This window comes from Pseudomonas sp. GW821-FHT09D08 (genome assembly GCF_059416305.1).
Genome location: NZ_JBWKOX010000004.1, coordinates 111,630 through 342,315, shown reverse-complemented (window position 1 = coordinate 342,315; position 230,686 = coordinate 111,630). Strand labels below are relative to the sequence as shown.

General features: G+C 61.1%; 199 protein-coding genes and 4 pseudogenes (1 of these 203 running past the window's edge). 100 read left to right on the top strand and 103 right to left on the bottom strand.

From position 1 onward, the window contains the following. A protein-coding gene (locus AC07OP_RS10540) for a recombinase family protein (RefSeq protein WP_495100830.1) crosses the window boundary here: on the top strand, positions 1-1,251 show its 3' portion. 543 nt of this gene lie to the left of the window's left edge; 1,251 of the gene's 1,794 nt are visible here — the last part of the coding sequence; its start codon lies beyond the left edge, outside the window; the stop codon is at positions 1,249-1,251. Between the two features lie 85 nt (positions 1,252-1,336). On the opposite strand, the gene AC07OP_RS10535 is transcribed toward AC07OP_RS10540, so the two are convergent. Continuing rightward, entirely contained in the window at positions 1,337-1,954 is a 618-nt protein-coding gene (locus AC07OP_RS10535) for a recombinase family protein (protein ID WP_495100829.1), read from the bottom strand. Between the two features lie 131 nt (positions 1,955-2,085). Continuing rightward, on the bottom strand, positions 2,086-2,301 hold the full coding sequence (locus AC07OP_RS10530) for a hypothetical protein (RefSeq protein WP_135289345.1): 216 nt from the start codon (positions 2,299-2,301) through the stop codon (positions 2,086-2,088). Positions 2,302-2,438: 137 nt separating this feature from the next. Here AC07OP_RS10530 and AC07OP_RS10525 point away from each other — a divergent pair, with 137 nt between their 5' ends. Next, positions 2,439-3,290 carry an exonuclease domain-containing protein gene (locus AC07OP_RS10525; protein WP_135289344.1) on the top strand — a complete coding sequence of 284 codons (852 nt, stop codon included), beginning with the start codon at positions 2,439-2,441 and terminating at the stop codon, positions 3,288-3,290. A gap of 3 nt (positions 3,291-3,293) precedes the next feature. On the opposite strand, the gene AC07OP_RS10520 is transcribed toward AC07OP_RS10525, so the two are convergent. Beyond that, positions 3,294-3,542, bottom strand: a complete 249-nt coding sequence (locus AC07OP_RS10520) for a helix-turn-helix domain-containing protein (RefSeq protein ID WP_135289343.1) — start codon at positions 3,540-3,542, stop codon at positions 3,294-3,296. Positions 3,543-3,662: 120 nt separating this feature from the next. Between AC07OP_RS10520 and AC07OP_RS10515 the strand changes: the two genes are divergently transcribed. Both AC07OP_RS10515 and AC07OP_RS10510 read left to right on the top strand, forming a co-directional pair. Further along, positions 3,663-3,887 (top strand): hypothetical protein, encoded by a 225-nt coding sequence (locus AC07OP_RS10515; RefSeq protein ID WP_135289342.1) that lies wholly within the window; start codon positions 3,663-3,665, stop codon positions 3,885-3,887. Between the two features lie 554 nt (positions 3,888-4,441). Beyond that, positions 4,442-4,726: pseudogene (locus AC07OP_RS10510) on the top strand (energy transducer TonB); the annotation flags it as partial. A gap of 155 nt (positions 4,727-4,881) precedes the next feature. Here the strand turns inward: AC07OP_RS10510 and AC07OP_RS10505 are convergent. The 4 genes from AC07OP_RS10505 to AC07OP_RS10490 all read right to left on the bottom strand — a co-directional run bounded on the left by AC07OP_RS10505 (position 4,882) and on the right by AC07OP_RS10490 (position 7,479). After that, complete coding sequence (locus tag AC07OP_RS10505; protein ID WP_495100828.1) at positions 4,882-5,529, bottom strand: YagK/YfjJ domain-containing protein; 648 nt, start codon at positions 5,527-5,529, stop codon at positions 4,882-4,884. A 400-nt stretch (positions 5,530-5,929) separates the two neighbouring features. Then, positions 5,930-6,985 (bottom strand): reverse transcriptase family protein, encoded by a 1,056-nt coding sequence (locus AC07OP_RS10500; protein ID WP_495100827.1) that lies wholly within the window; start codon positions 6,983-6,985, stop codon positions 5,930-5,932. Next, positions 6,921-7,247 carry a helix-turn-helix domain-containing protein gene (locus tag AC07OP_RS10495; RefSeq protein ID WP_495100826.1) on the bottom strand — a complete coding sequence of 109 codons (327 nt, stop codon included), beginning with the start codon at positions 7,245-7,247 and terminating at the stop codon, positions 6,921-6,923. The genes AC07OP_RS10500 and AC07OP_RS10495 overlap by 65 nt, the downstream gene beginning before the upstream one ends. 43 nt (positions 7,248-7,290) lie before the next feature. Next, entirely contained in the window at positions 7,291-7,479 is a 189-nt protein-coding gene (locus tag AC07OP_RS10490; protein WP_135289337.1) for a hypothetical protein, read from the bottom strand. 410 nt (positions 7,480-7,889) lie between these two features. On the opposite strand from AC07OP_RS10490, the pseudogene AC07OP_RS10485 reads away from it, so the two are divergent. Then, positions 7,890-8,753, top strand: a pseudogene (locus AC07OP_RS10485) (YifB family Mg chelatase-like AAA ATPase); the annotation flags it as partial. Positions 8,754-8,812: 59 nt separating this feature from the next. On the opposite strand, the gene AC07OP_RS10480 reads toward AC07OP_RS10485, so the two are convergent. Next, positions 8,813-10,789 carry a methyl-accepting chemotaxis protein gene (locus AC07OP_RS10480; protein WP_495100825.1) on the bottom strand — a complete coding sequence of 659 codons (1,977 nt, stop codon included), beginning with the start codon at positions 10,787-10,789 and terminating at the stop codon, positions 8,813-8,815. A gap of 142 nt (positions 10,790-10,931) precedes the next feature. Beyond that, a complete protein-coding gene (locus AC07OP_RS10475) occupies positions 10,932-11,888 on the bottom strand; it encodes a LysR substrate-binding domain-containing protein (protein ID WP_495100824.1) in 957 nt (318 codons plus the stop codon). A 152-nt stretch (positions 11,889-12,040) separates the two neighbouring features. On the opposite strand from AC07OP_RS10475, the gene AC07OP_RS10470 reads away from it, so the two are divergent. Continuing rightward, positions 12,041-13,453, top strand: a complete 1,413-nt coding sequence (locus AC07OP_RS10470; protein WP_495100823.1) for a NorM family multidrug efflux MATE transporter — start codon at positions 12,041-12,043, stop codon at positions 13,451-13,453. Here AC07OP_RS10470 and AC07OP_RS10465 read toward each other — a convergent pair. Further along, positions 13,450-15,123, bottom strand: a complete 1,674-nt coding sequence (locus AC07OP_RS10465) for a putative bifunctional diguanylate cyclase/phosphodiesterase (protein ID WP_027608307.1) — start codon at positions 15,121-15,123, stop codon at positions 13,450-13,452. The two genes, AC07OP_RS10470 and AC07OP_RS10465, sit on opposite strands and share 4 nt — an antisense overlap. 267 nt (positions 15,124-15,390) lie before the next feature. Between AC07OP_RS10465 and rep the strand changes: the two genes are divergently transcribed. Together rep and AC07OP_RS10455 are read left to right on the top strand one after the other, a co-directional pair. Continuing rightward, positions 15,391-17,400, top strand: a complete 2,010-nt coding sequence (rep, locus tag AC07OP_RS10460) for a DNA helicase Rep (protein WP_027608306.1) — start codon at positions 15,391-15,393, stop codon at positions 17,398-17,400. A 58-nt stretch (positions 17,401-17,458) separates the two neighbouring features. After that, the gene (locus AC07OP_RS10455) at positions 17,459-18,031 is read left to right on the top strand and encodes a xanthine phosphoribosyltransferase (protein ID WP_065938001.1); all 573 of its coding nucleotides are present in this window, start codon (positions 17,459-17,461) and stop codon (positions 18,029-18,031) included. Positions 18,032-18,100: 69 nt separating this feature from the next. Here the strand turns inward: AC07OP_RS10455 and AC07OP_RS10450 are convergent, their stop codons facing one another. The 6 genes from AC07OP_RS10450 to dadA form a co-directional block, all read right to left on the bottom strand. Next, positions 18,101-20,023, bottom strand: a complete 1,923-nt coding sequence (locus tag AC07OP_RS10450) for an acetyl-CoA hydrolase/transferase C-terminal domain-containing protein (RefSeq protein ID WP_495100822.1) — start codon at positions 20,021-20,023, stop codon at positions 18,101-18,103. Positions 20,024-20,159: 136 nt separating this feature from the next. Further along, positions 20,160-20,570 carry a c-type cytochrome gene (locus AC07OP_RS10445; protein WP_043293857.1) on the bottom strand — a complete coding sequence of 137 codons (411 nt, stop codon included), beginning with the start codon at positions 20,568-20,570 and terminating at the stop codon, positions 20,160-20,162. Positions 20,571-20,751: 181 nt separating this feature from the next. Next, a complete protein-coding gene (locus AC07OP_RS10440) occupies positions 20,752-21,300 on the bottom strand; it encodes a cupin domain-containing protein (RefSeq protein ID WP_003176893.1) in 549 nt (182 codons plus the stop codon). A gap of 116 nt (positions 21,301-21,416) precedes the next feature. Further along, entirely contained in the window at positions 21,417-22,490 is a 1,074-nt protein-coding gene (alr, locus tag AC07OP_RS10435) for an alanine racemase (protein ID WP_495100821.1), read from the bottom strand. Positions 22,491-22,570: 80 nt separating this feature from the next. After that, positions 22,571-22,924, bottom strand: a complete 354-nt coding sequence (locus tag AC07OP_RS10430) for a RidA family protein (protein ID WP_017135862.1) — start codon at positions 22,922-22,924, stop codon at positions 22,571-22,573. Continuing rightward, positions 22,896-24,197: a D-amino acid dehydrogenase gene (dadA, locus tag AC07OP_RS10425; protein WP_495100820.1), complete on the bottom strand. Its 1,302-nt coding sequence runs from the start codon at positions 24,195-24,197 to the stop codon at positions 22,896-22,898. Before dadA ends, AC07OP_RS10430 begins: the two co-directional genes overlap by 29 nt. 156 nt (positions 24,198-24,353) lie before the next feature. Here dadA and AC07OP_RS10420 point away from each other — a divergent pair, with 156 nt between their 5' ends. Next, entirely contained in the window at positions 24,354-24,842 is a 489-nt protein-coding gene (locus AC07OP_RS10420) for an Lrp/AsnC ligand binding domain-containing protein (RefSeq protein WP_003176896.1), read from the top strand. Here the strand turns inward: AC07OP_RS10420 and AC07OP_RS10415 are convergent. Continuing rightward, complete coding sequence (locus tag AC07OP_RS10415; RefSeq protein WP_065926704.1) at positions 24,839-25,192, bottom strand: YkgJ family cysteine cluster protein; 354 nt, start codon at positions 25,190-25,192, stop codon at positions 24,839-24,841. The two genes, AC07OP_RS10420 and AC07OP_RS10415, sit on opposite strands and share 4 nt — an antisense overlap. Before the next feature lie 115 nt (positions 25,193-25,307). On the opposite strand from AC07OP_RS10415, the gene AC07OP_RS10410 reads away from it, so the two are divergent. Next, positions 25,308-26,600 carry an NAD(P)/FAD-dependent oxidoreductase gene (locus tag AC07OP_RS10410; RefSeq protein ID WP_495100819.1) on the top strand — a complete coding sequence of 431 codons (1,293 nt, stop codon included), beginning with the start codon at positions 25,308-25,310 and terminating at the stop codon, positions 26,598-26,600. Here AC07OP_RS10410 and AC07OP_RS10405 read toward each other — a convergent pair whose 3' ends face one another. Continuing rightward, positions 26,601-26,825 carry a DUF1127 domain-containing protein gene (locus AC07OP_RS10405; protein ID WP_092488214.1) on the bottom strand — a complete coding sequence of 75 codons (225 nt, stop codon included), beginning with the start codon at positions 26,823-26,825 and terminating at the stop codon, positions 26,601-26,603. A gap of 165 nt (positions 26,826-26,990) precedes the next feature. Here AC07OP_RS10405 and AC07OP_RS10400 point away from each other — a divergent pair, with 165 nt between their 5' ends. Then, on the top strand, positions 26,991-28,415 hold the full coding sequence (locus AC07OP_RS10400; RefSeq protein WP_495100818.1) for an aminotransferase-like domain-containing protein: 1,425 nt from the start codon (positions 26,991-26,993) through the stop codon (positions 28,413-28,415). Positions 28,416-28,477: 62 nt separating this feature from the next. After that, positions 28,478-30,043 carry a phospholipase D family protein gene (locus AC07OP_RS10395; protein WP_495100817.1) on the top strand — a complete coding sequence of 522 codons (1,566 nt, stop codon included), beginning with the start codon at positions 28,478-28,480 and terminating at the stop codon, positions 30,041-30,043. A 12-nt stretch (positions 30,044-30,055) separates the two neighbouring features. Here the strand turns inward: AC07OP_RS10395 and AC07OP_RS10390 are convergent, their stop codons facing one another. Together AC07OP_RS10390 and AC07OP_RS10385 are read right to left on the bottom strand one after the other, a co-directional pair. After that, positions 30,056-31,198, bottom strand: coding sequence for an MFS transporter (locus AC07OP_RS10390; protein ID WP_495100816.1), 1,143 nt, complete (start codon positions 31,196-31,198; stop codon positions 30,056-30,058). 147 nt (positions 31,199-31,345) lie between these two features. Beyond that, complete coding sequence (locus AC07OP_RS10385; RefSeq protein ID WP_141156302.1) at positions 31,346-32,839, bottom strand: aldehyde dehydrogenase; 1,494 nt, start codon at positions 32,837-32,839, stop codon at positions 31,346-31,348. A 230-nt stretch (positions 32,840-33,069) separates the two neighbouring features. Here AC07OP_RS10385 and AC07OP_RS10380 point away from each other — a divergent pair, with 230 nt between their 5' ends. Further along, positions 33,070-33,432: a cupin domain-containing protein gene (locus AC07OP_RS10380; protein ID WP_027608294.1), complete on the top strand. Its 363-nt coding sequence runs from the start codon at positions 33,070-33,072 to the stop codon at positions 33,430-33,432. A 69-nt stretch (positions 33,433-33,501) separates the two neighbouring features. Here AC07OP_RS10380 and rpmG read toward each other — a convergent pair whose 3' ends face one another. Both rpmG and rpmB read right to left on the bottom strand, forming a co-directional pair. Continuing rightward, positions 33,502-33,657: a 50S ribosomal protein L33 gene (rpmG, locus tag AC07OP_RS10375; protein ID WP_003176906.1), complete on the bottom strand. Its 156-nt coding sequence runs from the start codon at positions 33,655-33,657 to the stop codon at positions 33,502-33,504. Positions 33,658-33,668: 11 nt separating this feature from the next. Next, positions 33,669-33,902 (bottom strand): 50S ribosomal protein L28, encoded by a 234-nt coding sequence (rpmB, locus tag AC07OP_RS10370; RefSeq protein WP_003176907.1) that lies wholly within the window; start codon positions 33,900-33,902, stop codon positions 33,669-33,671. A 458-nt stretch (positions 33,903-34,360) separates the two neighbouring features. Between rpmB and AC07OP_RS10365 the strand changes: the two genes are divergently transcribed. Next, positions 34,361-35,953 carry an ABC transporter substrate-binding protein gene (locus tag AC07OP_RS10365; RefSeq protein WP_098480718.1) on the top strand — a complete coding sequence of 531 codons (1,593 nt, stop codon included), beginning with the start codon at positions 34,361-34,363 and terminating at the stop codon, positions 35,951-35,953. A 28-nt stretch (positions 35,954-35,981) separates the two neighbouring features. Here AC07OP_RS10365 and radC read toward each other — a convergent pair whose 3' ends face one another. Continuing rightward, positions 35,982-36,656, bottom strand: coding sequence for a RadC family protein (radC, locus tag AC07OP_RS10360; protein ID WP_115485479.1), 675 nt, complete (start codon positions 36,654-36,656; stop codon positions 35,982-35,984). A gap of 143 nt (positions 36,657-36,799) precedes the next feature. Here radC and coaBC point away from each other — a divergent pair, with 143 nt between their 5' ends. From coaBC to argB, 4 genes and pseudogenes are all read left to right on the top strand, one after another. Beyond that, positions 36,800-38,008, top strand: coding sequence for a bifunctional phosphopantothenoylcysteine decarboxylase/phosphopantothenate--cysteine ligase CoaBC (gene coaBC, locus AC07OP_RS10355; RefSeq protein ID WP_495100815.1), 1,209 nt, complete (start codon positions 36,800-36,802; stop codon positions 38,006-38,008). A gap of 5 nt (positions 38,009-38,013) precedes the next feature. Beyond that, positions 38,014-38,469 (top strand): dUTP diphosphatase, encoded by a 456-nt coding sequence (gene dut, locus AC07OP_RS10350; protein WP_027608290.1) that lies wholly within the window; start codon positions 38,014-38,016, stop codon positions 38,467-38,469. 240 nt (positions 38,470-38,709) lie between these two features. Then, positions 38,710-40,131 (top strand): annotated as a pseudogene (locus AC07OP_RS10345) (phosphomannomutase/phosphoglucomutase); the annotation flags it as partial. Between the two features lie 18 nt (positions 40,132-40,149). Beyond that, a complete protein-coding gene (gene argB, locus AC07OP_RS10340; protein WP_015886532.1) occupies positions 40,150-41,055 on the top strand; it encodes an acetylglutamate kinase in 906 nt (301 codons plus the stop codon). 150 nt (positions 41,056-41,205) lie between these two features. Here argB and pyrE read toward each other — a convergent pair whose 3' ends face one another. Further along, positions 41,206-41,853, bottom strand: a complete 648-nt coding sequence (gene pyrE / locus AC07OP_RS10335; RefSeq protein WP_027608288.1) for an orotate phosphoribosyltransferase — start codon at positions 41,851-41,853, stop codon at positions 41,206-41,208. Between the two features lie 82 nt (positions 41,854-41,935). On the opposite strand from pyrE, the gene crc reads away from it, so the two are divergent. Next, on the top strand, positions 41,936-42,715 hold the full coding sequence (gene crc, locus AC07OP_RS10330) for a catabolite repression control protein Crc (protein WP_003195493.1): 780 nt from the start codon (positions 41,936-41,938) through the stop codon (positions 42,713-42,715). A 58-nt stretch (positions 42,716-42,773) separates the two neighbouring features. Here the strand turns inward: crc and AC07OP_RS10325 are convergent, their stop codons facing one another. Continuing rightward, positions 42,774-43,142, bottom strand: a complete 369-nt coding sequence (locus AC07OP_RS10325; protein WP_115485474.1) for a DUF4870 domain-containing protein — start codon at positions 43,140-43,142, stop codon at positions 42,774-42,776. Positions 43,143-43,164: 22 nt separating this feature from the next. Beyond that, a complete protein-coding gene (gene rph / locus AC07OP_RS10320) occupies positions 43,165-43,887 on the bottom strand; it encodes a ribonuclease PH (protein WP_017735760.1) in 723 nt (240 codons plus the stop codon). A gap of 204 nt (positions 43,888-44,091) precedes the next feature. On the opposite strand from rph, the gene AC07OP_RS10315 reads away from it, so the two are divergent. From AC07OP_RS10315 to AC07OP_RS10285, 7 genes are all read left to right on the top strand, one after another. Then, positions 44,092-44,955, top strand: a complete 864-nt coding sequence (locus AC07OP_RS10315) for a YicC/YloC family endoribonuclease (protein WP_065926714.1) — start codon at positions 44,092-44,094, stop codon at positions 44,953-44,955. A 10-nt stretch (positions 44,956-44,965) separates the two neighbouring features. Continuing rightward, positions 44,966-45,586 carry a guanylate kinase gene (gmk, locus tag AC07OP_RS10310; protein WP_032884410.1) on the top strand — a complete coding sequence of 207 codons (621 nt, stop codon included), beginning with the start codon at positions 44,966-44,968 and terminating at the stop codon, positions 45,584-45,586. Between the two features lie 167 nt (positions 45,587-45,753). After that, positions 45,754-46,017 carry a DNA-directed RNA polymerase subunit omega gene (gene rpoZ / locus AC07OP_RS10305; RefSeq protein ID WP_003176920.1) on the top strand — a complete coding sequence of 88 codons (264 nt, stop codon included), beginning with the start codon at positions 45,754-45,756 and terminating at the stop codon, positions 46,015-46,017. A 60-nt stretch (positions 46,018-46,077) separates the two neighbouring features. Continuing rightward, positions 46,078-48,183, top strand: a complete 2,106-nt coding sequence (spoT, locus tag AC07OP_RS10300; RefSeq protein ID WP_495100814.1) for a bifunctional GTP diphosphokinase/guanosine-3',5'-bis pyrophosphate 3'-pyrophosphohydrolase — start codon at positions 46,078-46,080, stop codon at positions 48,181-48,183. 24 nt (positions 48,184-48,207) lie between these two features. Further along, entirely contained in the window at positions 48,208-48,588 is a 381-nt protein-coding gene (locus tag AC07OP_RS10295) for a RidA family protein (RefSeq protein WP_003176922.1), read from the top strand. A 56-nt stretch (positions 48,589-48,644) separates the two neighbouring features. After that, positions 48,645-49,385: a hypothetical protein gene (locus AC07OP_RS10290; RefSeq protein ID WP_115485471.1), complete on the top strand. Its 741-nt coding sequence runs from the start codon at positions 48,645-48,647 to the stop codon at positions 49,383-49,385. 79 nt (positions 49,386-49,464) lie between these two features. Beyond that, on the top strand, positions 49,465-50,199 hold the full coding sequence (locus tag AC07OP_RS10285) for a hypothetical protein (protein ID WP_495100813.1): 735 nt from the start codon (positions 49,465-49,467) through the stop codon (positions 50,197-50,199). 34 nt (positions 50,200-50,233) lie between these two features. Here AC07OP_RS10285 and AC07OP_RS10280 read toward each other — a convergent pair whose 3' ends face one another. Beyond that, on the bottom strand, positions 50,234-51,091 hold the full coding sequence (locus AC07OP_RS10280) for an SDR family oxidoreductase (RefSeq protein ID WP_495100812.1): 858 nt from the start codon (positions 51,089-51,091) through the stop codon (positions 50,234-50,236). A gap of 189 nt (positions 51,092-51,280) precedes the next feature. On the opposite strand from AC07OP_RS10280, the gene exbB reads away from it, so the two are divergent. The 6 genes from exbB to AC07OP_RS10250 all read left to right on the top strand — a co-directional run bounded on the left by exbB (position 51,281) and on the right by AC07OP_RS10250 (position 58,064). After that, the gene (gene exbB / locus AC07OP_RS10275; protein WP_495100811.1) at positions 51,281-52,261 is read left to right on the top strand and encodes a tonB-system energizer ExbB; all 981 of its coding nucleotides are present in this window, start codon (positions 51,281-51,283) and stop codon (positions 52,259-52,261) included. A 6-nt stretch (positions 52,262-52,267) separates the two neighbouring features. Further along, positions 52,268-52,693: a TonB system transport protein ExbD gene (gene exbD / locus AC07OP_RS10270; RefSeq protein WP_017526806.1), complete on the top strand. Its 426-nt coding sequence runs from the start codon at positions 52,268-52,270 to the stop codon at positions 52,691-52,693. Continuing rightward, complete coding sequence (locus AC07OP_RS10265; protein WP_027608280.1) at positions 52,690-53,439, top strand: TonB family protein; 750 nt, start codon at positions 52,690-52,692, stop codon at positions 53,437-53,439. Before exbD ends, AC07OP_RS10265 begins: the two co-directional genes overlap by 4 nt. Positions 53,440-53,581: 142 nt before the next feature. Beyond that, a complete protein-coding gene (locus tag AC07OP_RS10260) occupies positions 53,582-54,502 on the top strand; it encodes a hydrogen peroxide-inducible genes activator (protein ID WP_495100810.1) in 921 nt (306 codons plus the stop codon). A gap of 8 nt (positions 54,503-54,510) precedes the next feature. Continuing rightward, entirely contained in the window at positions 54,511-56,586 is a 2,076-nt protein-coding gene (gene recG, locus AC07OP_RS10255; protein WP_027608279.1) for an ATP-dependent DNA helicase RecG, read from the top strand. A gap of 77 nt (positions 56,587-56,663) precedes the next feature. Then, on the top strand, positions 56,664-58,064 hold the full coding sequence (locus AC07OP_RS10250) for an aminoacyl-tRNA deacylase and HDOD domain-containing protein (protein WP_027608278.1): 1,401 nt from the start codon (positions 56,664-56,666) through the stop codon (positions 58,062-58,064). 46 nt (positions 58,065-58,110) lie between these two features. Here AC07OP_RS10250 and AC07OP_RS10245 read toward each other — a convergent pair whose 3' ends face one another. The 13 genes from AC07OP_RS10245 to tagH all read right to left on the bottom strand — a co-directional run bounded on the left by AC07OP_RS10245 (position 58,111) and on the right by tagH (position 75,631). Beyond that, complete coding sequence (locus AC07OP_RS10245; RefSeq protein ID WP_003195530.1) at positions 58,111-58,485, bottom strand: hypothetical protein; 375 nt, start codon at positions 58,483-58,485, stop codon at positions 58,111-58,113. Between the two features lie 124 nt (positions 58,486-58,609). Continuing rightward, on the bottom strand, positions 58,610-59,536 hold the full coding sequence (gene tagQ, locus AC07OP_RS10240) for a type VI secretion system-associated lipoprotein TagQ (RefSeq protein WP_027608277.1): 927 nt from the start codon (positions 59,534-59,536) through the stop codon (positions 58,610-58,612). Between the two features lie 84 nt (positions 59,537-59,620). Continuing rightward, positions 59,621-61,279 carry a formylglycine-generating enzyme family protein gene (locus AC07OP_RS10235; protein ID WP_495100901.1) on the bottom strand — a complete coding sequence of 553 codons (1,659 nt, stop codon included), beginning with the start codon at positions 61,277-61,279 and terminating at the stop codon, positions 59,621-59,623. Positions 61,280-61,322: 43 nt separating this feature from the next. Then, positions 61,323-62,507 (bottom strand): FtsX-like permease family protein, encoded by a 1,185-nt coding sequence (locus AC07OP_RS10230; protein WP_098480714.1) that lies wholly within the window; start codon positions 62,505-62,507, stop codon positions 61,323-61,325. After that, positions 62,507-63,208: an ABC transporter ATP-binding protein gene (locus tag AC07OP_RS10225; RefSeq protein ID WP_495100809.1), complete on the bottom strand. Its 702-nt coding sequence runs from the start codon at positions 63,206-63,208 to the stop codon at positions 62,507-62,509. Before AC07OP_RS10225 ends, AC07OP_RS10230 begins: the two co-directional genes overlap by 1 nt. Then, entirely contained in the window at positions 63,208-66,216 is a 3,009-nt protein-coding gene (locus tag AC07OP_RS10220) for a serine/threonine-protein kinase (protein ID WP_495100808.1), read from the bottom strand. The genes AC07OP_RS10225 and AC07OP_RS10220 overlap by 1 nt, the downstream gene beginning before the upstream one ends. Continuing rightward, the gene (locus tag AC07OP_RS10215; RefSeq protein ID WP_065937979.1) at positions 66,213-66,932 is read right to left on the bottom strand and encodes a PP2C family protein-serine/threonine phosphatase; all 720 of its coding nucleotides are present in this window, start codon (positions 66,930-66,932) and stop codon (positions 66,213-66,215) included. Before AC07OP_RS10215 ends, AC07OP_RS10220 begins: the two co-directional genes overlap by 4 nt. Further along, a complete protein-coding gene (tagF, locus tag AC07OP_RS10210; RefSeq protein ID WP_141156313.1) occupies positions 66,933-67,586 on the bottom strand; it encodes a type VI secretion system-associated protein TagF in 654 nt (217 codons plus the stop codon). It abuts the gene before it with no gap. Beyond that, positions 67,583-71,083 (bottom strand): type VI secretion system membrane subunit TssM, encoded by a 3,501-nt coding sequence (gene tssM, locus AC07OP_RS10205; RefSeq protein ID WP_141607589.1) that lies wholly within the window; start codon positions 71,081-71,083, stop codon positions 67,583-67,585. The genes tagF and tssM overlap by 4 nt, the downstream gene beginning before the upstream one ends. Further along, positions 71,080-72,369: a DotU family type VI secretion system protein gene (locus AC07OP_RS10200; RefSeq protein WP_027608269.1), complete on the bottom strand. Its 1,290-nt coding sequence runs from the start codon at positions 72,367-72,369 to the stop codon at positions 71,080-71,082. The genes tssM and AC07OP_RS10200 overlap by 4 nt, the downstream gene beginning before the upstream one ends. Before the next feature lie 6 nt (positions 72,370-72,375). Further along, positions 72,376-73,710 (bottom strand): type VI secretion system baseplate subunit TssK, encoded by a 1,335-nt coding sequence (tssK, locus tag AC07OP_RS10195; RefSeq protein ID WP_092488197.1) that lies wholly within the window; start codon positions 73,708-73,710, stop codon positions 72,376-72,378. A 19-nt stretch (positions 73,711-73,729) separates the two neighbouring features. Beyond that, positions 73,730-74,239: a type VI secretion system lipoprotein TssJ gene (tssJ, locus tag AC07OP_RS10190; RefSeq protein ID WP_027608267.1), complete on the bottom strand. Its 510-nt coding sequence runs from the start codon at positions 74,237-74,239 to the stop codon at positions 73,730-73,732. 57 nt (positions 74,240-74,296) lie between these two features. After that, positions 74,297-75,631 carry a type VI secretion system-associated FHA domain protein TagH gene (gene tagH, locus AC07OP_RS10185; protein WP_495100807.1) on the bottom strand — a complete coding sequence of 445 codons (1,335 nt, stop codon included), beginning with the start codon at positions 75,629-75,631 and terminating at the stop codon, positions 74,297-74,299. A 397-nt stretch (positions 75,632-76,028) separates the two neighbouring features. Here tagH and tssA point away from each other — a divergent pair, with 397 nt between their 5' ends. The 13 genes from tssA to comJ all read left to right on the top strand — a co-directional run bounded on the left by tssA (position 76,029) and on the right by comJ (position 94,010). After that, positions 76,029-77,048, top strand: coding sequence for a type VI secretion system protein TssA (gene tssA / locus AC07OP_RS10180; protein ID WP_065937973.1), 1,020 nt, complete (start codon positions 76,029-76,031; stop codon positions 77,046-77,048). A gap of 54 nt (positions 77,049-77,102) precedes the next feature. After that, positions 77,103-77,609, top strand: coding sequence for a type VI secretion system contractile sheath small subunit (gene tssB / locus AC07OP_RS10175; protein WP_017135823.1), 507 nt, complete (start codon positions 77,103-77,105; stop codon positions 77,607-77,609). A gap of 2 nt (positions 77,610-77,611) precedes the next feature. Further along, positions 77,612-79,108, top strand: a complete 1,497-nt coding sequence (tssC, locus tag AC07OP_RS10170) for a type VI secretion system contractile sheath large subunit (protein WP_065926733.1) — start codon at positions 77,612-77,614, stop codon at positions 79,106-79,108. A gap of 175 nt (positions 79,109-79,283) precedes the next feature. Next, the gene (locus tag AC07OP_RS10165; RefSeq protein WP_015886558.1) at positions 79,284-79,772 is read left to right on the top strand and encodes an Hcp family type VI secretion system effector; all 489 of its coding nucleotides are present in this window, start codon (positions 79,284-79,286) and stop codon (positions 79,770-79,772) included. An 87-nt stretch (positions 79,773-79,859) separates the two neighbouring features. Beyond that, entirely contained in the window at positions 79,860-80,375 is a 516-nt protein-coding gene (gene tssE / locus AC07OP_RS10160; RefSeq protein ID WP_027608263.1) for a type VI secretion system baseplate subunit TssE, read from the top strand. Beyond that, complete coding sequence (gene tssF / locus AC07OP_RS10155; RefSeq protein ID WP_065937972.1) at positions 80,372-82,231, top strand: type VI secretion system baseplate subunit TssF; 1,860 nt, start codon at positions 80,372-80,374, stop codon at positions 82,229-82,231. Before tssE ends, tssF begins: the two co-directional genes overlap by 4 nt. Beyond that, positions 82,195-83,238, top strand: coding sequence for a type VI secretion system baseplate subunit TssG (tssG, locus tag AC07OP_RS10150; RefSeq protein ID WP_495100806.1), 1,044 nt, complete (start codon positions 82,195-82,197; stop codon positions 83,236-83,238). Before tssF ends, tssG begins: the two co-directional genes overlap by 37 nt. Further along, positions 83,231-85,894, top strand: a complete 2,664-nt coding sequence (tssH, locus tag AC07OP_RS10145) for a type VI secretion system ATPase TssH (protein ID WP_027608260.1) — start codon at positions 83,231-83,233, stop codon at positions 85,892-85,894. Before tssG ends, tssH begins: the two co-directional genes overlap by 8 nt. Positions 85,895-85,991: 97 nt before the next feature. Continuing rightward, a complete protein-coding gene (locus tag AC07OP_RS10140; RefSeq protein ID WP_495100805.1) occupies positions 85,992-87,932 on the top strand; it encodes a type VI secretion system Vgr family protein in 1,941 nt (646 codons plus the stop codon). Positions 87,933-87,947: 15 nt separating this feature from the next. Then, complete coding sequence (locus AC07OP_RS10135; protein WP_065946491.1) at positions 87,948-88,382, top strand: DcrB-related protein; 435 nt, start codon at positions 87,948-87,950, stop codon at positions 88,380-88,382. A 12-nt stretch (positions 88,383-88,394) separates the two neighbouring features. Continuing rightward, positions 88,395-92,765 carry an RHS repeat-associated core domain-containing protein gene (locus AC07OP_RS10130; protein ID WP_495100804.1) on the top strand — a complete coding sequence of 1,457 codons (4,371 nt, stop codon included), beginning with the start codon at positions 88,395-88,397 and terminating at the stop codon, positions 92,763-92,765. An 8-nt stretch (positions 92,766-92,773) separates the two neighbouring features. Further along, on the top strand, positions 92,774-93,643 hold the full coding sequence (locus AC07OP_RS10125; RefSeq protein WP_098480706.1) for a tetratricopeptide repeat protein: 870 nt from the start codon (positions 92,774-92,776) through the stop codon (positions 93,641-93,643). A 40-nt stretch (positions 93,644-93,683) separates the two neighbouring features. After that, entirely contained in the window at positions 93,684-94,010 is a 327-nt protein-coding gene (comJ, locus tag AC07OP_RS10120; RefSeq protein WP_108573464.1) for a competence protein ComJ, read from the top strand. Positions 94,011-94,102: 92 nt separating this feature from the next. Here comJ and AC07OP_RS10115 read toward each other — a convergent pair whose 3' ends face one another. From AC07OP_RS10115 to AC07OP_RS10105, 3 genes are all read right to left on the bottom strand, one after another. Beyond that, a complete protein-coding gene (locus AC07OP_RS10115) occupies positions 94,103-94,378 on the bottom strand; it encodes an HU family DNA-binding protein (protein WP_003176958.1) in 276 nt (91 codons plus the stop codon). 191 nt (positions 94,379-94,569) lie between these two features. Continuing rightward, positions 94,570-95,718 (bottom strand): NAD(P)/FAD-dependent oxidoreductase, encoded by a 1,149-nt coding sequence (locus AC07OP_RS10110; RefSeq protein WP_495100803.1) that lies wholly within the window; start codon positions 95,716-95,718, stop codon positions 94,570-94,572. A gap of 36 nt (positions 95,719-95,754) precedes the next feature. Beyond that, positions 95,755-95,922 carry a rubredoxin gene (locus tag AC07OP_RS10105; protein WP_003213373.1) on the bottom strand — a complete coding sequence of 56 codons (168 nt, stop codon included), beginning with the start codon at positions 95,920-95,922 and terminating at the stop codon, positions 95,755-95,757. A 197-nt stretch (positions 95,923-96,119) separates the two neighbouring features. Here AC07OP_RS10105 and AC07OP_RS10100 point away from each other — a divergent pair, with 197 nt between their 5' ends. Further along, positions 96,120-96,683 carry a chorismate--pyruvate lyase family protein gene (locus AC07OP_RS10100; protein ID WP_115485451.1) on the top strand — a complete coding sequence of 188 codons (564 nt, stop codon included), beginning with the start codon at positions 96,120-96,122 and terminating at the stop codon, positions 96,681-96,683. Then, complete coding sequence (ubiA, locus tag AC07OP_RS10095; protein WP_495100802.1) at positions 96,683-97,573, top strand: 4-hydroxybenzoate octaprenyltransferase; 891 nt, start codon at positions 96,683-96,685, stop codon at positions 97,571-97,573. The genes AC07OP_RS10100 and ubiA overlap by 1 nt, the downstream gene beginning before the upstream one ends. Before the next feature lie 68 nt (positions 97,574-97,641). Here ubiA and AC07OP_RS10090 read toward each other — a convergent pair whose 3' ends face one another. Beyond that, positions 97,642-98,019, bottom strand: coding sequence for a COG4315 family predicted lipoprotein (locus tag AC07OP_RS10090; protein ID WP_027608253.1), 378 nt, complete (start codon positions 98,017-98,019; stop codon positions 97,642-97,644). A 154-nt stretch (positions 98,020-98,173) separates the two neighbouring features. Here AC07OP_RS10090 and phoB point away from each other — a divergent pair, with 154 nt between their 5' ends. The 3 genes from phoB to AC07OP_RS10075 all read left to right on the top strand — a co-directional run bounded on the left by phoB (position 98,174) and on the right by AC07OP_RS10075 (position 101,843). Next, a complete protein-coding gene (gene phoB, locus AC07OP_RS10085; RefSeq protein WP_003176964.1) occupies positions 98,174-98,863 on the top strand; it encodes a phosphate regulon transcriptional regulator PhoB in 690 nt (229 codons plus the stop codon). Positions 98,864-98,945: 82 nt separating this feature from the next. After that, positions 98,946-100,232, top strand: coding sequence for a phosphate regulon sensor histidine kinase PhoR (gene phoR / locus AC07OP_RS10080; protein ID WP_256221416.1), 1,287 nt, complete (start codon positions 98,946-98,948; stop codon positions 100,230-100,232). Between the two features lie 270 nt (positions 100,233-100,502). After that, positions 100,503-101,843: a hemolysin family protein gene (locus AC07OP_RS10075; RefSeq protein WP_098480703.1), complete on the top strand. Its 1,341-nt coding sequence runs from the start codon at positions 100,503-100,505 to the stop codon at positions 101,841-101,843. Positions 101,844-101,846: 3 nt separating this feature from the next. On the opposite strand, the gene AC07OP_RS10070 is transcribed toward AC07OP_RS10075, so the two are convergent. The 7 genes from AC07OP_RS10070 to AC07OP_RS10040 form a co-directional block, all read right to left on the bottom strand. Further along, positions 101,847-102,518, bottom strand: coding sequence for a peptidoglycan DD-metalloendopeptidase family protein (locus tag AC07OP_RS10070; protein WP_092355908.1), 672 nt, complete (start codon positions 102,516-102,518; stop codon positions 101,847-101,849). An 82-nt stretch (positions 102,519-102,600) separates the two neighbouring features. Next, complete coding sequence (locus tag AC07OP_RS10065) at positions 102,601-103,512, bottom strand: response regulator (protein WP_027608249.1); 912 nt, start codon at positions 103,510-103,512, stop codon at positions 102,601-102,603. A 168-nt stretch (positions 103,513-103,680) separates the two neighbouring features. After that, positions 103,681-104,442: a phosphate signaling complex protein PhoU gene (gene phoU / locus AC07OP_RS10060; protein ID WP_027608248.1), complete on the bottom strand. Its 762-nt coding sequence runs from the start codon at positions 104,440-104,442 to the stop codon at positions 103,681-103,683. Positions 104,443-104,512: 70 nt separating this feature from the next. After that, entirely contained in the window at positions 104,513-105,346 is an 834-nt protein-coding gene (gene pstB, locus AC07OP_RS10055) for a phosphate ABC transporter ATP-binding protein PstB (protein WP_027608247.1), read from the bottom strand. Between the two features lie 93 nt (positions 105,347-105,439). After that, positions 105,440-107,110 (bottom strand): phosphate ABC transporter permease PstA, encoded by a 1,671-nt coding sequence (gene pstA, locus AC07OP_RS10050; RefSeq protein WP_495100801.1) that lies wholly within the window; start codon positions 107,108-107,110, stop codon positions 105,440-105,442. Between the two features lie 15 nt (positions 107,111-107,125). Further along, positions 107,126-109,159, bottom strand: a complete 2,034-nt coding sequence (locus AC07OP_RS10045; protein ID WP_174562752.1) for an ABC transporter permease subunit — start codon at positions 109,157-109,159, stop codon at positions 107,126-107,128. Positions 109,160-109,543: 384 nt separating this feature from the next. After that, positions 109,544-110,530 carry a phosphate ABC transporter substrate-binding protein PstS gene (locus AC07OP_RS10040; protein WP_016978637.1) on the bottom strand — a complete coding sequence of 329 codons (987 nt, stop codon included), beginning with the start codon at positions 110,528-110,530 and terminating at the stop codon, positions 109,544-109,546. Positions 110,531-110,914: 384 nt separating this feature from the next. On the opposite strand from AC07OP_RS10040, the gene AC07OP_RS10035 reads away from it, so the two are divergent. Both AC07OP_RS10035 and AC07OP_RS10030 read left to right on the top strand, forming a co-directional pair. Further along, positions 110,915-111,973, top strand: a complete 1,059-nt coding sequence (locus tag AC07OP_RS10035) for a helix-turn-helix domain-containing protein (RefSeq protein WP_495100800.1) — start codon at positions 110,915-110,917, stop codon at positions 111,971-111,973. Continuing rightward, complete coding sequence (locus tag AC07OP_RS10030) at positions 111,970-112,461, top strand: PIN domain-containing protein (protein ID WP_495100799.1); 492 nt, start codon at positions 111,970-111,972, stop codon at positions 112,459-112,461. Before AC07OP_RS10035 ends, AC07OP_RS10030 begins: the two co-directional genes overlap by 4 nt. A gap of 104 nt (positions 112,462-112,565) precedes the next feature. Here AC07OP_RS10030 and AC07OP_RS10025 read toward each other — a convergent pair whose 3' ends face one another. Further along, positions 112,566-113,855, bottom strand: a complete 1,290-nt coding sequence (locus tag AC07OP_RS10025; RefSeq protein ID WP_027608244.1) for an MFS transporter — start codon at positions 113,853-113,855, stop codon at positions 112,566-112,568. A 408-nt stretch (positions 113,856-114,263) separates the two neighbouring features. Between AC07OP_RS10025 and AC07OP_RS10020 the strand changes: the two genes are divergently transcribed. Next, positions 114,264-114,668 carry an acyl-CoA thioesterase gene (locus AC07OP_RS10020; protein ID WP_003176975.1) on the top strand — a complete coding sequence of 135 codons (405 nt, stop codon included), beginning with the start codon at positions 114,264-114,266 and terminating at the stop codon, positions 114,666-114,668. Positions 114,669-114,725: 57 nt separating this feature from the next. Next, complete coding sequence (locus AC07OP_RS10015) at positions 114,726-115,625, top strand: D-hexose-6-phosphate mutarotase (protein WP_115485446.1); 900 nt, start codon at positions 114,726-114,728, stop codon at positions 115,623-115,625. A gap of 120 nt (positions 115,626-115,745) precedes the next feature. Here AC07OP_RS10015 and AC07OP_RS10010 read toward each other — a convergent pair whose 3' ends face one another. From AC07OP_RS10010 to AC07OP_RS09990, 5 genes are all read right to left on the bottom strand, one after another. After that, complete coding sequence (locus AC07OP_RS10010; RefSeq protein ID WP_065937956.1) at positions 115,746-116,282, bottom strand: DUF3299 domain-containing protein; 537 nt, start codon at positions 116,280-116,282, stop codon at positions 115,746-115,748. Positions 116,283-116,359: 77 nt separating this feature from the next. Continuing rightward, entirely contained in the window at positions 116,360-116,605 is a 246-nt protein-coding gene (locus tag AC07OP_RS10005; RefSeq protein ID WP_016978642.1) for a GlsB/YeaQ/YmgE family stress response membrane protein, read from the bottom strand. Between the two features lie 105 nt (positions 116,606-116,710). Then, positions 116,711-117,796 (bottom strand): 5-(carboxyamino)imidazole ribonucleotide synthase, encoded by a 1,086-nt coding sequence (locus tag AC07OP_RS10000; RefSeq protein ID WP_027608240.1) that lies wholly within the window; start codon positions 117,794-117,796, stop codon positions 116,711-116,713. Positions 117,797-117,807: 11 nt separating this feature from the next. Beyond that, positions 117,808-118,299, bottom strand: coding sequence for a 5-(carboxyamino)imidazole ribonucleotide mutase (gene purE, locus AC07OP_RS09995; protein ID WP_003176980.1), 492 nt, complete (start codon positions 118,297-118,299; stop codon positions 117,808-117,810). A 308-nt stretch (positions 118,300-118,607) separates the two neighbouring features. Next, on the bottom strand, positions 118,608-119,516 hold the full coding sequence (locus tag AC07OP_RS09990; RefSeq protein ID WP_065926753.1) for a LysR substrate-binding domain-containing protein: 909 nt from the start codon (positions 119,514-119,516) through the stop codon (positions 118,608-118,610). 182 nt (positions 119,517-119,698) lie between these two features. Here AC07OP_RS09990 and aspA point away from each other — a divergent pair, with 182 nt between their 5' ends. The 8 genes from aspA (at position 119,699) to AC07OP_RS09950 (ending at position 136,721) form a co-directional block, all read left to right on the top strand. Beyond that, positions 119,699-121,123 (top strand): aspartate ammonia-lyase, encoded by a 1,425-nt coding sequence (gene aspA, locus AC07OP_RS09985; RefSeq protein WP_025854459.1) that lies wholly within the window; start codon positions 119,699-119,701, stop codon positions 121,121-121,123. Positions 121,124-121,514: 391 nt separating this feature from the next. After that, positions 121,515-122,960: an alanine/glycine:cation symporter family protein gene (locus AC07OP_RS09980; RefSeq protein WP_065937955.1), complete on the top strand. Its 1,446-nt coding sequence runs from the start codon at positions 121,515-121,517 to the stop codon at positions 122,958-122,960. Positions 122,961-123,037: 77 nt separating this feature from the next. After that, positions 123,038-124,015 carry an asparaginase gene (locus AC07OP_RS09975; protein ID WP_092355926.1) on the top strand — a complete coding sequence of 326 codons (978 nt, stop codon included), beginning with the start codon at positions 123,038-123,040 and terminating at the stop codon, positions 124,013-124,015. Positions 124,016-124,131: 116 nt separating this feature from the next. After that, positions 124,132-128,688 carry a hypothetical protein gene (locus tag AC07OP_RS09970; RefSeq protein ID WP_495100798.1) on the top strand — a complete coding sequence of 1,519 codons (4,557 nt, stop codon included), beginning with the start codon at positions 124,132-124,134 and terminating at the stop codon, positions 128,686-128,688. Between the two features lie 48 nt (positions 128,689-128,736). After that, a complete protein-coding gene (locus AC07OP_RS09965) occupies positions 128,737-129,729 on the top strand; it encodes an AraC family transcriptional regulator (protein ID WP_495100797.1) in 993 nt (330 codons plus the stop codon). A 142-nt stretch (positions 129,730-129,871) separates the two neighbouring features. Beyond that, positions 129,872-130,903: a histone deacetylase family protein gene (locus tag AC07OP_RS09960; RefSeq protein WP_495100796.1), complete on the top strand. Its 1,032-nt coding sequence runs from the start codon at positions 129,872-129,874 to the stop codon at positions 130,901-130,903. Continuing rightward, positions 130,903-131,994, top strand: coding sequence for a polyamine ABC transporter substrate-binding protein (locus AC07OP_RS09955; RefSeq protein WP_495100795.1), 1,092 nt, complete (start codon positions 130,903-130,905; stop codon positions 131,992-131,994). Before AC07OP_RS09960 ends, AC07OP_RS09955 begins: the two co-directional genes overlap by 1 nt. Before the next feature lie 113 nt (positions 131,995-132,107). Continuing rightward, on the top strand, positions 132,108-136,721 hold the full coding sequence (locus AC07OP_RS09950) for a dermonecrotic toxin domain-containing protein (protein ID WP_495100794.1): 4,614 nt from the start codon (positions 132,108-132,110) through the stop codon (positions 136,719-136,721). Positions 136,722-136,724: 3 nt separating this feature from the next. Here the strand turns inward: AC07OP_RS09950 and pdxR are convergent, their stop codons facing one another. Further along, a complete protein-coding gene (pdxR, locus tag AC07OP_RS09945; RefSeq protein ID WP_495100793.1) occupies positions 136,725-138,266 on the bottom strand; it encodes a MocR-like pyridoxine biosynthesis transcription factor PdxR in 1,542 nt (513 codons plus the stop codon). Between the two features lie 87 nt (positions 138,267-138,353). On the opposite strand from pdxR, the gene AC07OP_RS09940 reads away from it, so the two are divergent. Genes AC07OP_RS09940 through AC07OP_RS09930 form a run of 3 tightly spaced genes read left to right on the top strand, consistent with a single transcriptional unit; the run spans position 138,354 to position 140,126 of the window. Beyond that, a complete protein-coding gene (locus AC07OP_RS09940) occupies positions 138,354-138,992 on the top strand; it encodes an FMN-binding negative transcriptional regulator (RefSeq protein ID WP_495100792.1) in 639 nt (212 codons plus the stop codon). Further along, positions 138,989-139,435 (top strand): GNAT family N-acetyltransferase, encoded by a 447-nt coding sequence (locus AC07OP_RS09935; RefSeq protein ID WP_495100791.1) that lies wholly within the window; start codon positions 138,989-138,991, stop codon positions 139,433-139,435. Before AC07OP_RS09940 ends, AC07OP_RS09935 begins: the two co-directional genes overlap by 4 nt. Before the next feature lie 10 nt (positions 139,436-139,445). Beyond that, the gene (locus AC07OP_RS09930) at positions 139,446-140,126 is read left to right on the top strand and encodes a GNAT family N-acetyltransferase (RefSeq protein WP_115485436.1); all 681 of its coding nucleotides are present in this window, start codon (positions 139,446-139,448) and stop codon (positions 140,124-140,126) included. Positions 140,127-140,129: 3 nt separating this feature from the next. Here the strand turns inward: AC07OP_RS09930 and AC07OP_RS09925 are convergent, their stop codons facing one another. After that, positions 140,130-141,029 (bottom strand): homocysteine S-methyltransferase family protein, encoded by a 900-nt coding sequence (locus AC07OP_RS09925; RefSeq protein WP_027608227.1) that lies wholly within the window; start codon positions 141,027-141,029, stop codon positions 140,130-140,132. 112 nt (positions 141,030-141,141) lie between these two features. On the opposite strand from AC07OP_RS09925, the gene AC07OP_RS09920 reads away from it, so the two are divergent. The 3 genes from AC07OP_RS09920 to AC07OP_RS09910 all read left to right on the top strand — a co-directional run bounded on the left by AC07OP_RS09920 (position 141,142) and on the right by AC07OP_RS09910 (position 144,241). Beyond that, on the top strand, positions 141,142-141,963 hold the full coding sequence (locus AC07OP_RS09920; RefSeq protein WP_027608226.1) for an ABC transporter substrate-binding protein: 822 nt from the start codon (positions 141,142-141,144) through the stop codon (positions 141,961-141,963). After that, positions 141,960-142,763: an amino acid ABC transporter permease gene (locus AC07OP_RS09915; protein WP_495100790.1), complete on the top strand. Its 804-nt coding sequence runs from the start codon at positions 141,960-141,962 to the stop codon at positions 142,761-142,763. The genes AC07OP_RS09920 and AC07OP_RS09915 overlap by 4 nt, the downstream gene beginning before the upstream one ends. Positions 142,764-142,930: 167 nt before the next feature. Next, complete coding sequence (locus AC07OP_RS09910) at positions 142,931-144,241, top strand: autotransporter outer membrane beta-barrel domain-containing protein (RefSeq protein WP_495100789.1); 1,311 nt, start codon at positions 142,931-142,933, stop codon at positions 144,239-144,241. Between the two features lie 83 nt (positions 144,242-144,324). Here AC07OP_RS09910 and oadA read toward each other — a convergent pair whose 3' ends face one another. Both oadA and AC07OP_RS09900 read right to left on the bottom strand, forming a co-directional pair. After that, positions 144,325-146,133 carry a sodium-extruding oxaloacetate decarboxylase subunit alpha gene (oadA, locus tag AC07OP_RS09905; RefSeq protein WP_115485432.1) on the bottom strand — a complete coding sequence of 603 codons (1,809 nt, stop codon included), beginning with the start codon at positions 146,131-146,133 and terminating at the stop codon, positions 144,325-144,327. Between the two features lie 11 nt (positions 146,134-146,144). Beyond that, positions 146,145-147,560, bottom strand: coding sequence for an acetyl-CoA carboxylase biotin carboxylase subunit (locus AC07OP_RS09900; RefSeq protein WP_027608221.1), 1,416 nt, complete (start codon positions 147,558-147,560; stop codon positions 146,145-146,147). Positions 147,561-147,755: 195 nt separating this feature from the next. On the opposite strand from AC07OP_RS09900, the gene AC07OP_RS09895 reads away from it, so the two are divergent. Beyond that, the gene (locus tag AC07OP_RS09895; RefSeq protein WP_027608220.1) at positions 147,756-148,730 is read left to right on the top strand and encodes a LysR family transcriptional regulator; all 975 of its coding nucleotides are present in this window, start codon (positions 147,756-147,758) and stop codon (positions 148,728-148,730) included. Here AC07OP_RS09895 and AC07OP_RS09890 read toward each other — a convergent pair. The 3 genes from AC07OP_RS09890 to AC07OP_RS09880 all read right to left on the bottom strand — a co-directional run bounded on the left by AC07OP_RS09890 (position 148,660) and on the right by AC07OP_RS09880 (position 152,901). Next, positions 148,660-148,857 carry a PA3496 family putative envelope integrity protein gene (locus AC07OP_RS09890; protein WP_074848013.1) on the bottom strand — a complete coding sequence of 66 codons (198 nt, stop codon included), beginning with the start codon at positions 148,855-148,857 and terminating at the stop codon, positions 148,660-148,662. The genes AC07OP_RS09895 and AC07OP_RS09890 overlap by 71 nt on opposite strands. 142 nt (positions 148,858-148,999) lie before the next feature. Next, the gene (gene hexR, locus AC07OP_RS09885) at positions 149,000-149,866 is read right to left on the bottom strand and encodes a transcriptional regulator HexR (protein ID WP_010168370.1); all 867 of its coding nucleotides are present in this window, start codon (positions 149,864-149,866) and stop codon (positions 149,000-149,002) included. Between the two features lie 161 nt (positions 149,867-150,027). Beyond that, positions 150,028-152,901 carry a putative bifunctional diguanylate cyclase/phosphodiesterase gene (locus tag AC07OP_RS09880; protein ID WP_495100788.1) on the bottom strand — a complete coding sequence of 958 codons (2,874 nt, stop codon included), beginning with the start codon at positions 152,899-152,901 and terminating at the stop codon, positions 150,028-150,030. A gap of 279 nt (positions 152,902-153,180) precedes the next feature. Between AC07OP_RS09880 and uvrD the strand changes: the two genes are divergently transcribed. The 3 genes from uvrD to AC07OP_RS09865 all read left to right on the top strand — a co-directional run bounded on the left by uvrD (position 153,181) and on the right by AC07OP_RS09865 (position 156,964). Next, positions 153,181-155,364 carry a DNA helicase II gene (uvrD, locus tag AC07OP_RS09875; RefSeq protein WP_495100787.1) on the top strand — a complete coding sequence of 728 codons (2,184 nt, stop codon included), beginning with the start codon at positions 153,181-153,183 and terminating at the stop codon, positions 155,362-155,364. A 189-nt stretch (positions 155,365-155,553) separates the two neighbouring features. Continuing rightward, complete coding sequence (locus tag AC07OP_RS09870) at positions 155,554-156,423, top strand: Tim44 domain-containing protein (RefSeq protein ID WP_074848015.1); 870 nt, start codon at positions 155,554-155,556, stop codon at positions 156,421-156,423. 133 nt (positions 156,424-156,556) lie between these two features. After that, positions 156,557-156,964 (top strand): SMI1/KNR4 family protein, encoded by a 408-nt coding sequence (locus AC07OP_RS09865; RefSeq protein ID WP_017739032.1) that lies wholly within the window; start codon positions 156,557-156,559, stop codon positions 156,962-156,964. Between the two features lie 75 nt (positions 156,965-157,039). On the opposite strand, the gene AC07OP_RS09860 is transcribed toward AC07OP_RS09865, so the two are convergent. Beyond that, a complete protein-coding gene (locus AC07OP_RS09860; RefSeq protein WP_027608216.1) occupies positions 157,040-158,803 on the bottom strand; it encodes a cation:proton antiporter in 1,764 nt (587 codons plus the stop codon). A gap of 291 nt (positions 158,804-159,094) precedes the next feature. Between AC07OP_RS09860 and AC07OP_RS09855 the strand changes: the two genes are divergently transcribed. Further along, a complete protein-coding gene (locus AC07OP_RS09855) occupies positions 159,095-159,580 on the top strand; it encodes an acyl-CoA thioesterase (RefSeq protein WP_003177014.1) in 486 nt (161 codons plus the stop codon). A gap of 56 nt (positions 159,581-159,636) precedes the next feature. On the opposite strand, the gene pdxY is transcribed toward AC07OP_RS09855, so the two are convergent. Continuing rightward, positions 159,637-160,509, bottom strand: a complete 873-nt coding sequence (pdxY, locus tag AC07OP_RS09850; RefSeq protein WP_368963532.1) for a pyridoxal kinase PdxY — start codon at positions 160,507-160,509, stop codon at positions 159,637-159,639. 117 nt (positions 160,510-160,626) lie between these two features. Here pdxY and AC07OP_RS09845 point away from each other — a divergent pair, with 117 nt between their 5' ends. Beyond that, the gene (locus tag AC07OP_RS09845; protein ID WP_027608214.1) at positions 160,627-161,022 is read left to right on the top strand and encodes a DUF3301 domain-containing protein; all 396 of its coding nucleotides are present in this window, start codon (positions 160,627-160,629) and stop codon (positions 161,020-161,022) included. Here the strand turns inward: AC07OP_RS09845 and AC07OP_RS09840 are convergent. From AC07OP_RS09840 to dksA, 4 genes are read right to left on the bottom strand one after another with little or no spacing between them, the layout of a single operon-like run. Further along, a complete protein-coding gene (locus tag AC07OP_RS09840; RefSeq protein WP_495100786.1) occupies positions 161,016-161,978 on the bottom strand; it encodes a CobW family GTP-binding protein in 963 nt (320 codons plus the stop codon). The two genes, AC07OP_RS09845 and AC07OP_RS09840, sit on opposite strands and share 7 nt — an antisense overlap. Before the next feature lie 44 nt (positions 161,979-162,022). After that, entirely contained in the window at positions 162,023-162,667 is a 645-nt protein-coding gene (locus tag AC07OP_RS09835) for a DUF1826 domain-containing protein (RefSeq protein ID WP_495100785.1), read from the bottom strand. After that, the gene (gene zigA / locus AC07OP_RS09830; protein ID WP_027608211.1) at positions 162,667-163,872 is read right to left on the bottom strand and encodes a zinc metallochaperone GTPase ZigA; all 1,206 of its coding nucleotides are present in this window, start codon (positions 163,870-163,872) and stop codon (positions 162,667-162,669) included. The genes AC07OP_RS09835 and zigA overlap by 1 nt, the downstream gene beginning before the upstream one ends. A gap of 27 nt (positions 163,873-163,899) precedes the next feature. Next, positions 163,900-164,304: an RNA polymerase-binding protein DksA gene (gene dksA, locus AC07OP_RS09825; protein WP_065937939.1), complete on the bottom strand. Its 405-nt coding sequence runs from the start codon at positions 164,302-164,304 to the stop codon at positions 163,900-163,902. 127 nt (positions 164,305-164,431) lie between these two features. On the opposite strand from dksA, the gene AC07OP_RS09820 reads away from it, so the two are divergent. Further along, on the top strand, positions 164,432-164,800 hold the full coding sequence (locus AC07OP_RS09820; RefSeq protein WP_027608209.1) for a hypothetical protein: 369 nt from the start codon (positions 164,432-164,434) through the stop codon (positions 164,798-164,800). On the opposite strand, the gene AC07OP_RS09815 is transcribed toward AC07OP_RS09820, so the two are convergent. Beyond that, the gene (locus AC07OP_RS09815) at positions 164,797-166,008 is read right to left on the bottom strand and encodes an N-acetylmuramoyl-L-alanine amidase (RefSeq protein WP_027608208.1); all 1,212 of its coding nucleotides are present in this window, start codon (positions 166,006-166,008) and stop codon (positions 164,797-164,799) included. The two genes, AC07OP_RS09820 and AC07OP_RS09815, sit on opposite strands and share 4 nt — an antisense overlap. A gap of 128 nt (positions 166,009-166,136) precedes the next feature. On the opposite strand from AC07OP_RS09815, the gene folE2 reads away from it, so the two are divergent. From folE2 to AC07OP_RS09775, 8 genes and pseudogenes are all read left to right on the top strand, one after another. After that, positions 166,137-167,027, top strand: coding sequence for a GTP cyclohydrolase FolE2 (folE2, locus tag AC07OP_RS09810; protein ID WP_495100784.1), 891 nt, complete (start codon positions 166,137-166,139; stop codon positions 167,025-167,027). After that, positions 167,024-167,692 carry a metal ABC transporter ATP-binding protein gene (locus AC07OP_RS09805; protein WP_027608206.1) on the top strand — a complete coding sequence of 223 codons (669 nt, stop codon included), beginning with the start codon at positions 167,024-167,026 and terminating at the stop codon, positions 167,690-167,692. Before folE2 ends, AC07OP_RS09805 begins: the two co-directional genes overlap by 4 nt. Then, positions 167,692-168,546 carry a metal ABC transporter permease gene (locus AC07OP_RS09800; RefSeq protein WP_495100783.1) on the top strand — a complete coding sequence of 285 codons (855 nt, stop codon included), beginning with the start codon at positions 167,692-167,694 and terminating at the stop codon, positions 168,544-168,546. The genes AC07OP_RS09805 and AC07OP_RS09800 overlap by 1 nt, the downstream gene beginning before the upstream one ends. 11 nt (positions 168,547-168,557) lie before the next feature. After that, positions 168,558-169,436 carry a metal ABC transporter substrate-binding protein gene (locus AC07OP_RS09795; protein WP_108573487.1) on the top strand — a complete coding sequence of 293 codons (879 nt, stop codon included), beginning with the start codon at positions 168,558-168,560 and terminating at the stop codon, positions 169,434-169,436. Next, positions 169,433-169,846 (top strand): phosphoribosyl-AMP cyclohydrolase, encoded by a 414-nt coding sequence (hisI, locus tag AC07OP_RS09790; protein WP_495100782.1) that lies wholly within the window; start codon positions 169,433-169,435, stop codon positions 169,844-169,846. The genes AC07OP_RS09795 and hisI overlap by 4 nt, the downstream gene beginning before the upstream one ends. Continuing rightward, positions 169,843-170,403, top strand: coding sequence for a gamma carbonic anhydrase family protein (locus AC07OP_RS09785; RefSeq protein WP_027608202.1), 561 nt, complete (start codon positions 169,843-169,845; stop codon positions 170,401-170,403). The genes hisI and AC07OP_RS09785 overlap by 4 nt, the downstream gene beginning before the upstream one ends. 3 nt (positions 170,404-170,406) lie before the next feature. Then, positions 170,407-171,744: a dihydroorotase gene (locus AC07OP_RS09780; protein WP_115485423.1), complete on the top strand. Its 1,338-nt coding sequence runs from the start codon at positions 170,407-170,409 to the stop codon at positions 171,742-171,744. Between the two features lie 8 nt (positions 171,745-171,752). Further along, positions 171,753-171,839 (top strand): annotated as a pseudogene (locus tag AC07OP_RS09775) (outer membrane lipoprotein carrier protein LolA); the annotation flags it as partial. A 2-nt stretch (positions 171,840-171,841) separates the two neighbouring features. On the opposite strand, the gene AC07OP_RS09770 reads toward AC07OP_RS09775, so the two are convergent. Continuing rightward, entirely contained in the window at positions 171,842-172,363 is a 522-nt protein-coding gene (locus AC07OP_RS09770) for a DUF3617 domain-containing protein (protein WP_027608200.1), read from the bottom strand. Positions 172,364-172,493: 130 nt separating this feature from the next. Here AC07OP_RS09770 and cls point away from each other — a divergent pair, with 130 nt between their 5' ends. Then, entirely contained in the window at positions 172,494-173,933 is a 1,440-nt protein-coding gene (gene cls / locus AC07OP_RS09765) for a cardiolipin synthase (protein ID WP_108573491.1), read from the top strand. 77 nt (positions 173,934-174,010) lie between these two features. Here the strand turns inward: cls and cfaB are convergent, their stop codons facing one another. The 8 genes from cfaB to hflK (AC07OP_RS09725) form a co-directional block, all read right to left on the bottom strand. Next, complete coding sequence (gene cfaB, locus AC07OP_RS09760; protein WP_141156346.1) at positions 174,011-175,195, bottom strand: C17 cyclopropane fatty acid synthase CfaB; 1,185 nt, start codon at positions 175,193-175,195, stop codon at positions 174,011-174,013. 87 nt (positions 175,196-175,282) lie between these two features. Next, positions 175,283-176,071, bottom strand: coding sequence for an HvfC/BufC family peptide modification chaperone (locus AC07OP_RS09755; protein WP_495100781.1), 789 nt, complete (start codon positions 176,069-176,071; stop codon positions 175,283-175,285). Beyond that, positions 176,062-176,907 carry an MNIO family bufferin maturase gene (bufB, locus tag AC07OP_RS09750; RefSeq protein WP_495100780.1) on the bottom strand — a complete coding sequence of 282 codons (846 nt, stop codon included), beginning with the start codon at positions 176,905-176,907 and terminating at the stop codon, positions 176,062-176,064. The genes AC07OP_RS09755 and bufB overlap by 10 nt, the downstream gene beginning before the upstream one ends. A gap of 60 nt (positions 176,908-176,967) precedes the next feature. After that, complete coding sequence (gene bufA2, locus AC07OP_RS09745) at positions 176,968-177,219, bottom strand: BufA2 family periplasmic bufferin-type metallophore (RefSeq protein WP_027608195.1); 252 nt, start codon at positions 177,217-177,219, stop codon at positions 176,968-176,970. 116 nt (positions 177,220-177,335) lie between these two features. Next, positions 177,336-179,222 carry a cation-translocating P-type ATPase gene (locus tag AC07OP_RS09740; protein WP_092355971.1) on the bottom strand — a complete coding sequence of 629 codons (1,887 nt, stop codon included), beginning with the start codon at positions 179,220-179,222 and terminating at the stop codon, positions 177,336-177,338. Continuing rightward, on the bottom strand, positions 179,219-180,253 hold the full coding sequence (gene hflK / locus AC07OP_RS09735; RefSeq protein ID WP_281112398.1) for a protease modulator HflK: 1,035 nt from the start codon (positions 180,251-180,253) through the stop codon (positions 179,219-179,221). The genes AC07OP_RS09740 and hflK (AC07OP_RS09735) overlap by 4 nt, the downstream gene beginning before the upstream one ends. Then, complete coding sequence (gene hflC / locus AC07OP_RS09730; RefSeq protein ID WP_027608192.1) at positions 180,250-181,236, bottom strand: protease modulator HflC; 987 nt, start codon at positions 181,234-181,236, stop codon at positions 180,250-180,252. The genes hflK (AC07OP_RS09735) and hflC overlap by 4 nt, the downstream gene beginning before the upstream one ends. A 12-nt stretch (positions 181,237-181,248) precedes the next feature. After that, complete coding sequence (gene hflK, locus AC07OP_RS09725) at positions 181,249-183,153, bottom strand: protease modulator HflK (RefSeq protein WP_495100779.1); 1,905 nt, start codon at positions 183,151-183,153, stop codon at positions 181,249-181,251. 318 nt (positions 183,154-183,471) lie between these two features. Here hflK (AC07OP_RS09725) and AC07OP_RS09720 point away from each other — a divergent pair, with 318 nt between their 5' ends. The 9 genes from AC07OP_RS09720 (at position 183,472) to pbpC (ending at position 197,970) form a co-directional block, all read left to right on the top strand. Next, complete coding sequence (locus tag AC07OP_RS09720) at positions 183,472-184,095, top strand: CDP-alcohol phosphatidyltransferase family protein (protein WP_495100778.1); 624 nt, start codon at positions 183,472-183,474, stop codon at positions 184,093-184,095. Between the two features lie 10 nt (positions 184,096-184,105). Continuing rightward, on the top strand, positions 184,106-185,860 hold the full coding sequence (locus tag AC07OP_RS09715) for a bifunctional alpha/beta hydrolase/class I SAM-dependent methyltransferase (RefSeq protein WP_495100777.1): 1,755 nt from the start codon (positions 184,106-184,108) through the stop codon (positions 185,858-185,860). Positions 185,861-185,862: 2 nt separating this feature from the next. Next, complete coding sequence (locus tag AC07OP_RS09710) at positions 185,863-187,161, top strand: phosphatase PAP2/dual specificity phosphatase family protein (protein ID WP_495100776.1); 1,299 nt, start codon at positions 185,863-185,865, stop codon at positions 187,159-187,161. Continuing rightward, a complete protein-coding gene (locus AC07OP_RS09705) occupies positions 187,151-187,594 on the top strand; it encodes a hypothetical protein (protein ID WP_495100775.1) in 444 nt (147 codons plus the stop codon). Before AC07OP_RS09710 ends, AC07OP_RS09705 begins: the two co-directional genes overlap by 11 nt. Before the next feature lie 9 nt (positions 187,595-187,603). Continuing rightward, positions 187,604-188,224, top strand: coding sequence for a lysophospholipid acyltransferase family protein (locus tag AC07OP_RS09700; RefSeq protein ID WP_027608186.1), 621 nt, complete (start codon positions 187,604-187,606; stop codon positions 188,222-188,224). A 1-nt stretch (position 188,225) separates the two neighbouring features. Continuing rightward, entirely contained in the window at positions 188,226-189,158 is a 933-nt protein-coding gene (locus AC07OP_RS09695) for a phosphatidate cytidylyltransferase (protein WP_017528659.1), read from the top strand. A gap of 435 nt (positions 189,159-189,593) precedes the next feature. Further along, positions 189,594-189,794 carry a DUF3077 domain-containing protein gene (locus AC07OP_RS09690; RefSeq protein ID WP_065937920.1) on the top strand — a complete coding sequence of 67 codons (201 nt, stop codon included), beginning with the start codon at positions 189,594-189,596 and terminating at the stop codon, positions 189,792-189,794. A 93-nt stretch (positions 189,795-189,887) separates the two neighbouring features. Continuing rightward, positions 189,888-195,692 (top strand): alpha-2-macroglobulin, encoded by a 5,805-nt coding sequence (locus AC07OP_RS09685; protein WP_495100774.1) that lies wholly within the window; start codon positions 189,888-189,890, stop codon positions 195,690-195,692. Further along, a complete protein-coding gene (gene pbpC / locus AC07OP_RS09680) occupies positions 195,673-197,970 on the top strand; it encodes a penicillin-binding protein 1C (protein ID WP_495100773.1) in 2,298 nt (765 codons plus the stop codon). Before AC07OP_RS09685 ends, pbpC begins: the two co-directional genes overlap by 20 nt. Here the strand turns inward: pbpC and AC07OP_RS09675 are convergent. From AC07OP_RS09675 to mnmG, 17 genes are all read right to left on the bottom strand, one after another. Continuing rightward, positions 197,967-198,344, bottom strand: coding sequence for an avidin-fold protein (locus AC07OP_RS09675; RefSeq protein ID WP_495100772.1), 378 nt, complete (start codon positions 198,342-198,344; stop codon positions 197,967-197,969). The genes pbpC and AC07OP_RS09675 overlap by 4 nt on opposite strands. Before the next feature lie 58 nt (positions 198,345-198,402). After that, on the bottom strand, positions 198,403-200,235 hold the full coding sequence (glmS, locus tag AC07OP_RS09670; protein WP_495100771.1) for a glutamine--fructose-6-phosphate transaminase (isomerizing): 1,833 nt from the start codon (positions 200,233-200,235) through the stop codon (positions 198,403-198,405). A gap of 10 nt (positions 200,236-200,245) precedes the next feature. Then, a complete protein-coding gene (locus tag AC07OP_RS09665; protein WP_027608178.1) occupies positions 200,246-201,013 on the bottom strand; it encodes a DeoR/GlpR family DNA-binding transcription regulator in 768 nt (255 codons plus the stop codon). A 227-nt stretch (positions 201,014-201,240) separates the two neighbouring features. Further along, complete coding sequence (gene glmU / locus AC07OP_RS09660; RefSeq protein WP_092488139.1) at positions 201,241-202,608, bottom strand: bifunctional UDP-N-acetylglucosamine diphosphorylase/glucosamine-1-phosphate N-acetyltransferase GlmU; 1,368 nt, start codon at positions 202,606-202,608, stop codon at positions 201,241-201,243. 122 nt (positions 202,609-202,730) lie between these two features. Beyond that, positions 202,731-203,147 carry a F0F1 ATP synthase subunit epsilon gene (locus tag AC07OP_RS09655; protein WP_003177061.1) on the bottom strand — a complete coding sequence of 139 codons (417 nt, stop codon included), beginning with the start codon at positions 203,145-203,147 and terminating at the stop codon, positions 202,731-202,733. A gap of 44 nt (positions 203,148-203,191) precedes the next feature. Continuing rightward, positions 203,192-204,568 (bottom strand): F0F1 ATP synthase subunit beta, encoded by a 1,377-nt coding sequence (gene atpD / locus AC07OP_RS09650; RefSeq protein ID WP_003177062.1) that lies wholly within the window; start codon positions 204,566-204,568, stop codon positions 203,192-203,194. 27 nt (positions 204,569-204,595) lie between these two features. Further along, positions 204,596-205,456 carry a F0F1 ATP synthase subunit gamma gene (atpG, locus tag AC07OP_RS09645; protein WP_003195829.1) on the bottom strand — a complete coding sequence of 287 codons (861 nt, stop codon included), beginning with the start codon at positions 205,454-205,456 and terminating at the stop codon, positions 204,596-204,598. A gap of 50 nt (positions 205,457-205,506) precedes the next feature. After that, positions 205,507-207,051 (bottom strand): F0F1 ATP synthase subunit alpha, encoded by a 1,545-nt coding sequence (atpA, locus tag AC07OP_RS09640; protein WP_003177064.1) that lies wholly within the window; start codon positions 207,049-207,051, stop codon positions 205,507-205,509. A gap of 21 nt (positions 207,052-207,072) precedes the next feature. After that, entirely contained in the window at positions 207,073-207,609 is a 537-nt protein-coding gene (locus AC07OP_RS09635; protein WP_027608176.1) for a F0F1 ATP synthase subunit delta, read from the bottom strand. Between the two features lie 12 nt (positions 207,610-207,621). Further along, positions 207,622-208,092: a F0F1 ATP synthase subunit B gene (locus AC07OP_RS09630; RefSeq protein WP_017736230.1), complete on the bottom strand. Its 471-nt coding sequence runs from the start codon at positions 208,090-208,092 to the stop codon at positions 207,622-207,624. A 55-nt stretch (positions 208,093-208,147) separates the two neighbouring features. Next, positions 208,148-208,405, bottom strand: a complete 258-nt coding sequence (gene atpE / locus AC07OP_RS09625; RefSeq protein WP_002555987.1) for a F0F1 ATP synthase subunit C — start codon at positions 208,403-208,405, stop codon at positions 208,148-208,150. 133 nt (positions 208,406-208,538) lie between these two features. Next, entirely contained in the window at positions 208,539-209,408 is an 870-nt protein-coding gene (atpB, locus tag AC07OP_RS09620; RefSeq protein ID WP_017736231.1) for a F0F1 ATP synthase subunit A, read from the bottom strand. 16 nt (positions 209,409-209,424) lie between these two features. Continuing rightward, positions 209,425-209,832, bottom strand: coding sequence for a F0F1 ATP synthase subunit I (locus tag AC07OP_RS09615; protein ID WP_010565865.1), 408 nt, complete (start codon positions 209,830-209,832; stop codon positions 209,425-209,427). A gap of 148 nt (positions 209,833-209,980) precedes the next feature. Beyond that, the gene (locus AC07OP_RS09610) at positions 209,981-210,853 is read right to left on the bottom strand and encodes a ParB/RepB/Spo0J family partition protein (RefSeq protein ID WP_495100770.1); all 873 of its coding nucleotides are present in this window, start codon (positions 210,851-210,853) and stop codon (positions 209,981-209,983) included. A gap of 9 nt (positions 210,854-210,862) precedes the next feature. Next, a complete protein-coding gene (locus AC07OP_RS09605) occupies positions 210,863-211,660 on the bottom strand; it encodes a ParA family protein (protein ID WP_016978715.1) in 798 nt (265 codons plus the stop codon). Between the two features lie 18 nt (positions 211,661-211,678). Then, on the bottom strand, positions 211,679-212,323 hold the full coding sequence (gene rsmG, locus AC07OP_RS09600; protein ID WP_027608173.1) for a 16S rRNA (guanine(527)-N(7))-methyltransferase RsmG: 645 nt from the start codon (positions 212,321-212,323) through the stop codon (positions 211,679-211,681). Further along, positions 212,320-214,212: a tRNA uridine-5-carboxymethylaminomethyl(34) synthesis enzyme MnmG gene (gene mnmG / locus AC07OP_RS09595; protein ID WP_027608172.1), complete on the bottom strand. Its 1,893-nt coding sequence runs from the start codon at positions 214,210-214,212 to the stop codon at positions 212,320-212,322. The genes rsmG and mnmG overlap by 4 nt, the downstream gene beginning before the upstream one ends. A 564-nt stretch (positions 214,213-214,776) precedes the next feature. On the opposite strand from mnmG, the gene AC07OP_RS09590 reads away from it, so the two are divergent. The 3 genes from AC07OP_RS09590 to AC07OP_RS09580 all read left to right on the top strand — a co-directional run bounded on the left by AC07OP_RS09590 (position 214,777) and on the right by AC07OP_RS09580 (position 218,758). Further along, positions 214,777-215,283, top strand: coding sequence for a sigma-70 family RNA polymerase sigma factor (locus AC07OP_RS09590; RefSeq protein ID WP_495100769.1), 507 nt, complete (start codon positions 214,777-214,779; stop codon positions 215,281-215,283). Continuing rightward, on the top strand, positions 215,283-216,227 hold the full coding sequence (locus AC07OP_RS09585; RefSeq protein WP_115488322.1) for a FecR domain-containing protein: 945 nt from the start codon (positions 215,283-215,285) through the stop codon (positions 216,225-216,227). The genes AC07OP_RS09590 and AC07OP_RS09585 overlap by 1 nt, the downstream gene beginning before the upstream one ends. Positions 216,228-216,319: 92 nt before the next feature. Then, positions 216,320-218,758, top strand: a complete 2,439-nt coding sequence (locus AC07OP_RS09580) for a TonB-dependent siderophore receptor (protein ID WP_495100768.1) — start codon at positions 216,320-216,322, stop codon at positions 218,756-218,758. 60 nt (positions 218,759-218,818) lie between these two features. Here the strand turns inward: AC07OP_RS09580 and mnmE are convergent, their stop codons facing one another. The 5 genes from mnmE to rpmH all read right to left on the bottom strand — a co-directional run bounded on the left by mnmE (position 218,819) and on the right by rpmH (position 222,768). Continuing rightward, the gene (gene mnmE, locus AC07OP_RS09575; RefSeq protein ID WP_495100767.1) at positions 218,819-220,189 is read right to left on the bottom strand and encodes a tRNA uridine-5-carboxymethylaminomethyl(34) synthesis GTPase MnmE; all 1,371 of its coding nucleotides are present in this window, start codon (positions 220,187-220,189) and stop codon (positions 218,819-218,821) included. Positions 220,190-220,268: 79 nt separating this feature from the next. Beyond that, the gene (yidC, locus tag AC07OP_RS09570; RefSeq protein ID WP_115488320.1) at positions 220,269-221,972 is read right to left on the bottom strand and encodes a membrane protein insertase YidC; all 1,704 of its coding nucleotides are present in this window, start codon (positions 221,970-221,972) and stop codon (positions 220,269-220,271) included. 2 nt (positions 221,973-221,974) lie between these two features. Then, positions 221,975-222,220, bottom strand: a complete 246-nt coding sequence (gene yidD / locus AC07OP_RS09565; protein ID WP_010207715.1) for a membrane protein insertion efficiency factor YidD — start codon at positions 222,218-222,220, stop codon at positions 221,975-221,977. After that, entirely contained in the window at positions 222,213-222,617 is a 405-nt protein-coding gene (gene rnpA, locus AC07OP_RS09560) for a ribonuclease P protein component (RefSeq protein WP_053128141.1), read from the bottom strand. Before rnpA ends, yidD begins: the two co-directional genes overlap by 8 nt. A 16-nt stretch (positions 222,618-222,633) precedes the next feature. Then, on the bottom strand, positions 222,634-222,768 hold the full coding sequence (rpmH, locus tag AC07OP_RS09555; protein WP_003213577.1) for a 50S ribosomal protein L34: 135 nt from the start codon (positions 222,766-222,768) through the stop codon (positions 222,634-222,636). 585 nt (positions 222,769-223,353) lie between these two features. Between rpmH and dnaA the strand changes: the two genes are divergently transcribed. Genes dnaA through gyrB form a run of 4 tightly spaced genes read left to right on the top strand, consistent with a single transcriptional unit; the run spans position 223,354 to position 229,562 of the window. Then, positions 223,354-224,874: a chromosomal replication initiator protein DnaA gene (gene dnaA, locus AC07OP_RS09550; protein WP_495100766.1), complete on the top strand. Its 1,521-nt coding sequence runs from the start codon at positions 223,354-223,356 to the stop codon at positions 224,872-224,874. A 38-nt stretch (positions 224,875-224,912) separates the two neighbouring features. Next, the gene (gene dnaN, locus AC07OP_RS09545; protein ID WP_005783345.1) at positions 224,913-226,016 is read left to right on the top strand and encodes a DNA polymerase III subunit beta; all 1,104 of its coding nucleotides are present in this window, start codon (positions 224,913-224,915) and stop codon (positions 226,014-226,016) included. 20 nt (positions 226,017-226,036) lie between these two features. Next, positions 226,037-227,140, top strand: coding sequence for a DNA replication/repair protein RecF (gene recF / locus AC07OP_RS09540; RefSeq protein ID WP_027608164.1), 1,104 nt, complete (start codon positions 226,037-226,039; stop codon positions 227,138-227,140). A 4-nt stretch (positions 227,141-227,144) separates the two neighbouring features. Beyond that, on the top strand, positions 227,145-229,562 hold the full coding sequence (gene gyrB, locus AC07OP_RS09535) for a DNA topoisomerase (ATP-hydrolyzing) subunit B (protein WP_495100765.1): 2,418 nt from the start codon (positions 227,145-227,147) through the stop codon (positions 229,560-229,562). A gap of 106 nt (positions 229,563-229,668) precedes the next feature. Here the strand turns inward: gyrB and AC07OP_RS09530 are convergent, their stop codons facing one another. Next, positions 229,669-230,394, bottom strand: coding sequence for a response regulator transcription factor (locus AC07OP_RS09530; RefSeq protein WP_065937906.1), 726 nt, complete (start codon positions 230,392-230,394; stop codon positions 229,669-229,671). Positions 230,395-230,686 lie beyond the last annotated feature (292 nt).

The window sequence follows — 230,686 nt, the reverse complement described above, 5'->3', positions numbered from 1 at the left end:
TGGTTAGCGTTTGATGGCGAGGCCTACAAGGTAATTCCTGACCGTGCCAGCGTTGTCAAAAGGGTGTTCGACCTGACGATTCAAGGATATGGACAACGAGCGATTGTAAAGTTATTCAATAGTGAAGGTGTGCCAGTATTTGGCTCTGAAAATAGGAACAAGTCTGGGCTATGGGGGAATAGCTCAATTGGCAAGATACTGGTAAACAGATCGGTACTTGGAGAGTATCAGCCAAATATTTGGACAGACGGTCAGCGCCGCACTTCTGGCGAGCCCATCAAAGGTTTCTACCCGCCAGTGATCGATGAAGAACTGTACTATGCTGCCTTGGATAGCCGCAAATCGAGAAATGTGTCAAAGGCAGCGAAGACGTCCTCCAACTTTAATGTCTGGGCAAAAATTGCAGTTTGCGCATATTGCAAATCACCAATGCATCTAGTTAATAAAGGAAAACCACCGAAAGGACGAAAATATATTCGCTGTTCAAAGTCTGCGAAGGGTGCGTGCATTAACCGATCAGTTCGATTAGATGAAAGTGAGATTGTTTTCCAAGAAATGCTTGCCAAACTTAATATGGCATCACTGATCAAAGACAACGCACAAGTGTTGCGTAAGCGTATTAGTGAACTCGATGGCCGGATTGAATCAGCAAGACTTAAGCTCGTCGATGTTTCTGCACTGTTGCAATCCTACCCCTCGAGAACACTGGCAGAAACGGCCGCAAGTGTAGAGGGAGATATCTCAAAAATGGTATTTGAGCTTGACAAATGCAAAGCCGACCTTTCATCTGAGTATATAACCGACAAGTTTGAATTTTTCAAGAAGCTTGATTTGATTTCATATGAAGGACGATATTTAGCGAACCAGCAGGTCCAGCGGCTTGGAATAGCAGTCCGGATTAAACACGATGACATCCGGACTCAATACACTGTGATGGTGGGAGAGTTGCCTAAGTTTATCTATATGGCAGATCATGGACAAGACCCGCTATTTGTACCTTTTTCCATTGAAATACTGCGTGCCGGCATCCGTCAAAATGACATGCAAGCGACAAAGTTTATAACCAAGCCAGATAGAATGCTGAAAGAAGCGTTATCAGATGAATCGATGGCAACGTACAAGAGTAATGTGCAGGGTGATATTGACGTGCATCAGTTTCGGTTCAGTGCGGCAGATAATGAGGCCGCTAATCAAAAGTTATTGAAGATTTTTGAAAAACAATTTTGGGGTGGAGACAAAGGAGATACCTAGAGGGTGCCGAATGTCTGAACTGATCTTCGCCGCATGGAACCGTGGATGGTACCTAAATCTAACCCATCCGGGCCTGCGGGGGAGACTAGGCCTCACGCTTGATTCGGTAAACTGTTGCAACGCCAACTTCTGCAAGTTTGGCAATATCTTCTGCTGACATTGTTGGGTGCTTAGCCATTAGCATTTTTACTTTTGCCCACTTTTCAACGTTCTTGCTTTTTCCCTTTGGTGTCCAGTCTGGGTCTACTAGACGTTTGTTTTGCAATCCTTGTTTGATTCGCTCAACACGTTTTTCCTGGTCAAGACGAGCCATCGTCGCCATGAGGTCCAGCAGCATGCTGTTGATAACGTCCATTATCTGACCAGTCATCCCCATGTCTTCAATCAACATATGACTTGTAGGCAAATCTGCTATCACAACGCGTAAACCCTTTGCTTTGATCTTGGCTTTCAAAGTTTCCCAGTCTGACTGGGACAGACGGCTTAGACGATCAACGCTTTCACATACAATGCATTCACCGGGTTGTGCTGCGTCCAGCAACCGCATTAATTCTGGACGGTCTAGCTTTGTTCCACTGATGTTTTCAGAATACACGCCTGCAATGACAAGGCCTTTTTCATTTACGAATGCATCCAAGCTAGCTTTCGCCCGCAAGGCATCTTGGTCTTTGGTGCTGGCACGCAGGTACAGATGTGCTTTCAATTTTTTATCCTTTATAGTTTTATTTGATAGACCTATGATAAATCGATCATATAGCTATTCGCAATAGGTTTTTGATAGACGCAAACGACGTTCCGTCGGACTACTAAAAAAGTAGACTCCTTTGATAGCAGTTACCGTCTCAACTTGAGAATCCCGGCAGTGATTGCTGAAGCATTTTCGTCGAGGGCATTCAGCGCCCCGATGGCGTTGCTATGTGTTTCGAGCGCACCAGTTGACTTTGCCCACACTGCAACCTCTTCCAGTGCTGCTGATAACGCATACTGGTTGTACAACAGCAAGGTCAGTACGTCAGCGGTTACGATGTTGGCTTCTGCATTACCTGGCATTTGGGTCATCCTTTGATGGGTGATACTGGAAGTCAGGAAGATCAGTTGGAACTGCTATCAGTTTGCAAGCGTCTTTCACTGTTGATACGTTCCACTCTGGTTCACGTCTTTTTGATCGACTGCTTCCGGAGAAAGAAATGGACTTCACTGTGATTGACGTTGAGACAGCCAACCCCAACCTTGCAAGCATTTGTCAGGTTGGAATCGCCGTATTTCGAGACGGGAAACTTCACGATACGTGGAGCTCCCTAGTCAACCCTAACGACTACTTTCACCCTATGAACGTATCCGTACATGGAATTGACGAAGCGACGATCGCGTCGGCTCCCTCTTGGGCTGATGTTTATAGCCAGATTTTGCCATTCGTGACGGGTCAAATCGTGGCCAGTCATATGCCGTTTGATCGTACTGCAACACTGCGCGCTTGTCAGAATGCTGGTTTAGCGCATTTCGATTGTTCTTGGCTTGATACCGCAAAGGTCGCCCGCAGAGCGTGGGCGGAGTTTTCACGGTCGGGATATGGGCTCAAAAATCTTGCCTCCACCTTCGACATTAATTTTGAACACCATGATGCCTTGGAAGATGCAAAGGCGGCAGGGGAAATACTACTTCGCGCAATCGCTCACACGGGGTCTACGGCTGCTGAATGGTGCTCGCTCGTCAACATCCCGCTATCAACGCTAAGCCATCTAGATACGCTTACGGTCAATCCGGATGGAATCTTGGCTGGTAACGTAGTGGTGTTCACCGGAGCACTATCCATCCCACGCCAAGATGCGTCCGCCTTGGCAGCAGCGGGCGGATGCGAGATTGGTTCCGGCGTGACCAAACAAACCACATTATTGGTAGTTGGGGATCAGGATATCACTCGGCTAGCCGGCAAAAACAAGAGCTCAAAGCACATCAAAGCCGAGCAGTTAATTTCAAAAGGTCAAAAGATCCGCATTTTAGGTGAGAGCGACTTTCAGGCCTTACTAATACCAACCTAATCGCTACAGCGCTTGGATGCCGTTTTTCAAATCTTTGATCAACTCAACGACGTCACATCCAAGCACAGCGCACAGGTCGCATATCTGAATTATGTCCAGTCGACGGACCCCACGCTCCACATCGCTCATGAAGGATTGCGGACGCCCCAAAGCGGTTGAACATTGCACCTGCGTGAGTCCGGCAGCAATTCTTCGATTTTTCAGCAGGGCCAAGAAGACGCTGTATTCAGTTCTGTAAATTGCTTTAGGCATGTGGCTGACCGATGGTGAGCAGCCCAACAACGTATATCTGGTTTCCGGATATCTGATTTTCAGATATTTTGTTCACGGGAGCGCCAACACTGGGTTGAGCGCCTCGATCAAGGAATCGATATGAAGCTTTACATCGCAATGTTCATCGCAACATCAAGCATGCCGTTGGCCAGCATGGTCGGAATCCTTGCCATGGAGCTTGGGTATGTCTGGAATTTCCGACAGGCGCTTGGCATTGGTGTCCTAGTGGGCTCTGTGATGCTACTAGTGGCGTTAATCTTGTTCCTAGCCGGGATTCCCTCGACTTTGAAACGTCTGCGCGCCCAAGCCCTTTCCCGTCCGTAACAGGAGCGCAGATGAAATATTCGCTGATGGTCACGTTGCTGTCGGTCTCATTCGTGGCTCAAGCTGACTACGATAATGGGGCGTCGAGCTACTTCAATACACGGTTGTTAAATGTCGTCGAAACCACGGGTTGGAATTTTTCAAAGGCCATAGGCCCTACCCAAATCTTCAACGACTGGCAGGCGAATCAACCGCGTGCAGAAATCAAATATTCTCAACCTCTGCTCTACCACGGTCGTATTGATAAGATCGTCGCGGACAACGGTGGTAATGCCAGTTTCATCTTGGATTTCGGAAAGAAAACGGCTGTGACTGTCATCCTAGCGCCCATTCAAGCCGCATCTTGGTCAGTTGTTGGTAATCAATTGAAGGCCGGCGAGTTGAAGCCTAATCGGGAGTTCGCTGCCAATATCGATGTGGGTCGTGAAATGTACTTTCAGTGCATGCGGCTTGAATTTGGGATTGGCGTATACCTCGTTAACTGCATCGCGCTTCCGCCGAACATTGCATTAGGCAAGGCTCGACCTGAAGTGATCTACGATCTGGAAACCGCGAGTATTGGTGACTTGATTAAGGCCAGGGCCTCCGAGGGCTGGGTTCGTCCTCCAAGTGCGCGGCGCAACATGACTGCCACAGTTCAAATCGGTATGGCTGCCGACGGAACCATCACATCGACGGAAATAACAAAGTCGAGCGGAGATACCCCTTATGATCATTCAGTGGTGGCAGCCATTAGGAATATTGGCCGATTGAATGAAATTCAGGGCATGAATCCAAGTGACATCAAAGCATATCGTTCATTCGACATGACATTTACACCAGATGATTTAGCTTTATGAAAAATGCAGTGAAATGAAGCCAACATAGAGCACAACACCCATAAAGCCGCACAGGAGGTTTTGGGGGGACTTAATCGATTAGTGCAGCAGTGCATTACCGCCAAGTTAAAACCGCCCCTGCGCACTCACAGGCAGCCTGAATAGCCAAAAGTTAATCAAGCTGCCATTAACTCTTCCAACACAGTTGGTGGCATCTGTTTTGGTGCCAGTTTCGAAAACCCAAATCGACGATGCGTTTCGCCAGTACCGAAATGTTTATCCCTGATTTTGGCAAGGTAACTGAGATGGTAGAAACAATCTGCGAACTTTCGCTTATCGTCTCGGCTCAGGAAGTGTGGATTCTTAACGAAGTGTACTGTGCCGCCTGTGAGCTCGATCCAGCGGTCTTCGAACATTTTCCACATGCCGGTATGACCGTCACCCGAAATCTTCCCCAGCAGGCGCTGTAGAGTCTGAAAGCCGAAGAATAAATGATAGTGAGACTTTGCTACTTCGCCAACTTCTTTAACCCAACCATGAATGAACCTTTTGTGTTGCCCCCAACCGAACGAACCAAGATCAGCCTTGCACATTTTAATAAATCGACTGAGCAATTGATTTTCTAACTTATTGTTGGTTTTATGATTCCAAGGGAAATGCAAATCAATTCGGACAATTGTGATACGAGAATGGTGTTCTTGAAGATTCATCAATTGATCATGGATGCGTTTCAAAATAACGGGATACACCCCATATCCTTTATCTTTGCTGGCATTAACCTTCAAACCATTATATGTATCGCGGAAGCTTTCTTTCATTTTCATCTTTTCGTTTTCCTAGCCCTTACCTTAATTACAGTTGAATATATATTGCATGCATAATATATAATATATTATTGGCACATATAATAGATATTACAAAATTGCACGCAGCAAAATGCCTTCCAGGGCTTGTTGCTGGCTGAGTGCAGATGGATTTTCAGTCCGACAAAAGAGGTTGTACCTTGTCGCTGTGAATACAGAGTAACGCGGAAAAGTCAGATGTTAAACATTGAGACCAAATAAATTCTCATCATCTACTGAATTTTGCTGTTCGCGAAATCGCTTGCAGGTGCAGTCGCAACTGGACGATTCAGTTACATCACTCATTGCTGAATCTGTATGAGAAGGCGAGAGGACAAGTGGCGGATAGCACGCCACTACGAAATGGGCGCACTATGAGAGGTCAGATAGATGCGTCAGCAACCTGCGGGGCGGGACTAGGGCTGGGGCTGGGGCTGGGGCTTGGGCTGGAAAGGTTGCTCCGGGCAGCGAGCGCCTTGGATCGAAACTTTGAATCAAGATAGGACGCTTCATTGAGCACGCCCGCCAATTTTTCCATTAGCTTAGCTTCACTAAAACCAAAGCTATCCATTTTGCCATTGATTGCATCTTCGAGCCGACGAACAGTGACCAGTCGCGCATGAGGTACGGTAATATTTCCGTTGATGATCACCGTTCCAGTAACATGTTTCGCCTGGTGCGCCCTGAAGATCCTTGTTTTCTTCTTGTTAATGCTATGCCCATTCCGTCTAACGATGGAGACAACCTCTCGCTCAAGCGACGGCGGAATTGCATCCCCTGAAAATGTCAGATCGTCGACGTAACATGTAAAGACTAAACCGTACCTTTTTGCAAGACAATCAAGGCTGTCAAACATGGTGCGGGAGCTATGCAAGGCTAGCAGTGGGCTTAGCGGGCTGCCTGTAGGGATACAGTTCCTATGCGTTGAAAGCCTAGTCAGAATTCCCGATACGTCTCGAACACATTGCAACTGCTTCAAATAGAAGTCGTATACATGGTGCGCCTTCACCGAACCGTAATAGTTGCTTAAGTCAAAGGTCGCAACTTCCTTTGACTTCTGATGCGCTTGAGCGTTGGAACGATATGAACGCTTCTTTACACCAGCATGAGCATATTCTGGGTACTCAATACGTTGCAGAAGCTTCAGGATACGTTCGTGAACTGAACGCAAGTCTTTATTGGGCGTTTGGACCAGTCTGGCTTTTTTCCGTTTGTGCGAAAACGGATTGAGCTCTTCCAACAAAGTGAACTCACGATAATTCTCATCACTTCCTAGAAGGACATCAATCTCAAGCTCGCTGCGGTTAAGCGCATTCGACAGCTTCTTAGGAGAAGTGATTTTGTACAATGCAGACTGATTGATTGTGTATAGCTTAAAAGACCTTCGCTTTTTTGCCGAACTTTGTTGAGGCCTCATTTCGGTTTTGATTCCATTCAAGTATTGAGACAATCCTTTTGGCCACATGCAATCTTAACTTGTCGGATGGCTTTGGGCTGTCCAAGTTTTCCGAAAAAAACAGGATGGATGATAGTGGTATATCAAAGCATTCACTGTATCGAGTGAGAATGTCGATTGATGGCTGCTTCTTACCGGACTCGATTTCTGAAAGATACGAGTTAGATATCCCTAAACGACCAGACATTTCAGATTGTGATACATCATGAAAGGTTCTGATGATTTTCAGGGCTTTATTGAGCATGACTGAGCACCTGTGATGTGTGTGTGACTACAGCGGGGGTAGGTTATTCGAGATCGATTCCAAAGAAAGCAAGTACCTTAGGCCCATATTTATCAACCAAAGCGAACAGATTCACGAAGAACCGAACAGCTTTGAAACAAGCCACAAATACCGTTACAACGCTCCACTTTTTCTTCTTTTCTGGACTAACCAGACATTGCTCTGCGGTGTTACTACTTTCACTTTTTTGCATTTTTACAGCTCCTGTATTAGTTATGACACGTACGGCTGTACATGTCTCTCGCACATAACTAAACAAGAAAAGTGAATCGGGTTGAGCAATGCTTTTCCCCCCTCTGGGACACCGGCTTCGTCGCTCTCGACGAAGCCGTCTATGTCTCGTAGCGTAGAGTCGTGGCGTACACCGGACCCAACTACTGAAAACAAAGGGGTAGAGTTTTTCAACTCCACGGCACGTTACCCAAGGGCTTCGTACCTACAGCAGCGAGATTAAGTCACCGACCGCAGACGTAATATCTACGATGCATCTTCCTCTGTCAAATATTTTTTTCGCAAATAGCGAATTTTTTTCGCTGACATGAAGCCTTTTGCGGCGCACACCCTGTGTTTGGATGTGTCAGTTCATAATCGGGTGTTATGTACCACAATCTGTTGTTCAGCGGGCCGCCCGGCACCGGCAAGACGTTGCTCGCCAGCCGCCTGCCCGGTTTATTACCGCCGTTGAGCGAACAGGAGGCGCTGGAGGTTGCCGCGATTCAATCGGTTGTAAGTCTGGCGCCGCTGAGCCATTGGCCCCATCGACCGTTTCGTCAACCGCATCACTCGGCATCCGGCCCGGCACTGGTGGGCGGCGGCTCGAAACCACAGCCGGGAGAAATCACCCTGGCTCATCATGGGGTGCTGTTCCTGGATGAGCTGCCGGAATTTGATCGCAAGGTGTTGGAAGTGCTGCGTGAACCGCTGGAGTCGGGGCATATCGTGATTTCCCGCGCTCGCGACCGAGTGAGTTTCCCAGCGCGCTTCCAACTGGTCGCGGCGATGAACCCCTGCCCTTGCGGCTATATGGGCGAACCCAGCGGGCGCTGTCGCTGTACGCCGGAGCAGATTCAGCGATATCGCAACAAGCTCTCGGGGCCGCTGCTGGACCGGATTGACTTGCACCTGACCGTGGCGAGGGAAACGACGGCACTGAACCCGATCCAACAGGCGGGCGAGGATACCGCCCATGCCTCAGCGCGGGTCGCCCAGGCTCGCGAGCATCAGCAAAAGCGCCAGGGCTGTGCGAATGCCTTTCTTGATCTGCCGGGGCTGCGCGAACACTGCAAGCTCGCGAAGGTGGATGAAAGCTGGCTGGAAACGGCCTGTGAACGACTGACCCTATCGCTGCGCGCGGCCCATCGACTGCTCAAGGTGGCGCGCACGCTGGCGGATCTGGACCAGGTAGAGACCATCACCCGCGACCACCTGAAAGAGGCCCTGCAATACCGCCCGGCGGCGATCACTTAAACTTGGCGCAAAGCCAAATGTGGGAGTGACAGGCCTCCCACATTGTGTACAGCGGTGGCTCAGCGAAAGCGATCCACCTCATGGCGCAGGCTCGCCGCCAACGTCTCCAGTTCCTTGGCAGTAATCGCCAGGTTGGACACCACTTCGCGTTGCTCACTGTTGGCCAGCGCAATGCTCTGCAGGTTGCTGCTGAGCAGGGTCGCGGTGCTGCTCTGCTCCTGGGTGGCGGTGGTGATGGCCGCGAACTGCTGACCGGCCGAGCGGCTTTGCTCGTCGATACGCGCCAGGGCCGAGGCCACATCGGCGTTGCGCGACAGGCCTTCCTGCATCAGCGCGTTGCCTTGCTCCATCGTGCTGATGGCGTTGCCGGTTTCCTTCTGGATGCTCTGGATCATGCCGGAAATTTCATCGGTGGCTTCACGGGTACGCGACGCCAGGTTACGTACTTCGTCGGCCACCACGGCAAACCCACGGCCTTGCTCCCCTGCGCGGGCGGCTTCAATGGCGGCGTTGAGCGCCAGCAAGTTGGTCTGCTCGGCAATCGAGGTGATCACGCCGACAATCCCGCCGATTTCCTGGGAGCGCTGGCCCAGGGTGTTGATCACCGTGGCCGTGCTGTTCAGGGCGGTGGCAATGTGTTCCAGGGATGACGACGCTTCCTGCATCGAGGTGCGGCCAATGCGGGTCTGCTGGGCGTTTTCCTGGGCCAGGCGTTCGGTATTGCCCATGTTGTCGGCGATATTCAACGACGTGGCGCTGAACTCCTCTACCGCGCCGGCCATGCTGGTGATCTCGCCGGACTGCTGCTCCATGCCCTCATAGGCACCGCCGGACAAACCGGACAAGACCTGGGCGCGGCTGTTGACCTCCTCGGCAGCGTTACGGATATGGGAGACCATGGTCGACAACGCTTCGCCCATCTGGTTGAAGCTGCGTGCCAGTTGGCCGATTTCGTCATGGCTGGACACGTTCAAGCGTGCGCTCAGATCGCCCGCCCCCAGGGCCTCGGCTTGACTCACCAGGTCACTCAGGGGCTGCAACTTGCTGCGCAGCAGCCAGACCGTGGCGCCCACCGCCAGCAACATCGCCAGCACGCTGCCGATCACCAGGCGAATCCCCACGGCCCAGGTCACCGCGCGGATTTCAGCTTTCGGCATGCTCGCGACCACGGCCCATGGGCCGCCTTCGAACGGTACCGAAACGCTATAGAAGTCTTCGTTCTTGTCGCTCCAGAAGCGACCTTTGCCCGGGGTCTTGGCCAGGTCCAGCATCACCGGCACCGATTGATCCAACGCCTGCACGCCGGCGGGTGGCACCAGCCAGTGCTTTTGCTCATCCAGCAGTGCGAGGGAGCCGGTCTGGCCGATTCGGAAGCGCTTGAGGTTTTCGAATTGGGCATTCTGCGCATCGGTGTAGTCAAAACCGATGAACAGCACGGCGATAACCTTACCGCTGCTGTCACGCACCGGGCTGTACTGGGTCATGTAGGAGCGATCGAACAACACCGCCCTGCCGATGTAGGTCTGCCCACCCACAACGCGCTGGTAGGCCGGGCCCTGACGGTCGAGGACGGTGCCAATGGCGCGGTTGCCATCTTGCTTGGTCAGGGACGTGCTGATACGGATGAAGTCGTCGCCACTGCGCACAAATACGGTGGCCACGCCGCCGGACATTTGTTTGAACTCGTCCACCTCATCAAAGTTGTTGTTCAACACCTCGTTGCCCAGGTACAGGCTGGGCGTCTGAACACCGGCCACGCTCACGGGTTGGTCCACATGCACGCTCAACCCGGCGCCGAAGCGTTTTTCAAACAGTCCGCTCAAACGCTGAGTGCTCTCGCGCAAGGAGCTGTGGAAGGTATTGAGTTGGTCGGCGAGCAGGCGCGCCTCGCTGGCCAGGTGCTCCTCGCGGGTGTCGAGGTTGGCGGAGTCAAGGGAACGCAAGGCAAATACCGTACTGCCGCTGATAACGACAGCCAGAATCACGGCTAACGCGAGGCCTAACTGGGAGGCAATCCGGGCGCGAGGTTGAGACATGACAGCTCCTGGCCGAGGCCAGGATCATCCTGATCTCATAGCGCTGCTCGGCAAATTATCTGATGGGAAACGTTGGTGCACGATAGTTCCAACACACCTACTTCGGCTGGCCGCAGCAATACTTGAGCGCTTCACAGGGGTATCACGCAAACGGTTGCGAACCAACGCCGCCAAGCATCCAGTCGAGGCGTTCGACCGCAGGCAACACCATCGCCTGCACCTCGCCTTGCAGAAATTCCGCCAGCCGTCGCAAGCGCTCGCCGCCAGGGCGGGTTTTGGGCCAGACCAGGTAGTAATTTTCCCCACTGGCCACCGCCGTCGGCCACGGCAGGCTCAATCTTCCTTGGGCGACGTCCTCAGCCACCATCAGCAAATCGCCCATGGACACGCCGTAGCCCCGCGCAGCGGCGATCATGCCCAGCTCCAGGGTGTCGAACACTTGCCCGCCCTTGAGCGACACCTGGGACGACAGCTGCATGCGCGCCAGCCAATTGCGCCAGTCGCGCCGGTCGGGCGTGGGGTGCAGCAATTCGGCGGTGGCCAGGCGCGCGGCATCCCAAGGCCCATCCTCCAGCAGGTTCGGCGCACCGACAGGAATCAACAGTTCCGGGAACAGGTAACTGGCCTCCCAATCCGCTGGAAAACGCCCATCGCTCAGCAGCACCGCGCAGTCGAAAGGTTCCTGATTGAAGTCCACCTCGTCCACGCTCATCCAGGCGCTGGTCAGTTGCACCTCATTGCCCGGCTGCAGCGCCCGGAAGCGGCTGAGTCGCGCCAGCAGCCAGCGCATGGTCAACGTGGAGGGGGCCTTCATACGCAGGATGTCATCTTCGGCATTCAAGGTATGGCAGGCGCGCTCCAGCGCCGCGAACCCTTCGCGCACACCGGGCAACAACAGACGGGCCGCCTCAGTGAGCTGCAAGGTGCGGCCGTTGCGCTGGAACAGGCGGCAGGCGAAATGCTCTTCAAGCGTGCGGATATGTCGGCTCACCGCACTTTGGGTGATGGACAATTCCTCGGCGGCACGGGTGAAAGAGCTGTGTCGGGAGGCCGCTTCAAACGCGCGCAAGGCATAAAGAGGAGGAAGACGACGAGACATGAGGAAAGCTCCGACAGCGCAATACTGAAACCCTACCAGAATCAATCAGGCATGAGTTTTAATCATGCAAACGATCGCATTTATCCCTTTGTGCAATGGGCTGAGAGCGCCGAGAATCAACCCTTCCTCAACCCTCTGACTTTTTGAGCGTGATGATCATGCAGCATCCGGCACGTACCGAACTCTGGGCCATTCTGCGGCTGTCAGGGCCGTTGATTGCCTCACAGTTGGCGCACATGCTGATGGTGTTGACTGACACCCTGATGATGGCGCGCCTGAGCCCCGAAGCCCTGGCCGGTGGCGGCCTGGGTGCGGCGAGCTATTCGTTCGTCGCGATTTTCTGCATCGGCGTGATTGCCGCCGTGGGCACCTTGGTTGCGATCCGCCACGGCGCGGGCGATATCGAAGGCGCCACCCGCCTGACCCAGGCCGGGCTGTGGCTGGCCTGGCTGATGGCCCTAGCGGCGGCCCTGCTGCTGTGGAACCTCAAGCCAGTGCTGCTGATGTTCGGCCAGACCGAGACCAACGTACATTCGGCCGGGCAGTTTCTGACCATGCTGCCGTTTGCACTGCCCGGCTACCTGAGCTTCATGGCCCTGCGCGGTTTTACCAGCGCCATCGGCAAAGCCACTCCGGTGATGGTGATCAGCCTCGGCGGTACAGTGGTCAACTACCTGCTCAACCATGCGCTGATCGAAGGCATGTTCGGCCTGCCCAAGCTCGGCTTGATGGGCATCGGCCTGGTCACGGCGATTGTCGCCAACAGCATGGCGCTGGCGTTGATGTGGTACATCCGCAGTAACCGGGCCTATGCCGCCTACCCGCTGAGTACCGGGCTGCTGCGCCTCAACACCCAGTATCTGCGCGAGTTGTGGCGCCTGGGCCTGCCGATCGGCGGCACCTATGCGGTGGAAGTCGGGCTGTTTGCCTTTGCAGCCCTGTGCATGGGCACCATGGGCAGCACGCAGTTGGCAGCGCACCAGATCGCCCTGCAAATCGTGTCGGTGGCCTTTATGGTGCCGGCGGGGATGTCCTACGCGGTGACCATGCGCATCGGCCAGCATTATGGCGCCGGGCAGTTGCTGCAGGCACGCATGGCCGGGCGTGTCGGCATAGGCTTTGGCGCGGCGATAATGCTGGGATTCGCGGCGGTGCTGTGGTTGTTTTCCGAACCGCTCATAGGACTGCTGATCGACCACGACAACCCGGCGTTCCACGACGTGATCGTCCTGGCCGTGAGCCTGCTGGCTGTCGCCGCGTGGTTTGAGTTGTTCGACGGCGTGCAAACCATCGCCATGGGTTGCATTCGCGGGCTCAAGGACGCCAAGACCACGTTCCTGATCGGTGCAGGCTGCTACTGGTTGATTGGCGCACCCTCGGCCTGGCTGATGGCTTTCACCTTGGGCTGGGGGCCAACCGGCGTGTGGTGGGGCCTGGCACTGGGACTGGCCTGCGCCGCGATAAGCCTGACCTGGGCGTTTGAAGCGAAGATGAAGCGGATGATTCGCCGGGAAGGCCCGGAGCCTGAAGCCGACACCGGCTTTCAGGCCGCACAGGCCGACTAGAGCCCCTCGCTTACGCGGGTGTGCTTGCCGTCGCCGAAGGTCAGGTATTCCACCAGCTCCGGCAACGGCAGCGGCTTGCTGATCAGGTAACCCTGGGCCTGGTCGCAGCCGAACAGCCGCAACAGCGCCAGTTGCTCGGGGGTTTCCACACCTTCGGCCACCACTTCCAGGTTGAGGTTGTGCGCCAGGTTGATCATGGCGTGCACCAGCTTGCGGTTTTCCTCGCGCTCTTCCATCCCGCCGACAAAGCTTTTGTCGATTTTCAGCAACGCAATCGGCAAGCTGTTGAGATGCACGAACGAAGAGAAACCGGTGCCGAAGTCATCCAGGGAAAACCGCACACCCAGGCGGCCAAGGGCGTCCATGGTCTGCTTGACCAGGTCACTGCGGCGCATCACGGCGGTTTCGGTCAGTTCGAACTCCAACCATTGCGCTTCTACGCCGCGCTCGCTGATCAGCCGGCTCAGCGTAGAAAGCAGCTGGCTGTCCTGGAACTGGCGAAACGACAGGTTGACTGCCATATGCAGCGGCGGCAGGCCACGTTCACGCAGGTCTTGCATGTCACGCAGGGCCCGGGAAATCACCCAGTAACCCAGCGGTACAATCAGGCCACTCTGCTCGGCCAGGGGCACGAACTCACTCGGCGGCAACAGGCCGCGCTCGCCGTGGCGCCAGCGCACCAGGGCTTCCAGGCCAACGATATGCCCGTCGTCCAAGTCGAGGCGCGGCTGGTAATGCAGCTCCAGCTCATCACGGCGCAAGGCACGGCGCAGCTCGCTTTCCAGGTCGGCCAGGCTGCGCGCGTTGCGGTTGATGCGTTCGTTGAAGATATGAAAGGTACAGCCCTGGGTGCTCTTGGCTTGCTGCATGGCGATATGGGCGTGCCACATCAGCGGGTCGGCGCCGGCACGGGCGCGGGCATGGGCCACGCCCAGGCTGCAGCCGATCAGCAGGCTTTCGCCATCCACCCAATACGGCTCGGCCATGGCTTCGGTGATGCGCTCGGCCATCCACTCCGCCCGCTGGGGCGCGCGGCGCGTATCGATCAGCAGGGCGAATTCGTCGCTGCCCAGGCGCGCCAGTTGATCGCCGGCTTCCAGCTGGCTCTTGAGCCGCGAGACCACCTGCAGGATCAGGCGGTCACCGGCCTGGTGGCCGAGGGCATCGTTGGCATGGCGGAAATTATCGAGGTCCAGGTGACCGAGGGCCAGGCCGCGACCTTCGTTCTCGGCCAACCGTGCCGCCAGCAGGGTCTGGAAGCCCTGGCGGTTGGCGATGCCGGTGAGCGGGTCCTGCTCGGCCAGGCGTTGCAGGGTGTTTTCCAGCACACCCCGCTCACGCACATGGCGCAGGCAACGACGCAGCGTGTCGGCGTCCAGCGCATTGCGGATCAGCCAGTCACTGACGCCCAGTGGCGAAACCAACGGTTCCTGCTCCAACAACAACACGCACGGCAAGCTGCAACGGCCAGGACCGGGTTGCAGGCTGGGCATGGTCAACAGCACGGCGCTGTCGTCGTCATCGAACAGACGACTCACCGAGTCCCAGTTTGGCGCGCTGATCAGCACAGCCCCATCGCCCATCGGCGCCAGGCACTCGCGCAACAACGCTGCCCACTCAGGCGTATCGGCCAGCAGCAGCAAACGCAAGGGTTCGACAGGCGTAGACAAGCTAGCTCCCTAGACTCTGCAAAAATTCGTTGGCGGCGGGCATTATGACGTGCGGCCTGATAATCACCAATGATAGGGGTTATCAAATACGCAGGTGTAAGCAATTGTCGCTGCTTTAACCACAAGAAGCCCCGACATCCTGCGGCAAAGTAGCAAAAGCGGCAAATTTAGATCGAGTGGTACGTCACACCGTCGATCCAGGGCAGCAGAATCTTGCCAGCCTGTTAAAATGCCCGCCCTTTTGAATAACGACTCTCTGAATTCCGTATGTCCCGACTCAATCCCCGGCAGCAAGAAGCCGTGAACTACGTCGGCGGCCCTCTATTGGTGCTCGCCGGTGCAGGTTCCGGCAAGACCAGCGTGATCACCCGCAAGATCGCGCACCTGATCCAGAACTGTGGCATCCGCGCCCAGTACATCGTCGCCATGACCTTTACCAACAAGGCCGCGCGGGAAATGAAAGAGCGTGTCGGCACCCTGCTCAAGGGTGGCGAAGGCCGTGGCCTCACGGTGTGTACCTTCCACAACCTGGGCCTGAACATCATCCGCAAGGAGCATGTGCGGCTGGGCTACAAGCCGGGCTTCTCGATCTTCGACGAGACCGACGTCAAGGCCCTGATGACCGACATCATGCAGAAGGAATACGCAGGCGACGACGGCGTCGACGAGATCAAGAACATGATCGGCGCCTGGAAAAACGACCTGATCCTGCCGCCCGAAGCCCTGGAAAACGCGCGCAACCCCAAGGAACAGACCGCGGCCATTGTCTACACCCACTACCAGCGCACGCTCAAGGCGTTCAACGCGGTGGACTTCGACGACCTGATCCTGCTGCCGGTGAAGCTGTTCCAGGAACACGCCGACATCCTCGAAAAGTGGCAGAACAAGGTGCGTTACCTGCTGGTGGACGAATACCAGGACACCAACGCCAGCCAATACCTGCTGGTGAAGTTGCTGATCGGTACGCGCAACCAGTTCACCGTGGTGGGCGACGACGACCAGTCGATCTACGCCTGGCGCGGCGCCCGCCCGGAAAACCTGATGCTGCTCAAGGACGACTACCCGTCCCTGAAAGTGGTGATGCTGGAGCAGAACTACCGCTCAACCAGCCGCATCCTGCGTTGCGCCAACGTGCTGATCTCGAACAACCCCCACGAGTTTGAAAAACAACTGTGGAGCGAGATGGGCCACGGCGATGAGATCCGCGTGATCCGCTGCCGCAACGAAGACGCCGAAGCCGAGCGCGTGGCGGTGGAAATCCTCAGCCTGCACCTGCGCACCGACCGCCCCTACAGCGACTTCGCGATCCTGTATCGCGGCAACTACCAGGCCAAGCTGATCGAGCTGAAATTGCAGCACCACCAAGTCCCGTATCGGCTGTCAGGTGGCAACAGCTTTTTCGGACGCCAGGAAGTGAAGGACCTGATGGCCTACTTCCGCCTGATCGTGAACCCGGACGACGACAACGCCTTCCTGCGCGTGATCAACGTGCCGCGCCGCGAGATTGGTTCCACCACCCTGGAAAAGCTCGGCAACTACGCCACCGAACGCAAGATCTCGATGTACGCCGCCACCGATGAAATCGGCCTGGGCGAACACCTGGACACGCGTTTCACCGATCGCCTGTCGCGCTTCAAGCGCTTCATGGACAAGGTACGTGAGCAGTGCGCCGGCGAAGACCCGATCAGCGCCCTGCGCAGCATGGTCATGGACATCGACTATGAAAACTGGCTGCGCACCAACAGTTCCAGCGACAAGGCCGCGGATTACCGCATGGGCAACGTCTGGTTCCTGATCGAAGCGTTGAAGAACACCCTGGAAAAAGACGAAGACGGCGAAATGACCGTCGAGGACGCCATCGGCAAGCTGGTGCTGCGCGACATGCTCGAGCGCCAGCAGGAAGAGGAAGACGGCGCCGAAGGTGTACAGATGATGACCTTGCATGCGTCCAAGGGCCTGGAATTTCCCTACGTGTTCATCATGGGCATGGAAGAGGAAATCCTCCCGCACCGCTCCAGCATCGAGGCCGACACCATCGAGGAAGAACGGCGCCTGGCCTACGTGGGCATTACCCGCGCACGTCAGACACTGGCCTTCACCTTTGCCGCCAAGCGCAAGCAATACGGCGAAATCATCGATTGTGCCCCCAGCCGTTTCCTGGACGAGCTGCCGCCGGATGACCTGGCCTGGGAAGGCAATGACGACACCCCGACCGAGGTGAAAGCCGTTCGCGGCAACACCGCCCTGGCGGATATACGCGCGATGTTAAAGCGCTAGAATCGACTACTTTTTAATCTACTTTCGGCGCACAACCCGCCATTAGAGGAAGCTTTCCGTGGAAGCACTGCACAAGAAAATTCGCGAAGAAGGCATCGTGCTTTCCGATCAGGTACTCAAGGTCGACGCCTTTCTGAATCACCAGATCGACCCGGCGCTGATGAAGCTGATCGGCGACGAATTCGCCGCACGGTTCAAGGACTCGGGCATCACCAAGATCGTCACCATCGAAGCGTCGGGCATCGCACCGGCGATCATGACCGGCCTGAACCTCGGCGTGCCGGTGATTTTCGCCCGCAAGCAGCAGTCCCTGACCCTGACCGAAAACCTGCTGTCGGCGACGGTGTATTCCTTCACCAAGAAAGTCGAAAGCACCGTGGCGATCTCGCCGCGCCACCTGACCAGCAGCGACCGCGTACTGGTGATCGATGACTTCCTGGCCAACGGCAAGGCATCCCAAGCGCTGATTTCGATCATCAAACAGGCCGGTGCGACCGTTGCCGGCTTGGGGATTGTGATCGAGAAGTCGTTCCAGGGTGGTCGTGCGGAGTTGGATGCGCAGGGTTATCGGGTCGAGTCGCTGGCGCGGGTGAAGTCGCTGGAAGGTGGCGTGGTTACCTTCATCGAGTAATCGTTACCTGCACGCGGTTAAACAGGTGGGAGGGGCTTGCCCCCTCCCACCTGTTGACCTGTGTTGGTTTTAGTGTGCGGTTGCTTGTAAGCCAGCGAGCAATAGGCGCTGATAGAGATCCTCCTTCAACCCCTCCGGCGAATCCAACCCCATCCGCTTCAGATGCTCGGGAAACGCCTGGGGCTCCGGTGCATCCAGCGCCGCCTTGCCCAACTCCAGAATCTCCGTCAGCTTGAATTTGCTCTTGAGCCAGTTCAAGGCGCGCAACAGGTCTCGCTCTTCATCCGTGAAGTCGCTGCCCAGCGGATATTCCGGGAACAAACGCCGATGCCGCGCCTGGATACCTTGAAGCCGCTCCGGCGTGTTGTCGCCAAAGCGCGGATCGAGCTGGAAATCCTTGGGCAACTTGCCGGCCTTTTGCGCCTGCTCGATCAAGTCGGCCTGGAAGCGTGAGTCGGTGATGTTGAGCAACGTCTCGATCACCTTGGCATCCGTCTGCCCACGCAGGTCGGCAATACCGTACTCCGTGATGACGATGTCCCTCAGGTGGCGGGGAATGGTGCAATGCCCATACTCCCAGACGATATTGGAACTGACCTCCCCCGCCGACTCACGCCAGCTGCGCAGGATCAGGATCGAGCGCGCGCCCTCCAGCGCATGCCCCTGAGCCACAAAGTTGTATTGCCCGCCTACGCCGCTGAGCACGCGACCGTCCTCCAACTGGTCGGCCACGCCTGCGCCCAGCAACGTTACCGTGATCGCACTGTTGATAAACCGTGCCTCCTGGCGCTGCAGGCGCTTGAGTTCTTCCTGGCCGTACAGCTCGTTGATGTAGCTGATGCGGGTCATGTTGAATTCCAGGCGCTTGGCGTGGGTCATCTCCTGCAAACGCTGGTAAAAACTGCGCGGCCCGAGGAAGAACCCGCCGTGGATCGAAACGCCATCGGGTTGTGCCGCATCGTCCAGCAAACCGGCGTTGGCTTGTTCCTGGGTGGCCACATCCGGGTAGACCTTGCGCCGGATAATCCCCGCATCCGCCAGCACCAGCAGGCCGTTGACGAACATTTCGCTGCAACCGTAAAGGCCACGGGCGAAAGGATCGACACCGCCTTCACGGCTGATCAGCGGGGCCCACTGGTATACATCGATGTCCGTCAGCAGCAGTCGATAGGCTTCGTTGTCCGCCTGGCGCGCCAGCAACGCGGCGGTCAGCGCATCGCCCATAGAGCCGATGCCGATCTGCAAGGTGCCCCCGTCGCGTACCAGGGTGCTGGCATGCAAGCCGATGAAATGGTCCTGGAACCCCACCGGCATGTTCGGTGTGGAGAACAGTGTGGTGCTGTCCTTTGCATCGATCAGGTAGTCGAACGCGTCCATGCCCAACTCGGAATCGCCCGGCATGTACGGCAACTCGGTGTGAACCTGGCCAACGATCAAGACGGCTTCCCCCGCTTCACGACGCTTGGCGATCATCGGCAGCAGGTCGAGGGTGATGTCGGGGTTGCAGCTCAGGCTCAGGCGATCCGGGTGTTCGGCGCTGCTCGCGACCAACTGCGCCACCAGGTTCAGGCCGGCGGCGTTGATGTCGCGGGCGGCATGGCTGTAGTTGCTGCTGACATAGTCCTGCTGGGCCGAAGTGCTATGAAGCAGGCTGCCGGGCTGCATGAAGAACTGCTGCACATGGATATTCTTCGGCAGGCCGTCTGAGTGCAGTGCGGCGAGAAACTCCAACTCTGGGTAATCACCAAACACCCGCTCGATAAAGGGTTCGAGAAAGCGCTTCTGCAAGCCATCGCCCAAGGTCGGGCGGCCCAGGCTCAGCGCGGTGTAAATCGTCAGCGCCCGCTCCGGCAGCTTGGCGATACGCCGGTACAGTGCATTGGCAAACAGGTTGGGCTTGCCCAGCCCCAGGGGCATGCCCATGTGGATATGCGCCGGTAGCCGCGCGAGTACGTCGTCAACTGCTTGCTCGATTGAACACAACTGCACCATCCGACCCTCCTGAACATTCCATGATTAGGGGTTGGACAGAGAATGGCGGGGCTTTGCTGCAAAGAACAGCCTCGAAACACACATCACACCCACAAAAAAGCCGCTCGTAAGCGGCATTTTTGACGAAGATCGGCGGTTACAGGCCGGACATCTTCTTGATCGCGCCCTTCAGGTCATCATCCGAGCAATCCGCACAGGTGCCTTTTGGCGGCATGGCGTTGATACCGGTGATGGCCTTGGCCAGGATGCCATCAAGGCCGCCCTGGTGGTCGGCGCGTTCTTTCCAGGCAGCGGTGTCGCCGATTTTCGGCGCGCCCAGCAGCCCGGTACCGTGGCATGCGTTGCAGTGCTTGGCGATGATGTCGTCGGGCGTCTTCGCAGCGCCCCCGCCCGCAGCTACCGCCACTTCCATGCCCTTGCACTCCTGGCCCTGGACGCAGACTTGGCCGACCGGCTCCAGGCGCTTGGCAATGTCATCATTGGTCGCAGCTTGAGCGCTGACAGCCCATAGGGCCAGTACGGTTGCTGGTGCAGCCAGCATTTTCATAATTAGATTCACGCGTTCACCCTCAATGGTGGCTATTCACGCCTGCGGCCACGGTTTCGCAGGCGGCGAAAGTATAACGGTTAGCCCGTCCGGCCGAAACAACCCTATTAAACAAAGGGAGATTCAGTCTCGCGGAATGCTGCTCGGGAGCCTCTGCAACGCTGGCAGGACGCCTCTTTTGTTAAAAATTCGCGGGTGTGGCTGCGCTGATTAGTCGCGCCGGCACATCGAACGGATTACGGAAACGATGGGGCTTGGTGCTTTCAAAGTAGTAGCTATCGCCGGCTTCGAGCACAAAAGTTTCAAGACCAACCACCAACTCCAAACGGCCTTCCACCAGAATCCCGGTTTCCTCGCCCTCGTGGGTGAGCATTTCTTCGCCTGTATCGGCGCCAGGCGGGTAGATTTCATTGAGAAACGCAATTGCCCGGCTCGGGTGCGCACGGCCCACCAGCTTCATGGTGACGGCGCCGTCGGAGATGTCGATCAGCTCATTGGCTTTATAGACGATCTGCGTCGGTATTTCCTGGAGGATCTCCTCGGAAAAGAACTCGACCATGGACATGGGGATGCCGCCCAGCACCTTGCGCAAGGAACTGATCGAGGGGCTGACGCTGTTTTTTTCGATCATCGAAATGGTGCTGTTGGTGACACCCGCGCGCTTGGCGAGCTCACGCTGGGAAAGACCCTTCAGCTTACGGATGGATTGCAGTCGTTCGCCGACGTCCAATGCGGGAGCCTCCTAGGATTCAGGCGTTGTTGTAATTGAGCGTTATCATGGCGACAGCGTTCAGTATTTACAACACTTGGGCCTAAATCCCAGGGAGCTGTGTTCGTCTCTGTCGCTCAAGCGCCGGAATAGAGCCTTGGCACACGACGCAGGTTGCAGAAGATCTGGTACGGGATGGTCTCGGCGGCGGCGGCGACGTCACTGGCGAGGATATTTTTGCCCCACAGCTCCACCGTGGAACCAAGACCCGCTTCGGGGACGTCCGTCAGGTCGATGCACAGCATGTCCATGGACACGCGACCCAGCAATTGGCTGCGCTGCCCCGCCACCAGCACCGGCGTGCCGGTGGGCGCATGGCGCGGGTAGCCGTCGGCATAGCCCATGGCAACCACGCCGATACGCATCGGTTTGGGCGTGATGAACCGGGCGCCGTAGCCTACCGGCTCGCCGGCTGGCAGTTCACGCACACAGATCACTTTCGACTCCAGGGTCATCACCGGCTGCAAACGCGCGGCCAAGGCCTGGTCCTCACCAAACGGTGTGGCGCCATACAGCATGATGCCCGGGCGTACCCAGTCGCTGGATACGCTCGGCCAGCCCAGCACCGACGGCGAGTTGCGCAGGCTGACCTCAGCCACCAGGCCCTGGCGCGCCGCATCGAACACCGCCACTTGCTCGTTGCTGCTGACGCAATCGAGTTCATCGGCGCGGGCAAAATGGCTCATCAACACAATCTTCGCGACTTTGCCGCTGGCCAGCAGGCGCTGGTAAGCCACGTGGTAATCCTTGGGATGCAGGCCAACGCGGTGCATCCCCGAATCGAGCTTGAGCCAGATGGTCAGCGGAGCGCTCAACCGGGCCTGTTCGATGGCCTCCAGTTGCCACAGCGAATGCACCACGCACCAGAAATCATGCTCGACGATCAGCGGCAGCTCGTCAGCTTCGAAAAAACCTTCCAGCAGCAGCACTGGCGCGCGAATACCAGCGGCGCGCAACTCCAGCGCCTCCTCGATGCACGCCACGGCAAACCCGTCGGCCTCGGCTTCCAGCGCCTGGGCAACGCGTACGGCACCATGGCCGTAGGCGTCGGCCTTGACCACGGCGAGGGCCTTGGCCCCCGTGACTTCACGGGCCAGTTGGTAGTTGTGGCGCAGGGCTTGGAGGTCGATCAGGGCACGGGCAGGACGCATGGCGGCAGGCTTCTAGGCGGCAAAGTGGAGAAAAAACCGGCGCCGACCAACAGCGTCAGCACCGGGAGAGGGATCGTTGTTTAAGGCAGCGCGGCCACGACGGACAGCTCTACCAGGATTTCCGGTTCGCACAGCTTGGCCTCAACCGTGGCGCGGGCCGGGGCGACGCCTTTGGGCAGCCACTTGTCCCACACCGCGTTCATACCGGCGAAATCGGCGTCGATGTCCTTCAGGTAGATCGTCACCGACAGCAGCTTGGTTTTGTCGGTACCGGCCAGGTCCAGCAAACGTTCGATATTGGCCAGGGTTTCACGGGTCTGCTGTTCGATCCCGGCGTTCATGTCGTCACCGACTTGCCCGGCCAGATACACGGTACCGCTGTGAACGACGATCTGGCTCATGCGCTCATTGGTGAGCTGGCGCTGGATTGACATGTTTTGAGGACTCCTGGTGGTTGCCATAACGGGAAATATCGAGGCCTTCGGCGCTGATCTGCGGCGTTTTCTTCGCCATCAGGTCGGCCAACAGGCGACCGGAGCCGCACGCCATGGTCCAACCGAGGGTGCCATGGCCGGTGTTGAGGAACAGGTTCTTGAACGGCGTGGCACCGACAATCGGCGTGCCGTCGGGTGTGGTCGGGCGCAAGCCGGTCCAGAACGTGGCTTCGGCCAGATCGCCGCCCTGAGGATAAAGGTCGTTGACGATCATCTCCAGGGTTTCACGCCGACGCGGGTTGAGCGACAGGTCAAAACCGGCTATTTCAGCCATGCCGCCGACGCGGATGCGGTTGTCGAAGCGGGTGATGGCGACCTTGTAGGTCTCGTCGAGAATGGTCGACGTCGGCGCCATCGCCGGGTTGGTAATCGGCACGGTCAGCGAGTAGCCCTTGAGCGGGTACACCGGCGCCTTGATCCCCAGCGGCTTGAGCAGCTTCGGCGAGTAGCTGCCGAGGGCCAGCACGTAGCGGTCGGCGGTTTCCAGCTTGCCGTCGATCCACACGCCGTTGATGCGGTCGCCGGCGTAGTCGAGGCGCTGGATGTCCTGTTCGAAGCGAAACTCCACACCCAACTGCTTGCACATGTCGGCCAGGCGGGTGGTGAACATCTGGCAGTCGCCGGTCTGGTCGTTAGGCAGGCGCAGGGCACCGGCGAGGATATCGGTGACGCTGGCCAGGGCTGGCTCAACACGGGCGATACCGGCGCGGTCGAGCAGTTCGAACGGCACGCCGGACTCTTTCAACACGGCGATGTCTTTGGCGGCGCCATCCAACTGGGCCTGGGTACGGAACAACTGGGTAGTCCCGAGGCTGCGGCCTTCGTAGGCGATGCCGGTTTCAGCACGCAGCTCATCAAGGCAGTCACGGCTGTACTCGGACAGGCGCACCATGCGCTCCTTGTTCACCGCATAACGGCTGGCGGTGCAGTTGCGCAGCATCTGCGCCATCCACAGGTATTGGTCAATATCCGCCGTGGCCTTGATCGCCAACGGCGCGTGGCGTTGCAGCAACCACTTGATGGCCTTGAGCGGCACGCCCGGCGCGGCCCATGGCGAAGCGTAGCCAGGGGACACCTGGCCGGCGTTGGCGAAACTGGTTTCCATGGCAGCAGCCGGCTGACGGTCGACCACAACCACTTCAAAGCCGGCCCGCGCCAAATAGTAGGCACTGGTCACACCAATGACGCCGCTACCCAAGACCAGAACGCGCATTTTTATACCCTCATCGCGGGCTTGGCCGCTGACGTGTGTTATTCGAGCAATGATGGGCGCAGTATAAAAAGCAATCGCCAGTGCATTTCACTATATAAATGCCTATATTTGGCGACAATTCTCGGCAAAAACCCTTTTCACAGAGGCGTATCCCCTATGCGTACCAACACCCAGACCAAGCGGGAGCTGGACAAGATCGACCGCAACATCCTGCGCATCCTGCAAACCGACGGGCGAATTTCGTTCACAGAGCTGGGGGAAAAGGTCGGGCTCTCCACCACGCCGTGTACCGAGCGGGTGCGACGGCTGGAGCGCGAGGGGATCATCATGGGTTACAACGCGCGGCTCAATCCCCAGCATTTGAAGGGAAGTTTGCTGGTATTTGTCGAGATCAGCCTCGATTACAAATCCGGCGACACCTTTGAAGAGTTCCGCCGCGCCGTGCTGAAACTGCCCCATGTGCTGGAGTGCCACCTGGTCTCGGGCGACTTCGACTACCTGGTGAAAGCGCGGATTTCCGAGATGGCCTCGTACCGCAAATTGCTCGGCGACATCCTGCTCAAGTTGCCCCATGTGCGGGAATCGAAGAGCTATATCGTGATGGAAGAGGTCAAGGAGAGCCTCAACCTGCCTATTCCCGATTAAACCAGCACCTGCCGAGTGCTCGCCATGTATTCATGGATCTGCTTTTCCACCCGTGGATGAATCAGCTCTACGGGCCCCCGCCCATTGGGGCATGGCAAGGTCTTCGTGGTGCCGAACAGCCGACAGATCAGCGGCCGCTCGTCATACACGGTGCAGCCGTGGGGGCCCAGGTGCACACAGTTCAGCTCGTCCATCGCGGCGTCCTGCTCGGCAGCGGTCTTGCGTGGCAGGCGCGACATTTCCTCGGGCGAAGTGGTGACCGGCCCACAGCAGTCGTGGCAGCCGGGGACGCACTCGAACGAAGGAATCTGACGGCGCAGCGCGCTGATTTTCTGACTGTTGCAACTCATCGAAACAGGTACCGAACGGCGAATAGAGGTGGATTCTGAAGCAAAACGCCCTGCGCAGACAGCTTCGTCCGACCGCTGTATCCTGCGTCAAATTTTCCAAACAGGGATGCTCCCCATGACTGCCAGCGCCCGGCACACCGCTTCCTACTACGCCGCCAGCAGCGTGCCGCAACCCGATTACCCGGCGTTGACGGGCGAAGTAGGCGCGGACGTGTGCGTGATCGGCGGCGGTTTCTCCGGCCTCAACACGGCCCTGGAGCTGGCTGAGCGCGGCTTCAGCGTGGTGCTGCTGGAGGCGCGCAAGATCGCCTGGGGTGCCAGCGGGCGCAATGGCGGCCAGTTGATTCGCGGCGTCGGTCACGGCCTGGAGCAGTTCACCAACGTGATCGGCACCGATGGCGTGCGCCAGATGAAGCTGATGGGCCTGGAAGCCGTGGAGATCGTGCGTGAACGTGTCGAACGCTACCAGATCCCCTGCGACCTGACCTGGGGCTACTGCGACCTGGCCAACAAGCCTCGCGACCTGCAAGGCCTTGCCGAAGACGCCGAAGAACTGCGCAGCCTGGACTATCGCCACGAAGTGCGCCTGCTGCAAGCGAGCGACATGGGCAGCGTCATCGGCTCCGACCGCTATGTGGGCGGCATGATCGACATGGGTTCCGGCCACCTGCATCCATTGAACCTGGCTCTCGGCGAAGCCGCCGCCGCGCAGCAATGGGGTGTGAAGTTGTTCGAACAGTCGCAAGTGACGCGCATCGACTACGGCCCCGAGGTCAAGGTGCACACCGCCCAAGGCACTGTGCGCGCCAAGACCCTGGTACTGGCTTGCAATGCCTACCTCAATGGACTGAATCCGCAGTTGAGCGGCAAGGTGCTGCCCGCCGGCAGCTACATCATCGCCACCGAGCCCTTGAGCCAGGCGCAAGCCGCCAACCTGCTACCGCAGAACATGGCCGTGTGTGACCAGCGCGTGACGGTGGATTACTTCCGGCTGTCCGCCGACCGTCGCCTGTTATTCGGCGGCGCCTGCCACTACTCCGGACGCGACCCCAAGGACATCGGTGCCTACATGCGGCCAAAGATGCTGCAGGTGTTCCCACAGCTGGCCGACGTGAAGATCGATTACCAATGGGGCGGCATGATCGGCATCGGCGCCAACCGCCTGCCGCAGATCGGCCGCCTGGCGGACCAGCCCAATGTGTATTACGCCCAGGCCTACGCAGGCCACGGCCTCAACGCCACGCACCTGGCGGGCAAGCTGCTGGCCGAAGCCATCAGTGGCCAGCAGCAGGGACGTTTCGACCTGTTCGCCCAGGTGCCGCATATCACCTTCCCCGGCGGCAAGCACCTGCGCTCGCCGCTGCTGGCCTTGGGAATGCTCTGGCACCGCCTCAAAGAGCTGGTCTGATCAATCGCGCCAAAAGGGTTTCAAGCCTTCCTGGCGTGCCTGCTCTGCGCTCAACCCCACGTCGCGCAATTGCTCGCCGGTCAAGTGCAGCAAGGCCTTGCGTGTATGGCGGCGGTGCCAGAACAGGCTCCAGCGGCTGATCTCGCGCGGCGACGTCGCCCGCTCTTGCCCAGCCTGCAATTCCTGACTGTGTAACGTCAGCCGCACATCACTCATGCCGTTCATTTTGCTGCCCCTCATTTGCCTGTTGCCATGAGTGGCTAGAATGAGCGAGCAGGCAAAACCATTACAGATTCAACCAACCTTTATTAAATCCATACAGATACTGCCCGTGCGCGGCTGAATCCTGTATTTTCCCCTTATCTGTACTGGTCACCTGGAGCGACCGCCATGACGCTTTACGTCAACCTCGCCGAATTGCTGGGCACGCGTATCGAACAGGGGTTCTATCGCCCTGGCGATCGACTGCCGTCCGTACGCGCCTTGAGCGTGGAGCACGGGGTCAGCCTGAGCACCGTGCAGCAGGCGTATCGATTGCTGGAAGACAACGGCCTGGCGATGCCCAAGCCCAAGTCCGGCTACTTTGTACCGGTAGGTCGGGAGTTGCCGGCACTGCCGGAGGTCGGCCGCCCGGCCCAGCGTCCGGTGGAAATATCGCAGTGGGACCAGGTGCTGGAATTGATTCGCGCAGTCCCGCGAAAAGACGTCATACAGATGGGCCGCGGCATGCCGGATGTATTGTCACCCACCCTCAAACCCCTGCTGCGCAGCCTGGCCCGCGTCAGCCGGCGCCAGGATCTGCCGGGGCTGTATTACGACAATATTCTCGGCTGTATGGAACTGCGCGAGCAAATCGCCCGGCTGTCATTGGATTCCGGCTGCCAACTGACGGCCGAGGACATCGTGATTACCACCGGCTGCCACGAGGCGCTGTCCGCCAGCATCCACGCCATCTGCGAGCCGGGCGATATCGTCGCGGTGGACTCGCCCAGCTTCCACGGGGCCATGCAGACCCTCAAGGGCCTGGGCATGAAAGCCCTGGAAATCCCCACCGACCCGATCACCGGCATCAGCCTCGAAGCCCTGGAACTGGCACTGGAACAGTGGCCGATCAAGGTCATCCAGCTGACCCCCAACTGCAATAACCCGCTGGGCTACATCATGCCGGAAGCGCGCAAACGCGCATTGCTGACCCTGGCCCAGCGCTTTGACGTCGCGATCATCGAGGACGATGTGTATGGCGAACTGGCCTACAGCTACCCACGCCCGCGCACCATCAAATCCTTCGACGAAGACGGTCGTGTGCTGCTGTGCAGTTCGTTCTCCAAGACCCTGGCGCCAGGCCTGCGCATTGGCTGGGTGGCTCCGGGCCGGTACCTGGAGCGGGTACTGCACATGAAGTACATCAGCACCGGCTCCACCGCCACGCAGCCGCAGATCGCAATTGCCGAGTTTCTCAAAGGGGGTCATTTCGAACCGCATTTGCGACGAATGCGCACGCAATACCAGCGTAATCGCGACCTGATGCTCGACTGGGTCAGCCGCTACTTCCCGGCCGGCACCCGCGCCAGCCGCCCACAGGGCAGTTTCATGCTGTGGGTAGAACTGCCGGAAGGTTTCGACACCCTCAAGCTCAACCGCGCACTGGTTGAACAAGGCGTACAGGTGGCTGTGGGAAGCATCTTTTCCGCGTCGGGCAAGTACCGTAACTGCCTGCGCATGAACTACGCTGCCAAGCCCACCGCCCAGATTGAAGAGGCCGTGCGCAAAGTCGGCGCTGCCGCGATCAAGATGCTGGCCGAAACGGTGGACTGACCTTTCGCGAGAAATCGCCGTCATATGTCGACAACCGCCCTGACCTGGACACGACTCCCTTGATGATTCGACGGCTTTTACCGTTTTTCCTGCTGGGAGCCCTGGTCCTGAGCGGCTGCGCCACGGTGAGTACCCCGCGCATACCCAGCGACGCCCTGCCGGCCGCCCAGTCGTCGTTCGGCCGCTCGATCCAGGCCCAGGCCGCGCCCTACCAGGGCCGCTCAGGTTTTCGCCTGCTGCCCAACAGCAGTGAAGCCTTCATGGCCCGCGCCGAGCTGATCCGCAATGCCCAGACCAGCCTTGACCTGCAGTACTACATCGTCCACGACGGCATCAGCACGCGGATGCTGGTGGATGAACTGCTCAAGGCCGCCGACCGTGGCGTGCGCGTGCGCATCCTGCTGGATGACACCACCAGCGACGGCCTCGACCAGATCATCGCCACCCTCGCCGCCCACCCCAAGATCGAGATTCGCCTGTTCAACCCCCTGCACCTGGGACGCAGCACCGGTGTGACGCGCGCCATGGGCCGCCTGTTCAACCTGTCGCTGCAACACCGGCGCATGCACAACAAGCTGTGGCTGGCGGACAACAGCGTGGCCATCGTCGGTGGGCGCAACCTGGGGGATGAGTATTTCGACGCCGAGCCCAACCTGAACTTCACCGATATCGACATGCTCAGCGTCGGGCCGGTGGCCGAGCAACTCGGGCACAGTTTCGATCAGTACTGGAACAGCGCCCTGAGCAAACCCATTGATGATTTTGTCTCCAATACGCCCTCCAAAGGTGACCTGGCCGCCGCGCGCCTGGGCCTGGAGGCGTCGCTGGCCGAGTCGCGCCAGCAGAAGCACGCGCTGTATGCGCGCCTGCGCACCTATCAGACCCAGCCGCGCATGGACATCTGGCGCCGCGAACTGATCTGGGCCTGGAACCAGGCGCTGTGGGACGCACCCAGCAAGGTGCTGTCCAAGGCCGACCCGGACCCGCACCTGCTGCTGACCACGCAACTGGCCCCGGAGCTGGAAGGCGTCAACCATGAACTGATGATGATCTCGGCGTACTTCGTGCCGGGACAGCCCGGGCTGGTGTACCTGACGGGGCGCGCCGACGCGGGCGTATCGGTGAGCTTGTTGACCAACTCCCTCGAAGCCACCGACGTGCCTGCCGTACATGGCGGCTATGCACCGTACCGCAAGGCGCTGCTGGAGCATGGGGTAAAACTCTACGAGCTGCGCCGCCAACCGGGTGACGGCGGCGGCAGCGGCCCGCACCTGTTTCGTCGAGGCACGTTCCGCGGCTCGGACTCGAGCCTGCACAGCAAGGCGATGATCTTTGATCGGCAAAAATCGTTTGTCGGTTCCTTCAATTTCGACCCGCGCTCCGTGCTGTGGAACACCGAGGTCGGCGTGCTGGTGGACAGCCCCGAGCTGGCGGAACACGTGCGCAATCTCGCCCTGCAAGGCATGGCGCCGGCCCTGAGCTACGAGGCGAAACTGCAGGACGGCAACGTGGTATGGGTGACCGAGGACAACGGCCAACTGCACACCCTGACCCGCGAGCCGGGCAGTTGGTGGCGACGGTTCAATGCCTGGTTCGCCACCTCGGTCGGCCTGGAGCGCATGCTCTAGGAACAGCGAGGATCAAGCGGGCTGAGCAGCACCAAACGCGCCTTGGCGCAGCAACAGCACCACCAAACCCAAGGCCCCGGCCGCCATCAGCAACGGCAGCGCGTGCCCGCTGATCCATTGGCTGCCGGCGCCGGCTACCAGCGGGCCGATCAGGCAACCGATGCCCCACAACTGCGCGATGTGGGCATTGGCACGCACCAGCGCATCGTCACGATAACGCTCGCCGATCAGGATCAGCGACAACGTGAACAACCCGCCGGCACTGGCGCCGAACAGCACCCATATTGGCCAGATCAGCAGCGTGTGCATCAGCAACGGAACCGCCAGGCTCGATGCCAGCAACAGCAGCGCGCAACTCAAAAATAGCGTGCGTCGTGGCAGATAATCCGCCAGCGCACCGATGGGCAGTTGCAGCAGCGCGTCACCGACCACCACCGTGCTGACCATCGCCAGGGCAATTTCGGCAGTGAAGCCCTGTTGCAGGCAATACACCGGCAGCAGCGTCAGGATCATCGCCTCAAACGCGGCGAACAGCGCCACCGCCCAGGCAATCGCCGGCAGGCTCAGGCAGAAGCGCCACAGGTCCGCGAAGGTCACGCTGAACGATTCGGCACTGGGCGCACCAGAGCGACCCAGCAATGCCAGCGGAGCCACCACCAGCAGGCCAAAGCCGACCCAGAAACCATAGTCATGGCCGGTACCGATCAGGCCCAGCAGCAACGGGCCCGAGAGCTGGCTCAAGGCATAACTGCAGCCATACAGCGCCACCAGCCGGCCACGCCACTGCTCCACCACCAACTGGTTGATCCAGCTTTCACCGAGGATAAACACGATGGTCAGGATCACCCCGATCATCAGGCGCAGCACCAGCCATATCGGGTAGCTGGGCAGAATGGCCAGCAAACCGATGGATACCGCACCCGCCCACAGGCACAGACGCATGAGATTCGCGGTGCCGAGCCAGGCGGCCAGGCGGCTGGAGACCTTGGCACCGAGCAATACGCCGAAGGCCGGCATGGCGGCCATTACGCCAATCGCGAAACTGCCGTAGCCCCAGCCCTCCAGGCGCAGGGAGACCAGCGGCATGCTGACGCCCAGGGCCAGGCCGACACTGAGCACCGAGGCCAGGACGGCGAAATAGGTCGCCCAACGCATTGCCACGCTCCTGTGGATAATCATGGGTTCACACAAAACAGTGTGGGAGGGGGCTTGCTCCCGATTGCGGTGGATCATTGAGCACTGTTAGTGCCTGACACACTGCTATCGGGGCAAGCCCCCTCCCACATTTGCCTGCGGTGTTGCTTAGAGCTTGATCCAGGTCGCCTTCAGCTCGGTGTACTTGTCGAACGCATGCAGCGACTTGTCGCGACCATTACCCGACTGCTTGAAGCCGCCAAACGGTGCGGTCATGTCGCCGCCATCGTATTGGTTGACCCACACGCTGCCGGCACGCAGGGCCTTGGCGGTGAGGTGCGCCTTGGAAATATCCGATGTCCACACCGCAGCAGCGAGGCCATATTGGGTGTCGTTGGCGATCTTGATCGCTTCTTCGGCGCCGTCAAAGGTGATCACCGACAGCACTGGGCCGAAGATCTCTTCCTGGGCGATTCTCATGGCGTTGGTTACACCGTCGAAAATCGTCGGTTCGACGTAGGTGCCGCCCGTCTCTTCCAGGATGCGCTTGCCACCCGCCACCAACTTGGCGCCGTCAGTGTGGCCGGCTTCGATGTACGACAGCACGGTGTTCATCTGCTGGGTGTCCACCAGGGCACCGACGTTGGTCGCCGGGTCCAGTGGGTTGCCGGGCTTCCAGCCCTTGAGGGCCTCGATCACCAGCGGCAGGAAGGTGTCCTTGATCGAACGTTCCACCAGCAGGCGCGAACCGGCAGTGCAGACTTCACCCTGGTTGAAGGCGATGGCGCTGGCAGCGGATTCGGCGGCGGCTTGCAGGTTCGGAGCATCGGCAAAAACGATGTTCGGGCTCTTGCCGCCGGCTTCCAGCCATACACGCTTCATGTTCGATTCGCCGGAGCGGATCAACAGTTGCTTGGCGATCTTGGTCGAACCGGTGAACACCAGTGTGTCGACGTCCATGTGCAGCGCCAGCGCATTGCCGACGGTGTGGCCGTAGCCCGGCAGCACGTTGAACACGCCTTTCGGAATACCGGCCTCAACGGCCAGGGCCGCGATGCGGATGGCGGTGAGTGGGGATTTTTCGGACGGCTTGAGGATCACCGAGTTACCGGTGGACAGCGCCGGGCCGAGTTTCCAGCAGGCCATCATCAGCGGGAAGTTCCACGGCACGATGGCACCCACCACGCCGACCGGCTCGCGGGTCACCAGACCCAACTGATCGTGCGGGGTGGCTGCGACTTCGTCGTAGATCTTGTCGATTGCCTCGCCGCTCCAGCTCAGGGCATTTGCCGCGCCGGGTACGTCAATGTTCAGGGAGTCACTGATCGGCTTGCCCATGTCCAGGGTTTCGAGCAGCGCCAGTTCTTCGGCATTGGTCTTGAGCAGCGCGGCGAAACGGATCATGGTGGCTTTGCGTTTAGCCGGCGCCAGGCGCGACCAGACACCGGAATTGAAGGTGGCGCGGGCATTTTCTACGGCGCGCTGGGCGTCGGCGGCGTCACAACTGGCTACGCTGGTGAGCAGGCGGCCATCGACCGGGCTGATGCATTCGAAGGTGTCGCCGGAAACAGCAGCGGTGTATTCGCCATTGATGTAGGCACGGCCTTCGATCTTCAGATCCTTGGCGCGTTGTTCCCAGTCGGCACGGGTCAGGGTGGTCATGCGAGTGTCCTCCTCTTATTGAATACAAGGGCCAGGCGATGTCCCCCGGCAGCCTCAAAGAATGCTTGCCCGCCAGCCAGCTGTTCGGCTCAAAGGCAGCTGCCACCCTAAACCAGCGGCCGGGGATGTTTCAATATATTTGACATAACCGCGGTAAACGCCCTTGCGATGTTCATTTTAATAAACATAGACTTTGGGCTCTCCAACCGCAGGCCAGACGGGACACGCACATGAGCATCCAGGACATCGTCGACTTCAGCCAGGCCAACACCGCCCCAGACCGCTACCGCCCTGCCGCGGAAAAAATCCTCAAGGGCGATCCCGAACAAACGGTGTACAACCATTACAACAGCCCGTGCGGCCAGATGAACGCCGGTGTCTGGGAAGGTGAGGTCGGGCAGTGGCAGGTCAACTACAGCGAGCATGAGTATTGCGAGATCGTGCAGGGCGTCTCTGTATTGCGCGACGCTGAGGGCAATGCGAAGACCTTGCGTGCCGGCGACCGCTTCGTGATCCCCGCCGGCTTCAGCGGCACCTGGGAAGTGCTGGAGCCGTGCCGCAAGATCTATGTGGTGTTCGAGCAGAAGGCCTGATCAACAAACGCCAGGCAAAAAAAAGCCCGTATCGTGAGATACGGGCTTTTTCACAAGGAGGAAAATCAATTACTTGATTTTGCCTTCTTTGTAGATCACGTGCTTGCGAACGCGCGGGTCGAACATTTTCTTTTCGAGCTTGTCCGGGGTAGTACGCTTGTTCTTGTCGGTAGTGTAGAAGTGACCAGTACCGGCGCTAGAGATCATTCGAATCAATTCACGCATGATAGAGCTCCTTAGATCTTGCCAGCGGCGCGGATTTCGGCCAGCACGACAGTGATGCCACGCTTGTCGATAATACGCATGCCTTTGGCAGATACACGCAGGCGAACAAAACGTTTCTCTTCTTCAACCCAGAAGCGGTGATGCTGCAGGTTCGGCAGGAAACGACGACGGGTTTTGTTATTTGCGTGGGAAATGTTATTCCCAGTCACCGGACCCTTACCGGTAACTTGACAGACTCTCGACATGCCTCAGCCCTCTAAAACCACATGCCCAACCCGGCATGGGTTGGCCGCTTAATCTCTCAGTCATTTGGCGCCAGGCGCCGCGTTTCTTTAGGGTCTTACCGGCTACACCTACAAGCGAAGGAACCGGGCCCCTAGAAAAGAGCGCTGCTTTATACCAGAAAGACCCATGTGCAACAACAGCCCGTGTATTTTTACCGGCGTAAATCTCGGCGACAGACGCCCGAACCGTTGCCAGGAGGGGCCGCTGTAACAGCCGACCGCTCGTCGCACAGAATGATTTACAGCGCTCGCGCGCGCAGTAAAGCGCACAGCGAAACGCGCTGGGGTGCCATCAAAACAGCATTTGAGGCAAAAGCACAGGCAAAAATGGGCTAGTCATTTATCAACCAGACCACTACGGTAGGGCTTTTCCAGACTGCACTCGCAGATGGGCCTTCGATCTGCAAAGGAAACCGAACATGCGCCTCGCTGCCCTACCGCTATTGCTAGCCCCTCTATTTATCGCGCCGCTGGCCTCTGCCGCCAGCAACTTGAGCGTCTGCACCGAGGCCAGCCCCGAAGGGTTCGATGTGGTGCAATACAACTCGCTGACCACCACCAACGCCTCGGCCGATGTGCTGATGAACCGCCTGGTGGACTACGACGCGGCCAGCGGCAAACTGGTGCCCAGCCTGGCGGACAGCTGGGACGTCTCGCCGGATGGCCTGACCTATACCTTCAAGCTGCACCCGGACGTGAAATTCCATCGCACCGAGTATTTCACCCCAAGCCGCACCCTGACCGCCGAAGACGTGCGCTTCAGCTTCGAACGCATGCTCGACCCGGCCAATCCGTGGCACAAGATCGCCCAGAGCGGCTTCCCCCACGCCCAGTCCCTGCAATTGCCAACGCTGGTCAAGAAGATCGATGCCCTCGACCCGCTGACCGTGCGCTTTACCCTCGATCACGCCGACTCCACCTTCCTCGCAGCCCTGAGCATGGGCTTTGCCTCGATCTACCCGGCGGAATACGCCGACAAACTGCTCAAGGCCGGCACGCCGGAGAAGCTCAACAGCCAGCCGATCGGCACCGGGCCGTTCATCTTCAGCCGTTTCCAGAAAGATGCCGTGGTGCGCTACAAGGCCAACCCGGACTATTTTGCCGGCAAACCGGCTGTGGATAACTTGATCTTCGCCATTACCCCGGACGCCAACGTGCGCCTGCAGAAACTGCATCGCAACGAATGCCAGATCGCCCTGTCGCCCAAGCCCCTGGATGTGGGCGAGGCCGAAAAGGACCCCGCACTCAAGGTAGAAAAAACCGCAGCATTCATGACCGCATTCGTGGCCATCAACAGCCAGCACCCACCGTTGGACAAGCCCGAGGTGCGCCAGGCCATCAACCTGGCCTTCGACAAGGGCAGCTATCTCAAGGCGGTGTTTGAAGGCACCGCCGAAGCCGCCAACGGCCCGTACCCGCCCAATACCTGGAGCTACGCCAAAGACTTGCCGGGTTATCCACAGGACCTCGCCAAGGCCAAGGCCTTGCTGGACCGTGCCGGCCTCAAGGACGGCTTCAAGACCACCCTCTGGACGCGCCCCACCGGCAGCCTGCTGAACCCTAACCCGAACCTCGGCGCGCAACTGCTGCAGGCGGACCTGGCCAAGGTGGGCATCCAGGCCGAGATCCGCGTGATCGAATGGGGCGAGCTGATTCGCCGCGCCAAAGCGGGTGAACACGACCTGCTGTTCATGGGCTGGGCCGGCGACAACGGCGACCCGGATAACTTCCTGACCCCGCAGTTTTCCTGTGCGGCGGTTAAATCCGGCACCAACTTCGCCCGCTATTGCGATCCGGCGCTGGACAAGCTGATCAGCGCCGGCAAGACCACCAGCGAACAAGGTGTACGCAGCAAGCTGTACCAGCAGGCCCAGGCGCAGATCCAACAACAGGCGCTGTGGTTGCCGCTGGCGCACCCGACGGCGTTCGCCCTGGCGCGCAAGAACGTCGAGGGCTATCAGGTGAGCCCGTTCGGGCGCCAGGATTTCTCGAAGGTCAGCGTCAAGCCCTGAAAAACATGCCCGCCCCCATGGGGCGGGCTTACATCCACCCATATTCCGCCATCGACAACGGATCACCGTCCCCCACGATGATGTGATCCAGTACCCGCACATCCACCACTTCCAAGGCCTTTTGCAGCAGCTTGGTCAATTTTCGATCAGCCGCGCTGGGCTCCACGCTCCCGGAAGGATGGTTGTGACACAGAATCAACGCTGCCGCGTTATAGGCCAGGGCGCGCTTGACCACTTGCCGCGGGTAGACCACGGCAGTGTCGATGGTCCCCTCGGACAACGCCTCGAACCCCAGCACCCGATGCTTTGAATCGAGAAACAGGCAGCCGAAAACTTCATGGGGCTCATGGCGCAACAGCGACTTGAGGTAATTGCGCACGGCCACCGGGCTTTCCAGCACCGAATCGCTGCGCAGGCGCTCGGCCATATGGCGCCGGGACATTTCCAGTACTGCCTGCAACTGCGCAAACTTCGCAGGCCCCAAGCCCAACTGCTGGCTGAACACCGCCTGGCTGGCTTCCAGCAGCGGGCGCAAACCGCCAAATTGCGCCAGCAGATGGCGCGCCAGGTCCACCGCGCTCCTGCCGGTTACGCCGGTGCGCAGGAAGATCGCCAGCAATTCAGCATCGGACAGACTCGACGCCCCCCACTCCAAAAGCTTCTCTCGCGGCCGCTCTGCCGCCGGCCAATCACGAATACTCATTCCACCTCCCTGTGCATGTGCGCCGCTGTTGCGGAGCGGGCGCTGTGTTATCGTAGGCCCTCTTTTTTGCGTGCGATTTCACCTGGGGAGGGGGCATCGCAGGCGTCACTGAACTGGCTTCACTGAACTGGAAAGGCAAACCAATGCAGCGTCTGTATCGGAAACGCATCGTTCTCGGCGTCGGCGGCGGCATTGCCGCCTACAAGAGCGCAGAGCTGGTCCGCAGGCTTCTCGACCAGGGCGCTGAAGTGCGCGTGGTCATGACCCGCGGCGGCAGTGAGTTCATTACTCCGCTGACCATGCAGGCCTTGTCCGGACACCCGGTTCACCTGGACCTGCTGGACCCGGCAGCCGAAGCCGCCATGGGTCATATCGAACTGGCCAAGTGGGCCGACCTGGTACTGATCGCCCCTGCCACCGCCGACCTGATCGCGCGCCTGGCGCAAGGCATTGCCGATGACCTGCTGACCACCCTGGTACTGGCCACCGACGCCACCGTCGCCATCGCCCCCGCCATGAACCAGGCCATGTGGCGCGACCCGGCGACCCAGGCCAACACCCAGCTCCTGCAAAGTCGTGGCCTTAAGGTGTTCGGCCCGGCCTCCGGCAGCCAGGCCTGCGGCGATATCGGCATGGGCCGCATGCTCGAAGCCACCGACCTGGCACTGTGCGCCGCCGAGTGCTTCCAGCACCTGGCCCTGACCGGCCGGCACGTGCTGATTACGGCAGGCCCGACCCAGGAAAACATCGATCCGGTACGCTACATCACCAACCATAGCTCAGGAAAAATGGGCTTTGCCTTGGCGGAAGCCGCGGTCGAGGCAGGCGCACGCGTTACCCTGATCACCGGTCCGGTGCACTTGCCGACTCCCGATCGCCTCACGCGAATCGACGTAGTCAGCGCCCGGGACATGCTGGCCGCCTGTGAGGCCGCCATTCCCTGTGACCTGTTTATCGCTTCGGCAGCGGTTGCAGACTACCGCCCGGAAGTCGTCGCCCCGCAAAAGCTCAAGAAAGACCCTACGAGCGGCGACGGGCTGCTCCTGCAAATGGTGCGTAACCCGGACATCCTGGCCACCATTGCCACGCGTCCAGACCGCCCGTTCAGTGTCGGCTTTGCCGCCGAGACCGAGCACCTGCTCGACTACGCCGCACGCAAACTGAAAGACAAAAACCTCGACCTGATCGTTGCCAATGATGTCGCCAACCCGAGCATCGGCTTCAACAGTGAGGAAAACGCCTGCAGCGTGATCGACCGCGAGCTGCACGCCACTCTTTTCGCCCAGACCAGCAAAGGCAAGATCGCCCGCCAACTGATCTCTTTTATCGCCCAACGGCTGAACCAGGTTTAATTTCCATGCACGCTTTGCAAGCCAAGATCCTCGACCCCCGCATCGGCACCGAATTCCCGCTGCCGGCTTACGCCACCCCAGGTTCCGCCGGCCTGGACCTGCGCGCCATGCTCAAGCAAGACACCGTCCTTGAACCGGGCCAGACCGTCCTGATTCCCACCGGCCTGTCGATCTACGTCGGCGACCCGGGCCTCGCCGCGCTGATCCTGCCGCGCTCCGGCCTGGGCCACAAACACGGTATCGTGCTGGGTAACCTGGTAGGCCTGATCGACTCGGACTACCAAGGCGAGTTGATGGTGTCGTGCTGGAATCGTGGCCAGACGGCGTTCAACATCGCTGTCGGCGAGCGCATTGCCCAGCTTGTACTGGTGCCGGTGGTGCAGGCGCACTTCGAACTGGTGCAGGATTTTGACGAAACCCAACGCGGCGCAGGCGGTTTTGGGCATTCCGGTAGTCACTGACTACGCTGAACCTGGCCGGGCGCCTTTGCCCGGCTCGATGCCCCCGCAAGGCTTTTCAGGATGAAGAATGCGCGGACTTTATCAGCGAGATTTCCCATTTGAAATCAATGCATTACGCAGAAATAAAGACAGGGGCCAAGCTCCGATGGCACTTTTGCACCACGAACTCTCTGCCGAAAACACCGTCATACCCTTCAGTTTGAGCCTGCCGGTCAGCCACATTAAGGCCAGCCTTGCCCCCTTGAGATGGAGTTTCCCCCCGCGATGAGTACCGCAGCCCGAGTAGCCCCGACATTCCCCGACAGCATCTTTCGCGCCTATGACATTCGTGGCGTAGTCCCCAAGACCCTGACCGCCGAAACCGCCTACTGGATTGGCCGCGCCATTGGTTCCCAGAGCCTGGCCCAGGACGAGCCGAACGTCTCGGTCGGTCGTGACGGTCGCCTGTCCGGTCCGGAACTGGTGGAACAACTGATCCAGGGCCTGGCCGACAGCGGCTGCCATGTCAGCGATGTGGGCCTGGTGCCCACTCCCGCGCTGTACTACGCCGCCAATGTACTGGCCGGCAAATCCGGGGTAATGCTGACCGGCAGCCATAACCCGTCGGACTACAACGGCTTCAAGATCGTCATCGCCGGCGACACCCTGGCCAACGAACAGATCCAGGCCCTGCACACCCGCCTGAAGACCAACGACCTGACCAGCGGCAAAGGCAGCATCACCAAAGTTGACATCCTGCAGCGCTACTCTGATGAAATCACCGGCGACGTCAAACTCGCACGCCGCCTCAAAGTGGTGGTGGACTGCGGCAACGGCGCGGCCGGCGTGATCGCCCCGCAGCTGCTCGAAGCCTTGAACTGCGAAGTGATCCCGCTGTTCTGCGAAGTCGATGGCAACTTCCCCAATCACCACCCGGACCCAGGCAAGCCGGAAAACCTGGTGGACCTGATTGCCAAGGTCAAGGAAACCGGTGCTGACGTCGGCCTGGCCTTTGACGGCGACGGCGACCGTGTAGGCGTGGTGACCGAAACCGGCGAGATCGTATTCCCGGACCGCCTGCTGATGCTGTTCGCCCGCGATGTGGTGGCACGCAACCCGGGTGCCGAGATCATTTTCGACGTGAAGTGCACCCGCCGCCTCACCCCGTTGATCAAGGAATATGGCGGCCGCCCGCTAATGTGGAAGACCGGTCACTCGTTGATCAAAAAGAAAATGAAGGAAACCGGCGCGCTGTTGGCCGGTGAAATGAGCGGCCACGTGTTCTTCAAGGAGCGCTGGTTCGGGTTTGACGACGGCATTTACAGCGCCGCCCGTCTGCTGGAGATCCTCAGCAAGGAAAAATCCACCGCCGAAGAGCTGTTTCAGACCTTCCCGAATGATATTTCTACGCCAGAGATCAATATCCATGTGACCGAGGAGAGCAAATTCAGCATCATTGACGCACTGCACGATGCGCAATGGGGTGAAGGCGCCCACCTGACCACCATTGATGGTGTGCGAGTCGATTACGCCAAGGGCTGGGGCCTGGTTCGCGCGTCCAACACCACACCGGTGCTGGTGCTGCGTTTCGAGGCGGATACCGAGGCTGAGTTGCAGCGCATCAAGGACGTGTTCCACGCCCAGTTGAAACGTGTTGCCCCTGATCTCCAATTACCGTTCTGATTTTTACCGGAGCCCTGAATGACCCTCGAACGCGAAGCCGCTGCCAACACCGCCAAGGTCCTGTCCGAAGCGTTGCCTTATATTCGACGCTACGTCGGCAAGACGCTGGTGATCAAGTACGGCGGCAATGCCATGGAAAGCGACGAGCTGAAAACCGGCTTTGCCCGCGACATCGTGCTGATGAAAGCCGTGGGGATCAACCCCGTGGTGGTCCACGGCGGCGGCCCGCAGATCGGCGACCTGCTCAAGCGCTTGTCGATCGAGAGCCACTTCATCGATGGCATGCGCGTCACTGACGCGCAGACCATGGACGTGGTGGAGATGGTCCTCGGCGGCCAGGTGAACAAAGACATCGTCAACCTGATCAACCGCCACGGCGGCAGCGCCATTGGCCTGACCGGCAAGGACGCCGAGCTGATCCGTGCGAAAAAACTGACCGTTACCCGTCAGACGCCGGAAATGACCCAGCCGGAAATCATCGACATCGGCCAGGTGGGCGAAGTGATCGGCATCAACACCGACCTGCTGAACCTGCTGGTCAAGGGCGACTTCATCCCGGTGATCGCGCCGATCGGCGTGGGTGCCAACGGTGAGTCCTACAACATCAACGCCGACCTGGTGGCGGGCAAGGTGGCCGAAGCATTGAAGGCTGAAAAGCTGATGCTGCTGACCAACATTGCCGGCCTGATGGACAAGGAAGGCAAGGTGCTGACCGGCCTGACCACCCAGCAGGTGGACGAGCTGATTGCCGACGGCACTATCTACGGCGGTATGCTGCCGAAGATCCGTTGCGCGCTGGAAGCGGTGCAGGGCGGCGTCGGCAGCTCGCTGATCCTGGATGGCCGTGTACCGAATGCAATCCTGCTGGAAATCTTCACCGATACCGGCGTGGGCACGCTGATCAGTAACCGCAAGCGTCCTTAAAACACTAAAAAGCCCCACCCTTTGTAGGAGCGAGCGTGCTCGCGAAAAACTTGAAGGCGCCGCGTTTATCCAAAATAAACGCGTCATCGTTAACGTTCTTCGCGAGCAAGCTCGCTCCTACAAAGGGTGGGGCTTTTTGTTGGGCGGCGATTACTGAACGCCGAACTGCTCGCGATACGCCTTAACTGCCGGCAAGTGCTGCTTGAGCTGCGGGTCGTCTTCCAGGAACTGCAACACCTGGTTCAACGACACGATGCTGACCACTGGAATACCGAAATCACGCTCCACTTCCTGGATCGCCGACAACTCACCGTTGCCACGCTCCTGGCGGTTCAGCGCGATCAGCACACCGGCGGCCTTGGCGCCGTCCTGGGAAGCGATGATCTGCATCACTTCACGGATAGCCGTACCGGCCGTAATCACGTCATCGATGATCAATACATCGCCGGTAAGCGGCGCGCCCACCAGGCTGCCGCCTTCCCCATGGGCCTTGGCTTCCTTGCGATTGAAGCACCATGGCAGGTCGCGCCCATGATGTTCCGCCAGGGCCACGGCCGTTGCAGCCGCCAGGGGGATGCCCTTGTAGGCCGGGCCAAACAGCACGTCGAAGGAAATACCGCTTTCAACGATGGCTGCCGCGTAGAAACGACCCAGCTGAGCCAGGGCCGAACCCGAGTTGAACAAGCCGGCATTGAAGAAATACGGGCTGGTGCGCCCGGACTTGAGGGTGAACTCACCGAAGCGCAAAACCCCGCGATCGATGGCAAAACGAATGAAATCGCGTTGATACGCCTGCATGAAAAAAGCCTCAGATACCACGGATTTAGCTAATTAGGTAGACGGCGTGTATCATACACGCACGCGATTTTTGGGGCCATTTATGCGGATCATCAGTGTGAACGTTAATGGTATTCAGGCTGCAGTCGAGCGTGGTTTGCTCAGTTGGCTGCAAGCTCAGAATGCCGACGTCATCTGCCTGCAGGACACCCGCGCCTCCGCCTTTGAACTGGACGACCCAGCCTTCCAACTGGATGGCTACTTCCTTTATGCCTGCGATGCCGAAGTGCCCACCCAAGGTGGCGTGGCTTTGTACTCGCGGTTGCAACCCAAGGCGGTCATCAGCGGCCTCGGCTTCGAGACAGCCGACCGCTACGGGCGCTACCTGCAAGCCGATTTCGACAAGGTCAGCATCGCGACCTTGCTGCTTCCTTCGGGGCAGAACGGCGATGAAGACTTGAACCAGAAGTTCAAGCTAATGGACGATTTCGCCCGTTACCTGGATAAACAGCGACGCAAACGTCGCGAGTACATTTACTGTGGCTCGCTGTACGTGGCGCAACAGAAGCTGGATATCAAGAACTGGCGTGACAGCCAGCAATCCCCGGGCTTCCTGGCGCCGGAACGGGCCTGGATGGACGAGATTGTCGGCAACATGGGCTATGTGGATGCCCTGCGCGAAGTCAGCCGCGAAGGCGACCAGTACAGCTGGTGGCCAGACAATGAACAGGCTGAGATGCTCAACCTGGGCTGGCGCTTCGACTACCAGTTGCTGACCCCGGGTCTGCGCCGGTTCGTGCGCAGTGCACGCCTGCCGCGCCAGCCGCGCTTCTCGCAGCACGCGCCGCTGATCGTGGACTACGACTGGACCCTGACCATCTAGGGTCTTTATCCAGGCACAAAAAAACCGACATCGCTGTCGGTTTTTTTGTGGGTGTCGATTATTTGACCAGGCGCCAGGTCAAGGGATAGCGATATACGATCCCTTTGTTGGCTTTGATTGCGCCGATGATCGTCAGCACCACGCTTGCGATGACCAAGGCCGTCATCAGGAAAAACCCAATGACCGCGAAGGCCAGCACGATGCAAATGATCCAGGCGATGGCTACGGTGATCTGGAAATTCAGCGCCTCCTTGCCCTGGTCGTCAATGAACGGATCCACTTCTTTTTTCATCTGCCACAGGATCAGCGGCCCCACGACGCTGCCGAAGGGGAATACAAACCCCAGGAATGCCGCAAGATGGCACAACATTGCCCCCTGACGCACCTCGTAGGAAGGCGTAGGCACCGGCATTTGGCTGTCATTCATGGCGCTTCTCCTTGAGGCTTACTCAGTCAGCCAGTGCGGCGTTCTGCAGTTCGAAGATCTCAGTCATGCCTTTCTGGGCCAGGGCCAGCATGGCGTTCAGCTCGGCCGGCTGGAATGGCGCACCTTCGGCGGTGCCCTGCACTTCGATGAAGCCACCGGTGCTGGTCATCACTACGTTCAGGTCGGTCTCGGCAGCCGAGTCTTCCAGGTAATCCAGGTCCAGCACCGGCTCGCCCTGGTACATGCCCACCGATACGGCGGCGATCATCTGCTTCAGTGGGTCGCCGCCTTTCAGGCCGCCACGCTTCTTGATGACTTTAAGCGCGTCGACCAGCGCCACCATGGCGCCGGTGATGGACGCGGTGCGCGTACCGCCATCGGCCTGGATCACGTCGCAGTCGACGTAGAGGGTCACGTCGCCCAGCTTGGACATATCCAGGGCCGCGCGCAGGGAGCGCCCGATCAGGCGCTGGATTTCCAGGGTACGGCCGCCTTGCTTGCCACGGCTGGCTTCACGCTGGTTACGCTCGCCGGTGGCACGTGGCAGCATGCCATATTCGGCGGTCAACCAACCCTGGCCCTGGCCCTTGAGGAAGCGCGGCACGCCATTTTCAACGCTGACGGTGCAGATAACCTTGGTATCGCCAAACTCGACCAGTACGGATCCCTCGGCGTGTTTGGTGTAGTTGCGGGTGATGCGGATCGAGCGGAGCTGATCGGCAACGCGACCACTTGGACGTTTCATAGGGGATACCTGTACTGAGGACGAAAAACTGCCGAGCATTATAGAGCCGCGAGCCGATTCGGGGCACTGCTAAAAATCTGGTTACGAATGCTCAGGGTTTGGGCGCGCTCGTCCCACTGCGCTACAATCCCGCGCCTTCGCAGCCTGTCGGCTTCAATTTACCCATCAGCCCGCTTTCGCGGGACTGCATCGCGAGGTACCTCCATGGTGCACAGCATGACCGCCTTTGCCCGCGTCGAAAAAGCCGGCGCCCAAGGCACCCTGAGCTGGGAACTGCGCTCGGTCAACAGCCGTTACCTGGAACCGCACCTGCGCCTGCCGGAATCCTTCCGCGACCTCGAAGGCGCCGTGCGTGAGGCACTGCGCCAGGGCATCTCCCGCGGCAAGCTGGAATGCACCCTGCGTTTTACCGAAGAAACCACCGGCAAGCCGCTGCAGGTAGACCGCGAGCGCGCTGCGCAACTGGTCGCCGCGGCCGAAACCGTCGCTGGCCTGATCAAGCAGCCCGCCGCACTGAACCCTCTGGAAGTGTTGGCCTGGCCCGGCGTGCTGGTGGCCGACGCCTCCGATCCGCAAGCCCTCAATGCCGAAGCCCTCGCCCTGTTCACCCAGGGATTGAAGGAACTCAAGGCTGGCCGCGAGCGTGAAGGCGCCGAACTGGCCCGACTGATCAACGAGCGCCTGACGTCGATCGAAGCAGACGTGGTCACCTTGCGCGAGCTGGTACCGCAGATGCTCGCCACCCAACGCCAGAAGGTCCTCGACCGCTTCACCGACATGAAGGCCGACCTCGACCCCGTGCGCCTGGAGCAGGAAATGGTGCTGCTCGCGCAGAAGAGCGACGTCGCCGAAGAGCTGGATCGCCTGAGCACCCACATCCTCGAAGTGCGCCGCGTGCTCAAGTCCGGCGGCGCCGCTGGTCGGCGCCTGGACTTCCTGATGCAGGAACTCAACCGCGAAGCCAATACACTGGGCTCCAAGGCTTTCGATCCGCGCAGCACCACGGCGGCGGTCAACCTCAAGGTGTTGATCGAGCAGATGCGCGAACAAGTACAGAATATTGAGTAAGGCACCCTCCATGACCCATAGCACCGGCACCCTTTACATCATTTCCGCGCCCTCGGGCGCAGGCAAGAGCAGCCTGGTCAAGGCCCTGACCGACGCTGACGAGCAGATTCGCATCTCGGTCTCCCACACCACCCGTGCCATGCGCCCGGGCGAGGTGAACGGCGTGCACTATCACTTCGTCGAGCGCACCGAGTTCGTCAAGATGATCGAGCATGGCGACTTCCTCGAGCGCGCCGAGGTGTTCGGCAACCTCTACGGCACCTCGCAGAGCCACCTGCAACAGACCCTGGACGAAGGCCACGACCTGATCCTGGAAATCGACTGGCAGGGCGCCGAGCAAGTGCGCCAGCTGATGCCCAAGGCACGCTCGATCTTCATCCTGCCGCCGTCGCTCGAAGCCTTGCACCAGCGCCTGACCAACCGTGGCCAGGACAGCGACGAGATCATCGAAGGCCGTATGCGGGAAGCTGTCAGCGAAATGAGCCACTATGTCGACTACGACTACCTGATCATCAACGACGATTTTTCCCACGCACTGGATGACCTGAAGGCGATTTTCCGCACCAATCAGCTCCAGCAAAAGCGTCAACAGCAGCGTTTCGGCAAATTACTCGCCGAACTGCTCGGCTGATTGGCCCTTCCCAAAACTGCTGCAAGGGCTTTACATTGGCGCTTGCAGCGGTTTTGCGAGGACCTGCGAAAAATCAGCGCTTCCCTAAACGCTGGTGATTTTTTAAACTGCTCAGTCCGCTCGCCCAACCGGGCAGCGCGCATCTTGCATTCGCTCCGAGGAATACCATGGCCCGCGTAACCGTTGAAGACTGCCTAGAACACGTGGATAACCGCTTTGAGCTGGTCATGCTCTCTACCAAGCGTGCCCGTCAACTGGCCACTGGCGGCAAAGAGCCCCTGGTCCAGTGGGAAAACGACAAGCCTACCGTTGTAGCCCTGCGTGAAATCGCTGAAGGCCTGATGAGCTACGAGTTCATCGCCAACGCTGAAATCGTTGAAGACGAACCGCTGTTTGCAGCGTTCGAGGACGAGTCCAACGAGGCCGTCTAAGCCTATGCCTGGTCGACGTAGCACGGCGCGGGGTCACAGCCTTCGGCAGGAGTTCACACTTTGCCGAGCATAGACGCCCTCGCCGATCGCTTATCGGCCTACCTCGGCCCCGACCAGGTCAACCTGGTCCGCCGAGCGTATTTCTACGCCGAACAAGCCCACGACGGCCAACGCCGCCGAAGCGGTGAGGCGTATGTCACCCATCCCCTTGCGGTGGCAAATATTCTGGCCGACATGCACATGGACCATCAGAGCCTGATGGCCGCGATGCTGCATGACGTGATCGAAGACACCGGCATTGCCAAGGAAGCGCTCAGTGCGCAATTTGGCGAAACCGTGGCCGAACTGGTCGACGGGGTCAGCAAACTGACCCAGATGAACTTCGAGACCAAGGCCGAAGCCCAGGCGGAAAACTTCCAGAAAATGGCCATGGCCATGGCCCGGGACATCCGGGTGATCCTGGTCAAGCTGGCCGACCGGCTGCACAACATGCGCACGCTGGAAGTGCTGTCCGGCGAAAAACGCCGGCGCATCGCCAAGGAAACCCTGGAAATCTACGCGCCCATCGCCAACCGGCTGGGCATGCACGCCATTCGTATCGAGTTCGAAGACCTCGGCTTCAAGGCCATGCACCCGATGCGTTCGGCGCGCATCTACCAGGCCGTCAAGCGCGCCCGGGGCAATCGCAAGGAAATCGTCAACAAGATCGAAGAATCCCTGAGCCATTGCCTGGCGATCGACGAGATCGAGGGCGAGGTCAGCGGCCGGCAGAAACACATCTACGGCATCTACAAGAAGATGCGCGGCAAGCGCCGGGCCTTCAACGAGATCATGGACGTGTACGCGTTCCGCATCATCGTGGACAAGGTCGATACCTGCTACCGCGCCCTCGGTGCTGTACATAATTTGTACAAACCCCTGCCGGGGCGTTTCAAGGACTACATCGCCATTCCCAAGGCCAACGGCTATCAATCGCTGCATACCACACTGTTCGGTATGCACGGGGTGCCGATCGAGATCCAGATCCGCACCCGGGAAATGGAAGAGATGGCCAACAACGGCATCGCCGCCCATTGGCTGTACAAATCCAGCGGCGACGAGCAGCCCAAAGGCACCCATGCCCGTGCCCGCCAGTGGGTCAAGGGCGTGCTGGAAATGCAGCAACGTGCCGGCAACTCCCTGGAATTTATCGAAAGCGTGAAGATCGACCTGTTCCCGGACGAGGTCTACGTGTTCACGCCCAAAGGCCGGATCATGGAGCTGCCCAAAGGCTCCACCGCGGTCGACTTTGCCTACGCGGTACACACCGACGTCGGCAACAGCTGCATTGCCTGCCGGATCAACCGGCGCCTGGCCCCGCTGTCGGAACCGCTGCAAAGCGGCTCCACTGTGGAGATCGTCAGCGCACCGGGCGCGCGCCCGAACCCGGCGTGGCTGAACTTCGTGGTCACCGGCAAGGCGCGCACGCACATCCGCCACGCACTGAAACTGCAGCGCCGCTCCGAGTCCATCAGCCTGGGCGAGCGCCTGCTGAACAAAGTGCTCAACGGCTTCGACAGCGCCTTGGACAAGATCGCCCAGGAGCGCGTGCAAGCGATGCTCCACGAGTATCGCCAGGAAACCATCGAGGACCTGCTGGAAGATATCGGCCTGGGCAACCGCATGGCCTACGTGGTCGCACGCCGCCTGCTGGGTGAAGGCGAACAACTGCCAAGCCCGGAAGGCCCGCTGGCGATTCGCGGCACCGAGGGCCTGGTGCTCAGCTATGCCAAATGCTGCACGCCGATCCCTGGCGACCCGATTGTCGGCCACCTGTCGGCCGGCAAGGGCATGGTCGTTCACCTCGACAACTGCCGCAACATCACCGAGATCCGCCACAACCCGGAAAAATGCATCCAGCTCTCGTGGGCCAAGGATGTCACCGGCGAATTCAACGTCGAGCTGCGCGTGGAGCTGGAACACCAGCGCGGCCTGATCGCCCTGCTGGCCAGCAGCGTCAACGCGGCCGACGGCAATATCGAGAAAATCAGCATGGACGAGCGCGATGGTCGCATCAGCGTGGTCCAGCTGGTGGTCAGCGTGCATGACCGCGTGCACCTGGCCCGCGTGATCAAGAAACTGCGCGCCTTGACCGGTGTGATCCGCATCACCCGCATGCGTGCGTAGCCCATCCATTACAAGGAGTCATTCATGACCAAGACCGTAATCACCAGCGACAAAGCCCCAGCCGCCATCGGCACTTACTCCCAGGCCATCAAGGCGGGCAACACCGTCTACATGTCCGGCCAGATCCCGCTGGACCCAAAGACCATGGAACTGGTGGAAGGCTTCGAAGCCCAGACCGTACAGGTCTTCGAAAACCTCAAGTCCGTGGCCGAAGCTGCCGGCGGCTCGTTCAAGGATATCGTCAAGCTGAACATCTTCCTCACCGACCTGAGCCACTTCGCCAAGGTCAACGAGATCATGGGCAAGTACTTCGAACAACCTTACCCAGCCCGTGCCGCCATTGGTGTGGCCGCCCTGCCTAAGGGCGCGCAGGTTGAGATGGACGCAATTCTGGTCATCGAGTAAAACACCCGGCGCAGCCTCCATAGGCTGCGCCGACTTCGTTTTAAAAGGATTTCATGATGCGCAAAGCGCTTGTAGCCTCTTCGTTGCTCGCCCTGTTGCTCGGCGGCTGCGCCAGCAACCCTGCCAACCAGGATGTGAGCGGCACCTGGATCAACCAGGTCGCCATCGATGCGGCAGCCAAGGGCGGCCCTTTGCGTGAAGCGCTGCAAAGCTATGGCCCGAACCTCGAGTGGGAGGTCAACCCCAAGGCTTCGCAGGCACGTTACTACAACGGTTTTGAAGTCGCCGAAGGCAAGTTGCTCGGCGAACAGTCCGGCGCCTGGAGCGTCGACTTCTACGGCAGCTCCGCCACTGAACTCAAGCGCAAAGGCAAGCAACTGCTGCAAGTGGCCAACGATAACGAGCCCGAGCAGCTCTTCGCCCGCGCCAAGGAACCTGCACCGGAAGGCGCGCCACTGGGTGCCAACTTCGAACGTGCCCTGTACGCAGCCTATATGGGCGGCGACTGGAAGATCACCGACGGCTTCGGCAACGGTGCCACCGTCCAGTTCCAGCCTGACGGCAAGGTCGCCGGCCTGCCCGGTGTTGATCGGTACTCGCTGTGCCTGGCCGGCGATTGCGCCTCCATGAGCGGCGGCTACGACAGCATGTGGCTGCAACTCAACGGCGTGGGCAACCCGTGGATCTTCACGCGCAAAGGCAAGCAGCTGGAAATTTTCCAAGCGATCAACACCGCACAGGCGGACGAAGTGCCTTCGTTTACGCCCGGGCCGCGACAGTGGCTGCTGGAAAAATAGTGATATAGAACGAAGGAGCCCACAGGCTCCTTTTTCTTTAGCCTGCCCCCCTGTTTTTCACCCATTGGCAGGTTGTCCTATGCACAAGCCCCTTGCCCTCAGCCTTATCCTGCTGAGCGGCTGCCAACAGATGCCACCAGCCGCCGACATCAACGGACTGTGGATCAACCAGGCCGCCATCGACTCCGCGACCCAAGGCCGGCCCCTGTTGCGAGCCATTGCAGCGCACGGTTTGAATCTTGAGTGGAACATCGACACCCGTGCCGGCAAGGCGCAGTTGAGCAACGCTTTCGAATCAGGCGAAGGTCAATTGTTGCCAAAAGCACCGGGCACATGGACCGTCAACTACGACGGGCACGGCTACGACGAACTGCGGTTGACGAATAATCAACTGATCCAGCAGCCCCAGTCACAACGCCCAGGCCAGGTGTTCAAACGCCCCGCCCAACCACCCAATACTGGCGCCAGATGGGGCACAACCTTTAGGTTCACATTGAATTCAGCCTATATGGCCGGCCGATGGAAAATCCTCGAAGGCCAAGGCACAGGCAACTTCGTCACGTTCGCGGCCGACGGCGCTGTGTCAGGGCTGGGAAGACACAACCGATACGAGCTTTGCCTGGGAGGCGATTGCGCCACTCAAGGCGCCGGTAATGACACCCTTTATCTGGGCAACGACGAGACCTCGGACGGATGGATTTTTGTCCGTTCCGGTAGACAGCTGGAGATTTTCCAAGCGATCAACCTATCCCGACCAGACCAGATCCCTCATCTCACGCCAGGTCCGCGCCAGTGGTTGCTGGAAAAACAGTGAGTCAAAAGGAGCCCGACTCGGACTTCTCACTCATTCAGCACTTACCTTCAAGGATCGCAGCATACCCCTCGCGGTAACTCGGGTAGGTCGGCACCCAGCCCAACGCCTTGATACGCGCATTGCTGCACTGCTTGCTGCCCGCTCGCCGCACACTGGCGTCCTCGGACCACTCAGTGACGCCCAGGTAGTCACGCAGCCAGGCCACCACCTCGGCCAAGGGCGCCGGTGCGTCATCGACGCCGATATAGACCTTATCCAGCGAGCCGCCCTGCTCCACGTGGCGTAGCAAAAATGCCAGCAAGCCCGCCGCATCATCGGCGTGTATACGGTTGCCATATAAAGGTGGATCAAGCGCTACACGGTACCCCTGGCGCACCTGGGTCAGCAGCCATTCGCGACCAGGCCCGTAAATGCCGGTCAACCGCACGACGCTCGCAGGAATGCCACTGTTAAGTGCCACCTGCTCGGCCTCCAGCATGACTTGCCCGGAATAACCCTTGGCCTGGGTTTCGGAGGTTTCGTCGACCCACTCGCCATTCTGCTGCCCGTATACGCTGCTGCTGGACACAAACAGCAGGTGCTTGGGCTCCTGGCCATAATCCTTCAGCCACTCCAGCACGTGCTGCAGACCTTGCACGTAAGCGGCGCGATAACCGGCCTCATCGTGGTCGGTGGCGGCGGCGCAGTACACCAGGTAATCCACCCCGCCGATCGGCCAGGTGTCAGGGCAATCCTTGTTGAACAGGTCGCCGGCAATGCCGATCACCCCCTCGGGCAGGCGCGAAATATCGCGCCGCAGGCCATGAACCTCCCATTCCGAGGCCAGCAATTGGCTAGCCAGCCGACTACCCACATCGCCACATCCGGCAATCACAACAGAAGGCACAGACATCATAAAACTCCGTTCTTAAAGGTCTAGATTAGCCCTCGCAGCAGACCGGCGGCCAGAAAAAGGGCAAATAAAGTTACTGTATTACTTCTGTTAACAAGAATTACTTGCAATAATAACCGCCCATTTGTCCTCGACCCCTTTGGGTCTGGAAGGACGATCACTCATTTTCTTCTCTCAGGTCCGGCCAGCATGACACGTAATACAATCCCCGCTTCGCCAACCACGCTTCACAGCCCATCCCGCGCCTGGCGTGCGATTGCTGCGATGCTGTTCAGCGTACTGCTGGCGCCGACCGCCGCATTCGCTGATGCCACCGCCCCGGCTACCCCGGCCGCCGCCGAGCACAATGCTGCGGCTCCAACCGCACCCGCTGCTGCCCCCGCGGCCACCGACCCGGCCCAGGCTGCAACCCCAGCCGTCGCCGACGAAACCGGTGTCGTGCTGGAAGAAGACAACACCCTGGGCATGGCCCACGACCTGTCGCCATGGGGCATGTACCAGAATGCTGACGTGGTGGTGAAAGCCGTGATGATCGGCCTGGCCATCGCGTCGATCATTACCTGGACCATCTGGATCGCCAAAGGCTTCGAGCTGCTGGGTGCCAAGCGCCGTCTGCGCACTGAAATCGTCCACCTGAAGAAAGCCACCACCCTCAAGGAAGCCAGCGAAAGCGCGACCAAGAAAGGCACCCTGGCCAACACCCTGGTGCACGACGCACTGGAAGAAATGCGCCTGTCGGCCAATACCCGTGAAAAAGAAGGCATCAAGGAGCGCGTGGCCTTCCGCCTGGAACGCCTGGTTGCAGCCTGCGGCCGTAACATGAGCAGCGGCACCGGCGTGCTGGCGACCATCGGCTCCACCGCGCCGTTCGTCGGCCTGTTCGGTACCGTCTGGGGCATCATGAACAGCTTCATCGGCATCGCCAAAACCCAGACCACCAACCTCGCCGTCGTCGCCCCCGGCATCGCCGAAGCCCTGCTGGCAACCGCCCTGGGCCTGGTCGCCGCGATTCCTGCGGTAGTGATCTACAACGTCTTCGCCCGTTCGATTGCCGGCTACAAGGCCCAGGTATCGGACGCGTCGGCAGAAGTCCTGCTGCTGGTCAGCCGCGACCTCGATCACCTGCCTACCGAGCGCAGCTCGCAACCGCACATGGTGAAAGTGGGGTAATCGGCCATGGGCCTGCATTTGAATCAAGGCGACGACGAACTCGTCGAGAACCACGAAATCAACGTCACGCCGTTTATCGACGTGATGCTCGTGCTGCTGATCATCTTCATGGTGGCCGCTCCATTGGCCACCGTGGACATCAAGGTTGACCTGCCCGCCTCCAGCGCCAAGCCGGCGCCGCGGCCCGAGAAACCGATCTTCCTCAGCGTCAAGGCGGACCAACGCCTGTTCCTGGGCGAAGAAGAGGTCAAGACCGAAACCCTGGGGCCGGTGCTCGATGCCAAGACCCAAGGCAAGAAGGACACGACGATCTTCTTCCAGGCCGACAAAGGCGTGGACTACGGCGACCTGATGAGCGTGATGGATGCCCTGCGGGCAGCCGGCTACCTCAAGGTAGGCCTGGTCGGACTTGAGACGGCAGCCAAGAAATGATCACGACGCGCCACAAACTGACGCGTTATGGCACCAGCCTCGCCGTCGTGCTGGGCGTGCATGCCGTCGCGATTGCCATCGCGCTCCACTGGTCAGCGCCGCGCACGGTGCAGTTGCCGCCGGCAGCCATGGTCATCGACCTGGCCCCGATGCCTGCACCGCCGCCGCCGGCGCCGCCGAAAGTGGTGACGCCGCCGCAACCGCCTGCACCGGTGGAAGAGCTGCCCCTGCCGAAACTGGCCGAGGCGCCCAAGCCAACGATCCAGGTGCCCAAGCCGGTCAAGCCCAAGCCTAAACCGCAGCCGCCCAAGCCGGTGGAGAAAAAGATCGAGCCGCCCAAGGAGAAACCCTCCGAGGACCCGCCGAGCGACGCTCCGCCCACCAAGGCACCGGCTGAAAAATCGGCCCAGCCCGTACCTGGCCCGTCGCCGCAACAGATCGCCGCCAAAGCGTCCTGGGAAGGCACCCTGCTGGCACACTTGCAGAAGTACAAGAAGTACCCGCCAGGTGCCCAGGCCCGTGGCAAGGAAGGCCTGAACCGCCTGAAGTTCGTGGTGGATGGCGACGGTAACGTGCTGTCCTACGAGTTGGTGGGGCGTTCCGGCAACGCCGACCTGGACCGCGCCACCCTGGACATGATCCGTCGTGCCCAGCCGCTGCCCAAGCCGCCGGCCGATATGCTCAAGGGCGGCAGCATCGAGATCGTTGCACCGTTCGTGTACAACATCGAAAAACGTCGTCGCTGAAAATGAAGGTGGCGAGGGACACCCCTCGCCACTCTCAGCAAAATCCCGCGCATTCCCCGCTCAATCCCCAGCAAAGTTCTGATAACGTGCGTCTATCGATTGCAGCCGGTATGCTTGGCCCGCAACCTCATGGACGCCCGCTATGACTCTTACAGAATTACGCTACATCGTTACCCTCGCCCAAGAGCAGCACTTTGGTCACGCGGCCGAACGCTGCCACGTCAGCCAGCCGACGCTGTCGGTGGGCGTGAAAAAGCTTGAAGACGAACTCGGTGTGCTGATTTTCGAGCGCAGCAAAAGCGCCGTGCGCCTCACCCCAGTGGGCGAAGGCATCGTGGCCCAGGCCCAGAAGGTGCTGGAACAGGCGCAAAGCATTCGCGAACTGGCCCAGGCCGGTAAGAACCAGCTGACTGCACCGCTGAAAGTCGGCGCCATCTATACCGTCGGCCCGTACCTGTTCCCGCACCTGATCCCGCAACTGCACCGCGTCGCGCCGCAGATGCCGCTGTATATCGAAGAAAACTTCACCCACGTGCTGCGCGACAAACTGCGCAACGGCGAGCTGGACGCGATCATCATCGCTTTGCCGTTCAACGAAGCGGATGTGTTGACCCTGCCGCTCTACGACGAGCCGTTCTACGTGCTGATGCCCGCCTCCCATCCGTGGACGCAAAAAGACACCATCGACGCCGGCCTGCTCAACGACAAGAGCCTGCTGTTGCTCGGCGAAGGCCACTGCTTCCGCGACCAGGTGCTGGAAGCCTGCCCGACCCTGACCAAAGGCAACGACGGCGCCAAGCACACCACCGTGGAGTCCAGCTCCCTGGAAACCATCCGGCATATGGTCGCTTCCGGCCTGGGCATCTCGATCCTGCCGCTGTCGGCAGTCGACAGCCATCACTACGCCTCCGGCGTGATCGAAGTGCGTCCACTCACGCCGCCGGTGCCGTTCCGTACCGTGGCGATTGCCTGGCGCGCCAGCTTCCCACGACCCAAAGCCATTGAGATCCTCGCCGACTCGATCCGCCTGTGTTCGGTGGCCAAGCCGCCTGCTGCGAGCTAAGCGAACGTATGACTGAGCTGTCGCAGGTGTCGGTGACGGCACTCAAGGGTGTCGGCGAGGCCATGGCCGAAAAGCTGGCCAAGGTCGGCCTGGAAAACCTCCAGGACGTGCTGTTCCACCTGCCCCTGCGTTATCAGGACCGCACTCGCGTGGTGCCCATCGGCCAACTGCGTCCTGGGCAGGATGCCGTGGTCGAAGGCACCGTCAGCGGCGCCGATGTGGTGATGGGCAAGCGCCGCAGTCTGGTGGTGCGCCTGCAGGACGGCACCGGCGGCCTGAGCCTGCGTTTCTACCATTTCAGTAACGCACAGAAGGAAGGCCTCAAGCGCGGCACCCGCGTGCGCTGCTACGGCGAAGCGCGCCCCGGTGCCTCGGGCCTGGAGATCTACCACCCGGAATACCGCGCCATTACCGGTGACGAACCGCCGCCGGTGGACACCACCCTCACGCCGATCTACCCGCTCACCGAAGGCCTGACCCAACAGCGCCTGCGCCAATTGTGCATGCAGACCCTGGGCATGCTTGGCCCGCAGAGCCTGCCCGACTGGCTGCCCCTGGAACTGGCCCGCGACTACCAACTGGCGCCACTGGCCGATGCGATCCGCTACCTGCATCACCCCCCTGCGGACGCCGATGTCGACGAACTGGCTCTCGGTCATCACTGGGCCCAGCACCGCCTGGCCTTTGAAGAGCTGCTGACTCACCAACTGTCCCAGCAACGCCTGCGCGAAAGCATGCGCTCCCTGCGTGCGCCGGCCATGCCCAAGGCCACGCGCCTGCCTGCGCAATACCTGGCCAACCTCGGCTTTGCGCCGACCGGTGCCCAGCAGCGCGTGGGCAATGAAATCGCCTACGACCTCAGCCAGCACGAGCCGATGCTGCGCCTGATCCAGGGCGACGTGGGCGCGGGCAAGACCGTGGTCGCCGCCCTCGCCGCCCTGCAAGCCCTGGAAGCCGGTTACCAGGTGGCGCTGATGGCGCCCACCGAGATCCTCGCCGAGCAGCACTTCATCACGTTCAAGCGCTGGCTCGAGCCCCTGGGCCTGGAAGTCGCGTGGCTGGCCGGCAAGCTCAAGGGCAAGACGCGCGCGGCCGCGCTGGAACAGATCGCCGCCGGTGCACCGATGGTGGTGGGCACCCATGCGCTGTTCCAGGACGAAGTGCAGTTCAAGAACCTGGCCCTGGTGATTATCGACGAACAGCACCGCTTCGGCGTGCAACAGCGCCTGGCCCTGCGCCAGAAAGGCGTGGGCGGGCGCATGAACCCGCACCAGTTGATCATGACCGCCACCCCGATCCCGCGCACCCTGGCCATGAGCGCCTACGCCGACCTCGACACTTCGATCCTCGACGAACTGCCCCCCGGCCGCACACCGGTCAACACCGTGCTGGTCACCGACACCCGGCGCGTCGAAGTGATCGAACGTGTGCGCGGCGCCTGTGCCGAAGGCCGCCAGGCGTACTGGGTATGCACACTGATCGAAGAGTCCGAGGAGCTGACCTGCCAGGCCGCCGAAACCACCTATGAAGACCTCACCAGCGCCCTGGGGGAACTCAAGGTCGGGCTGATCCACGGGCGCATGAAGCCTGCGGAAAAGGCCGCGGTGATGGCTGAATTCAAGGCCGGTAACCTGCAGCTGCTGGTCGCTACCACCGTGATTGAAGTGGGCGTGGACGTGCCCAACGCCAGCCTGATGATCATCGAAAACCCCGAGCGCCTGGGCCTGGCGCAACTGCACCAATTGCGCGGCCGTGTTGGCCGAGGCAGTGCCGCCAGCCACTGCGTGCTGCTCTACCACCCGCCGTTGTCGCAGATCGGCCGCCAACGCCTGGGCATCATGCGCGAGACCAACGACGGTTTTGTCATCGCCGAAAAAGACCTTGAACTGCGCGGCCCCGGCGAAATGCTCGGCACCCGCCAGACCGGCCTGCTGCAGTTCAAGGTCGCCGACCTGATGCGCGACGCCGACCTGCTGCCCGCCGTGCGCGATGCAGCGCAGGCATTGCTGGAGCGCTGGCCGGATCACGTCAGCCCGCTGCTGGATCGCTGGCTGCGCCATGGGCAGCAATACGGCCAAGTGTGACGCCTGCCTCACTTATCCGACCTACAGGTGTATCAAGCTGGTTATACTTCGGTGACTGTAAGAAATTGGATCAGGCCATGTCAGAAGTTGCCCACGCCACAGCCCCATTGACCGCCCCGCCGGTCATTCGGGCTTTGCTCGCAAAACTCGCCATCAGCTACACGGAAGTCACCGAACATCCGGGCCTGAATCCTGCGCAAAAAGTCCAGGCCGTCTTGCTGGAAGACGCGGTGGGCGCCCTGATGGTGCTGTTCCCGCAGAACCAGTTGCTGGACCTCAACCGCCTCACCGAACTCACGGGTCGCCGCCTTACAGCCGTGTCGCCTGACCGCGTCGCGCGCATGCTGGGCAAGCACGACCTGAGCCTGCTGCCGGGCCTGCCGGCACTCACCAGTTCGCCGTGCCTGTACGAAGGCAGCCTGCTCGACGAACCGAGCCTGCTGGTGCATTCAGGTGAAGCCGGGCTGCTGCTGGAAATCGCCAGCGACGCGTTCAAGACCATGCTCACCAAGGCCAGCGCCGCCCAGTTCGGTGAACCGCTGAGCAACATCCGCCCGAACCTCGACCGCCCCAATGATGACCGTGAGGAAATCACCCAGGCGATGCAGGCGTTTACCGCCCGCCGCATCCAGCAACGCCTGGAAGCGACCATCGAGATTCCACCGCTGGCCGACACCGCCCAGAAGATCATCAAGCTGCGCGTCGACCCCAATGCCACCATCGACGACATCACCGGCGTGGTTGAAACCGACCCGGCCCTGGCCGCCCAAGTGGTGAGCTGGGCTGCGTCGCCGTACTACGCATCGCCGGGCAAGATCCGCTCGGTGGAAGACGCCATCGTGCGCGTGCTGGGTTTTGACCTGGTGATCAACCTCGCCTTGGGCCTGGCCCTGGGCAAGACCTTGAGCCTGCCCAAGGACCACCCGCACCAGGCCACACCGTACTGGCACCAGTCCATCTACACCGCCGCCGTGATCGAAGGCCTGACCCGCGCCATGCCCCGCGCCCAGCGCCCGGAAGCCGGCCTGACCTACCTCGCCGGCCTGCTGCACAACTTCGGCTACCTGTTGCTGGCCCATGTGTTCCCGCCGCACTTCTCGCTGATCTGCCGCCACCTGGAGGTCAACCCGCACCTGTGCCACAGCTATGTGGAGCAACACTTGCTGGGCATCAGCCGCGAGCAGATCGGCGCCTGGCTGATGCGCTACTGGGACATGCCGGACGAGCTGTCCACTGCCCTGCGTTTCCAGCACGACCCGACCTACGATGGGCAATACGCCGAATACCCGAACCTGGTGTGCCTGGCCGTGCGCCTGCTGCGCAGCCGGGGGATTGGGTCCGGGCCGGACGAGACCATCCCGGACGAACTGCTTGAGCGTTTGGGCTTGAGCCGTGACAAAGCGGATGAAGTCGTGGCCAAGGTGCTGGATGCCGAGGTGCTGCTGCGCGAATTGGCCTCGCAGTTCAGCCAGGGCTGAATCTGGCGCCTGTCAGATAGCTATCCAACTCGGTCGACCTGAAAGCCTACTTCTTTTTCTTCGGCTTCAAATACTTGGTCAACCCCTGGAACCAGATCACCAGCGCCGGGTTGCCCTTGATCTGGATCGACTTGTCCTGAATCCCCGTCATGAACGCCAGTTGCTTGTTCTTCGCCTGCATCGTGGCGAAGCCGTAGGCCGCATCCTTGAACGCAATGGCAAACGCCGGCGCCGGGTGGACACCCGAGCGACTGGTGATGCGCTGGTCCTTGACGATGAAGTGACGGGCAACCTTGCCGTCGAGGGTCTGCAACTGGAACGCGAGGTCTTTGTCACCCAGCTGTTGCTGGAAGGCAGGATTGGTGCGGCTGGCTTTGCCCATCATCAGGCCCAGCACCCACAGGAGAAGACGAAATTTCATGCACACGGCCTCGGTGTAATTATTGAGTGGCCGCAGCAGTTTAACCAATTGCAAAAAGAACGCTACCGATCTTGCGCATTAGCGGAAGATCGGCTGGCGTTTGACGCTTATAGCAGCATGTTACTTAAACGTTAGGGCAAGGCACCGGAGCCCAGTCGACCAGGTTAGGATCGCGGCAAGTGCCTTCGATCTGCGCTTTACCAGCGCTGGCGACCTTCTTGCTTTCATCCTGCTTGGTCTGGGCGGTCTGGAAGGTTTTCTCGGTGCTCACGGCTTCTGTTGGTACGGTTGGAAGCGGTGGCTTTTTCGGTGGCTTGGTGCCGGTACCTTTCTTCTTGCCCGGCGTCACAACGGGCGTTACATCGGCCTTGGCCACGGTGACCACGTCGGCACGCTGTACGCCAACCTGCTGCAGGTCTTTCTCGTAGGCCTGGGTGTAGTTGTTCAGGTCTTCGGCGGCTTTGCCGTTGACCGCCACGATCAGGTCATTGGATTCCTTCAGGCCCGAGACGATTTCCGCCAGGCGCTTGCGGCCTTCGGTGTCGTTGACGGTCTTGGCTTTGCGATCCGCCACCAACTTGGTGAATGCGCTCTGGTAGCACTGCTGGGACGCCCTGGCGTACGCGGTGCTGCGGTCGATGTCGGAGGCGCTTTTGTTCACGTCAGCCGCATACGAGGCAATGCGCTGGTTGTCATCGGCGATCTGCTTCTGACGCTCGGTGTAGTAACCCGCTGCGCCGCCGGCCAGGGCCCCGCCCGCTGCACCGATGGCGGCGTTACGGCCACGTTTTTCCTTGTCGCCGGTCAGGGCGCCGAGCAGGGCACCGCCGGCCGCGCCGATGGCCGCACCGGTCACCACCGACTTGGTCATGTTCGAATCGGTGGCGCGCAAGTGCTGCACCGGCTCGTAGCAGTTGGGGTAGTACTCGACCTTGGTGCTCGACGCGACCTTGGAGGCCGGCGACGTGGCGCAGCCGGTCAGCACAGTGCTGAAGCCGGCCGCGATCAGCAGCAAGTGACGCTTGGAAACCGCCTTACGGGAAAAAAGCATAGGTTGTGTTCTCTTCTAAGTTTGACTTGCCCAGCACGGCCACTGCCGCCTGAGTCCCTTCCAAGCTCGCCATACAGCCAGCGATCAGCGCTGACCGCTCGCTGCGAGCAATTCCTTCAAGATCGTCGCCGGGTCGGCCCGCTGTTGCTTGCGGTAGTTGCCGACATGGCGAACGAACAGTGTTGCGCGCGTCACCAGGCTCTTGCCGAGCACGGGCTTGCGATCCAACTCTTCCTTGATCCGTTGAAACTGCGCCTGGATCACCGCATCGGTGTAACGCGTGCCGGTGGCCAGGTTATCGATATAGATCGCCACCGCGCCATCGAGGGCGCTGCGTCCGTTCTCGATGGCCGTGGCAAACAGTGCCGCGCTGGCCTCTTCCTTGTTGTCCAGGGCCTGCTGGCGACTCTTCTGCAGGTTGGCCAGGCGGATGTTGTAGTTGCTGATGGTCTCGGCCACCAGCGCGGCCGACTGAATCAGGTTGCCCGCCGCTTCTTCGCGTTGCTGGGCGATCAGCGAGACATTGCGCTTGAGTTCTTCATTGACCAGCCCGAGTTCGGCCTGCAGCTTGGGGTCGACGCTGGCGGCGATGATGCTGTCCAGGCGCTTGGTCGGGTCCTGGGCGTCATCGATGGCGTCGGTCAGCGAGGCCAGGCGGCCCTCTTTCTGCCACTGCGCAAACAACTCCTTGTAACGCGAGCGCGGCGCCGACAACGCACCGATTGCCACGCGAAAACCCGTGGTCTCGTTGCTCTGCTCGGTGCCGTCGGCGGCGAACAGCGGGTATTCGCGGCGCATGCCGGTAAACAACGTACCCTCGCCTTCGAGATAATTGCCGCCCTTGACCACAAAGCCGCCGTAGGTGCCCTGGCGACGACCGGCGTGCACCAGCTGGAAGGACTCCTGGACCATTTCCGCGGCGTTGCCGATCACGTCGAACATGCCGATGGGGTTGGGCAGCTTGGTACCGATAGGCATCAAGCGTGCGGCCTGGCCAGTACCGCCGGCGACCTGGTTGAACACCGCGTAATCACCCAGCGGGCCATCGCTTTCACTGCCTTCGGTGCGGCGTGGAAACAGGCGCCCTTCCAAGTCCTGGCGACTCACCGCCTGGCCACCGCGTGCGGCGAACTCCCACTCCACTTCAGTAGGCAGGCGCACGAAACCCAGGCCGCCGTCATCCGCCGACGACCCACGACCGCTCACCGGCAGCAAATCGCGGTGGTATTTCATCAGCCAGGCGCTGTACACCGCCGAAAAGCGCTCGGCCTCAAAGCGCGACAGCTTCACCTTGGGCAAACGCCCGGCCATGCCGGTGGGCGCATCGCACGCCGGTGCCGGTTCGCCACTGGCCAGGGATTGCGCCTGGGCCATCACCTGGGCGTACTGGCGGGCGGTCACTTCGTACTTGCCGATGAAGTACAGCATGGGCTTGAGCGGGGTCTTGGCGTCGGTCTTAGGCATCAACGGCGCGATGACTTTGCTCCAGTCTTTCGGCAAGTCCTTGAGGGTGAACTGGCCGTTGATAAAGTCGCGGCGGTATCCGGAGATAAATGACTGCTGGTAACCCGCCTCGCCTTCGGCGAAGGGGTAGCCGAGGCTGATCTCGCGGTCATCCAAGGTCCCTTGGGCCAGCACGTAGGCGTAGCGGAACACCATAGTGCCTTCGCACGGCAGCGGCAGGCTGACGTCGTCGGGCAACGGCTTGGGGTTGTCGAGCTTGTCGCTCGCTTCATCGGCCATGGCCAGCGAGGCCAGGCTCAGCGCCACAACGGCGCCCAGTAACTTATACATCTCTGATTCCTTCAGAAGCCTGGATACGCGCCACTCGCCAACCGCCACAGGCTGCCGCCACGGCGCTGACGCCAAGGACTGCAACCAGGGCCAGGCCATAGTGACGCGCCAGCAGGTGGCTGGCGTGTTCGCCCGGCACCTGCACGAATAACTTGTTCAACGCGGCCTCGGCCAGGCCATACAGCCCAACGCTGAGTAAAGCGGCAAACCCTGCGCTGTAAAGCGCCTGCAGCACCACAAACAACAACAGCGCGCCGGTGGAAAACCCCAACAGGCGCAACACCGACAATTCCCGGCGCTTACGCGCCACAGCGGCCAACGCCCCGGCGAAGATCGCCGCAAACGCGCCCGCCAAGGCCAACCCGGCGATGATCCAGAAGACGATCGACAGGTTGCGGCTCAGCGACTGCACCTGGGCGATCGTCTGTGCCTGGGTCGATACCAACAGATTCTGCCCGGCGAAAAACACCCGCAGCGGCTCCACATCGGCCAGGCTGCGCGCATACAAGCGAAACGCCGGATACACCCGCTGCTCGCTCACACCCACCTCGTCACCGGCCCAACCCAACGCCGGTACCGCACGGCCATCGCGGTAATCCTCCGCCGCTTCCAGCAATCTCAAATCGGCAAACAACCCATCCCGGGCGAAGGCTTCCAGCGGCAGCACCGCCAGTACCTGCAAGCGCGTGCGCTGGGCTTCTACACGCCCCGCCACTTGCCGCGCAAAGCTGGTCTCCAGCCAATCCCCAGGCCGCGCCGCAAGCTTCTCGGCAGCGGTGTGGCTCAGCACGATCCGGTCCAGGCCCCTGGGCATCGGAAGGCCGCTGAGCAGCGGATCACCCGCAGCGGTCGGCAGCATTTCCAGGGTCAGCGTGCCCACCTGCGCCGTCGCCGCAATCTGCCGCGTGCGCGGTAAGGCGAATGCCACATCGCTGCGCTGGCCGAGCTGTTCGACAAATGCGCTGCTGAATCGACCACCGCCCAACGGAATAATTTCACGGGTGGCCGGATCGGTCTCCAAACGTTCGGTCAAACTGCTAACCAGTCCAAATTTCAGGCCGAACAACACCAGCAACGGCGCGATCACCGCAACCAGCGCCAACACCGAACAGGCCGACAGCCAGGCATCGTTGCGATAATCCTGCCAGGCCAGGGACGCCACCAGAGGGATGCGCATCAGCACGCCTCCCCAAGGGTCGCGGTGACGCCGCCATCGGTATCGCGACGGCAACTGATGCGCCGCACCTGCAAGCCACTGGCACGGGCCAAGGGTTCGTCATGGGTGGCGATCACACAGGCGGCGCGGTGCTCGCGGGCCTGGGCCAGCAGGGCCTGCATCACGCGCTCGGCGTTCAGCGGGTCAAGGGACGCCGTCGGCTCATCGGCCAGCACCAGTTGCGGTGCATGGGCCAGGGCGCGGGCGCAGCTCACACGTTGGCGCTGGCCCACCGACAACGCGGCCGGCTTCTTGGCCAACTGGTCGCTGATCTCCAGCTGTTCCGCCAGGCGCGTCACGCTGCCGTCGTCTTTCAACCCCAGCAGTTGCCGGGACAGCGCGATATTGCTGCGCACATCCAGAAAGCCCAGCAGCCCGCCGGTTTGCAGCACATAGCCCAACTGGCTGCGCAGCGCGGCCAGGGTGGATTGCTGATCGGCGCGCCACAGTCCACCAATGTCCTGCCGGTTGAATTCGAACCGGCCCACCTGATCCGGCGCCAGTACCAGCGCCAACAGATCCAGCAAGGTGCTCTTGCCGCACCCGCTCGGCCCGACAATCGCCAATTGCTCGCCGGCACGCAGGTGCAGCGCCGGGATCACCAGGCTGTAACGCTGGCTGCCGACACCCCGACTCTTGTGCACCGCGCTCAGGTTCAGCATTACGGCAGCGTCGACAACGGCACGCGGTACAACGCATCGCCCGGCTCGGCATCGCCGAAACGGACCCAGTTGGCCACGTCATTGTGGAAGGTTTCGTAGAGGCGGATTTTCGAATCCAGCTCGTCGATAAAGTCTTCCTGCTCGGCCACGCTCAACGACAACCACAGGTCCTGGGTCATGTTCAGCGACTTGCTGCGGTACGGCAGGCCTTCAAGGTATTCGCCGAGAATGCCGCCGTCGGCCAGGTTGCCGCCCTTGCGCAGGGCTTGGGGGTCGCGGCTCATATAGGCCGAGGCGCTGGCGATTTCCTGGAAGAAATCCTTGGGCGAGGTCTGGGTCTTGCGCGCCGCATCGACGATCAGTTTCAGCGACTGTTGCAGGTCATTGAGCTGCAGCTTGGTCAGCATCACGCACACCTGGAACGCCGGCAGCGCGGGGTTGGTCAGGTCGCGGTCGGCGGTCCAGGCACTGACCAGCTGCGGCGCCTGGCTGGCGTTCCGGCGCCCGAGGAAGTCCATGTGCATCGCATAACCGACCGCGGCGGATTTGTCCGCCAGGCTCGGCGCGGCACTCAGCAGCGGCACCGCTTGCGGCGTATTGCTGCGCACCTGGTGCACGAGGTTGGCGAATACGCTGCCGATCTCGTCGACACGCTCGCCCATCTTGCGCACATCGCCACCCGGCACCGGCGTGTACAAGTCGCCGATCTGCGGGTTGGCGTCGGCAGTGAGGATGCGGTATTGGCTCTCGGCGCCGGCGTGGGTTTTCTTGCCGGCGTCGGTGCGCAGGTGCAGCGCGTAGATCTTGATCTGCTTGCCCAGCGCGGCCTGGCGCACTTCGGCTTCGTTCATCTGGGTGGCGGCAAACGGGTCGTTCTTGCGCAGCGCGCCCGCGTCGGTGACCAGCAGGATGATACGACCGCCGTAGCCGGACCAGTCCATGCCGTCCACGGCCTGCATCACCCCGGCAAACGCGTCCTCGTTGAAGGAGTGGCTGGACACGGTAGACGCCTTGACCTGCCGCGCCATGTCGAGGAAGCGTTGCGGGTCGCGGCCCTGGTCGAGGCTGATCAGGGTCTTGGCCACGTATTCCAGGCCTGGGGTTTTCTTGATGCTGCTACGGAAACCGACCATGCCGAAGCTGACACTGTCCAGCTCGCCACGCTCGGCGATACGGGTTTGCAGCTCGTGCACCACATCGCGGATCTGGTCGATGTAGGGCTGCATGGAGACCGTGGTGTCCACCACCATCACCACGGCAGTGCGGAAGGCGTCGGCATTGGCGTTGATCACCGGGGTCGATGGTTTGGCCGCAGCGTTGCTGCCCGGGTCGATGGAGGCGACGTTAAGCAACTGCACCGGCTGGCCGTTTTCGTCGAAGCTCTCCTTGGCGTCGAAGATCGGCAACAGGTAGAACTGGTTCTGCGGCACCGCGCTGGCGGCCGGCTCCAGGGCCAGGACCTGGCCGTTGTCGTCGCTGTTCTTCTGCGCCTTGGCCAGCACGCCTTTGGCGGCAGCTGGATCGGCGAGCAACTTTTCCACTTCGCCGGATTGGCGCAGGAACATCACCGGCGCCCGCCCAGAGCGCTCGGTGAATTTAAGCACGAGGCTTTGCTTCCAGTCGCTGACCTGGGCAGCCGGCAACCAGCCGTCGCTGCGGCCATCGGTGGCGGCACCGACGCGCACCCAAGGGCTGCCGTCGACGTCTTTGCGCTGGTACACATACAGCACGGAGAACGCCGGCAGGGCCTTGCCCGGCGCGCCGCCGGCGTCATTCGCCAGTTTGGCGCCGGGCTTGCTGAGCACGCGCTGGAACAAGGTCTTCTTACCGGCCATCAACAACGGCCGTTGGCCGCCGTCCATTTCGGCGGCCGCAGTGGGCGTTGCCGAGGGCACGTCGGCGACCGCCGCTGGAGGCTTGGCCTGAGGCACGACGGCAGCCGGCGGCTTGGCCGGCTCATCACTGCCGCTCAACCACCAGTAACTGCCGCCACCAATGGCCAATGCGACGGCCACCGCCACGGCGGCCAGTGCCAGTACCGGCCCACGGCGCTGCTCGGACACGGCCTTATGCTGGGTCGGCGTCACCACCGGCTGGCGCACCGGTTGCGGCTGGGGTCTGTCGGTCGGGATGTCGATGGTGACCGGCGTCATGCCCGCCAGATCAAAACTCAGCGGGATCGGCAACGGCCGCACCAGCGTGGCCTCCGGCGACTCCGCAGGCAGATTATCCAGCGCCTGCAGCAACGCCGCCGCATCCGGGAAACGCTCCGCCGGGTCCTTGGCCAACAGCTTGCGCAACACACCCTGATAACGGCCGTGGTGCACCGGCAATTCCGGCAAGGGTTCGGTCAGGTGCGCCAGCGCGGTGGACAGCGCATCGTTGCCGTTGTACGGCAGCTTGCCGACGAGGATTTCATACAGCACCACACCCAGTGCGTAGAGGTCGGCACGGCCATCGATCTCCTGGCCCCGCGCCTGCTCCGGGCTCATGTAGCTCGGCGTGCCCACGGCAAAACCGGCCTGGGTGAATTGGGTGCGGTCGTCCAGGGACTTGGCGATACCGAAGTCCGACAGCACCGCCGTGCCATCGGCGCGGAACAGGATGTTTGCCGGCTTGACGTCGCGGTGCACCAGCCCCTGGGCATGGGCATAGCCCAGCGCCGAGGCGATCTGGCGGATCAGCGTAATGCCCTGCTCCGGCGTCAGGCCAGCGGCGATGCGCTCCTTGAGCGTGCCGTTGGGCAGGTATTCCATGGCCATGTAGTACAGCTCACCGACATTGCCGATGTCATGGATGGTCACCGTGTGCGGGTGGGACAGCCGCGCCAGGGTCTTACCCTCGCGCAGGAAACGTTCGCAGAAGCTCGGGTCGGCCGCCAGCGCCGCCGCCATCACCTTCAGCGCCACCTTGCGCTCCAGAGAGCGCTGGGTCGCCAGGTACACGCTGGCCATGGCGCCTTCGCCGATCTCGCCGTCGATGTCATAGCCCGGAATCACAATGTTCATGCCGATACCTTCACGACGATGGCGGTGATGTTGTCCGGCGCGCCACGGTTGAGCCCCAGGTGCACCAGGCTGCGCACGATTTCATCCGGCGCGTCGTGGCTGAGCACTTCGCGGATCTCATGGTCTTCGACGGTCTTGTTCAAGCCATCGCTGCACAGCAGGTAGCTGTCGCCGGGGGCGATCAGCAGGTCGACCACCGCCAGCTCCAGCTGGGCTTCCACGCCAATGGCGCGGGTGACGATATTGGCGCGCGGGTGCACGCGGGCATCGGCTTCGCTGAGCAGGCCGCTGTCCTGCAGATCCTGGACGTAACTGTGGTCGCGAGAGATGCCTTCGAGCACGCCGTCGCGCAGGCGGTACAGGCGACTGTCGCCGGCCCACAGGCACACACCGCGCAAGCCGCGCGCGGCGAGCACCACCACCGTGCTGCCCATCATGGTCACGCCACGGTTGGCGGTTTCTTCACGCACGGCGGCGTTGATGCGGATCAGGTCATTGCGCAGGGCTGCCGAGTACTCGTCGAGGGAACGGCCCATCGGCACGCTGCGCAGGCTGTCGACGATCAGGCTGCTGACATAATCCCCCGCCGCGTGCCCGCCCATGCCGTCGGCCACCACCCACAGGCGGTTTTCCGGCAGGTCCAGGCACGCGTCTTCGTTGACCTGGCGAACCATGCCCACATGGCTTTTGCTCGCGGATTTGTACGTCGACCCCATCTACACCACACCTTCTTGTCCGAGCAAAAACTGCGCAAAATCGCCGGCGGCAGGCAGACCCTGACACCGCAATAAACCAGGGGAAATCGTCTGCGAACCACGCCCCCACCACAGGCTCGCCCCGTCGCAGGCCTGCTCGGCGAGCGCGGTCATGCGCTGGTGCGGCATGCTGGCCGCCACGCGCTGCAGGCCGGCGAAACGGCTGTCCACCGCACGCGGCTCGCTCGTCGGCAGGCCGAGGGCGTCGAGGCCAGCGTTAAAGCTCTCGAAGGTGGCGCCGGCATCCAGGGTACCGAGCAACAGCTCTTCGGCCTGTTCGAACCAGTTGTCCGGCCCGCCCACCAGGGACGCCGGGTTGGTGTCGTGATCAAGCAAGGTGACCACCGCCAGCGGAAAATAGCGCCCGACCCGGTCAATGCTCGGCATCACCACGCCCGCCGCCGCGTCCGGCCCGCACACGCCGGGCGCCAGCACAAAGCGCCACAGCGGGCTGACCAGGTACGCATTGAGCCAGTCGGCGCCGAGGCTGCTCTGGCTGGCGAGCAAACCCGCCGCCAGCCAGCTGTCCCACGGGCCGATAAAGCTCTGGGGCAAGGCACGGCTGACGAAGTCTCCGCGACTGGCCAGCTTGCCGTAGAAACCCAGCGTCGTCATAGCCGCTCCGGCAGGCTGAAGCCACTGAGCACGCGGCTCTTGAACGGGTTGAAGGCGCTGTTGGCACGCAACTCGTAGGCGATGCTCGCACCGTCGACCCGCAGGCGCAGGTTGAAGCGGTCCGGCGAGTTGCCGGCGGTGAGGTCCGACTGTTCCAGCAGGCGGAACCAGGCCCACGGCCCGTCGAGGGTCACGCCCGAGCGGCCACTGGCCGACGGCGGCATGATCGAGATACGCACCACGCCAATGCTGCCGGGGTTCGGCCATTGCATCGCCACCGGGCGGCTGGGGCCGTGGTCGTAGCTCAATTGCTGGCCGTCGAGGTCGAGCAGGAACTGGGTGATGGTCGGGTCCATCGACACCGGCTTGAGTTCGAAACGCACGATCGGTTGGGTGCCACCGGAGCGGAAAAACGCATCGCGGATCGTCGCCGCGCGCTGGAAGGTTTGCAGCACGCCCGGCGCAATCCCGAGTTTCTGTGCCGCGCCCGGCTGCCAGCGCCAGGTCTGTGCCGAGGTGTCCACGTACGGCTGCAGGTATTTGCGGAAGTAGTTGTCCATCACCCCGCCCACGCCGAAGAACTGGCCGAAGTCATCCAGGGTCGCATCCCGCGCGCTGCCCGGCGACATCGGGTAACGGCCGGCCAGGGACTGGCGGTACACGTTGACCACTTCGCTGACCCACGCCGCGTTCAGTTGGTTACGCACCCCGCCCATCATGCTGTTGGTGGTGGAGTTGACCACCGACTTGACCATGCCCTGCACCAGCGGCGGTTGGCGCTCGGCGTTCAGGCTGACCCGCGTGGCCGCAGCCGCGGCCTGGTTCTTCGCCTCGCCAAGCAAGGCATCGCCGCTGGCCCCGACCATGGCGCTGACCTGCACATACAGGGCGTTCATGTCCGACAACAGACCGTCGATGGCGGCCGGTTCGCCTTCGTTCTTGCTGACGATGCTGTTGAGTTCGGCAAAGTGCGCGGTCACTGGATCATCCGCTGCAGCCGGCGCATTGGCCGTCGGTTGCTCCTGGCCGAGCAGGCTGCCGAGGCGCTCCTTGAGCTTGTCGACGCCACCTTCCACCGGCACGCCTTTGGCGGCCAATTGGCGCTCTTCGGCTTGCAGATCGGTTTCCTTGGCCACGGCCACCAGCAGTTTTTTCAGCGGCGAACTCGGGCCGGAAATCACCCGCAGCACATCGGCTGCCTGGGCCACGCTGGTGATCGGTACAAAGTCGATATCGGCGAGCAACGCATCCCACTGGCGCTGGTAGTCCTGGAAATACAGGCGACGCACATCGGCAGCCAGGCTGACCACGTTCTGCTGATCGGCCTGCTCATGGCCCAGCACCCATTGCTCTTCGGCCAGGGTGCCGGTCTGGTTCAGGCTGCTGAGCAAAAACGCCTGGCGATAGCCCTTGGCGGTGAAAAAGCCACTCAACGGCTCGCCCAACGGCTTGCCGCTTTTACGGCTGAACACCAGCGCGGCATCGCGGCCAGCGGCTTCGTTGATACGGAAGTCCGGGATGCCTTCGGGCAGTTTCTGGCGCTTGACCCGGTCGTAGACACGCTGGGCCACCGGCAGTTGTTGCAACTGGCGACGCAGATCGTCGATCAAGCGCGGGTCAAGGCGCGCACTTGGCGGATGGCGTTCGAATAACGCCTGCAAGTGCCCGGTCAACGCCTGGCGCTGATCGGCCGGCAGGTCGCGCGGCAGGTTGCGGTCCCAGTCGAGGGCGATCCAGGCCTTGATGAAGTCCGGGTCGTAATGCTCGCTGTCGGCGAGCATCAAGTAGGCCTTGAGGCCTTCGTAGAGGAAGTCGGAGTTGCCGCCGCCGTGCAGTTGCTCCTCGATGCGCGTCACCAGGCGCGGCGCGAACACGGCGATCAACAGCTTGCGATAGACGCTGGCGGACTCGGCTTCAAGCATATCGCCCTGATACAGCCCCAGGCCTTCGGACCAGCTCGGCGAATCCCCCGCGAGGTTCTTCACCGCATTGAGCAGCGGCAGCACCGCGAGCACTTCACGCTGCGCCGGGCTGAGGTTCTGGACGGTCTGGCCCAGCGGCGCGACCTTCTGGTCGACCTGGGCGATATACGCCTGGTTGGCGCGATAACTCACCCACCACAGGCTGCTGACCACAATCACCAAGGCCACGGTGGCCGCGAGTACACCGCGTGCGATCCATGTGCGCCGACGCTCGACTTTCGGGTTAACGCCCACCAGTCCACGTTCGGCAAAGGCCACGGCGGTGAAAAGTTTTTCGATGAAGTAACTGCGCCCGGTGCCGCTCTGGCGCGCCAGGTGCTGGCGGTCCAGGTTCATGCTCTGGGCCATGGCGCCGATCAGGCGGTCAATCGGGCTGCCTTCCTGGGTACCGCTGGTGAAGTACACGCCGCGCAGCAACACGCGCTCTTCAAAGGCGTTGGGTTTGAACACGCCTTCGAGGAAGCTTTGCAGGCAGTCCTTCAATGCGCCGAACTGCTGCGGGAAACCGTAGATCAGGTCGCGCCGCGCCGGGTCGCGCTCCTGTTGCAGGCGCTCCACCAGGCGTTCGTTGAGGCGCTGCTCGAGGCCGGCGAATTCGCTTTGCAGGTGCGCCAGGGGGCTGTCGCTGTTCTTGCCGTCGTCCAAGGCAAAGGTCATGCCCCAGACCTGGGCGCGTTCTTCCTTGCTCAGGTTGTCGAAGAACTCCATGAAACCCGGCACCAGGTCGAGCTTGGTCAGCATCAGGTAGATCGGGAAACGCACGCCCAGTTGGGTGTACAGCTCCTGGATACGCAGGCGGATCGCCGCCGCATGGGCCGCGCGCTCGGCATCGGTGCCCAGCAGCAGGTCCGACAGGCTGATGGCGATAAAGGCGCCATCGATGGGCCGGCGCGAGCGCTGCTTTTTCAGCAGGTCGAGAAAGCCCAGCCAGGCGGCTTTGTCCACCGTCGAATTGCTGTCCTGGGTGGTGTAGCGGCCGGCGGTGTCGAGCAATACCGCCTGATCGGTAAACCACCAGTCGCAGTTACGCGTACCGCCGACACCGCGCACCGCCCCGGCGCCCAACTGGGCCGCCAACGGAAAGTGCAGCCCGGAGTTGACCAGCGCCGTGGTCTTGCCCGAACCCGGCGGGCCGATGATCACGTACCACGGCAGCTCGTAGAGGTTGCGGCGTTCGTCGCCACCGAGCTTGGCCTTTTTCAGCAGCGCCAGGGCTTCGTCCATGCGCTGGCGCAGGGTGGTGAGCTCTTCGGCGGTGGCCACGCTGTTGGGGTCGGCCGGGGTTTCGGCCGCCAGGCTGCGCATCACTTCGGCCGCCTGGCGCCGCGCCTGGATGATGCGGAACACGCGGTAGGCGATCCACACCGCAAACACCAGGATGATCAGCGCCCAACGGCGCCCTTCCGGCACCAGCACGTCGAGCAACGGCCCCACAAACCAGATGATCAGGCTCAGGGCGATCAGGCCCAGCACGGGGATCACCCAGCGAATCATGAAACTGAAAAACGCCTTCACTCGACGCCCTCCGCCAATACGGTGATTTCAACCCGACGATTGCGGGCACGGCCTTCGGCAGTTGCGTTGGTCGCCAACGGCTCGGTGTCGCTGCGGCCCTCGGCACTGAAGCGATCAGCCTGGCCGGTCTTGGCCGCGAGGATTTCCAATACCGACTTGGCCCGCGCTTCGGACAATGCCCAGTTGGACGGGAAACGCAGCGTAGCAATCGGGCGGTTGTCGCTGTGCCCGGTGACGCGCACCTGGCCCTTGACCTTGCGGATGGCGTCGGCGATGCGCAGCATCAGCGGCTGGTAGTCATCGACGATGCTGGAACTGGCGGACGCAAACAGCTCATCGCCACGAATGGTGACCACGGAGCGGTCGACCTTGTCTTCCACCGCGACGCGACCGGCCTTGATGTCTTCCGCCAGGAAGCCGGCCAGACGCGGACGCTCGATCACTTTGGGCTGCGCCACGGGACGGTCGATGGCCTGCACCGGGATCTCGCCCAGGGCATGGATGTTCTTGAACACCGGCTCGGCCTGCGCCGCCAGCAGCAGGCGCAAGGTGAACAGCAAGGCCAGCAACAACGCCAGGCCAATCGCCACGGCGATCCACGGCGGCATGAACTGCGCCAGCCGATCACGCGCGACGGTGACGCCACGCCAATGGGGCGACAGCTCGCGCTCGTGGTCACCGCGAGCACTGCGAATCGCCGCCGCCGTACGCTCACGCAAGGCTTCCAACTGGCTGCGACCGTCGTTCATCACGCGGTAACGGCCTTCGAACCCCAGGCACATGCACAGGTACAACAGCTCCAGCAGGTACAGGCGCTCCCGTGGGCTTTGCAGGCAGTGGTCGAGCAACTGGAAGACTTTTTCGCCCCCCCAGGCTTCGTTGTGCACGGTGATCAACAGGCTCTGCTTGCCCCAATCGCTGGTGCTGCCCCACGGCGTGCTCAACACCGCTTCATCGAGGGCGGTGCACAGCGCGTAGCGCGCCAGCAGCACCTCGTTGCGGGCCACCCCAGCGGCTTCGGCGCGCTCTTCGAACTGGCGCAGGTAGGCCAGCAACTGCGCGCGCAGGCTGGCCGGCGCCGGGTGCGCGATGGTGTTGCGCAGGCGCGTCAGCAACGCCAGCAGCGGGCCGGCGGCACTTTCCAGCGGGTTCAGGCCCTGGCTTTTGCCGGTGAGAATCGGCGCGGCCGGCATCGACAGCGGGGCCGGCTCGGCACGCGCGGGTTCCGGCGCGCGGCCACCCGGGCGCGGCATGAACTGGGTGCGGTCGTCATCATTGGGATGCATCGCGGATTATCCTCGGATCGCCCAGAAGGCCAGGTTCAAGCCCGGGAACTGCCCGGCGATATGGAAGGCAAAACCACCGGAATTGCCCAGTTGCTGCCAATGCTCGCTGCCACGGTCCAGTTCGTAGTACGTCGAGCCTGCGTGGTACGGCAGTTGGCGCGGCGCCACTGGCAACGGCAGCAAGGTGATGCCCGGCAGTTGCAGGTTGACCAGGTCGCGGATGTGCTCCACCGATCCGACCTTGCTCTGCTGGCCGAAGCGCGCACGCAGGGTTTCGCCGGGCACGTCGGCGCGGACCACCAGAATGAAGCTGGCACTGTCGAGCAGGGTCTTGTCGGCCAACATGGCCACGTGAACGCCATAGGCTTTCTCGACAATCGGGATCGGCGTGGCCTTGCTGTCGATCAGCATCGACAGGGCTTCGCGCAGGGCCGCCATGACTGGGGCGAAGCTCAGGGCCAGGTCGTCGTGCTGGTATTGCGGGTATTCCTGGGGACGACGGCCCGAGGTGGAAAAGGTCGAGAACTCACCGGCCAGGCTGACCAGTTCGCTGAAAAAGCGCTCCGGGTGCAGCGGGCTCAACTGGCTGAAATGCTGGATCAGCGGCTGGGCGCGGTTGACCAGTTGCAGCAGCATGAAGTCGGCGATCTCCGACGCACCACCGGCACCCGAGGCAACCACGCGGCCGGCCAGGGCTTCGCCGCGCTGGTGCAGCAGGCCCAGCAGTTCGCTGCGAAACGCGCTCAACGGTTTGCTGGCGGCCACATCGAGGACTGGCGGGATGTAGCTGTCGTCGAGAACCAGCGCTCGGTCGGCGCGTTTTTCCTTGATGCGCACCAGGCCCACGGCGGCGTAGTCACTGATGCCGTCCTGAGCGGTCAGCAAGCGCAGGGCCCGGGAACCCACGGCCACCGGCGCGCGGTTTTCGAACGGCGCGTTGTCATCGCGCACTTCGCGCACCTGGCTCACGTAGCGCGCGGCTTCCAGGGCTTCGCCTTCATCCACGGTGTCGCGGGCCCCCGCACGCTTGAGTGGCAAGGCCAGGTAGACCAGGCCATCGCGCAGGTTGTCGTCGATATTCAGCGGGCTGGGCGCCAGGTCATCCTGGGGAATGTTGAACGGCGTGCCGTCGGGCAACAGGCCGCGCGCCGAGACGATGGCCAGCTTGCCCTGGGCCAGCAGGCCCTGGTCGATCAGCAATTCGGAAAACCCCCAGGCGCCGGCGGACAACGGGCGGCTGCGGGCGTCGATCAGGTTTTCCAGGTAACGGTCATGCTGCTGGAAGTGCTGCGTTCCGATGAACATGCCTTCCGACCAGACCACGCGATTGTTCCAGGACATGGGGAGCTCCGATTGCTTCTTATTGGGCAGGGCTGGATGGGGTGACCACGACGTCGGCGCGCACGGCACGCACATCGAGGCTGATCTGGTATTCGGTGTATTGGCGCGCCGGCACGTTGATCACCGTGCGCCATTGCGCGCGGTCCAACTCGCGATAACCCACCAGCAAGCCGATCTGGCGCGTGGAGGGGTCGAGGTCGCGCTGGATGCTCAGTTGCTGGCCGGGTTGCACCATGACTTCGTCCTGGTCCAGCAGGTCCAGGCCGAGGGTCGATTGCGCACGGTCGGCCAGGGCGAAGTAATCGGAGCGGGCGAAGGTGGCGGCGTTCTTCAGTTCGAAAATGCGCACCCGCACCGGCGCGGCCTGGCCGTTGGCGCCGGGGTTAAGCCCGGCAATGGCGTGGAAGTGCAGCTCGACGGCGGCGGTGTCCACTTCAGCCTCGGCGGCCGTTTCGGGTTTGACCGCATCCTTGCTACACGCGGTCAGCAGCAGCGCGGTGGCGACTGCGAGTAAAAACCTGGGAATCATCCTGCGTCCTCAATGACGTACTTAGCTATCCGTTAATCCATAGGTTGCGGCGCGGTTTTACCGACGCTGTCGCGCGCTGTGTTCTTCGTAGGCCCGGCTGAATTCACGGCCGAACAGGTCCTGGAAATCTTCCTGAGCCTCGTGGGAAATATTGCTGTAGAGCTCGGTGAACTGCTGCCAGTACTGGGCCTGGCGCGAGCCGGCGAACAGGTTCGACAGCCCGCCGGGCTTGCCCATGCGCTCTTCCAGTTGCGCCGGTTCAAAGCGCGTGAGCAGGTGCTTGATCGCTGCTTCCACCCCGGCCATCACCGCCAGTTGGTGGGCGCGCAGATCATCAAAACTGTCGCGCACGGCAATGTCCGGCGCCATAAACGCCTGGTTACCGTGGCGAAGCAAAAGCAGTAACGCTTCGTCGGCATTCGGTGCGAATTTCAACGGATTGTTTTCGGCAGGCTGGATCATGGTCTGCTGCATGCGGAACTCACCCTTGAGGCTGGCGCGGGCACGCAATACGTCGATCAGGCCTTCGACCATCAGGCGGTAGCTGCGGCCGATGCTTTCCATCTGCGCCTCCGCCTGGGCCTTGTCCAGGCGCAACTGGTCCAGGCCGGCACCGCGCAGGAAGGCTTGCAAGAGATCGGGCTGCCGGGTGTCGGCTACAGGGGGCGCTGGCTCGACCACGGGCGGCGGCTGGATGATCGGTGCGGGGGGCGGTGGCGGAGGTGGCGGCGCACTGGCCAACGGCGCCGGCGTGTCGCCAAACAGGTCCCAGTCTTCGGGAATCATTGAACCCGAGACCACAGGCGTCTCGACCACGGGCACCGCCACCGGGGTCGGCGGGCGGAAGTCGTGTTGTTCGCTGGGGACATGGTCGGCCACGGTGGGCGGCGGCACGGCGGTGGGGCTGAGGAAGTCGAAAAGGTCCGGCAGCGTGTCCATCGACGAAGCGCCCTGAAATTGCGGAGCAATCACCGGTGTCGGCGCGGGCTTGTTCGCCACGGCGCCCATCAGGGCCTCAAAGCTGTTCGGCGAATCACCGGCGAACGGCTGGCTGTCGATAGCCTGCACATTGAAGTCGATCCGCGCCTGGATCTCGTAATCGCCGATGCGGATCAGCTCGCCATCCTGCAACAGCTCGCTGTTACCCCTGCGCAAACGGATGCCGGCGTTAACCAACTCCACACCGTTTGTACTGTTATCGGTTAAATAATAACGGCCATCTTTGTATTGAATAACGCAGTGCTGCGAAGACACCAGGCGCTCGGGGTCAGGCAATACCCAGTCATTATCCGAGCTGCGGCCGATAGCCATCGAGCCCTGGTTCATGGACTTTTCCGAGCATTGCCCGGGGGTAATCTTGTGATAACTAGTGATAGTCAAACACAGCGACATCTTGCCTCCTTGCTGATACTTCGCGCGCAGTCGACCCCAGGGACAGCGACGCCCGGGAGATCCCCATCAGGTCGTGCAATCGACCGTTCAAAACCTGCTGATGCCAGCATGATCGCTGATCTTAACTGGGCTCCATGACAAAAATCCTATGCCGGTGCGTCGTTCGACCCACCAGTCGCACAGGTTGTTAAGCACCGCACATCTGTCACAGAGGGCGAATAGCTTACCTTGACAAGGCATAAGTACTACACCAAAAATGCACAACTTCTTGAATACCAGTGATGGCACATTAGTGGCATCTTGCTTATATGACCAAGAAAACATGCAAAGTTCCTTGCGCAACTAATGCATGCATTGCCCGCCATCTAATAACGGGCCGATAGGGAGATCAATTTCAGTGGATGTGCCGTTGCTGCTCACCGCCGTTTCCGCCAGTTCGCCCTGTGGCGAAGACATGGAATATGACGCGGATTTTCTCCAGCTGGAGCGTGATGCCAAGGGCCAACCCGAGCGCAGCATGGGCGATTCGATCCTGCCCGCCGAGCCGCCGGAATGGCGCAGCATCCAGCAGCAGAGCCTCGACTTGCTGCAGCGCAGCAAAGACCTGCGCATCACCCATTTCCTGTTGCAAAGCTCCCTCGCCCTCCAGGGTGCGGCCGGGCTGGCTGAAGTCCTCACGTTGATCAATGCGCTGCTGCGCGAATACTGGGCCGACCTGCACCCGCGCCTGGATGCCGACGACGATAACGACCCCACCGTACGTATCAACGCCCTCTCCGGCCTGACCAGCGATGCGACCATTCGTCTGCTGCGCGAGAGCATCCTCACGCGCTCGCGCACCTTCGGCCCTGTGAGCCTGCGCGCCGCGTTGAATGCCAGCGGCCTGATGAGTTTCCCCGACGAACAGCTCGGCGCCCAGCAGCTCAACGCCGCGTTCCTCGACAGCGACCCCGAACACCTGCAGGCCACCCGCGACGCCTTGAGCGCCGCACGCGCCGCCTGCGAAGCCATCGAGCAACAGGTCAGCGACCAAGTGGGTTCCGCCCAAGGCGTGGACCTCAGTCTGTTGAAGCAACCGCTCAAGCAGGCGCTGCAGGTGCTTAACCAGTTTGTTCCGAACAGCGCTGCCGGCAGCGAACCCGAGGCCGTCAGTGACGACAATGCCCCCTCGGTGGACTTCGCCGCTGCCCCCGCCGCACCTCGCCCCAGCGGCGACATCAGCAACCGTGATGACGTGCTGCGCAGCCTCGACAAGATCCTTGCGTATTACACCCGGCACGAGCCTTCGAGCCCGTTGCCGGTGTTGCTGAACCGGGCCAAGCATCTTGTGCACGCCGACTTCGCGGCCATCGTGCGCAATCTGATTCCCGATGGGATGTCCCAATTTGAAAACCTGCGCGGCCCGGACGGCGAGTAAGCCGCTCGACTGCGCAGTAACAACACCGTCGCTCAAGCGACCAGGAGCAGCAACGTGGCGAAGCAAAGTTCTCAGAAATTCATCGCGCGCAACCGCGCGCCTCGAGTGCAGATCGAGTACGACGTCGAGCTCTACGGCGCCGAGAAAAAGGTCCAGCTGCCCTTCGTGATGGGTGTGATGGCCGACCTCGCCGGCAAGCCTGCCGAGCCTCTGGCGCCGGTGGCCGACCGCAAGTTCCTTGAAGTGGACGTCGACAACTTCGACTCGCGCCTCAAGGCCATGCAGCCGCGCGTGGCATTCCACGTACCCAACGAGCTGACCGGCGAAGGCAACCTGAGCCTGGACATCACCTTCGAAAGCATGGACGACTTCAGCCCGGCCGCCGTGGCCCGCAAGGTCGACTCGCTCAAGCAACTGCTCGAAGCCCGCACCCAGCTGGCCAACCTGCTGACCTACATGGACGGCAAGACTGGCGCTGAAGAAATCATCATGAAGGCGATCAAGGACCCGGCACTGCTCCAGGCACTTGCCAGTGCGCCTAAGCCTGCAGGGGACCAGTAATCATGACTGACAATACCGCCCGCGAAGGCGCCCAGAGCCTGGGTGCAACCGAGGAAACCAGCGAGTTCGCATCCTTGTTGATGCAGGAATTCAAGCCCAAGACCGAGCGTGCCCGCGAAGCTGTGGAAACCGCCGTGCGCACCCTGGCCGAACAGGCCCTGGCGCAAACCGACCTGGTGTCCAACGACGCGATCAAATCGATCGAATCGATCATCGCCGCCATCGACGCCAAGCTCACCGCCCAGGTCAACCAGATCATCCACCACCAGGATTTCCAGCAGTTGGAAAGCGCCTGGCGTGGCCTGCACTACCTGGTCAATAACACCGAGAGCGATGAGCAGCTGAAGATTCGCGTGCTCAACATCTCCAAGCCGGACCTGCACAAGACCCTGAAGAAATTCAAGGGCACCGCGTGGGACCAGAGCCCGCTCTTCAAGAAGATGTACGAAGAAGAATACGGCCAGTTCGGCGGCGAACCCTATGGTTGCCTGGTGGGCGACTACTACTTCGACCAGTCGCCACCGGACGTGGAACTGCTGGGCGAGCTGTCGAAAGTCTGCGCCGCCATGCACGCCCCGTTCATTGCTGCGGCATCGCCGACCGTGATGGGCATGGGCTCGTGGCAGGAACTGTCGAACCCGCGCGATCTGACCAAGATCTTCACCACCCCGGAATACGCCGGCTGGCGCTCGCTGCGTGAATCGGAAGACTCGCGCTACATCGGCCTGACCATGCCGCGCTTCCTGGCGCGCCTGCCCTATGGCGCCAAGACCGACCCGGTGGAAGCCTTCGCCTTCGAAGAAAACACTGACGGCGCCGACAGCTCCAAGTACACCTGGGCCAACGCCGCCTACGCGATGGCGGTGAACATCAACCGTTCGTTCAAGCACTACGGCTGGTGCTCGCGCATCCGTGGCGTGGAGTCCGGCGGTGAAGTGGAAAACCTGCCGGCCCACACGTTCCCTACCGATGACGGTGGCGTGGACATGAAGTGCCCGACCGAAATCGCCATCAGCGACCGCCGTGAAGCGGAACTGGCGAAGAACGGTTTCATGCCGCTGCTGCACAAGAAAAACACTGACTTCGCCGCGTTCATCGGCGCCCAGTCGTTGCAGAAACCGGCCGAATACGACGACCCGGACGCCACCGCCAACGCCAACCTGGCCGCGCGCCTGCCGTACCTGTTCGCCACTTGCCGTTTCGCGCACTACTTGAAGTGCATCGTGCGCGACAAGATCGGTTCCTTCAAAGAGAAGGACGAGATGCAGCGCTGGTTGCAGGACTGGATCCTCAACTACGTCGACGGTGACCCGGCGCACTCCACCGAGACCACCAAGGCCCAGCACCCGTTGGCCGCCGCCGAGGTGATCGTGGAAGACGTCGAGGGCAACCCGGGGTACTACAACTCCAAGTTCTACCTACGCCCGCACTACCAGCTCGAAGGGCTGACCGTGTCGTTGCGCCTGGTATCGAAGCTGCCTTCGGCGAAAAGCGCGTAAAAAATCGGGACTGGCTCGCTCCCTGTAGGAGCGAGCTTGCTCGCGAAAAACTTGAAGGCGCTGCGTTCATCCAGGATGCCCGCGTCACCGTTGACGACCTTCGCGAGCAAGCTCGCTCCTACAGGGGTCGGCGGCGTTAACAAATACAGTGGCTGAGACCACACAGGGAGAAAACATGGCTGTTGATATTTTCATCAAGATCGGCGACATCAAGGGCGAGTCCATGGACAAGGCCCACAAGGACGAAATCGACGTGCTGAACTGGAGCTGGGGCATGGCCCAGTCCGGCAACATGCACGTTGGCGGTGGCGGCGGCGCGGGCAAGGTGAACATCCAGGACCTGTCGCTGACCAAGTACGTCGACAAGGCCTCGCCGAACCTGATGATGCACTGCGCCAGCGGCAAGCACATCGACAAGGTCAAGCTGACCGTGCGCAAGGCCGGTGGCGAAAGCCAGGTCGAGTACATGGTGATCAACCTGGAAGAAGTGCTGGTAACGTCCCTGAGCACCGGCGGTTCGGGCGGCGATGACCGCCTGACTGAAAACGTCACCCTGAACTTCGCCCAAGTGATGGTCGACTACCAGCCGCAGAAAGCCGACGGCACCAAAGACGGCGGCGCGATCAAGTTTGGCTGGAACATCCGTTCCAACACCAAGCGCTGATAGCACTGATAGCGCTTGTGGCCGTGGCTTTACGCCACGGCCACAAGCCTTTTGTCCCTCTCGCAACCCGTCCGTGGAGCTGCTTTGGTGGTAACTGAAATCGCTTCCCGCGACCGTCTGCAACCGTCCCTGCTGGACCGGTTGACCGACGACGACCCAACCAATCCCAAGGAAAGCGCCGATAAACGCGTGCTGTCCCTGACCCAATTGAAAGCCTCGGTGCTGCGCGACCTGGCGTGGCTGCTCAATACCACGTCGTTGCTCGATGCCGATGCCACGCTGCACACACAGGCCGGTACCTCGGTGGTCAATTACGGCCTGCCGGCGCTGGCCGGCAACAGCGTTTCCAGCGTCGACATCAAGGCCCTGGAAGCCCTGATCTACCAGGCGATTGCCACCTTTGAACCGCGCATCCTGCGCCACACGCTGCGCGTCAAAGCCCGCGTCGGCCATGGCGAGATGAACCACAACGCCCTGAGTTTCGAGATCGAAGGCGACCTGTGGGCGCAGCCGGTGCCGTTGCGCCTGTTGCTGCAAACCGACCTCGACCTGGAATCCGGCCATGTGCGCGTGGTGAATGCCGACCAGCGGAGGCGCCCATGAACCCGCGCCTGCTGGAGCTGTACAACCAGGAACTGCACCACGTGCGCGAAAGCGCGGCGGAGTTCGCCAAGGAATACCCGAAGATCGCCAGTCGGCTGACCCTGTCCGGTATGGACTGCGCCGACCCGTACGTCGAACGCCTGCTTGAGGGCTTTGCCTACCTCACTGCCCGCGTACAGCTCAAACTCGACGCCGAGTACCCGACCTTCACCCACAACCTCCTGGAAATCGCCTACCCGCACTACCTGGCGCCGACGCCGTCGATGACCGTGGTGCAATTGCACACCGACCCCGATGAAGGCTCCCTGGCCAGCGGCTTCCCGCTGCCGCGTGACACCGTGTTACGCGCCGCCCTGGGCCGCGAAACCCAGACCTGCTGCGAGTACCGCACCGCACATCCGGTGACGTTGTGGCCGTTGCAGGTCAGCAACGCCGAGTACTTCGGCAACCCCGCCGCCGTGCTCGGGCGCCTGGCCGCCAGCGAGCCGAAAGCCAAGGCCGGCCTGCGCCTGACCCTGCGTACCGGCGCCGAATTGCCGTTCAACAGCCTCGACCTGGACAACCTGCCGCTGTACCTCAGCGGTGCCGACGAGCAGCCGTTCCGCCTTTACGAACAACTGCTGGGCAACGCCTGCGCGGTGTTTGCGCGCAAGCCCGGTGGCGATTGGGTCGAGCGCCTGCCCCAGGACGCGCTGCGCTCGCGGGGTTTCGACGACGCCGATGCGGCCATGCCGGTGGTCGCGCGGGCCTTCCAGGGCTATCGCCTGTTGCAGGAATACTTCGCCCTGCCCCACCGTTTCCTGTTCGTCGAATTCGCCGAGCTGAGCCGCGCGGTCAAACGTTGCGACGGCCAGGAGCTGGAGCTGATCGTGCTGTTCGACCGTCACGAGCCAAGCCTGGAAGGCAGCGTCGGCGCGGCGCAGTTCCTGCCGTTCTGCACCCCGGCGATCAACCTGTTCCCCAAGCGCGTGGACCGCATCCACTTGTCCGACCGGGTCAACGAGCACCACGTGATTGCCGACCGCACGCGGCCGATGGATTTCGAAATTCATTCGTTGAGCGGCATCACCGGCCACGGCACCGGGCCAGAGCAGCCCTTTTTGCCGTTCTATGCGGTCCGCGATCCATCCCGTTATGGCCGCGACCAGGCGTACTACACCGTGCGCCGCGAGCCGCGGGTGCTGTCCAGCGACCAACGCCGCAACGGCCCGCGCTCCACCTACGTGGGCAGCGAAACCTTTGTCAGCCTGGTCGACAGCCGCCAGGCGCCGTATCGCCATGATCTGCGCCAACTCGGCGTGACCGCGCTGTGCACCAACCGCGACCTGCCGTTGTTCATGAGCGTGGGCAATGGCAAGACCGACTTCACCCTGGCCGACAGCGCGCCGGTGTTATCCGTGCGTTGCGTCGCCGGGCCAAGCCGCCCACGCGCCAGCCATGCCCATGACGCCAAGGCCTGGCGCCTGATCAGCCAGTTGTCGCTCAACTATTTGTCCCTGAGCGAGCAAGGCCAGGGCGCGGCGGCATTGCGCGAACTGCTGCGCCTGTATGGCGACAGCAATGACGCGGCGCTGCAATTGCAGATCGAAGGCTTGCGCGACGTCAGCAGCAAGGCCGTTACCCGGCGCCTGCCGATGCCCGGCCCGATTGTGTTTGGCCGCGGCCTGGAAATTACCTTGGAGTTCGATGAAAACGCGTTTCGCGGCACCGGCGTGTTTCTGCTCGGTGCGGTGCTGGAGCGCTTCCTGGCACGCTACGTGTCGATCAACAGTTTTACCGAGACGGTGATCCGTACCACCGAACGCGGCGAGATCATGCGATGGAAAGCCAAGCCCGGGCGTCGTCCGACCCTGTGAGTACGTTGGATGCGATGCATCAGGAGCCCTGGGAATACGATTTCTTCCAGGCGTTGCGGCGTATCGAGTGCGAATCGCCCGAGCTGCCGCGCCTGGGCCATTCCCTGCGCCTGGCGGATGACCCGTTGCGCCTGGGGCAACAGGCCGATTGCACCTTCGCCCCGGCCACCCTGGCCTCGGTCGATCCCGGTGGCGACGGCAAACCGGCACGGCTGGAACAGTTCTTCTTCGGCCTGGGTGGCCCCAACGGCCCGTTGCCGCTGCATATCACCGAGTACGTACGCGAGCGCCAGCGCAACAACGCCGACAGCACCAGCAAGCAGTTCCTGGACGTGTTCCACCACCGCCTGCTGAGCCTGTTTTACCGGGCCTGGGCCGAGGCGCGGCCGACGGTCAGCCACGACCGCCCGGACGATGACTACTGGTCCGCACGCCTCGCTGCCTTGAGTGGCCGGGGCATGCCGAGCCTGCTTAACCAAGGATTGATTCCGGACACGGCGAAGCTGCACTACAGCGGCCACCTGTCGGCACAAACCCGCTACCCGGACGGTTTGAAGGCGATCCTCGGCGAGTATTTCGGCCTGCCGGTGGAGGTCGAAGAATACGTCGGCCAATGGCTGGAACTGCCCGAGCGCAGCCGCGTGGGCGTGAGCGCCAACCAGCTCGGCGTGGACTTCTGCCTGGGCAGCCACGTATGGGACCGCCAGCATAAATTCCGTATCCGCCTGGGCCCGCTCAAGTTGGACGACTACATGGGCATGCTGCCCGGCAGCCAGCCGTTCAACGAGCTGGTGGCGTGGGTGGCCGAGTACCTGGGCCATGAATTGGACTGGGACTTGAACCTGGTTCTGCAACAACCCGAAGTACCGGCGCTGCAACTCAATGGCCAGTTCCGCCTGGGCTTCAACACCTGGCTCGGCTGCCCTGCGGTTGATGCCAACGACCTAATCCTGGCCCGGCATTACGCCGATCAAGCCACCACCTCAAGGAATCCAGAGCATGGGTGAAATCAGTCGCGCCGCACTGTTCGGCAAACTCAACAGCGTGGCCTACAAGGCCATCGAAGCCGCCACCGTGTTCTGCAAGCTGCGGGGCAACCCGTACGTGGAACTGGCCCACTGGTTCCACCAGTTGCTGCAACTGCAGGACTCGGACCTGCACCGCATCATCCGCCAGTTCAACGTCGAGCCGGCGCGCCTGGCCCGAGACCTCACCGAAGCCCTGGACCGCCTGCCGCGTGGCTCGACGTCGATCACCGACTTGTCGTCCCACGTTGAAGAGGCGGTAGAGCGCGGCTGGGTGTACGGCAGCCTGATGTTCGGCGAAAGCCAGGTGCGCACCGGTTACCTGGTGCTGGGCATCCTCAAGACGCCAAGCCTGCGCCACGCGCTGCTGGGGTTGTCCTCGGAGTTCGACAAGATCAAGGCCGAAGCCCTGAGCGAGCGGTTTGACGAATACGTCGGTGATTCGCCGGAAAACGCCCTGACTGCCAGCGACGGTTTCAACGCCGGCGCGGTGCCGGGTGAGGCCAGCGGCGCCATGGCACCGAGTGCGATGGGCAAGCAGGAAGCCCTCAAGCGTTTCACCGTTGACCTGACCGAACAAGCGCGCAGCGGCAAGCTCGATCCGATCGTGGGCCGTGACGAAGAGATCCGCCAACTGGTGGACATCCTCATGCGCCGCCGCCAGAACAACCCGATCCTCACCGGTGAAGCCGGTGTAGGCAAGACCGCCGTGGTCGAAGGTTTTGCCCTGCGCATCGTCGCCGGTGACGTGCCGCCCGCACTCAAGGATGTGGAACTGCGCAGCCTCGACGTGGGCCTGCTGCAAGCCGGCGCAAGCATGAAAGGCGAGTTCGAACAGCGCCTGCGCCAGGTCATCGAAGACGTCCAGGCCTCGCCCAAGCCGATCATCCTGTTTATCGACGAAGCCCACACCCTGGTGGGTGCCGGTGGCGCTGCCGGTACCGGCGACGCGGCCAACCTGCTCAAGCCCGCCCTGGCCCGTGGCACCCTGCGTACCGTGGCCGCGACGACCTGGGCCGAGTACAAGAAGCACATCGAGAAAGACCCGGCCCTGACCCGCCGCTTCCAGGTGGTACAAGTGGCCGAGCCGTCGGAAGACAAGGCGCTGTTGATGATGCGCGGCGTGGCCTCGACCATGGAAAAGCACCACCAGGTGCAGATCCTCGACGAAGCCCTGGAAGCCTCGGTGAAACTGTCCCACCGCTACATCCCGGCGCGCCAGCTGCCGGACAAATCCGTGAGCCTGCTGGACACCGCCTGCGCCCGCGTCGCCATCAGCCTGCACGCGGTGCCGGCCGAAGTGGACGACAGTCGCCGCCGCATCGAAGCCCTGGAAACCGAGCTGCAAATCATCGCCCGCGAGCATGCCATCGGCATTGCCATTGGTGCGCGCCAGAGCAACAGCGAAGCCCTGTTAAGCGCCGAGCGTGAGCGCCTGGCGACCCTGGAAAGCCGCTGGGCCGAAGAGAAAGCCCTGGTGGATGAGCTGCTCGCCACTCGTGCAACCCTGCGCGAAAAGGCCGGCGTCGTGGACAGCGGCAACGATGAATTGCGTGCGCAACTGGTCGACCTGCAACAGCGCCTCACCGCACTGCAAGGCGAAACCCCGTTGATCCTGCCGACCGTGGATTACCAGGCCGTGGCCTCGGTGGTCGCCGACTGGACCGGTATCCCGGTGGGCCGCATGGCTCGCAACGAACTGGAAACCGTGCTCAACCTCGACCAGCACCTGAAAAAACGCATCATCGGCCAGGACCACGCCCTGCAGATGATCGCCAAGCGCATCCAGACCTCCCGCGCCGGCCTCGACAACCCAAGCAAGCCGATTGGCGTGTTCATGCTGGCTGGCACCTCCGGCGTGGGCAAGACCGAAACCGCCCTGGCCCTGGCCGAAGCCATGTACGGCGGCGAGCAGAACGTGATCACCATCAACATGAGCGAGTTCCAGGAAGCCCACACGGTGTCCACCCTCAAGGGCGCACCACCGGGCTATATCGGCTACGGCGAAGGCGGCGTGCTGACCGAAGCGGTGCGGCGCAAGCCCTACAGCGTGGTGCTGCTGGACGAGGTGGAAAAAGCCCACCCGGACGTGCATGAGATCTTCTTCCAGGTGTTCGACAAGGGCGTGATGGAAGACGGCGAAGGCCGGGTGATCGACTTCAAGAACACCCTGATCCTGTTGACCACCAACGCCGGTACCGAGCTGATCTCCCAGGTCTGCAAGGACCCGGCGAACATCCCCGAGCCGGAAGAAATCGCCAAGGCCCTGCGCCAGCCGCTGCTGGAGATCTTCCCGCCCGCCTTGCTCGGCCGCCTGGTGACGATCCCGTACTACCCGCTGAGCGACGAGATGCTCAAGGCGATCACCCGCCTGCAACTCAACCGCATCAAGAAGCGCGTGGAGACGACCCACAAGGTCGCCTTCGACTACGACGACGCGGTGGTCGACCTGATCGTCTCGCGCTGCACCGAGACCGAAAGCGGCGGGCGCATGATCGACACCATCCTCACCAACAGCCTGTTGCCGGACATGAGCCGTGAATTCCTCACGCGCATGCTTGAGGGCAAGGCATTGGCGGGTGTGCGCATCAGCAGCCGGGATAACGAGCTGCATTACGACTTCAGCGACGCCGAATAACGACTGTTGGAATGCAATGCAAATGTGGGAGGGGGCTTGCCCCCTCCCACATTTCGAACCGGTTCCGTCAGTTATTTAGTCATTTACAGGTTAACCGATGCTATTCAACCAAGCCTCACGCCTGGCCAAGATCACCAGCCCCCTCGGGCCGGATGTGCTGCTGCTCAATGAAATGGGCGGCGGCGAAGAGCTGGGCCGCCTGTTCACCTATGAGCTGCAACTGACGTCCCTGGACGCCAACATCGACCTCAACCAGTTGCTCGGCAAGCCGATGAGTGTGGGTGTGCAACTGGCGGACGGCGGTGAGCGTCACTTCCACGGCATCGTCGCGCGCTGCAGCCAGAACATCGACCAGGGCCAGTTCGCCAGTTACCAGGTGACGCTGCGCCCGTGGTTCTGGCTGCTGACTCGCACCTCGGACTGCCGGATTTTCCAGAACCTGAGCATCCCGCAGATCATCAAGCAGGTGTTCCGCGACCTGGGTTTTTCCGACTTCGAAGACGCCCTGAGCCGGCCGTACCGCGAGTGGGAATACTGCGTGCAGTACCGCGAGACCAGCTTCGATTTCGTCAGCCGCCTGATGGAACAGGAAGGCATCTACTACTTCTTCCGCCATGAACAGGACCGCCATGTGCTGGTGCTGGCCGACGCCTATGGCGCCCACACCACGGTGCCGGGCTATACCTCGATCCCGTACTACCCCAAGGACGAGCAGCAGCGCGAACGCGACCACATGCACAACTGGCACCTGGCGCAGGAGGTTCAGCCGGGCTCGCTGGAGCTCAACGACTACGACTTCCAGCGCCCCAGCGCCAGCATCGACGTGCGTTCGGCCATGCCGCGCCCGCACACCGCCGGCGACTATCCGCTGTACGACTACCCCGGCACCTACGTGCAAAGCGCCGACGGCGAACACTACGCGCGCACCCGCATCGAAGCCCTGCAAACCCTGCATGAACAGGTCGAGTTCGCCGGCAATGCCCGTGGCCTGGGTTCCGGCCACCTGTTCAGCCTCACCGGCTTCAGCCGCCAGGACCAGAACCGCGAATACCTGATCGTCGGCTGCCGCTACTACATCGTCCAGGAAAGCCTGGAAAGCGGCGGTGGTTCGGGTTCGGCGCAGTTCGAAAGCAGCCTGACCTGCATCGACGCCCAGCAAAGCTTCCGCCCGCTGGCCACCACCCACCGCCCCATCGTCAAAGGCCCGCAGACGGCATTGGTGGTCGGCCCCAAAGGCGAGGAAATCTGGACCGACCAGTACGGCCGCGTGAAGGTGCACTTCTACTGGGACCGCCACGACCAATCCAACGAAAATAGCTCGTGCTGGATCCGCGTGTCGCAGTCCTGGGCCGGCAAGAACTGGGGCTCGATGCAGATTCCACGGATCGGCCAGGAAGTGATTGTCAGCTTTCTCGAAGGTGATCCGGACCGCCCGATCATCACCGGGCGGGTGTACAACGCCGAGCAGACGGTGCCCTACGACCTGCCGGAAAATGCGACCCAGAGCGGCATGAAGAGTCGCTCCAGCAAGGGCGGCACGCCGGCCAACTTCAATGAAATCCGCATGGAGGACAAGAAGGGGTTGGAGCAGTTGTATATCCATGCCGAGCGTAACCAGGACATTGTTGTCGAGGTGGACGAAAGCCATTCCGTCGGGCACGACCGCAATAAAAGTATCGGCCATAACGAGACGGTGACCATCGGCAACAACCGCCTGCGCATCGTCAAGCAGGAAGACATCCTCTCGGTGGGCCAGAGAAAGACCGACAGCATCAGCCAGAGCTACGTCATCGAAGTGGGCGAAAACCTGCGCCTGGTCTGCGGTGAAAGCATCCTGGAGCTCAACGCCAGTGGGCAGATCAACCTGACCGGCGTGAACATCAGCTTCTATGCCAGCGGCGATGCCGAGTTCAATACCGGCGGCGTGCTGCACCTGAACAACGGCGGCGGCCCTGGCGCCACGCCCGACGGCCAGGGCCAGAAAGGCGCCATCGACGCCAATATCAAAGCCGCCTTCCCCGCGCCTAAAAGCTCCTGACGAGACCCGTTTGCCATGACGTACCGAATCAACGAATTCCAGTTCCAATTGCCCGCCAGTGAGTTGCAGGACGCGACGATCAATATCCTCAAGTTCCCGGAGTTGGGCACATCCCTGATCGTCAGCCGCAGCCTGTTGGCCGACGGCGAAACCCTGCACAGCAACTTCAACGACCAGCTCCAGCGCCTGGAAAAACAGGTGCAGGATTTGCGCTATCAACCGGGTGTGGACGTGCGTTTGGGCGCCGCGCAGGAGGTGGAAGGCATCGAGCTGCGCAGCCAGTTCAACAAGGGCAATGACAAGGTATTCCAGTATCAGTTGGCGCTGGTGATACCGGGCACGCGCAAGATGCTCGCGTTGAGTTATGTGAAGGCGGACACGCTGGGGGATGCCGAGGCGGCGCACTGGGCCTTGATCAAAAACTCGCTGTCGTTCGACGCTATTTCCTGATGAGTTGCCCGCATGTCTGACGCGTTATGGGCGGCCCGCATGGGCGATGCGCTCTCCCACACTTCGATGATGGCCGACATCCTCGGCGGTGTGTTGGAGGTAGCGGCCAATATTGCGATCACCGCCGTGGCGACTGCGGCGGTGGTTGCCGCCACCGGGATTACCGTGGCCACCGGCGGGCTCGGCTGTTTCCTGCTGGGCGCCGTGGTAGGCACGATTGTCGGCCTGGCCATGAGCAAGACCGGGGCGGACAAAGGCTTATCGAATTTATGCGAGAGCTTCAGCAACGCCCTGTTCCCGCCTACGGTGCAGGCGAACATCCTCACCGGTTCCACCAATACCCTCACCAACAGTATTCCGGCCGCTCGCGCCGCCGGGGCGATCAGTTCTCACGTCGCACCTGCCGGCACTGAACTGGAAGAACCCGCGCCCGAGCCGGAAGCCAGCTACCTGGACATGGCCGAGAGTTTCTTCTCGCAGATGTGGCGCCCTACGGTTGCCACACCTGCCCCCGGCGCCGAACCCAAGCCGCTGGATCTGGTCACGTGCATGAAGCATCCGCCGATGCCGCCGCAGTTTCTGGCCGAGGGGTCGGAAAAAGTCACCATCAATGGCCAGCCGGCAGTGCGCAGCGGTGACCGCAGCACCTGCGATGCAACGGTGGTGTCGTCGGGGCTGATTTCCTCCAACGTGACCATTGGCGGCGGTTCGGTGGTGGTGCGCGAGATTCGCAGCGGCAAGACGCCGGGCGTCGGGCTGGCGGTGACGGCGTTGTTGATGCTCAAGGGCGGCAAGGGCAAGTTCTTCAGCAAGCTGCCGTGCATGTTGATCGGCGGCGCGACCTCGATGGCCGTGAGCAGCGCGATGGGGGCGATGGCCAATGCGGCGATGGGTTCTTCGAACCCGGTGCATGCGGCCACCGGCGCCAAGGTGCTGGGCGGCGATGATGAGCTGGATTTTGTCCTGCCTGGCATCCTGCCGATTGATTGGCAACGCTTCTACAACAGCCGCGACGAACGCACGGGCAGCCTGTTCGGTGCGGGTTGGAGCGTGCCGTATGAGGTGTGCGTCGAAATTCGTCCCCATCCCGAGGGGGGCGAAACGCTGGTCTACACCGATGAGCAGGGCCGGCCTATCGACATGGGCAGTATTCCCCTGGGCGGCGCGGTGTTCAGCGCCGGTGAAGGGCTGGCCGTGCGCCGACACCTCAATGGGCAGTTGCTGATCGAAAGCGATGACGGGCTGTATCGCTTATTTGAGCCTTCCGCCAACCCGGCGTTGCTGCGCCTCAGCCAGCTCGGCGACCGCAACGACAACCGCATCCATGTTGATTACGACGAAGCCGGGCGGCTGATCCGGCTGCGCGATACGTACGACCTGGTGCAAGTGGAGTTGATCCGCGATCAAGGCCACGTGGCGCGGCTCGAACGCCTTTACCCCGATCAGCGCCGCGAAGTACTGGTCAGCTATGACTATGACACCGCTGGCAACCTGGCGCTGGTGCGCGACGCCACCGGCCAGGTGCAGCGGCGCTTCAGCTACGACAGTGGTCGGCGAATGGTGGAGCATCAGTTGCCCACCGGATTGCGTTGCTTCTACGAATGGGCGTTGGTTGACTGCTTGGAGTGGCGGGTTGTCCGGCACTGGACCGATGAGGGCGACGCGTACCAGTTCGACTATGACTTGAAGGCCGGGCTCACTCGTATCACCGACGGTTTGCAGCGCGTCAGTACGCGGCATTGGAACACGCAGCACGAGATCATTCGACACAGCGATAATCTCGGGCAGACCTGGCTATTCGAATGGAACGACGAACGCCAACTGCTCAGCGCCACCGATCCGTTGGGTGGGCGCTATGAATACAGCTACGACGAAGCCGGCAACCTGATCGGCGAGAGCGACCCGTTGGGCCGCAGCGATTCGATTCTGTGGCTCGAACATTGGGCGCTGCCGCTGATGGAAACGGACGCCGCCGACAACAGTTGGCAGTATCGCTATGACCCGCGTGGTAACTGCATCGCCGAAACCGATCCGCTGGGCTACGTCACCCAATATCGCTACGACGCCCATGGACAGCCAGTAGAAATAATCGATACCACCGGCAAAAGCAAAAAGCTGCGCTGGAATCCATTCGGGCAATTGGTTGAGCATATCGACTGTTCGGGTTATCCGACGCGTTTCAGTTATGACGAGCGTGGGTATTTGCAGGTCATTACTGATGCGCTGGGTGAGCGCACGCTATTCATCCATGACGCCCAGGGTCGCTTGCTCAGCAGCCAACTGCCGGACGGGCGTACCGAGCACTACCAACGAGACGTCAGCGGCCAACTGCTGGGTTATACCGACCCGGCCGGGGACACCACTCTCTACCAGTACAACCGTCGTGGCCAGGTCAGCCAGCGCACCGACGCCCATGGTCGACAAGTGCAATTCGGTTATGACAGCTATGGGCGCCTGCAAGCGCTGATCAACGAGAACGGCGAACGTTATCGGTTTGCCTGGGACGCCGCAAACCGACTGGCAGAGCAACAGGACCTTGACGGCAGCGCCAAGCGCTACGACTACGACCCGCTGGATAATATCACCACGGTGACTGTAGTCCCTGCACCTTACGGGAATGGCTTGGCGGTGGTTCCCGAAACGCCACCCGCCCGCATCGCTCACCGGCTGGCGCGCGATGCGGTCGGCCGATTGGTTGCAAAAACCACCGACGATGGCCGCACCGACTACAGCTACGATGCTGTGGACCAGCTTACGGCAGTGACTTTCACCGACGTGCAAGGCAATACCCAAGCCCTGGGCTTCGCCTACGACGCCCTCGGTCAATTGCTGGCCGAACAGAGCTCAGCAGGCAACCTGCAACACCACTACGACGAGCTCGGCAACCTAATCCAGACCCAACTGCCTGACGGCCGCTGGCTCAATCGCCTGTACTACGGCAGCGGCCACCTGCACCAGATCAACCTCGACGGCCAGGTGATCAGCGACTTCGAGCGCGACCGCCTGCACCGCGAGGTCCTGCGTACCCAAGGCCAGCTCAGCACCCGCAGCGAATACGACCGCAGCGGCCGACTGCGCTCACGCCAACGCCGCCTGGTGAGTCAGCCTTCGTTAATGCCGGCAGCAGCGCGAAAACAGTTCGAGTACGACCCCGCTGACAACCTGATCGGCAAACTCGACCAGCAACCCGCCGCGCAACACCGCCAACTGCTGCACTACGACGCCACCGGCCGCATCATCGCCAGCCAGGACAGCCTGCACGGCCAGCGCGAAACCTTCGCGTATGACGCCGCCGCCAACCTTCTGGACGGCCCGCAGGCCGGTGCCGGGTTGGTGGTGCACAACAAGCTGCTGACGTATCAAGACAAGCGTTATCGCTATGACGCCTTTGGGCGAATGGTCGAAAAGCGCAGCGCCAAACGCGGTGTACAGCGATTTGCGTATGACGCCGAGAGTCGGTTGATCGAAGTACGCAATGAAAACGGCAGCGTGGTCAGGATGACCTATGACCCGCTGGGCCGGCGCATTGAGAAGACTGAGCATGGCAAGGATGGGTATCCGCTGGGGGAAACCCGATTTACCTGGGATGGTTTGCGGTTGTTGCAGGAGCATAAGCACAGCCAGACCAGTCTTTATGTCTACGAAGATGACGGCTACGAACCCTTGGCGCGGGTCGATGGCGCTGGGCCGTTACAGAAAATTCGTTACTACCACAACGACCTCAATGGCCTGCCGGAACAGCTGACAGACGCGGATGGGCATAGCGTCTGGCAGGCAACGTATCGGGTGTGGGGCAACACCCTGGAAGAGGTGCGCGAGCCTTATTACATTGAAGAGCAGAACCTGCGGTTCCAGGGGCAGTACCTGGATCGGGAGACAGGGCTGCATTTCAATACGTTCAGGTTTTATGATCCAGATGTGGGCCGGTTTACGACGCCGGACCCGATTGGATTGGACGGCGAGCTCAACCTCTACCAATACGCACCCAACCCCATTGCATGGTTAGATCCTTGGGGGTGGAAGACCTGTGGCGCTGCAAACGGAAACTCCAGACAAAATAACAAGCCAAACCACGTTTATGTCATCCGTAACAAAACGACTGGCCAGGTACATAAATACGGCATTAGCGGCGGGAAAATTTCTAAGAACGGCAAGTCTTACCGCGCTGAATCTCAGGTGCGCAAACTCAACAAACCACCCGGCTCTGATAAATACGAGTCAGCTATCATCAGGAAAAATGTAACGAGAACCAAGGCATTGAAGGTTGAGCAAGGTAGAGTAAATGGCTACTCGGTAGCCGCTCAAAGAGCCGGCCAAACACCTACGTTCCCAAAAGTTGGTATCAATCCAGTGGGTAACTCACTACCCAACGCGACGAGATAGAGATTCTGATGAGCAAATATTTATCAACACTTGAGATTGCCTCTCCTTCCGAGCGTCTGCAGCCCCACAGCATCCGCGAGGCAGCCGTACTCTATATTTATCTCCTTGCAACTAAGTGCAAGATACCCACTGGCGGAGTTGCCAAAATAATTCTTCAGCCAACGTCTGTTGAGGCGGAGCAGACACTCGCGAATGTTTGCACCTATTCCCACCCATTCAAACACCTGAATGAGTTACCTGCGAATGCTTCAGAGAGCGCAATTCGCCAGTCGTTAATCGAAGATATTCATGAAGCGCTTTTATCATTGGCGGTGCTTAAGGGCTGGGATACCGATCCGATACATAAGTTGCACGCCGAGATCATCAAGCGTGAGTATCAATTTTCAGGCACTGCAGGGCGGCCCCAAAAAAACCCATCCAATACACTGTCCGCGACTGCTGCCTGGCGCACGGATCGGTACATTAATATCGGTGTTTTGGTACAGGGCGCCAAAGACACACCTGAGAGATTTTTTACCGCTGCGCGAATCGGTATTGCTTTGGGCCTTTTTGAGTCACTGATAGGGGCTGTTGAGTGGGTAGATGATCAAACGGTCAGGCTCTTCCAAGCAAACAAGCGCGACTATTGGGACATTGATGTAATCACCCAAACCGTGGAATTTCACTTCCCACGAGCCGACTCCGGCGACGCTCATGGCCAATTTGACTTGGCGAAAATGTACATCGATGGATGGATAGTAGATCAGGACATTGAACAAGCCAGGAAGTGGCTGGAGCGCTCAGCCGAACAAGGTTTTCCACGCGCGATTAAGCTCTTGCAGCGCATGAATGACGGCACTGAAAATCTTGCCGACCCCGTGATGAACAGCAAAAAATGACCCTGTGGCGATAAATTTTCCCCACAGGAAAAGAACATGAGTGTCCTCGACAAAGCATTTAAAGAACTGCGTAACTATAAAGGACTATAAAAGACACCCTGATGAAACCGCCCAGCGCTGCATCGTCGTGCCGTTTCATGTCACAGACCCCAAGCAGGTGGAAGTAGCCTCGGCGTCCGAAAAATTCAACGTTACGCTGGATCTGGAGAAGCGCGACTATGCGTTGTACTTCGAGGTCTGCGAAGGCGACGAGATTTTCTACAAGATCACCTTGGTCCCAACTGACACCAAAGTCGCTGCCAAGTACCTGCTGGACGATCCGTGGGGTGGCGAGAAAGACCAGGAACTCGTCGAAGGCATTCGTTAAAGCACTTAATAAGCGGCCACAAAAAAAGGGCACCCGACCCAGTCGGCGTGCCCATTTTCCTACCACCCCGCCCCCTGTCGAGACGGCACTGCTTACGCGTTAACGGTGTCTTTAAGCGACTTGCCCGGCTTGAACGCAACGGTGTTGCTCGCCTTGATCTTCACAGGCTCACCGGTTTGCGGGTTTTTGCCGGTGCGGGCGCCACGGTGGCGTTGCAGGAAGGTGCCGAAGCCCACCAGGGTGACGCTGTCCTTGCGGTGCAGGGCGCCGGTGATTTCTTCGAGAACGGCGTTGAGGACGCGGTTGGCCTGTTCTTTGGTGAGATCCGCTTTTTCAGCGATGGCGGCTGCGAGTTCTGGTTTACGCATATGTGAAGCCTCTTTGACGGTTTTTTGTTGTTATGTCCGTGCTGCTCGTCTGTGGAGCAGCGCCCAAAGCGCCGCAGGCTCTACTCTGCGGCAGACGGGAGTGAGGATGGCATGCCCTCGCACGCTCCGCCAGTCTCGCGGCGACCTTTCTCGGGGGAAAAACGTGCTTATTCCGACAGAACGACCGGTATTTACGCCAGCAACGGCGGAAGTTCTTTGTTGAGGGCAAGTTTTTCCATCACGGCGCTGCCGGTCAGCGCGTAACCCAGCAGGCGGCCGCTGGCGTCGCGGCACAGGGCCTTGATGTCGGCGCCCTGGCCTTCGACGCTCCACACCCCTTCGGTACCCCGTGGCGGTGGCGAAACCACCAGCGGGCAGACCGGGGTTTTCACGGTGACCGGCATCGGGCCATAGCTGACAGCTGTGGCGTTGCCGGCCAGGGTCTGGGCCAGGGCACGGGCGCAGCTCATCAGCGGCATGACGTACAGCAGGTTGAGGCCATCGACCTCGGCGCAGTCGCCCAGGGCGTAGATATTGGCGTGGGAGGTCTTGAGGTGGCGGTCCACCATGATCCCACGGTTGGTCTGCAGACCGGCGGCGGCGGCCAGGTCGACACGCGGGCGCAGGCCGATGGCCGAGACCACCAGGTCGCAGTGCACCACTTCACCATCCGACAAGTGCGCTTCCAGGCCGTCAGCGCTGCGTTGCAGGCGATTGAGCACCGGGCCCAGGTGGAAACGCGCGCCCAGCCCTTCCAGGCCGGCCTGTACCGCTGCGGCCGCCGCCGGGTGCAGCAGGGTCGGCATCACTTGCTCGCACGGCGCCACCAGGTCGATTTCATAACCGCCGAGGATCAGGTCGTTGGCAAATTCACAGCCGATCAGGCCGGCGCCGAGCAGCAGCACGCGGCGCTTGCCGGCCGCGGCGGCGCGAAAGCGGGCGTAATCTTCGAGGTCGTTGATCGGGAAAACCAGCTCAGCCGCATCGCCTTCGACCGGTACCCGCACGGTTTCTGCGCCCCAGGCCAGGACCAGATCGCGATAGACCACCGCTTCTTCACCGATCCACAGGCGCTTGTGGCCGGGGTCGATGCCGCTGACACGGGTGTGGGTGCGCACTTCGGCCTTGAGTTGCTCGGCCATGGCGCCGGGTTCGGCCATGCTCAGGCCATCGGCTTCCTTGTTCTTGCCAAAGCCGGTGGAGAGCATGGGCTTGGAGTAGGAGCGCCCGTCATCCGCGGTGATCAGCAGCAATGGGGTCTCGCTGTCGAGCTTGCGAAACTCCCGGGCCACGTTGTAACCGGCCAATCCTGTGCCGATGATCACGACAGGTGCGTTCATTCCGTTCTCCTTGTAGTACGTCTCTGAAACTGAAAATTAGCCGATTTCGATCATTTCGAAATCCATTTTGCCGACGCCGCAGTCCGGGCACAGCCAGTCTTCCGGTACGTCCTGCCACAGGGTGCCCGGAGCGATACCATCATCCGGCCAGCCGTCTTTTTCGTCATAGATCAGGCCGCAGACTACACATTGCCACTTCTTCATTTACTTGCTTCCTCAGGGTCCAGGCAGGTTGGCCGGCGGTCGATGGATCCAGCGTTGCCGCGCGGCTCAGGGCGTTTTGTACTGATCGGGGCCGACAGATGCAAGCTTGATCGACGCAAGGCGCCGGGCCGGCCCGGCAAAAGATCAGGACACCATGGTAAGCTCGCCGCCTCTTTTGCTGCCAATACTGACGCACCGTGCCGCACTCAATCGCCCTTCCCGATGCTTGCCAATGGTTGACCCAGAGCCTCCTGAGCCCTGCGCCCGCGCCCTTGACCCTGAACTGGCTGTTCGACGAAGGCTCTCTGACCCGCCGGCTGACGTGGCTGTCCCACGATGGTTTCAGCGTGACGCCGCTGTTCGAAGGCTGGCAGCCGCTGCGCGATGATGAATGCGCGGCGCTGCGCATGCCACCGGCCAGTATCGGTTGGGTGCGCGAGGTGTATTTGCGCGGGCATGGCCAACCGTGGGTGTTCGCCCGCAGCGTGGCGGCGCGCAGTGCGTTGCAGGGCGACGGCTTGCAGATGGACGAATTGGGCAGCCGCTCCCTGGGCGAATTGCTGTTTTGCGACCGCGCGTTCACCCGCCAGGCCATCGAGGTGTGCCATTACCCTCGCCAATGGTTGCCCACCACGGACCAGGCCGACGGGCTGTGGGCGCGCCGCTCACGCTTCGATCGCGGTCCGCTGAGCGTGCTGGTAGCGGAAGTCTTCCTGCCGGCTTTCTGGCACGCGCTGCATGACCATCCGGAGAACTGCTGATGTATCAACGTCTGCTCAAATCCTTGAACCGCCTGCACCCCAGGGCCTGGGATTTCATTCAGTTGACCCGCATGGACAAGCCCATCGGCATCTACCTGCTGCTGTGGCCGACGCTGTGGGCGCTGTGGGTCGCCGGCAAGGGCTCGCCGTCCCTGGCCAACATCGTGATTTTTGTGCTGGGCGTGACGCTGACTCGCGCTGCCGGTTGTGTCATCAATGACTGGGCGGACCGCAAGGTCGATGGCCACGTGAAACGCACCGCGCAACGCCCGCTGGCCAGCGGCAGGATCCGTTCGAAAGAGGCCCTGGTGTTCTTTGCGGTACTGATGCTGATCAGCTTCCTGCTGGTGCTGCTGACCAACGCCACCACCATCTGGTTATCGCTGGGCGGCCTGGCACTGGCGGTCAGCTACCCGTTCATGAAGCGCTACACCTATTACCCCCAGGTGGTGTTGGGCGCGGCGTTTTCCTGGGGCATGCCGATGGCGTTCACCGCCGAAACCGGCCACCTGCCCGCTATCGCCTGGCTGCTCTATATAGCCAATCTGCTGTGGACAGTGGCCTACGACACCTATTACGCGATGACCGATCGCGACGACGACTTGAAGATCGGCGTCAAGTCCACCGCCATTCTGTTCGGCGATGCCGACCGTGTGATCATCCTGACCCTGCAAGGCCTGGCGCTGCTGTGCCTGTTGCTGGCCGGCTCACGGTTTGAGCTGGGGGGGTGGTTCCACCTGGGCCTGCTGGCGGCGGCAGGCTGCTTTGCCTGGGAGTTCTGGTACACCCGCGACCGGGACCGGATGAAATGCTTCAAGGCGTTTTTGCACAACCACTGGGCCGGGTTGGCGATTTTTGTCGGGATTGTGGCGGATTACGCGTTTCGCTGAGGTTTTTGCAGTGCCTGGTCGGGCCTCATCGGGGGCAAGCCCCCGATGGTTTCAGCAACGCCGCGAAATCAGGGCTTGATCACATGCCATGCCCCACCCTTGCCATCACCGCTCTTGTCACCGGCCTTGTGGTCATCCTTGTAGGTGTAGACAGGTTTGCCTTTGTAGGCCCATTGACTGGTCTGGTCATCACGGGTGATCACGGTCCAATCGCCCATTGATTTGTCGGTAGACTCCGCTTTCAGCGGCGGCCAGTTGGTCGCGCACTGGTCCTTGCACACTGACTTGCCATCGGCGTCCTTGTCGAAGGTGTAAAGGGTCTTCCCGCTGTGATCCACTAACAGACCGTTCTGGGTCATCGCCGGCTCCGCCGCGAATGCCAGTGTCGGCAGCGTCAACGCCGCCGTGACCAGCAGGGCCTTCCAGGAAAAAGTACTGTGAGTCATCGGAACCTTCCTTTTGTGGTTGTCAGGATTCGGACCCAAAGCGTAGTCCAGAGTGTCCCGAATTGCCCGAGCGACTAAATTACTGTCACACGACTGCAATAATTCCGTTATCTAATGCGGCGCAAGACAGTTAAATGACAAGAGGATTTTAGGCATGGTTGGCAGGAGCATTCTGATTGTTGACGACGAAGCGCCCATCCGCGAGATGATCGCCGTTGCGTTGGAAATGGCCGGCTATGACTGCCTGGAGGCGGAGAACTCCCAGCAGGCCCATGCCATTATCGTCGACCGCAAGCCGGACCTGATCCTGCTGGACTGGATGCTGCCCGGCACCTCCGGCATCGAACTGGCCCGCCGCCTCAAGCGCGATGAGCTGACCGGGGATATCCCGATCATCATGCTCACCGCCAAGGGCGAAGAAGACAACAAGATCCAGGGCCTGGAAGTCGGCGCCGATGACTACATCACCAAGCCGTTTTCCCCACGGGAACTGGTGGCGCGCCTGAAAGCCGTGCTGCGCCGTGCCGGCCCGACCGATGGCGAAGCGCCTATCGAAGTCGGTGGCCTGCTGCTGGACCCGATCAGCCACCGCGTGACCATCGACGGCAAGCCGGCCGAGATGGGCCCGACCGAATACCGCCTGCTGCAGTTCTTCATGACCCACCAGGAGCGTGCCTATACCCGTGGCCAGTTGCTGGACCAGGTGTGGGGCGGCAACGTGTATGTCGAGGAACGCACCGTCGACGTGCATATCCGTCGCCTGCGCAAAGCCTTGGGCGATGCCTACGAGAATCTGGTACAAACCGTGCGCGGCACCGGCTACCGGTTCTCCACCAAGGGCTGAGCCAGTCACTTTCCTTCCTTAACAGCTGACAAGGACGCATGTTTAAGTGAACCAGAACTGGCATGGCACCCTGATCCGCCACATGCTCCTGTTGATCACCGGCTGCCTGTTGGTGGGCCTGGTCAGCGGCTATTACGGCTGGAGCCTGGCCATCGGTATCGGCCTGTACCTGGGCTGGACCCTCAAGCAATTGCTGCGCCTGCATGAATGGCTGCGCCAGCACAAACCCGACGAAGCACCGCCCGATGGCTACGGCCTGTGGGGTGAGGTGTTCGACAGCATCTACCACCTGCAACGCCGCGACCAACGGGTACGCGGGCGCCTGCAAGCCGTGATCGACCGGGTGCAGGAGTCCACCGCTGCGCTCAAGGACGCGGTGATCATGCTCGACAGCGACGGCAACCTGGAGTGGTGGAACCGCGCCGCCGAGACCCTGCTGGGCCTCAAGACGCCCCAGGACAGCGGCCAGCCGGTAACCAACCTGGTGCGCCACCCGCGCTTCAAGGAATACTTCGAGCAGGACAACTACGAAGAAGCCCTGGAAATCCCCTCGCCCACCAACGACCGCGTGCGCATCCAGCTGTACCTGACCCGCTACGGCAACAACGAACACCTGATGCTGGTGCGCGACGTAACCCGCATCCATCAGCTGGAGCAGATGCGCAAAGACTTCGTTGCCAACGTCTCCCACGAACTGCGCACGCCCTTGACGGTGATCTGCGGCTACCTGGAGACGCTGCTGGACAACGTCGATGAGATCAACCCGCGCTGGAGCCGTGCCCTGCAACAGATGCAGCAGCAGGGTTCACGCATGCAGACCCTGCTCAACGACTTGCTGTTGCTGGCCAAGCTCGAGGCCACGGATTATCCGTCGGACAACCAACCGGTAGCCGTCCAGAGCCTGTTGCAGACCATCAAGAATGACGCCAAGGCCCTCTCGGGCGAGCGCGGGCAGCAGATCAGCCTGGATGCCGACCCACAGGTATTGCTCAAAGGCAGCGAGGGCGAATTGCGCAGCGCGTTCTCCAACCTGGTGTTCAACGCGGTGAAGTACACCCAGGACAAGGGCACTATCCGCATTCGCTGGTGGGCCGACGAGCAAGGCGCACACCTGAGCGTGCAGGACTCCGGCATCGGCATCGACGCCAAGCATCTGCCGCGCCTGACCGAGCGTTTCTACCGCGTCGATTCCAGCCGCAACTCCAACACCGGCGGCACCGGGCTGGGCCTGGCCATCGTCAAGCATGTGCTGCTGCGCCACCGCGCGCGCCTGGAAATCAGCAGTGTGCTGGGGCATGGCAGTACGTTCACCTGCCACTTTCCGCCAGGGCAGATGACCCGTTCGCGGCTCGTCGGAAATGACGAATAACTCAAACACAGCACAAAACCAAATGTGGGAGGGGGCTTGCTCCCGATGGCGGTGCATCAGTATCAGATATGCTGACTGACACACTGCTATCGGGAGCAAGCCCCCTCCCACAATTGGAATTGTGCTGTTTCGAATAAGGCATTCCACACCCCACCCGGCGGCACCCACTAGGCAAGCGCCCCGTCAGCCGCTACATTGGCCGACTTGCGCCTGCCTTTCAGGCCCTTCTGTCACCCCTTATTGAACACACGGAACCTGCAAAACCCAATCATGGACCCTTCCCCTGGTATCACCCTCGCCACACTCTTCGCCGATTTCGGCATGATTCTTTTTGCTCTGATCCTGGTACTGCTCAACGGTTTTTTCGTTGCGGCGGAATTTGCCATGGTCAAGCTGCGCTCGACCCGGGTCGAGGCCATCGCCCACACCAACGGCTGGCGCGGGCAGATCCTGCGTACCGTGCACAGCCAGCTCGACGCCTACCTGTCGGCCTGCCAGCTGGGTATCACCTTGGCCTCCCTGGGCCTGGGCTGGGTCGGTGAGCCGGCGTTCGCGCACATCCTCGAACCGCTGCTGGGCGCCCTAGGTGTCGAATCGCCGGAAGTGATCAAGGGCGTGTCGTTCTTTGCCGCGTTCTTCGTGATTTCCTACCTGCACATCGTGGTCGGTGAACTGGCGCCCAAGTCCTGGGCCATTCGCAAGCCCGAACTGCTGTCACTGTGGACGGCGGTGCCGCTGTACCTGTTCTACTGGGCCATGTACCCGGCGATCTACCTGCTCAACGCCAGCGCCAACGCGATCCTGCGCATCGCCGGCCAAGGCGAACCCGGCCCGCACCACGAACACCATTACAGCCGCGAAGAGCTCAAGCTGATCCTGCACTCCAGCCGTGGCCAGGACCCGAGCGACCAAGGCATGCGTGTACTGGCCTCGGCCGTGGAAATGGGCGAGCTGGAAGTGGTGGACTGGGCCAACTCCCGTGAAGACCTGGTGACCCTGGACTTCAACGCCCCGCTCAAGGAAATCCTCGCGCTGTTCCGTCGCCATAAATTCAGCCGCTATCCGGTGTATGACGCGGTGCGCAACGAGTTTGTCGGGCTTTTGCACATCAAGGACCTGCTGCTGGAACTGGCGGCCCTGGACCACATCCCCGAATCGTTCAACCTGGCCGAGCTGACCCGCCCGCTGGAACGTGTGTCGCGGCACATGCCGTTGTCGCAGTTGCTGGAGCAGTTCCGCAAAGGCGGCGCGCACTTTGCCCTGGTGGAAGAAGCCGACGGCAAGATCATCGGCTACCTGACCATGGAAGACGTGCTGGAAGTGCTGGTGGGCGATATCCAGGACGAACACCGCAAGGCCGAGCGCGGCATCCTCGCCTACCAGCCTGGCAAACTGCTGGTACGGGGCGATACGCCGCTGTTCAAGGTGGAACGCCTGCTGGGCGTCGACCTGGACCACATCGAGGCCGAAACCCTCGCAGGGCTGATCTACGACACCCTCAAACGGGTGCCGGAAGAGGAAGAAGTGCTGGAGGTTGAAGGCTTGCGGATCATCATCAAGAAGATGAAAGGGCCGAAGATCGTGCTGGCCAAGGTCCTGCTGCTGGATTGACCCTCAATTGCCCAATGCAAAATTGGGCAATGTCCCGACCGGCTGGTTGAATTCGTAAGGAATCGACACCAGCCCGGCCGCGGTACTCTGTTGCACCACAAAGTGCAGGTGCGGCCCGCTGCTGTTGCCGGTATTGCCCGACAACCCCAGCGCGCTGCCCACCGCCACACGCTGCCCCGGCCTGACACTCACCGAGCCTTGCTTGAGGTGCAGGTACACACCCTGGGTGCCGTCATCGTGCTGCACGCGCACGAAATTGCCTGACGCATCGTTGCCGCGTCCGATCTGGCTATTCTCGATTTTCATCACCACACCGCTGCGTGCCGCGATGATCGGCGTGCCTTCGGGCATGGCGATGTCCATGGCGTAGCGGCTTTTGGCGTCGGTGTGGCTGAAGCTGCCGTTGGGGCCTTGGGTCAAGCGGAACGGGCCGCCACGCCAGGGCAAGGGGTAGCGGTAGGCTTGTCGCGGGTAAACGGGTTTTGGCCTGTAGAGTACCGGCAGCTGTACGCGCTCGACCCTACGTTCCTGGATCACGAACGCCTGGGCGCCGGGGGTTTGCCGATCGCTGAAAAACACCATGCCGTTGGCATCGGTGGATTTGTACAGGGTCATGGCCTGGGTCGAATTGGCGACCAAGGCCAATATGCAGGACAGCAAAAGGCGAAGGAGCATGGCGCGAACCTGCCGGAGTGAATGAACAGCAAGCTAGCAAGGGATCATGACAATCCCGGGGCACGCCCCTTCGGACTGAAGGTCAGGCCCCCGGCACAAAATGCTTCTGCGCCGTACCGCGCGCAATCAGGCGAGAGATGTAGTCAAGCTTCTGCGCATCCTGGTCGATAAAGCGGAAGGTCAGTTGCAGCCAGTCACTGTCCGGCTTGGGTTCGAAGGCGACGATGGCGTGCAGGTAGCCGTTCAGACGCGCCACCTCGGCGTTGTCGCCCTGTTCCAGGTCGAGCACGGCACTTTCCAGTACCTGAGGCAGGACTTCACCGCGACGCACCACCAGCAGCGCTTCCTTGATGCTCAGTGCCTTGATCACGCATTGCTGGGTGCCGCTGGACAGGCGCAACTGGCCCTGGCCACGGCCGCCAGTGGGTGCAGCGCCTGGCGCTTGGACCGGCGGGGCGTTGTTAAGCAGGCCTTTGCTTGGCGCAGAGGCAGCCGCCGCAACGGGGGCTGCACGTACGGCTTCGGGCTTGCCACCGGTCAGGGCACTCAGGGAATCATTGCCGAAGGCCGAGTTCATCTTGGTCGGCGCACTGGCGACCAGGGCGTCGAGGCGACCGACCTTGTGCAGGGCTTGCTTGACCTTGTTCAGCAGTTGCTCGTTGGTGAACGGTTTGCTGACGTAACCGGAAACCCCGGCCTGGATCGCCTGGACCACGTTCTCTTTGTCGCCACGGCTGGTCACCATCACAAACGGCATGGCCTTGAGGTGCGGTTGCTCGCGGCACCAGGTCAACAACTCCAGGCCCGACATCTCCGGCATTTCCCAGTCGCACAGCACCAGGTCGAAGCTCTCGCGCATCAGGATGGTCTGGGCCTTCTTGCCGTTTACCGCATCTTCAAGCTTGATCCCGGGGAAGTAGTTGCGCAGGCACTTCTTCACCAGGTCGCGGATAAACGAGGCGTCATCCACCACCAATACACTGACTTTACTCATCGACCCTTCATCCTATAAAAACTTCGGCACGCAAAACGCCTGACTAATGGCATTTTGCCAAAACTCTGTAGTCACGTTCGGACTTTCTTTTACCCGATTCGCAAAAAATTCAGGCGCCACAAACGAAAACGCCCGACCAGAGGCCGGGCGTTAATTTCTCGGGCAACCTTACTTATCGTCAGGTTCGCCCGGAACATTAGGGATTTGATCGGCTGAACCCTCAACTTCGGCCTTCATGCGCTTGAGGCCCATGTGCCGTACGTCGGTACCGCGCACCAGGTAGATCACCAGTTCCGAGATATTGCGCGCGTGATCACCGATCCGCTCCAGGGAGCGCAACACCCAGATGATGCTCAAGACCCGCGAGATAGAGCGCGGGTCTTCCATCATGTAGGTGGCCAGCTCACGCAGGGCGGTCTTGTATTCACGGTCGATGACCTTGTCGTACTGCGCTACCGACAATGCCAGCTCGGCGTCAAAGCGCGCGAAGGCATCCAGGGCATCCCGGACCATGTTGCGCACCTGGTCGCCGATATGACGCACTTCCACATAACCGCGCGGCGCTTCACCCTCTTCGCACAGCTGGATGGCGCGGCGGGCAATCTTGGTGGCTTCATCGCCGATCCGCTCGAGGTCGATCACCGACTTGGAAATGCTGATGATCAGGCGCAGGTCGGATGCCGCCGGCTGGCGACGGGCGAGGATGCGCAGGCATTCTTCGTCGATGTTGCGTTCCATCTGGTTGATCTGGTCGTCGATCTCGCGCACTTGCTGGGCCAGGCCAGAGTCGGCCTCGATCAGCGCAGTGACGGCGTCGTTGACTTGCTTCTCCACCAGCCCGCCCATCGCCAGGAGGTGGCTGCGCACTTCCTCGAGCTCGGCGTTGAACTGCGCGGAGATATGGTGGGTAAGGCCTTCTTTGCTAATCATGTTGGCGTCCTTGGAGCGTCCGGTAAGGTGCGGAGAACCGCAGCGTCAGTGCAATCAGAACCACAGCTTCCTAGCCGTAGCGACCGGTGATGTAGTCTTCGGTCTGCTTCTTCGCCGGATTGGTGAACAGGGTGTCGGTATCGCCGAACTCCACCAGCTTGCCCATGTACATGAACGCGGTGTAGTCGGAAACCCGCGCCGCCTGTTGCATGTTGTGGGTCACGATAACGATGGTGAACTTGGACTTGAGCTCGTAGATCAGCTCTTCGACTTTCAGCGTCGAGATCGGGTCGAGTGCCGAGCACGGTTCGTCGAGCAGCAGCACTTCCGGCTCCACGGCGATGGTCCGCGCGATCACCAGACGCTGCTGCTGGCCGCCGGACAGGCCGAGTGCCGACTCATGCAGGCGGTCCTTGACCTCGTCCCACAGCGCCGCGCCTTTAAGGGCCCACTCAACCGCTTCGTCGAGGATGCGCTTTTTGTTGATGCCCTGGATGCGCAGGCCGTAGACCACGTTTTCGTAGATGGTCTTGGGGAACGGGTTAGGCTTCTGGAACACCATGCCCACACGGCGACGCAGTTCGGCCACGTCTTCGCCCTTGCGGTAGATGTTGGTGCCGTAGAGGTTGATGGCCCCGTCCACGCGGCAACCGTCCACCAGGTCGTTCATGCGGTTGAAGGTACGCAGCAGCGTGGACTTGCCGCAGCCGGACGGGCCGATGAAGGCGGTCACGCGCTGCTTGGGGATGTTCATGCTGACGTCGAACAGCGCCTGCTTGTCACCGTAATACAGGCTCAGGCCCGGTACTTCGATGGCCACGGTTTCCTGGGCCAGGCTCAGGCTCTGTTTGTCGCGACCCAGGGCAGACATGTTGATGCCGTGGGAATGGGTGTCGTGTTGCATGGTCTCACTCCGTTCGTAGCTGCACGCTTTTAGCTGCAAGCTGCAAGATTTGAGCAAAAGCGGCTTGTAGCTTGCCGCTTGTGGCGAATAGCTTTAGCTGTCCAGCGCCTTGTACTTCTCGCGCAGGTGGTTACGAATCCACACTGCCGACAGGTTGAGCGTGGCGATCACCAGCACCAGCAGCAAGGCGGTGGCGTACACCAGCGGCCGTGCGGCCTCGACGTTAGGGCTCTGGAAACCGACGTCATAAATATGGAAGCCCAGGTGCATGATCTTCTGGTCCAGGTGCAGGTACGGGTAGTTGCCGTCCAGCGGCAGCGACGGGGCGAGTTTCACCACGCCGACCAGCATCAGCGGCGCCACTTCACCGGCGGCGCGGGCCACGGCGAGGATCATGCCGGTCATCATCGCCGGGCTGGCCATCGGCAGCACGATCTTCCACAGCGTCTCCGCCTTGGTCGCGCCCAGCGCCAGGGAGCCTTCACGCACCGTACGCGGAATCCGCGCCAGGCCTTCTTCGGTGGCCACGATCACCACCGGCACCGCCAGCAGCGCCAGGGTCAGCGAGGCCCAGAGCAGGCCCGGTGTACCGAAGGTCGGTGCCGGCAGCGCTTCCGCGAAGAACAGACGGTCGACCGAGCCACCCAATACATACACGAAGAAACCCAGGCCGAACACGCCGTAGACGATGGCCGGTACACCCGCCAGGTTGTTCACGGCGATGCGGATGATACGGGTCAGGGTGTTCTGCTTGGCGTATTCACGCAGGTACACCGCTGCCAGCACGCCGAACGGGGTCACGATCATCGCCATGATCAGGGTCATCATCACGGTGCCGAAGATCGCCGGGAAGATCCCGCCTTCGGTGTTGGCTTCCCGTGGGTCGTCGCTGAGGAACTCCCAGATCTTGCTGAAGTAGAAGCCGATCTTGGTCATGTAACCCATGGCGTTCGGCTGGTAGGCATGCACCACCTTGCCGATGCCGATTTCGATTTCTTTGCCGTTGGCATCGCGGGCGGTGAGGCTGTCGCGGTTGAACTGGGTGTGCAGGTCCGCCAGGCGGGCTTCGATGTCCTTGTAGCGGTTGTTCAGTTCGGCGCGACCGCTGTCCATATCGGCTTGAGCGGTGGCGTCCAGCTTGCCTTCCAGCTCCAGCTTGCGACCGTGCAGGCGGATGCGCTCGAGGCCGGCGTTGATCGCGCCGATGTCGGACTTCTCCAGGGTCTTGAGCTGGGCCGCCAGCTTGTTCACGCGGTCCACGCGGGCTTGCAGCTCCGGCCACGCGGCCTCGCCCTCAGCGATGACCTTGCCATCCTGCTTGACGTTGACCAGGGTGCCGTAGAAGTTGCCCCACTCACGACGCTCGATGGTCATCAGGTTCTTCGGCGTGCTCTGGTCCTTCAACCACTCGCCGACGATCCAGGTGAAGTCGTTGCCGTTCAGGTCACGGTTGCCGACCTTGATCAGCTCGCGGGTCATGAACTCCGGGCCCGCATCGGGCACCGGCAGGCCCGCGCTTTTCAGGCGCTCGCGCGGCACTTCTTCTTTCTGCACCACTTCGCCGATGACGATATGGTTTTCCTGGCCCGGCACGTTGTAGTTGGCCTGGATCAGGTCGGCCGGCCAGAAGTGGCCCAGGCCACGCACGGCAATCACGGCCAGCAAACCAATGGTCATGATGACCGCGATGGACACCGCGCCACCGCTGATCCAGACGCCCGGAGCGCCGCTCTTGAACCATCCATTCAGGGAGTTCTGTTTCACAGACTTCTACCTTTCTTAAAGCGACGAGTATTTCTTGCGCAGACGCTGACGAATCAGCTCGGCGAGGGTGTTCATGATGAAGGTGAACAGCAGCAGCACCAGCGCCGAGAGGAACAGCACGCGGTAGTGACTGCCGCCGACTTCCGACTCGGGCATTTCCACCGCGACGTTGGCCGCCAGGGTGCGCAGGCCTTCGAACAGGTTCATCTCCATCACCGGCGTGTTACCGGTGGCCATCAGTACGATCATGGTCTCGCCCACGGCGCGCCCCATGCCGATCATCAGCGCCGAGAAGATGCCTGGGCTGGCGGTCAGGATCACCACGCGGGTCATGGTCTGCCACGGTGTGGCGCCCAGGGCCAGGGAACCCAGGGTCAGGCCGCGCGGTACGCTGAACACGGCGTCTTCGGCGATGGAGTAGATGTTCGGGATCACCGCAAAGCCCATGGCCAGGCCGACCACCAGGGCGTTGCGCTGGTCGTAGGTAATGCCCAGGTCGTGGGAGATCCACATGCGCATGTCGCCGCCGAAGAACCAGGTTTCCAGGTACGGGCTCATGTACAGCGAGAGCCAGCCCACGAACAGGATCACCGGGATCAGGATCGCGCTTTCCCAACCATCGGGAACCCGCAGGCGGATGGACTCAGGCAGGCGGCTGAAGACAAACCCGGCCACCAGGATGCCAATCGGCAACAGCATCAGCAGGCTGAAGATCCCCGGCAGATGCCCTTCGACATACGGCGCCAGGAACAGGCCGGCGAAGAAGCCGAGGATCACCGTCGGCATGGCTTCCATCAGTTCGATCACCGGCTTGACCTTGCGGCGCAGGCTCGGGGCCATGAAGTAAGCGGTGTAGATCGCCGCGGCAACCGCCAGTGGCGCCGCCAGCAGCATGGCGTAGAACGCCGCCTTCAGGGTACCGAAGGTCAATGGCGCCAGGCTCATCTTGGGTTCGAAGTCGGTGTTGGCGGCGGTCGATTGCCAGACGTACTTAGGTTCGTCGTAGTTTTCGTACCAGACCTTGCTCCACAACGCACTCCAGGACACTTCCGGGTGCGGGTTGTCCAGCAGCAACGGCTGCAGCTTGCCGCCGGCTTCGACGATCACGCGGTTGGCGCGCGGCGACATACCAAACACGCCCTGGCCGTCGACCACCGGATCCACCAGCAGGGTGCGGTGGGCGGTGCTGTGGAACACGCCGAACTTGCCGGAAGCGTCGAGGGCGGTGAAGCCTTTGCGCCGCTCTTCGGCGGTGATTTCCACGATGGGCGCGGTGCCCATCTGGAAGGTGCGGATCTGCTTGAAGCGCTGCTCGCCATCCGGGTCGCGGGCCATGAACCACTGGGCCAGGCCACCTTTGGAGTTACCGACGATCAGCGAGATGCCGCCCACCAACTGGGTGCTGGCGGTGACTTCGGCAGTGCCATCTTCCAGTAATTTGTAGCGACCGTTGAGGCTCTTGTCGCGCAGGCTGAACACATCCGCCAGGGCACGTCCGTTGATCACGTACAGCCATTGCTGGCGCGGATCGATGAAGATCGCCTTCACCGGCTCGGTCATTTGCGGCAGTTCGACACGCTTCTGCTCGCTGGTGACCTCACCGGTCATCATGTTTTCTTCGCGGCTCAGGGTCAGCACGTTCAAGTGCGAACCGGCCGAGCCTGCCACCACCAGCGACGAATCGGTGGCGTTGAGGGCAACATGCTCCAACGGGCGGCCGGCATCGTCGAGCACGATCGGCGTTTCACCGTAGGGGTATTCAATCGCAGGCGTGATGGTTTTCTTGCCGTCCGGGTACGACACCTTATAGGTGTGACGGAACACCAGGGACTGGCCATTGGACAAACCGAGGATCACCAGCGGGCTGCCCGGCTGGTCTTCACCGATGGAAGCCACGCTCACGCCGGGCGCAAGCGGCAGGTCGACACGCTTGAGTTCGGCACCGCTCGTGACGTCAAAGAACAGCGCCTGGCCCTTGTCGGAAACCCGCATGGCGACCTGGTTCTGCTCTTCCAGGGAGATCAACAACGGCTTGCCGGCGTCCTGCATCCAGGCGGGCGTCAGTGCGTCTTCCTTGGTCAGCGAGGCGCCTTGGAACAGTGGCGCGACCACGTAGGCGAGGAAAAAGAAGATCAGGGTGATCGCACCCAGAACGGCGAGGCCGCCCACCAGCACGTACCAACGGGTCAGGCGATCCTTGAGCGCGCGAATACGGCGCTTGCGTTGCAGCTCAGGCGTATTGAAATCAATGCGCTTGGGAGGAGAAGTTGTCGTCATGGTGGAATTGGCCAGATCATTCATGCGCACACCCTAGCGATCCTGTATGACAGAAAGATGACAGTGCAGTGACGCAACAAATCCGCCGCGAAGCAGGGCTGGCAGCGGACTAGAAAATTCGGATGCGGGGCCGGTATCCCGGCCCCGCAGAGGCAATCAGTTGCCTTCTTTCAGACCCAGGTCAGCCAGGGCCTTGGCGGCAACCTTGGCTGGCAGTGGGATGTAGCCGTCCTTGACGACCACTTCCTGGCCCTGTTTGGACAGAACCAGTTTCACGAACTCGGCTTCCAGCGGAGCCAGAGGCTTGTTCGGGGCTTTGTTGACGTAAACGTAGAGGAAACGCGACAGCGGGTATTTGCCGTTCAGGGCGTTTTCTTCGCTGTCTTCGATGAAGTCAGTGCTGCCTTTCTTGGCCAGGGCCACGGTCTTCACACTGGCGGTCTTGTAGCCGATGCCCGAGTAACCGATGCCGTTCAGCGAAGAGCTGATCGACTGCACGACCGAAGCCGAGCCGGGTTGTTCGTTCACGTTAGGCTTGTAGTCGCCTTTGCACAGGGCTTCTTCCTTGAAGTAGCCGTAGGTGCCGGATACCGAGTTACGGCCGAACAGTTGCACTGGCTTGTTGGCCAGGTCGCCGGTCACACCCAGGTCACCCCAGGTTTTCACATCGGCTTTGCCACCGCACAGGCGAGTCGAGGAGAAGATCGCGTCGACTTGTTCCATGGTCAGGTGCTGGATCGGGTTGTCCTTGTGCACGAACACGGCCAGGGCATCCACGGCAACCGGGATAGCGGTTGGCTTGTAGCCGTACTTCTGCTCGAAGGCCGCCAGTTCGGTGTCCTTCATCTTGCGGCTCATCGGGCCCAGGTTGGAGGTGCCTTCAGTCAGCGCAGGTGGCGCGGTGGCGGAGCCGGCAGCTTGAATCTGGATGTTGACGTTCGGGTATTCCTTTTTGTAACCCTCGGCCCACAGGGTCATCAGGTTGGCCAGGGTATCGGAACCGACGCTGGACAAGTTGCCCGACACACCAGTGGTCTTGACGTAAGCCGGGATTGCCGGATCAACACCTGCGGCCACCGCGTTGGCGGTCGCAACGCCAGCAGCGACAAAAGTCATTGCCGCCATCAAACGTTTCAGTTTCATGCCTTGCTCCTAGCAGATAGGGATAGTTGGATCGGGGCCAAGTATCGAGAGGCCGTGTGAACACTCTATGTCTGAAATATGACAATTGGATGAAAGGCCAGCATTGGGCGAGCATTCGCAGTTAAGAAGAAAACGGTTGGAAATACAGGCTGGAGCGGCGATATGAACGTAATGAGGCTCTGGTTTAAAAACTCTCTGCAATTGCTGATCGGAGATTTCCCACAGCTATTTAGGGTTGTGGCTCGGAACCAGCCTTACTAACCTCCCCGCGCCGCTGCAAATTCAGCGGTCGGGACTGCAGTTAAAACCTGACCCCTTCACGGCGCGCCTCAGGTTGACAAAACAAAAGCAAAGAATAGTCTTGTCAACCTAAGGAGACCTCACATGATCAATGACCGAATTCGCCGCGCAAGGTTATTGCGTGGCATGTCGCTGGAAGCACTGGCACTGCGTCTCGGCGACATAACCAAGCAAGGCCTGAGCAAATATGAAAAAGGGTTGAGCACCCCAAACTCTCAGCGCCTTCTGCAGTTGGCAAAAGCACTGGAGGTAAGCCCCGAGTATTTTTTTCGTACTCAGGCACTGCCACTCGCACCGTTGGAGTTCCGCAAGCTTGCGAAGATGCCTAAATATCGTCAGGTCCAGGTGGAGGAACAGATTCGAGAGCACCTGGAACGCTATATATCCCTTGAGGAGTGTTTCGATCCACAAGATATCAAGACTGCCGAAACCCCAGCCCAAATGCTCCCGGTCTCCTCCATAGAGGAAGCGGAACGAGCGGCGGATGAGCTCCGTAAGTATTGGGATATAGGTGAAGATCCTATTGCTCATCTGACTGAACAGTTGGAAGAGCACGGCATTAAAGTGGTGATGCTGGATGGGCCGGACGATTTCGATGGCGCTTGCGCAGCCACCCATGACGGCGAACATGTGTTGATCGCTTTAAATGCTCAGAGAGCAGGTGAACGTATTCGCTTCACCGCTGCTCATGAATTGGGTCACTGGGTGATGAAATTGCCTGATGATATGCCCGAGCGCGATAAAGAAAACTGCTGTCACCGCTTCGCAGGAGCGTTCCTTTATCCCTCTAAAAGCGTTACCGGAGATTTTGGGAATCACCAACGCTCCCGTGTCCACCCTAGAGAACTACTGATTGCTAAGCGCCAATATGGGCTCTCAATGCATGCGGCGCTCCGTCGATTGAAGGACCTCAAACTGTTAGGGGAAAGCGGCTACAAGTCCCTGACCATTCAATTCAGTAGCAATGGCTGGCGCAAAGCAGAACCTGAGCCGTTACCTTGCAAACCACCTCAGCGCTTTGAGTCACTCGTTTTCTGGGGGTTAGCGGAAAGCCTTATCACCCAATCACGAGCGGCCGAGTTACTGCGGCGTCCTGTGAGGGCTCTAGACCCCAATTTTCTAGGCTCACTGGAGAGTGCATGAGCCTGATCTATATCAGCGATACCAACATCTGGATTGATTTCAGGAACGCTGGATTGCTGGAGCATATGTTCAGGCTGCCATTTACCCTCTGCTGCACCGATTTCGTCATGCATGAGCTTGAGGATTTCCCTCATGAGGAACTGCTCGCCCAAGGGCTGGTTGTCGAATCATTTGATGAGGGAGGCGTGCAAAAACTCTTAGGACTTAAGGTCGAACACAACAACAGTTCCTTGGCCGACGTTTCTTGCTACCTGCTGGCACAAACAACCGGAAGACCCTTACTCACTGGCGATGGGAAGCTACGTCGCCAGGCAATTCGAGATGGACTGCAGGTACACGGCGCACTTTGGCTACTCGACCTCATGGTCGAACATCGAGTACTCAATGCTATTGGCGCAGCAACGGCACTCGAACGGATGCTGGCAGGCGGCGCCCGCTTGCCAGCATCAGAATGTCAAATACGGATCTCTGGCTGGAAAGTCATATGAAACTCAACTCGGATATTGAATATCCATCCAGCACTTATAAAAATTACCCTGTCCATCTGGCAAAGTAGAAAATTCAGCCTCTACAGCCTGCTCCTGAACTGATATTACCGTCCGCGCTTCCACAGATACCCACCCACCACCATCCCCATCACACACAGGACAGCCACGTAGTAAGCCGGGCCCATCGGGCTTTCCTTCATCAGCAGCGACACCGCCAGCGGCGTCAGCCCGCCGAACACGGCGTAGGCCACGTTGTAGGAAAACGACAGACCACTGAAGCGCACCACGGGCGGGAAGGCTTTCACCATCACGTAAGGCACCACGCCAATGGTGCCGACGAACAGGCCGGTCAAGGCGTACAGCGGGAACAGCCAGTCCGGGTGGGTCATGAGGCTGTGGTACAGCGTCCAGGAAGTCGCCAGCAGCAATGCGCAACCGCTTACCAGTACACGCCCGGCACCAAAACGGTCAGCCAGGGCGCCGGAGGCAATGCAGCCAAGGCTCAACGTCACGATGGCCAGGCTATTGGCCTGCAGCGCAACAGTCGGGCTGAAGTGGTAGATGGTCTGCAGCACGGTCGGGGTCATCAGGATGACCACCACGACGCCGGCCGACAGCAGCCAGGTCAGCAGCATCGACAACACGATGGCACCGCGGTGGTCACGTAATACGGCACGCAATGGCAGCTCGGCGGCCAAGGTCTTGCGTTGCTGCATCTCGGCGAAGATCGGCGTTTCATGCAACCAGCGGCGCAGGTACACCGACAGCAGGCCGAACACGCCACCGAGCAGGAACGGAATGCGCCAGGCGTAATCCGAGACCTGCTCCGGGCTGTAAATAGTGTTGATGGCAGTGGCCACCAGCGAGCCCAGCAGGATCCCGGCGGTCAGGCCGCTGGTCAGGGTGCCGCAGGCGTAGCCGATATGGCGCGGCGGTACGTGCTCGGAGACGAACACCCAGGCGCCGGGGACTTCACCGCCAATCGCTGCGCCCTGGATGATGCGCATCAACAGCAACAGGACCGGTGCCCACAGGCCGATCTGCGCGTAGGTCGGCAGCAGGCCCATGATCAGGGTCGGCACGGCCATCATGAAGATGCTCAGGGTGAACATTTTCTTGCGGCCCAGCAGGTCACCGAAGTGCGCCATGATGATGCCGCCCAGCGGGCGTGCCAGGTAACCGGCGGCGAAGATGCCGAAGGTCTGCATCATGCGCAGCCATTCGGGCATATCGACAGGGAAGAACAGTTTTCCGACCACGGTGGCGAAAAACACGAAAATGATGAAGTCATAAAACTCCAGCGCCCCGCCCAAGGCAGACAGCGACAGGGTTTTGTAGTCGTTGCGGGTCAGCGGGCGCGACGGTTGCGCACTGCTTGCAGGCACGGAGGACATGGCAAGGCTTCTCTTATAGTAGTCAGCTTGGTAAGGACGACACGCCCGGGACCAGCGGCGGTCTGGCAAGATAGCAAATCGCTTGTAAAAGCACAGCGCCAGGAGAACAGTTGCGCGCAAAAGCCGCGATACAGCAGCTATTTACCGACCAAATGAGCGCCGGGAGGTCGTCGTGGCGCCAGGGTCTCGATATACTCGGCCCTTGCAAGCGCAAGAACCCCAGGCTTGAGGGGCTGCTGCGCCAAAACGTCGTTGGGTGCCATCCAGCCGATTTGGCAGAGTTTCCCTTTAGTACGCCTTACGAGAAACGTATCGAACGGAGTATGTTTGTGCTGAAACGTTTTTCTAATAGTCGGCTATCCACCTTGCTCCACCTATAAAAGCGTCACGGGTCAGAGGCCCCCCGGCATGATCGAACTCGAACAAGAAGATCCTATCCCGCAAGGCGATCTCGCCCTGCAAATCACCGCGCTCCCGCGTGAAACCAACGGTTTTGGCGATATCTTCGGCGGCTGGCTGGTCGCGCAGATGGACCTCGCCGGTACCGCCATGGCCAGCAAGGTCGCAGGCGGGCGTGTGGCCACCGTGGCCATTGACCGCATGGCGTTCCTGGTGCCGGTGGCAGTGGGCGCGCAACTGTCCTTCTATACCCAGGCCCTGGAAATCGGCCGCAGCTCGATCCAGATGATGGTCGAAGTGTGGAGCGACGACCCGCTGTCCAGCGAATGGCGCAAGGTCACCGAGGCGGTGTTTGTATTTGTCGCTATCGATGGCAGCGGCCGCACACGCTCGGTGCCATCGCGCGCGCGTTAAACCTCGCGGGGTTTTGACGGTCAATTGCCCCATTGCCTGCCATTGAGAGTGCCTGCTATGCCTACGCCCCACGTTGAGACCGTGAAAGTCGACGAACTGGACTGCTGGCGCATCCGCCATAACGGCGCCGAGCTGATGATCGCCCAGCAGGGCGCGCATATCTTCAGTTACGGCCGCGAAGGCGAGCAGCCGCTGATCTGGCCGAATCCTGAGGCGGTGTTCAAGAAGGGCAAGGGCATTCGTACCGGCGTCCCGGTGTGCTGGCCCTGGTTTGGGGTGTTCGACCGCAACCCGCCCAGCGTAAAGGCGATGCGCCAAAGTGATCAGCCTGCGGGCGCTCACGGTTTCGTGCGTACCGCGACCTGGGCATTGGCCGGCACCTCCCTTGAAGGTGAAGCGCTGCGGGTGGACCTGAAGCTACCGGTTCCTGCAGGCGGCTTCCCCGGCTGGCCCCATCAGGTCGACCTGAGCCTGAGCCTGCTGCTGGACGACCAACTGCACATCCGCCTGACCAGCCACAACCGTGGCGACGACACAGTCACGCTCAGCCAGGCGCTGCACACCTACTTCGCCGTGAGCGACGTACGCAACGTGCAGGTCGAAGGCCTGGACGGCTCGGCGTACATCGATACCGCCGATGGCTGGAGCGAGAAAACCCAGTCCGGCCTGCTGCACTTCACTGCCGAGACCGACCGCATCTACCTCGATACGCCCCCGTCGCTAAGCATCCTCGATCAGGACTGGCAGCGTCGCATCCAGCTCACCAGCCAAGGCTCGAAATCCACCGTGATCTGGAACCCCTGGACCGAACGCGCCAAGGCTTTCGACGACATGGCCGATGATGGCTGGCAGGGCATGCTGTGCATCGAGACGGCGAATGTGCTGGATGATGTGGTGACGCTGGCGCCGGGTGAAAGCCACACGCTGGGTGTGAGCATCACCGGTGTTACCCGGTAGATGGAGTTCCAAATGTGGGAGGGGGCTTGCCCCCGATAGCGGTGAATCAGACACCAAAGACAGTTACTGGCACCCTGCTATCGGGGGCAAGCCCCCTCCCACATTGGGTTCAGCGTAAGCTTATAGATCGGATTCCTTTACCACCCGCACCTTGCCCGCATCCAGCGCGTAGGCGGCGTCGGCCAAATCGTTGTTCACCGTCTCCACCTTCAACGTGCCGGTCACCCACAGCGGCGTGTAGATATCATCCAGTTTCAAACCCTTGGGATAACGCACCAGCACCAACTGGTTAGGCGGCGGTGGCGGCACGTGGATGCAGGCGCCCGGGTAGGGCACCAGGAAGAACAGGGTACTGCGGCCTTTGGCGTCGGTTTCCAGAGGCACCGGGTAGCCGCCGATCCGGATGTTCTTGCCATTCATGGCGGCCACGGTCTTGGTCGAATACATCACCGCCGGCAAGCCTTTGCTCTGCTTCAGGCCACCTTTGTCGGTGAACGTGCCTTGGGCTTCGGGGGAGTTGTGATCAATCTCGGGCATGGCCTCGAGGGCCTTCTGGTCCGACAGCGGCATCAGGTCGAGCCAGTCGGTTTCCGGCAGTTCGCCGGCGTGGGCCAGGCCAGAGCCCAGCAGAAGGAGAGTCAACAGGAGACGGCGCATGGAAAGGCTCGGCAAGTACAAGTGGCGAGCATTCTAGCCCTCTGCGCCTGCGCAGCGCAGAGGACTTTGTCGGCTGATTACTTCTTTTTGATCAGGCCGTAGATCACCAGCAGGATGATTGCGCCGACCAGTGCGCCGATAAAGCCTGCGCCTTGACCCGCCTGGTAGATGCCCAGCGCCTGGCCACCGTAGGTCGCGGCCAGGGAGCCGGCGATACCCAGCAGGATGGTCATGATCCAGCCCATGCTGTCGTCGCCGGGCTTGAGGAAACGCGCCAGCAGGCCGACGATCAAGCCGATAAAGATGGTTCCGATGATACCCATGGCATTTCCCTCTGAATGAAGTGAGCTATGCCAAAGCCTAGACAGGCTTTGGCATCCTGCAATCAGAGGACGGCGATAACCGAATGGTTCCCGCCGATCCCCGGGTTATTGCTCGGCGATCAGCGCTTCGACCTTGAGGATCTGCGCTTGCAGCGTTGCGCGGTCCTTGCAGCGCAGGTTGGCGTGGCCGACCTTGCGCCCGGCCTTGAAGGCCTTGCCGTAGTGATGCAGGTGGCAGTCTTCGATGGCGATCACGCGCTCCACCGGCGGTACCACGCCGATAAAGTTGAGCATCGCGCTCTCACCGACCTTGGCCGTGGAGCCCAATGGCAAGCCCGCGACAGCGCGCAGGTGGTTTTCGAACTGGCTGCACTCGGCGCCTTCGGTTGTCCAGTGCCCGGAGTTATGCACACGCGGGGCGATTTCGTTGGCCTTGAGGCCGCCGTCGACTTCAAAGAACTCGAACGCCATCACACCGACGTAATCCAGCTGCTTGAGCACGCGGCTGGAATAGTCTTCGGCCAGGGCCTGCAACGGGTGATCGGTGCTGGCCACGGACAGCTTGAGGATGCCGCTGTCGTGGGTGTTGTGCACCAACGGGTAGAAGCGGGTCTCACCATCCCGGGCGCGTACGGCGATCAACGAGACTTCGCCGGTGAACGGCACGAAGCCTTCAAGCAAGCAGGCCACGCTGCCCAGTTCGGCGAAAGTGCCGACCACATCGGCGGCGGTGCGCAGGACTTTCTGGCCCTTGCCGTCGTAGCCCAGGGTGCGGGTTTTCAGCACGGCCGGCAGGCCGATGCTGGCGACGGCGGCGTCCAGGTCCGCCTGGGACTGGATATCGGCGAAGGCTGGGGTCGGAATGCCCAGGTCCTTGAACATGCTTTTCTCGAACCAGCGGTCACGGGCAATGCGCAAGGCTTCGGCGCTCGGGTACACCGGTACGAACTGCGACAGGAAGGCCACGGTTTCGGCCGGTACGCTTTCAAACTCGAACGTCACCAAATCGACTTCGTCGGCCAGTTGGCGCAGGTGGTCCGGGTCGCTGTAGTCAGCGCGCAGGTGTTCACCCAAGGCTGCCGCACAGGCGTCCGGCGCCGGATCCAGGAAAGCGAAGTTCATCCCCAGCGGGGTGCCCGCCAAGGCCAGCATACGGCCCAGTTGGCCGCCACCGATTACACCGATTTTCATCGTCAACACCCTCAGGCGATACGTGGGTCTGGATTGTCCAGCACGCTGTCTGTCTGCTCGGCACGGAATTTCTTCAGCACCGCGTGGAACTGCGGGTGCTTGGCGCCCAGGATACTGGCGGACAGCAAGGCGGCGTTGATGGCACCGGCCTTGCCGATCGCCAGGGTGGCCACCGGGATACCGGCCGGCATCTGCACGATGGACAACAGCGAATCCACGCCCGAGAGCATTGCCGACTGCACCGGTACGCCAAGCACCGGCAGGTGGGTCTTGGCCGCACACATGCCCGGCAGGTGTGCGGCACCACCGGCACCGGCAATGATCACCTCGATGCCACGGGATTCTGCTTCATCGGCATACTGGAACAGCAAATCCGGGGTGCGGTGGGCAGAGACCACTTTCACTTCATACGGAATGCCGAGTTTTTCCAGCATATCGGCGGTGTGGCTAAGGGTGGACCAATCGGACTTGGAGCCCATGATCACGCCAACCAATGCACTCATCGTCGTGCCTCTTCTCTCTGGGCGCCCGCAGGCGCGTCAAAAAACAACAAGCCACGCGGGAAATCCGGCGTGGCTTGTTGTACGAAATGTGGCCGGTTGGACCGGCCGAAGGCCGCGCAGTATACCGTAATAATCCAGATAAACAGCCCCTGGAATGACCATCTGTCTAGCGGGGCAAAGTGGCGGTTTTATTGACCCTGTAGGAGCGAGCTTGCTCGCGAAGATCGCCAACGATGACGCGGGCGTTCTGAATGGATACGGCGCTCTCAGGTTTTTCGCGAGCAAGCTCACTCCTACAGGGATCGCATTCAGGTACTTTGCGCCGCGCCACCTTCCAACTTGCGCCACAACAACCGCACATTCGCCTTGCGCACCAGCGCGCAGCGATACAGACGAATTTCCAGCGGCACGTGCCATTGCGGCCCGCCGCAGACCACCAATTCACCGCGGGCCAGTTCGGCACGCACGCTCAGTTGCGGCACCCAGGCGATGCCCAGGCCTTCCAGGGCCATGCTTTTGAGGCTGTCGGCCATGGCGGTTTCGTACACCGTGGTAAAGCGCAGCGCGCGCTGGCGCAGCAACAGGTGCACGGAACGGCCGAGGAACGCCCCGGCGCTGTAGGCCAGCAGCGGCACACTGCCCTCTCCTTCGAGGTCGAACAGCGGCTTGCCGTCGGCGTCGGCCGCGCATACCGGGAGCATTTCGGTGTTGCCCAGGTGCAGTGAGGGGAAGATTTCGGCGTCCATTTGCATCGCCGCATCCGGGTCGTAGAACGCCAGCATCAGGTCGCAGCCGCCTTCACGCAGGGCATGCACCGCATCGCCGACGTTGGTGGCCACCAGTCGTGTGGCGATGTTCAGGCCGTCGTTGCGCAGTTGTGCGATCCAGCGCGGGAAGAAACCCAACGCCAGGGAGTGGGCAGCGGCCACTTGCATGACTTCGCCCTGCCCGCCTTCCAGGTGATGCAAATGGCGCAGCACTTCGCCGAGCTGCTCGACCACGGTACGCGCGGTGACCAGGAACAACTGCCCCGCCGCCGTCAGCTCAACCGGCGTGCGCGAGCGGTTGACCAGGGTCAGGCCCAATGCGGCCTCAAGGCTGCGGATACGTCGGCTGAACGCCGGCTGGGTGACAAAGCGCCGCTCCGCCGCCTGGGAAAAGCTGCGAGTCGCCGCCAGGGCGCTGAAGTCTTCCAGCCATTTGCTCTCAAGGTTCATCACTGCCTCCCACGGATACGCACCATTTTGGCACACACGCCCGCCATGATAGCCGGGTCACACTCACATTATGCCGTTTATGCATAGGCCAGTGTTTAACAGCATTGGCCCAAAATTTCCTACAGGCCTAGCATTCGCAGCGTTCCGGCCTGTTCCGGGTCCATATCGAGATGATTTCCGTCATGTCCTCCGCTGCATCATTCCGCACAGAAAAAGACCTGCTTGGCGTACTCGAAGTACCTGCCCAAGCGTATTACGGCATCCAGACCCTGCGAGCGGTGAATAACTTCCGCCTCTCGGGCGTTCCGATTTCGCATTACCCGAAATTGGTGGTCGGCCTGGCAATGGTCAAGCAAGCGGCGGCTGACGCCAACCGCGAGTTGGGCCAGCTCAGCGAAGCCAAGCACGCTGCCATCAGCGAAGCCTGTGCCCGCCTGATCCGCGGCGATTTCCACGAAGAGTTCGTGGTGGACATGATTCAAGGCGGCGCCGGCACTTCAACCAACATGAATGCCAACGAAGTCATCGCCAACATCGCGTTGGAGGCCATGGGCCACAACAAGGGCGAATACCAGTACCTGCACCCCAACAACGACGTGAACATGGCGCAGTCGACCAACGACGCCTACCCGACCGCGATCCGCCTGGGCCTGCTGTTGGGCCACGACGCGCTGCTGGCCAGTCTCGACAGCCTGATCCAGGCATTCGCCGCCAAGGGCGTCGAATTCAGCCACGTGCTGAAAATGGGCCGCACCCAATTGCAAGACGCCGTGCCGATGACCCTCGGCCAGGAATTCCGTGCGTTCGCCACTACCCTCGGTGAAGACCTGGCCCGCCTGAAAACCCTGGCGCCAGAGCTGCTCACCGAAGTGAACCTGGGCGGTACCGCCATCGGCACCGGCATCAACGCCGACCCACGCTACCAGGCCCTGGCCGTACAACGCCTGGCCGTTATCAGCGGCCAGCCAGTGGTCCCGGCTGCCGACCTGATCGAAGCCACCTCCGACATGGGCGCCTTCGTGCTGTTCTCCGGCATGCTCAAGCGTACCGCCGTGAAACTGTCGAAGATCTGCAACGACCTGCGCCTGCTGTCCAGCGGCCCACGTACCGGCATCAACGAGATCAACCTGCCGGCGCGCCAGCCAGGCAGCTCGATCATGCCCGGCAAGGTCAACCCGGTGATCCCGGAAGCGGTCAACCAGGTCGCGTTCCAAGTCATCGGCAACGACCTGGCCCTGACCATGGCGGCCGAAGGCGGCCAGCTGCAACTGAACGTGATGGAGCCGCTGATCGCCTTCAAGATCTTCGACTCGATCCGCCTGCTGCAACGCGCCATGGACATGCTGCGCGAGCACTGCATCGTCGGCATCACCGCCAACGAAGCCCGCTGCCGCGAACTGGTGGAACACTCCATCGGCCTGGTCACCGCGCTGAACCCGTACATCGGCTATGAAAACGCCACCCGCATTGCGCGTATCGCCCTCGAAAGCGGCCGCGGCGTGCTGGAACTGGTGCGCGAAGAAGGCTTGCTCGACGACGCCATGCTCGACGACATCCTGCGCCCCGAAAACATGATTGCCCCACGCCTGGTCCCGTTGAAGGCCTAAGCGTTTGTTGCACCGCTCACCAGGTTGAGGGACTAGACACCTCTCACCTTTTGAGGGCCTGAAGGCTCGTTCTTCAGGCCCTTTTTTTTGCCTCAAGGTTGTGAAATGACGCCCATAAAAAATCCAATATCGCCCTGCAAACCCTCCTTGCCTGTAACAGCTTGGCTGAAACCTTTAATCAGCCCGAGCAGACGGATCACGTTCGCCTAGGTATAGTGCCGCCCCTCTTCGCGTCTGCGGCCGTCGGTAACGAGCCCGGATACACGCGATAGCGCATGAATAACAACACCCGCAAAAGGATTGGGGTCGAACCGTCGCGCACTGCCTGGTGCTATGCGAGGGGTAGGACCGTCCTGCGTTTGCCATTAGAAAAATCAGCGAGGAACACTCCATGCTCGAAGTCATCAACGACTTCCTCTCAGGGAAAGTACTGATCGTGCTCATTGTCGGGCTCGGCGGTTATTTCACGATCCGCTCGCGTTTCGTTCAATTGCGTCACTTTTTCCACATGTTTTCGGTGTTTCGCGACAGCCTGAAAAACAGCTCCGACCAACTCAGCTCGTTCCAGGCGCTGATGCTCAGCCTGGCCGGGCGTGTCGGTGCCGGTAACATCGCGGGTGTCGGCATTGCCGTGACCCTGGGCGGCCCGGGTGCCGTGTTCTGGATGTGGGTCACCGCGCTGGTGGGCATGTCTTCGAGCTTTATCGAGTGCTCCCTCGGCCAGTTGTACAAGCGCACTGACGCGGAAGGCACCTACCGTGGCGGCCCGGCCTATTACATCCAGCACGGCCTGCACAAGCGCTGGCTGGGGATGGTCATGGCGTTCCTGCTGCTGGTGACCTTCGGCTTTGCCTTCAACGGCCTGCAAGCCCACGCCGTGACCCACTCGCTGAACAACGCGTTTGGCCTGGACACCACCTACACCGGCCTGGCCCTGGCGGTATTGCTGGGCCTGGTGTTCATCGGCGGGATCAAGCGCATCGCCTCGATCGCCGACCTGCTGGTACCGGTCAAGACCCTGGTCTACATCGCCGTGACCCTGTATGTGATCGTGCTGCAATTCGACCACGTACCGGCCATGCTCGCGACCATCGTCAAAAGCGCCTTCGGCCTCGACCAAGCCTTCGGCGGCCTGGTGGGCAGCGCAATCATCATGGGTGTGAAACGCGGCGTGTTCGCCAACGAAGCCGGCCTGGGCAGTGCGCCCAACGTAGCGGCCGTCGCTTCGGTAGAACACCCGATCGCCCAAGGCGTTGTCCAGGCGTTCAGCGTGTTCCTCGACACCTTCGTGATCTGCACCTGCACCGCGCTGCTGATCCTGCTCTCCGGTTTCTACACCCCAGGCTTCGAAGGCGACGGCATTGCCCTGACCCAGAACTCCCTGGCCGCTGTGGTGGGTGACTGGGGCCGCATGTTTATCTCGGTGGCCCTGGCGTTGTTCGTGTTTACCTCGATCATGTACAACTACTACCTGGGCGAGAGCAACCTGCGCTTCCTGGTGGGCAACAACCGCAAGGTGCTGATGGGTTATCGCGCGCTGGTGCTGGTGCTGATTTTCTGGGGTTCGATCGAGAACCTGAGCACCGTGTTCGCCTTCGCCGACATCACCATGACCATGCTGGCCTTCGTCAACCTGTTCGCCCTGGCGTTCCTGTTCAAGATCGCCATGCGCATCCTGAACGACTACGACAACCAGCGCGCGGCAGGCATCAAGACCCCGGTGTTCGACTCCAGCCAGTTCCCAGACCTGGACCTGGACCGCAAGGCCTGGCCGGCCAACCCGGCAAAACCGGACGTTGCCGCATCGGCAGAACTGAACGCTCAAGTGCAACGCTGAGCGTAGACAGATGACACGCCGCCCGGCCTTGGGCATGCTCGGGGCCCGGCGGCGTTTTTCGTTCAGGAGAATCTTCGATGTCCCCAGCCAATAATCTCATGGTGCTCTACACCGGTGGCACCATCGGCATGCAGGCCAGCGCCAATGGCCTGGCCCCCGCATCCGGTTTTGAAGCGCGCATGCGCGAACAGCTCGCCAACGTGTCGGTACCCGCCTGGCGCTTCCGGGAAATGTCCCCGCTGATCGACAGCGCCAACATGACCCCCGCCTACTGGCAGCGCCTGCGCACCGCCGTGGTCGAGGCCGTGGATGACGGTTGCGATGCCGTGCTGATCCTGCACGGCACCGACACCCTGGCCTACAGCGCGGCGGCGATGAGCTTCCAGCTGTTGGGCTTGCCGGCGCCGGTGGTGTTCACCGGCTCGATGTTGCCTGCCGGCGTACCCGACAGCGATGCCTGGGAAAACGTCAGCGGAGCCCTGCTGGCGTTGGGCGAGGGCCTGGCGCCCGGCGTGCACCTGTACTTCCACGGCGCGCTGATGGCCCCGACCCGCTGCGCGAAGATCCGCAGCTTTGGTCGCCATCCGTTCGCCGCGCTGCAGCGCAACGGCGGTGTGGCCAAGGCCGAAGCGCTGCCCGCCGCGCTGGATTACCGCCAACCGAAGGCCCTGGCCAATGTCGGTGTATTGCCGCTGGTACCGGGCATCGCCGCAGCACCATTGGACGCATTGCTCGGCAGCGGCATCCAGGCACTGGTGCTGGAATGCTTCGGCAGCGGCACCGGGCCCAGCGATAACCCTGAGTTTCTTGCCAGCCTCCAGCGCGCCGAAGAAAACGGCATCGTGGTCGTGGCAATCACCCAATGCCATGAAGGCGGCGTGGAACTGGATGTGTACGAAGCCGGCAGCCGCCTGCGCGGCGTGGGCGTGTTGTCAGGTGGCGGCATGACCCGTGAAGCGGTATTCGGCAAGCTCAACGCGTTGCTCGGGGCCGGGCTGTCCATCGCCGAAGTCCGGCGACTGGTAGAGCTGGACCTGTGCGGCGAACTGAGCTGATCCCACCGCCGCACTGTAGATAGTCACCCCCTTCCCTGGCTGGCCGGCCCCTAGCATGGAACACCCGAGCGAACACCTCGGGCCGTTCCCATCAACCGGCAAGACAGGGATGCCCCATGACCACGCCCATCTCAATCGCTTCACAACAGCCACTGGAATTGCTCACCCAACTGTTAACAGGCCCGTCGTTCAGGGAAGTGGCGGCGGTGTTGTTGCGCCAGGCACTGCAGGCCCGCTACCCCACACTGGAAATCGACCCCGATATCTGCCTGATCGGCACCCCCGGCTGGAAGATCATCGACGAACAGGCCTGCGCCACTACCACCGCCTACCGCACACTGAGCGACAGCCTGACCGATCAGGCCGTGCTCGGCGAACCGACCCTGTACATCGAAGGCGAACACTTCCTGACCCAGCAACCGCTCACCGAGCCGCCAACCCATTTGCCGGTGCGCATCGGTGACATCGCCCATCTGCTCAATACCCTGGCCCCCGTCATGCTGGCGGCCTGGCAGGAGCAACAGCTGGCGTTCTGGAATAAAAGCAACGGCAGCGGCCCCCATTGGCATCAGCTGTCCAACTCATTGCGCGGGGTGTGGAATGTCCGGCAGGCACCGGGCTGGAACGAAAGCGACTGCGCCATGGCACGCCAGTTGTTTCACGCGCCCACCTACGATGTGCGACGGCTCAACGACCCATACACCAGCCACGCCTACCTGCTCGATATCGATCAGGTCGACGGCGCGCAGGTGACCCACCTCAACCGGCTCGCGCTGTCGGTCCTGATCGGCAGGCAGGCCGGGCGAGACGTCATCCTCACCCACTCGCTGCTCAAGGGCTATGAGAAGTTCACGTCCCTGGCACAGCTGGGCCAAAGCCTGCCCGCCCGCCTGGACACCTCGGCACCCCGCACACAGTTGCAATGGCGCCTGTTCGAACCTGACGGCAATTTTTTCGATCACCAGGCCTGCAGCCTGATTGCCTTGCAGGTCGAGGCCATCGGCAGCCTGGACTTCTCCGGCGTGCGCCACCCGGACACGGCGCCACCACCCGGTGCCACCGAGTTGGCCACCGGCCCCGGCCGCGAGTGGTACCAGCAGGCGCTGCCGGGCTGGCTGCAAGAGGCGTCGACGTCCGACCTGAACTTCTATGCGCGGCATCTCAAGGACCTCGCGTCCCTGAACAGCAGCACCGGCGGCAAGTCGTATCAGGACGATATCCCGCCCATCGAGCAGTACGCGCTCAATCACCTCAAGGCGGAAATCCTCAAGGACCATCCGCAAGCCGGTGCCCTGGCCTTGGATACGCTCACCCTGAAAGTCCAGCAGCCGGTGGTGTGGGGGACTTTCACGGTGCCCGGCATGACCGAGACCACCACCTTCAACCTCGCCGAACTGGCGCTGCACAACCTGATCGCCATCCCGGTCGGCAACAAGACCTTGCAGCTGCATAACGGCCAAAATCTGCCGGACTGGCTGACCGTCGAGTACATCGAGAGCCTCATTTCCCGGGTGGACATCGGCCGGAACTACCCGGCGCTGATCAAAAGCAAGCTGCTGGAAATCCCTCGCGAGGCCTCATCGCGAAAGAACCTCTACATCCAGCACCTGCGCATCCAGCTGCCGTTGCTGGCCCTGCAGGGCAAGATTCAGCAACAGGATGGCATCGATGACCGCGGCTATCGATACGTCGCCGCCCTGATGCAAGCCGAGGCCTCGGATCACACGGTAGACGGGCAGACCATCGTCATGCGGCCTCTGGCGTTCATCCCGCAACGGCGGGACGACGCCACTGCCGATGAGGTCGAAAACATGTACGTCATCGGCCCGCAAGATCCCGCCACCGGCCCCTGCCTGCTCTATCGACCGCTGTTCACGCCGGCCCTGGTGCAATACCCGTCCCCGGCCAACCTGATGTACGCCATTGCACAGTCCCCCGACCTGCGCCGTTCGGTGCTGGCCTGGTTGCCGGACAGCGCGCGCGATGCTTACGCCAACTATGTGTTCCCGGGAGAATTGCCTTCTCCCTGGGCCGTCGCCGATTTTCTGGTGGACGCCTCGACACTGGAAACCATGAGCGGCCCCATCGGCCTGGGCAAAGACCCACTCAAGGGTGACCTGCTCGCCGGGCTGTTTGAAGCCAACGCCCAGGCCCTGGTCAAGCTGGCAGACCGCCAGTCGACCTCCAATACCGAGAACCGCTGGGCGACCCTCAAGCAAACAGGCTGGACGCTCCTCAATGCCGCGCTGCCCTTTACCAGCCCCAGCGTGGCGACAGGCCTGTGGATCTGGCAGATCGTCGATCAGTTGCAACAGTTTGTCGGGGCCACGGAGCAGGATGACACCGCGGTCCAATGGACCACTTTCACCGACGTGCTGCTGAACCTGTCGATGGCGATTACCCTGCATATCAGCACGCGCCTGCGTCCCCGCGGCGCTCGGCCCGAGAGGGAATCCAGGCCGGCCGAGCCCTCGGCAGGTCAGCGGGTCGAGATCAAACAGCTGGGCGCCATCGCCGGCAATGAAAGCCCACCGGGTCACACTCCACTGCTGCATACCAGCGGCGCGCTCAATCGGTCGGCCGCCACCCTGGGGCGGGTGCTGGATCGTTTCAAAGTCAGCCAGCCTGGCGCAGCGAGCAGCGTCGACACCCGCCCGGGGCCCACCCGCCACCTGACCCGCGTCGCCGAGCGTTTCTACGCACAGGTCGGCGAGCGCTGGTTTGAAGTGAGCGCGGACGACGAGGGCAACGTGGTCATCATCGACCCTCGGCAGCCGGATCGAACCGGACCGCCGCTGATTCACAACGCCGCCGGCCAATGGTTCGTCGACACCCGCCTGCGCCTGCGCGGCGGCGGCCCCAAGCGCATGCTCAACAGAGCCGAAGCGGAAGCGACCCTCAAGGCCGCCGAAGTACGGGCCAAGCTCGAGGCCTTCGAAAACGCCAAGAAGACCGCACAAAGAGCACTGCAACAGGCCCGCCAGGCCATGACCGACGTCTCCGGTAACGCTGCAGAAGTCAAACGCCAGCACTACATGGACACCCTCGACCAGCAAAGCGCGGATTACGAAGCGGCACTGCAACACCTCAAGACCCTGAGTGTGTTCACCCCGGTCCCCGACTATCAGCAAAAAGCCCTGGGTTATATAAGAGCGCAACTGGAGCTTACCGAAGCCGCGATCAGGGAGGCCCAGACCACCTTCACCCCCCAGCTCAGGGTCGTGCTTGACCAGCTCGAACACCCCGACACCCGGCACCCGACGCGGTACGTCGAAGACGCGCGACAAATGACCGAGATGAGTGAAGACATGATCACGCGCCTGGACTACACCCATGCGCGCTTCACTCAACTCAAGGCCCTGGCCAAGGAGGGCGTGCAGTTGATCCAGAGCGCCAGGAAAAAACTGCCGGCCTACACCAGTATCGACCTCAAGGCCCTGCAGATAACCCTGGCGCGCAGGTTGTGCCTGCCGGAGGACAGCGCGACCCGTGCACCCCAGGCCTGGGCCAGCCTCAATGAGATTGTCGACAACGCCGATCTGTCGGTCCAGGCCCTGCGCGACACCCTCAACGAACGCAGCGAGGCGCGGCTGGACGAACGCATTGAATCCCTGAGCAGCCTGATCGAACAATTCAAGGTCCTTGACGAACGCCTGGAGGACTTCTCCCAGGAGTTTTCCAGCCTGACCCACCTCTCCCCGCTGGAACGCCTGCGCAAACAGGTCAAGGATTTCTCCAGGCAGGCCTTGACCCATCTGTCCCAGCTGCACGCTGAGCGGGACATCCTGCGCAACCGACCCACCCCTCCACCGACGCCCCCCAAGCCCTTGAAGAAATTCATCCATACCCGTTACAACGGCGTGATGATCGGCGAGCCCCGCCTGACGGCGGTCGGCCTTGAAACCGACCTGGTGGATATCAAGTCACCGCTGACCCGGCAGGTCATTGCCACCTTCCATGAGAAAAGCCCCAACGTCTGGGTGCAACGGCTGAGCCCTGCACACACCGAGCAGGCGGTGCCCGAGCTTCAGTCCAGCCTCGGACAGGGCCGCACGCTGCTGGACGGTTTGCCCGCGTTCAGGCAACGGGCCATCGAGCAAACACGCCAAGCCGGGCGCACCGCCGTCGGTATCGAATACCTGTACCACCGTCACGCGTTGCTGCTGGAAGAAACCAGCCGGCACATCGAGCAGGCCCTGGCCGACAGCACCATCACAGCGGATCAAACCCAATCGGCAACCGCCCTTGGCAAGCAGCTCAACGACGCGGCACAGGACCTGTACCGGCGCGCGTCCGAGAGCATGACGCGCATGATCAAACAGCACCCCCCAACCACCAAAGGCGTCGAATGGCTGAGTGAGCGCGACGAGATCGTCATTAAGAAATCCGTGAGGCGTCGCCGGCTCAAAAGCAGCACACCGGACTACCTGGACGAATACATCATCACCGAGCGCGCGACCCATCAAGTGCTCTGGTACGCGCACTTTCATTATTCGACCGACTGGACGCCTGCCAAGGCCTACCTGAGCGCACGATTGAAGACCACCCATGAATATCGACAAGGCTCGGCGGCCGACTCGGTCAAAGGCCTGAACGAGCAGCAGCAAATCGACTATTACCGCAGCGAGATCAGCCTGGAGGCGGCCAAACGGCTATTTTTTGACCACAAGTAAGCGGCACACTCCTTGCTGCCTCTGGGCAAACCCTGGCAGGACTCCCCCATGCTGCACTCGCACCTGACTACGCTCAACGCCGTCTCCCTGGTACTCGACACCTTCAGGGCCGAGGGCGTGAGCCGCGACGTGCTGCTGGCCGGCAGCGGTATCTGCGGCGCCGACCTGAACCGCGCCGACACGCGCATCACCACCAACCAGGAGATGCGCGTATGTGCCAATGCCGTGGCCCTGCGCCGCGATATCGGCCTGGAGTTGGGCCGGCGCATGCACGTGTCCTCCTACGGCATGCTCGGCTACGCGCTGCTGACCAGTGCCACCTTCGGTGACGCTTTGCGCCTGGCCCTGCGCTATCCGGCGCTGTTGGGAACACTTTTCGAGCTGAGCCTGGAAGACGACGGCCAGCGCATCTGGTTCACCGCCGACGGGTATCGGGAAAACCCGGCGCTGGCCACCTTCAATGTCGAGTTCTGCCTGGTGTCGTTGAAGGTCATCTGTGACGATCTGCTGGGCCATGCCCTGCCGTTGCTCGGTGCACGTTTCGAACACCGCGCCCCCGACTACCGCGCACGCTATGCCGAGCACTTCGATTGCCCTCTTGCCTTTGCCGCCAGCGCCAATGCCTTCGCTTTCGACCGGCACTGGCTCGATCAGCCGTTGCCGCTGGCCGACCCCATCACCCACCGCGCCATGGCCGAGCGCTGCCGCAAACAGAACACCGAATTCACCGGGCGCCAGGCCTGGCTCGGCCGGGTACGCCAATTGCTGGCCGCCCAACTGAACGCCGCCCCCGGCATCGATGGCCTGGCCGGGCAGATGAACTGTTCGCCGCGCACCTTGCGCCGGCATCTGCATGACCTGGGTTGCAGCTATCAGGAACTGCTGGACGAGTTACGCTTCGAGCGGGCCAAGCAGTTGCTGGGCGAGGACCAACTGCCGATCTATCGCATCGCCGAGCAGTTGGGCTTCAGTGAAACCGCAAGTTTCAGGCACGCCTTCGTACGCTGGAGCGGCGTGGCACCGAGTCAGTTCCGCGCTTGAGTCGCGTGCCCCCACATGGGGCGAATAACGGACACAGGCTTTGGCCATATTTATCCCCTTTTGGCCGCTCCTGCCGTTCTCCAAACCTGCCCACGCCGCAACACTGCAAGGCATCCCAAGCAGCCTGCGGAGAACAACAACAATGCTGACGATCTATTCGGACGATCATCATCTGCACCACGGCCGTTGTGAATTGATGGACGGGCAATTGATGCCCTGCTTCGAAATGCCCGCCCGCGCCGACCATGTGCTGCAGCGGGTCAAGGACCGCCAGCTCGGCCCGGTGCAAGCGCCGCAGGACTTTGGCCTGGCCCCCTTGCAACGCATCCACAGCCGCGAGTACCTGGATTTTTTCAAAGGTGCCTGGGCCCGTTGGGTCGAGTTCGGCCAGGACGGCGACCTGCTGCCCTATACCTGGCCCGCCCGCACCCTGCGCGCCGTCTTGCCCACCAGCCTGCACGGCCAGTTGGGTTACTACAGCTTCGACGGCGGCGCGCCGATTACCGCCGGCACCTGGCAGGCAGCCTACAGTGCGGCGCAGGTGGCGCTGACTGCGCAACAGGCGATCCAGCAAGGCGCCCACAGTGCCTTCGCGCTGTGCCGACCACCGGGACACCACGCCGCCGGCGACTTGATGGGCGGTTATTGCTACCTCAATAACGCCGCCATCGCCGCCCAGGCATTTCTCGATCAGGGCCACAGGAAGGTTGCGATCCTCGATGTGGATTACCACCACGGTAACGGCACCCAATCGATTTTCTACGAGCGTAGCGATGTGCTGTTCACCTCGATCCACGGGCACCCGGAAGCCGAGTTTCCGTTTTTCCTCGGCTATGCCGATGAGCTGGGCGACGGGGCCGGAGAGGGTTTCAACTTCAACTATCCGTTGCCGGCCGGTTCGGGCTGGGACACCTGGTGCGCCGCACTGGAACAGGCTTGCCAGGCGATTGAGGGCTACGGCGCCGACGTCATTGTGGTGTCCCTGGGCGTCGATACGTTCAAGGACGACCCCATCTCGCAGTTCAAGCTCGACAGCCCCGACTACCTGGCCATGGGCAAGCGTATCGCCCGCCTGGGCAAGCCGACGCTGTTCGTGATGGAAGGCGGCTACGCGGTAGAAGAAATCGGCATCAATGCCGTCAACGTGCTCGAAGGTTTTGAGGGGACTGCCTGATGAATATGCTCAAGTCGCTTGTGCTCTGCGCCGCCGTATTAAGCACCGCCGCCCACGCTGAAGAAAAAACCCTGCGGGTCTACAACTGGTTCGACTACATCACCCCCAAGGCCCTGGACGACTTCAAGGCTCAAAACCCGTCGATCAAGTTGGTCTACGACATCTTCGACACCAACGAAGCCCTGGAAGCCAAGCTGCTCACCGGCAATTCCGGCTATGACGTGGTGGTGCCATCCAATGTGTTCCTGGCCAAACAGATCGAGGCCGGTGTGTTCCAGGCCCTGGACCGCAGCCAGTTGCCGAACTGGAACCACCTCGATCCCAAGTTGATGAAGCTGATCGAGGCCAACGACCCGGGCAACAAATTCGCCGTGCCCTACATGTACGGCACCATCCTGATCGGCTTCAACCCCGACAAGGTCAAGGCCGCACTCGGCGCCAATGCACCGGTGGACAGCTGGGACCTGATCTTCAAGGAGGAGAACATCAGCAAGCTCAAGCAATGCGGCGTGGCGCTGCTGGATTCACCCTCGGAGATCCTGCCCCTGGCCTTGCAGCACCTGGGCCTGGACCCCAACAGCAACAACCCCAAGGACTATGAAAAAGCCGAAGCCTTGCTGCTGAAAATCCGCCCGTACATCACCTACTTCCACTCCTCCAAGTACATGGCCGATATTGCCAACGGCGACATCTGCGTCGCCGTCGGCTACTCCGGCAGCTTCTCCCAGGCCGCCAATCGCGCCAAGGAGGCCAGGAACGGCGTGATCGTCGACATGCGCCTGCCCAAGGAGGGCGCGCCGATCTGGTTCGACATGCTCGCCATTCCCAAGGGCGCGAAGAATCCCCAGGACGCCTACACCTTCATCAACTACCTGCTGCAACCGCACGTCATTGCGCCGATCAGCGATTTTGTCGGCTACCCCAACCCGAACAAAGACGCTACCGGGCAGGTGGACCCGGCGATCCGCAACAACCCCAACCTGTACCCCACCGAAGCCGCGATGGCCACGCTCTATACCTTGAAACCCCTGGGACGCGACGCCGAACGCGCCAGGACCCGCGCCTGGTCCAGGATCAAGTCCGGGACCTGAGCAAACGTGACCGGGAAGTGCTTCCCGGCCACGATGACTTATCTACCGACCGCCCGGCCGCAGCGCCAATTACCTTGCAGCTCTTCATGCCGACCCAGGCCAAGGAGCTGCAGATGCCCAACGATTCACCCCCTAGCAACAATCGCCCGCCCAGCAGCTATGAGCTGCTGACGCAACTGAGCGTCGGCCCGTCGATCCGCGACGTCGCCGCCAACCTGTTGCGTTCGTCCCTCATGGAGCAATACCCGACACTCGCTATCGACCCTGACCTGGCCATGGTCATCACGCCGCGCTGGCGCATCGTTGGCGATGTCATCCAATCCGCACCCGCCATCGCGCAATCGCTGACCTCGGTGCTGGCCAACCAGGCCCTGGCGCCCGAGCCGGTGATCTATATCGACGGCGAACACTTCCTCACCCTGGAGCCCGAGGCCAAGCCCGCCGTGCACCTGCCGGTGCAGATCGATGCCATTGCGCGGCTGATCAATGAGCTGGCGGCGCTGATCTTTACCGCCTTCCAGGAGCAGCAACTTGATTACTGGAACGCTTCCAACGGCCTGGCGGGCCCACGCTGGCAAACGCTCTCCCATTCCCTGCGCAAAGTCTGGAACGTCACCGCGCAGGACGGCTGGGATGAACACGATTGCGCCATGGCCAGGACGTTGTTCCACTTTCCGGACCGGGCCAAGCGTCGGAACTTCGACACATTCCAGACACACGCTTACCTGATCGATATAGATGGCCTTAAAAACAACCGCTCCACTCACGTCGGCCTGTCGGATATCGCGGTGCTGATCGGGGTACATGAGCAACGCCAGCGGGTCCTGACGTATTCGCTGATCAACGGCTACGAGAAATTCGAGTCACTGCAAAAGCTCGGCGAAGCCTTGCCCGCGGCACTGACTCAAGCTGATGGGGAGGTAACCGTGCAATGGCGATTGTACGAACCCGCCGGGGATTTTTTCGACAGCCTGGCGTGCAACCTGATCGCCCTGCAATTGCAGGCCATCGGGTCAATTGGCTCCGCCGACCTTGAAGCCCCCGCCACGGCTGCCGTCACTGGCCAGGCCGTCGCGCGCATCCTGCCGGTGATTGAAGACTTGAGCGATCACTCATTGTCGAGCATCCACCAGATCCACGAGCAACTTCCCGACTGGCTTGCCAATGCCTCGGACCTGGACGTATCGACCTACAGCCGTTACGTGATCGAACTGGCCGAACTGCATACCCACAACCACGGCCAGTCTTTCCAGGACGGTATCCCGCCGATCCGCGACTACGCCCGGCAGCAACTGCAAAACCGGATCAAGGCCCATGCAAATGGCGCGAGCCTGAACCTGGACAAGATAGAGATCAGCATCGAAAGCCCGGTGGTCTGGGGCACCTTCGTGCTGCCCGGAACCAGTGACATCACCCGGCGCAGCCTGATCGACCTGGCCCTGGAAAACCTCACCGGGCTGCCCACCGGTACGCCCAGCGTGCACTACAACGGCGGCGAGGGGCCGCAATGGCTGACGTACAGCTACCTCAAGGACGTGATCGAAACCCTCGACATCGGTGAGCGTTACCCGACGCTGATCAAACACACCCTGCTCGACGACCCCGTTCAATCGAGGCTTCGGCAAACTCTCTACACCTCGCACTTGCGGGTGCAAATGCCACTGCTGGCCTTGCAGTGGAAAATCCAGGGCCTGCACGGGATCGATGATCGCGGTTATCGCTATATCGCTGCCGCGGTGCAGGCACACGCCCATGAACGGCAGGTCGAGGGGCAAGAGATCGTTATCCGGCGCCTGGCGTTCATTCCCACCCTGCGCACCAGCCAGGCGCAGGACGGGGTGGCGAATATGTTTGTGATCGGCCCCCGCGACCACACCCAAGGCCCTTGCCTGTTGTACCGCCCACTGCTGGAGCCGGTGCTGATCCAGTACCCGTCACGGCAAAACCTGTTGTATGCCATCAAGCATCACCGCACCCTGCGCGACTCGGTGTTGGCCTGGCTGGCCGAAGATGTGCGCTTCAACTACGAGCAGTATGTCTTCCCTGCCGCATTACCTTCGCCGTGGACCGTGGTGCGCGGGTTGGTGGAGCCGCACGTGGTGGTGCAAATGAGCGGCCCCCTGGCCTTGAGCGATGAGGTGGTGGGCAACGACAGCCTGGCGATGCTGTTCAGGGACAACGCCAACGCGATGGTTGAATTGGCGACGCGGCAATCGGTGTCTAACGCCCAGAAACGCTGGGCAAGCTATCGAGAAGCCGGCTGGCTGATTTTCAGCGCGGCCTTGCCATTCATGGGCCGCACCGTGGGCATCGCGGCCTGGATCTGGCAAATCATGGACGACCTGCAGGCGACCGCCCAGGCGGAGCCGGAGCCTGACGGGCAGGTGTCCTGGACAGCCCAGGTGGATCTGCTGCTCAACCTGGGCATGGCCCTGGTGCTGCACGTCGCCCTGCGCCATCCGCCGCTGCGAAAGACGCCCAAGGCCACGCTGCCGAAACATGAAGCCACCCCGACCCAGGCGCCTGAAACCAGACTGCCGCCGGAGCACCGGATCCCCGTGATGCGCCGCCCCGACTTGCCCGACGCCGAACCGCCCGCTCGCCATCAAGGCCCGCTGTACAACAGCGGCGCACTCCAACGTTCTCCGACAAGCCTGGGGGCCACACTGGACCGCCTCAAAGTGGCCAGGCCCGACGGGCTGGGGGAAGCCGTCAAGGAAACAGGGCCGCACCTGCATCTCTATGCGCTTGCCGATAAATGGTACGCGCCGGTGGGCGCACGCTGGTTCGAGGTGGCGGTGGATGAGCACGACAATGTCATGATCGTCGATCCGGGCCGCCCCACTCACGTCGGCCCGCTGCTGGTGAGCAACCTGGCCGGGCAATGGTTTGTCGACACTCGCCTGCGCCTGCGCGGTGCCGGTTTCAGGAATCGCCGGCAATCGGCTCGCGGCAAGGTACCTTCGCGGATCACCGACCTCCGGCAGAAACTCAACCAATTCGATGCTGACGAACGGCGCGGGCAAGCTGAAGTCGCCCAGGCCCACGCCGCGATAGACCCGGTGCCCGGGCCCTCCTCCGATCGCCAGCGCCAGGCGTTCCTCGACAAGGTCGACAGCCGCCTGGCCGACTATGACGTGCCCATTCGCCAGTTACGTTCGCTGAATGTCATCGATTCGGTACCCAACTACCAGAGTTCGATGATCGACTACCTGAACAAACAACTGCTGCTGACCCGCTCGGCCATCGCGGAACGCTTGCCGGTCTTTCGCGACAAGTTGCTGGTGTCGGTGGAAGACATGGAAGCCGTCACCGCCCTGGACATCAAGCAGCGTAACGAGATCGCACAGACGATGGCGAAGCTGAACCTGGATATGATCAACCGTATGGAGTATGCGCAATCGCGTTATCGCCAATTGGAAAGCCTGGGCATAGAGGGTGCCAAGGTCATCCAGACCAGCGTGCAGGCCCTGCCCGACTTCAAGCTGCACGACCTCAAGGCCATGCAACTCACCCTCAGCCGCTACCTGTGTATTGGCGAAGGCAGCGGGGAGGCCTTCACCGACGCCCGTGCGCAACTCAATGACATCGTGGATACCGCCGATCTCACGGTGCAGACGTGGATCGAGGCCCTGGTGGAAACCAGCATCAGCGACCTGCACGAGCGTATTGAAGTGCTCAACAGCCTCGTCGACCAGTTCGCGATTGTCGACCAACGCCTGCTGGACCTGCACGCCGAACACCCGGAACAGGTGCAGCGAGACCCCCTGGAGAACCTGCGCCAACGCATCGATGAATTCAACCAACAGGCGGTGCATGAGCTGGCGCTGTTGATCAGGCAACGAAAAGCCCTGGAGCCCAAGCCTGGCCCATCAAAAGCCCCCTCGACACCCAAGCGCAAAGTCATCAAGACACGCTTCAACGGGGTGGTGGTGGGCGAGCCCCGTGAAGCCGAAAGCGGCCTGGTGGACGTCAAGGCCCCGGTGACGGGCAAGCTCATCGCGACCTTCCACGAAAAAACCCCTGGGGTCTGGGTTGAACGCCAGAGCACACCCTCAAGCCCCCGAGAGCCCCAGGTGATCGACCTGGGCACCAGCATCGACACCGCCCAGAGCCTGCTGAATGAAGAGCCCGCCGCCACCCTGCGCACCCTGGACCACGCGAAGAAAGCCGGGCGTATTCCGGTGGAAATCGAAGAGATGTTCCACCAGTACGCCGCACGCCTGGAACACGCAATGGCCACGATCGAAGAGGCGCTGACCCGGCTCAACCTCACGGAAAGCGACCGCCCGCCCGCCGCCGCCCTCAACCGTCGCCTCAATGACGCCGCACAACGGCTATACGAACTGGGCACAAGCACTCGCATCAGCATGACCAAACAACAACCACCCACGGCGGCACGGGTGGAGTGGCTGCACAGCCAAGGCCTGGTGAAAATCGCCAAAGTGGTCACGCGGCGGCGGCTCAAGGGCCCCGGCAAAAACTACCTGGACGAATACGAGGTGCGTGACCACCAGACCCATGCGGTGCTCTGGTATGCGCACTTTCACTATGAGTCTCCCCAGGCGGCGCTGGAGCACTACACCGCCGGCCACCTCAAGACCCGCGACCAGCAGAAGCTGGGGGGCGCTGTGCACCGCACGGGCTTGAGCGACCGTGACCAGATCGCGATTTATCGCAGTGAAATCAGCCCGACCCTGGCCCGTTCGTTGTTTTTCCAGGCCTGACCGTCAATCGTGCTGCCAGGCCCTGCGCAACGTTGCCAGGGCCTCGGCAACGGCCGCCTCGGGTACGGCGGCAAACCCCAGCACCAGGCCGGCACGCTGGTCTACCGCAGTGGTGGAGTGCGCCAGCCAGTAACTGCTTAAACCATTGACTTCGACGCCCACGGCACGGGCCTGCTCAAGCAGCTGTTGCTCGCGGGCCAGGCTGTCCACGCGCACGGTCATGTGCAGCCCTGCGGCGATAACGGGCAACTCGCCCACCCCCGGCAGACCGCGCGGCCACCCGGCGAGCAAGGCATTGCGCCGGCTCAATGCCGCGCGCCGCATCCGGCGGATATGCCGCTGGAAGTGTCCGGCCGCCATAAACTCGGCCATCACCGCCTGGGTACTGACTTCCGAGTGGCGCATATCAACCGCACGGCGCCGTGAGAAGGCATCGACCAGGCCTGGCGGCAACACCAGATAGCCCAGGCGCAAGGCCGGGAATGCGACCTTGCCGAAGGTGCCGACGTACAGCACGCGGCCGCTGCGGTCGAGCGCGGCCAGGGGCGCCAGGGGTGCGCCGCTGTAGCGGTATTCGCCGTCATAGTCGTCCTCCACGATCCAACCGCCGGTGCGCTCGGCCCAGGCCAGCAACTCCAGGCGCCGCGCCAGGCTCATCACCACGCCCAGCGGGTATTGGTGGGAGGGAGTGACATACGTCAGGCGGCAATCTTCCAGGCGATTGAGGGTTTGGCAGTCGATTCCGTCAGTGTCCACCGGCACGCCATGCAGGTTCGCACCGGCCAGGGCGAAGGCGTGGCCGGCTGCACGGTAGCCCGGGTTTTCCACCGCCACCCCGTCACCGGGCTCTATCAGCAGCTGTGCACAAAGGCTGATTGCCTGTTGTGCGCCACAGGTGATCACTATTTGCTCAGCCGTGCACTGCATGCCCCGTGAGCTGCGCAGGTAGGCGGCGATCAAACCGCGCAGCCGACCATCACCCGCCGGGTCGCCATAACACAGCTGCTCAAGGTCCGGCTTGCGCCAGAACGCCCCGTTCAGCTTGGCCCAGACCTCAAACGGAAACAGATCGAACGCCGGTACGCCCACACGAAACGCCCGTGGCGGTCCCGAGGGAGGCTGGGACAGATGGTTGTTTTTCACCCGTGCCAGGCCCGCACTGTGGATAACTTCGTTGTCGAGGCTTTCCGGCAAATCTGCCCATTTTGTGGATAAGGCTGGGGATAAGCTTGTTGATAACCCTGTGGACACTTTTGTGGATAATTTTTTCGCGCTCGGCAGTTGGGCCACATAGGTGCCATCGCCGACACGGCCTTCGATAAATCCTTCGGCGTACAGCTGATCGTAGGCGCGCACTACGCTGTTGCGAGAAATCGCCAAGGCCGCCGCCAGGTCACGACTGGCGGGCAAGCGCGTGCCACTGATCAAGCGTCCGTCCAGCACGCGCTGGCGCAGAGCTTCATACAATTGGCGGGTGAGGCCCTGGCGGCGATCCAGCTCAATTCCGGCAGGGTTGAATGACAGGGGCGGCGATGAGGGCGACATATTGGACCTATGAAATTGGCCTTAGATGGCTCTTACAACAGACCATTAGCCTGCCTAGGATGGAGGTATTCGCCAAGGAAAATATTCATGTACACACCTCGCGCCTTTGCCCTTGAAGACTTGCCCGAACTCCAGCAACTGATCCAGCACACGCGCCTGGCGCAGCTGGTGACCTTTGGCGAACAAGGCCTTCAGGCCAGCCACTTGCCGCTGCTGCTCAACCCCGACGAAGGCCCCAATGGCACGCTGTACGGGCACCTGGCCAAGGCCAATCCGCAGTGGCGCGAACTGCAAAACGGCAGCGAAGCCCTGGTGATCTTTGCCGGCGCCGAGGCCTACATCAGTCCGGCGTTTTACCCGGCCAAGGCTGAGCACGGCAAAGTGGTGCCCACCTGGAATTACATCGCGGTGCATGCCTATGGCAAGGCCGAGGTGTTTACCGATGCCGAGCGCCTGCTCGGCGTGGTCAGCGCCCTCACTGACCGCCACGAGGGCAATCGCGCCCAGCCCTGGAAAGTCAGCGACGCCCCGGCCGACTACATTGACGGCATGCTGAAGGCCATCGTCGGCTTCAGCCTGCCGATCGAGCGTCTGATCGGCAAACGCAAGCTCAGCCAGAACCGCAGCGCGGCCGACATCGCCGGTGTGCGCGACGGCCTGGCCGCCAGCGCCGATATACGCGACCAGACCCTCGCGCGCTTTGTTCCCCAAGGAGTTTCAGAATGAGCCAGATCGACATCCGCCAGGTCACCGCGGCCGACCACGCCGCCTGGCTGCCGCTGTGGCAGGCGTACTTGACGTTCTACAACACCGAACTGCCGGACGCCGTCAGCCACAGCACCTGGCAGCGCCTGATCGATGCCCATGAGCCGACCCACTCCGCGCTGGCCTGGCAGGATGGCAAGGCGGTGGGCATGGTCAACTTCATCTACCATCGCTCCAACTGGAGCATCGAAAACTCCTGCTACCTGCAGGACCTGCTGGTGGACCCGGCCCAGCGCGGCACCGGTGTCGGCCGTAAACTGATCGAGTTCGTCTACGCCACTGCCAAGGCCGACGGCTGTTGCAAGGTGCACTGGCTGACCCACGAGACCAATGCCACCGCGATCCAGCTCTACGAGCGCATCGCCGAACGCCCTGGCTTCATTCAATTTCGCAAAGGTCTTTAAGGAGCGCAGCATGTCCACTTCCCTCGCCGACTGGAAAGGCGTCCCGGCGCCTACCGCGCAACTGCTCGAAGGGCGCTTTATCCGCCTGGAAAAACTCGACCCGGCCCGCCACGCCGACCAGCTGTGGCAAGCCCTCGAAGGCCCCGGCGCCGACCCCAAGTTATGGGATTACCTGCCTTACGGCCCGTTTGCCGAACGCGCCGCGTTTGATGCGTGGTTGAACAACCATGCGGCGAACAGCGACCCGTATTTCTTCAGCGTGGTCGACCGTGCGTCCGGCCAGGTGCAGGGCATCCTCAGCCTGATGTCCATCGTCCCGGCCCAGGGCCGTATCGAAATCGGGCATGTCACCTTCGGCGCGCCGATGCAGCGCTCACCCAAAAGCACCGAGGCGGTGTATCTCTTGGCCAAATACGCGTTCGAACAGGGCTACCGCCGCCTGGAGTGGAAGTGCAACAACGGCAACGCCCGCTCCAAATATGCGGCGGAGCGGTTGGGGTTCAGCTTTGAAGGGGTGTTCCGCCAGCATATGGTGGTGAAGGGGCAGAACCGCGATACGGCGTGGTATTCGATTTTGGATTCGGAATGGCCGACGGTGGGCGCGGGGTTTGAGGCGTGGTTGTCGGAGGCGAACCAGGCAGGTTCCGGGCAGTTGAAGGGCCTGGCGGAGTGTCGCCGCCAGGCGCTTTAAGGCTTACCCCAGCTTCTGGGCCAGCACCGCAATATGCTCCGGCCCGATCCCGCAGCACCCGCCCAAGTGGCTGGCACCGCGCTTTTTCCAGTCCGCGGCCCACTGCAGGTAGCCCGGTGGGTCGAGATCCTCGCGCAAGGGGTCCAGGCCGTCGTTGGCCGTGGCTTCCTTGGGCTGGGGCGGGAAGGCGTTGGCGTAGGCGCCGATCTGAATCGCCACACCCAGCCGCTCGAAGGTTTGACGTGCGGCATCGATCGCCGCGCCGATCACTTCCGGCTGGCTGCAATTGAACAGCAACACTTGCACACCCAACTGCGCCGCCGCTTCGGCCGCATCCGCCACCGGCTCGCCGGAACGCAGGCGCGGTACTTCGTCGGTGTCTTCGTCTTTCAAGGTGAAAGACAGCCAGAACGGCTTGCCATCCTTCGGCAGACCCGCATGAATCGCCCGCGCTTCGACGATTGAGCTCTGGGTCTCCGCCAGCCACAGATCGACATGGGGTGCCAGGCCCTGCACCAGTGGCGTCAACAGCTCAGACACGCGCTGCGGCTCGAACAGATCAGGCCGATACGAACCAAACAACGGCGGCAACGAGCCGGCCACACGCACGGCCTTGCCCGAAGCCTGCACCGCCCGTCTGGCCAATTCACCCGCCAGCGCCGCCAGGGCCTGGCCTTCGGCAGCAAAGCGCGCCTCGCCGATATGGAACGGCACCACCGCATAGCTGTTGCTGGTAATCACGTTGGCGCCACTGTCGATATAGGCCGCATGCACCGCCTCCACCGCCTGCGGTGCTTCGCTCAATGCCAGCGCGGACCACTCCGGCTGCCTGAAGGGCGCACCGCGGCGTTGCAGTTCACGGCCCATGCCGCCGTCCAGAATTACTGTGCTTACTGCGCCCATATGCTTTTTACTCATAAGCTTATGAAAATAACTCACTATGAGAGTCGTTCTTATAACTATTTAATACGTTCCGTTCGGTTCATAACAACCTCTTTTTTATTCAGGTGCCTCCTTGAAACTTAAACCGCTATTGGCCTTGGGCCTGACGATACTGGCTGCCTCCACCCAAGCCTTTGGCGGCGCGACCCTGGACCGGGTTGAGAAGAAAAAAGAACTGGTGGGCGTGCTGATGGAAAGCTACCCGCCGTTCTCGTTCCTCAACGAGCAAAACCAGCTCGACGGCTTCGATGTCGATGTGGCCAAGGCTGTCGCGCAAAAGCTCGGTGTGAAACTGCGCCTGGAAACGCCGTCGTGGGACGTGATCGCCGCCGGCCGCTGGAGCGGTCGCTATGACATCTGCATCTGCTCGATGACCCCGAGCAAGGCCCGCGCCGAGGTCTTCGACTTCCCGGTGGAGTATTACGCCTCCCCTGCCGTGATCGTGGTCAATGCCAAGGATGACAGCATCCACGGCGCCAAGGACCTGAGCGGCAAGAAAGTCGGCCTCACCAGCGCCTCCAGCTACGAGAGCTACCTGAACAAGAACCTGGTGATCGAAGGCGCCGAGGACACCCAGTTGCAGTACCCGTTCGAGAACGTGCAGATCGCCCCGTACGACACCGATAACGTCGCCTTCCAGGACCTTGGCCTGGGCGCCGGTGTACGCCTGGATGCAATCCTCACCAACCTGGTCACCGCCCAGCCGCGCCTGAACGAAGACAAACGCTTCAAGCTCGCCGGCACGCCGCTGTACGCCGAACCCAATTCGGTCGCCATCGAAAAAGGCGACGCCCAGTGGGACGCCAAGGTGCGTGAGGTATTTGCCCAGTTGAAACAGGACGGCACCCTGAGCAAACTGTCGCAAAAATGGATCGGTGCCGATATCAGCCAATGAGTGTTCCCCCAAAACCTGCGCGCGCCCTGCTGGGCTTTCGCACGCGGCTTTACCTGACCTGGGCGGCGCTGTTCGCCCTGTTTGCCAGTTTCTTCCTGAGCTTTGACCTGAAGTTCTCGATCATTCTCGACAAGCTGCCCAACCTGGTCGGCCTGCACCTGGCACCCAATGGCTTCCTGCAAGGCGCAGCGCTGACGCTGTTCCTGTGCCTGTGTGCGATTGCCGCCTCGTCGGTGCTGGGCTTTATCACCGCGCTCGGGCGCCTGTCCAAAAGTGCCGTGGCCTTTGGTATCGCCAGCTTCTACGCATCGTTTTTCCGTGGCACGCCGTTGCTGATCCAGATCCTGCTGATCTATCTGGGCCTGCCGCAGCTGGGGCTGGTGCCGGGCGCCATCGTCGCGGGGATCATCGCGCTGTCGCTGAACTACGGCGCGTACCTGAGCGAAATCTTCCGCGCCGGCATCCTGGGCGTCCCTCATGGGCAACGGGAAGCCGCATTGGCTCTGGGCATGCGCGACAGTACGATCTTCTGGCACGTCACCCTGCCCCAGGCCATGCGCACCATCGTCCCGCCGGCGACCAACCAGTTCATCTCCATGCTCAAGGACTCGTCGCTGATCTCGGTGATGGGCGTGTGGGAAGTGATGTTCCTGGCGCAATCCTACGGGCGCTCCAGTTATCGCTACATCGAGATGCTGAGCACCGCGGCAATCATCTATTGGGTCCTGTCCCTCGGGCTGGAACTGATCCAGGCACGGATGGAACGCCATTTTGGCAAGGGGTATGTAAGGCGAGGGTGAGGTCAGTCAAGTAACAATCGACCGCCACCTTAGTGCGCCAATCCTGTGGCATTCTTTTCCGCATCAGGCTAGAGACATCTCCCGCAAACGAGCACTGCCTGGCCTGACAGTTATCCCCCGAGTGCCCCGCTAAATTCCCCGCCTCATACATCAAGAGGTGGGTTTACATGCCGCTCATTCAGAAACAACTCGTACTCGCCATCACCCTCGCGCTGGGGGCCACCTGCGCTCAATACGCACAGGCACGGGGCGACATGGAGCCAGACAGCGAATGGTTCGATCCGCTCGCGGAGCACAGCGAGAAAAGCCCTCATGAACCGGCCCTGCCCGCGCCCGATAACTTCTACTTCGCTGACCATGCCACCAGCCGCAATGGCCTTAGCGTCGCCCGTGTGCTCGACGCCGCGGTGGATGACCTGCTGGCGTCGGACGAACTGAACGAGTGGGAAAAATACCGACTTGAGCAATACGGCGAGTACCTGGGCAGCCTGGAGCCAGGGCGATTGGGTGCGGTGCTGGAGCAATTGGCGGGTAGCCAGAACGCCAACCTGGGCAGCGCCACCCAAAACAGCATGAAACAATTGAACGCCAGCCTGCTGTCGGCAATACGTCAGCTGGATAACGACACCGATGAGGGCAGCCGTGTATGGCTCCAAGCCTTGGGCGGCGCCGGCACGCTGGATGCTCAACACGCAAGCGTTGGTTTGAAGCAACGCAGCCAAGGCTTGCTGCTGGGCGCCGACTGGTCGGCCGACAACGCGTGGCGGCTCGGCGTAGTGGGCGGAAAGTCGGGCAGTGACCTGAGCGCCAAACGTTTCAAAGGCGAACTGGACAGCTGGCATCTGGGCGCTTATGCGGTGCGCCAGGACGGGCCGCTGGCACTGCGCCTGGGTGCGCTCTACAGCAGGCATAGCGGGCAGAATCAACGCAATGTCGATTTCGACTTCATCAATTACCGCGAACATCTCACGGGCAAGTACACAGCGCGGAGCCAAAATGCTTTCGCCGAACTGGGCTATCAGTTTCATACAGGTGGCTTACGCGCCCAGCCCTTTGCCGCACTGGGTTTCCAGCGTTATCAGCGCGACCGCTTCGTGGAGAAGGGTGGCGATAGCGCGCTGGACGTTGGTGCACAGACCCAGCAAAACTTCAGCAGTACCTTCGGCCTGCGTTTGACCCGCGACGTTGCATTGGGCAACCAAATGACGCTCAAACCGCACCTGAGCACCAGCTGGAAACATCTGTATGGCGACATCGGCAGCCGGGTGCGCCAGTCCTTCGCCTGGGAAAAACGCGAGGACTTCGACAGCTCGTTCACCATCGGCGGCACCTCACTGGACCGTAACAGCCTGGCGCTGCGTACCGGCCTGGACATGGCGCTGTCGGACACACACAGCGTGGGCCTGACCTATTCCGCCGAGTTCGGTAGCCACAGCCGCAGTCAAGGGGTGATGGGCCAGTGGGCGATAGCGTTCTGAGCCATGAGGTAGCCTGATCATCAGGCAAAAAAAAGGGGAGCACCTGCCCCCCCGAGGATTAAACGGTCGTGTCGAAGGCTGGATCAGCCTTCGATTTCAATCAGGATTTCGCCAGGGTTCACCCGGTCGCCCTTGGCCACATGAACGGCGGTCACCTTGCCGGCAATCGCAGCCTGAACTTCGGTTTCCATTTTCATCGCTTCGGTGATCAGCACGGCCTGGCCGGCCTTGACCACGTCGCCTTCCTTGACCAGCACATCGACGATATTGCCCGGCATCGCCGTGCTGACATGCCCCGGCTCGCTGGCCTGCTTGCGCTTGCTGCTGCCGCCGCCGACGAATTCGTTGAGCGGTTCGAACACTACTTCTTCCGGCATGCCGTCGATGGACAGGTAGAAATGGCGCTTGCCTTCGGCTTTCACACCGACACCGGTGATGTCCACGCGGTAGCTTTCGCCGTGCACGTCAATGACGAACTCGGTCGGCACGCCTTCACCACCGGCACGGGCCACACCGCCGGCTTCAGGGATAGGCAGCAGTACCTCAGGTGTCAGGGTGCCGGCGTCGCGTTCCTCGAGGAACTTGCGCCCGATGTCCGGGAACATAGCGTAGGTCAGCACGTCTTCTTCGGACTTGGCCAAGGCGCCGATTTCGCCGCGCAGCTTGGTCATCTCCGGCTTGAGCAGGTCGGCTGGGCGCACGTCGATCACGTCTTCGCTGCCGATGGCCTGGCGACGCAACTTCTCGTTCACCGTGCCCGGCGCCTTGCCGTAGCCGCCTTGCAGGTACAACTTCACTTCGTTGGTGATGGTCTTGTAGCGCTCACCGGCCAGCACGTTGAAGAACGCCTGGGTGCCGACGATCTGCGAAGTCGGGGTCACCAGCGGCGGGAAGCCGAGGTCTTCACGCACCCGTGGAATTTCAGCCAGCACTTCGCTCATGCGGTTCAGAGCGCCCTGCTCTTTCAACTGGTTGGCCAGGTTGGAAATCATCCCGCCCGGCACCTGGTTGACTTGCACACGGGTGTCGACGGCGGTGAATTCGCTTTCGAACTGGTGGTACTTCTTGCGCACGGCATAGAAGTACAGGCCGATCTCTTGCAGCAGTTCCAGGTCGAGACCGGTATCGAATTCGCTGCCTTTAAGGGCGGCGACCATAGACTCGGTGCCCGGGTGGCTGGTGCCCCAGGCGAAGCTGGAGATCGCGGTGTCGATATGGTCGGCACCGTTTTCGATCGCCTTGAGTTGGCACATCGCGGCCAAGCCGGCGGTGTCGTGGGAGTGGATAAAGATCGGCAGGCTCTGCTCGGCTTTCAGCGCCTTGACCAGTTCACCGGTGGCGTACGGCGTCAGCAGGCCGGCCATGTCCTTGATCGCGATCGAGTCGCACCCCATGGACTCCAGCTGCTTGGCCTGGGCCACGAAGGCCTCGACGGTGTGCACCGGGCTGGTGGTGTAGGCGATGGTGCCCTGGGCGTGTTTGCCGGCGGCTTTGACCGCTTCGATGGCCACACGCAGGTTACGCACGTCGTTCATGGCATCGAAGATGCGGAATACGTCGATACCGTTGACGGCAGCCTTGGCCACGAAGGCCTTGACCACGTCGTCGCTGTAATGGCGGTAGCCCAGCAGGTTCTGGCCGCGCAGGAGCATTTGCAGGCGCGTGTTAGGCAACGCGGCACGCAGTTTGCGCAGGCGCTCCCACGGGTCTTCCTTGAGGAAGCGTACGCAGGCGTCGAAGGTCGCGCCGCCCCAGACTTCCAGGGACCAGTAGCCGACTTTGTCGAGCTTGTCGCAGATCGGCAGCATGTCGTCGGTGCGCATGCGGGTCGCCAGCAACGATTGGTGGGCGTCGCGCAGGATGGTGTCGGTTACGAAGATCTTTTTAGTCATTGGAATGTTCCTCACAGGCCTGCGTGGGCGGCGATGGCGGCGGCGATGGCCAGGGCCAGCTCTTCGGGTTTGCGCTTGATCGAGTAGTTGGTCAGCTCAGGGTGGCTTTCCACAAAACTGGTGTTGAACTGGCCGCTGCGGAATTCCGGGTTACGCAGGATTTCCTGGTAGTAGGCGGCGGTGGTCTTCACGCCTTGCAGGCGCATGTCGTCCAGGGCACGCAGGCCGCGGTCCATGGCTTCTTCCCAGGTCAACGCCCAGACCACCAGCTTCAGGCACATGGAGTCGTAGAACGGCGGGATGGTGTAGCCGGTGTAGATCGCCGTGTCGGTACGCACGCCGGGGCCGCCGGGCGCGTAGTAACGGGTGATCTTGCCGAAGCTTGGGAGGAAGTTGTTCTTCGGGTCTTCGGCGTTGATGCGGAACTGCAACGCAAAGCCACGGTGCTGGATGTCTTCCTGTTTCACCGACAACGGCAGGCCCGAGGCGATGCGGATCTGCTCGCGGACAATGTCGATCCCGGTGATTTCTTCGGTGATGGTGTGTTCCACCTGCACCCGGGTGTTCATCTCCATGAAGTACACCTCGCCCTCGGCGAGCAGGAACTCCACGGTACCGGCGTTCTCGTAGCCCACGGCCTTGGCTGCACGCACCGAAAGGTCGCCGATGTAGGCGCGCTGTTCCGGGGTGAGCTGCGGGCTCGGGGCGATTTCGATGAGCTTCTGGTTACGGCGCTGGATCGAACAGTCGCGCTCGAACAGATGCACCACGTTGCCGAAGCTGTCACCGAGGATCTGCGCCTCGATGTGCTTGGGATTGACGATGCATTTTTCCAGGAACACTTCCGCCGAACCGAACGCCTTGGTGGCTTCGGAGATCACGCGGGGGAAGGCTTGTTCGAGTTCTTCGCGGCTGTTGCAACGGCGGATACCGCGACCGCCACCACCGGAGGTGGCCTTGAGCATCACCGGGTAACCAATGCGGTCGCCTTCGGTGAGTGCCTCGGTGATGTCGGCGACGTTGCCTTCGGTGCCGGGCGTGACCGGCACACCGGCCTTGATCATGCTGCGGCGGGCTTCGGTCTTGTCGCCCATGCGGCGAATCACTTCAGCCGAAGGGCCGATGAATTTGATTCCACGTTCGGCGCAGATGTCTGCCAGCTCGGCGTTTTCCGACAGGAAGCCGTAGCCGGGGTGCAGCGCATCGCAACCGGTTTCCACCGCCAGGTTCACCAGCTTGCGCGGGTTCAGGTAGCCGGCCAGCGGCTCGGCGCCAATGCTGTGGGCTTCGTCGGCACGCTTGACGTGCAACGCATGGCGGTCGGCGTCCGAGTAAACCGCGACCGAGCGAATGCCCATCTCGGCGCAGGCACGCACGATTCGTACGGCAATTTCACCACGGTTGGCGATCAGGATCTTTTTTATCACTTGGAAATTCCCTTGAGCCGATTGCTGCGTTCTTCGACCCGCTGGAGCCGGGTCGGCGCGTGACTAAATGTTTCAAGCCAGTCGCAGCCACACACTAAGCCCGTGGAGGGATTAACAAAAATCAATAATTATTGGGTCGCTCATAAGTAAAGACTTATAGTTGGCCGGTCGACCTGGAGCGAGAGGATTTGATTAATGCGTAAGTCATTGATGCGTATGACATTGCGTCAATTGCAGATCTTCAATGAGGTGTGCGATTTGCGTTCCTACAGCCGCGCGGCCGAGGAAATGTCTCTCACCCAACCGGCCGTGAGCCTGCAAATTCGCCAGCTGGAAGAGCTGGTCGGCCAGCCGCTGTTCGATTATGTCGGCAAAAAGCTCTACATGACGGAGGCGGCCGAAGCCCTGCAACGGGCCAGCCGGGATATTTTCGGGCGCCTGGAAAACCTCGATATGCAGTTGTCGGACATGCAGGGTTCGTTGCAGGGCCAGCTGAAGCTCGCGATTGAATCCAGCGCCAAGTACTTCGTGCCGCACCTGTTTGCGGCGTTCAAACGTCAGCATCCCGAGGTGCAACTGCACTTGACGGTGGTCAACCGCGCCCAGGTGATCCGCCGCCTCTCCGACAACCGTGACGACCTGGTGATCATGTCCATGGTGCCCCAGGACATGGGCCTGGAATTCCTGCCGTTCCTCAACAACCCGATCGTGGCCGTGGCGCCACCCGATCATCCTTTGAGCCTGCAAGGGCCGTTGCGTTTGCAGGACCTGGAACCCTACACGCTATTGCTGCGCGAACCGGGCTCCGGCACGCGACTGGCCTGCGAGGAGTATTTCAAGGAGAAACGCGTGCACTTCACCCAGACGGTGGAAGTGGCCTCGGCCGAGGCGCAACGTGAATGCGTATGCGCCGGGCTGGGCGTGGCCTTGCTGACGCGCCATGCGGTCAATATGGAACTGGCCACCGGCGGACTCAAGGAGCTGCCGGTGGAAGAACTGCCGCTGTACCGCAGCTGGTGCCTGGTACAGGCCAAAGCCAAGCGCCTGTCACCGGTGGCCCATGCGTTCCTGGGCTTTATCCGCAGCGAACGGGTGCAGATCAGCGCGTTGGCTGAACGTTTCGCTGGGCAGCCGCGGGTGCCTGCCAGTGGAGTTCCGGGTAGTCACTGATGCTCTGCTGCAGCTGGCGCTGGTCGCAGCGGTCTTCGATTGCGCGACGGAACGCCATGCGGCGCTGGTCTTCCTGTTGACGACGGGTCTTGACGGAGCTGTTGCTGTCTTCGTAGGGCCGGGCCATTTGGAGTCTCCCAATGCGAGTACGGGGAGTACAGGATGGGTTGTAGCGATGACGGTTTAACGGCGCGGGGGTTACAGGACGATGAATCTTCCGAATAGGTAGATAAGCCCCCTCCCACATTTGGAACGCATGCAACCTTGAATCAGTCGTCGAGGGCTTTGACGGACTTGGGCGATAACCGCAGGCTGCGCAAGCTGCGCTTCACGCTCTTGAGGTGGTTGACCAGGCTCGGGCCTCGCGCCATGGCCACGCCCATGGCCAGCACGTCGATCACCACCAGGTGCGCGATACGCGACGTCAGTGGGGTGTAGATCTCGGTGTCTTCGTGCACATCGATCGCCAGGTTGACCGTGGACAGTTCCGCCAACGGCGTCTGGCTCGGGCACAAGGTAATCAATGTCGCGCCGCTTTCACGCACCAGGTTGGCCGTGATCAGCAGGTCTTTGGAGCGGCCCGACTGGGAAATGCAGATCGCCACGTCGGTCGGCTTCAAGGTCACAGCCGACATCGCCTGCATGTGCGGGTCGCTGTAGGCCGCGGCGGTGAGCAGCAGGCGGAAGAACTTGTGCTGGGCATCGGCCGCCACGGCACCGGAAGCACCGAACCCGTAGAACTCGACGCGCTGGGCCTGGGACATGGCGGTCACGGCCTTTTGCAGCTCTACCGGGTCAAGCTTCTCGCGCACCTCCATGAGCGTGTGCAAGGTGGTGTCGAAGATTTTCAGGCTGTAGTCGGCGACGGAATCGTCTTCGTGGATCGCAAACTGGCCGAAGCTCGCGCCGGCGGCCAGGCTCTGGGCCAGCTTGAGCTTCAAGTCCTGGAACCCGGAGCAACCGATGGCGCGGCAGAAGCGCACGATGGTCGGCTCGCTGATGCCCACGCTGTGGGCCAGGTCGGCCATGGAACTGTGCATCACGGCCGCAGGGTCAAGCAGCACGTGATCGGCAACCTTGAGTTCCGATTTGCGTAACAGGTGGCGCGACTGGGCGATATGTTGCAACAGGTTCAAAGGGCAGGACTCTTGTTATTGGCAGGGCCAGGGATGTAGCAAGCTTGTAGTTATACTACAAGAATTGCCGTTTTGCCCGCCCGATGCATCACTAAATCGCCCTGATGCCCTTTGAATCAGCGGGCAGCTGCCTTGTAGCCATATGGGCGTGCGGACTGTCTTCAGGGAAAATCTGCATTGTTGCGTAACAAATCTGCCAGCCCTTCGGCCTCCATCGGCCGACTGATCAGGTAGCCCTGCACCTCATCGCATCGTTCTGTACGCAGGAAATCCAGCTGCTGCTGATCTTCCACGCCTTCGGCCACCACCTTGAGCGCCAGTCCGTGAGCCATCGCAATGATCGCTCGGGTAATGGCGGCGTCTTCCCGTCCCTGGCCGAGGCCGCGGATAAAGGTCTGGTCGATCTTTACGTAATCCACAGGGATACGCTTGAGGTAACTGAGGGATGAATAGCCGGTGCCAAAGTCGTCGATCGCCAGCTTCACGCCCAGGTCGCGCAGTTGCTGGAAGGTCGCAATGATGTGTTCAACACTGTCGAGCAACTGGCTCTCGGTCAGTTCCAGTTCGAGGTATTGCGGGTCCAGGCCGGTCTCTTCCAATACCTGGCGCACCAGGCTGACCAGCTTGCCCTGGCGCAACTGGTGCACCGAGAGATTCACCGACACGCGGATCGGTGGCAGCCCCTGGCGCTGCCACTCACAGGCCTGCCAGCACGCCTGGCGCAGCACGAATTCGCCCAGCGGTACGATCAGGCCCGTTTCTTCGGCCAGGCCGATAAAGTCGCCTGGCGGCACCATGCCCCACTGCGGATGCTCCCAGCGGATCAGCGCTTCGGCAGCGTCAAGCTTGCCGGTGGCCAGGCACAGTTTCGGCTGGTAGAACACCGTGAGCTGACGCTCATCGATGGCTTTGCGCAGATGGTTTTCCAGCTGCAAACGCTCCAGGGTGCTGGCTTGCAGGCTGTCGGTGTAGAACTGGAAGTTATTGCCGCCCAGGTGCTTGGCGTGCTGCATGGCCATGTTCGATTGACTGACCAGCGCAGAAATTTCCCGCGCGTTATCCGGCAACAGGCTGATGCCCATCGACGCACTCACCACCAACTCATGCCCTTCCACCGTCACCGGTACCCGCAGCTTGGCCAGCAGCCGCGTGGCCACCCGTGCCAGGCTCGACAGGTTGCCGTAGGCGTCGAACAGCACGGCGAACTCATCGCCGGACAAACGCGCGATGGTGTCGGCCTCGGGCAAGGCATTGATCAACCGACGGGCCATCTTTTGCAGCAACTGGTCCGCCACTTCATGGCCCAGGCTGTCATTGAGCAACTTGAAGCGGTCGAGGTTGATATGCAGCAACGCCAGGCTGCGCCCGCCCTGGCGTACACGCTGATGGGCCTCGCGCAGCCGTTCGCGGAACAGCGAGCGGTTGGCCAGGCCGGTCAACTCATCGTAGTGGGTGAGGTAGCGCATGCGCTCCTCGGATTCGCGCCGCGCTGACAGATCGGCGAAGAAGCCCACGATATGGCTGATCTTTCCCCGAATATCACGCACTACATTCAGTTGCAGCCACTGCGGGTACAACTCGCCGTTCTTGCGTGTTTCCACCAGCTCACCCTGCCAGGTGCCATGGTTTAGCAAGGCTTGGCGGATGACCGGGAAGTGGCGCCGGGCATCGCGGCTGCTGGGCAGCTCCACGACGTTGCGGCCGAGCATGTCATCAATGTCAAAGCCGGTGACGCGACTGAAAGCCTGGTTGACCGCGATCAGCGCGTAGTCCGGGTCAAGGATGACGATGCCTTCGCTGGCTGCCTCGAATACGGTCGAGGCCAACCGCTGCTGCTCTTCCAGGGCCTTGCCGGCGCTGATGTCGCGGCGGGTGCCGAGCATTCGAATCACTCGCCCGCTGGGTGCACGCTCCACGGCGCGACCGCGGTCTTCGATCCACACCCAGTGGCCATCCCCATGGCGCACGCGGTATTCCACCTGGTAATCCTCAGTGCGCCCCTTGAGGTGCGCCACCAGTGCCCGCTTGAGCAGCGGCAGGTCGTCGGGGTGCAGGCGCGGCTTTAGGTGGCCGAGCATGGCCGTGACGTACTCGGGCTCGAGGCCGAACAGCTCTTTGAGCTGGGTGTGGTGAACCTCATCGGTTTGCAGGTTCCAGTCCCACAGGCCCAGCTCACTGGCTTGCAGGGCCATGGCCAGGCGCGCCTCGCTTTTATTCAGGGCCAGGCTGGCGGCGTCCAGTTCCTGGCTGCGTTGCGCCACGCGGTCCTGCAGGCCGATTTGCGCATCCCGCAACTCCTGCTCGACCTGACGCCGCTGCTCGACTTCGCGCACCAGATCCTGATTCAGCTGCTCGCTGCGCTGCTGTGCCTGCTGCAGATGCTCGATCAATGCCTGGTTCTGGAAGCGCCGCAACAGCCCACGCTGGATCAGGCGGTTGACCTGCCACGCCACCACGCTCAGGGAGGCCAGCAGGATCAGGCCGAGCACACCCCAGCCCTGTTGCTGCGGCGCCCCATTCCAGAACAGATAGGCAATGGCCGGCACCAGGCACGGCAAGGCAAAGGACAGGAACGCCGGCAGGCTCACGGCGTAGGCGACACTGGCTGACAGCGTCGCCGCCCCGATCAGGCCGAACACCCAGGCCTGTTGGATAAAGCTGTCCACCGGCACCAGGGCAATGGCCGCGGTGGCCAGGGTCAGGCCACTGACCGCCGAGCCGAGCATGAACATGCGCCGCCAGATCGGTTGGGCCTGGCGGCTGGGCATGGCCGAATCAAAGGCCGCCACCTGGATCACGCGCATGGCCACCAGGGCCAGCAGCCACACCAGCCAGATGCTGTCGAGCAGGTATTGCCTGGGGTTCCACAGCAGCCAGGCGCAGACAAGGCCGTTGACCAGCATTAATAAGGTGGGCAGCAACGAGCCCTGATAGAGCAGGCGTGTGCGCTCGACCGCCATCTCGGTGGCGTAATGTTTACGGATAACCTGCGCGGGCGCCGCCGATGGGCCAAGCAGGTCGGTACTGAGAGTCATAGGCAGTGTTCTTATAATGGTGAGCCCGAAACGTCGACGGAGCATACACAAGCAAGCGCTTCGGCCAAACTGCTCCAGATCATAAAAATCATCCTGTGATCAGCCGCAAACCTTGGTGCCAGACCCCTCGGGCGAGGCACTGCGCGGGCTGTGGCCCATGACTTACCGGTCATCAGCCTTGCCGGAATGTTTGCCCCTGCGAGATCACGCGGGAGGTTTTGCATCGACCACCCGGCATTGGGATTTGCCCGAGCCCCCTTAGGCCCATAGAATGCGTCGATGCGCGATGATCTCTCTCTTTTGCTGAACTCCCTCAACGATGCCCAACGCCAGGCCGTAGCGGCCCCCGTTGGCCGTCAGTTGGTCCTGGCCGGTGCCGGCTCCGGTAAAACCCGAGTGCTGGTGCACCGTATCGCCTGGTTGATCCAGGTCGAGAACGCGTCCCCGCATTCCATCCTGTCGGTGACTTTCACCAACAAGGCCGCTGCCGAGATGCGCCACCGCATCGAGCAGTTGATGGGCATCAGCCCGGCCGGCATGTGGGTGGGCACCTTCCACGGCCTGGCGCACCGTCTGTTGCGGGCACACTGGCAGGAAGCGGGCCTGGCCCAGACCTTCCAGATCCTCGACAGCGATGACCAGCAACGCCTGGTCAAGCGCGTGATCCGCGAGCTGGGTCTCGACGAGCAGCGCTGGCCGGCGCGCCAGGCCCAGTGGTTTATCAACGGCCAGAAAGACGAAGGCCTGCGCCCGCAGCACATCCAGGCCAGCGGCGATTTGTTCCTGGCCACCATGCGCAGCATTTATGAAGCCTACGAGGCGGCCTGCGCCCGCGCCGGCGTCATCGACTTCTCCGAGCTGCTGCTGCGCGCCCTCGACCTGTGGCGCGACCATCCGGGCTTGCTGGCCCATTACCAGAAACGCTTCCGTCACATTCTGGTGGACGAGTTCCAGGACACCAACGCCGTGCAGTACGCCTGGTTGCGCCTGCTGGCCAAGGGCGGCGACAGCCTGATGGTGGTGGGCGACGACGACCAGTCGATCTACGGCTGGCGTGGCGCGAAAATCGAGAACATCTACCAGTATTCCGAGGATTTCCCGGACGCGGTCACCATCCGCCTGGAGCAGAACTACCGCTCCACCGCCGGCATCCTCAAGGCCGCCAACGCCTTGATCGCCAACAACACCGGGCGCCTGGGCAAAGAGCTGTGGACCGACGGCGGCGAAGGCGAGGCGATCAACCTGTATGCCGCGTTCAACGAGCACGATGAAGCGCGCTACGTGGTGGAAACCATCGAAAGTGCGCTGAAAACCGGGCTTGCCCGTAGCGATATCGCGATTCTGTACCGTTCCAACGCCCAATCGCGGGTGCTGGAAGAAGCCTTGCTGCGCGAGCGCATCCCGTACCGCATTTATGGCGGCCAGCGCTTCTTCGAGCGTGCGGAAATCAAGAACGCCATGGCATACCTGCGTTTGCTCGAAGGCCGTGGCAACGACGCGGCACTGGAGCGGGTGATCAATATCCCGGCCCGTGGCATCGGCGAGAAAACCGTCGAGGCGATTCGCGACCACGCGCGCCATGCCGATGTGTCGATGTGGGAGTCCATGCGCCTGCTGATCGCCAATAAAGGCCTGACCGGCCGTGCTGCCGGGGCGCTGGGGGTGTTTGTCGAGTTGATCGAGAACCTCGCGGCCAAGTGTTCGGAAATGCCCCTGCACCTGATGACCCAGACGGTGATCGAGCAATCCGGGCTGATTGCCTATCACGAAGCGGAAAAAGGCGAGAAAGGCCAGGCCCGGGTAGAAAACCTCGAGGAACTGGTCAGCGCCGCCCGCGCGTTCGAAAACACCGAGGAAGACGAAGAGCTGACCCCGCTCGCCGCCTTCCTCGGCCATGCATCCCTGGAAGCCGGCGACACCCAGGCCGATGAGCATGAAGACAGCATCCAGTTGATGACCTTGCACAGCGCCAAGGGCCTGGAGTTTCCGTATGTGTTCCTGGTGGGCATGGAAGAAGGCCTGTTCCCCCACAAGATGAGCCTGGAAGAGCCCGGCCGCCTTGAAGAGGAACGCCGCCTGGCCTATGTGGGCATCACCCGCGCCATGCAGAACCTGGTGATGACCTACGCCGAGACCCGACGCCTATACGGCAGCGAAACCTACAACAAGGTGTCGCGCTTCGTACGTGAAGTGCCGAAGGGACTGATCCAGGAGGTGCGCCTGTCCAACAGCGTCAGCCGTCCGTTCGGCGGGGGCCAGCAGCAGAACTCCAGCAGCATGTTCGCCGGTTCCGAGATTCCGGAAACGCCATTCAGCCTGGGCCAGCAGGTCAGGCATGCGATCTTCGGCGAAGGCGTGATCCTCAACTTCGAAGGCGCCGGTGCCCAGGCACGGGTACAGGTGAACTTCGCCGAAGGCAGCAAATGGCTGATGATGGGCTACGCGAAGCTCGAAGCTGTCTGAAACATTTGCCTACATGAAGGTTATTGGCCCGCCCTTGTTTTTAACGAGCGCGGGCCAATATCTGTAATACGTCCTACAGACCATTCTGTTTCGGTCTTACGCAAAAGCCCGAAACATTATGTCGCTAGCCACTGTCACTACACCTGTGCAACATGGCGCGCGTGCAATCCACAAATGGGAATTCCCTTTATGAAACGTTTTCTTAGCATCGCCATGGCGTTGTGCATCGGCCTGACGATGAGCCTCGACGCCAACGCCAAACGCTTCGGTGGCGGCAAAAGCTCGGGCGCGGCGCCGACTCACCAGACCAGCCAAATGGCTCCATCCGCCGGTGCCGGCGGTGCTGCCGCTACCGCAGGCGCAGCCGGCGCTGCCGGCGCCGCTGCCAAGGCCGGCGGTGCTTCGCGCTGGTTGGGCCCTCTGGCCGGTATCGCGGCCGGTGGCCTGCTCGCTTCCATGTTCATGGGCGGCGGCTTCCAGGGCATGCAGATCTTCGACATCCTGATCATGGCGGTCATCGCCTTCCTGGTCTTCCGTTTCATCGCCGCCCGTCGCCGCAAGCAGCAGGAGCAGATGGCTCCGGCCGGCGCGCCGATGCAGCGTGAAGTGTTCGAGCAGAAGCCAGCCATGGGTTCGATCTTCGGTGGTTCGGCAGCGCCTGCCGCAGCCCGCCCGGTGATCAACGCACCGGCGTGGTTCAACGAAGAACGTTTCGTCGAAGCGGCCCGCAGCCACTTCCAGTCCCTGCAGCAGCACTGGGACGCCAACGAAATGGACAAGATCTCCGAATTCGTGACCCCGCAACTGCTGGAGTTCCTCAAGCGCGAACGCGCCGACCTGGGCGACGGCTTCCAGTCGACCTATATCGACGACCTGCACGTGCAACTGGAAGGTGTGGATGATCGCGCCGACAAGACCATCGCAACGTTGACCTTCAGTGGCGTGTCGAAGACTTCGCGTTTCGACCAGGGTGAAGTGTTCAGCGAAAGCTGGAACATGGAACGTGCCCAAGGCGACAACCAGCCATGGCTGGTCGCCGGTATCCGCCAGAACGGCTGATACCCACGCGCTTGAGCAAGCCGTAACAAAACCCCGGACCTGTCCGGGGTTTTCTATTTCACGGTTGCACTTATGGCGAGCTACTGTATAAAACGCCCCTATAAACCGCGCCATCAGCAAGAGGATCCCGGCCGTGGAAGAAATCATCGAACAATTGCGTGAAGCCAATGAACCGGTTCCGGTTCCTCTGGAGTTGCCTGACGAAGATCAACTGGTGGAAATCGAGGAACAGCTGTTCATCGACATCCCGTTTGTCTTTCGTGAATTCCTGCTGACCGTCAGCGATGTGGTGTACGGCAGCCTGGAGCCGGTGACCGTCACCGACCCGCAATCCCACACCTACCTGCCGGACGTGGCTGCCAACGCCTGGGATGCCGGTGTTGACCGCAGCATGATCCCGATCTGCCAGGACGGTGACGATTACTACTGCGTCGAAGAAGACGGCACCGTGGTGCTGTGGTCCGGCGAAGAAGAACTCGTCACCGAAGAGACCTGGGAATCGGTGTGGCACTGGGCGCGGGACGTCTGGCTGGAAAGCTGACACCTACCCCCCGTGGCGAACGGGCTTGCGGTGGTGAGCGGGCTTGTCCCGCGCCGGGCCGCGTAGCGGCCCCCACTAGTGCTCCGGCGTATCCTTATGGTTATCCAGCGTCTCCAGCAAGGCGACCTGCATCCGCGTATGCACACGGATGAACCATCGCCAGAGCACGGCCGCCACCGCCGCCGTGACCACGGCAATCAGTACCAGCAACTTGTTGGTCGGCAGAATACTGGCCGACAAGGCTGCCAATAGCACAAAGATCACCAGCAGCGACAAAATCGGGATCAGCTCCGCAATCACCCGTCGCACACGCTGGGTATGCCGCCCGGCCATTTCCGGCTTCACGCTCATCTCCGCCAGCAACATCGACAGCGCCTTGAGCTTGCGGTACGCCGCAATCAGGAACGGTAGCGACAACAGCAAGGCCCCACCCCAGATCAACGCCTTCTGCCAGCTTGGATCACTGATCCAACCTTCCAGATACCCACCAATGCGCACCGCGAAAAAGCTTCCAGCGAAGAAAATCGCGATCACCAGCGCCAGGTTCACGCCCACCTGCAGGATGATCTTGCGGATCATCGACGCCAGCATGGCGCCCTCGCCTTGCGGCTGAATACTGCGTAACCATTCGCCGTACATGCCGAACACCCGGCTCAGGCGCTTGGGCATCACGGCGGCGATCTTCAATGACAAAGGGTCGGCGCCGCGAATCAGGTACGGCGTGAGCAGCGTAGTAATCGCCGAAACGGCCACCGCCACCGGATACAGGAAGTCGCTGGTCACCTGCAAGGTCATACCCAGCGCGGCGATAATGAAGGAAAACTCGCCAATTTGTGACAGCCCCATGCCTACGCGCAGTGAGGTACGGCCGTCATTGCCGGCGATAAAGGCGCCCAGGCCGCAGGACAGCATCTTGCCCAGCACCACAGCCACGGTGATCACCGCGATCGGCCAGGCGTATTGCAGGAGGATCTGTGGGTCGATCATCAAGCCGATCGCCACAAAGAAAATCGCGCTGAACATGTCGCGAACCGGCTCGATCAGGCGCTCGATCTTAACCAATTGCCGGGACTCGGCCATGATCGCACCGATCAGAAACGCCCCCAGCACCATGCTGTACTCCAGTTTGACCACCAGCAGGCAGAAACCGAAACACAGGCCCAGCACGGTGATCAGCAGCATTTCGTTGCTTTCGAACTTGGCCACGTAGGCCAGCAGGCGCGGCACCAGCAAAATACCGATGACCAACGCGACGATCATGAACAGCGAGAGCTTGCCGACCGTGGAGAACACCTCGCCGGAACTCACCGTACCGCTGACGGCGATGCTCGAGAGCAAGGCGATGATGCCGATGCCGAGGATGTCTTCCACAATCAGCACGCCAAAAATAAGTTGGGCGAAGCGCTGGTTTTTCATCTTCAGGTCATTGAGTGCCTTCACGATGATGGTGGTGGAGGAAATCGCCAGGATCGCGCCGAGGAACAGCGAGTCCATGGTGTTCCAGTCGAACCAGCGGCCAATCTCGTAGCCGATCCAGATCATCAGGATGATTTCCAGGAAGGCTGCGATAAACGCCGTGGCCCCCACCTTGAACAGCTTGCGCAGGCTGAACTCCAGGCCCAGGCAGAACATCAGGAAGATCACCCCCAGCTCGGCGAGGGTCTTGATGGTGTCTTCGTCGTGGATCAGGCCGAACGGCGGGGTGTGCGGGCCAATGATGAAGCCGGCGACGATGTACCCCAGCACTACGGGTTGCTTGAGGCGGTGAAACAGGACGGTGACCACCCCTGCCACCAGCATGATCACGGCCAAGTCCTGGATAAAGCTGATGGCGTGCATGGCGAGGGGCTCCTTGAGGGTACTGGCGCTTTTCCCACTTCCGCACGCGCCTTTGAAAAATCGCAAAGTGCGGAAGGAAAAGTCTGCCTTGATCGTAAGAAATGCCCTGAGATGGGCTTTTGAAGGTTAACACCGCGACTTCCGCCGGAAAGCCGGTGCAATATATGGAAACAGATCGGTGAACGCGTGACGGCAAGCCGCCCACCGGCGTCCCGTAAGGGATGGCGCTGCAAAGATCCCAGCACCCGCAGAGGTGCCCCCCAACCAATGCCTACAACCCGTGAGTGTGCTATGGAACCCGGAAACGCCCAGCTGTCGATGACGGTATTGATGACCCCTGACATGGCCAACTTCTCAGGCAATGTCCACGGCGGCACCTTGCTCAAGTACCTCGACGAAGTGGCCTACGCCTGCGCGAGCCGTTATGCCGGTCGCTATGTGGTGACGCTGTCGGTGGATCAGGTGATTTTTCGCGAGCCGATCCATGTCGGCGAGCTGGTGACATTCCTTGCATCGGTCAACTACACCGGCAATACGTCGATGGAAGTGGGCATCAAGGTGGTGACCGAGAACATCCGCGAGCGCTCGGTGCGTCATACCAACAGTTGCTTCTTCACCATGGTGGCCGTGGACGACCAGCGTAAACCCGCTGCCGTGCCACCGCTGCAGCCCCATAACAGTGAAGACAAGCGCCGGTTCGTGCAGGCCCAGCAGCGCCGGCAGATCCGCCAGGAGCTTGAGAAGCGCTACCAGGAAATCAAGGCTGACGCGCTGTAAGTCCAACCAAAAAATGGGGGAGGTTTGCCCCCCCTCCCACATTGGGTTCTGTGTACTTACAGGCTGATCGGCGTCGCCTCGAAACGTACGCGAGGATGGGCGATGCGGTCCTGGGCGCGGACCAGTTCCAGCTCGTAACTGGCGCAGGCCTGGGTTTCCAGCAGCACTTCGTGCACCGCCGCGGCCGTGAACTCAAAAGCCGCCAATAGGCTGTCGCCCAACAACACCCGCGCCAGGAACAACCCCGACGTCAGGTCGCCCACGCCCACCGGCTGGCGCGGGAACGCCAGCAGCGGCCGACGCAGGTGCCAGCTGCCCTCAGCGGTTACCAGCAGCATCTCGAAACCATCCGGCAACTTGCCCGGGTAATCCAGGTGCTTGACCAGCACCGCCTTCGGGCCACGGGCCAGCAATGCCTTGGCCATGCCCAGGCAGTCGAACAGCGATTGCGGCTTGCGCCCGGCAAAGCTGTCCAGTTCCAGTTGGTTGGGGCACAGGAAGTCGGCCATGGCCGCCGCTTCATCCAGCAGGAAATCGCTGACGTCCTGCGGCACGATGCAGCCCTTTTCCGGATGGCCCATCACCGGGTCGCACAGGTACAGGGCCTTGGGGTTGATGGCCTTGATGCGCGCCACACCGGTAAGAATCGCGCGGCCCTGATCCGCACTGCCCAGGTAGCCAGACAGGATCGCATCGCAGTTGCCCAGCTCGCCGATGGCGGCAATGCCTTCCACCAACGCAGGAATCTGCTTCGGCGCCAGCACTTCGCCCGCCCACTGACCATACTGGGTATGGTTGGAGAACTGCACCGTGTTCAGCGGCCAGACGTTCACCCCGACCCGCTGCATGGGGAACACGGCGGCGCTGTTTCCGGCGTGGCCAAAGACCACATGAGACTGGATCGCAAGCAGATGAGGTGTGCGTTTCATGCAGGAGATTTCCGTAAAGCCATTGAAATTCTGGCCGCGCAGTATGCGACTAAACGCAGCCTGTACGACAGACCGACGACACAGTTAAGCTGCTCTCACTTTGTTGGAGTTTTTCGCATGCTGACCCTGGGAAACATCTTCGTGTTGATGCTGCTGGCGACCGGCGCCGCCTGGGTATGGCACAACCACGGCCTGCGAGAGCGGGCGTTGGCGCGGGTCAAGCAGCATTGCGCCAAGCTCGATATCGAATTGCTCGACGGCGCCGTGGCGTTGAAGCGCATCGGTTTTGTGAGGGATGCCAACGGTCGGCGACGTCTGGCGCGTATCTACAATTTCGAGTTCACCGTCACGGGCGAGACCCGTCACAGCGGAACCATCACGCAATTCGGCGCCCACAGCGCGCAGATCGAACTGGCGCCCTACCCGTTCGAGGTCAAGGAAGCACTGCCCAGCGCCAATGTGATCGAGCTGAGCCAATGGCGCCAGGACCACGCCACCAAGAACCGTCAGTAACGGCAGGCGGCCAGTGCAGCCTGCAACGCGGCTACGTCCTGGGGTGCACTGAAGATCAATTCGATACGTGAGTCGCGACGCCATTCGCTGGGTTGCCAGGTCAGCGGGCTGTTATCCACAGCGTTGGCCGAGATCCATCCATCACGGCTGTGGATAACCAGTTTGGCGCGGCGCCACTCAAGGGATGTCAGCCACAGGTGCAGACGCTCGGAATCGAATTGCTGGCTCGGGTGCCAGCGCCAACCGATACTCCAACCGCCCTCCTGGACCTGTCTCAGGCAGATCGGCGATGCTGGATCGCTCCAGATAGCCGGCAATTGAGCCAGCCCCTTAGGCACGGCAAAGTTATCCACAGCCGCTTCAGCCTGCGCATTCAAGCCTGGCAGTTTGCCGAGCGGCACGTGCGCCTGGCGCGTCCAATAAATATCGCGGTCGGGTAGCTGTCGTTCGACGGCCTCGCGTTGCGCAGCATCCAACCCTTCATCCTTGTTCAACACCAACAGCCCGGCACTGGCCAGCGCTTCCTGCTGCGCTGGCGGCAAGGGTTTGCCCGCTGCCAGCGCCTGGGCATCCAGTACCAACACACAGGGCTGAACCGCCAGCACCTGCTGCCACGGCGCTTCGCGCAACTGCTTGAGCAACTGTGCAGGATGGCCCAGGCCCGAGGGTTCGATAAACAACCGATCCGGCTTGGCCTTACGCAGCAACCGGCCCAGGCCGACCTGGAACGGTGCGCCATTCACACAACAAAGGCAGCCACCGGCGACTTCACCCAGGGCAATGCCATCGTCACCCAGGCTCAGCAATGCCGCGTCCAGGCCGATCTGGCCGAACTCGTTGATCAACACCGCCCAGCGCTCGTTGGCCGGGCGTTGGGCAAGCAGGTGCCTGATCAGGCTGGTCTTGCCTGCGCCCAAAGGCCCGGCAATCACGTGGGTGGGAATGTTCTGCAGCATGGGTGCCATCGTTCGGACCGTGTAGAGGGTTTGATCCTACGCGGTTACGCGAGCCAATCCAGCGTCAGAATCAATCGGCGCTCATCCGCTTTCAGCGCCGGGGAGCGATGGATGAGGCCGTGGTTTTCGTTGCCGTGCCATTTGGTGCCTTTGAGCAGGGCCACTTCACCGCACTGGATCTGTTCGATGCGCTCGCTCGGTTCGGCTTCCGGTTGGCTGAGCTTGCGGCGGTCCATCACCCCTTCGCGCAACCACTGGCTGCCGATGCCGGCGTAGGTGGTGATCAGCCGCACCGGCACATGGTCAACGTGAAAACGCGGGCACATGGCTTTATCCAGCAGCCGCAGGCGCACACCGATGCGCTTGGCGCCGAGCAGGCACGCAAAGGCGCTGACCAGCCACGACACATCGGCGATAAACCCTTCGTAGCCTTCAAGATCGCGGCAGCTGGATGCCAGACCGCACAGGTTCGGCTCGGCGTCTTCGCTGTTGAGTTCGATCACCAAGGACTCGGCCAACGGCTCATTGAGCGCCACCAGCAAAGCGCCGAACTCGGCGATATGCAACGGCAATTGGCGCTGCCACAGCGCCAGGTTCACGCCGTCTTCGAGAATATCGGACAGCGCCAGCGGGGTTTCACCACAGGTCTGGCGAACCATCGGGCGCAAGGGGATAAGCGGTGCCAGCATCAGGCGGCCTCTTCATACCAGGGACCAAACGGATCAGCCAGCAGGCGCCAACCTTCGACACCCAGGGCCAGTTCTTCATCGGTGAGCAAGCACGCGTCCAACTCGGCACGCATCCGCGCGAAGTCGATGTTCTGTCCGATAAACACCAGTTCCTGACGGCAGTCGCCGGTACTGAGCTGCCAGTTGCCCATGATGGCGGCGACGCTTTCTTCGTCCTGGGGCCATTGGCTTTTCGGCACAAAGCGCCACCAGCGTCCGGCAAACCCATGGCGCATCAAGCCACCGGCCTGGGACCAGCTGCCCGCATCCTGATGCTTGCTGGCCAGCCAGAAAAAGCCCTTGGAGCGCAGCAATTTGCCGTTGACCCAAGGCCGGTCGATAAAGTCAAAGAAGCGTTGCGGGTGGAAGGGCCGACGTGCGCGGTAAGCCGTGGAAGCAATGCCGTACTCTTCGGTTTCCGGCACATGTTCACCCCGCAGTTCCTGCAACCAGCCCGGCGCCTGCGCGGCACGTTCGAAGTCGAAGCGGCCGGTGTTGAGGATCTTGTGCAGCGGCACCTCGCCCATGACCATCGGGATGATTTCCGCCTGGGCGTTGAGACGTTCAAGGATCGCCATCAGTTCCTCGCGCTCATGGCTGCTGATCAGGTCGATCTTGCTGATCAGGATCACATCGGCGAATTCGATCTGCTCGATCAACAGGTCGGTGATCGAGCGTTCGTCTTCCTCACCGAGGGTTTCGCCCCGTGAGGCTAGGCTTTCGGCAGCCTGGTAGTCGATCAGGAAGTTCATGCCGTCGACCACGGTGACCATGGTGTCCAGGCGCGCGATGTCGGCCAGGCTTTGCTCGTTTTCATCACGGAAGGTGAAGGTTTCAGCCACCGGCAACGGCTCGGAGATACCGGTGGATTCGATCAGCAGGTAATCGAAGCGACCTTCCTTGGCGAGTTTTCCGACTTCTTCGAGCAAGTCTTCACGCAAGGTGCAGCAGATACAGCCGTTGCTCATCTCCACCAGTTTTTCTTCGGAACGGTTGAGGGTAACGTCGCGCTGCACCTCGCTGCCGTCGATGTTGATTTCGCTCATGTCGTTGACGATCACCGCCACGCGCAGGTTTTCGCGGTTGCGCAGGACGTAGTTGAGCAGCGTGCTTTTACCGGCGCCGAGAAAGCCGGACAACACGGTAACGGGGAGACGATTGGGCATCAGGTAATCCTCATCAGGGTTGGCCGGTCAAATCGCCCGTTTATGGCGTTCGCGCAGCTCTTGACGTTCTTTGGCTTCGATACACAGGGTGGCGGTGGGGCGCAGCAGCAGGCGTTGCAGGCCGATGGGCTCACCGGTTTCGCGGCACCAGCCGTATTCGCCGCGGGCCAGCAGCTCGAGGGCGTCGTCGATTTTGTCGAGGAGCTTCTTTTCCCGCTCCAGCAAGCGCAGTTGCCACTGGCGCTGTTCTTCGGCGCTGCCCACATCGGCCGGGTCGCTGTTGGGCTCCTGCTCGCGCAGCACCAGGAATTCGCCCTCGATGCGCGCTTGCAGTTCATGGCGCTGAGTCAGCAACAGTTCGCGGAAAAAGCCTTGCTGGGCTTCATTCATGTAGTCGGCGGGCGGTTGGGCCAGCAGGTCTTGTTCGGTCATGGGGAGCGGTTCACGGGTCAGGCTGTGCTTTTATGTTATAGTATAACAATACAAATAAGCCAATCCCCCTTGCTCGTTACGACGAAGGGCGCAATGCTTGAACACTTACCAGCCCCCGAGACCCCTTATGAAATACCTGGTGTGCGCCCTGTTACTGGCAGTCGCGGGGCCTGCCTGTGCCCAAGCGCCAAGCTTGCTGGCCACGTGCACGCGTAGCGCCAACCTGTTGGCCTGTGTGGACCCCCTGGGCAATGCCTACAGCGTGGCAACGGTGGGCACCACCACGTATTTGCGTGGTTTCGAGGTGATCGGGAAACGTTATTGGGCACAAACCAACAGCCGCTACGGGCAACTGACGTTCTTTACCGGCCTGGCGTCGGACGGGGAGGCATGGGTCGGCTACACGCGGCGGGTGGGCTGGACCACGATCAACCGGTTTTCCAGCTCCGGGGGCGCCACTGCCAAATTCACGTGCAGCCGAATTACCGGCTGTTAGGCCTGAGCATTCTTCTGTTCCTGGACCCAGGCCATGTAGCTGTTCATCGGCGGGTTCTTCTGGAAGTAATTTTTCAGACCTTCGAACAAACCGTCCGCAACTGCTTGTTGATGGCGCGCCGTCACCAGGCGCTGGGCGTCCTGGGCATTGGAGATAAAGCCGGTCTCCACCAGGATCGACGGCACGTCCGGTGACTTGAGCACCGCGAACCCCGCCTGTTCCACACGCTTCTGATGCAGGCTGGTGATGCTTTGCAGGCTCCCCAGCACCGAGCTGCCCAGTTGCAGGCTGGAGGCGATGGTGGCGTTCATCGACATATCAAGAATCACCCCGGCCAGCATCGGGTCCTTATCCTTGAGATTGAGCAACGTGGTGGCGCCCAGCAAATCCGCGCCGTTTTCGCGCTGGGCCATAAAGCGCGCCGTGGCCGAGGTCGCGCCGCCCTCCGACAGCGCATACACCGAGGCGCCCGAGGCCGTGAGCCGTGGCGCGGCATCGGCATGCACCGAGATGAACATATCGGCCTTGTGCTGACGGGCGATGTCCACGCGCTTGCGCAGCGGCACAAAGAAGTCGTCGTTACGCACCAGTTTCACGTCAAAACCCTTTTCGCGCTTCAAGCGCTTGGCCAGCAGTTGGGCGATAGACAACACCACGTCTTTTTCGCGCTGGCCCTTGGACCCGACAGCGCCGGGGTCTTTGCCGCCGTGGCCGGGGTCGACCACCACGATAATGTCGCGCTTGGGGTGCGCCTTGTTCACCGCGGCCACCAAGGGCACCGCCTCAGCCGCGATTTGACGCGGTGCACGGGTGGCGCTGGTCAGGTCCAGCACCAGGCGATGCCCCTGCCCGTCCTGAGGCGGCAATACAAAGCTGTTGAGCTGCATCGGCGCGGCCAGGTCGAGCACGATGCGCGTATCCGCCTTGCCGAAGTGCCCCGAGCGAATCGAGGTGATCCCGCTGTTCTTCAGCTCAAGTTGAGAAAAGTCACCACTGAGACCCGCGCCGCTCAGGTCGATGATCAGGCGTTCCGGAGCAGTCAGGGAGAAGGTCTTGTATTGCACTGGACCGCTAAGGTCGAACACCAGGCGCAGCTTGTCGTCCGAGCGCCACAAGCGTGCATTGCGGATCTGGGTCGCGTGGGCGGCGAACGGCAAAGCAAACAAAGGGCTGGCCAGGAGCAGATTGAGGAGCTGACGTCTGTGCATGACAAATACCGCAAATGGAGGAGCGTCCGTACTCCACATGAGTGAAAAAAGGCCGGGGCAGAAAATTCATCGTCGACTCTATTGTTATACTATAACATGTCGAATTATTTCCAACGATGGACCTGCTTATGAATGCGCTGACTCTGCCGGATATTGCCGCGCAGGCTTCACGCCAAGCCTTGCCACTCGACTGGGTGGGCATGTGCGGCATCGCCCTGCCGATCCTCATTGACGGCCAACGCCTGAGCGCCAGCGCCGATGCCGGCGTCAGCCTGGACGACGGCACCGCCCGTGGCATTCATATGTCACGCCTGTACCTGGCACTGGAGATGCTCGAACAGCAGCCCGTTACGCCTGCACTTCTGCGCAATGTACTGCAGCGGTTTCTCGACAGTCATGAAGATTTATCTAAGAACGCCTACCTGCGTCTGCACACGAATTTGCTGCTGAAACGCCCAGCACTGGTCAGCCCACTGGCCGGCTGGAAGGCCTACCCGGTGAGCATCGAAGCGCGCCTGGAAAACCAGATGTTCCACGTGGAACTAAAAATTGACGTTACCTATTCTTCAACCTGCCCCTGTTCCGCCGCCCTCGCCAGGCAGTTGATTCAGCAGCAATTTCTCCAAGACTTCGGTAACACGCCGTTGCAGCATGAAGACGTGCTGTCCTGGCTCGGCAGCGCCAACGGTATCGTCGCCACACCCCACAGCCAGCGCAGCAGCGCGCAGTTGCACGTGCACCTGCAAGGCGAGCATCTGGCGCTGACCGAGCTGATCAACGCTGCCGAAGCCGCCCTCGGCACCGCCGTACAAACCGCCGTAAAACGCGCGGACGAACAAGCCTTCGCCTTGGCCAACGGGCAGAACCTGATGTTCTGCGAAGACGCCGCCCGCCGCCTTAACCTCGCCTTGAAACGCTCGGATGCCGTCAAAGCCTTCCACCTCAAAGTGATCCACGCCGAAAGCCTGCACGCGCACGATGCCGTGGCTGAAAGCCGCTGGACGAGAAACCCTGCATGATCACCTGCACCGCTTTACGCTGGGGCGCCCCTGGCCAACCGCTCACTCCCGCCGTGGATTTCACCCTGGAAAAAGGCAGCCTCACCGGCGTGATCGGCCCCAACGGCTGCGGCAAAAGCAGCCTGCTCAAAGTCATCGCCGGCTTGCAAAAACCGTTGGCGGGCAAAGTGACCGTGGATGTTCCACGCCGAGGTGGCCTGTCGTTCCTGCCCCAGCAACAGCACCTTGATCGTCAGTTCCCCATCAGCCTGCAAGAACTGGTCGCCGCCGGTTTCTGGGGCACGCGCCTCACCCCGCAGCAAAGAAGCGAGCGCCTGCAAAAAGTGTTGGAAGACTGGTGCCTCAGTGGCCTGGAACAGCGCCCACTGATGGCGTTGTCAGGCGGCCAACTACAACGCGCATTGCTCGCTCGCATGAGCCTTGCCGAGTCGCCAGTGTTACTGCTTGACGAGCCCCATGCCGCTCTGGACGAAGAAGGCCAGGCGCTGTGCTGGAGCCATATCCACGCCTGGCACGCCGAAGGCCGGACGTTGGTGGTGGTGTGCCATGACTTGGCTTCCGTACGCCAACACACCCAACAAGTGGTGCAGATCAAAAGCAGCGGCTGCGTGTTCGGTTCCAGCAAAGAGTTGATCCGCCCGCAGCCGCACATGCAGGTGGCCTGATGCACTTCACCGCCCATCTGTGGATGCCCTTCCTCGACTTCGTCTTCATGCGTCGCGCCCTGATCGGCGGTCTGGTGCTCGCCTGCAGCACCGCCCCGCTCGGCGTATTTCTGATCCTGCGCCGCATGAGCCTGATCGGTGACGCCGTCGCCCACGGCATATTGCCCGGCGCCGCTCTGGGCTTCTGGTTCGCGGGCTTGAGCCTGCCCGCGCTGACCATCGGCGGCCTGGGCATGGCCGGCCTGTCGGCGTGGATCACCCGCCGCACCGGCCTGCGCGAAGATGCCAGCCTGGCGGCCATCTACCCCATCTCCCTCGCCGCCGGCGTGTTGATCCTGGGGCTGGCCGGCAAGCGCCTGGACCTGCTGCACCTGCTGTTCGGCTCGGCCCTGGCCGTCGACGAAACTACCCTGACCGGCATGCTCTGGGTTTCCGGGTTCAGCCTGATCGCCATGGCGCTGATCTACAAACCGCTGCTGCTGGACACCCTCGACCCGCTGTTCCTGCAAACCGTCAGCCGCCTTGGCCCACTGGCCCACGGCTTGTTCCTGACCCTGGTGGTCCTGAACCTGGTGATTGGCTTCCAGGCCATCGGCGCCTTGATGGTGGTGGGTTTGATGATGCTGCCGGCCATCGCTTCACGCTTCTGGAGTCGGCGCCTGCCGGTGTTGATCGCGGTATCGGCGGTGCTGGGATGCCTGTCGGTGTGGTTGGGTTTATTGCTGTCGTTCTACTTCTCGCTGCCCAGCGGCCCGGCGATTGTGCTGGTGGCTGGCGGCGGGTACCTGCTGTCCGTGGTCTTCGGTCCGGTGCACGGCTTGCTGCGCCGCCCGCCTTTGCTTACATCCCAATGAGGTGTTTCCCGATGCGCGCTCTACTCGTGCTGTTCAGTCTGCTGCTGCCGTTGTCGATGGCCCAGGCCGCCGACAAACTCCAGGTGGTTACCAGCTTCAGTATTCTCGATGACATCACCCACCAGATCGGTGGCGATCACATCCAGATCAGCAACATGGTCGGCCCCGACGCCGATGCCCATACCTACGAACCCACCCCGGACGACGCCAAGGCGCTGCTCAAGGCCAAGCTGATCATCAAGAACGGCCTGGGCTTCGAGCCGTGGCTGGACCGTCTGGTGACCAGCACCGAAACCAAGGCCACGGTGGTCACCGCCAGCAAAGGTGTGATTTCCCACACCATGGAGGAAGACGGCGAAACCATCCCCGACCCGCACGCCTGGCACAACCTGGCCAACGCCGAAATCTATGTGAACAACATCACCAAGGCGCTGGTGGCTGCCGACCCGGCCAACAAGGCCGACTACCTGCGCAACAGCCAGGCCTACCTGAAAGAAATCTACCGCCTGCTGGCCGAAGCCAAGACCAAGTTCGGCGCGCTGCCACCGGGTAACCGTCGCATCGTCACTTCCCATGATGCCTTCGGTTACCTGGGCCAGGCCTATGGCATCCAGTTCCTGGCGCCGCAAGGCCTGTCCACCGAACGTGAACCTTCGGCCGCCGAAGTCGCCGCGCTCATCACCCAGATCCGCAAGGACAAGGTCAAGGCCGTATTCATGGAAAACATCAAGGACTCGCGCCTGCTCAAGCAGATCGCCGATGAAAGCGGCGCGCAGATTGGCGGCACGCTGTACTCCGACGCCCTGGCCGCAGAAGGGCCGGCGAGCACCTTCACCGGGCTGTTCGAGTACAACCTCAACACCCTGTGCGCAGCATTGAGCAAGCCATGACCCTGAGCATGCTCGAACTGGAAGGGGCTGCCGTCGGCAGCCGCTTTCCACTCGCCGCCGTGCTCGACGCCCTGCCGTGGAACAGCGACGGCCTGATCGCCGCCATCGCCCAGCAACACGGCAGCGGCGAAGTGCTGATGCTGGCCTGGATGAATCGCCAGGCCCTCAACGAAACACTGGCTACCGGGCAGGTTTGTTATTGGTCGCGCTCGCGCCGACAGCTGTGGCGCAAAGGCGAAAGCTCCGGCTACTGGCAACAGTTGGTGGAAGCGCGCCTGGATTGTGATGGCGACGCAGTACTGCTGATCGTCGACCAGCAAGGCCCGGCCTGCCACACCGGCCGCCCCACCTGTTTCTACAACGCCATCGACGGCGCCTACGTTCACATCATGACGGAGCCAGTTGCATGATCCGCAAGAACCCTTCCGGCGATCTGCCGGTGATTGCCGAATCGGCCTACGTCGACAAGACCGCGATCATCTGCGGCAAAGTCATCATCGGCGAGAACGTGTTTGTCGGCCCCTACGCCGTGATCCGCGCCGACGAAGTCGACGCCGGCGGCGCCATGGACCCGATCACCATCGGCGCCAATTCCAACATCCAGGACGGCGTGGTCATCCACTCCAAGTCCGGCGCCGCCGTGACCATCGGCGAATTCACATCCATCGCCCACCGCTCCATCGTCCACGGCCCCTGCACCGTCGGCGACCGGGTGTTCATCGGTTTCAACAGCGTACTGTTCAACTGCGCCGTCGGCGATGGCTGCGTGGTACGCCATAACTCGGTGGTCGACGGCCGTGATTTGCCCGCCGCCTTCTACGTGCCCTCCACCACCCGCATCGGGCCGAATACCGACCTGTCGCAATTCCCGCCGGTGAGTGTCAGCGCCTCGGAGTTTTCCGAAGACGTGGCACGTACCAACGTCGACCTGGTGCGCGGTTACAAAGCCCTGCAAAACGAGTTCTGAGCCATGAGCCGCCTGCTGATCCGCAACGCCCGCCTGGTGAACGAAGGCGAGGAATTCGACGCCGACGTGCTGGTTGCCAATGGCCGTATCGAAAAGATCGCCAGCAGCATCGGCGGGAACGCCGCGCCCGTGTCCATCGACGCCCAAGGCCAGTGGTTGCTGCCGGGCATGATTGACGACCAGGTGCACTTTCGCGACCCCGGCGCGCCGGACAAGGGCAACTTCTACAGCGAATCCCGCGCAGCGGTAGCCGGCGGCATCACCAGCGTTATGGACATGCCCAACACCAACCCGGCCACGCTGAACCTGGAAGCCCTGGCCGATAAAAAGCGCCGCGCGGCCCTGCACTCGGTGGCCAACTACGGCTTTCACTTCGGGGTCAGCAACGACAACCTCGACACCGTCGCCGCCCTCGACCCGCGCGAAGTGGCCGGGGTCAAAGTGTTCATGGGCGCCTCTACCGGCAATATGCTGGTGGACGACCCACGTGTCCTGGAACGGCTATTTGCCGAAGTACCGACCATTCTGCTGGCCCACTGCGAACACACGCCGAGCATCCAAGCCAACGAGCAGCGCATGCGTGAGCGCTTTGGTGACATGATCCCCGCCGTCGCCCACCCGCTGATCCGCGATGCCGAAGCCTGCTATCGCTCATCCTCCTTCGCGGTGGAACTGGCCAAGCGTCACGGCACGCGCCTGCATGTACTGCACCTGACCAGCGCCCGCGAGTTGGCATTGTTCGAAGACAAACCCTTGGCGCAAAAACGCATTACCGCTGAAGTCTGCGTGCACCACCTGCTGTTCGATGACCGTGACTATCACCGCCTCGGCCACCAGATCAAATGCAACCCGGCGATCAAGACCCGCGCCGACCGCGACGCCCTGCGCCTGGCCTTGCTGAGTGATCGTCTGGATGTAATAGGCACTGACCATGCGCCGCATACCTGGGCGCAAAAACAGTTGGGGTATCGTGAAGCGCCCGCGGGTCTGCCCCTGGTGCAACACGCGCTGCCGGCGTTGTTGGAGTTGGTGGCCGATGGGCTGCTGCCCCTGACCACCCTGGTGGCCAAGACCAGCCACCGTGTCGCCGACCTGTTTGCCATCCCCGACCGGGGTTATCTGCGTGAAGGGTATTGGGCCGACCTGGTGCTGATCAAACCGGAGCCCGAAGGAAAACCGGTCAGGGACGAGCCGATTCTTGCCCGCTGCGGCTGGACGCCGTTCGCCGAACGCAGCTTTCGCCACAGCGTGAGCACCACCCTGGTCTCCGGCCACCTGGCCTGGCACAACGGCCAGGTGGTCGACAGCTGCCAGGGTTTACCGCTGCATTTTCTAAGGTAGGCGCGAGCTTGCTCGCGAAGAGCGTTAACGATAACGCGGGGGACCTGACACCCGGTGGCGCTCTCCGGTTTTTCGCGAGCAAGCTCGCTCCTACAGGTTAAGCACGAGGCTTGACCGTGCCGCAATCGGTGCCCAGCCATTGGGCGTGGGTATCCAGGCTGCCCTTCTGTTGAACGCCGGTGGCATTGAAGGTGCCGTTGACGGTGGTGGTGAATTCTTTCTGGCTCTGGAAGGTAGCGACGCCGGTGCCCTGGGCTTTCGGGCAACTGAAACGGAATTTCCACTGGTTACCGGTCTTGTCGGTCACTTCCTGTTTGCAGCCCGATTGCGGGTCGGTCAGGGGGATCGAATCAGAGGCGACTTGTGCCGGGGTGAGGCACACCTGCACGCCTTTGCCGGCCATGGTGATGCCTTGTTTTTCCAGCATGGCGCGCTGTTCGGGGGTCATCTGTTGCTTGAGCTGACCGAGGATCAGCGACAGGTCCGGCAGGTCCTGGTTATCGACTTTCATATTGCTGGTGGTCAATTCCCACAAGCCCGGCGCCAGCATCTGCGCCTGCGCTGCCAGCGGCAACGACAAACCTACAACCATGGCCAAACCAAGCAGACGAGCATTCATCGGGTAACTCCTGGGCAATTGTGGGCGTTAGACGCCGCAAAAGTGCCAGTGTTGCACGGCAAATAAAATAGCGACATTCGCAGCCGTTCATGGTCTGTTAAGCATTGGATTGTCTGGAGTACCGTCGTCCATGGATTTCTTTGGCCCGCACCTGCTCGCCTACTTCATCGCCACGCTGCACTTGCTCGGGACTCTCGCCGCGATCCACGCGGTGCTGACCGTCAGGACCGCCCAAGGCTCGATCGCCTGGGCCCTGTCACTGATGTTCATGCCCTATCTCACCTTGATCCCCTACCTGATCTTTGGCCGCAGCACCTTCGACGCGTATATCCAGGCCCGTCGCCAGGCCAACCAGGAAATGCACACCGCGATCACCGAGCTGAACTGGCGCCCCTGGGTCGAGGAGGCTCTCGCCGCGCGCAACTCCAGTGCCTACGCGTCGTTGCGCGCCATGCCCAAGCTGGGCCGCATGCCGTGCCTGGCAAACAATGAAGTGCACTTGCTGATCAACGGCGAGGCCACTTTCAGTGCAATCTTCGACGCCATTCGCAATGCCAAAACCGCCGTGCTGTTCCAGTTCTTCATCATTCATGACGATGAACTCGGTCGTCAGTTACAGGCGCTGTTGAAGGAAAAGGCTGCCCAAGGCGTGGGCATCTACGTCATGTACGACCGAATCGGCAGCCACGCCCTGCCCCATCAGTACGTGCAATCGCTGCGCGACGCCGGGGTGCAGGTCAAGGCGTTCGCCACCCGCAGCGGTTGGCTCAACCGTTTCCAGGTCAACTTCCGCAACCACCGCAAGATCGTGGTGGTGGACGGTGTCACCGGGTTTGTCGGTGGGCACAATGTGGGCGATGAATACCTGGGCAAAAAACCGCCATTGGCGCCATGGCGCGATACCCATGTGCAAGTTACCGGCCCGGTGGTGGCGTGTTTGCAGGAGTCGTTTGCCGAGGACTGGTTCTGGGCCGCGCGCGAGCTGCCGCCGCTGATCCTGCCGGACGCCTACCCCGAAGACGGCGTGCTCTGCCAATTGCTCGCCAGCGGCCCGGCCGATCCCTATGAAACCTGTTCGCTGTTTTTCGTCGAGGCCATCCATGCGGCCACCGAGCGCGTGTGGATCACCAGCCCATATTTCATCCCCGACGAAGCGGTGTTCGCCGCCCTGCGCCTGGCGGTCCTGCGGGGCGTGGACGTGCGCCTGTTGCTGCCATCGCGGCCCGACCACCGCATCGTGTATGCCGCGTCCAGCCTGTATGCGATCGAAGCGGTGCGCGCTGGTGTCCGGGTATTCCGCTACACACCGGGCTTTCTGCATCAGAAGGTGGTGCTGGTGGACAACGAGATCAGCGCCATCGGCAGTGCGAACATGGACAACCGTTCATTCCGGCTGAATTTCGAAGTGATGTTGCTGACGGTCGACGAAGCCTTCGCCAAACAGGTGGAACAGATGCTGCTGGACGACTTCGCCCAGGCCCATGAAGTGAGCCAGGAAGAAAGCCGCGAGACCCGCCGCCTGCAGCAACTGGGCATGCGGGTGGCGCGCTTGATCTCACCGATTCTCTAACGGCCGATGCGGTAAAAAATGTGGGAGGGAGCAAGCCCCCTCCCACATTTGGATCTCCACCTTTCTGGAACATCAGCTCAGCGATAAATGTCTTCCCGCGTCCACGGCAGTTCATGGCTGCCATCCGCGTGAGGCTTCACCGCGAGGATCTGGTGCAGGTTGATCCAGCCCCGCGCAAACGCATAAGCACACCCGGCCAGGTACAGCCGCCAGATGCGCAACGCCTGCTCCGGCACCAGCTTCGCCGCCGCTTCCAGGTTGTCTTCCAGGCGCTCGCTCCAATGGTCCAGGGTGCGCGCGTAATGCAGGCGCAGGCTTTCGACGTCGACCACTTCCAGCCCGACTTCGCTGATCTCGGCAGTCATCATCGCCAGGTGCGGCAGTTCGCCGTTGGGGAACACATAACGCTCGATAAACTCCCCGGCGCCACGGCCCACGGGCCGGCCGTCGGTATGCTTGGCTGTAATGCCATGGTTCATCACCAGGCCGCCTTCGCGCACGGCACCAAACAGGGTCTTGCAGTATTGCGCCAGGTTGGCGTGGCCGACGTGCTCGAACATGCCCACGCTCACCACTTTGTCGAAGCGACCATCCTGGGGCAGATCGCGGTAGTCGAGCAGTTGCAGGTCGATCTGGTCTTCCAGGCCCTCGGCTTTCACCCGCTCCTTGGCCAATGCCAGCTGTTCCTTGCTCAGGGTGATACCAAACACTTTCACCCCAAACTCCCGCGCCGCAAAACGCGCCAGCCCGCCCCAGCCACAGCCTACGTCGAGCAGGTACTCGCCGGGCTGCAAGCGCAGTTTGCGGCACAGGTGGCGGAATTTGTCTTGCTGGGCCTGGTCGATGGATTCGCTGCCGGTTTCGAAATAACCGCAGGAGTACGCCATGTCCTGGTCCAGCCATAGCTGGTAGAACGCGTTGGACAGGTCGTAATGGTAGGAAATCGCGGCGGCGTCGGTGACCTTGTCATGGATCGAGCGCACCGGGAGACTCCCGGCCTCATCCTCGACCAAGGCATGACTCAGCTCATCACACACCCGGATCACTTCACTGATGGAACCTTCCAGCTCCAGTTTGCCCTCGACAAAGGCTTCGCCCAACGAGTCGAGCGTGGGGTGGGACAGTTTGGGCACGACCGTGGGGTCCTTCACCACGATGGTCACACTGGGCTCGGGGCCCAAGTTGAATTCATGGCCATCCCAGAGTCGAAGACGCAGCGGCAGCTGTAGATTCTGTAAGGCCGGTGGAAGTTGCGCGAGCATGAGTAGTCCCCCCTTGTTTCAGACGTCTGGAATGAGGGTAGACCATCCCGAGAAAAAGTAGGAGGCTATCGATTTGATAGCGTTCTTCTATGGGGCTCGGCGCTGGAGCAAACCGTCCTGGATCCACTGTTTCAGCCATGTCACCGCTTGCAGTGGTGCACCCTCTCCATAAGTGACTGCCAGTTGCGCACACAGTTCTGCGAAGCGCCAACCGGTCGTCACCATCCCCGCCAGCGCAAACGCCTCGGCCGGTTCCAGGCTGCGATAACGGCACACATTCTGATAGCGCCATACCAGGCAGATCTGTGCGAAGTCCAAGGTGTGACTGTCGGGGAAATCCGCGCCATCCTTGCTGGCACGCCAGATGGCCACGGTGTTGAAGTGGCAAAGTCGCTGCTGTACGGATGGTGTCAGGGAGACCTGCAAACCGGGCCAATCCTCGGGCGGCAGCACCGCCATATCATCCTGGGTCAGCGGCTCACCCTGCGGCGCATCGAACGCCAGGGTGAAGGCCCACTCCAACTGGGCCAGTTCAACCAGCGGCGCACTTTGCTCGGCCACCAGGTGCTCGCGGATAAACACCGGAAACCGTTCCCCCAGCCAGCGCAGGCTGTAGTGGGACGACGGATAGCGACGCACATAGGCTTGCGTCAGCAGCGCAAACTCATCATCCCCCAGCCAATACCGGATGGCGCTGAAGTCGTGCCGTAACACCTCCTGCAGCCGTGCCAGATAAGCGTTGTGGTAGATCGCCAGGCCGGTGTCTACATCCAGCGTCGGCCCACCCAATAACGTGGCGGCAAAGCCATTGGTGGTATCTGGCGTCTGCGCTGACAAGTGCTGTTCAAAGGCCAACTGCCAGTCGGTCAGGCGCATAACGACCTCCGGGCCAAGGCTGCGGCGCCCAGCTTGCGGGCCTTTTCCAGCTCGGTGAGGAGCTCTTCGAACGGCGGGAAATGGTCATCGCGCTCCAACAGCGTCGAGACCGGGCCCAAATGCTCCAGGGTCTGTTGATACAACGCCCACACCGGGTCGCACACCGGATGGTCGTGGGTATCAACCACGTAGTCGCCGTAATCCATATGCCCTGCAAGATGCAGTTGGCGGATGCTGTCGGGCGGCAGGTTGCGGATAAAGGTCCAGGCATCGAAGCCATGGTTGCGCGCACTGACATACACATTGTTAACGTCCAGTAGCAACTGGCAGCCCGACAGGTGGGCCAGGGCATTGAGGAATTCCCATTCGGTGAATTCATCCGCCTTGGCACGCACATAACTGGAGACGTTTTCCAGCACCAGCGGGCGCTGCAACACATCCTGCACTTGGCGAACGCGAGCAGCTACGTAGTAGAGGCTTTCTTCGGTGTAAGGCAGGGGCAGCAGGTCATGCAACTGGTGCGCGCTGCCACGGCTCCAGCACAAATGATCGGAAATCCACGCGGGCTGGATGCGCTCCGCGAGCTGCTTGAGGTGTTTCAGGTAGTCCATGTCGACGGGGTGGGGGCCGCCGATGGACAGGGACACACCGTGCATCACCAACGGGTAACGCTCGGCTATCGCATCCAGGTAGTACAAGGCTTTACCGCCCAGCACCAGATAGTTCTCGGAGATCACTTCGAACCAATCCACGGCCGGCGCTTGTTCAAGGATCTGCTGGTAGTACTCACTGCGTAAACCCAGGCCGTAACCCAGACTTGGAAGGGACGCGGACATGACTCGCTCCTGGGCAAAGTGTCCGCAGCGGTGGGGGCTGCCGCTGCGGTTGTTTGCCGGTTATTCGCCGACTTTGCCGCCCGCTGCGTCACAGGCGGCTTTGGTCATGGCCTTGAAGCCGTGGCCCTTACACACCGCCTGGCCTTTGCAGGCGTTTTCAGCGGTTTTGCAGTCGTTCATGCCTTTGCAGGACGTCACGCCGTAGCAATGCACTTGCGCATCGGCGGCTTGTACCTGGGTCGCAACACCAGCAAACATGGTGGCGGCAGCCATCGCCAGGGCAGCACCAGCAGCAGCGGATTTAATCTTCATTCTCGTATTCCTCATGATCGGTAGTGGCGTCGGTCTGAACGGATTGCCCAGTCTCGACACAGCACTAGAGTGAGGCCCCTTATCGGCGTTACAGCCGTGTGCAAATATTTCTGAAATTAATCCTCAAGCTTCGACAGCGGCTCCTGAAACCGCAGCAAACGCCCGGCATTGCCCAGTACCAGCAAGGTGCTGAGGTTATGCAGCACCGCCGCAATCATCGCCCCCGCAGCACCCAACCAGCCAAAGGCGGCAAATACCACGATGGCCAAGGTCCAGCCCAGGCCTATGACCACGTTGACCTGCAACGTACGCCGGCACTGGCGACTCAAGCGCACACAGGTGCCCAGGCGCCGCAGGTCGCTGCCGATCAACACCACATCCGCCGAGGCCAGCGCAATGTCCGCCCCTCCCGCGCCCATGGCCACCCCAACCACGCCAGCCTTGAGCGCCAGGGAATCGTTGATCCCATCACCGACCACCATGGGCCGGAAGCCGCTGCCGATTTCCCCCAGCACGCGGTTGAGCTTGTCTTCCGGCAACGCCTGGGCTTCGACATCGCTGATGCCCACGTCCAGCGCCAGGCTGTCGGCCACGCTTTGACGGTCGCCAGTCAGCAGCAGTTGGCGACCCAGGCCCAAATCCCGCAACTCTTGCAGGGCCTGGCGCGCCTCCGGCTTGACACTGTCGGCCAGCAGCAGCCAGGCCAGAAACTGCCCGTTCAGGGCCAGCCCGGCAATCGGGCCGTCATGGTTCGGCACCGTCGTCGTGACAATACCCAATTGCTCGAACAACTCGGGACGGCCCAACGCCGCTTCGCCCTGCTCGGTCTGTGCCACAACACCCAGGCCCTGGCGCTCGCGAATATCCGTGAGCGCCAGCAGTTGCGCCTGAGTCGCCAACCCCGCCAACGCACGGCTGACCGGGTGGCTACTGGCCGAACCGAGGCTGGCCGCCAGGTTGAGCAGCGCCTGGCGGTCGGTCGACGAGGTCTCGATGGACTGCAAACGCAGGGTGCCAAAAGTCAGGGTGCCGGTCTTGTCCACCACCAGCGAGGTCAGGTCCGCCAACTCTTCGAGGAACGCCGAGCTGCGAATCAGGATCCCATGCCGGGCCGCCACGGCGATCCCGGCAATCGCCGTTGCCGGTGCCGACAGCACCAGGGCGCACGGGCACGCCGCCACCAGCACCGCGAGCATCGCCTGAGCGTCATTGGTCACAAACCAGGTCACTGCCGCCAGCAGCAACACCAACACCATATAGCTGCCCGCGTAACGCTCCAGCAGCCGCGTGATCGGCGGCTTGGAACGTTCGGCGTTCTGCATCAGCGCGATGACTTTGCCCAGGGTCGACTCGTTGCCGGTGCGCGTCACTTGCAGGCGCAACAGCCCATCAAGGTTGATCGCCCCGCCAAACACCTGCACACCCACACTGGCTTCCAACGGCACCGACTCACCGGTGATCGGCGCCGTGTCCAGGCTCGCCTGGCCCGACAGCACCACGCCATCGGCGGGCACCCGATCACCGGCGCGCACCTCGACGATATCGCCGGTGCTCAGCGTGCCGTTATCCACTTCGATGATGCTGCCGTCGGCCTGCACCCGCCGCGCATGGCTGCGGGTCAGTTTGCCCAGGGCATGAATCGCCTCCTGGGAGCCGATCACGCTGCGCTCTTCCAATACGTGCCCGAAGATCATGATGATCGGCAGCAGCGCGGCGGTGAGCAGATCGCCGGTGGCCCAGGCGCCGAGCATCGCCAGGGCGATCAGTTGGTCGGTAATGCCATGCAGGCTGGGAAAACGCAGGCTGTACCAGGCCGAGCGCATCACCGGCACCGCCACCAGCAACGAGGCCACACCGAGCAGCAACTGGCTGACGCCCGTCTGGTCCGGCGCCAGCCAGCGCCATACCAGGCCCAGCGTCAGCAAGCCCAGGGCGAGCATGGCCAGGGTCAATTGTCGGGCAGCGCTGCGCTGTTCGGCGGAGGTCAGCATGGGTGCGCTCATTGTTCGGCTCCCTGGATGATCAAGCGGGAGTCGTCTTCAGGATCGACCGTGGTCACCGAACCGGCCTGGCCGAGAATCTTCGGCATACGCTCGCGGTACAGGCGCAACAGCAAGCCCGGGTCTTTGACCTGGGCCAGGCTGGCGACCGTGGCCGTTTGCGCCTGGGCATTGGCCAGGCGTTCACTGGCCTGGGCGTGGGCAACCTGCACCAGGCGGTCGGCCTGCTGGTTGGCGGTCTGGGTGAGTTTTTCCGCTTCGGTCCGGGCGTTTGCCACGGCTTTGTCAGCTTGTTGACTGGCGGTGAGTACGGCGTTGAATGCGTTCACCGCCGGGCCCGGCAGGCTCGATTGCACATCGACCCGCGTCACCTCGATGCCCAGCCCCAGACCGGTGGCGGCCAACTCGGCCAGGCGCTTGTTGATGCCTTGCACCAAGTCACCCCGCAGCCGCTCGCGACGCTCGGCGGCGCCGTTGTCAGTGCCGATCAATTCGGGGCGCGCCACCAGGATCGTGTCCAGATCGCGCGCCGCCGTCAGGGCCACGGCGCTGCGGGTCACCAGACGATCCAGGGCCGGCAGCACATGCGCGCCCTGCAACACAAAGGCGTAGGGTTCGGTGACCTTGTAGAACACCCGCACATCCAGCTGCACCACTCCGGCATCGCCGGTCAGCAGGTAGCCGGAGCCGGCCAGGGCATCGCTCAAGGGCGTGGCGAAACTGGCCACACGATCAGCCTGCACCGCCGCATCGGAACGCAACAGGTTCTCCACCCGACGCTCGATCACCCGGTCGGCCGCCGGCAATAACACCACCTGCTCGAACGGCTGCGGCCAGGCCAGCAGCAGCCCGGCATTCTGGATGCGGTCGAGGGCGCCGAAGTGCAGCACCACCGCACGGTTCTGCGGGTCGATCTGCCGCACATTGGAAAACGCCCATGCCAATGCGGCCAACACCGTCACCGCGTACAACGCCAGGAACGTCAGGCGCCCGGCCTGGATCCAGGGGCTGTCCGGGCTGTCACGCTCGGTCATGGCTGAACGTCCTTGGGCCCGTCCACCAACGCGCGAAAGGGCGCGGCGTCGGTGCGCAGGATGATTTTGGTGCCGGGGGTCACGACCGTGCCCAGGGTATCCAGGGAGCGCAGCAGGTTATACAGCTGCGGATTGCCGGCGTAGGCACGCCCATAAATCTGCGCGGCTTCGACCCGCGACTGGGCTTCGATGTCGGCGGCTTTCACCGTGGCATCGGCCTGCACGATGCGCGCATCACGCTCAGCCGCGGAGCGAATCTGCGCGGCCTCGCGCTTGCCCACGGCCGTGCGTTCGGTGGCGATGGTTTCACGCTCGGCACGCATGCGGTCGACGGTGGCGGTCAGCGTGACCGACGGCAACGTCAGGCGCTCGATCCCCACCTGCGCCACGCGCACGCCATAGGTGGTGAGCAATTGTTGATCAATCTGCTGGCGCAACTGCGCCTCGAAATCGGCGATGCGCACCTGGCTGGCGTCGGTGTTGATCAAGCTCGACAGGTCAAAACTGGCCGCCGTGGTTTCCAGTGCCGAGCCGACGAAGGTGCGAATCTGCCGCGCCGCCTCATCCGGCTGGTTCTGCACCGCGCGCATAAAGCGCTGCACATTGTCGGCATCGCCCTGCACCTGCCACGCCACATAGGCCTGCACGATAATCCGCAGGCCGTCGCGTGTGCCCACATCCTGCAAGCCGCTGGAGGTGGTGCGCAGGCGCAAGTCCACCGGGATCGCCGCTTCGAACGGCGCCGGCCAGCGCCAGCCCAGGCCCGGTTCCAGCAACACCCGCGACGGGTTGCCGAAGCGGGTAATCACCGTGGCCTCGCCGGAGCGCACCTGCACCAGGCTCGCCGCCGCCACCGCGAACAGCACCAGCAACACCGCCCAGGCCATACGCCGCCAAGGGAAAGGACCCGCCGCCTGTTCATCACCGTGATGAGGGTGATGGTGGCCGTGGTGGTGACCATGATCGTGAGAATGAGCGCTCAACAGACAGACTCCTTATTGAACGGCTTTACGCGGCAGCGAAGGGTCGGCCGGCAAAGTAAAAGAACGCAGATCAATCGTCGGCGCGCCATCGGCGCCCAAGCGGTGATCCAGAATAAGCAGCTTGGCGTGGGCCAGGCCCAGGCTGAGTTGGCCCAGGTACTGTTCCAGCACAAAGGCCCGACCAGCCGTGGCGTAGGCCTTTTGTTCTGCGGTAAAGCGCAGGTCGGCCGCTTGGGCACCGGCATTCACTTCGCGGGCGGTGGCCAAGGCCTGGTCGCGGGCGGTGCTGGCTTGCAGCAAGGCCTGGTTGGTGTGTTCGCTGGCGGCGCCGCGCTCGCGGGAGATCAGGGCCTGGGCGCCGATCTGCGCGGCTTGCACGCCGTGGTAGGCATTGGCGGCGCCGGCCGGTGGGTGGATGGCTTCCACGACAGTGGCGAGGATTTCCACGCCGCTGTCGAGTGTCTGCAAATCCACCTGCACGGCGCGGCCGATTTCGTCGGCCAGGCGCGTGCGTTGTTCGCCGAGCAATTCGTCGAGGGTACGCGAGGCAAAATCGTGCACCAGGATGCGGCTGGCGGTGCTGCGGATCAGAGTCGGCACATCCGCGCTGTTATAGGTGGCGGCGAGTGCGGCCTGGTCGGTGAGGCCGATGCGGTAAACGAAGCGCACATCCATATTGACGATCTGGAAGCTCTGCTTGTCGCCGCTGCTGCTGGCGATCACCTGGGATTTGTCATTCACATGGCTGGCGTCCCACAACCGATTGGCCATCAGCGGTGCCGGGCCTTCGGCAGGCGCCAGCTCCGGAGTAGAGGCTTCGCTGACGCTGGTGGCCAACTCATGCACCACGCCGTTCTCCACGTTGATCACGCGGCCCAGGGGCCAGGGCAAGCCGGTATGCAGGCCCGGGCCGAACACCTCGACGGGCTTGCCAAAGCGCTCATAAATCCCACGGCCTTGCAGGGGCACTTCATGCACGCCGGTCAGCGCCCAGCCGACCGCCAGCACCACCAGCAGCACCGGCAAAAACGCCCGGCGCATGTAGGTAAACGCCCAGATCTGGCGCAGGTCGATGCCGAAACGGTTGTGTAATTCGTGCTGCAACGCCAGCAACGGTTGTGGCGGCCAGCGCAGCAACCCGGCGATGAAACTCTGCGCCATCAGGCGTGGTTCAAGGCGCGGCTGGCGCGGGCTGAACAGCGACAGCAGGCCTCTTAATAGAAACTCCAGCGCTACCAGCGCCGGCAACAGCCCGACCAGCACCGCCAGGCGCAACGGCCAGACCGACTCGGCCCCGGCAAACAGCAGGCAAATGGCACTGACCACCAGGCAGGTAATCGCCACCCGGCTCAACTGCGCCAGTTGCGCGGCTTCCGGCCACTGGGCCGTGGTTTCCTGAGCCAGGCGCCGTTCGAACACCAGCAAGCCAAACGCCAGCGCCAACGCCAATGCCGCCCCCACGCTGGCCGCTTGGCCGACAGGCGCCGAGGGCAGGCCCAGGTTCCAGAATTCAATGATGCTGACCAGCGCCAGCAGCGACCAGCCGCCCAGCCACCAGACCGGGGCGCCGATCTGCCGGCCAAAGCGTTCCACAAGGCGTGCGTAGCGGCCCGTTTCTTCAACGGGTAATTCGATCGCCGGCCCTTCCAGCGCCTGGGCCCGCCAATCGGCCACCCACCACGCCGACTGCAGCCCTGCCACCAGCACCAGCAGGGCCGATGCGCAGTTGATCAACACCACCGGCCAGATCGACAACGGTGCAAACAGCGCGACAAACAACGCCAGCACCCAACCGACTACGGCCAGTACTGTCAGACTGATACCGGCTTGCCGTAATCGGCGGGCATGGAACAGCCCTTGCTGAAAACGCGGCAGGCCTTCCACCGAAGCGCCGTCCGCCTCTAGATCCACTTGCATCCACTCACGCCCGCTTGTACACAATTCGTTACGATATAACACGCGGCGTGAAATTTTTGTTCGTTAAACAGGGTTTTTGAACATGGCAAAAATCTCCTGTGGGAGGGGGCTTGCTCCCGATGGCGATGGGTCAGCCGACACATGCATCAACCGGTAGACCGCCATCGGGGGCAAGCCCCCTCCCACATTTGTCCTTCAGTGCTTTCCAGATCGTGACTAAACCCCCATAAACACGCGCCATCACTGGTATAGGCCATGAATAATCGGCACACTCCAGGCAGTTTTTCGCGGGCTCTCGGACAAGGAAGCGTCACCCCCATGATTTCGATCTATCAGCTCAAACCGCGGTTTCAGAACCTGCTGCGTCCCCTCGTGCAGCGCCTCTATGACAATGGCACCACGGCCAACCAGATCACCGTGCTGGCCGGGGTCATTTCCCTGCTGGTCGGCCTGTTGATCGCCAGCTTCGCCCAGCACCTGTGGCTGTTTGCGCTGATCCCGCTGTGGATGATCCTGCGTATGGCCCTCAACGCCATCGACGGCATGCTCGCCCGGGAATTCGGCCAGCAGTCGCGCCTGGGCGCCTACCTCAATGAATTGTGCGACGTGATTGCCGACAGTGCGTTGATCCTGCCCTTCGCGCTGATCCCCGGCGTGAGCCTGGTGCCGGTGCTGCTGGTGGCGCTGCTGGCGGTGTTCAGCGAATACGCCGGGGTGCTGGGGCCGATGGTCGGCGCGTCACGGCGCTATGACGGGCCGATGGGCAAGAGTGACCGCGCGTTTGTCCTCGGCGTGCTGGCCATCGGTGTGGCGCTGGGCTGGCTCGGCGCTGGCTGGGTCGACACGGTGATGTGGCTGGTCGCCGCCCTGCTCGCCTACACCCTGGTCAACCGGGTGCGCCAGGGTTTGAAAGAAGAACAACCTATCTCCCCTTCTGCATAAGGATTTTGCAATGCGCGAACAGCAAGAGCACACCTTCAGTACCCATGACGGCGTCGAGCTTTTCTACCGTCATTGGCCGGCCAGCGCGCCGGCGGGCGGCGAGCCGCGCAAGGCGATCCTGCTGTTCCATCGCGGCCATGAGCACTCGGGGCGTATCGCGCACCTGGTGGATGAACTGGACTTGCCGCAGTTCGACTTCTTCGCCTGGGACGCCCGCGGTCACGGCCAATCGCCCGGCGAACGCGGCGACAGCCCGAGCTTCGCCACCAGCGCCCGTGATATGCAGACCTTCCGCGACCATATCGGCGCCACTTATGGCATCGAGGAAGAAGACTGTGCCGTGATTGCCCAAAGTGTCGGCGCGGTGATCGCAGCCACCTGGGTGCATGACTACGCGCCGAAAATCCGCGCCCTGGTGCTCGCGTCCCCGGCGTTCAAGGTCAAGCTGTACGTGCCCTTTGCCCGGCCGGGCCTGGCGCTCATGCGCAGGTTTCGCGGCAACTTCTTCGTCAACAGCTACGTCAAGGCCAAGTTCCTCAGCCATGACCCGGAGCGCGTGGCGTCCTACGACAGCGACCCGCTGATCACCAAGGCCATCTCGGTGAACGTGCTGCTGGGCCTGTACGAAGCCGCCGACCGGGTTGTCGCCGATGCCCAGGCGATCCAGGTGCCGACCCAACTGCTGGTCTCGGGCGCCGACTTTGTGGTGCACCGCAAACCCCAGCAGCAATTCTTCGACCGCCTTGGCAGCCTGAAAAAAGAACTGCATATCCTCCCCGGTTTTTTCCACGACACCCTCGGCGAGCGTGACCGCGCGGTGGCCGTGAGCAGCGCCAGGCGCTTTATCCTGCAGAACTTCGCGCACCCGCTGGACCGTGCGTCCCTGCTGGACGCCGACAAACTGGGCGCCACCTGCGCCGAATCCGAATCCCTCGCAGCGCCCTTGCCGCGCAATTCCCTGCGCGACCTGTACTGGCGCCTGACCCGCGCCAGCATGGGCCTGGGCAAGAACCTGTCGGACGGCGTCAAGCTGGGCTTCGACACCGGCTTCGACTCCGGCAGCACCCTGGACTACGTGTACCGCAACACGCCCACCGGCAAAGGCGGGCTGGGCCGCATGATCGACACCAACTACCTCAACTCCATCGGCTGGCGCGGTATTCGCCAGCGCAAGTTGAACGTCGAGGAACTGCTGCGCCTGGCCATGGCCAAGCTGAGGGATGAACAGCGCGAAGTACGCATCGTCGACATCGCCGCCGGCCACGGCCGCTACATTCTTGAAGCCTTGCAGGGCGTGTCGCCGCTGCCGGAATCGATCCTGCTGCGCGACTACAGCGACATCAACGTGCGCGACGGTGGCGCGCTGATTCGTGAGAAAGGCCTGGGAGACATCGCGCAGTTCGTCAAAGGCGATGCGTTTGACCGCTTGGATTTGGCGGCCCTGCAACCCAAGCCGACGCTGGCGGTGGTGTCCGGGCTGTATGAATTGTTTGCCGATAACGCCATGGTCGGTGGTTCGTTGGCCGGCCTGGCTGAAGCCGTGGAGCCCGGCGGTTACCTGGTCTACACCGGCCAACCGTGGCACCCGCAACTGGAACTGATCGCCCGCGCACTGACCAGCCATCGCCAGGGCCAGGCCTGGGTGATGCGCCGTCGCAGCCAGGCAGAAATGGATCAGTTGGTAGAAGCCGCGGGCTTTCGCAAGATCACCCAGCGTGTGGATGAGTGGGGCATCTTTACCGTGTCCCTGGCCCAGAAGATCTGACCATGCGCGAACCCGGTCTATTGAAACCAGCGGTGCTGTGGCTGCTGCTGTTGGCGCCGCTGTTTTTCAGCACCTACGGCTTCGCCACCTGGGTCACCAGCCAGCGCAGCGATGTCGGCACCCTAGTGTTCGGCTGGGAAACCCATATGCCGTTCTGGGCCTGGACCATCGTGCCCTACTGGTCCATCGACCTGCTCTACGGTTTCTCCCTGCTGCTGCCCAACAGCCGCCATGAGCTGAAGCAACACGCGTTGCGCCTGCTCAGCGCGCAGGTCATCGCCGTGAGTTGCTTCCTGATCTGGCCGCTGCGCTTCACCTTCGAGCGGCCGGAACTGGATGGCGTGTTCGGCTGGCTGTTTGCCGTATTGGCGGGGTTCGACAAACCCTTCAACCAGGCGCCCTCGCTGCATATCGCGCTGCTGGTGATCCTGTGGGTCATGTATCAGCGCCACACCCAAGGGTTATGGCGCTGGCTGGTGCATGGCTGGTTCGCCTTGATCGGTATTTCGGTGCTGACCACTTATCAACATCACTTTATCGACTTACCCACAGGCGCCCTCGCCGGCTGGCTATGCGTGTGGCTGTGGCCGGTGGAACACCCCAGCCCCTTGCTGAATGCGCGCCTTACCCGGGATTCAAAGCGCTGGCGCTTGGGCCTGCGCTACGGCCTGGGGGCGTTGGCACTGGCGATTCTGGCGTTTTCCCTGGGCGGCGGCTGGTTATGGCTGCTCTGGCCCGCGGTGTCCCTGGGCCTGATCAAGGCGAATTACCTGGTGCTCGGCGCTGCGGGCTTTCAAAAACGCAGCGATGGCCGGCTTACACCTGCTGCGCGTTGGCTGTACGCACCCTACCTGGCCGCGGCGTGGATAAACTCGCGCCTGTGGACACGCAAACACCCACAGCCGGACCTGATTGTGGATAACGTCTGGCTGGGGCGAATTCCCAGTGCGAAAGAGCAAAATTCATTCAGCGCCATCGTCGACCTCTGTGCCGAATTGCCGATTAATCCACAGGGCCGTGCGTATCAAAGCATCCCGGTGCTGGACCTGATCGCCCCGACACCCGCCGACTGCCAGCAAGCCGCCGAGGCCATCGAGCGCCTGCGTGCAAGCGGCCCGGTGCTGGTGTGCTGCGCCCTCGGCTATTCGCGCAGTGCCACCGCCGTCGCCGCCTGGCTGCTGCACAGTGGGCGCGCTGCCACGGTGGACCAGGCGCTGGCTATTATTCGTACAGCGCGGGCGCATGTGGTCCTGCACCCTGCTCATCGTCAAGCATTGGAGGGTTTGCCCCATGCCCGCTGATATGGAACTCCAGGTGGTCGCCAGCCTGCTGCGCCGTGGCCGTTCGCTGGATCAGTTATCCACAGGCCTGACCGTGGCCGGGGTGTTATTCGGCCTGGCCCAGTTGCTGATGGCGAGTGTTTCAACCATCTGCCTGCTGCTCAGCCTGTGGATGATTGTCCTCGGGCTGCTGCAAAAGTACTGGGCGCTGCGGGTGGCCTTTGACGCCGACCTGTTCGCCCTGCTGGCCCGCGACATCGAGCGCACGGCGGACCTCGATCAAGCCCTGCAAACCCTTGGCCTGCAATCGCCCAAGCGGGCCGGCCGGCCCTGGGCCGAGCGCCGTCGCGGCGCCCTCAAATTGCTGCGCAAACAAGCCTGGCTGCTGGGCGCGCAAGCGCTGCTGACCCTCGCCGTGATCCTCGCCAGCCCCTGGCTGCCTTTCGCCGCATAAGGAACCCCCATGTTCGAACCCGTGGTCGCCACGCTGATTACCTCCATGGCCCGCACCGTCACCGGCGCCCGCAGCCTGTGGCTGGGTTGCGCGCCAGTGCCGGTGCAACGTATCTATTTCGCCAACCACAGCAGCCACGGCGACTTCGTGCTGCTGTGGGCCTCACTGCCACAGAACCTGCGCAAATTCACGCGCCCGGTGGCCGGCAGCGATTACTGGAATAAAAGCGCCCTGCGACGCTACATCATCAACCGCGTGTTCAATGGTGTGCTGATCGACCGCGAGCGCAAGGACCCTGTGGATAACCCCCTGCAGCCCATGCTCGCCGCGCTGGAAGGCGGCGACTCGCTGATCATCTTTCCCGAGGGCACGCGCAACCTGGAGGACGGCTTGCTGCCGTTCAAAAGCGGCATCTACCATCTGGCCAAAAGTTACCCACAGGCCGAATTGATTCCGGTGTGGATCGCCAACCTCAACCGGGTCATGCCCAAGGGCCGCGTGTTGCCGCTGCCTTTGCTGTGCACCACCAGCTTCGGCGCCCCCTTGCAATTGGAAGAAGGCGAAGACAAAGCCGCGTTCCTTGCCCGAACCCGCGACGCCCTGCTCGCCCTCGCCCCGGAGCACTCCTGAGATGGATAGCCAAACCCTGATGTTATTCGGCGGCATCGGCGCGATCCTGGTGCTCGCTTCGCTGATCGGCCTGATCCTCAAACTGCGCACCCGTGGCACGCCCAATGCGGTGATCGACAACCTCAACGCCCGCATCAACGCCTGGTGGGTGATGGTGGTGGTCATCGGTATCGCCTTCTGGCTTGGTACCGGTGCGGTGATCCTGCTGTTCTATGCAGTGTCGTTCTACGCCCTGCGCGAATTCCTGACCCTCACGCCCACCCGGCGCAGCGACTACCCGGCCCTGGTGGCCGCGTTCTACCTGGCGTTGCCGTTGCAATACCTGCTGATCTACTCGGACTGGTACGGGCTGTTCTCGATCTTTATCCCGGTGTATGTGTTCCTGCTGCTGCCGATCCTCGCCTCCCTCGGCGGCGACAGCACGCACTTCCTGGAACGCGCCTCCAAAGTGCAATGGGGCCTGATGATTGCGGTGTTCTGCGTATCCTTCGTGCCCGCCCTGCTGACCCTCGACATCCCCGGCTACGAAGGCCGCAACCTGCTGCTGATCGCCTACCTGGTGATCGTGGTGCAACTCTCGGACGTGCTGCAGTACGTGTGCGGCAAGCTGTTCGGCAAACACAAGATCGCGCCCAACCTGTCGCCGTCGAAAACCGTGGAAGGCTTTGTCGGCGGGATTCTGTTGTCCTCCCTGATCGGTGCGGCGCTGTGGTGGACCACGCCGTTCAACCCGTGGCAGTCGTTCCTGATCGCCTTGCTGATCAACCTGCTCGGCTTCGCCGGCGGCATCGTCATGTCGGCGATCAAGCGCGACCGGGGGGTGAAGGATTGGGGGCATATGATCGAAGGCCACGGCGGCATGCTGGATCGCCTGGATTCGGTGTGTTTTGCGGCGCCGATTTTCTTCCACCTCGTGCGCTACTGGTGGACCTGACCCCCCCTCTCAAGCCCAATGAAGATCAAACTGTGGGAGGGGGCTTGCCCCCTCCCACATTGGTTTTCTGGTGTTTTCGAGGTTTAAGCAAAGTCTGAAACCGCTGCTCCTACCTCTCGCTTCTCTTTATTTCGCAGGACATTTCCGAGAGAATCCCAGCCGCTTGTGCCCTGCCTTTTCGGTGGCTAGTCTGCGTTCGTCACTGCCAATTCAGTGACCGGGTTTAGTCGCTCGGGAAAGATTTACATTGGGCGCACAAGCGCCATCTCAAGCATGGCGTTTTTTTCTGCCAACGCTTTATGGTGGCTGTGCGCAGGGCACCTTCGGGTGCGCCGGGTTCCCAATGTTCCGGTCGACTAACCTGCGTACAGCTGCCACCCCATCGTTTAGTCGCGACTCGTGGCAGCTCCAATTCCCTACATTGGAGTTACCGCAATGAGCAAAGTAAAACCCGGTCCGCCCCATCCCTTTTTCATCCCCCACCCCGAAATCAGCTTCGAAGACGCACTGGTCTACGCCTCAGACCTGCTCCACTGTGCCGAACAGTTGCGCGACTCGCCCAAAGCCGCCGGACACCTCATGGAAATGGCCAAAGTGATGGTAGACCGCTCGCTAGAATGCATGGGCCCCCGCTGACTCGGTAAACATCCCCGCCGTGCGGCGTATCGGCGTCATCTTTTGTATCAAAGACCCTGTAAGATACGCCGCACTTAGCCAGGGATGCTCACCATGTTCGATTCGCTCAAAGCCATCAGCCGTCGTGTTGTCGGTGTGTTTCTGACTGTGGTGGGGGCCGTTTTCGGCCAATGGCATCCGCCGCTGTGGCTGCGCGCCATCGGCCGTGGCCTGGCGAACCTGGGTAACAAAGCCCGCGCGTATCCGCGCCAGGCCGGTGCCGGCGTATTGGGCTTGGTGCTGCTGGCGGCCGCTGGCTTCTATGGCTGGCACTGGTACTCCAACCTGCCGCAACCTCACACCGTGGGCTATTCGCTGCACAAACCCAACCTGACTGACTACACCCAGCAACCGCCGGTTGTGGATAACTTGCAAGTGCGTTTTGCCGAATCGGTGGCCCCGCTGGCCGCCATTGGCAAGCCGGTCACCGAAGGCATCACCCTCAAACCCAATGTGGCCGGGAGCTGGCGTTGGTCCGATGACCGCACGCTGCTGTTCGTGCCGGAGAAAGACTGGCCTATCGAAGCGGGTTACACCCTTGATCTGGCCAGGAAAGGTTTGCTGGCCGATGGCGTACTGCTCAGCCAGTACAGCAGCCAGTTCTCCACCCAGCCGTTCCGCGCCACCCTGGCACACAACGAGTTGTATCAAGACCCATCGAACCCGACGCTGAAACAACTGGTGGCGACCTTCCATTTTTCCCACCCGGTCGATGAAGACAGCCTGCGCAAGCGCGTTTCGGTCACCCTCGGCAAAGGCCTGGCCTACCGCGACGCCCAGTTGCCCAACCGCCCGGACATCAGCTTCGACGAGACCAGGCTGAACGCCTACGTGCGCTCCGCCGCCCTGGCCACACCGCTGGAAAGCACGCCGGTCAGCGCCAAGCTGGATGAAGGCATCAAGGCCCGCGACGGCGGCAACGCCAGCACCGCGCCGCTGGTGGCCGAAGTCACCGTGCCCGGCCGCTATCGCCTGACCTTTACCGGCGCCGAAGTGAGCTTTGTGGATAACGAACGCGGCGAGCCTGAGCCGGTGCTGATGTTCAGCAGCTCCAGTGCCGTGGCCGATGACACCATTGCCGGTAAGGTCCAGGCCTGGCTGCTGCCGGAAAAAGCCCAGGACGACACCCGCCCCTATAACAGCAACGACATCGACGATGCCCTGCTGGCCCGCAGTACCAAGGTCACGCTGACCCACGTGCCCAGCGTCGAACCGCTGAACACCCTGCACGCCTTCAAGTTCAAGGCCCCGGCCGGCCGTGCGCTGTATGTGCGCGTGCCCGCCAACCTGGAAGCCATCGGTGGCTACCTGGCGAAAAACCCGACGGCCTCGCTGATCAGCATGCCGGCTTATCCGCGCACCTTGCAGTTCCTGTCCGACGGCGCGTTGCTCAGCCTCAATGGCGAAAAACGCCTGGGTTTCATGGCCCGCGGTGTGCCTGGCGCCCATGTGGAAATCGCACGCTTGCTGCCCAACCAATTGCAGCACCTGGTGGACCAGAGCAGCGGCAGCTTTGCCCGGCCCAATTTCGGCAACGAGTACTTCGACCGCATGGTTGAACGCCAGTCCCTGGATATTGCGCTGTCGTCCTCGGACCCGGCGAAAACCGTGTATGACAACGTCGATCTGAGCCACTACCTCACCGCCAACGGTGGCCGTCGCGGCATTTTCGTGCTCAAGCTCAGCCCTCAGGATGAGCCGGCCGAACGCACCTTCGACTATTCGCGCAGCACCACCTCTGACCTGCGCTTTATCGTGGTCACCGACCTCGGCATCATCGCCAAGCGCTCCAGCGATGGCAGCCATGACGTGTATGTGCAATCCATCGGCAACGGTTCGCCGGTGTCCGACGCCCAGGTCGACATCATCGGCCGCAACGGTCTGCCGGTAAGCAGCGGCCACACCGACGGCGAAGGCCACGTGCATTTCGCCAAGCTGGATGAACTGCGCCGTGAGAAGACGCCGCTGATGTATGTGGTCACCCGCGGCAATGACCAGTCGTTCCTGCCGATCGCCCGTCAGTCCCAGCAGCTGGATTTGTCGCGCTTCGACGTAGGTGGTTTGGAAGAAGACGGCGCGATTGATCGCCTCAGTGCCTACCTGTTCACCGACCGTGGCCTTTACCGCCCTGGCGAAACCGCGCACCTGGGCATGATCGTGCGCAGCGGCAACTGGAAAGGTGCCCTGCAAGGCCTGCCCGTGGAGCTGCAGATCACCGACCCGCGCGGCCTTGAAGTGATTCGCCAGCCGCTGAAGCTGTCCGCCAGCGGTTTTGAAACCTTTGATTTCCCCAGCAGCGAAGTCGCCCCCGCCGGTGACTACACCGCGACCTTGCAGTTGATTGGCCAGAAACAGACCCGCACCGACCTCGGCAGTGTCAGCTTCAAGGTCCGCGATTTCGAACCGGACCGCATGAAGGTCAGCCTGAGCCTGCACGACACCCTGGTACAGGGCTGGATTCCACCGGACCAGGTGGTGGCCAAGGTCACCGCGATGCACCTGTTCGGCGCCCCGGCGGCCGGCCGTCGCGTTACCGCGAAGATGTCCCTGAGCCCGACGCTCGCGGCATTCGAGCGTTACCCCGACTACCGTTTCCGCCTCAACGATTCCCTGGAAGAGGCCAGCACCGAAGACCTGGCCGAAACCACCGTCGACGATAACGGCCAGGCCTTACTCGACCTCAACCTGCAACGCTTCGCCAACAGCACCTATCGCTTGCAAGTGATGACCCAGGTGTTCGAGGCCGAAGGGGGCCGTAACGTGGCGGCGCAAAGCGCCTTGCTGGTGTCGTCCGCGCCCTACCTTGTGGGTGTGAAAAGTCAGGACTCGCTGTCGTACGTCGCCAAGGACGCCCCGCGCCAGGTGCACTGGCTGGCCGTCACGCCAGACCTCAATCCGCTGGCGGTGGATGGCCTGACCAGCGAAGTGGTCGAACACCGCTACGTGTCGGTACTGGTGAAACAGTCCAACGGCACCTACAAGTACGAGTCGCGCATCAAGAACATCAGCCAGCCGGCCTCGCCGCTGGTGATGACCAAGGACGGCGCCAGGCAGACCCTGAACACCGCCACCCCAGGGGATTTCACCCTGCAAGTGAAGGACGCCAACGGCAACCTGCTCAACCAGATCGACTACAGCGTGGCCGGACGCGGGAATACCTCGCGCTCCCTGGAACGCAACGCCGAGCTGCAACTGCGCCTGGATAAACGCAGCTACGCCACCGGCGATGAGATCGCGATCAGCATCCGCGCGCCTTACACCGGTGCGGGCCTGATCACCATCGAGCGGGACAAGGTCTACACCCAGCAGTGGTTCAAGGCCGACAGTACCAACAGCGTGCAACATATCCGCGTGCCTGCGGGGCTTGAGGGCAATGCCTACGTCAACGTGCAGTTTGTGCGCGACATCGGCTCGTCCGAGGTCTACATGAGCCCGCTGTCCTACGGGGTGGTGCCGTTCAGCATCAACCTGGATGCGCGGCGCATGGCGTTGAAGGTCGAGGGCCCGACGAAAATCGAGCCGGGGCAGACGCTGGACATCAAGGTCAACGCCGACCGCCCGGGCCGCGCGGTGGTGTATGCAGTGGACGAAGGCATCCTGCAGGTAGCCCGCTACCAGACGCCCGACCCGCTGGGTTTCTTCTTCCAGAAGCGTGCGCTGGAAGTCGGCACCAGTCAGATCCTTGACCTGATCCTGCCGGAATTCAGCCGCCTGCTCAGTGGGGCGGCGCCCGGTGGCGATACGGAAGGCGCCCTGGCCAACCACCTCAACCCGTTCAAGCGTAAACACCAGCCGCCAGTGGCCTGGTGGTCCGGGCTGGTGGACTTGCCCGCCGGTGAAACCGTGCTGCATTACCAGGTACCGGACAGCTTCAACGGCAAGCTGCACCTGTTCGCGGTGGCTGTGGACGCCGACAGCGTGGGCGTCAGCGAGGCCAATACCGAGGTCCGTGGCCCGATCGTCATCACGCCGAACGTGCCGGCTTTCGTGGCGCCGGGTGATGTGTTCAACGTCAGCGCCGGGGTATTCAGCAACCTCGAGGCGGCAGCGGACGTGAAGTTTGAAGTGCAGACCAGCGACGGCCTGGTGGTGCAGGGCGACAAAGCCAGCACCTTGTCCCTGCAACCGCGCAAGGAGGGCACCGCCGAGTTCAAGATCAGGGTCGGCGAAACCCTCGGTTCGGCGGATTTGCGCTTTGTCGCCGTGTTGCCGGATGGCAAGCGGATCCAGGTGGCGGAAACCACCTCGATCCGTCCCCTGAGCGAGCATCGCGTGGCCCTGAGCCTGGGCCGTTTCGACAGCGCCAGCAAAGAGCTCAAGCCCACCCGTGAACTGTTCAGCCAGTTGCGTGACGTGCAACTGGGTATGGCCGCCTCGCCGCTGGTATGGGCCAACGGCCTCAAGCATTACTTGGATGACTACGGTTATGCCTGCACCGAGCAACTGGTGTCCAAGGCCATGCCGGCGTTGATCTGGGGCGGCACCGCACCCGAGGCAGAACAGGCCTTCAGCAGCGCGGTGCGCATGTTGCGCCAGCGCCAGAACCAGGCCGGCGGCTTTGGTTTGTGGGCCGCCAACCCGGATGTGGCGCCCTACGCCAGCCTGTACGCCACCGATTTCCTGATCGAAGCCAAGGAGCGCGGGCTGCCGGTGCCGGAAGACCTGCTGCTGCGCGCCAACAGCTATCTGACGGACCTGGCCAACGGCCCGAGCGAAGGCCTGTCGGAATTGCGCAACCGCGCCTACGCCAGTTACCTGCTGAGTCGTCAGGGGATTCTGGTGAGCGGCGCCTTGAGCGATATCCGCGAACGTTACGAGAGCTACTTCAAGGACAGCTGGCAGAACGACCTGGGCGCCGCCTACCTGGCGGCCAGCTACAAACTGCTCAAGCAGGATCGCCAGGCCGACACCGTGTTCCGCAAGATCCCTTGGCGTTCGCTTGTGGATAAGTGGGACAGCGACGGCCTGTATTACGATCCGCTGGTCCACGATGCCGAGCACCTGCATCTGCTCGCTCGCCATTTCCCCGAGTTGCTGGACGATGTTCCTACCGCCCTGCTGGATAAACTCGGCAAGCGCCTCAACGAACAGCGCTACAACTCGCTGTCGGCGGCGCTGTTGCTGCGTGCCTTGGACAACTACGGCCAGCGCGCGCAAAGCGATATGACCCTCAAGGCCACCGCCTGGCTGGGCGACAAGCAGCAACAACTGCTGGAGATGGCCGGCCAGCCACCGCGCGCGGCGGTACCGGGCGCCACGCAAAAACTGCTGATGGAAAAATCCGACGGCCCGGCGGCGTTCTACATGCTCAGCGAAGCCGGTTTCGATAAGGGTGCCAAGCTCAAGCCGATCAACAACGGGCTGGAGATCATCCACGAATACCTCGACCTCAAAGGCGAACCGGTGAACACAGTGGCGGTGGGCGATGAGTTCCTGGTGCGCTTGCGCCTGCGTGCCACCGACCGTGACCAGGTGCAACAAGTGGCGGTGGTCGACCTGCTGCCCGGTGGCGTCGAGCCTGTGTATAACTTGCCGCCGGAGCCGGAAGCCGCCAGCAGCGAGGACAGTGAAGGCGAAGCGTCCGAATACGTAGAAGAAAGCGAACAAGAAGCCGATGCCTGGCAAGCGCCCATCGGCGAAACCGAGCTGAGCAACTGGCAGCCGGACTACGTGGATGTGCGTGATGATCGGGTGGTGTTGTACGGCACGGCACTGCGCGACGTAGGCACCTTCGTCTATCGCGTGCGCGCCACCAACGCCGGCACGTTCAATACGCCACCGGCCTACGCCGAAGGCATGTACGAACCCACCCTGCAAGGGCGCGGCAAAGTAGGCCAGCTTGAAATTACCAAGCCTTAAACGCCTGGCGCCGCTGCTGGCAGCGGCGCTGGTGCTGGCGGGGCTGCGGCTGTGGCCCCACGCTCCGCTGGAACAGGCTGTGACGTCGTCACGGGTGGTGCTGGCCGATGACGGTTCGCTGCTGCGCATGACCCTGGCGGATGACGGCCAATACCGTTTATGGCTGCCGCTGGAGCGCATCTCGCCGTCACTGGTGGAGGCCTTGCTGCTCAAGGAAGACCGCAATTTCTATTGGCACCCGGGGATCAATCCCCCAGCGTTGCTGCGCGCGGCCCTGGCCACCTACAGCGGCGGCCAACGCCAGGGCGGCTCGACCTTGAGCATGCAACTGGCACGGCGTCTGTGGGATCTCAACACCCGCCAGGTACCCGGCAAATTGCAGCAGATGGCGTTGGCCTTGTGGCTGGAAGCGCGCTACAGCAAGCACGACATCCTCGAGGCGTACCTGAACCTGGCACCCATGGGCGGCAATATCGAAGGCGCCGAAGCGGCCAGTCGCATCTACTTCGGCAAGGCGGCGGCGCAGTTGTCGTTGTCCGAAGCCTTGGCGCTGGCGGTGATTCCCCAGCAGCCGGGGCGGCGCGCACGCTTTGGGCCGTCACTGCAAGACGCGCGACTGCGCTTGATGAATGACTGGCGTGAAACTTATCCACAAGACCCGCGTAACGACAGTTTGCTCGACCTGCCCCTGGAAGCCCGCAACCGCCAGCAGATCCCGTTTCTGGCGCCGCATCTGAGCGAGCAGCTATTGGCCTCCCAGCCCGGCAACGAACTCAACAGCACCCTCAACCTGCCCTTGCAGCAACTGCTCGAACGCCTGATCAGCGGCTTTATCGCCGAGCGGCGCAGCACCGGTGTGGAAAATGCCACGGCCATCCTGATCGACAGCCGCGACCAGAGCGTCAAGGCGCTGGTGGGCTCGGCGGATTACTTATCCACAGGCATCCACGGCCAGGTCAACGGCGTATTGTCACGCCGTTCGCCGGGGTCGACCCTCAAGCCGTTTCTCTACGGGCTGGCGCTGGATCAAGGGGTGATCCACCCCATGAGTATCCTCAAGGATTTGCCCAGTAACTTCGGCTACTTCCAGCCGGAAAATTTCGACGGCAGTTTTGTCGGGCCTCTGACCGCACGGGATGCGTTGATCCGTAGCCGGAATATCCCGGCGGTGTGGCTGGCCAGCCAGGTGAAGTCGCCGTCGTTGTATGGGTTGCTGCAACGCGCCGGGATCAAGGGCCTGCGCGGTGAAAGCCATTACGGCCTGGCCCTGGCCCTCGGTGGCGGTGAGATGACACCCGAGGAGCTGGCGCGACTGTATGTGATGCTGGCGGGCGACGGCCATCTGCGGCCGTTGCGCTATCTGCAGGAGCAGCCCCAGGCCACCGGCCCGCAGCTCCTCACCCCGCAGGCGGCCTTTATGGTGCGTGACATGCTGCGCCGTAACCCGCGACCGGATGGCCTGCCCGCGCGGCACTGGCGCACCGCCTGGAAAACAGGCACGTCCTGGGGGTTCCATGATGCATGGAGCGCGGGCCTGGTCGGCCCCTACGTGCTGGTGGTGTGGGTGGGCAACTTCGATGGTCGCCCCAACCCGGCGTTTATCGGTGCCAAGACCGCCGCGCCGCTGTTCTTCCGCATCGCCGACGCCCTGCCCCTGGCCTTGCCCAACGTCCTGATCAAGGCTGACAAACCACCTGCCGGCCTGGTGCGCATCGACGTCTGCGCCGCCTCGGGCGAATTGCCCAACCGCTGGTGCCCGCAAACCCGCAAGACCTGGTACATCCCCGGCGTGTCACCGATTCGCGTGTCCAACCTGCACCGCCCGGTACTGATCGACACCCGCACCGGCAAAGCCGCGTGCCCGCCGTTCGAGGCGCAATACACCCGCGAGGAAGTCTTCGAATTCTGGCCCAGCGACATCCAACGCCTGTACCGCGCCGCCGGCCTGCCCCGCCGCACGCCACCCAACGTGATGAAAAACTGCCAGCCCAACCGCATCAGCGACCAGAGCGAAGCCCCGCAGATTCGCTCGCCGCTGACTCAAGTGAGTTATCAGTTGCGCCTGTCCCAACCCCAGGAAGGCATCCCGCTGAACGCGAATGCGGCCAGCGATGCGGCGACGTTGTACTGGTTTGCTGATCAAACCTTGATCGGCCAGGGCCCGCCGCAAGCCACATTGAACTGGCGGCCGGGTAAGTCGGGGGAGTATCGGCTGCGGGTCAGTGATGATCAGGGGCGCAGTGCGAGCCAGGGGTTGAGGGTGGAGTTTGTGCCTTAGGAGTGGCCATCACACTCTGCAAGCTCCACGTAGTTCGACTCCCCGCCTCCCGTCGCCCCCGACAACCAACCCCAAACGAAACTCAGCGTGGTACGCCCGGCAGCATCGACACCGATGATGCCCCGCGACCAGCCGGCCAGCAGCTCACCTTCCAGTGTCAGGCATTGATACAGCAGCTCGATAGCGTCCGGGCCTGTGACGCGACCGACTTGCGTACCCAGGCGAATTCGGCCGCCTTGGTAGGTGCCGGAAATGGCATCGCCCTCGACAAGGTAATGAAACACCGTGCCCGCGCCGGAGAGCCCGTGGGTGTTGGTGGCGACGGTGAATCGGCGGTTGTGCAAACGCTCGTGGATTTGCGAGGGGGTGTTCATCGAAGGCGCGTCCTTTCGGGTACCTGGAGACCCGGGCGGGCCTCCAGGGTGGAGCGGGTTACTCCACCGTCACCGACTTCGCCAGGTTGCGCGGCTGGTCGACGTCGGTGCCTTTGAGCACGGCGACGTAGTACGACAGCAGTTGCAGCGGGATGGTGTAGAGGATCGGCGACAGGGTGTCGTGGATGTGCGGCATGTTGATGACGTGGGTGCCTTCGCCGTTGGTCATGCCGGCTTTTTCGTCGGCGAACACGATCAGTTGGCCGCCACGGGCGCGGACTTCCTGCAGGTTGGACTTGAGCTTCTCCAGCAGTTCGTTGTTCGGCGCGACGGTGACCACCGGCATGTCGTCGTCCACCAGGGCCAACGGGCCGTGCTTGAGCTCACCGGCCGGGTAGGCTTCGGCGTGGATGTACGAAATTTCCTTGAGCTTCAGGGAGCCTTCCATCGCCACCGGGTACTGCGCGCCACGGCCGAGGAACAGGGTGTGGTTCTTGTCGGCGAACAGCTCGGCGACTTTTTCCACGGTGCTGTCCATGGCCAAGGCTTCTCCCAGGCGGGTCGGCAGGCGGCGCAGTTCTTCCACCAGGGTGGCTTCGACGCCGGCAGCCAAGGTGCCGCGAACCTGGCCCAGGGACAGGGTCAGCAGCAACAGGCCGACCAACTGGGTGGTGAACGCTTTGGTGGAGGCCACGCCGATTTCGCGACCGGCCTGGGTCAGCAGGGTCAGGTCGGACTCACGCACCAGGGAGCTGATGCTGACGTTGCAGATCGCCAGGCTGGCGAGGAAGCCCAGCTCTTTGGCATTGCGCAGCGCGGCCAGGGTGTCGGCGGTTTCGCCGGACTGGGAAATGGTCACGAACAGCGTGTCGGGCTGCACCACCACCTTGCGGTAGCGGAACTCACTGGCGACTTCGACCTGGCACGGGATGCCGGCCAGTTCTTCCAGCCAGTAACGGGCAACCATGCCGGCGTGGTAGCTGGTGCCGCAGGCCACAATCTGCACATTGCGCACTTTGGCGAACAGCTCGGCGGCTTGCGGGCCAAAGGCGTTGACAAGCACTTGCTTGTCGCCAAGGCGGCCTTCCAGGGTGCGCTGCACCACGGCCGGTTGTTCGTGGATTTCCTTGAGCATGAAGTGGCGGAACTCGCCTTTGTCGGCGGCCTCGGCACCGTCGCGGTATTGCACGGCTTCGCGTTCGACGGAATGACCGTTCACGTCCCAGATCGCCACGCTTTCACGGCGAATGTCAGCAATATCGCCCTCCTCTAGGTACATGAAGCGGTCGGTCACCTGGCGCAGGGCCAGTTGGTCGGAGGCGAGGAAGTTCTCACCCAGGCCCAGGCCGATCACCAGCGGGCTGCCACTGCGGGCGGCAACCACACGGTCCGGTTGGCTGGCGCTGACCACGGCCAGACCATAGGCGCCGTGCAGTTCCTTGACCGTGGCCTTGAGGGCGGCGGTCAGGTCGCTGTGGTCCTTGAGCTTGTGGTTGAGCAGGTGGGCGATGACTTCGGTGTCGGTGTCCGAGGTGAAGACGTAGCCCATGCCTTTCAGTTGTTCACGCAGCACTTCGTGGTTTTCGATGATGCCGTTGTGCACCACGGCCAGGTCGCCGGAAAAGTGCGGGTGGGCGTTGCGTTCGCACGGCGCGCCGTGGGTGGCCCAGCGGGTGTGGGCAATCCCCAGGCGACCTACCAGCGGCTCGCCGGCCAACGCCTGCTCCAACTCGCTGACCTTGCCTGGGCGACGCATGCGCTCAAGCTTGCCGGCGTTGGTGAAGACGGCCACACCCGCGCTGTCGTAGCCGCGGTATTCCAGGCGCTTGAGGCCTTCGAGCAGGATGGCAGTAACGTTACGTTCGGCGACTGCGCCAACAATTCCACACATGGTGCTTCTCCTAGATGATTGCCGCGCATATCAGCGTAATGCCGCGGGCTTGGATCTGGTCGCGGGCCTCAAGCGGCAGGCGATCATCGGTAATAAGGGTATGGACGCTGCTCCAGGGCAGTTCCAGGTTGGGAATCTTGCGGCCGATCTTGTCGGATTCGACCATCACCACCACTTCACGGGCGACCTCGGCCATCACACGGCTCAGGCCCAGTAATTCGTTGAAGGTGGTGGTGCCACGTTGCAGATCGATGCCGTCGGCGCCGATGAACAGTTGATCAAAGTCGTAGGAACGCAACACCTGCTCGGCGACCTGGCCCTGGAACGAGTCCGAATGCGGGTCCCAGGTGCCGCCGGTCATCAACAGCACCGGTTCGTGTTCCAGTTCGCTCAAGGCGCTGGCCACGTGCAGGGAGTTGGTCATGACCACCAAGCCGGGCTGGTGGCCCAGTTCCGGGATCATGGCCGCAGTGGTGCTGCCGCTGTCGATGATGATGCGGGCGTGTTCACGCAAACGCATCACCGCAGCACGGGCGATCGCACGTTTGTAGGCCGAGACCGGTTGGGCGGGGTCTCCCACCAGTTCCTGAGGCATGGTGATCGCGCCACCGTAGCGACGCAGCAACAGGCCGTTACTTTCGAGCGCGGCCAAGTCCTTGCGGATAGTGACTTCCGAGGTTTCGAAACGCTTGGCCAGTTCGTCCACGCTGACTTCGCCCTGTTCGTTGAGCAAGGTCAGGATGTTGTGGCGTCGTTGGGGTGTATTTCGTTTCGACATGGTGATGATAAGTTTCGTTTCGAAAGATAACGAAGGCAATCAAAACCTATTGGGAAGATATCGTCAAGCGTCGGAAACAGATTTTTCCAACGACGCAGTTCAAATGTGGAAGAGGCTTGCCCCCGATTGCAGTAGATCAGTCGACTGAAACATTGACTGAAAATCCGCCATCGGGGGCAAGCCCCCTCCCACATCTGGATAACGCTGCTGATAAGGCTGTGGATAACTCAGGTCTTCTTGATTTTGACCGGGCGTTTCCAGCCGTCGATGTTACGTTGGCGTGCACGGGCCACGGCCAGTTGGGACTTATCCACATCCTGGTTGATGGTTGAGCCCGCAGCCGTATTCGAACCATCGCCGATCGTCACAGGTGCAATCAGCGAGTTGTTGGAACCGATGAATACGTCCTCACCAATCGTCGTCTGGTACTTGTTGGCACCGTCGTAGTTGCAGGTGATCGCGCCAGCACCGATGTTACTGCGCGCACCGATCACCGCATCCCCCAGGTAAGCCAGGTGGCCGGCCTTTGCATCGTCGCCCATGCGTGCATTTTTCAGTTCGACGAAATTGCCGACATGCGCCCTGGCGCCCATCACAGTGCCCGGACGCAACCGCGCAAACGGCCCTGCATCGCTGCCCTCGCCCATTACGGCGCCGTCGATATGGCTGTTGGCCTTGATCACCACGCCCTTGCGCAGGGTGCTGTCCTTGATCACGCAGTTCGGGCCGATGACCACGTCGTCTTCGATGATCACGCGGCCTTCGAGGATCACGTTGATGTCGATCAGCACATCCCGGCCCACGGTGACCTCACCGCGTACGTCAAAACGTGCAGGGTCGCGCAGGGTCACGCCCTGGGCCATCAGGCGGCGGCCTTCACGCAGTTGGTAGTGACGCTCGAGCTCTGCAAGCTGCTTGCGATCATTGGCGCCCTGTACTTCCATCGGGTCGTGGGGCTGTTCGGTGGCGACCAGCAGGCCATCACTCACGGCCATCTCGATCACGTCGGTGAGGTAGTACTCGCCCTGGGCGTTGTTGTTGGACAGGCGGCTCATCCAGTCGGCGAGCTTATTGGCAGGCACCGCAAGGATGCCGGTGTTGCCTTCGGTGATAGCCCGCTGGGCTTCACTGGCGTCCTTGTGCTCGACGATCGCCGCGACCTTGCCGTCGGCACCGCGCACGATGCGCCCGTAACCGGTGGGGTCATCCAGCTCAACGGTGAGCAGGCCCATCTGGCCGGGCACCACATGCTTGAGCAGGCGTTGCAGGGTTTCCACTTCGATCAGCGGCACGTCGCCGTAGAGGATCAGCACGGTGTCGGCGGTAATGAACGGCACAGCTTGCGCGGTGGCGTGGCCGGTGCCCAGTTGTTTGTCCTGCAATACGAAATTCAGGTCATCCGCCGCCAGGCGCTCGCGCACCACATCAGCACCGTGGCCGATCACCACGTGGATACGTTGCGGGTCCAGTTGACGAGCGCTGTGGATAACATGCCCAAGCATGGAATTGCCCGCGACCGGGTGCAGCACCTTGGGCAGGGCCGAACGCATGCGGGTGCCCTGGCCTGCGGCGAGAATGACGATTTCAAGAGACATGAATGGCTACCAATCCTGGGCGGTCCGGCTTCAGACCAAAGATGTGTTTTGCTAAAAAAGAAAAAGGGTAGCCGAGGCTACCCTTTTTAATCAATCGCGCATAAGCATCACGGCGTCGCCGCTTACTTCTTGCGGATCTGCTGGAGCGTGCGCAGCTGAGCTGCAGCCTCGGCCAGACGTACAGCAGCAGCGCTGTAGTCGAAGTCCGCACCCTTTTCGTTCAGGGCCTTCTCGGCAGCCTTGACGGCTTCCTGAGCGGAGGCTTCATCCAGGTCGCCAGCACGTTGCACGGTGTCGGCAAGTACCTTGACCATGTTCGGCTGAACCTCAAGGAAACCACCGGAGATGTAGAACACCTCCTTTTCCCCGCCTTGCTTGGTCAGAGTGATCGGACCTGGCTTCAAGCTGGTGATCAATGGCGCGTGGCCCATGGCAATACCCAGGTCACCGAGTTCGCCGTGTGCAATCACCATTTCTACCAGACCGGAGAAGATTTCCCCTTCCGCGCTGACGATATCGCAATGGACTGTCATAGCCATCTGATTGCCTCAACCTGATGAGCGCCCGTTTCCGGGCGCCTGGATTACAGTTTCTTGGCTTTCTCGATCGCTTCTTCGATGCCGCCGACCATGTAGAACGCTTGTTCTGGCAGGTGGTCGTAGTCACCGTTGAGGATGCCTTTGAAGCCAGCAATGGTGTCTTTCAGGGAAACGTATTTACCCGAAGCACCGGTGAAGACTTCAGCCACGAAGAACGGCTGCGACAAGAAGCGCTGGATCTTACGAGCACGGTTTACCAACTGCTTGTCGGCTTCCGACAACTCGTCCATACCCAGGATCGCAATGATGTCCTTCAGTTCTTTGTAACGCTGCAGCACGTACTGAACGCCGCGAGCGGTGTCGTAGTGCTCCTGGCCGATCACGTTCGGGTCCAGCTGGCGCGAAGTCGAGTCGAGTGGATCGACCGCTGGGTAGATACCCAGGGAAGCGATGTCACGGGACAGAACGACGGTGGCGTCCAAGTGGGCGAAGGTGGTCGCAGGCGATGGGTCGGTCAAGTCATCCGCAGGTACGTATACCGCTTGGATCGAAGTGATCGAACCTTCCTTGGTCGAAGTGATACGTTCCTGCAGAACGCCCATCTCTTCAGCCAGGGTCGGCTGGTAACCTACTGCGGAAGGCATACGGCCCAGCAGTGCGGATACTTCAGTACCGGCCAGGGTGTAACGGTAGATGTTGTCGACGAACAGCAGAACGTCGTTACCTTCGTCACGGAACTTCTCGGCCATGGTCAGGCCAGTCAGTGCTACGCGCAGACGGTTTCCCGGCGGCTCGTTCATCTGACCGTAAACCAGTGCCACTTTGTCCAGAACGTTGGAGTCCTTCATCTCGTGGTAGAAGTCGTTACCCTCACGAGTACGCTCACCCACACCGGCGAACACGGAATAACCGCTGTGCTCGATGGCGATGTTACGGATCAGTTCCATCATGTTTACGGTCTTGCCTACACCGGCACCACCGAACAGACCGACTTTACCGCCCTTGGCGAACGGGCAAACCAGGTCGATAACCTTGATGCCGGTTTCCAGCAGGTCGTTGCCGCCAGCTTGTTCCGCGAACGAAGGTGCCGGACGGTGAATGCCCCAGCGCTCTTCGGTGTCGATCGGGCCAGCTTCGTCAATCGGGTTGCCCAGTACGTCCATGATCCGGCCCAGGGTCGCTTTACCGACCGGTACGGAGATGGCAGCGCCGGAGTCGATAACGTCCAGACCGCGCTTCAAGCCTTCGGTGGAACCCATCGCAATGGTACGAACTACGCCGTCGCCCAGCTGCTGCTGAACTTCCAGAGTAGTTTCCGCGCCTTGTACTTTCAGCGCGTTGTAGATGCTCGGTACGCTGTCGCGTGGAAATTCCACGTCGATAACGGCGCCGATGATTTGAACGATACGTCCGCTACTCATAGCTGGATCCTCTGAATATTTGAACCGTTAAACCGCGGCAGCGCCGCCGACGATTTCCGAGATCTCTTGGGTGATCGCAGCCTGACGCGCCTTGTTGTAGATCAGCTGCAAATCGCTGATCAGATCACCGGCGTTATCGGTAGCGTTTTTCATCGCGATCATCCGCGCCGCTTGTTCAGCTGCGTTGTTCTCGACCACCGCCTGGTACACCTGCGACTCCACGTAGCGCACCATCAAGCCGTCAAGCAGCTCTTTGGCGTCTGGTTCGTAGAGGTAGTCCCAGTGGTGCTTGAGTTCCTGATCCGGAGTCGCCACCAGTGGAATCAATTGCTCCACGGTTGGCTGCTGGGTCATGGTGTTGATGAACTTGTTGGATACCACGGAGAGGCGGTCAATCCGGCCTTCCAGGTACGCATCCAGCATCACCTTCACACTGCCGATCAAATCATTGATCGACGGCTCTTCACCCAGGTGGCTGATAGCTGCAACGACGTTACCGCCGAAGTTGCGGAAAAAGGCCGCACCCTTGCTACCAACAACACACAGATCGATCTCGACGCCGTTTTCGCGGTTTACCGCCATGTCCTTGACCAGGGCCTTGAACAGGTTGGTATTCAAACCACCGCACAAACCACGGTCACTGCTCACTACCACATAACCCACACGCTTGACGGCGCGCTCGATCATGAAGGGGTGGCGGTATTCCGGGTTGGCGTTGGCCAGATGCCCAATTACCTGGCGGATACGCTCCGCATAAGGACGGCTAGCAGCCATGCGCATTTGTGCCTTGCGCATTTTGCTGACCGCCACTTTTTCCATGGCGCTGGTAATTTTTTGCGTGCTTTTGATGCTCGCAATCTTACTGCGAATCTCTTTTGCGCCTGCCATGTAACACCTATCAGGTTAGCAAGCGGGAGCCTTGCGGCTCCCGCTGCGGCTTACCAGGTTTGGGTGGCCTTGAACTTCTCGATACCGGCTTTCATGCCAGCGTCGATATCGTCATTGAAGTCACCCTTCACGTTGATCTTCGCCATCAATTCGGCGTGATCGCGGTTGAAGTAAGCAATCAGCGCTTGTTCAAAGCTGCCGACCTTGGCGATTTCAACGTCGGTCAGGAACCCACGCTCAGCGGCATACAGCGACAACGCCATGTCAGCGATCGACATTGGGGCGTATTGCTTCTGCTTCATCAGCTCGGTAACGCGCTGACCATGCTCAAGTTGCTTACGGGTCGCTTCGTCCAGGTCAGAAGCGAACTGGGCGAATGCGGCCAGTTCACGGTACTGAGCCAGAGCGGTACGGATACCACCGGAGAGCTTCTTGATGATCTTGGTCTGAGCGGCACCACCCACACGGGATACCGAAACACCGGCGTTCACTGCAGGGCGGATGCCCGAGTTGAACATGGCCGATTCCAGGAAGATCTGACCGTCGGTGATGGAAATCACGTTGGTCGGAACGAACGCGGAAACGTCGCCAGCCTGGGTTTCGATGATCGGCAGTGCGGTCAGGGAACCGGTTTTACCGGTCACTGCGCCGTTGGTGAACTTCTCTACGTACTCTTCCGAAACGCGGGATGCGCGCTCCAGCAGACGGGAGTGGAGATAGAACACGTCGCCTGGGTAAGCTTCACGGCCTGGTGGACGGCGCAGCAGCAGGGAAATCTGGCGGTAAGCCACTGCTTGCTTGGACAGATCGTCATAAACGATCAGCGCGTCTTCACCTCGGTCGCGGAAGAATTCACCCATGGTGCAACCGGAGTACGGCGCCAGGAATTGCAGCGCAGGAGATTCCGAAGCACTGGCGGCCACGATGATCGTGTTGGCCAGGGCGCCGTTTTCTTCCAGCTTGCGAACCACGTTGGCGATGGTCGATTGCTTCTGACCGATCGCTACGTAGACGCAGAAAATGCCGCTGTTCTTCTGGTTGATGATCGCGTCGATCGCCAGGGCGGTTTTACCGATCTGACGGTCACCGATGATCAGCTCACGCTGGCCACGGCCGACTGGGATCATGGCATCGACAGCCTTGTAGCCAGTCTGTACAGGCTGGTCTACCGACTTACGCCAGATCACGCCTGGAGCAACTTTCTCGACCGCGTCGGTCTCGGTGTTGCCCAGTGGACCTTTACCGTCAACAGGGTTACCCAGTGCGTCGACTACGCGACCCAGCAATTCCTTACCAACCGGAACCTCCAGGATGCGGCCAGTGCACTTGGCGCTCATGCCTTCAGCCAGACTGGTGTACGCGCCCAATACAACGGCACCTACGGAGTCTTGCTCCAGGTTGAGGGCCATACCGTAGACGCCGCCCGGAAACTCGATCATCTCGCCGTACATAACGTCGGCCAGACCGTGAATCCGCACGATGCCGTCAGATACGCTGACGACAGTGCCTTCGTTACGGGCTTGGGAGGTCACATCGAGCTTGTCGATGCGGCCCTTGATAATTTCACTTATTTCGGAAGGATTGAGTTGCTGCATTGCTCTGCTGCCCCTTCAAACTCAAGATTTCAATGCTTCGGCAAGATTCGCGAGTTTGCCGCGAATCGAGCCATCGATAACCAGGTCGCCGGCGCGAATGACAACACCCCCAATAAGGGATGGGTCTTCCGCAACTTGCAGGCGCACTTCCCGGTCGAGTCGTGCACTGAGAACCTTGGCGAGTTTGTCTTGCTGTTCTTGGTTCAATGCAAAAGCACTGGTTACTTCAACGTCTACCGATTTCTCTTGCTCGGCCTTGTACAGGTCGAACAGAGCGGCAATCTCCGGCAAAAGCAGGAGACGGTCGTTTTCGGCGATGACATTGATGAAGTTCTGCACTTTCACATCAAACTTGTCGCCGCACACTTCAATAAAAGTGGCGGCCTTGTCTGCGCTCGTCAGTCGCGGGGCCTTGAGCACGCGCTGCATGGTGCCGTCTTGCGACACTGCTGCAGCCAGGCCGAGCATGGCTGACCAAGAGGCCAGCTGCTGGTGGGCCTGGGCGTGCTCGAAGGCTGCCTTAGCGTAAGGTCGGGCCAACGTGGTCAATTCTGCCATGATCGCCCTCGCTTAAATTTCAGCAGCCAGTTTGTTAACCAGCTCCGCGTGCGCGTTTTGATCAATTGTGGCACCCAGGATCTTCTCAGCACCGCCGACGGCCAGAGCACCCAGTTGGGCACGCAGCGCATCTTTGACACTGTTCAGTTCCTGCTCGATCTCGGCTTGAGCCTGAACCTTCACACGGTCAGCGTCGATACGGGCTTTTTCAACAGCCTCTTCAACAATCTGGTTACCGCGTTTCTTGGCTTGCTCAATGATTTCGGCTGCTTGAGCTTTCGCTTCGCGCAGTTGCTGACCCGCTTTATCTTGGGCCAACTCCAGGTCGCGAGCTGCTCGTGCGGCAGCGTCCAGTCCATCCGCGATCTTCTTTTGACGTTCGTGCAAAGCTGCGATGACCGGAGGCCATACGAACTTCATGCAGAAAACGACAAAAATCAAGAACGCTAAGGACTGACCAATAATGGTTGCATTAATGTTCACGCCAATACCTCGCTCATTCGTTGCACAACACACCAATCACTCGAAAAACGAGTGATTAACCGGCGAGTTGACCAACGAAGGGGTTCGCGAAGGTGAAGAACAGAGCGATACCAACGCCGATCATGGTCACGGCGTCGAGCAGGCCGGCAACGATGAACATTTTAACTTGCAGCATTGGAACCATTTCTGGCTGACGCGCTGCGCCTTCCAGGAACTTGCCGCCCAGCAGGCCGAAACCAATGGCAGTACCCAGGGCGCCCAGGCCGATCAACAGTGCAACAGCGATAGCGGTTAGACCAACTACAGTTTCCATCTTTCCTCCCGACTTTTACGTCGTATGGTTTAGGTTTTTTAGATTTTAAAGCGGTAAAACAAATCGTTTCATAGCCCTGGTGGGCCACCTTCCCGTTTCACCGGGAAGGACATCAGACTAGTCGAGACTGGCCTTAATGGTTCTCTTCGTGCGCCATCGACAGGTAGACGATGGTCAGCATCATGAAGATGAAGGCCTGCAGGGTGATGATCAGGATGTGGAACACAGCCCACGCCCACTGCAGAACAATGCCCAGGCCGCTAAGCCAGAGCAGGCCGCTGCCGAACATCACAGCGATCAGAATGAACACCAGCTCGCCGGCATACATGTTGCCGAACAGTCGCAGGGCCAGGGAGATCGGCTTGGCGATCAGGGTGACGAATTCCAGCAGGAAGTTCACCGGGATCAGCAGGGCTTGAACGAAGATGTTCTTGCTGCCGAACGGGTGCAGGGTCAGTTCGCCGATGAAGCCGCCGATGCCCTTGATTTTGATGCTGTAGAAAATGATCAACGCAAATACCGACAGGGCCATGCCCAGGGTAGCGTTCGGGTCAGTGGTCGATACGGCACGGAATGGAATGTGCGGGTCGCCGGAAATCGCCATGGCCAACTGAGGAATCCAGTCAACCGGGATCAGGTCGACGGCGTTCATCAGGAACACCCAGACGAAGATGGTCAGGGCCAGCGGTGCAATCACCGGGCTACGACCATGGAAGCTGTCTTTCACGCTGCCATCGACGAATTCGACCAGTACTTCAACGAAGTTCTGCAAAGCACCTGGCTGACCGGAAGTCGCCTTCTTTGCCGCCATGCGGAAAATCAGGACGAAGATCAGACCCAAAGCGACCGACCAGCCCAGAGTATCCAGGTGGAAAGCCCAGAAGCCCATTTCTTTGGCTTCTGCTGCGGAGTGGGCAAAGCCCCAGCCGCCGTTGGGAAGCTGACCGAAGGTCAGGTTCTGCAAGTGGTGCTGGATATAGCCCGAAGCGGTTGTTTCTGCCATGGTTGCCTCAAACGCCCTAAGGTTTCGAAAGTCTTGTTTTCATCAGCAGGGGAGCGAACCAGCTGACCAGTTGGGTCAACACGAAGACGCCGAATACAGCCAGCGGCGCCAATGGCTTCACACCTGCAAAGGTCAGTGCAAACAGCACTGCCGTCAAAATCAGTTTCCCCGCCTCGCCGGCATAAAAAGACCGGACGATAGCCTGGGCTGCTCGGGCGCCGGAAAACCGAAAGGCCCTGTGAGCAAAATACATATTGGGCAGCAAGGCTATCAGGCCTCCGCAAAGTCCTGAATATCCGGCTACGACTCCATGCCAGTACCAAAGCGCCAATGCGGCGATCAGCAAGATGACAAATTGAGCCAATAAAACCGGAAAAACAGCCAAGCGATGGAAGGGCAACGTGTTTGGCGTGCGGGTTTCCATCACTCTTGCTCCTCAATAGTCGGCTGCCGGAAATCAATAACTTGGCATAATTTGTGCCGACAAAATGCGCGCAGAGTATAGGGGCGGTTCTGCCCCTATTCAACTGCCGGGTAGTGATTTCCGATCACGCGCTACATAAGCAAATGTTTCAGCGGATGTGGGCAAGGACGCCCTGAAGCTCATCAAGGGAGTTATATCCGATGACCAATTGCCCTTTGCCTTTCTTGCCGTGGCGAATTTGTACCGCAGAGCCCAGGCGCTCGGCCAGGCGCTGCTCGAGACGCGCAATATCCGGATCAGGTTTGGCCGTTTCGACCGGTGCAGGTTTGCCGCTGAGCCACTGGCGAACCAGGGCCTCGGTCTGACGAACGGTGAGCCCTCGTGCGACAACGTGTCGCGCCCCTTCAACCTGTTGATTTTCCGGCAAACCGAGCAAAGCACGGGCGTGGCCCATCTCGAGGTCGCCATGGGACAACATGGTCTTGATGACTTCCGGCAGCGCGATCAGGCGCAGCAAGTTGGACACGGTGACACGGGATTTACCCACGGCCTCGGCGACCTGTTGCTGGGTCAGCTGGAATTCCTGTTGCAAACGCTGCAAGGCGATCGCTTCCTCGATGGGATTGAGGTCTTCACGCTGGATATTCTCGATCAACGCCATGGCGATGGCGGTTTCATCCGGTACATCGCGCACCATCGCAGGGACGGTGTCCTTGCCCGCCTGCTGGCTGGCGCGCCAGCGGCGTTCACCAGCAATGATTTCAAAGCGGCCGCCGCCTATCGGGCGCACCACAATCGGCTGCATCACGCCCTGGGCCTTGATCGAATTGGCCAGTTCCTCCAGCGCCTGGGGGTCCATGTCCCGGCGTGGCTGGTATTTGCCGCGCTGGATCAGGTCCAGGGGCAGGTGCTGCAGCTCGCGTTCGTCAACCTGCACCGCTTGTTCTTCAAGCGATGTGACGGTCGGACCACTCAGCAGTGCATCCAGTCCACGTCCGAGACCTCGTTTCTTGACGGCCATGGGGATTCCTTAAGTTGGCTGGGCTGCAGCGGTGCGTGAGTTGCGGCGTTGACGACGAACCATCTCGCCGGCCAATGCCAGGTAGGCAATGGCACCACGGGATGATTTGTCGTACGCCAGCGCGGGCATGCCATAGCTTGGCGCTTCGGCCAGGCGGATGTTGCGTGGAATCACGGTGTCGTACAGCTGGTCGCCAAAGTGTTCCTTGAGCTGCGCCGACACATCGTTCATCAGGCTCAGGCGCGGATCGAACATGGTCCGCAGCAGGCCTTCGATCTGCAGGTTCGGGTTGAGCAGCTCGGCAATACGCTTGATGTTATCCACAAGGTCGCTCAACCCTTCCAGCGCGTAGTACTCGCACTGCATGGGGATAATCACCCCATCGGCAGCCACCAATGCGTTAAGCGTGAGCATCGACAGCGACGGTGGGCAGTCGATCAAAATGTAGTCGTAGTTCTCGCGGATCGGTGCCAAAGCGCTGCGCAGACGGCTTTCCTTCATCTGCATTTCCAGCAGCACCACTTCCGCCGCAGTCAAATCGCGGTTGGCCGGCAGCAGTTGATAACCGCCATGCTCGGAGTAGTGCATGGCCTGGGCCAGGTCGCACTCGCCAATCAGCAAGTCGTAGACCGAGTTTTCCAAGCCGTGTTTATCCACACCGCTACCCATGGTGGCGTTGCCCTGTGGATCGAGATCGATCAACAGCACCCGACGCTTGGTGGCGACCAGGGATGCTGCGAGGTTGATGCAGGTGGTGGTTTTGCCCACGCCACCTTTCTGGTTCGCTATCGCGAATACCTTAGCCATTCTTGCTTGTGTTCCCAATCATGCCGTGCGGCGCAGTATCAGCAGATGGCGTTGGCCTTGGCAACCGGGTACGGCCAAGGCGTGTTCGCTATCGAGGTGGAAGTCTGCCGGCAATGCTAACAGCTCATCGCTTGGATGGACGCCCTTCATTGCCAGCCAGCGGGTGTCGCGGTCGCCCAGGTGACGAGTCCAGTTGCTGAAGTTCTCCATGCTGCTGAACGCCCGGGAAACAATTCCGTTGAAGGGCAACTCAGGCGTGAAGGCTTCGACGCGACTGTGGATAACGTGCAGATTATCCAGCTTGAGTTCGAGTTTGACCTGGGTCAGGAAGCGGGTTTTCTTGCCGTTGCTGTCCAGGCAGGTCACTTGCGACTCGGGAAACAGGATAGCCAGCGGGATGCCAGGCATACCGCCACCACTGCCGACATCCAGCCAACGACCGTTTTCGATAAACGGCATCACGCTCAGACTGTCGAGCAAGTGACGGGAAACCATTTCGTCGGGATCACGCACGGCCGTCAGGTTGTAAGCCTTGTTCCATTTGATCAACAGGGCCAGGTAGCCCAGCAGCAAATCGTGCTGGGCCTCGGTCAAGTCCACGCCCAATTGGCGCGCACCTGTGGATAACTCTTCGGCGTGTTGCGAGGTGACCAACGAACTCAAGCGCTTTGCTCCAACTGACGGCCCGCGCCGCGTTTTTTCAAATGAATCATCAACAGCGAAATGGCTGCCGGGGTGACGCCGGGGATACGTGAAGCCTGGCCGAGGGTCTCGGGGCGAGTTATCCCCAGCTTGCTTTGGATTTCTTTCGACAAGCCGGAAATACCGGTGTAATCGATATCCACAGGCAGCCTGGTGTCTTCACTGGCGCGCAGACGAGCGATCTCGTCCTGCTGGCGGTCAATGTAACCGGCGTACTTGGTCTTGATTTCGACCTGCTCGGCAACCTGTGGATCATCGGCCCCGCCGCCGGTCACTTCGACCAGGCCAGCGTAGTCGATTTCCGGACGGGACAGCAGGTTCAGCAGGTTGTACTCATGAGTCAGCGGCGTGCCGAATTTTTCCGCAATCGCGTCGCCCTGCTCGGTCCCGGGGCGAACCCAGGTGCTTTTCAAGCGCTGCTCTTCAAGCTCGATGCTTTCGCGTTTTTTGCAGAAAGCCGCCCAGCGAGCATCGTCGACCAGGCCCAGTTCACGGCCTTTTTCGGTCAGGCGCAGGTCGGCGTTGTCTTCGCGCAGGATCAGGCGGTATTCCGCTCGGGAAGTGAACATCCGATACGGTTCCTGGGTTCCCAGGGTAATCAGGTCGTCGACCAACACGCCGATATACGCTTCATCGCGCCGCGGGCACCAGCTGTCTTTGCCTTGTGCACGCAATGCGGCGTTGGTCCCGGCCAGCAAACCCTGGGCGCCGGCTTCTTCGTAGCCGGTGGTGCCGTTGATTTGCCCGGCGAAGAACAGGCCGCCGATAACCTTGGTTTCCAGACTGTACTTCAGGTCACGCGGATCGAAGTAGTCGTATTCGATGGCGTAGCCCGGACGCACGATGTGTGCGTTTTCCATGCCGCGAATCGATTGCACGATCTGGATTTGCACATCGAACGGCAGGGAAGTGGAAATCCCGTTCGGGTACAGCTCGTGGGTGGTCAAGCCTTCGGGTTCGATGAAGACCTGGTGGCTTTCCTTGTCGGCAAAGCGGTGGATCTTGTCTTCGATCGACGGGCAGTAACGCGGGCCAATACCTTCGATTACCCCGGAGTACATCGGCGAACGGTCGAGGTTCGCGGCAATGATTTCGTGAGTGCGCGCATTGGTATGGGTAATCCAGCAGCTCACCTGTTTGGGGTGTTGCTCCTTGGAACCCATGAACGACATTACCGGAATCGGAGTATCGCCCGCTTGTTCGGTCATCACCGAGAAATCCACGGAACGCCCGTCGATACGCGGTGGGGTCCCGGTTTTCAGGCGACCGACGCGCAGCGGCAATTCGCGCAGGCGTTTTGCCAGGGCAATCGACGGCGGATCACCGGCGCGGCCACCCGAATAGTTCTGCATGCCGATGTGGATAAGTCCGCCGAGGAACGTACCGGTGGTCAACACCACGGATTCTGCGAAGAAACGCAGGCCCATTTGGGTGACAACACCGCGAACCACGTCCTGTTCGACGATCAAGTCATCGGCGGCTTGTTGAAATATCCACAGGTTGGGCTGGTTTTCCAGGGTTTCGCGGACCGCGGCTTTGTACAGGATGCGGTCTGCCTGGGCCCGAGTGGCACGCACGGCCGGGCCTTTGCGGCTGTTGAGCACGCGAAATTGAATACCACCCTTGTCGGTAGCCTCGGCCATCACGCCACCAAGGGCGTCGATTTCCTTGACCAGATGGCTTTTGCCGATCCCACCAATGGCAGGGTTGCAACTCATGGCGCCGAGGGTTTCCACGTTATGCGTCAGCAACAGGGTTTTTACGCCCATGCGTGCTGACGCCAGTGCTGCCTCGGTACCGGCATGACCGCCGCCGATGACGATCACTTCAAAACGGGAAGGGAAATCCACCACGCACCTCGTGCCTGCTTATGTAGGTAATCAGGAATTGTTTGTTGAAAGGGTTTTGGAGCTTTGGCGGCAAGTATAGGGACTTCGCCCTTCCTAAAGAACCCTTTGCACAAAATTTAACCAGCTGTGGATGAATCACAGACAATAGAAATTAAAAGAGAGAAATTTATTAAATCTTTGTTTTTATGTTTATTTCTACTGGGCACCTTTTCTGTGGATAGATCTCTACAGGCCTTTATTTACAATGTGTACAGCGATTCAAAAGTCTGTGGTCATGTGCCAATGAGGCCCTTGGATAAGTGCTTTAAGCCTGTGGATTAAACAGGTGGTTATCCACAGAGGGGTTTTTACTCAGGTTTCGAGCCCTGTTATCAACTGGGCACAGGGGCGGTTATTCACAGGGCTTAATCCACAGAAATCCGTGCAATCGTGTGAATTTCGCCCACGACGAAGCCAACCGAATCTTTCTATTCGGGGGTGAGCACGTCAAAAAGAGATCTATTGTGAGAAAACAGCCAGGCAGTTAATAATAGCGATTATCATTAACCTAGCTTGTCATGCCCTATGTCCCCTTCTTCACACACGGCTGCGGTTCAGAACATCTACGAGCAGCACCACTCCTGGTTGCACGGGTGGCTCAAAGGTAAGTTGCATAACGCCTGCGATGCAGCCGATGTGGCGCACGATACGTTCGTGCGCATTCTGGGTGGGCGGCATGCGGCGCAGATCGTTGAACCGCGTGACTACCTGGTGACCATCGCCAGGGGCCTGGTGATTGATCGTTATCGCCGGCATGCCATCGAGCAGGCCTACAAGCAGACCTTGGCCGAACGGCCTGAAGCCATAGCCATCAGTGAAGAAGATAAAGCCATCATCATCGAGACGCTGGTGGCTGTGGATAAAGCCCTGTCCGGCCTCGGTGAGCGAGCGCGACGGATCTTCCTGTTGTCGCAGATCGAAGGGCTGACTTATCAACAGATCGCCGATCAACTGCAGGTGTCGCTGACCACGGTGAAGAAGCACATGATCCGTGCATTGACTGAATGCGCGCTGATCATGGCCAGCCTGTAATGGCCGCCCCCGATCGCAAAACCTTCGAGGCCGCTGCTCACTGGTATGTACAGTTTCAATCCCAAACGCCTACGGCTGCTGAACGCCTTGCCTGGCAACAATGGCTCAACGGCGATCCGTCCCATCAGGCGGCGTGGAACCAGATGGAGCAATTGCAGCGCAGTCTCGGTGCCCTGCCCCAGGATTTCACCCGCCGGGCATTGTCGACCACGCAACAACGTCGTCAGGTATTGAAGTGGATGCTGGTAATGGGCGGTACCGGGTACCTGGGCTGGAATGTCCAGCAACACACCTCCCTGGGCAATGTCTGGGCCGACTACCGGACGTCCGTGGGTGAACGCCGGCGTATCGCGTTGGCTGACGGCACACGGATTGATCTGAATACCAGCACGGCGATTGACGTGATCTTCGACGGGCGCCAACGTTTGATCCGGCTGCGTGAAGGTGAAGTACTTATCCACACCGGCAAGTTGGGCGGGCACACGCCCTTTTATGTCGAAACCCGCCAGGGCCGAGTCCAGGCATTGGGTACTCGGTTTACAGTGCGCCAGTTGCCGGATTCCACGCGTATCGGTGTTCTGGAGGATCGCGTAAGTGTGGCCCCTGGTGACCGGCCCAACCATGCTCGACTGCTCTGTGCCGGTGAAAGCGCTGACTTTGATCGTCAAAACATAGGGCTTGGCCACACGTATAGCGGGTCCCAGGCTGCCTGGGTCGATGGCCAGCTGATCGTATTGGATGCTCGCCTCGGGGATGTGATCGAAGACCTTGCCCGCTACCGTCCCGGCGTCCTGAAATGCGACTTGGCTAGTGCACGCCTACGTGTTTCCGGGACTTTCCGCCTCGACTCCACCGATGCGGTACTGGCGAATCTGCAGGCAACCTTGCCCATTCAGGTGAAATACTTCACGCGCTATTGGGTTTCGGTGAAGCGAATCGCTTGATCGCAAAAAATATCCTCACAAGGGGTTATCTTTTTTTTACCTGGCACGGCCCTAAAGGTAATCACGACGCCACCTTCAGGGCTTACCCACCTATGCGCCTTCGCACCAAGCTCCGCCAGCGACTTTCCTACCACGGTATGACGTGCAGCCTGCTGCTCGGCACAGCAGCCACAGCCGGTGTTTTGCTATCCAGTGACGCCATGGCCGCCAGCGCGGTGCAGCATTACGCCATTGCGGCCGGTCCCCTGGACAATGCCTTGAGCCAATTTGCCGCCAGGGCGAATGTGATTCTGTCTTTCTCGCCCCAACAAACCGCGCGCTTGAACACAACCGGGCTGGAAGGTGACTATTCGGTTGAGCAAGGCTTTGCACTGTTGCTGCAGAACTCGGGGTTACAAGCGGTAGTCCAGGCGCCTGGCAGCTATGTCTTGCAGGCCATTCCTACAGGGCAACTCACGCTCGCGCCCACCACGGTCAGTACTTATCAACAGGCTGGGTTCAATCAAGAGATCGCCGGGGATGTGGGCTACAAAGCGCAAAACAGCCGTATCGGCACCAAGACCAGCACGCCTCTGTCGGAAACACCGCGTTCGGTATCAGTCGTCACCGGCCAGCGCATCAAGGACCAGAAGTCGCAGACCCTGACTGAAGTATTGGGCTACGTGCCAGGTATCTTCGCGCCGCCCTTTGCTGCTGGCGACGGTCTCGCGGGTGACTTGTTCTTCATCCGCGGTTTCAATGCCACGGATTACGGCTACGGCCTGCTGCGAGATGGCCTGCGTGTACAAGGCAATCGGTACGACACCACCAGTGAGCCTTATGGCCTGGAGCGGGTCGAAATCTTCCGTGGGCCCTCTTCCCTGCTGTACGGTGAAAACGCGCCTGGCGGCTTAGTGAACCTGGTGAGCAAACATCCGACTGCCACGCCGCAGGGTGAAGTGCAGCTCGGTTATGGCTCGAATAATCGGCGTCAGTTGGGTGTGGATATCTCTGGTCCACTCAACGACAACGGCAACATCCTTGGCCGGGTGGTGATGCTCGGCCGCAAGTCTGATACGCAGACGGACCATGTTCCTGATGATCGCCTGTACATCGCGCCTTCATTGACCCTGAATTTCGACGACTTCAACACGCTCACTCTGTTGGCCAATTACCAAAAGGACCACACCAATCTCGAACTCGGCCTACCCGCCGCGGGGACCTTGCTTACAAATCCGAACGGAAAGCTGTCCAAGCACACCATGCTCGGCGACCCGGACTGGAATACGTTCGAACGTGAAGCCTGGAGCAGCGGCTACGAATTCAGCCACAGCTTCAATGATGAGTGGCGGTTCCGCCAGAACTCGCGGTACATGCAATCGCGCATCAACCGTCACGAAACCTGGCCGGGCACATTGAACAATGGTGGTTTCGGCACCCAACTGAACATGACGGCCTACGACCGCTACAACAAGTCGATGGTCTACTCCCTGGATAACCAGTTGGAAGGCAAATTCCAAGTCGGGGACCTGGAAAATACGGTGCTGTTCGGCGCCAGTTATGACCGCACCTCGTTCAACCAGGATTGGAACGCAGGCTTCGCCGGCACTATCAATGTGTATAACCCCGTGTACCTGCGTGAGCCGCTTACCCCGGTGGCTGTGCAAAACACCTTGCTCGAGCAGCAGATGAAGGGGGTTTATGCACAAATCCAGAGCAAGTATGACCACTGGTTGTTCCTGCTGGGCGGCCGCCAGGACTGGGTCGACAGTGATTTCCGCGACAAGGTCAACAAGGCCAGCAACACCGGCTCCGAAGACCGCAAGTTTACCTACCAGGGCGGGGTGATGTACCAGTTCGACAACGGCCTGACGCCGTACGTCAGCTACTCCACCGCATTTGTGCCTGTACAGCAGATCTCCAACGCCGGCTCACCGTTGAAGCCGATCACCAGCAGTCAGTACGAAGTGGGTGTGAAGTACGAACCGGTCGGCTGGGATACAGCGATGACCGTCTCGGTGTATGACTTGCGCAAGGAAGACGACACCTACCTCGACGCCACCACCAACAGCTACCGCCAGGTGGGCGAAAGCCGGGCCAAAGGGGCCGAGGTCGAGGTGAACAGCAACATCACGCCCAACCTGAATGTGACCGCAGCCTACACCTACACTGACGCTCGTATTACCAAGGACTCGGCTACCTCGCTGGTCGAGGGGCATCAGATGACGGGGGTTCCGCGCAACCAGGCCTCGGTGTGGGGCAAGTACCGCTTCCTCGATAGCCAACTCAAGGGCTTGTCCCTGGGCGGCGGTGTGCGCTATTTCGACAGTACGTTTTCTTACACCCAGCCAAGCCTGTACGGAAAGCTGGATGCTGGGAGCGTCACTCTGGTGGACGCAGCCGTCGGCTATCAGATCGACAAGCACTGGTCAGTGGACGTGAACGCCAAGAACCTGTTCGACAAGGAGTATGTTTCTGGCTGCAACGACGCGGGCCGCTGCTACTGGGGTGACAGTCGTACACTGCTTGGGACTGTTTCGTACAACTGGTGATGGATGATGGCCTGAAGAATCAAAATGCTCTTCAGGCCGCTATCGCTGGCAAGCCTGCTCCTACTTGCCGATACAGAAGCTGGAGAAGATCCGTCCCAACAAATCATCGGAGCTGAATGCCCCGGTGATTTCTCCCAACAGCTGCTGCGCCTGGCGAAGATCCTCAGCCAGCAGCTCCCCCGCCCCCGCCAAGGTCAACTGCGCCCGGCCGTGCTCCAATGCCGCGCTTGCATGGCGCAGCGCCTCCAGGTGCCTGCGACGTGCACTGAAGCTGCTTTCCGACGTCTGCTCGTAACCCATGCAGGCCTTGAGATGCTCGCGCAGCAATTCCAGGCCCTCCCCCGCAGACTTGGCGCTCAGGCTGATAGTGACGTGGCCATCAGCGCTGGTTTCCATCGCAATGGCTTCACCCGTCAGGTCGGCTTTGTTACGAATCAAGGTGACTTTGGCCGGGTCCGGCCGTTGCTCGAGGAATTCCGGCCACAATGCAAAAGGATCCACAGCCTCCGGCGCGGTGGCGTCCACCACCAGCAGTACCCGGTCCGCTTCGCCGATGGCTTTGAGCGCGCGTTCCACGCCGATCTTTTCCACCTGGTCATCGGTATTGCGTAAACCGGCGGTGTCGACGACGTGCAGCGGCATGCCATCGATGTGGATATGTTCGCGCAGGATGTCCCGGGTGGTGCCGGCGATCTCGGTGACAATGGCTGCTTCACGCCCCGCCAGCGCATTGAGCAGGCTGGATTTGCCGGCATTGGGACGCCCGGCGATCACGACGGTCATGCCGTCTCGCAGCAACGCGCCTTGCCCGGCTTCCCGAAGGACTGTGGATAACTCATCACGGACCTTATCCAGCATCGCCAATACATGGCCATCGGCAAGGAAGTCGATTTCCTCTTCAGGAAAATCAATCGCCGCCTCGACGTAGATGCGCAGGCTGATCAACTGTTCGGTCAAGTTATGCACACGCAGGGAAAAAGCGCCCTGCAGAGAGCGCAGCGCATTGCGTGCAGCTTGCGCAGAACTGGCCTCGATCAAATCGGCAATCGCCTCGGCCTGTGCCAGGTCGAGCTTGTCGTTGAGGAATGCCCGCTCACTGAACTCACCCGGGCGAGCCAGGCGGCAACCCAACTGCAGGCAGCGTTGCAGCAACATATCCAGAACGATCGGGCCGCCGTGCCCCTGCAATTCCAGTACGTCTTCACCCGTGAAGGAGTTGGGTCCCGGGAAATACAGGGCCAGGCCTTCGTCCAATACTTCCTCATCAGAGCCGAGGAACGGGCCGTAATGGGCGTAGCGCGGCTTCAACTCACGCCCGCTGATGGCCTTCGCGGCAATACCGGCGAGCGGTCCGGAAATACGAACGATACCGACACCGCCGCGACCCTGAGCGGTAGCGACAGCAGCGATGGTTTCACGAGGAGCGCTCATCAGCAGGTTCCAGAATAAAAGTGACGGAAAGCAAAACGCCCCACTAGGGGGCGTCTTGAGTGGTTATCCACAGAGTAAATTACGCCTCGGCTTTTTTGGTAGCCGCTTCGATTTTACGTGTGATGTACCACTGTTGAGAGATCGACAACACGTTGTTGACCACCCAGTACAGAACCAGGCCAGCCGGGAACCACAGGAAGAAGAAGGTGAAGATGATTGGCATCATTTTCATCACCTTGGCCTGCATCGGATCCGGCGGCGTCGGGTTCAGGCGCTGTTGGATAAACATGGTCGCGCCCATGATGATCGGCAGGATAAAGAACGGGTCTTTGATCGACAGGTCAGTTATCCACAGCATGAACGGTGCCTGGCGCATTTCCACGCTTTCCAGGAGAACCCAGTACAGCGACAGGAATACCGGCATCTGTACCAGAATCGGCAAGCATCCACCCAGCGGGTTGATCTTCTCTTTCTTGTACAGCTCCATCATGGCCTGCGACATTTTCTGCCGGTCATCACCATGTTGTTCTTTCAGCGCGGCCAGTTTAGGCGCCACGGCACGCATGCGCGCCATCGACTTGTAGCTGGCGGCCGACAGTGGGAAGAAGATCCCCTTGATCAGCATGGTCAGGAAGATGATCGACCAGCCCCAGTTACCGACGATGCTGTGGATATGTTGCAGCAGCCAGAAGATCGGCTGGGCAATGAACCACAGGATGCCGTAGTCCACAGTCAGTTCCAGACCTGGGGATAACTCTTTCAGCACGGCCTGGCTTTTCGGGCCGGCGTACAGCGTAGCGCTGGTTTCAGCCTTGGCACCTGGCGCGACGGTCATCGCCGGGCCTGTGTAGCCGATGATGTAGTTGCCTTTGCTGTCCTTGCGCGCCAGTACGGAATTGTTCTGGCCTGGCTGAGGAATCCACGCGGTCACGAAGTAGTGCTGCAGCCAGGCTACCCAGCCACCGTTCACGTTATAGGTGATCGGCGCCTTGGTTTTGTCTTCGGCCACTTTATCCATGTCTTTCATGGATACTTTTTTGTACGGCTCCGAACTTGTCCACAGGGCGGCGCCCAGGTAAGTCGCGGTACCCGTCGCAGTGCTGGACGATGGATCGGAGCTGGCGTCACGCTTGAGCTGCGCAAACATTGCGCCGGTCCAAGGCTGGGCGCTCTGGTTGTCGATCAAATAGGTGACAACGATGTCGTACAGGCCGCGCTTGAGTGTAAAGCGCTTGATGTAGTTGACGCCGTCCTTGCTGAACTTCAAGTCCACGACCAGTTGGTCTTGGCCATCTGCCAGTTGATAGCTCTTCTTCTCCGCAGAGAAAATCGGACGACCGGTTGCACTCGCATCAGGGCCGTTGGTGCCGATCAGGCCACTTTGTGCCTGGTAAACACGTTCGCCACCGTTATCGAACAACTGGAATGGGATTTCCGGGTGATCCTGACGACGCGGATACAGCGGAAGTGTCAGCTTGGCAACATCGCCACCTTGCGGGTCGATAGCCAGGTCCAACACATCCGTCTTGATCTGGATGAGGTCGGTGCTTGCGGCAACTGCAACTTCGGCAGGTGCTTTTGTTTCGCCCGCTGCCCGTGGAATGTCATCACTGGCGGCAGTATTGGTGCCACTTACTGTATCGGGAAGCCCCGCTGGAACAGCATTGGCAGCAACATTCTGAGTCGGCAGGGCAGCCTGGCCATAGTCCTGGTTCCACTTAAGGACCATGACGTAGGACACGATTGCCAGGGCGACGATCAGGATCGTGCGTTTAATATCCATGATTACTCGGCCATCGAAGAAGAACGGGAGGTAGGGATAGGTGGAACCGGGTCATAACCACCGGGATTCCACGGATGACAGCGACCTAAACGACGAAAGGTCAGCCAGCCACCGCGCAGAAGACCATGATTTTCTATGGCCTCTAACGCGTAGCAGGAACAACTGGGGTAGAAACGACAGTGGCTGGCCATCAGAGGACTAATGGCATAGCGATAAAACTGGATCGGAACGAGTGCCAGTTTACGCATCGGTGCTGTCTACCCCTACAGTTTCGGTGCTGACTGCTGGTGCTGGTTTGTTGGTACGCGCCAGACGTTTCCAGAGCTTGCCGAAATGCTGAATCAATTCGGGGTTTTCTACATCCCCCAAGCCTTTGCGCGCGACGATAACAATATCCCAACCAACCAGAGTGTCCTGGTGGAGGCGAAACGATTCGCGCATCAGACGCTTGAGGCGATTGCGCTCAACGGAGAGCTTTACGCTCTTCTTGCCAATCACCAACCCGAGACGGGGGTGATCAAGATCGTTGTTACGCGCAAGGAGCAGGAGATTTTTCCCCGGAACCTTGCCGGTGGGGGAGTCAAAGACTGCCTTGAAGTGCCGGGGGGTTAGCAGACGCTTTTCCCGACTGAAGTCCTGACTCACCACCAGTACCGGATTATCAAACTGCCAGACGCGCACGACCTTTGGCGCGGCGACGCGACAGGACAGCACGGCCGTTCTTGGTAGCCATGCGAGCACGGAAGCCGTGGGTACGGGCGCGTTTGATGGTGCTTGGTTGGAAAGTACGTTTCATGGCGTTGTTACCTGGTTCGTCCACAACGGGCCGGAATGGCCCCCGTTTTAAGAGACCGGCGATTCTAGAGAAAGCAAGCCTCTAGGTCAATTTCCAACCAGCTTTTCCTTCAATTAGATCTTTACGGGCTTCCAGACCTTTTCTTTCCGTTCTGCTTCCATGAGCAATGCCATAGATATAAAAATAAAGAAGGAAGTTATTTAAAGCTTTTCTGTAAAGCTTATAAAAGCTAGGCAGGCCATCCTCTGTGGATAACTGCCTTAAGGCCATATTCCACGTGCTGTACAGAGAATGACAACATGGGGGAGAAGCGGTGCTCTGCCTGTGCTGCGCTGTCGGATAAGCTGTGTGTGGAATGGCATGTTATCCACAGGCCAGTTACCCACAGACTTTCGACCCCACTTGTACAACGAGCTCAGGCGCGCTTATCCACAGAGCTTATGCACAGACCATCTGTCGCATTTTTTGCAGTTAAGGCATTGATTTTGGCTGGCCTGTGAGCAACCTACATGTGGATAAGTGGGCTGCTGGCCGCTACAATGGCGGCTGTTTTTGCCTCACCGGCTTTCAACTTAGGGGATATCCGTGTCAGTGGAACTTTGGCAGCAGTGCGTGGAGCTTTTGCGCGATGAGCTGCCTGCCCAGCAATTCAACACCTGGATCCGCCCGCTACAGGTCGAAGCCGAAGGCGACGAGTTGCGTGTCTATGCGCCCAATCGTTTTGTTCTCGACTGGGTCAACGAGAAGTACCTGAGCCGCGTTCTCGAATTGCTCGATGAACACGGCAATGGCCTTGCGCCCGTGCTTTCCTTATTAATAGGCAGCAAACGCAGCTCGGCACCTCGCGCTGCACCGAATGCTCCGCTCGCAGCGAGTGCCTCGCAGGCTCAAGCCCCTGTGGCGCCTGTTAATAACTCGCCAACGCCGGTTGCCCAGACGCCTTCGAAATCCTCGTCGCAGAACAACGCGCCTATCAATGAAGAGCCGTCCCGCGACAGCTTCGATCCGATGGCGGGTGCCAGTTCCCAGCAGGCTCCGGTCCGCGCCGAGCAGCGCACGGTACAGGTCGAAGGCGCGCTCAAGCACACCAGCTACCTGAACCGCACGTTCACCTTCGAGAACTTCGTCGAAGGTAAATCCAACCAGCTGGCCCGCGCTGCCGCCTGGCAGGTCGCCGATAACCCCAAGCATGGTTACAACCCGCTCTTCCTTTATGGAGGCGTTGGCTTGGGTAAGACCCACTTGATGCACGCCGTGGGTAACCACCTATTAAAGAAGAACCCGAATGCCAAGGTTGTGTACCTGCACTCGGAGCGCTTCGTCGCTGACATGGTCAAGGCCCTGCAGCTCAATGCGATCAACGAGTTCAAGCGGTTCTACCGCTCCGTTGATGCATTGCTGATCGATGACATTCAATTCTTCGCGCGCAAGGAGCGTTCCCAGGAAGAGTTTTTCCACACCTTCAACGCCCTGCTCGAAGGCGGCCAACAGGTCATCCTGACCAGTGACCGTTACCCGAAGGAAATCGAAGGCCTGGAAGAACGCTTGAAGTCGCGCTTTGGCTGGGGCCTTACCGTTGCGGTAGAGCCGCCGGAGCTGGAAACCCGCGTAGCGATCCTGATGAAAAAGGCCGACCAGGCGAAAGTCGATCTGCCCCACGACGCCGCGTTTTTCATCGCCCAACGCATCCGTTCCAACGTGCGTGAGCTGGAAGGTGCGCTCAAGCGTGTCATTGCGCACTCTCACTTCATGGGCCGCGACATCACCATCGAGCTGATTCGCGAATCCCTGAAAGACTTGCTGGCATTGCAGGACAAACTGGTGAGTGTGGATAACATCCAGCGCACCGTGGCCGAGTACTACAAGATCAAGATTTCCGACCTGCTGTCCAAGCGCCGTTCGCGCTCGGTGGCGCGTCCTCGTCAGGTGGCCATGGCACTCTCCAAGGAGTTGACCAACCATAGCCTGCCGGAAATCGGTGATGTGTTTGGCGGCCGCGACCACACCACGGTCTTGCACGCATGCCGCAAGATCAACGAACTTAAGGAATCCGACGCGGATATTCGCGAGGACTACAAGAACCTGCTGCGTACACTGACTACGTGATGACACCAGCGCAGCTTATCAAGGCAAGGGACTAGACCATGCATTTCACCATTCAACGCGAAGCCCTGTTGAAACCCCTGCAACTGGTCGCAGGCGTCGTCGAGCGCCGACAGACCTTGCCGGTGCTCTCCAACGTATTGCTGGTGGTCGAAGGCCAGCAATTGTCCCTGACCGGTACCGACCTTGAAGTCGAGCTGGTCGGTCGCGTGCAACTGGAAGAACCCGCTGAACCTGGCGAGATCACAGTACCCGCGCGCAAGCTGATGGACATCTGCAAAAGCCTGCCGAACGACGCGCTGATCGACATCAAGGTTGATGAGCAGAAGTTGGTGGTCAAGGCGGGTCGCAGTCGTTTCACGCTGTCTACGTTGCCGGCCAATGATTTCCCGACCGTGGAAGAAGGCCCGGGCTCACTGACCTGCAGCCTGGAGCAAAGCAAACTGCGCCGTCTTATCGAACGCACCAGCTTCGCCATGGCCCAGCAGGACGTACGTTACTACCTCAACGGCATGCTGCTGGAGGTGTCGGAAGGCATCATTCGCGCCGTGGCCACTGACGGTCACCGTCTGGCGATGTGCTCGATGCGCGCCGATATCGGTCAACCTGATCGTCACCAGGTGATCGTGCCGCGTAAGGGTATTCTCGAACTGGCGCGCCTGCTCACCGAGCCGGATGGCAATGTCAGCATCGTGCTGGGTCAGCACCATATCCGCGCGACCACCGGCGAGTTCACCTTCACCTCCAAGCTGGTCGACGGCAAGTTCCCGGATTACGAGCGCGTTCTGCCTAAAGGCGGCGACAAGCTGGTGATCGGTGATCGCCAGGCCCTGCGTGAGGCGTTCAGTCGTACTGCGATCCTGTCCAACGAGAAGTACCGAGGCATTCGTCTGCAGCTGGCCAACGGTCAGTTGAAAATCCAGGCCAATAACCCGGAGCAGGAAGAAGCGGAAGAGGAAGTGGGCGTCGACTACAACGGCGGTTCTTTGGAAATCGGCTTCAACGTGAGCTACTTGCTGGACGTGCTGGGTGTGATGACCACCGAACAGGTTCGCCTGATCCTGTCCGACTCCAACAGCAGCGCCCTGGTGCAGGAATCCGATAATGATGACTCGGCTTACGTTGTTATGCCGATGCGCCTGTAATCATGCCCAGCAGAAGCTAGATGTCCCTTAGTCGCGTCTCGGTCACCGCGGTGCGCAATCTGCACCCGGTGACCTTCTCCCCCTCCCCCCGCATCAATATCCTCCACGGCGCCAACGGCAGTGGCAAAACCAGCGTGCTGGAAGCCATCCACCTGCTCGGGCTTGCCCGTTCCTTTCGCAGTGCCCGCCTGTTGCCGGTGATTCAGTACGAACAACTGGCCTGCACGGTATTTGGCCAAGTCGAACTGGCAGAAGGTGGGCACAGCAGCCTGGGAATTTCTCGTGATCGCGGCGGTGAGTTCCAGATTCGCATCGACGGGCAAAACGCTCGCAGTGCTGCGCAACTGGCAGAGATCCTGCCATTGCAATTGATCAACCCTGACAGCTTCCGCTTGTTGGAAGGCGCACCAAAGATCCGTAGGCAGTTTCTCGACTGGGGAGTGTTCCACGTGGAACCGCGATTCATGGCCACGTGGCAGCGCCTGCAGAAGGCCCTGCGGCAGCGGAACTCATGGCTGCGGCATGGTACACTTGACGCCGCTTCGCAAGCGGCCTGGGACCGGGAATTGTGCCTGGCCAGCGATGAAATAGATGAATACCGCCGCGCCTATATCAAAGCCTTGAAACCAGTCTTTGAGCAGACCTTGAGTGAGTTGTTGGATCTCGAGGGGCTGACGCTGAGTTACTACCGTGGCTGGGACAAAGACCGTGAGCTGAGTGCAGTGCTCGCGACGTCCCTGCAGCGGGATCAGCAAATTGGCCATACCCAGGCCGGACCCCAACGGGCTGATTTGCGTCTTAGATTAGGCGCACACAATGCTGCGGATATCTTGTCCCGCGGCCAGCAGAAGTTGGTGGTGTGTGCACTGCGGATCGCCCAGGGGCATCTGGTTAGCCAAGCCCGACGTGGTCAGTGTATTTATCTGGTGGATGACTTGCCGTCTGAACTCGACGAGCAACACCGCCGTGCGTTATGCCGCTTGTTGGAAGACTTACGCTGCCAGGTGTTTATCACCTGTGTAGACCACGAATTATTGAGGGAAGGCTGGCAGACGGAAACGCCAGTCGCTTTGTTCCACGTGGAACAAGGCCGTATCACCCAGACCCACGACCATCGGGAGTGAAGGCATGAGCGAAGAAAACACGTACGACTCGACCAGCATTAAAGTGCTGAAAGGTTTGGATGCCGTACGCAAACGTCCCGGTATGTACATTGGCGACACTGATGACGGTAGCGGTCTGCACCACATGGTGTTCGAGGTGGTCGACAACTCCATCGACGAAGCTTTGGCCGGTCACTGCGACGACATCAGCATCATCATCCATCCGGACGAATCCATTACCGTGCGCGACAACGGTCGCGGCATCCCGGTAGATGTGCACAAAGAAGAAGGTGTTTCGGCGGCAGAGGTCATCATGACCGTGCTCCACGCCGGCGGTAAGTTCGACGACAACTCCTATAAAGTCTCCGGTGGTCTGCACGGTGTGGGTGTGTCGGTGGTGAACGCTCTGTCCGAAGAACTGATCCTGACGGTTCGCCGCAGTGGCAAGATCTGGGAGCAGACCTACGTCCACGGTGTACCGCAGGAACCGATGAAAATCGTTGGCGACAGCGAAACCACTGGTACCCAGATCCACTTCAAGCCCTCGGCTGATACCTTCAAGAACATCCACTTCAGCTGGGACATCCTGGCCAAGCGGATTCGTGAATTGTCCTTCCTCAACTCCGGTGTCGGCATCGTCCTCAAGGATGAGCGCAGCGGCAAGGAAGAGCTGTTCAAATACGAAGGCGGCTTGCGTGCGTTCGTTGAATACCTGAACACCAACAAGACTGCGGTCAACCAGGTGTTCCACTTCAACATCCAGCGTGAAGACGGCATCGGCGTGGAAATCGCCCTGCAATGGAACGACAGCTTCAACGAGAACCTGTTGTGCTTCACCAACAACATTCCACAGCGTGACGGTGGCACTCACTTGGTGGGTTTCCGTTCGGCGCTGACGCGTAACCTGAACACCTACATCGAAGCCGAAGGCCTGGCGAAGAAGCATAAGGTCGCCACCACCGGTGACGATGCCCGTGAAGGCCTGACCGCAATCATCTCGGTGAAAGTGCCGGACCCTAAATTCAGCTCCCAGACCAAAGACAAGCTGGTGTCTTCCGAAGTGAAAACTGCGGTTGAACAGGAGATGGGTAAGTACTTCTCCGACTTCCTGCTAGAAAACCCGAACGAAGCCAAGCTGGTTGTCGGCAAGATGATCGACGCCGCACGTGCCCGTGAAGCGGCGCGTAAAGCCCGTGAGATGACCCGCCGTAAAGGTGCGCTGGATATTGCCGGCTTGCCAGGCAAACTGGCTGACTGCCAGGAGAAGGACCCTGCCCTTTCCGAACTGTACCTGGTGGAGGGTGACTCTGCTGGCGGTTCCGCCAAGCAGGGTCGTAACCGTCGCACCCAGGCCATCCTGCCGTTGAAGGGTAAGATCCTCAACGTCGAGAAGGCTCGTTTCGACAAGATGATTTCCTCCCAGGAAGTCGGCACCTTGATCACGGCACTGGGCTGCGGTATTGGCCGAGACGAGTACAACATCGACAAGCTGCGCTATCACAACATCATCATCATGACCGATGCTGACGTCGACGGTTCGCACATCCGTACCCTGCTGCTGACCTTCTTCTTCCGGCAGTTGCCGGAGCTGATCGAGCGTGGCTACATCTACATCGCCCAGCCGCCGTTGTACAAAGTGAAGAAAGGCAAGCAAGAGCAATACATCAAAGACGACGACGCCATGGAAGAGTACATGACGCAGTCGGCCCTGGAAGACGCCAGCCTGCACTTGAACGACGAAGCCCCGGGGATCTCCGGCGAGGCGCTGGAGCGTCTGGTTAACGACTTCCGTATGGTGATGAAGACGCTCAAGCGCCTGTCGCGCCTGTACCCACAGGAACTGACCGAGCACTTCATCTACCTGCCGTCCGTAAGCCTGGAGCAGTTGGGCGACCACGCACACATGCAGGAATGGCTGGCCCAGTACGAAGTACGCCTGCGCACTGTCGAAAAATCCGGCCTGGTGTACAAAGCCAGCCTGCGTGAAGACCGTGAGCGTAACGTGTGGTTGCCAGAGGTCGAATTGATCTCCCACGGCCTGTCGAACTACGTCACCTTCAACCGCGACTTCTTCGGCAGCAACGACTACAAGACCGTTGTGACCCTCGGCGCGCAACTGAGCACCCTGCTGGACGATGGTGCTTATATTCAGCGTGGCGAGCGTAAGAAAGCGGTCAAGGAGTTCAAGGAAGCCCTGGACTGGTTGATGGCGGAAAGCACCAAGCGCCACACGATCCAGCGATACAAAGGTCTGGGCGAAATGAACCCGGATCAGCTGTGGGAAACCACCATGGACCCGTCGCAGCGCCGTATGCTGCGCGTAACCATCGAGGACGCCATTGGCGCAGACCAGATCTTCAACACCCTGATGGGTGATGCGGTCGAACCTCGCCGTGACTTCATCGAGAGCAATGCCCTGGCAGTGTCTAACCTGGATTTCTGATCCAGGTACGACGTCCAAAATAAAAAAGGCCAACGCTATGCGTTGGCCTTTTTTATTGCGTTGAAATCAACTTCTGCAAAATGCTCCACGTGGAACATCGTAGTTTTTATCCATGAGAAGAAGCCGCCGCCACACTCTCCAATCGATACCCATACCCATAGATCGTCAACAGCTGCCAACCTCTATCAGCGGTAAGCCCGAGCTTGTTGCGTAGCCGATAGATATGCGTATCCAGTGGCCGGGAGGACACCATTTCTTCATGGGTCCAGAACCGCTCATAAAGGTACTCGCGCGACAGCGGCCGAGCCAGGTTGGCGAACAAGCAGCTCGCCAGGCGGTATTCGCGTTCGGTAAGGTTGATCGGTTTGCCTGCGCGTGTGACGGTCAACTCTGCGTCGTCGAAGGTCAGGTCGTTGAAACTCTGCACTTCAGGGGTTGCCGATCTCTGCAGGCCATGCCGACGTAGAACGGCTGTCACTCGTGCCTTCAGTTCGTTAGGCCGAAAGGGTTTACTGACGTAATCGTCGGCGCCACTGTTCAATGCGCTGACGATATCGCTTTCGGCATCACGGCTGGTGAGCATGATGACCGCCGGTGGCGACTCCATGTGTTCACGGGTCCAGCGCAGTAAGGCAATACCGGTGATGTCGGGGAGTTGCCAGTCGAGTATCAGCAGGTCGAAGGTCTCCCTGCGCAATTGTCGCAGCAGGTCTTCGCCGCGTTCGAAGCAATGCAGGGACCAGGGTTGTTCGGCGGTGCTGGGGATTTGTCGCAGTGTCTGTTCCACCCGTCGCAATTCAGCGGGTTCGTCATCCAGTATTGCGACACGCATGGGTGGGTCCTTTCTTCTCGAAGAGTACGGCAGTCGTATTGAAGGGCACGTACTGCGCAGATGCCGGTCAATGAATCTGAAGAATTGTGCTCAGGTTCGTCGAACCCTTGGATCTCTCGGTACGCTGGGATCAATAAGCGAATATGCCATTGAAAGTCCTCCATACCTATGTGGGAAAGATACCGGCTCCAGGCGTTAAGGAAAAGGATCAGCCGACGCGTGCGCTGTCGTAAACTCCTGTGCCCTGATAATGGATGCCCTTTGGAATCCCCGCCGTTATGAACATCCAGCA

What these genes read in the sequence shown, in the direction of transcription:
- rpmH (WP_003213577.1), bottom strand. Translation starts at nt 222,768, where the DNA reads ATGAAACGTACTTTCCAACCAAGCACCATCAAACGCGCCCGTACCCAC.
- AC07OP_RS10020 (WP_003176975.1), top strand. Translation starts at nt 114,264, where the DNA reads ATGATCGAACTCGAACAAGAAGATCCTATCCCGCAAGGCGATCTCGCC.
- AC07OP_RS09720 (WP_495100778.1), top strand. Translation starts at nt 183,472, where the DNA reads ATGATTTCGATCTATCAGCTCAAACCGCGGTTTCAGAACCTGCTGCGT.
- phoR (WP_256221416.1), top strand. Translation starts at nt 98,946, where the DNA reads ATGCTCCTGTTGATCACCGGCTGCCTGTTGGTGGGCCTGGTCAGCGGC.
- AC07OP_RS10140 (WP_495100805.1), top strand. Translation starts at nt 85,992, where the DNA reads ATGCTATTCAACCAAGCCTCACGCCTGGCCAAGATCACCAGCCCCCTC.
- tssG (WP_495100806.1), top strand. Translation starts at nt 82,195, where the DNA reads ATGGAAAGCCAAGCCCGGGCGTCGTCCGACCCTGTGAGTACGTTGGAT.
- AC07OP_RS10260 (WP_495100810.1), top strand. Translation starts at nt 53,582, where the DNA reads ATGACTCTTACAGAATTACGCTACATCGTTACCCTCGCCCAAGAGCAG.
- gyrB (WP_495100765.1), top strand. Translation starts at nt 227,145, where the DNA reads ATGAGCGAAGAAAACACGTACGACTCGACCAGCATTAAAGTGCTGAAA.
- tssF (WP_065937972.1), top strand. Translation starts at nt 80,372, where the DNA reads ATGAACCCGCGCCTGCTGGAGCTGTACAACCAGGAACTGCACCACGTG.
- AC07OP_RS10505 (WP_495100828.1), bottom strand. Translation starts at nt 5,529, where the DNA reads ATGAAAATGAAAGAAAGCTTCCGCGATACATATAATGGTTTGAAGGTT.
- mnmE (WP_495100767.1), bottom strand. Translation starts at nt 220,189, where the DNA reads ATGAGCGCTCCTCGTGAAACCATCGCTGCTGTCGCTACCGCTCAGGGT.
- AC07OP_RS10410 (WP_495100819.1), top strand. Translation starts at nt 25,308, where the DNA reads ATGACTGCCAGCGCCCGGCACACCGCTTCCTACTACGCCGCCAGCAGC.
- AC07OP_RS10135 (WP_065946491.1), top strand. Translation starts at nt 87,948, where the DNA reads ATGACGTACCGAATCAACGAATTCCAGTTCCAATTGCCCGCCAGTGAG.
- pdxY (WP_368963532.1), bottom strand. Translation starts at nt 160,509, where the DNA reads ATGAAACGCACACCTCATCTGCTTGCGATCCAGTCTCATGTGGTCTTT.
- AC07OP_RS10385 (WP_141156302.1), bottom strand. Translation starts at nt 32,839, where the DNA reads ATGACCACCCTGACCCGTGCCGACTGGGAACAACGCGCCAAGGATCTG.
- AC07OP_RS10430 (WP_017135862.1), bottom strand. Translation starts at nt 22,924, where the DNA reads ATGTCAATCCAGCGCCAGCTCACCAATGAGCGCATGAGCCAGATCGTC.
- AC07OP_RS10405 (WP_092488214.1), bottom strand. Translation starts at nt 26,825, where the DNA reads ATGAACGGCATGAGTGATGTGCGGCTGACGTTACACAGTCAGGAATTG.
- exbB (WP_495100811.1), top strand. Translation starts at nt 51,281, where the DNA reads ATGACACGTAATACAATCCCCGCTTCGCCAACCACGCTTCACAGCCCA.
- AC07OP_RS09805 (WP_027608206.1), top strand. Translation starts at nt 167,024, where the DNA reads ATGATCACCTGCACCGCTTTACGCTGGGGCGCCCCTGGCCAACCGCTC.
- crc (WP_003195493.1), top strand. Translation starts at nt 41,936, where the DNA reads ATGCGGATCATCAGTGTGAACGTTAATGGTATTCAGGCTGCAGTCGAG.
- tssH (WP_027608260.1), top strand. Translation starts at nt 83,231, where the DNA reads ATGGGTGAAATCAGTCGCGCCGCACTGTTCGGCAAACTCAACAGCGTG.
- AC07OP_RS10420 (WP_003176896.1), top strand. Translation starts at nt 24,354, where the DNA reads ATGCGTACCAACACCCAGACCAAGCGGGAGCTGGACAAGATCGACCGC.
- AC07OP_RS09665 (WP_027608178.1), bottom strand. Translation starts at nt 201,013, where the DNA reads ATGTCGAAACGAAATACACCCCAACGACGCCACAACATCCTGACCTTG.
- dut (WP_027608290.1), top strand. Translation starts at nt 38,014, where the DNA reads ATGCACGCTTTGCAAGCCAAGATCCTCGACCCCCGCATCGGCACCGAA.
- atpD (WP_003177062.1), bottom strand. Translation starts at nt 204,568, where the DNA reads ATGAGTAGCGGACGTATCGTTCAAATCATCGGCGCCGTTATCGACGTG.
- recF (WP_027608164.1), top strand. Translation starts at nt 226,037, where the DNA reads ATGTCCCTTAGTCGCGTCTCGGTCACCGCGGTGCGCAATCTGCACCCG.
- tagH (WP_495100807.1), bottom strand. Translation starts at nt 75,631, where the DNA reads ATGTCGCTGTGTTTGACTATCACTAGTTATCACAAGATTACCCCCGGG.
- AC07OP_RS09890 (WP_074848013.1), bottom strand. Translation starts at nt 148,857, where the DNA reads ATGGCCCGGCCCTACGAAGACAGCAACAGCTCCGTCAAGACCCGTCGT.
- AC07OP_RS10390 (WP_495100816.1), bottom strand. Translation starts at nt 31,198, where the DNA reads ATGCGTTGGGCGACCTATTTCGCCGTCCTGGCCTCGGTGCTCAGTGTC.
- AC07OP_RS10130 (WP_495100804.1), top strand. Translation starts at nt 88,395, where the DNA reads ATGTCTGACGCGTTATGGGCGGCCCGCATGGGCGATGCGCTCTCCCAC.
- glmS (WP_495100771.1), bottom strand. Translation starts at nt 200,235, where the DNA reads ATGTGTGGAATTGTTGGCGCAGTCGCCGAACGTAACGTTACTGCCATC.
- AC07OP_RS10125 (WP_098480706.1), top strand. Translation starts at nt 92,774, where the DNA reads ATGAGCAAATATTTATCAACACTTGAGATTGCCTCTCCTTCCGAGCGT.
- AC07OP_RS10000 (WP_027608240.1), bottom strand. Translation starts at nt 117,796, where the DNA reads ATGAAAATCGGTGTAATCGGTGGCGGCCAACTGGGCCGTATGCTGGCC.
- AC07OP_RS10295 (WP_003176922.1), top strand. Translation starts at nt 48,208, where the DNA reads ATGACCAAGACCGTAATCACCAGCGACAAAGCCCCAGCCGCCATCGGC.
- AC07OP_RS10245 (WP_003195530.1), bottom strand. Translation starts at nt 58,485, where the DNA reads ATGAAATTTCGTCTTCTCCTGTGGGTGCTGGGCCTGATGATGGGCAAA.
- bufB (WP_495100780.1), bottom strand. Translation starts at nt 176,907, where the DNA reads ATGTCCGCGTCCCTTCCAAGTCTGGGTTACGGCCTGGGTTTACGCAGT.
- rpmB (WP_003176907.1), bottom strand. Translation starts at nt 33,902, where the DNA reads ATGTCGAGAGTCTGTCAAGTTACCGGTAAGGGTCCGGTGACTGGGAAT.
- AC07OP_RS09855 (WP_003177014.1), top strand. Translation starts at nt 159,095, where the DNA reads ATGGAACCCGGAAACGCCCAGCTGTCGATGACGGTATTGATGACCCCT.
- atpE (WP_002555987.1), bottom strand. Translation starts at nt 208,405, where the DNA reads ATGGAAACTGTAGTTGGTCTAACCGCTATCGCTGTTGCACTGTTGATC.
- AC07OP_RS10290 (WP_115485471.1), top strand. Translation starts at nt 48,645, where the DNA reads ATGCGCAAAGCGCTTGTAGCCTCTTCGTTGCTCGCCCTGTTGCTCGGC.
- AC07OP_RS09835 (WP_495100785.1), bottom strand. Translation starts at nt 162,667, where the DNA reads ATGCTGGCACCGCTTATCCCCTTGCGCCCGATGGTTCGCCAGACCTGT.
- AC07OP_RS10495 (WP_495100826.1), bottom strand. Translation starts at nt 7,247, where the DNA reads ATGCTCAATAAAGCCCTGAAAATCATCAGAACCTTTCATGATGTATCA.
- atpB (WP_017736231.1), bottom strand. Translation starts at nt 209,408, where the DNA reads ATGGCAGAAACAACCGCTTCGGGCTATATCCAGCACCACTTGCAGAAC.
- AC07OP_RS10005 (WP_016978642.1), bottom strand. Translation starts at nt 116,605, where the DNA reads ATGGGTATCATCGGAACCATCTTTATCGGCTTGATCGTCGGCCTGCTG.
- AC07OP_RS09915 (WP_495100790.1), top strand. Translation starts at nt 141,960, where the DNA reads ATGAGTGTTCCCCCAAAACCTGCGCGCGCCCTGCTGGGCTTTCGCACG.
- AC07OP_RS10090 (WP_027608253.1), bottom strand. Translation starts at nt 98,019, where the DNA reads ATGACTCACAGTACTTTTTCCTGGAAGGCCCTGCTGGTCACGGCGGCG.
- AC07OP_RS10030 (WP_495100799.1), top strand. Translation starts at nt 111,970, where the DNA reads ATGAGCCTGATCTATATCAGCGATACCAACATCTGGATTGATTTCAGG.
- AC07OP_RS10230 (WP_098480714.1), bottom strand. Translation starts at nt 62,507, where the DNA reads ATGCGCATCCCTCTGGTGGCGTCCCTGGCCTGGCAGGATTATCGCAAC.
- zigA (WP_027608211.1), bottom strand. Translation starts at nt 163,872, where the DNA reads ATGCCCAATCGTCTCCCCGTTACCGTGTTGTCCGGCTTTCTCGGCGCC.
- AC07OP_RS09845 (WP_027608214.1), top strand. Translation starts at nt 160,627, where the DNA reads ATGCTGACCCTGGGAAACATCTTCGTGTTGATGCTGCTGGCGACCGGC.
- AC07OP_RS09815 (WP_027608208.1), bottom strand. Translation starts at nt 166,008, where the DNA reads ATGCACAGACGTCAGCTCCTCAATCTGCTCCTGGCCAGCCCTTTGTTT.
- AC07OP_RS09965 (WP_495100797.1), top strand. Translation starts at nt 128,737, where the DNA reads ATGCTGCACTCGCACCTGACTACGCTCAACGCCGTCTCCCTGGTACTC.
- atpA (WP_003177064.1), bottom strand. Translation starts at nt 207,051, where the DNA reads ATGCAGCAACTCAATCCTTCCGAAATAAGTGAAATTATCAAGGGCCGC.
- AC07OP_RS10450 (WP_495100822.1), bottom strand. Translation starts at nt 20,023, where the DNA reads ATGGTGCAGTTGTGTTCAATCGAGCAAGCAGTTGACGACGTACTCGCG.
- AC07OP_RS09925 (WP_027608227.1), bottom strand. Translation starts at nt 141,029, where the DNA reads ATGGGCGCAGTAAGCACAGTAATTCTGGACGGCGGCATGGGCCGTGAA.
- phoB (WP_003176964.1), top strand. Translation starts at nt 98,174, where the DNA reads ATGGTTGGCAGGAGCATTCTGATTGTTGACGACGAAGCGCCCATCCGC.
- AC07OP_RS10065 (WP_027608249.1), bottom strand. Translation starts at nt 103,512, where the DNA reads ATGAGTAAAGTCAGTGTATTGGTGGTGGATGACGCCTCGTTTATCCGC.
- AC07OP_RS10525 (WP_135289344.1), top strand. Translation starts at nt 2,439, where the DNA reads ATGGACTTCACTGTGATTGACGTTGAGACAGCCAACCCCAACCTTGCA.
- AC07OP_RS09615 (WP_010565865.1), bottom strand. Translation starts at nt 209,832, where the DNA reads ATGGAAACCCGCACGCCAAACACGTTGCCCTTCCATCGCTTGGCTGTT.
- rep (WP_027608306.1), top strand. Translation starts at nt 15,391, where the DNA reads ATGTCCCGACTCAATCCCCGGCAGCAAGAAGCCGTGAACTACGTCGGC.
- recG (WP_027608279.1), top strand. Translation starts at nt 54,511, where the DNA reads ATGACTGAGCTGTCGCAGGTGTCGGTGACGGCACTCAAGGGTGTCGGC.
- AC07OP_RS09695 (WP_017528659.1), top strand. Translation starts at nt 188,226, where the DNA reads ATGGATAGCCAAACCCTGATGTTATTCGGCGGCATCGGCGCGATCCTG.
- AC07OP_RS10075 (WP_098480703.1), top strand. Translation starts at nt 100,503, where the DNA reads ATGGACCCTTCCCCTGGTATCACCCTCGCCACACTCTTCGCCGATTTC.
- coaBC (WP_495100815.1), top strand. Translation starts at nt 36,800, where the DNA reads ATGCAGCGTCTGTATCGGAAACGCATCGTTCTCGGCGTCGGCGGCGGC.
- pyrE (WP_027608288.1), bottom strand. Translation starts at nt 41,853, where the DNA reads ATGCAGGCGTATCAACGCGATTTCATTCGTTTTGCCATCGATCGCGGG.
- bufA2 (WP_027608195.1), bottom strand. Translation starts at nt 177,219, where the DNA reads ATGAAGATTAAATCCGCTGCTGCTGGTGCTGCCCTGGCGATGGCTGCC.
- rph (WP_017735760.1), bottom strand. Translation starts at nt 43,887, where the DNA reads ATGAAACGTCCAAGTGGTCGCGTTGCCGATCAGCTCCGCTCGATCCGC.
- AC07OP_RS10010 (WP_065937956.1), bottom strand. Translation starts at nt 116,282, where the DNA reads ATGCGCCGTCTCCTGTTGACTCTCCTTCTGCTGGGCTCTGGCCTGGCC.
- AC07OP_RS09715 (WP_495100777.1), top strand. Translation starts at nt 184,106, where the DNA reads ATGCGCGAACAGCAAGAGCACACCTTCAGTACCCATGACGGCGTCGAG.
- AC07OP_RS09950 (WP_495100794.1), top strand. Translation starts at nt 132,108, where the DNA reads ATGCCCAACGATTCACCCCCTAGCAACAATCGCCCGCCCAGCAGCTAT.
- AC07OP_RS10415 (WP_065926704.1), bottom strand. Translation starts at nt 25,192, where the DNA reads ATGAGTTGCAACAGTCAGAAAATCAGCGCGCTGCGCCGTCAGATTCCT.
- cfaB (WP_141156346.1), bottom strand. Translation starts at nt 175,195, where the DNA reads ATGCTCGCGCAACTTCCACCGGCCTTACAGAATCTACAGCTGCCGCTG.
- tssK (WP_092488197.1), bottom strand. Translation starts at nt 73,710, where the DNA reads ATGTCCTGGAACAATCGCGTGGTCTGGTCGGAAGGCATGTTCATCGGA.
- AC07OP_RS10220 (WP_495100808.1), bottom strand. Translation starts at nt 66,216, where the DNA reads ATGAACATTGTGATTCCGGGCTATGACATCGACGGCGAGATCGGCGAA.
- AC07OP_RS09605 (WP_016978715.1), bottom strand. Translation starts at nt 211,660, where the DNA reads ATGGCTAAGGTATTCGCGATAGCGAACCAGAAAGGTGGCGTGGGCAAA.
- phoU (WP_027608248.1), bottom strand. Translation starts at nt 104,442, where the DNA reads ATGATTAGCAAAGAAGGCCTTACCCACCATATCTCCGCGCAGTTCAAC.
- dadA (WP_495100820.1), bottom strand. Translation starts at nt 24,197, where the DNA reads ATGCGCGTTCTGGTCTTGGGTAGCGGCGTCATTGGTGTGACCAGTGCC.
- AC07OP_RS09530 (WP_065937906.1), bottom strand. Translation starts at nt 230,394, where the DNA reads ATGCGTGTCGCAATACTGGATGACGAACCCGCTGAATTGCGACGGGTG.
- AC07OP_RS09930 (WP_115485436.1), top strand. Translation starts at nt 139,446, where the DNA reads ATGTCCACTTCCCTCGCCGACTGGAAAGGCGTCCCGGCGCCTACCGCG.
- AC07OP_RS09840 (WP_495100786.1), bottom strand. Translation starts at nt 161,978, where the DNA reads ATGCTGCAGAACATTCCCACCCACGTGATTGCCGGGCCTTTGGGCGCA.
- radC (WP_115485479.1), bottom strand. Translation starts at nt 36,656, where the DNA reads ATGAGTATTCGTGATTGGCCGGCGGCAGAGCGGCCGCGAGAGAAGCTT.
- AC07OP_RS09785 (WP_027608202.1), top strand. Translation starts at nt 169,843, where the DNA reads ATGATCCGCAAGAACCCTTCCGGCGATCTGCCGGTGATTGCCGAATCG.
- AC07OP_RS10365 (WP_098480718.1), top strand. Translation starts at nt 34,361, where the DNA reads ATGCGCCTCGCTGCCCTACCGCTATTGCTAGCCCCTCTATTTATCGCG.
- argB (WP_015886532.1), top strand. Translation starts at nt 40,150, where the DNA reads ATGACCCTCGAACGCGAAGCCGCTGCCAACACCGCCAAGGTCCTGTCC.
- AC07OP_RS10480 (WP_495100825.1), bottom strand. Translation starts at nt 10,789, where the DNA reads ATGTCTCAACCTCGCGCCCGGATTGCCTCCCAGTTAGGCCTCGCGTTA.
- tssC (WP_065926733.1), top strand. Translation starts at nt 77,612, where the DNA reads ATGACTGACAATACCGCCCGCGAAGGCGCCCAGAGCCTGGGTGCAACC.
- AC07OP_RS09880 (WP_495100788.1), bottom strand. Translation starts at nt 152,901, where the DNA reads ATGACTCTCAGTACCGACCTGCTTGGCCCATCGGCGGCGCCCGCGCAG.
- AC07OP_RS10040 (WP_016978637.1), bottom strand. Translation starts at nt 110,530, where the DNA reads ATGAAACTGAAACGTTTGATGGCGGCAATGACTTTTGTCGCTGCTGGC.
- atpG (WP_003195829.1), bottom strand. Translation starts at nt 205,456, where the DNA reads ATGGCAGGCGCAAAAGAGATTCGCAGTAAGATTGCGAGCATCAAAAGC.
- rpoZ (WP_003176920.1), top strand. Translation starts at nt 45,754, where the DNA reads ATGGCCCGCGTAACCGTTGAAGACTGCCTAGAACACGTGGATAACCGC.
- AC07OP_RS09935 (WP_495100791.1), top strand. Translation starts at nt 138,989, where the DNA reads ATGAGCCAGATCGACATCCGCCAGGTCACCGCGGCCGACCACGCCGCC.
- AC07OP_RS09940 (WP_495100792.1), top strand. Translation starts at nt 138,354, where the DNA reads ATGTACACACCTCGCGCCTTTGCCCTTGAAGACTTGCCCGAACTCCAG.
- AC07OP_RS09770 (WP_027608200.1), bottom strand. Translation starts at nt 172,363, where the DNA reads ATGAATGCTCGTCTGCTTGGTTTGGCCATGGTTGTAGGTTTGTCGTTG.
- uvrD (WP_495100787.1), top strand. Translation starts at nt 153,181, where the DNA reads ATGCGCGATGATCTCTCTCTTTTGCTGAACTCCCTCAACGATGCCCAA.
- AC07OP_RS09700 (WP_027608186.1), top strand. Translation starts at nt 187,604, where the DNA reads ATGTTCGAACCCGTGGTCGCCACGCTGATTACCTCCATGGCCCGCACC.
- oadA (WP_115485432.1), bottom strand. Translation starts at nt 146,133, where the DNA reads ATGACTAAAAAGATCTTCGTAACCGACACCATCCTGCGCGACGCCCAC.
- AC07OP_RS10530 (WP_135289345.1), bottom strand. Translation starts at nt 2,301, where the DNA reads ATGCCAGGTAATGCAGAAGCCAACATCGTAACCGCTGACGTACTGACC.
- AC07OP_RS10395 (WP_495100817.1), top strand. Translation starts at nt 28,478, where the DNA reads ATGATTCGACGGCTTTTACCGTTTTTCCTGCTGGGAGCCCTGGTCCTG.
- AC07OP_RS10400 (WP_495100818.1), top strand. Translation starts at nt 26,991, where the DNA reads ATGACGCTTTACGTCAACCTCGCCGAATTGCTGGGCACGCGTATCGAA.
- AC07OP_RS10315 (WP_065926714.1), top strand. Translation starts at nt 44,092, where the DNA reads ATGGTGCACAGCATGACCGCCTTTGCCCGCGTCGAAAAAGCCGGCGCC.
- AC07OP_RS10070 (WP_092355908.1), bottom strand. Translation starts at nt 102,518, where the DNA reads ATGCTCCTTCGCCTTTTGCTGTCCTGCATATTGGCCTTGGTCGCCAAT.
- tagF (WP_141156313.1), bottom strand. Translation starts at nt 67,586, where the DNA reads ATGACGACGCTGGGTTTCTACGGCAAGCTGGCCAGTCGCGGAGACTTC.
- AC07OP_RS10250 (WP_027608278.1), top strand. Translation starts at nt 56,664, where the DNA reads ATGTCAGAAGTTGCCCACGCCACAGCCCCATTGACCGCCCCGCCGGTC.
- AC07OP_RS09800 (WP_495100783.1), top strand. Translation starts at nt 167,692, where the DNA reads ATGCACTTCACCGCCCATCTGTGGATGCCCTTCCTCGACTTCGTCTTC.
- hflK (WP_495100779.1), bottom strand. Translation starts at nt 183,153, where the DNA reads ATGCAAGTGGATCTAGAGGCGGACGGCGCTTCGGTGGAAGGCCTGCCG.
- AC07OP_RS09860 (WP_027608216.1), bottom strand. Translation starts at nt 158,803, where the DNA reads ATGCACGCCATCAGCTTTATCCAGGACTTGGCCGTGATCATGCTGGTG.
- AC07OP_RS09675 (WP_495100772.1), bottom strand. Translation starts at nt 198,344, where the DNA reads ATGAACACCCCCTCGCAAATCCACGAGCGTTTGCACAACCGCCGATTC.
- rpmG (WP_003176906.1), bottom strand. Translation starts at nt 33,657, where the DNA reads ATGCGTGAATTGATTCGAATGATCTCTAGCGCCGGTACTGGTCACTTC.
- yidC (WP_115488320.1), bottom strand. Translation starts at nt 221,972, where the DNA reads ATGGATATTAAACGCACGATCCTGATCGTCGCCCTGGCAATCGTGTCC.
- AC07OP_RS10515 (WP_135289342.1), top strand. Translation starts at nt 3,663, where the DNA reads ATGAAGCTTTACATCGCAATGTTCATCGCAACATCAAGCATGCCGTTG.
- ubiA (WP_495100802.1), top strand. Translation starts at nt 96,683, where the DNA reads ATGTATCAACGTCTGCTCAAATCCTTGAACCGCCTGCACCCCAGGGCC.
- AC07OP_RS10470 (WP_495100823.1), top strand. Translation starts at nt 12,041, where the DNA reads ATGATCATGCAGCATCCGGCACGTACCGAACTCTGGGCCATTCTGCGG.
- tssJ (WP_027608267.1), bottom strand. Translation starts at nt 74,239, where the DNA reads ATGATTCCCAGGTTTTTACTCGCAGTCGCCACCGCGCTGCTGCTGACC.
- hflK (WP_281112398.1), bottom strand. Translation starts at nt 180,253, where the DNA reads ATGACCGAGCGTGACAGCCCGGACAGCCCCTGGATCCAGGCCGGGCGC.
- AC07OP_RS10285 (WP_495100813.1), top strand. Translation starts at nt 49,465, where the DNA reads ATGCACAAGCCCCTTGCCCTCAGCCTTATCCTGCTGAGCGGCTGCCAA.
- AC07OP_RS10475 (WP_495100824.1), bottom strand. Translation starts at nt 11,888, where the DNA reads ATGTCTCGTCGTCTTCCTCCTCTTTATGCCTTGCGCGCGTTTGAAGCG.
- AC07OP_RS09980 (WP_065937955.1), top strand. Translation starts at nt 121,515, where the DNA reads ATGCTCGAAGTCATCAACGACTTCCTCTCAGGGAAAGTACTGATCGTG.
- pstB (WP_027608247.1), bottom strand. Translation starts at nt 105,346, where the DNA reads ATGCAACACGACACCCATTCCCACGGCATCAACATGTCTGCCCTGGGT.
- pdxR (WP_495100793.1), bottom strand. Translation starts at nt 138,266, where the DNA reads ATGTCGCCCTCATCGCCGCCCCTGTCATTCAACCCTGCCGGAATTGAG.
- AC07OP_RS10110 (WP_495100803.1), bottom strand. Translation starts at nt 95,718, where the DNA reads ATGAACGCACCTGTCGTGATCATCGGCACAGGATTGGCCGGTTACAAC.
- yidD (WP_010207715.1), bottom strand. Translation starts at nt 222,220, where the DNA reads ATGCGTAAACTGGCACTCGTTCCGATCCAGTTTTATCGCTATGCCATT.
- gmk (WP_032884410.1), top strand. Translation starts at nt 44,966, where the DNA reads ATGACCCATAGCACCGGCACCCTTTACATCATTTCCGCGCCCTCGGGC.
- AC07OP_RS10490 (WP_135289337.1), bottom strand. Translation starts at nt 7,479, where the DNA reads ATGCAAAAAAGTGAAAGTAGTAACACCGCAGAGCAATGTCTGGTTAGT.
- AC07OP_RS09895 (WP_027608220.1), top strand. Translation starts at nt 147,756, where the DNA reads ATGCGTAAGTCATTGATGCGTATGACATTGCGTCAATTGCAGATCTTC.
- tagQ (WP_027608277.1), bottom strand. Translation starts at nt 59,536, where the DNA reads ATGCTTTTTTCCCGTAAGGCGGTTTCCAAGCGTCACTTGCTGCTGATC.
- aspA (WP_025854459.1), top strand. Translation starts at nt 119,699, where the DNA reads ATGTCCTCCGCTGCATCATTCCGCACAGAAAAAGACCTGCTTGGCGTA.
- AC07OP_RS10105 (WP_003213373.1), bottom strand. Translation starts at nt 95,922, where the DNA reads ATGAAGAAGTGGCAATGTGTAGTCTGCGGCCTGATCTATGACGAAAAA.
- AC07OP_RS09970 (WP_495100798.1), top strand. Translation starts at nt 124,132, where the DNA reads ATGACCACGCCCATCTCAATCGCTTCACAACAGCCACTGGAATTGCTC.
- alr (WP_495100821.1), bottom strand. Translation starts at nt 22,490, where the DNA reads ATGCGTCCTGCCCGTGCCCTGATCGACCTCCAAGCCCTGCGCCACAAC.
- AC07OP_RS10280 (WP_495100812.1), bottom strand. Translation starts at nt 51,091, where the DNA reads ATGTCTGTGCCTTCTGTTGTGATTGCCGGATGTGGCGATGTGGGTAGT.
- glmU (WP_092488139.1), bottom strand. Translation starts at nt 202,608, where the DNA reads ATGTCTCTTGAAATCGTCATTCTCGCCGCAGGCCAGGGCACCCGCATG.
- AC07OP_RS09740 (WP_092355971.1), bottom strand. Translation starts at nt 179,222, where the DNA reads ATGAGCGCACCCATGCTGACCTCCGCCGAACAGCGCAGCGCTGCCCGA.
- AC07OP_RS09755 (WP_495100781.1), bottom strand. Translation starts at nt 176,071, where the DNA reads ATGCGCCTGACCGACTGGCAGTTGGCCTTTGAACAGCACTTGTCAGCG.
- AC07OP_RS10200 (WP_027608269.1), bottom strand. Translation starts at nt 72,369, where the DNA reads ATGCATCCCAATGATGACGACCGCACCCAGTTCATGCCGCGCCCGGGT.
- AC07OP_RS10035 (WP_495100800.1), top strand. Translation starts at nt 110,915, where the DNA reads ATGATCAATGACCGAATTCGCCGCGCAAGGTTATTGCGTGGCATGTCG.
- AC07OP_RS09580 (WP_495100768.1), top strand. Translation starts at nt 216,320, where the DNA reads ATGCGCCTTCGCACCAAGCTCCGCCAGCGACTTTCCTACCACGGTATG.
- AC07OP_RS10215 (WP_065937979.1), bottom strand. Translation starts at nt 66,932, where the DNA reads ATGGGGTCGACGTACAAATCCGCGAGCAAAAGCCATGTGGGCATGGTT.
- AC07OP_RS10115 (WP_003176958.1), bottom strand. Translation starts at nt 94,378, where the DNA reads ATGCGTAAACCAGAACTCGCAGCCGCCATCGCTGAAAAAGCGGATCTC.
- AC07OP_RS10520 (WP_135289343.1), bottom strand. Translation starts at nt 3,542, where the DNA reads ATGCCTAAAGCAATTTACAGAACTGAATACAGCGTCTTCTTGGCCCTG.
- AC07OP_RS09690 (WP_065937920.1), top strand. Translation starts at nt 189,594, where the DNA reads ATGAGCAAAGTAAAACCCGGTCCGCCCCATCCCTTTTTCATCCCCCAC.
- AC07OP_RS09975 (WP_092355926.1), top strand. Translation starts at nt 123,038, where the DNA reads ATGTCCCCAGCCAATAATCTCATGGTGCTCTACACCGGTGGCACCATC.
- AC07OP_RS09635 (WP_027608176.1), bottom strand. Translation starts at nt 207,609, where the DNA reads ATGGCAGAATTGACCACGTTGGCCCGACCTTACGCTAAGGCAGCCTTC.
- dnaN (WP_005783345.1), top strand. Translation starts at nt 224,913, where the DNA reads ATGCATTTCACCATTCAACGCGAAGCCCTGTTGAAACCCCTGCAACTG.
- AC07OP_RS09705 (WP_495100775.1), top strand. Translation starts at nt 187,151, where the DNA reads ATGCCCGCTGATATGGAACTCCAGGTGGTCGCCAGCCTGCTGCGCCGT.
- AC07OP_RS10445 (WP_043293857.1), bottom strand. Translation starts at nt 20,570, where the DNA reads ATGAAAATGCTGGCTGCACCAGCAACCGTACTGGCCCTATGGGCTGTC.
- AC07OP_RS09710 (WP_495100776.1), top strand. Translation starts at nt 185,863, where the DNA reads ATGCGCGAACCCGGTCTATTGAAACCAGCGGTGCTGTGGCTGCTGCTG.
- AC07OP_RS09960 (WP_495100796.1), top strand. Translation starts at nt 129,872, where the DNA reads ATGCTGACGATCTATTCGGACGATCATCATCTGCACCACGGCCGTTGT.
- AC07OP_RS09910 (WP_495100789.1), top strand. Translation starts at nt 142,931, where the DNA reads ATGCCGCTCATTCAGAAACAACTCGTACTCGCCATCACCCTCGCGCTG.
- dksA (WP_065937939.1), bottom strand. Translation starts at nt 164,304, where the DNA reads ATGACCGAACAAGACCTGCTGGCCCAACCGCCCGCCGACTACATGAAT.
- hisI (WP_495100782.1), top strand. Translation starts at nt 169,433, where the DNA reads ATGACCCTGAGCATGCTCGAACTGGAAGGGGCTGCCGTCGGCAGCCGC.
- AC07OP_RS09685 (WP_495100774.1), top strand. Translation starts at nt 189,888, where the DNA reads ATGTTCGATTCGCTCAAAGCCATCAGCCGTCGTGTTGTCGGTGTGTTT.
- folE2 (WP_495100784.1), top strand. Translation starts at nt 166,137, where the DNA reads ATGAATGCGCTGACTCTGCCGGATATTGCCGCGCAGGCTTCACGCCAA.
- AC07OP_RS09655 (WP_003177061.1), bottom strand. Translation starts at nt 203,147, where the DNA reads ATGGCTATGACAGTCCATTGCGATATCGTCAGCGCGGAAGGGGAAATC.
- AC07OP_RS09780 (WP_115485423.1), top strand. Translation starts at nt 170,407, where the DNA reads ATGAGCCGCCTGCTGATCCGCAACGCCCGCCTGGTGAACGAAGGCGAG.
- AC07OP_RS10265 (WP_027608280.1), top strand. Translation starts at nt 52,690, where the DNA reads ATGATCACGACGCGCCACAAACTGACGCGTTATGGCACCAGCCTCGCC.
- AC07OP_RS10235 (WP_495100901.1), bottom strand. Translation starts at nt 61,279, where the DNA reads ATGGCCGATGAAGCGAGCGACAAGCTCGACAACCCCAAGCCGTTGCCC.
- AC07OP_RS09585 (WP_115488322.1), top strand. Translation starts at nt 215,283, where the DNA reads ATGGCCGCCCCCGATCGCAAAACCTTCGAGGCCGCTGCTCACTGGTAT.
- AC07OP_RS10325 (WP_115485474.1), bottom strand. Translation starts at nt 43,142, where the DNA reads ATGAATGACAGCCAAATGCCGGTGCCTACGCCTTCCTACGAGGTGCGT.
- AC07OP_RS09795 (WP_108573487.1), top strand. Translation starts at nt 168,558, where the DNA reads ATGCGCGCTCTACTCGTGCTGTTCAGTCTGCTGCTGCCGTTGTCGATG.
- AC07OP_RS10225 (WP_495100809.1), bottom strand. Translation starts at nt 63,208, where the DNA reads ATGCTGAACCTGAGCGCGGTGCACAAGAGTCGGGGTGTCGGCAGCCAG.
- AC07OP_RS10025 (WP_027608244.1), bottom strand. Translation starts at nt 113,855, where the DNA reads ATGTCCTCCGTGCCTGCAAGCAGTGCGCAACCGTCGCGCCCGCTGACC.
- AC07OP_RS10045 (WP_174562752.1), bottom strand. Translation starts at nt 109,159, where the DNA reads ATGCAGGACGCCGGCAAGCCGTTGTTGATCTCCCTGGAAGAGCAGAAC.
- cls (WP_108573491.1), top strand. Translation starts at nt 172,494, where the DNA reads ATGGATTTCTTTGGCCCGCACCTGCTCGCCTACTTCATCGCCACGCTG.
- AC07OP_RS09610 (WP_495100770.1), bottom strand. Translation starts at nt 210,853, where the DNA reads ATGGCCGTCAAGAAACGAGGTCTCGGACGTGGACTGGATGCACTGCTG.
- exbD (WP_017526806.1), top strand. Translation starts at nt 52,268, where the DNA reads ATGGGCCTGCATTTGAATCAAGGCGACGACGAACTCGTCGAGAACCAC.
- AC07OP_RS09990 (WP_065926753.1), bottom strand. Translation starts at nt 119,516, where the DNA reads ATGAACCTTGAGAGCAAATGGCTGGAAGACTTCAGCGCCCTGGCGGCG.
- AC07OP_RS10165 (WP_015886558.1), top strand. Translation starts at nt 79,284, where the DNA reads ATGGCTGTTGATATTTTCATCAAGATCGGCGACATCAAGGGCGAGTCC.
- AC07OP_RS09870 (WP_074848015.1), top strand. Translation starts at nt 155,554, where the DNA reads ATGAAACGTTTTCTTAGCATCGCCATGGCGTTGTGCATCGGCCTGACG.
- AC07OP_RS09820 (WP_027608209.1), top strand. Translation starts at nt 164,432, where the DNA reads ATGAAATACCTGGTGTGCGCCCTGTTACTGGCAGTCGCGGGGCCTGCC.
- AC07OP_RS10015 (WP_115485446.1), top strand. Translation starts at nt 114,726, where the DNA reads ATGCCTACGCCCCACGTTGAGACCGTGAAAGTCGACGAACTGGACTGC.
- purE (WP_003176980.1), bottom strand. Translation starts at nt 118,299, where the DNA reads ATGAGTGCATTGGTTGGCGTGATCATGGGCTCCAAGTCCGATTGGTCC.
- AC07OP_RS10380 (WP_027608294.1), top strand. Translation starts at nt 33,070, where the DNA reads ATGAGCATCCAGGACATCGTCGACTTCAGCCAGGCCAACACCGCCCCA.
- AC07OP_RS09590 (WP_495100769.1), top strand. Translation starts at nt 214,777, where the DNA reads ATGTCCCCTTCTTCACACACGGCTGCGGTTCAGAACATCTACGAGCAG.
- AC07OP_RS09955 (WP_495100795.1), top strand. Translation starts at nt 130,903, where the DNA reads ATGAATATGCTCAAGTCGCTTGTGCTCTGCGCCGCCGTATTAAGCACC.